This window comes from Brevundimonas sp. (assembly GCF_035999125.1).
Classification (GTDB): domain Bacteria; phylum Pseudomonadota; class Alphaproteobacteria; order Caulobacterales; family Caulobacteraceae; genus Brevundimonas.
Window position 1 is genome coordinate 55,644 of record NZ_DASYGX010000007.1, and the last position, 220,579, is coordinate 276,222.

221 protein-coding genes, 1 tRNA gene and 1 pseudogene (2 of these 223 only partly in view) are annotated in these 220,579 nt (G+C 69.2%); 125 read left to right on the forward strand and 98 right to left on the reverse strand.

Going from position 1 to position 220,579, the window contains the following annotated elements:
* The 5 genes from lpxD to lpxB all read left to right on the forward strand — a co-directional run.
* A protein-coding gene (gene lpxD / locus VGN45_RS05805) for a UDP-3-O-(3-hydroxymyristoyl)glucosamine N-acyltransferase (protein ID WP_327460289.1) crosses the window boundary here: on the forward strand, positions 1-57 show its end. The gene continues 957 nt to the left of window position 1, outside the view; the window shows 57 of its 1,014 coding nt (coding positions 958-1,014); the start codon falls outside the window, past its left edge; the stop codon is at positions 55-57.
* Entirely contained in the window at positions 54-518 is a 465-nt protein-coding gene (gene fabZ, locus VGN45_RS05810) for a 3-hydroxyacyl-ACP dehydratase FabZ (RefSeq protein ID WP_327460291.1), read from the forward strand. The genes lpxD and fabZ overlap by 4 nt, the downstream gene beginning before the upstream one ends.
* The gene (gene lpxA / locus VGN45_RS05815; protein WP_327460293.1) at positions 518-1,303 is read left to right on the forward strand and encodes an acyl-ACP--UDP-N-acetylglucosamine O-acyltransferase; all 786 of its coding nucleotides are present in this window, start codon (positions 518-520) and stop codon (positions 1,301-1,303) included. Before fabZ ends, lpxA begins: the two co-directional genes overlap by 1 nt.
* A gap of 106 nt (positions 1,304-1,409) precedes the next feature.
* Positions 1,410-2,243 carry a UDP-2,3-diacylglucosamine diphosphatase gene (gene lpxI, locus VGN45_RS05820; RefSeq protein WP_327460295.1) on the forward strand — a complete coding sequence of 278 codons (834 nt, stop codon included), beginning with the start codon at positions 1,410-1,412 and terminating at the stop codon, positions 2,241-2,243.
* On the forward strand, positions 2,240-3,406 hold the full coding sequence (gene lpxB / locus VGN45_RS05825) for a lipid-A-disaccharide synthase (protein WP_327460297.1): 1,167 nt from the start codon (positions 2,240-2,242) through the stop codon (positions 3,404-3,406). The genes lpxI and lpxB overlap by 4 nt, the downstream gene beginning before the upstream one ends.
* Before the next feature lie 16 nt (positions 3,407-3,422).
* On the opposite strand, the gene VGN45_RS05830 is transcribed toward lpxB, so the two are convergent.
* Positions 3,423-5,840 (reverse strand): DUF305 domain-containing protein, encoded by a 2,418-nt coding sequence (locus VGN45_RS05830; RefSeq protein WP_327460299.1) that lies wholly within the window; start codon positions 5,838-5,840, stop codon positions 3,423-3,425.
* A 72-nt stretch (positions 5,841-5,912) separates the two neighbouring features.
* A complete protein-coding gene (locus VGN45_RS05835; protein WP_327460301.1) occupies positions 5,913-6,368 on the reverse strand; it encodes a response regulator in 456 nt (151 codons plus the stop codon).
* Between the two features lie 143 nt (positions 6,369-6,511).
* On the opposite strand from VGN45_RS05835, the gene VGN45_RS05840 reads away from it, so the two are divergent.
* Both VGN45_RS05840 and VGN45_RS05845 read left to right on the forward strand, forming a co-directional pair.
* Positions 6,512-7,111, forward strand: coding sequence for an ATP-binding protein (locus VGN45_RS05840; protein ID WP_327460303.1), 600 nt, complete (start codon positions 6,512-6,514; stop codon positions 7,109-7,111).
* A 60-nt stretch (positions 7,112-7,171) separates the two neighbouring features.
* Positions 7,172-9,478, forward strand: coding sequence for a glycoside hydrolase family 3 N-terminal domain-containing protein (locus VGN45_RS05845; RefSeq protein WP_327460305.1), 2,307 nt, complete (start codon positions 7,172-7,174; stop codon positions 9,476-9,478).
* Between the two features lie 4 nt (positions 9,479-9,482).
* Here the strand turns inward: VGN45_RS05845 and VGN45_RS05850 are convergent, their stop codons facing one another.
* Together VGN45_RS05850 and VGN45_RS05855 are read right to left on the reverse strand one after the other, a co-directional pair.
* Positions 9,483-9,932, reverse strand: coding sequence for a hypothetical protein (locus VGN45_RS05850; protein ID WP_327460307.1), 450 nt, complete (start codon positions 9,930-9,932; stop codon positions 9,483-9,485).
* An 89-nt stretch (positions 9,933-10,021) separates the two neighbouring features.
* On the reverse strand, positions 10,022-11,806 hold the full coding sequence (locus tag VGN45_RS05855; protein WP_327460309.1) for an acyl-CoA dehydrogenase: 1,785 nt from the start codon (positions 11,804-11,806) through the stop codon (positions 10,022-10,024).
* An 86-nt stretch (positions 11,807-11,892) separates the two neighbouring features.
* Here VGN45_RS05855 and VGN45_RS05860 point away from each other — a divergent pair, with 86 nt between their 5' ends.
* Entirely contained in the window at positions 11,893-12,444 is a 552-nt protein-coding gene (locus VGN45_RS05860) for a cytochrome b (protein ID WP_327460311.1), read from the forward strand.
* Complete coding sequence (locus VGN45_RS05865; RefSeq protein ID WP_327460313.1) at positions 12,441-13,358, forward strand: L-threonylcarbamoyladenylate synthase; 918 nt, start codon at positions 12,441-12,443, stop codon at positions 13,356-13,358. The genes VGN45_RS05860 and VGN45_RS05865 overlap by 4 nt, the downstream gene beginning before the upstream one ends.
* Here VGN45_RS05865 and VGN45_RS05870 read toward each other — a convergent pair.
* The 4 genes from VGN45_RS05870 to VGN45_RS05885 all read right to left on the reverse strand — a co-directional run bounded on the left by VGN45_RS05870 (position 13,355) and on the right by VGN45_RS05885 (position 17,618).
* Positions 13,355-14,401 (reverse strand): patatin-like phospholipase family protein, encoded by a 1,047-nt coding sequence (locus VGN45_RS05870; protein WP_327460315.1) that lies wholly within the window; start codon positions 14,399-14,401, stop codon positions 13,355-13,357. The two genes, VGN45_RS05865 and VGN45_RS05870, sit on opposite strands and share 4 nt — an antisense overlap.
* 16 nt (positions 14,402-14,417) lie before the next feature.
* Positions 14,418-15,269, reverse strand: a complete 852-nt coding sequence (locus VGN45_RS05875) for a 3-hydroxybutyrate dehydrogenase (RefSeq protein WP_327460318.1) — start codon at positions 15,267-15,269, stop codon at positions 14,418-14,420.
* Between the two features lie 88 nt (positions 15,270-15,357).
* Positions 15,358-16,125, reverse strand: coding sequence for a peroxide stress protein YaaA (gene yaaA, locus VGN45_RS05880; RefSeq protein WP_327460320.1), 768 nt, complete (start codon positions 16,123-16,125; stop codon positions 15,358-15,360).
* A gap of 44 nt (positions 16,126-16,169) precedes the next feature.
* Complete coding sequence (locus VGN45_RS05885; RefSeq protein ID WP_327460323.1) at positions 16,170-17,618, reverse strand: FAD-binding oxidoreductase; 1,449 nt, start codon at positions 17,616-17,618, stop codon at positions 16,170-16,172.
* A 54-nt stretch (positions 17,619-17,672) separates the two neighbouring features.
* Here VGN45_RS05885 and VGN45_RS05890 point away from each other — a divergent pair, with 54 nt between their 5' ends.
* The 4 genes from VGN45_RS05890 to VGN45_RS05905 all read left to right on the forward strand — a co-directional run bounded on the left by VGN45_RS05890 (position 17,673) and on the right by VGN45_RS05905 (position 20,010).
* Positions 17,673-18,089, forward strand: coding sequence for an NUDIX hydrolase (locus VGN45_RS05890; RefSeq protein WP_327460325.1), 417 nt, complete (start codon positions 17,673-17,675; stop codon positions 18,087-18,089).
* A 76-nt stretch (positions 18,090-18,165) separates the two neighbouring features.
* A complete protein-coding gene (locus VGN45_RS05895; protein ID WP_327461221.1) occupies positions 18,166-19,176 on the forward strand; it encodes an SPFH domain-containing protein in 1,011 nt (336 codons plus the stop codon).
* A 4-nt stretch (positions 19,177-19,180) separates the two neighbouring features.
* Complete coding sequence (locus VGN45_RS05900; RefSeq protein WP_327460327.1) at positions 19,181-19,639, forward strand: NfeD family protein; 459 nt, start codon at positions 19,181-19,183, stop codon at positions 19,637-19,639.
* Positions 19,636-20,010 carry a hypothetical protein gene (locus VGN45_RS05905; RefSeq protein WP_327460329.1) on the forward strand — a complete coding sequence of 125 codons (375 nt, stop codon included), beginning with the start codon at positions 19,636-19,638 and terminating at the stop codon, positions 20,008-20,010. The genes VGN45_RS05900 and VGN45_RS05905 overlap by 4 nt, the downstream gene beginning before the upstream one ends.
* On the opposite strand, the gene rnhA is transcribed toward VGN45_RS05905, so the two are convergent.
* Entirely contained in the window at positions 20,007-20,447 is a 441-nt protein-coding gene (gene rnhA / locus VGN45_RS05910; protein ID WP_327460331.1) for a ribonuclease HI, read from the reverse strand. The genes VGN45_RS05905 and rnhA overlap by 4 nt on opposite strands.
* A 104-nt stretch (positions 20,448-20,551) precedes the next feature.
* Between rnhA and VGN45_RS05915 the strand changes: the two genes are divergently transcribed.
* The 6 genes from VGN45_RS05915 to egtB all read left to right on the forward strand — a co-directional run bounded on the left by VGN45_RS05915 (position 20,552) and on the right by egtB (position 26,208).
* Entirely contained in the window at positions 20,552-20,770 is a 219-nt protein-coding gene (locus tag VGN45_RS05915) for a twin-arginine translocase TatA/TatE family subunit (protein ID WP_327460333.1), read from the forward strand.
* A gap of 29 nt (positions 20,771-20,799) precedes the next feature.
* Complete coding sequence (gene tatB / locus VGN45_RS05920) at positions 20,800-21,375, forward strand: Sec-independent protein translocase protein TatB (RefSeq protein ID WP_414643391.1); 576 nt, start codon at positions 20,800-20,802, stop codon at positions 21,373-21,375.
* Entirely contained in the window at positions 21,372-22,256 is an 885-nt protein-coding gene (tatC, locus tag VGN45_RS05925) for a twin-arginine translocase subunit TatC (RefSeq protein ID WP_327460335.1), read from the forward strand. The genes tatB and tatC overlap by 4 nt, the downstream gene beginning before the upstream one ends.
* A gap of 75 nt (positions 22,257-22,331) precedes the next feature.
* Positions 22,332-22,637 (forward strand): SCP2 sterol-binding domain-containing protein, encoded by a 306-nt coding sequence (locus VGN45_RS05930; RefSeq protein ID WP_327460338.1) that lies wholly within the window; start codon positions 22,332-22,334, stop codon positions 22,635-22,637.
* A 75-nt stretch (positions 22,638-22,712) separates the two neighbouring features.
* Positions 22,713-23,924, forward strand: coding sequence for an acyl-CoA dehydrogenase family protein (locus VGN45_RS05935; protein ID WP_327460340.1), 1,212 nt, complete (start codon positions 22,713-22,715; stop codon positions 23,922-23,924).
* A 130-nt stretch (positions 23,925-24,054) separates the two neighbouring features.
* Positions 24,055-26,208, forward strand: a complete 2,154-nt coding sequence (gene egtB / locus VGN45_RS05940; RefSeq protein WP_327460342.1) for an ergothioneine biosynthesis protein EgtB — start codon at positions 24,055-24,057, stop codon at positions 26,206-26,208.
* 4 nt (positions 26,209-26,212) lie between these two features.
* Here egtB and VGN45_RS05945 read toward each other — a convergent pair whose 3' ends face one another.
* Positions 26,213-26,437 (reverse strand): general stress protein, encoded by a 225-nt coding sequence (locus VGN45_RS05945; RefSeq protein WP_327460344.1) that lies wholly within the window; start codon positions 26,435-26,437, stop codon positions 26,213-26,215.
* A 314-nt stretch (positions 26,438-26,751) separates the two neighbouring features.
* Positions 26,752-27,423 carry an MBL fold metallo-hydrolase gene (locus tag VGN45_RS05950; protein ID WP_327460346.1) on the reverse strand — a complete coding sequence of 224 codons (672 nt, stop codon included), beginning with the start codon at positions 27,421-27,423 and terminating at the stop codon, positions 26,752-26,754.
* Between the two features lie 45 nt (positions 27,424-27,468).
* Between VGN45_RS05950 and VGN45_RS05955 the strand changes: the two genes are divergently transcribed.
* The 7 genes from VGN45_RS05955 (at position 27,469) to VGN45_RS05985 (ending at position 34,576) form a co-directional block, all read left to right on the forward strand.
* Positions 27,469-28,392, forward strand: coding sequence for a polysaccharide deacetylase family protein (locus VGN45_RS05955; protein ID WP_327460348.1), 924 nt, complete (start codon positions 27,469-27,471; stop codon positions 28,390-28,392).
* 145 nt (positions 28,393-28,537) lie between these two features.
* Positions 28,538-29,881 carry a trigger factor gene (tig, locus tag VGN45_RS05960; RefSeq protein ID WP_327460351.1) on the forward strand — a complete coding sequence of 448 codons (1,344 nt, stop codon included), beginning with the start codon at positions 28,538-28,540 and terminating at the stop codon, positions 29,879-29,881.
* A gap of 84 nt (positions 29,882-29,965) precedes the next feature.
* The gene (locus VGN45_RS05965) at positions 29,966-30,877 is read left to right on the forward strand and encodes a hypothetical protein (protein ID WP_327460353.1); all 912 of its coding nucleotides are present in this window, start codon (positions 29,966-29,968) and stop codon (positions 30,875-30,877) included.
* 101 nt (positions 30,878-30,978) lie between these two features.
* Complete coding sequence (locus VGN45_RS05970; RefSeq protein WP_327460355.1) at positions 30,979-31,620, forward strand: ATP-dependent Clp protease proteolytic subunit; 642 nt, start codon at positions 30,979-30,981, stop codon at positions 31,618-31,620.
* 90 nt (positions 31,621-31,710) lie between these two features.
* Positions 31,711-32,589 carry a hypothetical protein gene (locus VGN45_RS05975; RefSeq protein ID WP_327460357.1) on the forward strand — a complete coding sequence of 293 codons (879 nt, stop codon included), beginning with the start codon at positions 31,711-31,713 and terminating at the stop codon, positions 32,587-32,589.
* Positions 32,590-32,650: 61 nt separating this feature from the next.
* Positions 32,651-33,595 carry a hypothetical protein gene (locus tag VGN45_RS05980; RefSeq protein ID WP_327460359.1) on the forward strand — a complete coding sequence of 315 codons (945 nt, stop codon included), beginning with the start codon at positions 32,651-32,653 and terminating at the stop codon, positions 33,593-33,595.
* A 30-nt stretch (positions 33,596-33,625) separates the two neighbouring features.
* A complete protein-coding gene (locus VGN45_RS05985) occupies positions 33,626-34,576 on the forward strand; it encodes a hypothetical protein (RefSeq protein WP_327460361.1) in 951 nt (316 codons plus the stop codon).
* On the opposite strand, the gene VGN45_RS05990 is transcribed toward VGN45_RS05985, so the two are convergent.
* Positions 34,560-35,195 carry an HAD-IB family hydrolase gene (locus tag VGN45_RS05990; RefSeq protein ID WP_327460363.1) on the reverse strand — a complete coding sequence of 212 codons (636 nt, stop codon included), beginning with the start codon at positions 35,193-35,195 and terminating at the stop codon, positions 34,560-34,562. The genes VGN45_RS05985 and VGN45_RS05990 overlap by 17 nt on opposite strands.
* 199 nt (positions 35,196-35,394) lie before the next feature.
* Between VGN45_RS05990 and clpX the strand changes: the two genes are divergently transcribed.
* The 6 genes from clpX to VGN45_RS06020 all read left to right on the forward strand — a co-directional run bounded on the left by clpX (position 35,395) and on the right by VGN45_RS06020 (position 41,977).
* Complete coding sequence (gene clpX, locus VGN45_RS05995) at positions 35,395-36,663, forward strand: ATP-dependent Clp protease ATP-binding subunit ClpX (protein ID WP_327460365.1); 1,269 nt, start codon at positions 35,395-35,397, stop codon at positions 36,661-36,663.
* 32 nt (positions 36,664-36,695) lie between these two features.
* The gene (locus VGN45_RS06000) at positions 36,696-38,603 is read left to right on the forward strand and encodes an acyltransferase family protein (RefSeq protein ID WP_327460367.1); all 1,908 of its coding nucleotides are present in this window, start codon (positions 36,696-36,698) and stop codon (positions 38,601-38,603) included.
* 42 nt (positions 38,604-38,645) lie between these two features.
* Positions 38,646-39,395 carry a triose-phosphate isomerase gene (gene tpiA / locus VGN45_RS06005; RefSeq protein WP_327460369.1) on the forward strand — a complete coding sequence of 250 codons (750 nt, stop codon included), beginning with the start codon at positions 38,646-38,648 and terminating at the stop codon, positions 39,393-39,395.
* A 79-nt stretch (positions 39,396-39,474) separates the two neighbouring features.
* Entirely contained in the window at positions 39,475-39,912 is a 438-nt protein-coding gene (gene secG, locus VGN45_RS06010) for a preprotein translocase subunit SecG (protein WP_327460371.1), read from the forward strand.
* A gap of 90 nt (positions 39,913-40,002) precedes the next feature.
* Positions 40,003-41,652: a CTP synthase gene (locus tag VGN45_RS06015; protein ID WP_327460374.1), complete on the forward strand. Its 1,650-nt coding sequence runs from the start codon at positions 40,003-40,005 to the stop codon at positions 41,650-41,652.
* Positions 41,653-41,713: 61 nt separating this feature from the next.
* A complete protein-coding gene (locus VGN45_RS06020) occupies positions 41,714-41,977 on the forward strand; it encodes a hypothetical protein (protein ID WP_327460376.1) in 264 nt (87 codons plus the stop codon).
* Positions 41,978-42,049: 72 nt separating this feature from the next.
* On the opposite strand, the gene glnA is transcribed toward VGN45_RS06020, so the two are convergent.
* Positions 42,050-43,456: a type I glutamate--ammonia ligase gene (gene glnA / locus VGN45_RS06025; protein WP_327460378.1), complete on the reverse strand. Its 1,407-nt coding sequence runs from the start codon at positions 43,454-43,456 to the stop codon at positions 42,050-42,052.
* 74 nt (positions 43,457-43,530) lie between these two features.
* Positions 43,531-43,869 carry a P-II family nitrogen regulator gene (locus tag VGN45_RS06030; RefSeq protein ID WP_327460381.1) on the reverse strand — a complete coding sequence of 113 codons (339 nt, stop codon included), beginning with the start codon at positions 43,867-43,869 and terminating at the stop codon, positions 43,531-43,533.
* Between the two features lie 118 nt (positions 43,870-43,987).
* On the opposite strand from VGN45_RS06030, the gene VGN45_RS06035 reads away from it, so the two are divergent.
* Positions 43,988-44,842 (forward strand): NAD(P)H-hydrate dehydratase, encoded by an 855-nt coding sequence (locus tag VGN45_RS06035; RefSeq protein WP_327460383.1) that lies wholly within the window; start codon positions 43,988-43,990, stop codon positions 44,840-44,842.
* Here VGN45_RS06035 and VGN45_RS06040 read toward each other — a convergent pair.
* Positions 44,802-45,470, reverse strand: a complete 669-nt coding sequence (locus VGN45_RS06040; protein WP_327460385.1) for a J domain-containing protein — start codon at positions 45,468-45,470, stop codon at positions 44,802-44,804. The genes VGN45_RS06035 and VGN45_RS06040 overlap by 41 nt on opposite strands.
* 44 nt (positions 45,471-45,514) lie before the next feature.
* Here VGN45_RS06040 and VGN45_RS06045 point away from each other — a divergent pair, with 44 nt between their 5' ends.
* The 7 genes from VGN45_RS06045 (at position 45,515) to VGN45_RS06075 (ending at position 53,903) form a co-directional block, all read left to right on the forward strand.
* Positions 45,515-45,814 (forward strand): BolA family protein, encoded by a 300-nt coding sequence (locus VGN45_RS06045; RefSeq protein WP_327460387.1) that lies wholly within the window; start codon positions 45,515-45,517, stop codon positions 45,812-45,814.
* A gap of 71 nt (positions 45,815-45,885) precedes the next feature.
* Positions 45,886-47,694 carry an ATP-binding protein gene (locus tag VGN45_RS06050; RefSeq protein WP_327460389.1) on the forward strand — a complete coding sequence of 603 codons (1,809 nt, stop codon included), beginning with the start codon at positions 45,886-45,888 and terminating at the stop codon, positions 47,692-47,694.
* Between the two features lie 40 nt (positions 47,695-47,734).
* Positions 47,735-49,372 carry a cisplatin damage response ATP-dependent DNA ligase gene (locus VGN45_RS06055; RefSeq protein ID WP_327460391.1) on the forward strand — a complete coding sequence of 546 codons (1,638 nt, stop codon included), beginning with the start codon at positions 47,735-47,737 and terminating at the stop codon, positions 49,370-49,372.
* Positions 49,373-49,403: 31 nt separating this feature from the next.
* The gene (locus VGN45_RS06060) at positions 49,404-49,919 is read left to right on the forward strand and encodes a hypothetical protein (RefSeq protein WP_327460393.1); all 516 of its coding nucleotides are present in this window, start codon (positions 49,404-49,406) and stop codon (positions 49,917-49,919) included.
* Between the two features lie 43 nt (positions 49,920-49,962).
* Entirely contained in the window at positions 49,963-50,961 is a 999-nt protein-coding gene (locus VGN45_RS06065; protein WP_327460395.1) for a mechanosensitive ion channel family protein, read from the forward strand.
* Entirely contained in the window at positions 50,958-51,974 is a 1,017-nt protein-coding gene (locus VGN45_RS06070) for a threonine aldolase family protein (protein WP_327460397.1), read from the forward strand. The genes VGN45_RS06065 and VGN45_RS06070 overlap by 4 nt, the downstream gene beginning before the upstream one ends.
* 45 nt (positions 51,975-52,019) lie before the next feature.
* Entirely contained in the window at positions 52,020-53,903 is a 1,884-nt protein-coding gene (locus tag VGN45_RS06075; protein ID WP_327461226.1) for an ABC transporter ATP-binding protein/permease, read from the forward strand.
* Here the strand turns inward: VGN45_RS06075 and VGN45_RS06080 are convergent.
* The 4 genes from VGN45_RS06080 to VGN45_RS06095 form a co-directional block, all read right to left on the reverse strand.
* On the reverse strand, positions 53,900-54,856 hold the full coding sequence (locus VGN45_RS06080; RefSeq protein WP_327460398.1) for an acetyl-CoA carboxylase carboxyltransferase subunit alpha: 957 nt from the start codon (positions 54,854-54,856) through the stop codon (positions 53,900-53,902). The genes VGN45_RS06075 and VGN45_RS06080 overlap by 4 nt on opposite strands.
* Before the next feature lie 85 nt (positions 54,857-54,941).
* Positions 54,942-55,136 carry a type II toxin-antitoxin system HicA family toxin gene (locus tag VGN45_RS06085; RefSeq protein WP_327460400.1) on the reverse strand — a complete coding sequence of 65 codons (195 nt, stop codon included), beginning with the start codon at positions 55,134-55,136 and terminating at the stop codon, positions 54,942-54,944.
* A gap of 66 nt (positions 55,137-55,202) precedes the next feature.
* Positions 55,203-55,427, reverse strand: coding sequence for a DUF1902 domain-containing protein (locus tag VGN45_RS06090; protein WP_327460402.1), 225 nt, complete (start codon positions 55,425-55,427; stop codon positions 55,203-55,205).
* A gap of 51 nt (positions 55,428-55,478) precedes the next feature.
* A complete protein-coding gene (locus VGN45_RS06095) occupies positions 55,479-56,372 on the reverse strand; it encodes a tyrosine recombinase (protein WP_327460404.1) in 894 nt (297 codons plus the stop codon).
* Positions 56,373-56,393: 21 nt separating this feature from the next.
* Between VGN45_RS06095 and VGN45_RS06100 the strand changes: the two genes are divergently transcribed.
* The 3 genes from VGN45_RS06100 to VGN45_RS06110 are packed head-to-tail and all read left to right on the forward strand — an operon-like array spanning position 56,394 to position 58,641.
* Positions 56,394-56,960: a shikimate kinase gene (locus tag VGN45_RS06100; RefSeq protein WP_327460406.1), complete on the forward strand. Its 567-nt coding sequence runs from the start codon at positions 56,394-56,396 to the stop codon at positions 56,958-56,960.
* Positions 56,957-58,060, forward strand: a complete 1,104-nt coding sequence (gene aroB / locus VGN45_RS06105) for a 3-dehydroquinate synthase (RefSeq protein ID WP_327460408.1) — start codon at positions 56,957-56,959, stop codon at positions 58,058-58,060. The genes VGN45_RS06100 and aroB overlap by 4 nt, the downstream gene beginning before the upstream one ends.
* On the forward strand, positions 58,057-58,641 hold the full coding sequence (locus VGN45_RS06110; RefSeq protein ID WP_327460410.1) for a GNAT family protein: 585 nt from the start codon (positions 58,057-58,059) through the stop codon (positions 58,639-58,641). Before aroB ends, VGN45_RS06110 begins: the two co-directional genes overlap by 4 nt.
* A gap of 3 nt (positions 58,642-58,644) precedes the next feature.
* On the opposite strand, the gene VGN45_RS06115 is transcribed toward VGN45_RS06110, so the two are convergent.
* Positions 58,645-59,052, reverse strand: coding sequence for an MliC family protein (locus VGN45_RS06115; RefSeq protein WP_327460412.1), 408 nt, complete (start codon positions 59,050-59,052; stop codon positions 58,645-58,647).
* Positions 59,053-59,092: 40 nt separating this feature from the next.
* Positions 59,093-59,539 (reverse strand): nucleoside deaminase, encoded by a 447-nt coding sequence (locus tag VGN45_RS06120; protein WP_327461228.1) that lies wholly within the window; start codon positions 59,537-59,539, stop codon positions 59,093-59,095.
* A gap of 12 nt (positions 59,540-59,551) precedes the next feature.
* On the opposite strand from VGN45_RS06120, the gene VGN45_RS06125 reads away from it, so the two are divergent.
* The gene (locus tag VGN45_RS06125) at positions 59,552-60,964 is read left to right on the forward strand and encodes a pseudouridine synthase (RefSeq protein WP_327460414.1); all 1,413 of its coding nucleotides are present in this window, start codon (positions 59,552-59,554) and stop codon (positions 60,962-60,964) included.
* Here VGN45_RS06125 and VGN45_RS06130 read toward each other — a convergent pair.
* Together VGN45_RS06130 and VGN45_RS06135 are read right to left on the reverse strand one after the other, a co-directional pair.
* Positions 60,947-61,618 carry a CDP-alcohol phosphatidyltransferase family protein gene (locus tag VGN45_RS06130; protein WP_327460416.1) on the reverse strand — a complete coding sequence of 224 codons (672 nt, stop codon included), beginning with the start codon at positions 61,616-61,618 and terminating at the stop codon, positions 60,947-60,949. The two genes, VGN45_RS06125 and VGN45_RS06130, sit on opposite strands and share 18 nt — an antisense overlap.
* Positions 61,615-62,001: a hypothetical protein gene (locus tag VGN45_RS06135; RefSeq protein ID WP_327460418.1), complete on the reverse strand. Its 387-nt coding sequence runs from the start codon at positions 61,999-62,001 to the stop codon at positions 61,615-61,617. The genes VGN45_RS06130 and VGN45_RS06135 overlap by 4 nt, the downstream gene beginning before the upstream one ends.
* A 37-nt stretch (positions 62,002-62,038) precedes the next feature.
* Between VGN45_RS06135 and VGN45_RS06140 the strand changes: the two genes are divergently transcribed.
* The 3 genes from VGN45_RS06140 to rsmD are packed head-to-tail and all read left to right on the forward strand — an operon-like array spanning position 62,039 to position 64,246.
* Positions 62,039-63,004: a phosphatidate cytidylyltransferase gene (locus tag VGN45_RS06140; RefSeq protein WP_327460420.1), complete on the forward strand. Its 966-nt coding sequence runs from the start codon at positions 62,039-62,041 to the stop codon at positions 63,002-63,004.
* A complete protein-coding gene (locus VGN45_RS06145; protein ID WP_327460422.1) occupies positions 62,985-63,668 on the forward strand; it encodes a lysophospholipid acyltransferase family protein in 684 nt (227 codons plus the stop codon). Before VGN45_RS06140 ends, VGN45_RS06145 begins: the two co-directional genes overlap by 20 nt.
* Before the next feature lie 2 nt (positions 63,669-63,670).
* On the forward strand, positions 63,671-64,246 hold the full coding sequence (gene rsmD, locus VGN45_RS06150; protein ID WP_327460424.1) for a 16S rRNA (guanine(966)-N(2))-methyltransferase RsmD: 576 nt from the start codon (positions 63,671-63,673) through the stop codon (positions 64,244-64,246).
* Here rsmD and VGN45_RS06155 read toward each other — a convergent pair.
* On the reverse strand, positions 64,229-64,504 hold the full coding sequence (locus VGN45_RS06155; protein ID WP_327460426.1) for a YjhX family toxin: 276 nt from the start codon (positions 64,502-64,504) through the stop codon (positions 64,229-64,231). The two genes, rsmD and VGN45_RS06155, sit on opposite strands and share 18 nt — an antisense overlap.
* Positions 64,505-64,699: 195 nt before the next feature.
* Between VGN45_RS06155 and VGN45_RS06160 the strand changes: the two genes are divergently transcribed.
* Both VGN45_RS06160 and VGN45_RS06165 read left to right on the forward strand, forming a co-directional pair.
* A complete protein-coding gene (locus tag VGN45_RS06160; RefSeq protein ID WP_327460428.1) occupies positions 64,700-65,758 on the forward strand; it encodes a Kelch repeat-containing protein in 1,059 nt (352 codons plus the stop codon).
* An 86-nt stretch (positions 65,759-65,844) separates the two neighbouring features.
* Positions 65,845-66,354 carry a cytochrome C gene (locus VGN45_RS06165; protein WP_327460430.1) on the forward strand — a complete coding sequence of 170 codons (510 nt, stop codon included), beginning with the start codon at positions 65,845-65,847 and terminating at the stop codon, positions 66,352-66,354.
* On the opposite strand, the gene VGN45_RS06170 is transcribed toward VGN45_RS06165, so the two are convergent.
* Positions 66,270-66,914, reverse strand: coding sequence for a hypothetical protein (locus VGN45_RS06170; RefSeq protein ID WP_327460432.1), 645 nt, complete (start codon positions 66,912-66,914; stop codon positions 66,270-66,272). The genes VGN45_RS06165 and VGN45_RS06170 overlap by 85 nt on opposite strands.
* 183 nt (positions 66,915-67,097) lie before the next feature.
* Between VGN45_RS06170 and VGN45_RS06175 the strand changes: the two genes are divergently transcribed.
* Together VGN45_RS06175 and VGN45_RS06180 are read left to right on the forward strand one after the other, a co-directional pair.
* Positions 67,098-68,606: a hypothetical protein gene (locus tag VGN45_RS06175; RefSeq protein ID WP_327460434.1), complete on the forward strand. Its 1,509-nt coding sequence runs from the start codon at positions 67,098-67,100 to the stop codon at positions 68,604-68,606.
* 6 nt (positions 68,607-68,612) lie between these two features.
* Positions 68,613-69,482 (forward strand): hypothetical protein, encoded by an 870-nt coding sequence (locus VGN45_RS06180; protein WP_327460436.1) that lies wholly within the window; start codon positions 68,613-68,615, stop codon positions 69,480-69,482.
* Between the two features lie 30 nt (positions 69,483-69,512).
* Here the strand turns inward: VGN45_RS06180 and mutL are convergent, their stop codons facing one another.
* Entirely contained in the window at positions 69,513-71,363 is a 1,851-nt protein-coding gene (mutL, locus tag VGN45_RS06185; protein WP_327460438.1) for a DNA mismatch repair endonuclease MutL, read from the reverse strand.
* A gap of 127 nt (positions 71,364-71,490) precedes the next feature.
* Positions 71,491-72,057, reverse strand: a complete 567-nt coding sequence (locus VGN45_RS06190) for a DUF2061 domain-containing protein (RefSeq protein ID WP_327460440.1) — start codon at positions 72,055-72,057, stop codon at positions 71,491-71,493.
* A gap of 132 nt (positions 72,058-72,189) precedes the next feature.
* Here VGN45_RS06190 and guaB point away from each other — a divergent pair, with 132 nt between their 5' ends.
* The 5 genes from guaB to VGN45_RS06215 all read left to right on the forward strand — a co-directional run bounded on the left by guaB (position 72,190) and on the right by VGN45_RS06215 (position 78,554).
* Positions 72,190-73,647: an IMP dehydrogenase gene (gene guaB / locus VGN45_RS06195; RefSeq protein WP_327460442.1), complete on the forward strand. Its 1,458-nt coding sequence runs from the start codon at positions 72,190-72,192 to the stop codon at positions 73,645-73,647.
* An 8-nt stretch (positions 73,648-73,655) separates the two neighbouring features.
* A complete protein-coding gene (locus tag VGN45_RS06200; RefSeq protein WP_327460444.1) occupies positions 73,656-74,054 on the forward strand; it encodes an MAPEG family protein in 399 nt (132 codons plus the stop codon).
* A gap of 10 nt (positions 74,055-74,064) precedes the next feature.
* Positions 74,065-75,453 (forward strand): RsmB/NOP family class I SAM-dependent RNA methyltransferase, encoded by a 1,389-nt coding sequence (locus VGN45_RS06205; RefSeq protein WP_327460446.1) that lies wholly within the window; start codon positions 74,065-74,067, stop codon positions 75,451-75,453.
* Positions 75,450-77,003 (forward strand): glutamine-hydrolyzing GMP synthase, encoded by a 1,554-nt coding sequence (guaA, locus tag VGN45_RS06210; RefSeq protein ID WP_327460448.1) that lies wholly within the window; start codon positions 75,450-75,452, stop codon positions 77,001-77,003. Before VGN45_RS06205 ends, guaA begins: the two co-directional genes overlap by 4 nt.
* A gap of 294 nt (positions 77,004-77,297) precedes the next feature.
* Positions 77,298-78,554, forward strand: a complete 1,257-nt coding sequence (locus VGN45_RS06215) for a tyrosine-type recombinase/integrase (protein WP_327460450.1) — start codon at positions 77,298-77,300, stop codon at positions 78,552-78,554.
* Here the strand turns inward: VGN45_RS06215 and VGN45_RS06220 are convergent.
* Positions 78,505-78,801, reverse strand: a complete 297-nt coding sequence (locus VGN45_RS06220; RefSeq protein ID WP_327460452.1) for a helix-turn-helix transcriptional regulator — start codon at positions 78,799-78,801, stop codon at positions 78,505-78,507. The two genes, VGN45_RS06215 and VGN45_RS06220, sit on opposite strands and share 50 nt — an antisense overlap.
* Before the next feature lie 526 nt (positions 78,802-79,327).
* Here VGN45_RS06220 and VGN45_RS06225 point away from each other — a divergent pair.
* The 4 genes from VGN45_RS06225 (at position 79,328) to VGN45_RS06240 (ending at position 82,975) form a co-directional block, all read left to right on the forward strand.
* Positions 79,328-79,762 (forward strand): MarR family winged helix-turn-helix transcriptional regulator, encoded by a 435-nt coding sequence (locus VGN45_RS06225; protein ID WP_327460454.1) that lies wholly within the window; start codon positions 79,328-79,330, stop codon positions 79,760-79,762.
* Positions 79,763-79,862: 100 nt separating this feature from the next.
* Positions 79,863-81,515 carry an FAD-dependent monooxygenase gene (locus VGN45_RS06230; RefSeq protein WP_327460456.1) on the forward strand — a complete coding sequence of 551 codons (1,653 nt, stop codon included), beginning with the start codon at positions 79,863-79,865 and terminating at the stop codon, positions 81,513-81,515.
* Position 81,516: 1 nt separating this feature from the next.
* Positions 81,517-81,936, forward strand: coding sequence for a nuclear transport factor 2 family protein (locus VGN45_RS06235; RefSeq protein ID WP_327460459.1), 420 nt, complete (start codon positions 81,517-81,519; stop codon positions 81,934-81,936).
* Positions 81,937-82,054: 118 nt separating this feature from the next.
* Entirely contained in the window at positions 82,055-82,975 is a 921-nt protein-coding gene (locus tag VGN45_RS06240) for a LysR family transcriptional regulator (RefSeq protein WP_327460461.1), read from the forward strand.
* Here VGN45_RS06240 and VGN45_RS06245 read toward each other — a convergent pair.
* The 24 genes and pseudogenes from VGN45_RS06245 to VGN45_RS06355 form a co-directional block, all read right to left on the reverse strand.
* Positions 82,890-83,147 (reverse strand): DUF2274 domain-containing protein, encoded by a 258-nt coding sequence (locus VGN45_RS06245; protein ID WP_327460463.1) that lies wholly within the window; start codon positions 83,145-83,147, stop codon positions 82,890-82,892. The two genes, VGN45_RS06240 and VGN45_RS06245, sit on opposite strands and share 86 nt — an antisense overlap.
* A gap of 10 nt (positions 83,148-83,157) precedes the next feature.
* Positions 83,158-84,396, reverse strand: coding sequence for a TrbI/VirB10 family protein (locus tag VGN45_RS06250; RefSeq protein ID WP_327460465.1), 1,239 nt, complete (start codon positions 84,394-84,396; stop codon positions 83,158-83,160).
* Positions 84,393-85,397 (reverse strand): P-type conjugative transfer protein TrbG, encoded by a 1,005-nt coding sequence (gene trbG / locus VGN45_RS06255; RefSeq protein WP_327460467.1) that lies wholly within the window; start codon positions 85,395-85,397, stop codon positions 84,393-84,395. Before trbG ends, VGN45_RS06250 begins: the two co-directional genes overlap by 4 nt.
* Positions 85,397-86,080, reverse strand: coding sequence for a conjugal transfer protein TrbF (trbF, locus tag VGN45_RS06260; protein ID WP_327460469.1), 684 nt, complete (start codon positions 86,078-86,080; stop codon positions 85,397-85,399). Before trbF ends, trbG begins: the two co-directional genes overlap by 1 nt.
* Positions 86,081-87,373 carry a P-type conjugative transfer protein TrbL gene (trbL, locus tag VGN45_RS06265; protein WP_327460471.1) on the reverse strand — a complete coding sequence of 431 codons (1,293 nt, stop codon included), beginning with the start codon at positions 87,371-87,373 and terminating at the stop codon, positions 86,081-86,083.
* A complete protein-coding gene (gene trbK-alt, locus VGN45_RS06270) occupies positions 87,370-87,735 on the reverse strand; it encodes a putative entry exclusion protein TrbK-alt (protein WP_327460474.1) in 366 nt (121 codons plus the stop codon). The genes trbL and trbK-alt overlap by 4 nt, the downstream gene beginning before the upstream one ends.
* Positions 87,736-87,743: 8 nt before the next feature.
* Positions 87,744-88,487: a P-type conjugative transfer protein TrbJ gene (trbJ, locus tag VGN45_RS06275; protein ID WP_327460476.1), complete on the reverse strand. Its 744-nt coding sequence runs from the start codon at positions 88,485-88,487 to the stop codon at positions 87,744-87,746.
* A complete protein-coding gene (gene trbE, locus VGN45_RS06280; RefSeq protein WP_327460478.1) occupies positions 88,484-90,919 on the reverse strand; it encodes a conjugal transfer protein TrbE in 2,436 nt (811 codons plus the stop codon). The genes trbJ and trbE overlap by 4 nt, the downstream gene beginning before the upstream one ends.
* A 4-nt stretch (positions 90,920-90,923) precedes the next feature.
* Positions 90,924-91,196: a VirB3 family type IV secretion system protein gene (locus VGN45_RS06285; RefSeq protein WP_327460480.1), complete on the reverse strand. Its 273-nt coding sequence runs from the start codon at positions 91,194-91,196 to the stop codon at positions 90,924-90,926.
* On the reverse strand, positions 91,196-91,513 hold the full coding sequence (locus VGN45_RS06290; protein ID WP_327460482.1) for a TrbC/VirB2 family protein: 318 nt from the start codon (positions 91,511-91,513) through the stop codon (positions 91,196-91,198). The genes VGN45_RS06285 and VGN45_RS06290 overlap by 1 nt, the downstream gene beginning before the upstream one ends.
* Positions 91,510-92,430, reverse strand: coding sequence for a P-type conjugative transfer ATPase TrbB (gene trbB, locus VGN45_RS06295; RefSeq protein ID WP_327461230.1), 921 nt, complete (start codon positions 92,428-92,430; stop codon positions 91,510-91,512). The genes VGN45_RS06290 and trbB overlap by 4 nt, the downstream gene beginning before the upstream one ends.
* A gap of 179 nt (positions 92,431-92,609) precedes the next feature.
* Positions 92,610-93,056 (reverse strand): CopG family transcriptional regulator, encoded by a 447-nt coding sequence (locus VGN45_RS06300; RefSeq protein WP_327460484.1) that lies wholly within the window; start codon positions 93,054-93,056, stop codon positions 92,610-92,612.
* A complete protein-coding gene (locus VGN45_RS06305) occupies positions 93,056-95,032 on the reverse strand; it encodes a conjugal transfer protein TraG (RefSeq protein ID WP_327460486.1) in 1,977 nt (658 codons plus the stop codon). Before VGN45_RS06305 ends, VGN45_RS06300 begins: the two co-directional genes overlap by 1 nt.
* Before the next feature lie 112 nt (positions 95,033-95,144).
* A complete protein-coding gene (locus VGN45_RS06310) occupies positions 95,145-96,890 on the reverse strand; it encodes a relaxase/mobilization nuclease domain-containing protein (RefSeq protein WP_327460488.1) in 1,746 nt (581 codons plus the stop codon).
* Positions 96,891-97,128: 238 nt separating this feature from the next.
* Positions 97,129-97,986, reverse strand: coding sequence for a lytic transglycosylase domain-containing protein (locus tag VGN45_RS06315; RefSeq protein ID WP_327460490.1), 858 nt, complete (start codon positions 97,984-97,986; stop codon positions 97,129-97,131).
* Positions 97,986-98,492: a S26 family signal peptidase gene (locus VGN45_RS06320; RefSeq protein ID WP_327460492.1), complete on the reverse strand. Its 507-nt coding sequence runs from the start codon at positions 98,490-98,492 to the stop codon at positions 97,986-97,988. The genes VGN45_RS06315 and VGN45_RS06320 overlap by 1 nt, the downstream gene beginning before the upstream one ends.
* Complete coding sequence (locus VGN45_RS06325) at positions 98,489-98,953, reverse strand: DUF2840 domain-containing protein (RefSeq protein ID WP_327460494.1); 465 nt, start codon at positions 98,951-98,953, stop codon at positions 98,489-98,491. Before VGN45_RS06325 ends, VGN45_RS06320 begins: the two co-directional genes overlap by 4 nt.
* On the reverse strand, positions 98,950-99,195 hold the full coding sequence (locus VGN45_RS06330; RefSeq protein ID WP_327460496.1) for a ribbon-helix-helix protein: 246 nt from the start codon (positions 99,193-99,195) through the stop codon (positions 98,950-98,952). Before VGN45_RS06330 ends, VGN45_RS06325 begins: the two co-directional genes overlap by 4 nt.
* Positions 99,192-99,830 carry a ParA family partition ATPase gene (gene parA, locus VGN45_RS06335; protein WP_327460498.1) on the reverse strand — a complete coding sequence of 213 codons (639 nt, stop codon included), beginning with the start codon at positions 99,828-99,830 and terminating at the stop codon, positions 99,192-99,194. Before parA ends, VGN45_RS06330 begins: the two co-directional genes overlap by 4 nt.
* Positions 99,831-100,093: 263 nt before the next feature.
* A pseudogene (locus VGN45_RS06340) lies at positions 100,094-100,924 on the reverse strand (replication initiator protein A); the annotation flags it as partial.
* Positions 100,925-100,939: 15 nt separating this feature from the next.
* Positions 100,940-101,224, reverse strand: coding sequence for a helix-turn-helix domain-containing protein (locus VGN45_RS06345; protein ID WP_327460500.1), 285 nt, complete (start codon positions 101,222-101,224; stop codon positions 100,940-100,942).
* 126 nt (positions 101,225-101,350) lie between these two features.
* Complete coding sequence (locus tag VGN45_RS06350; protein ID WP_414643413.1) at positions 101,351-101,857, reverse strand: DUF2285 domain-containing protein; 507 nt, start codon at positions 101,855-101,857, stop codon at positions 101,351-101,353.
* Positions 101,790-102,170: a transcriptional regulator domain-containing protein gene (locus VGN45_RS14655; protein WP_414643396.1), complete on the reverse strand. Its 381-nt coding sequence runs from the start codon at positions 102,168-102,170 to the stop codon at positions 101,790-101,792. The genes VGN45_RS06350 and VGN45_RS14655 overlap by 68 nt, the downstream gene beginning before the upstream one ends.
* Positions 102,171-102,244: 74 nt before the next feature.
* Complete coding sequence (locus VGN45_RS06355) at positions 102,245-102,523, reverse strand: DNA -binding domain-containing protein (RefSeq protein ID WP_327460504.1); 279 nt, start codon at positions 102,521-102,523, stop codon at positions 102,245-102,247.
* 192 nt (positions 102,524-102,715) lie between these two features.
* Here VGN45_RS06355 and VGN45_RS06360 point away from each other — a divergent pair, with 192 nt between their 5' ends.
* Complete coding sequence (locus tag VGN45_RS06360; protein ID WP_327460506.1) at positions 102,716-102,961, forward strand: helix-turn-helix transcriptional regulator; 246 nt, start codon at positions 102,716-102,718, stop codon at positions 102,959-102,961.
* A 43-nt stretch (positions 102,962-103,004) separates the two neighbouring features.
* On the opposite strand, the gene VGN45_RS06365 is transcribed toward VGN45_RS06360, so the two are convergent.
* The 3 genes from VGN45_RS06365 to VGN45_RS06375 all read right to left on the reverse strand — a co-directional run bounded on the left by VGN45_RS06365 (position 103,005) and on the right by VGN45_RS06375 (position 104,638).
* Positions 103,005-103,331 (reverse strand): DUF736 domain-containing protein, encoded by a 327-nt coding sequence (locus VGN45_RS06365; protein WP_327460508.1) that lies wholly within the window; start codon positions 103,329-103,331, stop codon positions 103,005-103,007.
* A gap of 535 nt (positions 103,332-103,866) precedes the next feature.
* The gene (locus VGN45_RS06370; RefSeq protein ID WP_327460510.1) at positions 103,867-104,343 is read right to left on the reverse strand and encodes a hypothetical protein; all 477 of its coding nucleotides are present in this window, start codon (positions 104,341-104,343) and stop codon (positions 103,867-103,869) included.
* Positions 104,344-104,476: 133 nt separating this feature from the next.
* Positions 104,477-104,638 (reverse strand): hypothetical protein, encoded by a 162-nt coding sequence (locus VGN45_RS06375; protein ID WP_327460512.1) that lies wholly within the window; start codon positions 104,636-104,638, stop codon positions 104,477-104,479.
* A 264-nt stretch (positions 104,639-104,902) separates the two neighbouring features.
* Between VGN45_RS06375 and VGN45_RS06380 the strand changes: the two genes are divergently transcribed.
* The gene (locus tag VGN45_RS06380) at positions 104,903-105,151 is read left to right on the forward strand and encodes a hypothetical protein (protein ID WP_327460514.1); all 249 of its coding nucleotides are present in this window, start codon (positions 104,903-104,905) and stop codon (positions 105,149-105,151) included.
* 8 nt (positions 105,152-105,159) lie between these two features.
* Here VGN45_RS06380 and VGN45_RS06385 read toward each other — a convergent pair whose 3' ends face one another.
* The 10 genes from VGN45_RS06385 to VGN45_RS06430 form a co-directional block, all read right to left on the reverse strand.
* On the reverse strand, positions 105,160-106,083 hold the full coding sequence (locus VGN45_RS06385; RefSeq protein ID WP_327460516.1) for a DUF2493 domain-containing protein: 924 nt from the start codon (positions 106,081-106,083) through the stop codon (positions 105,160-105,162).
* 300 nt (positions 106,084-106,383) lie between these two features.
* Positions 106,384-107,439, reverse strand: a complete 1,056-nt coding sequence (locus VGN45_RS06390) for a DUF7146 domain-containing protein (RefSeq protein WP_327460518.1) — start codon at positions 107,437-107,439, stop codon at positions 106,384-106,386.
* Positions 107,440-107,443: 4 nt separating this feature from the next.
* Positions 107,444-111,778 (reverse strand): strawberry notch family protein, encoded by a 4,335-nt coding sequence (locus tag VGN45_RS06395; protein WP_327460520.1) that lies wholly within the window; start codon positions 111,776-111,778, stop codon positions 107,444-107,446.
* A 147-nt stretch (positions 111,779-111,925) separates the two neighbouring features.
* Positions 111,926-112,192, reverse strand: a complete 267-nt coding sequence (locus VGN45_RS06400) for a DUF6117 family protein (RefSeq protein ID WP_327460522.1) — start codon at positions 112,190-112,192, stop codon at positions 111,926-111,928.
* Between the two features lie 79 nt (positions 112,193-112,271).
* Positions 112,272-112,814: a hypothetical protein gene (locus VGN45_RS06405; RefSeq protein WP_327460524.1), complete on the reverse strand. Its 543-nt coding sequence runs from the start codon at positions 112,812-112,814 to the stop codon at positions 112,272-112,274.
* Between the two features lie 61 nt (positions 112,815-112,875).
* Complete coding sequence (locus VGN45_RS06410; protein ID WP_327460526.1) at positions 112,876-114,990, reverse strand: ParB/RepB/Spo0J family partition protein; 2,115 nt, start codon at positions 114,988-114,990, stop codon at positions 112,876-112,878.
* Positions 114,991-115,162: 172 nt separating this feature from the next.
* On the reverse strand, positions 115,163-116,125 hold the full coding sequence (locus tag VGN45_RS06415) for an ArdC family protein (protein WP_327460528.1): 963 nt from the start codon (positions 116,123-116,125) through the stop codon (positions 115,163-115,165).
* A gap of 306 nt (positions 116,126-116,431) precedes the next feature.
* Positions 116,432-118,435 carry a hypothetical protein gene (locus VGN45_RS06420; RefSeq protein WP_327460530.1) on the reverse strand — a complete coding sequence of 668 codons (2,004 nt, stop codon included), beginning with the start codon at positions 118,433-118,435 and terminating at the stop codon, positions 116,432-116,434.
* A complete protein-coding gene (locus VGN45_RS06425; RefSeq protein WP_327460532.1) occupies positions 118,432-120,798 on the reverse strand; it encodes a sensor histidine kinase in 2,367 nt (788 codons plus the stop codon). Before VGN45_RS06425 ends, VGN45_RS06420 begins: the two co-directional genes overlap by 4 nt.
* A gap of 2 nt (positions 120,799-120,800) precedes the next feature.
* Positions 120,801-121,052 carry a ribbon-helix-helix domain-containing protein gene (locus VGN45_RS06430; protein ID WP_327460534.1) on the reverse strand — a complete coding sequence of 84 codons (252 nt, stop codon included), beginning with the start codon at positions 121,050-121,052 and terminating at the stop codon, positions 120,801-120,803.
* A 167-nt stretch (positions 121,053-121,219) separates the two neighbouring features.
* Here VGN45_RS06430 and VGN45_RS06435 point away from each other — a divergent pair, with 167 nt between their 5' ends.
* The 3 genes from VGN45_RS06435 to VGN45_RS06445 are packed head-to-tail and all read left to right on the forward strand — an operon-like array spanning position 121,220 to position 123,408.
* Complete coding sequence (locus VGN45_RS06435) at positions 121,220-121,636, forward strand: GIY-YIG nuclease family protein (RefSeq protein WP_327460536.1); 417 nt, start codon at positions 121,220-121,222, stop codon at positions 121,634-121,636.
* Positions 121,637-121,650: 14 nt separating this feature from the next.
* Positions 121,651-122,949, forward strand: coding sequence for a DNA sulfur modification protein DndB (locus tag VGN45_RS06440; RefSeq protein ID WP_327460538.1), 1,299 nt, complete (start codon positions 121,651-121,653; stop codon positions 122,947-122,949).
* A 60-nt stretch (positions 122,950-123,009) separates the two neighbouring features.
* Complete coding sequence (locus tag VGN45_RS06445) at positions 123,010-123,408, forward strand: hypothetical protein (protein ID WP_327460540.1); 399 nt, start codon at positions 123,010-123,012, stop codon at positions 123,406-123,408.
* Here the strand turns inward: VGN45_RS06445 and VGN45_RS06450 are convergent.
* Positions 123,358-124,533, reverse strand: coding sequence for a cysteine desulfurase family protein (locus VGN45_RS06450; protein ID WP_327460542.1), 1,176 nt, complete (start codon positions 124,531-124,533; stop codon positions 123,358-123,360). The genes VGN45_RS06445 and VGN45_RS06450 overlap by 51 nt on opposite strands.
* Before the next feature lie 92 nt (positions 124,534-124,625).
* Here VGN45_RS06450 and VGN45_RS06455 point away from each other — a divergent pair, with 92 nt between their 5' ends.
* Genes VGN45_RS06455 through VGN45_RS06480 form a run of 6 tightly spaced genes read left to right on the forward strand, consistent with a single transcriptional unit; the run spans position 124,626 to position 131,906 of the window.
* Complete coding sequence (locus VGN45_RS06455) at positions 124,626-125,627, forward strand: DUF4007 family protein (RefSeq protein ID WP_327460544.1); 1,002 nt, start codon at positions 124,626-124,628, stop codon at positions 125,625-125,627.
* Positions 125,624-129,052: a hypothetical protein gene (locus tag VGN45_RS06460; protein WP_327460546.1), complete on the forward strand. Its 3,429-nt coding sequence runs from the start codon at positions 125,624-125,626 to the stop codon at positions 129,050-129,052. The genes VGN45_RS06455 and VGN45_RS06460 overlap by 4 nt, the downstream gene beginning before the upstream one ends.
* A complete protein-coding gene (locus tag VGN45_RS06465; protein ID WP_327460548.1) occupies positions 129,049-129,888 on the forward strand; it encodes a phosphoadenosine phosphosulfate reductase family protein in 840 nt (279 codons plus the stop codon). The genes VGN45_RS06460 and VGN45_RS06465 overlap by 4 nt, the downstream gene beginning before the upstream one ends.
* A gap of 10 nt (positions 129,889-129,898) precedes the next feature.
* Positions 129,899-130,825, forward strand: coding sequence for a DUF3883 domain-containing protein (locus VGN45_RS06470; protein WP_327460550.1), 927 nt, complete (start codon positions 129,899-129,901; stop codon positions 130,823-130,825).
* Positions 130,822-131,271, forward strand: a complete 450-nt coding sequence (locus VGN45_RS06475; protein ID WP_327460552.1) for a hypothetical protein — start codon at positions 130,822-130,824, stop codon at positions 131,269-131,271. Before VGN45_RS06470 ends, VGN45_RS06475 begins: the two co-directional genes overlap by 4 nt.
* 47 nt (positions 131,272-131,318) lie before the next feature.
* Complete coding sequence (locus VGN45_RS06480; protein WP_327460554.1) at positions 131,319-131,906, forward strand: class I SAM-dependent methyltransferase; 588 nt, start codon at positions 131,319-131,321, stop codon at positions 131,904-131,906.
* Positions 131,907-131,916: 10 nt separating this feature from the next.
* On the opposite strand, the gene VGN45_RS06485 is transcribed toward VGN45_RS06480, so the two are convergent.
* The 3 genes from VGN45_RS06485 to VGN45_RS06495 form a co-directional block, all read right to left on the reverse strand.
* The gene (locus VGN45_RS06485; RefSeq protein ID WP_327460557.1) at positions 131,917-134,211 is read right to left on the reverse strand and encodes a DNA sulfur modification protein DndB; all 2,295 of its coding nucleotides are present in this window, start codon (positions 134,209-134,211) and stop codon (positions 131,917-131,919) included.
* 3 nt (positions 134,212-134,214) lie between these two features.
* A complete protein-coding gene (locus VGN45_RS06490; protein WP_327460559.1) occupies positions 134,215-134,856 on the reverse strand; it encodes a hypothetical protein in 642 nt (213 codons plus the stop codon).
* A gap of 568 nt (positions 134,857-135,424) precedes the next feature.
* Positions 135,425-135,985, reverse strand: coding sequence for a helix-turn-helix domain-containing protein (locus VGN45_RS06495; RefSeq protein ID WP_327460561.1), 561 nt, complete (start codon positions 135,983-135,985; stop codon positions 135,425-135,427).
* Between the two features lie 131 nt (positions 135,986-136,116).
* On the opposite strand from VGN45_RS06495, the gene VGN45_RS06500 reads away from it, so the two are divergent.
* Positions 136,117-136,773, forward strand: coding sequence for an FMN-dependent NADH-azoreductase (locus tag VGN45_RS06500; protein ID WP_327460563.1), 657 nt, complete (start codon positions 136,117-136,119; stop codon positions 136,771-136,773).
* Positions 136,774-136,852: 79 nt separating this feature from the next.
* Positions 136,853-137,587, forward strand: a complete 735-nt coding sequence (locus VGN45_RS06505; protein WP_327460565.1) for an SDR family oxidoreductase — start codon at positions 136,853-136,855, stop codon at positions 137,585-137,587.
* 269 nt (positions 137,588-137,856) lie between these two features.
* Here VGN45_RS06505 and VGN45_RS06510 read toward each other — a convergent pair whose 3' ends face one another.
* The gene (locus VGN45_RS06510; protein ID WP_327461232.1) at positions 137,857-138,825 is read right to left on the reverse strand and encodes an NAD(P)H-binding protein; all 969 of its coding nucleotides are present in this window, start codon (positions 138,823-138,825) and stop codon (positions 137,857-137,859) included.
* A 90-nt stretch (positions 138,826-138,915) separates the two neighbouring features.
* Between VGN45_RS06510 and VGN45_RS06515 the strand changes: the two genes are divergently transcribed.
* Positions 138,916-139,263, forward strand: a complete 348-nt coding sequence (locus tag VGN45_RS06515) for an arsenate reductase (protein WP_327460567.1) — start codon at positions 138,916-138,918, stop codon at positions 139,261-139,263.
* Between the two features lie 3 nt (positions 139,264-139,266).
* On the opposite strand, the gene VGN45_RS06520 is transcribed toward VGN45_RS06515, so the two are convergent.
* Positions 139,267-139,506: a DUF2188 domain-containing protein gene (locus VGN45_RS06520; RefSeq protein WP_327460569.1), complete on the reverse strand. Its 240-nt coding sequence runs from the start codon at positions 139,504-139,506 to the stop codon at positions 139,267-139,269.
* 139 nt (positions 139,507-139,645) lie between these two features.
* Here VGN45_RS06520 and VGN45_RS06525 point away from each other — a divergent pair, with 139 nt between their 5' ends.
* The 7 genes from VGN45_RS06525 to der all read left to right on the forward strand — a co-directional run bounded on the left by VGN45_RS06525 (position 139,646) and on the right by der (position 145,839).
* Positions 139,646-140,050, forward strand: coding sequence for a DUF6249 domain-containing protein (locus VGN45_RS06525; RefSeq protein WP_327460571.1), 405 nt, complete (start codon positions 139,646-139,648; stop codon positions 140,048-140,050).
* Positions 140,051-140,075: 25 nt separating this feature from the next.
* Positions 140,076-140,630 carry an RNA polymerase sigma factor gene (locus VGN45_RS06530; RefSeq protein ID WP_327460573.1) on the forward strand — a complete coding sequence of 185 codons (555 nt, stop codon included), beginning with the start codon at positions 140,076-140,078 and terminating at the stop codon, positions 140,628-140,630.
* Positions 140,620-141,039: a hypothetical protein gene (locus VGN45_RS06535; RefSeq protein ID WP_327460575.1), complete on the forward strand. Its 420-nt coding sequence runs from the start codon at positions 140,620-140,622 to the stop codon at positions 141,037-141,039. The genes VGN45_RS06530 and VGN45_RS06535 overlap by 11 nt, the downstream gene beginning before the upstream one ends.
* Positions 141,040-141,093: 54 nt before the next feature.
* Positions 141,094-141,930, forward strand: coding sequence for a 3-methyl-2-oxobutanoate hydroxymethyltransferase (gene panB / locus VGN45_RS06540; RefSeq protein ID WP_327460577.1), 837 nt, complete (start codon positions 141,094-141,096; stop codon positions 141,928-141,930).
* Positions 141,931-142,023: 93 nt separating this feature from the next.
* Complete coding sequence (locus VGN45_RS06545; protein WP_327460579.1) at positions 142,024-142,773, forward strand: tetratricopeptide repeat protein; 750 nt, start codon at positions 142,024-142,026, stop codon at positions 142,771-142,773.
* 23 nt (positions 142,774-142,796) lie between these two features.
* Positions 142,797-144,173 carry a PQQ-like beta-propeller repeat protein gene (locus tag VGN45_RS06550; protein WP_327460582.1) on the forward strand — a complete coding sequence of 459 codons (1,377 nt, stop codon included), beginning with the start codon at positions 142,797-142,799 and terminating at the stop codon, positions 144,171-144,173.
* A 40-nt stretch (positions 144,174-144,213) separates the two neighbouring features.
* Positions 144,214-145,839, forward strand: coding sequence for a ribosome biogenesis GTPase Der (der, locus tag VGN45_RS06555; RefSeq protein WP_327460584.1), 1,626 nt, complete (start codon positions 144,214-144,216; stop codon positions 145,837-145,839).
* On the opposite strand, the gene VGN45_RS06560 is transcribed toward der, so the two are convergent.
* The 8 genes from VGN45_RS06560 to VGN45_RS06595 form a co-directional block, all read right to left on the reverse strand.
* Positions 145,836-146,591 carry an SDR family NAD(P)-dependent oxidoreductase gene (locus VGN45_RS06560; protein ID WP_327460586.1) on the reverse strand — a complete coding sequence of 252 codons (756 nt, stop codon included), beginning with the start codon at positions 146,589-146,591 and terminating at the stop codon, positions 145,836-145,838. The two genes, der and VGN45_RS06560, sit on opposite strands and share 4 nt — an antisense overlap.
* 37 nt (positions 146,592-146,628) lie before the next feature.
* Positions 146,629-146,970 (reverse strand): VOC family protein, encoded by a 342-nt coding sequence (locus VGN45_RS06565; protein ID WP_327460588.1) that lies wholly within the window; start codon positions 146,968-146,970, stop codon positions 146,629-146,631.
* A 6-nt stretch (positions 146,971-146,976) separates the two neighbouring features.
* Positions 146,977-148,482 carry an amidophosphoribosyltransferase gene (gene purF / locus VGN45_RS06570; RefSeq protein ID WP_327460590.1) on the reverse strand — a complete coding sequence of 502 codons (1,506 nt, stop codon included), beginning with the start codon at positions 148,480-148,482 and terminating at the stop codon, positions 146,977-146,979.
* Positions 148,483-148,508: 26 nt separating this feature from the next.
* The gene (locus tag VGN45_RS06575) at positions 148,509-149,105 is read right to left on the reverse strand and encodes a CvpA family protein (protein ID WP_327460592.1); all 597 of its coding nucleotides are present in this window, start codon (positions 149,103-149,105) and stop codon (positions 148,509-148,511) included.
* Between the two features lie 130 nt (positions 149,106-149,235).
* On the reverse strand, positions 149,236-150,603 hold the full coding sequence (radA, locus tag VGN45_RS06580; protein WP_327460594.1) for a DNA repair protein RadA: 1,368 nt from the start codon (positions 150,601-150,603) through the stop codon (positions 149,236-149,238).
* A 73-nt stretch (positions 150,604-150,676) separates the two neighbouring features.
* Positions 150,677-151,504: a 3-mercaptopyruvate sulfurtransferase gene (sseA, locus tag VGN45_RS06585; RefSeq protein ID WP_327460597.1), complete on the reverse strand. Its 828-nt coding sequence runs from the start codon at positions 151,502-151,504 to the stop codon at positions 150,677-150,679.
* Positions 151,505-151,691: 187 nt separating this feature from the next.
* Positions 151,692-152,912: a class I SAM-dependent methyltransferase gene (locus tag VGN45_RS06590; protein ID WP_414643414.1), complete on the reverse strand. Its 1,221-nt coding sequence runs from the start codon at positions 152,910-152,912 to the stop codon at positions 151,692-151,694.
* A gap of 33 nt (positions 152,913-152,945) precedes the next feature.
* Positions 152,946-154,397 (reverse strand): deoxyribodipyrimidine photo-lyase, encoded by a 1,452-nt coding sequence (locus VGN45_RS06595; RefSeq protein ID WP_327460599.1) that lies wholly within the window; start codon positions 154,395-154,397, stop codon positions 152,946-152,948.
* A 70-nt stretch (positions 154,398-154,467) separates the two neighbouring features.
* On the opposite strand from VGN45_RS06595, the gene kdsA reads away from it, so the two are divergent.
* The 4 genes from kdsA to VGN45_RS06615 all read left to right on the forward strand — a co-directional run bounded on the left by kdsA (position 154,468) and on the right by VGN45_RS06615 (position 159,148).
* A complete protein-coding gene (gene kdsA, locus VGN45_RS06600; protein ID WP_327460601.1) occupies positions 154,468-155,373 on the forward strand; it encodes a 3-deoxy-8-phosphooctulonate synthase in 906 nt (301 codons plus the stop codon).
* A 186-nt stretch (positions 155,374-155,559) separates the two neighbouring features.
* Positions 155,560-157,011, forward strand: coding sequence for a D-glycero-beta-D-manno-heptose 1-phosphate adenylyltransferase (rfaE2, locus tag VGN45_RS06605; RefSeq protein ID WP_327460603.1), 1,452 nt, complete (start codon positions 155,560-155,562; stop codon positions 157,009-157,011).
* Positions 157,011-158,012, forward strand: a complete 1,002-nt coding sequence (rfaD, locus tag VGN45_RS06610) for an ADP-glyceromanno-heptose 6-epimerase (protein WP_327460605.1) — start codon at positions 157,011-157,013, stop codon at positions 158,010-158,012. Before rfaE2 ends, rfaD begins: the two co-directional genes overlap by 1 nt.
* Complete coding sequence (locus VGN45_RS06615) at positions 158,009-159,148, forward strand: DUF3089 domain-containing protein (protein ID WP_327460607.1); 1,140 nt, start codon at positions 158,009-158,011, stop codon at positions 159,146-159,148. The genes rfaD and VGN45_RS06615 overlap by 4 nt, the downstream gene beginning before the upstream one ends.
* On the opposite strand, the gene recG is transcribed toward VGN45_RS06615, so the two are convergent.
* Positions 159,097-161,169, reverse strand: coding sequence for an ATP-dependent DNA helicase RecG (gene recG / locus VGN45_RS06620; RefSeq protein WP_327460609.1), 2,073 nt, complete (start codon positions 161,167-161,169; stop codon positions 159,097-159,099). The two genes, VGN45_RS06615 and recG, sit on opposite strands and share 52 nt — an antisense overlap.
* Before the next feature lie 97 nt (positions 161,170-161,266).
* Between recG and VGN45_RS06625 the strand changes: the two genes are divergently transcribed.
* Both VGN45_RS06625 and mfd read left to right on the forward strand, forming a co-directional pair.
* Entirely contained in the window at positions 161,267-161,584 is a 318-nt protein-coding gene (locus VGN45_RS06625; RefSeq protein ID WP_327460611.1) for a succinate dehydrogenase assembly factor 2, read from the forward strand.
* Positions 161,584-165,039 (forward strand): transcription-repair coupling factor, encoded by a 3,456-nt coding sequence (mfd, locus tag VGN45_RS06630; protein ID WP_327460614.1) that lies wholly within the window; start codon positions 161,584-161,586, stop codon positions 165,037-165,039. The genes VGN45_RS06625 and mfd overlap by 1 nt, the downstream gene beginning before the upstream one ends.
* Before the next feature lie 191 nt (positions 165,040-165,230).
* Here mfd and VGN45_RS06635 read toward each other — a convergent pair whose 3' ends face one another.
* The gene (locus tag VGN45_RS06635) at positions 165,231-166,547 is read right to left on the reverse strand and encodes a diguanylate cyclase domain-containing protein (protein ID WP_327460616.1); all 1,317 of its coding nucleotides are present in this window, start codon (positions 166,545-166,547) and stop codon (positions 165,231-165,233) included.
* 164 nt (positions 166,548-166,711) lie between these two features.
* On the opposite strand from VGN45_RS06635, the gene VGN45_RS06640 reads away from it, so the two are divergent.
* Positions 166,712-167,650, forward strand: coding sequence for a YihY/virulence factor BrkB family protein (locus VGN45_RS06640; RefSeq protein ID WP_327460619.1), 939 nt, complete (start codon positions 166,712-166,714; stop codon positions 167,648-167,650).
* Here VGN45_RS06640 and VGN45_RS06645 read toward each other — a convergent pair.
* Positions 167,613-167,849, reverse strand: a complete 237-nt coding sequence (locus VGN45_RS06645; protein ID WP_327460621.1) for a sulfurtransferase TusA family protein — start codon at positions 167,847-167,849, stop codon at positions 167,613-167,615. The two genes, VGN45_RS06640 and VGN45_RS06645, sit on opposite strands and share 38 nt — an antisense overlap.
* Entirely contained in the window at positions 167,846-168,337 is a 492-nt protein-coding gene (locus tag VGN45_RS06650) for a nicotinamide-nucleotide amidohydrolase family protein (protein ID WP_327460623.1), read from the reverse strand. Before VGN45_RS06650 ends, VGN45_RS06645 begins: the two co-directional genes overlap by 4 nt.
* Positions 168,338-168,430: 93 nt before the next feature.
* Between VGN45_RS06650 and VGN45_RS06655 the strand changes: the two genes are divergently transcribed.
* Positions 168,431-170,704 (forward strand): fused MFS/spermidine synthase, encoded by a 2,274-nt coding sequence (locus tag VGN45_RS06655; RefSeq protein WP_327460625.1) that lies wholly within the window; start codon positions 168,431-168,433, stop codon positions 170,702-170,704.
* 262 nt (positions 170,705-170,966) lie between these two features.
* Here the strand turns inward: VGN45_RS06655 and VGN45_RS06660 are convergent, their stop codons facing one another.
* Positions 170,967-172,118 (reverse strand): bifunctional 2-C-methyl-D-erythritol 4-phosphate cytidylyltransferase/2-C-methyl-D-erythritol 2,4-cyclodiphosphate synthase, encoded by a 1,152-nt coding sequence (locus VGN45_RS06660; RefSeq protein WP_327460627.1) that lies wholly within the window; start codon positions 172,116-172,118, stop codon positions 170,967-170,969.
* A 92-nt stretch (positions 172,119-172,210) separates the two neighbouring features.
* Between VGN45_RS06660 and VGN45_RS06665 the strand changes: the two genes are divergently transcribed.
* The 7 genes from VGN45_RS06665 (at position 172,211) to hflX (ending at position 180,076) form a co-directional block, all read left to right on the forward strand.
* Positions 172,211-172,630, forward strand: coding sequence for an MAPEG family protein (locus tag VGN45_RS06665; protein WP_327460629.1), 420 nt, complete (start codon positions 172,211-172,213; stop codon positions 172,628-172,630).
* A gap of 16 nt (positions 172,631-172,646) precedes the next feature.
* Positions 172,647-173,654: a tRNA dihydrouridine synthase DusB gene (dusB, locus tag VGN45_RS06670; RefSeq protein ID WP_327460631.1), complete on the forward strand. Its 1,008-nt coding sequence runs from the start codon at positions 172,647-172,649 to the stop codon at positions 173,652-173,654.
* A 60-nt stretch (positions 173,655-173,714) separates the two neighbouring features.
* Positions 173,715-175,991 (forward strand): PAS domain-containing sensor histidine kinase, encoded by a 2,277-nt coding sequence (locus VGN45_RS06675; RefSeq protein WP_327460633.1) that lies wholly within the window; start codon positions 173,715-173,717, stop codon positions 175,989-175,991.
* A 9-nt stretch (positions 175,992-176,000) separates the two neighbouring features.
* The gene (locus tag VGN45_RS06680; protein ID WP_327460635.1) at positions 176,001-177,419 is read left to right on the forward strand and encodes a sigma-54 dependent transcriptional regulator; all 1,419 of its coding nucleotides are present in this window, start codon (positions 176,001-176,003) and stop codon (positions 177,417-177,419) included.
* Positions 177,419-178,282, forward strand: coding sequence for a D-amino-acid transaminase (locus tag VGN45_RS06685; protein ID WP_327460638.1), 864 nt, complete (start codon positions 177,419-177,421; stop codon positions 178,280-178,282). Before VGN45_RS06680 ends, VGN45_RS06685 begins: the two co-directional genes overlap by 1 nt.
* A gap of 82 nt (positions 178,283-178,364) precedes the next feature.
* Entirely contained in the window at positions 178,365-178,610 is a 246-nt protein-coding gene (hfq, locus tag VGN45_RS06690) for an RNA chaperone Hfq (protein ID WP_327460640.1), read from the forward strand.
* A gap of 140 nt (positions 178,611-178,750) precedes the next feature.
* Complete coding sequence (gene hflX / locus VGN45_RS06695; RefSeq protein ID WP_414643401.1) at positions 178,751-180,076, forward strand: GTPase HflX; 1,326 nt, start codon at positions 178,751-178,753, stop codon at positions 180,074-180,076.
* 20 nt (positions 180,077-180,096) lie between these two features.
* Here hflX and VGN45_RS06700 read toward each other — a convergent pair whose 3' ends face one another.
* The 3 genes from VGN45_RS06700 to VGN45_RS06710 form a co-directional block, all read right to left on the reverse strand.
* On the reverse strand, positions 180,097-180,588 hold the full coding sequence (locus VGN45_RS06700) for a hypothetical protein (protein WP_327460644.1): 492 nt from the start codon (positions 180,586-180,588) through the stop codon (positions 180,097-180,099).
* A gap of 262 nt (positions 180,589-180,850) precedes the next feature.
* Positions 180,851-181,660 (reverse strand): nucleoside triphosphate pyrophosphohydrolase, encoded by an 810-nt coding sequence (gene mazG, locus VGN45_RS06705; RefSeq protein WP_327460646.1) that lies wholly within the window; start codon positions 181,658-181,660, stop codon positions 180,851-180,853.
* On the reverse strand, positions 181,657-182,997 hold the full coding sequence (locus VGN45_RS06710; RefSeq protein ID WP_327460648.1) for an MFS transporter: 1,341 nt from the start codon (positions 182,995-182,997) through the stop codon (positions 181,657-181,659). The genes mazG and VGN45_RS06710 overlap by 4 nt, the downstream gene beginning before the upstream one ends.
* A 98-nt stretch (positions 182,998-183,095) precedes the next feature.
* On the opposite strand from VGN45_RS06710, the gene VGN45_RS06715 reads away from it, so the two are divergent.
* The 4 genes from VGN45_RS06715 (at position 183,096) to ygiD (ending at position 185,842) form a co-directional block, all read left to right on the forward strand.
* On the forward strand, positions 183,096-183,971 hold the full coding sequence (locus tag VGN45_RS06715; protein WP_327460650.1) for a D-alanyl-D-alanine carboxypeptidase family protein: 876 nt from the start codon (positions 183,096-183,098) through the stop codon (positions 183,969-183,971).
* A gap of 25 nt (positions 183,972-183,996) precedes the next feature.
* A complete protein-coding gene (locus tag VGN45_RS06720) occupies positions 183,997-184,395 on the forward strand; it encodes a hypothetical protein (protein ID WP_327460652.1) in 399 nt (132 codons plus the stop codon).
* A gap of 89 nt (positions 184,396-184,484) precedes the next feature.
* Positions 184,485-185,087: an NAD(P)H:quinone oxidoreductase gene (gene wrbA, locus VGN45_RS06725; RefSeq protein ID WP_327460654.1), complete on the forward strand. Its 603-nt coding sequence runs from the start codon at positions 184,485-184,487 to the stop codon at positions 185,085-185,087.
* Entirely contained in the window at positions 185,087-185,842 is a 756-nt protein-coding gene (ygiD, locus tag VGN45_RS06730) for a 4,5-DOPA dioxygenase extradiol (RefSeq protein ID WP_327460656.1), read from the forward strand. The genes wrbA and ygiD overlap by 1 nt, the downstream gene beginning before the upstream one ends.
* Here ygiD and pyrC read toward each other — a convergent pair.
* The 4 genes from pyrC to ruvX are packed head-to-tail and all read right to left on the reverse strand — an operon-like array spanning position 185,839 to position 189,504.
* The gene (gene pyrC / locus VGN45_RS06735; RefSeq protein WP_327460658.1) at positions 185,839-187,113 is read right to left on the reverse strand and encodes a dihydroorotase; all 1,275 of its coding nucleotides are present in this window, start codon (positions 187,111-187,113) and stop codon (positions 185,839-185,841) included. The genes ygiD and pyrC overlap by 4 nt on opposite strands.
* Positions 187,110-188,093, reverse strand: a complete 984-nt coding sequence (locus VGN45_RS06740) for an aspartate carbamoyltransferase catalytic subunit (protein WP_327460660.1) — start codon at positions 188,091-188,093, stop codon at positions 187,110-187,112. The genes pyrC and VGN45_RS06740 overlap by 4 nt, the downstream gene beginning before the upstream one ends.
* A 23-nt stretch (positions 188,094-188,116) precedes the next feature.
* A complete protein-coding gene (locus VGN45_RS06745; RefSeq protein ID WP_327460662.1) occupies positions 188,117-189,040 on the reverse strand; it encodes an AEC family transporter in 924 nt (307 codons plus the stop codon).
* Positions 189,040-189,504 carry a Holliday junction resolvase RuvX gene (ruvX, locus tag VGN45_RS06750; protein ID WP_327461236.1) on the reverse strand — a complete coding sequence of 155 codons (465 nt, stop codon included), beginning with the start codon at positions 189,502-189,504 and terminating at the stop codon, positions 189,040-189,042. Before ruvX ends, VGN45_RS06745 begins: the two co-directional genes overlap by 1 nt.
* 72 nt (positions 189,505-189,576) lie before the next feature.
* Between ruvX and VGN45_RS06755 the strand changes: the two genes are divergently transcribed.
* From VGN45_RS06755 to gatA, 4 genes are read left to right on the forward strand one after another with little or no spacing between them, the layout of a single operon-like run.
* Entirely contained in the window at positions 189,577-190,095 is a 519-nt protein-coding gene (locus VGN45_RS06755) for a hypothetical protein (protein ID WP_327460664.1), read from the forward strand.
* Positions 190,092-190,709: a class I SAM-dependent methyltransferase gene (locus VGN45_RS06760; protein ID WP_327460666.1), complete on the forward strand. Its 618-nt coding sequence runs from the start codon at positions 190,092-190,094 to the stop codon at positions 190,707-190,709. Before VGN45_RS06755 ends, VGN45_RS06760 begins: the two co-directional genes overlap by 4 nt.
* 56 nt (positions 190,710-190,765) lie before the next feature.
* Positions 190,766-191,053 carry an Asp-tRNA(Asn)/Glu-tRNA(Gln) amidotransferase subunit GatC gene (gatC, locus tag VGN45_RS06765; RefSeq protein ID WP_327460668.1) on the forward strand — a complete coding sequence of 96 codons (288 nt, stop codon included), beginning with the start codon at positions 190,766-190,768 and terminating at the stop codon, positions 191,051-191,053.
* Positions 191,050-192,528 (forward strand): Asp-tRNA(Asn)/Glu-tRNA(Gln) amidotransferase subunit GatA, encoded by a 1,479-nt coding sequence (gatA, locus tag VGN45_RS06770; RefSeq protein WP_327460670.1) that lies wholly within the window; start codon positions 191,050-191,052, stop codon positions 192,526-192,528. The genes gatC and gatA overlap by 4 nt, the downstream gene beginning before the upstream one ends.
* A 17-nt stretch (positions 192,529-192,545) precedes the next feature.
* Here the strand turns inward: gatA and VGN45_RS06775 are convergent.
* A tRNA-Cys gene (locus VGN45_RS06775) sits at positions 192,546-192,619 on the reverse strand.
* Positions 192,620-192,786: 167 nt separating this feature from the next.
* Between VGN45_RS06775 and VGN45_RS06780 the strand changes: the two genes are divergently transcribed.
* From VGN45_RS06780 to VGN45_RS06795, 4 genes are all read left to right on the forward strand, one after another.
* Complete coding sequence (locus tag VGN45_RS06780; protein ID WP_327461238.1) at positions 192,787-193,419, forward strand: protein-L-isoaspartate O-methyltransferase; 633 nt, start codon at positions 192,787-192,789, stop codon at positions 193,417-193,419.
* A gap of 121 nt (positions 193,420-193,540) precedes the next feature.
* Positions 193,541-195,094 carry a TolC family outer membrane protein gene (locus VGN45_RS06785; RefSeq protein ID WP_327460672.1) on the forward strand — a complete coding sequence of 518 codons (1,554 nt, stop codon included), beginning with the start codon at positions 193,541-193,543 and terminating at the stop codon, positions 195,092-195,094.
* A 106-nt stretch (positions 195,095-195,200) separates the two neighbouring features.
* The gene (locus VGN45_RS06790; RefSeq protein ID WP_327460674.1) at positions 195,201-195,797 is read left to right on the forward strand and encodes a DUF2497 domain-containing protein; all 597 of its coding nucleotides are present in this window, start codon (positions 195,201-195,203) and stop codon (positions 195,795-195,797) included.
* A 105-nt stretch (positions 195,798-195,902) separates the two neighbouring features.
* A complete protein-coding gene (locus VGN45_RS06795; protein WP_327461240.1) occupies positions 195,903-198,695 on the forward strand; it encodes a valine--tRNA ligase in 2,793 nt (930 codons plus the stop codon).
* Here the strand turns inward: VGN45_RS06795 and VGN45_RS06800 are convergent, their stop codons facing one another.
* From VGN45_RS06800 to VGN45_RS06810, 3 genes are all read right to left on the reverse strand, one after another.
* A complete protein-coding gene (locus tag VGN45_RS06800; RefSeq protein ID WP_327460676.1) occupies positions 198,696-199,178 on the reverse strand; it encodes a YHS domain-containing (seleno)protein in 483 nt (160 codons plus the stop codon).
* A gap of 29 nt (positions 199,179-199,207) precedes the next feature.
* Positions 199,208-199,363, reverse strand: coding sequence for a hypothetical protein (locus VGN45_RS06805; RefSeq protein ID WP_327460678.1), 156 nt, complete (start codon positions 199,361-199,363; stop codon positions 199,208-199,210).
* 62 nt (positions 199,364-199,425) lie between these two features.
* Positions 199,426-199,986, reverse strand: a complete 561-nt coding sequence (locus tag VGN45_RS06810) for a carboxymuconolactone decarboxylase family protein (protein ID WP_327460680.1) — start codon at positions 199,984-199,986, stop codon at positions 199,426-199,428.
* Positions 199,987-200,114: 128 nt separating this feature from the next.
* On the opposite strand from VGN45_RS06810, the gene VGN45_RS06815 reads away from it, so the two are divergent.
* From VGN45_RS06815 to VGN45_RS06880, 14 genes are all read left to right on the forward strand, one after another.
* Positions 200,115-201,005 (forward strand): LysR family transcriptional regulator, encoded by an 891-nt coding sequence (locus VGN45_RS06815; RefSeq protein ID WP_327460682.1) that lies wholly within the window; start codon positions 200,115-200,117, stop codon positions 201,003-201,005.
* Entirely contained in the window at positions 201,002-201,733 is a 732-nt protein-coding gene (locus VGN45_RS06820) for a TlyA family RNA methyltransferase (RefSeq protein WP_327460684.1), read from the forward strand. Before VGN45_RS06815 ends, VGN45_RS06820 begins: the two co-directional genes overlap by 4 nt.
* 100 nt (positions 201,734-201,833) lie before the next feature.
* Positions 201,834-202,823: an aldo/keto reductase gene (locus VGN45_RS06825; RefSeq protein ID WP_327460686.1), complete on the forward strand. Its 990-nt coding sequence runs from the start codon at positions 201,834-201,836 to the stop codon at positions 202,821-202,823.
* Positions 202,824-203,025: 202 nt separating this feature from the next.
* Entirely contained in the window at positions 203,026-204,516 is a 1,491-nt protein-coding gene (serS, locus tag VGN45_RS06830; protein ID WP_327460688.1) for a serine--tRNA ligase, read from the forward strand.
* A 5-nt stretch (positions 204,517-204,521) separates the two neighbouring features.
* A complete protein-coding gene (locus VGN45_RS06835; RefSeq protein ID WP_327460690.1) occupies positions 204,522-204,911 on the forward strand; it encodes a hypothetical protein in 390 nt (129 codons plus the stop codon).
* 15 nt (positions 204,912-204,926) lie between these two features.
* Positions 204,927-205,751 (forward strand): 5'/3'-nucleotidase SurE, encoded by an 825-nt coding sequence (gene surE, locus VGN45_RS06840; protein ID WP_327460692.1) that lies wholly within the window; start codon positions 204,927-204,929, stop codon positions 205,749-205,751.
* Positions 205,752-205,920: 169 nt separating this feature from the next.
* A complete protein-coding gene (locus VGN45_RS06845; protein ID WP_327460694.1) occupies positions 205,921-206,565 on the forward strand; it encodes a protein-L-isoaspartate(D-aspartate) O-methyltransferase in 645 nt (214 codons plus the stop codon).
* 112 nt (positions 206,566-206,677) lie between these two features.
* Positions 206,678-207,760, forward strand: a complete 1,083-nt coding sequence (locus tag VGN45_RS06850) for a peptidoglycan DD-metalloendopeptidase family protein (protein WP_327460696.1) — start codon at positions 206,678-206,680, stop codon at positions 207,758-207,760.
* Positions 207,761-207,897: 137 nt separating this feature from the next.
* Positions 207,898-208,215 carry a preprotein translocase subunit YajC gene (gene yajC / locus VGN45_RS06855; RefSeq protein ID WP_327461242.1) on the forward strand — a complete coding sequence of 106 codons (318 nt, stop codon included), beginning with the start codon at positions 207,898-207,900 and terminating at the stop codon, positions 208,213-208,215.
* Positions 208,216-208,252: 37 nt separating this feature from the next.
* The gene (secD, locus tag VGN45_RS06860) at positions 208,253-209,845 is read left to right on the forward strand and encodes a protein translocase subunit SecD (RefSeq protein ID WP_327460698.1); all 1,593 of its coding nucleotides are present in this window, start codon (positions 208,253-208,255) and stop codon (positions 209,843-209,845) included.
* Positions 209,845-210,831, forward strand: a complete 987-nt coding sequence (gene secF / locus VGN45_RS06865; RefSeq protein ID WP_327460701.1) for a protein translocase subunit SecF — start codon at positions 209,845-209,847, stop codon at positions 210,829-210,831. The genes secD and secF overlap by 1 nt, the downstream gene beginning before the upstream one ends.
* Positions 210,832-210,988: 157 nt before the next feature.
* The gene (locus tag VGN45_RS06870) at positions 210,989-211,609 is read left to right on the forward strand and encodes a hypothetical protein (protein ID WP_327460703.1); all 621 of its coding nucleotides are present in this window, start codon (positions 210,989-210,991) and stop codon (positions 211,607-211,609) included.
* A complete protein-coding gene (locus VGN45_RS06875) occupies positions 211,606-212,229 on the forward strand; it encodes a squalene/phytoene synthase family protein (protein ID WP_327460705.1) in 624 nt (207 codons plus the stop codon). Before VGN45_RS06870 ends, VGN45_RS06875 begins: the two co-directional genes overlap by 4 nt.
* On the forward strand, positions 212,226-212,606 hold the full coding sequence (locus tag VGN45_RS06880) for a hypothetical protein (protein ID WP_327460707.1): 381 nt from the start codon (positions 212,226-212,228) through the stop codon (positions 212,604-212,606). Before VGN45_RS06875 ends, VGN45_RS06880 begins: the two co-directional genes overlap by 4 nt.
* Here VGN45_RS06880 and trmFO read toward each other — a convergent pair.
* Positions 212,603-214,027, reverse strand: a complete 1,425-nt coding sequence (gene trmFO / locus VGN45_RS06885; protein ID WP_327460709.1) for a methylenetetrahydrofolate--tRNA-(uracil(54)-C(5))-methyltransferase (FADH(2)-oxidizing) TrmFO — start codon at positions 214,025-214,027, stop codon at positions 212,603-212,605. The genes VGN45_RS06880 and trmFO overlap by 4 nt on opposite strands.
* Before the next feature lie 98 nt (positions 214,028-214,125).
* Here trmFO and VGN45_RS06890 point away from each other — a divergent pair, with 98 nt between their 5' ends.
* Positions 214,126-214,902, forward strand: coding sequence for a hypothetical protein (locus VGN45_RS06890; RefSeq protein WP_327460711.1), 777 nt, complete (start codon positions 214,126-214,128; stop codon positions 214,900-214,902).
* Positions 214,903-214,934: 32 nt separating this feature from the next.
* On the forward strand, positions 214,935-215,861 hold the full coding sequence (locus tag VGN45_RS06895; RefSeq protein WP_327460713.1) for a hypothetical protein: 927 nt from the start codon (positions 214,935-214,937) through the stop codon (positions 215,859-215,861).
* Between the two features lie 18 nt (positions 215,862-215,879).
* On the opposite strand, the gene uvrA is transcribed toward VGN45_RS06895, so the two are convergent.
* Positions 215,880-218,783, reverse strand: coding sequence for an excinuclease ABC subunit UvrA (gene uvrA / locus VGN45_RS06900; protein WP_327460715.1), 2,904 nt, complete (start codon positions 218,781-218,783; stop codon positions 215,880-215,882).
* A 148-nt stretch (positions 218,784-218,931) separates the two neighbouring features.
* The gene (locus tag VGN45_RS06905; protein WP_327460717.1) at positions 218,932-219,339 is read right to left on the reverse strand and encodes a hypothetical protein; all 408 of its coding nucleotides are present in this window, start codon (positions 219,337-219,339) and stop codon (positions 218,932-218,934) included.
* Between the two features lie 460 nt (positions 219,340-219,799).
* Here VGN45_RS06905 and VGN45_RS06910 point away from each other — a divergent pair, with 460 nt between their 5' ends.
* Positions 219,800-220,579, forward strand: the 5' portion of a protein-coding gene (locus tag VGN45_RS06910; RefSeq protein WP_327460719.1) for an ABC-F family ATP-binding cassette domain-containing protein. 840 nt of this gene lie beyond the right edge of the window; only the first 780 of its 1,620 coding nucleotides appear in the window; its start codon is at positions 219,800-219,802; its stop codon lies beyond the right edge, outside the window.

Sequence of the window (220,579 nt, forward strand, 5' to 3'; positions counted from 1 at the left end):
GCGGTGTGGCTGGCCAAACAGGCTTCGGGAAAAGTGCGCGGAAAGGCGGACGGATGAGCGCGGGGACGGACGTCGACTATGCGGAGGTGATGCGGCGCCTGCCGCACCGATATCCGTTCCTTCTGGTGGACAGGGCCGAGGCCTTCGTGCCGGCGACTTCCATCGTCGGCGTCAAGAACGTCACGCACAACGAGCCCTTCTTTCCCGGCCATTTTCCGATCGATCCCGTCATGCCGGGCGTGCTGATCGTCGAGGCCATGGCCCAGACCGGGGCGCTGCTGATGTCGAAGACGCTGGACGTGAACGTGGCCGACAAGGTCATCATGTTCATGTCGATCGACGGCGTGCGCTTCCGCAAGCCGGCGCGGCCGGGCGACCAGCTGCGCATGGAGGTTCAGGTCACTCGGGCGCGGGGCGACGCCTACAAGTTCCGGGGCGAGACCTTCATCGACGGCAAGCTGGCGGCTGAGGCCGAATTCATGGCCATGGCCGTCACCGTGGACCAGCCGGTCGCCTGATGACCATCCATCCGACCGCCCAGGTGGACGCCGGCGCCGAACTGGCCGACGGCGTCGAGGTCGGCGCATGGTCGATCGTCGGCCCTCGCGTGAAGCTGGCCGAGGGCGTGCGCGTGGCCAGTCATGTGGTCATCCAGCAGGACACGACGGTCGGCGCCGGAACGACGATCCACCCCTTCTGCGTCATGGGCGGCGACCCCCAGCATGGAGGTTACAAGGGCGAGCCGGTGGCGCTGGAGATCGGGGCGAACTGCACGATCCGGGAACATTCGACTTTCAACCGCGGCACGCCGGGCGATCGCAAGCTGACCTCGATCGGCGATGGGTGTTTGTTCATGACGGGCGCCCATGTGGGCCACGACGCGGTGGTCGGAAGCCATGTGACGTTCGCGAACAATGCGACGCTGGGCGGGCACACGCGGGTCGGGGACCGCGTCTTCCTGGGCGGGCTGTGCGCGGTGCATCAGTTCGGCCGGGTGGGGCAGGGGGCCATCGTCGGCGGCCTGTCGGCGGTGACGCGGGACGTCATCCCCTATGGCTCGGCCTGGGGCAACCATGTGCGGCTGCACGGGCTGAACCTGATCGGGCTGAAGCGCAAAGGCTACGGCAAGGTGGAGGTGCGCCGGCTGCTGGCGGCCTACCGCGACATCTTCGAAGCCCCCGGCCTGTTCTCCGAGCGGCTGCACGCGGCCGAGGCGGCCTATGCCGACCTGCCGGAGATCCAGGAGATCATCGCCTTCATCCGCGAGGACACGCGGCGCCCCGTCGCGCTGCCGGACGAATGAGCGATCCCGGCGTCAAACCGACCAAGATATCCCACCAAACTGACCAGTCGGGGCGTCAATCCGACCAAGATCGCCAAGCGTCGCCGACAAATCCGAAAGGCATGAAATGAGCCGGGGCAAACTGGCCCTCATCGCGGGCGGCGGCGACCTGCCGCTGGCGGTGGCCGCGCGGTGCGAGGCGGAAGGTCGCCCGCTGTTCGTGATCCGGCTGGCGGGCTTCGCCGATCCGGCGCTGGCCACGCGCGACGGCGTCGACATGGGCATGGCCCAGATCGGCGGCATCCTGGCGGCCATGAAGAAGGCGGGCTGCAAGGCCGTCTGTCTGGCCGGGGCGGTGAACCGGCCGGACTTCAGGTCGCTGAAGCCCGACTTCAAGGGGGCGACCCTGCTGCCCGGCATCGTCAAGGCGGCCCAGCAGGGCGACGACGCCCTGCTGCGCAAGATTCTGTCGGTGTTCGAGGGCGAGGGGTACGCGGTCGAAGGGGCCGACGACATCCTGGGCGGGGACATCCTGTCGCCCGGGGCGCTGGGGCGGGTGACGCCCGATGCGGCCCAGCTGGCGGATCTGAGGAAGGCCCTGCACGTCGCCGAGAAATCCGGCGAGCTGGATGTGGGGCAGGGCGCGGTCGTGTGCGACGGCCTGGTGCTGGCGGTCGAGGCGCAGGAGGGGACGGACGCCATGCTGACCCGCGTCGCCGGTCTGCCCGCCGATCTGCGCGGTTCGCCGGGCGCGCCGAAGGGGGCGCTGGGCAAGGCGCCGAAGCCGATCCAGGACCTGCGGGTGGACATGCCGGTGATCGGCGCGCGAACGATCGAGCTGGCCGCGGCGGCGGGGCTGGCGGGCGTCGGCGGCAAGGCGGGGCGGTTGATCATGATCGACCGCGCGGCCATCGTCGAGGCGGCCGACCGGCTGGGGCTGTACGTCTGGGGCGAAGGGTGAGCCGGCGGCTGAAGGTCATGCTGGTGGCCGCCGAGGCGTCTGGCGACGCCTTGGGCGCCGGGTTGGCGCGGGCGCTGAAGGCGCGGCTGGACGAAGAAGTCACCTTCGTCGGTGTGGGCGGCGCGGCGATGGCGGCCGAGGGGGTCGTCAGTCCTTTCGACATCGCCGAGCTGTCGATCCTTGGCTGGCTGGAGGGGCTGAAGGCCTATGGCATAGTCAAGCGGCGAGTGGCCGACACCGTCGCGCTGGCTCAGGCGGAGCGGCCGGACGCGGTGGTGCTGATCGACAGCTGGGGCTTCACCATCCGGGTGGCCAAGGCGATCCGGGAGGTCCTGCCGGACGTGCCGCTGATCAAGTACGTGGGGCCGCAGGTGTGGGCGTCGCGGCCGGGGCGGGCCAAGACGCTGGCGGGGGCGGTGGACCACCTGCTGGCGCTGTATGCCTTCGACGCGCCGTGGTTCGAGCGGGAAGGGCTGGCGACGACCGTGGTCGGGTCGCAGGCGCTGCACGTCGACATGGGCGGAGCCGATCCGGCCGCGTTCCGGGCGGCGCGGGGGATTGCGGCGGAGGCGCCGCTGCTGCTGGTCCTGCCGGGCAGCAGGCCCAGCGAGATCCGGCTGATGACGCCGGTTTATGGCGAGGCGGTCGCGCGGCTGAAGGCGGCGCGGCCGGAGCTGGAGGTGGCCGTGGCGGTCGCCGGGACCGTGGCGGATCAGGTGCGGGCCGAACTGGCCGGCTGGGGCATGCCGATCCACCAGGTGGATGAGGCGGGGAAGTACGCCGCCATGAAGGCCGCGACCGTGGCGCTGGCCACCAGCGGGACGGTGTCCACCGAGCTGGCGCTGGCGGGGGCGCCGATGGTCATCGGCTACCGGTTCCAGCCGCTGAGCTATGCGATCATGCGGCCGTTCTTCACCGGCAAGTACGCGACGCTGTTCAACCACGCGGCGGACGCGGAGATCGCCCGCGAGCTGATCCAGAAGGACGCGACGCCGGAAGCTTTCGCCGCCGAGGTGGGGCGGCTGCTGGACGATCCGGCGGCACGGACCGATCAGGCGGCGCGCCAGACGGCGGCGCTGGACCTGATGGGCCGGGGCGGCCGCGACCCGTCGGAGATCGCGGCAGAGGCCGTGCTGAGGGTCATCGTCGAGCGCAACGGCTGACCCTCAGCGTTCGAGCTTAACCCACCACCGCGGCGATGCCGGTCAGAGTCTCCTTCAGGCCGCGCATGCGCTTGGCGGTCTGGTCCATGCCGCGCGGCGAGATGGCGTCGGCCAGGCCGCGCAGGCGGGCGGCGACGGCCGGGTCCTTGCGGCCCGACTCGACCAGCGGCGCGGCCTGGTCCAGGGCGGCCGTGATCTGGGCCATCTGGGTCGCGTCCATGCCGCCGTCGCGGGCGAACTGGTCCAGATAGGCGCGGGCCACGACCGGGTGGGCGGGCCAGCGGACCGGGAACTGCTGCTGCGGGTTCACCGTGCCGCCCTCGTCGGCCATCTGGGCGGCGGCGATCTCGTTGGCCGTCAGATGCTCGCTGGGGGTCAGGGCGAAGACGTCCAGACCGCGGCCGATCTCCGAGCCGTAGATCTTGCCGTTGTACCAGTAGACCGACCAGTAGCCGCCCGATCCCTGACGCTCGGCGTTCACCGGACCGCGATCGAAATAGGCGATCTCATGCGCGTCAGACGAGTCGGTGAAGTCGCTGATCGACAGACCGCCCTGGTACCAGGCCTGCACGAACAGGTCGCGGCCGGGGACCGGGATCAGCGAGCCGTTGTGGGCGACGCAGTTCTCGAGGTCCGTCTGGGCCGCCGGCAGCTTGTAGTAGCCGCGGTGCACCAGCTTGCCGTCGACGATGTCGTAGATGGCGTTGGCGCCCCAGGTCATGGGGTCCTGGACGCGGCAGCGCGGACGCCCGCCGCCGCCCCACTCGTCGGTGAACAGCACCTTGTCGCCGTCGTTGTTGAACGTGGCCGAGTGCCAGTAGGCGAAGCCGTCGTCGGTCACCGCGTCGATCCGCTTGGGCGCGCGCGGATCGGAGATGTCGAACAGGATGCCGTTGCCCGAGCAGGCGCCGCCCGCGATGTTGCGGGTCGGGAACAGGGTGATGTCGTGGCAGTGGTTGGTCTGGGCCGTGGTCTGGGTGCCCGCGCCGTGGTCGCCGCCGGCCCACAGGCCCGCGACGGCGCCCGTCTCCTCATCGGCGAAGACGGTCGGGCTGTCGATGATGCGCGACCGCGACGGGTCGGCGAGCGGAATCTCGATCACGTCGACGCGGAACAGGGCGGTGCGCGGGTCGCCCGGCGCCCCGGTGACGCAGCCGGCCAGCTCCTGCTCGCTGCGCACGCCGGCGGTGCCGGAGTTGTAGACGATCAGGCGGCGGTCGTCGGCGGCGACGACCGAGTGGGTATGCGAGCCGCGGCAGGTCTGGACCTGACCGACCTGGACCGGGCGGACCGGATCGGAGATGTCGAAGATGCGCAGGCCCCTGAAGCGATCGGCGCTGGGCTCGGCGCCCACGCCCTCGCGGCCGCAGTCGACGCGGCCCTGGGTCGATTCCACCGACATCAGCATCAGGTCGCCGACGATCGAGACGTCGCCCTGACCGCCCGGGCAGACGATGGAGCTGATCAGGGTCGGGGCCGGATCCGCGCCGATCCGGTAGAGGTTGATGCCGTGATAGTTGCCGACGGCCAGCAGGTCGCCCTGGAACGCCATGTCGGTGTTCGAGAAGCTGAGGAAGGGCGCGCGGCGGCCCACGTCCTCGCCGGCGCGGGGCGGCAGGCCCTCGGGGTTGGTCGGATCGAAGAAGCCGGCCGGCTTGGGCAGGCTGGCCAGCAGCGTCATGTTGGAGGCGGCCACCTCGGCGTCGCGGAAGCCGGCGCGCAGGTTGGTGCGCGGGTCGGGCGAGGCGGCGCGCGCCATGGCCGTCATGCGGTTGATCTCGGCCTGCTGTTCATTCGTGACGTCGTTCACGAAACGGAACAGCACCGGGTCATAGGCCGAGCCGCCGCGCGCCAGCAGGTCCGACACCATGACGACCGCGCCCTCGTGGTGGCGGATCATCAGCTGCAGGAACAGGCGGTCGAACTCGGCGCCCTGTGCGGCGGCCAGGGCGGCCATCTGCTCGGGTGAGGCCATGCCGGGCATGCCGGCGTGACCGGCGCCGTGGGCCGAATGGTCCATGCCCGCGTGACCGGCGTGATCGCCGGTGGTCGGCATGGGCGCGGGCGCCGCCTCGCCGCGCTCGGTCAGCCAGCCGCGCATGAAGGCGATCTCGTCCTCCTGCGAGGCGTCGATGCGCGCGGCCAGGTCGAGGACCTGGCGGGTGTTGGTGCGGCTCGGGGCCAGGGCCGCCATCTCCAGCGCCTGGCCGTGATGCAGGATCATGCCCTGCATGAAGGCGACGTCGGCGTCGGAATAGCGGTTGTCGGCGATGCGCGCGGCCTCGCGACCTTCGAGCGTACGGCTGGCCTGACCCGGGGCGCCCGGCTGAATCAGGGGCGCCTGCTGGGCCCAGGCGCCGGTGGCGAAAAGAACGACGCCGAGGGCGGCGGAGCCCCCCAGCAGCTTGCGGATCGACGAGACGGACTGGCGCACGTGTTCACTCCCGGAAATGGCTGTTTCGAAATGGCTATCACGAGGGGTCGGGGGTGGTAACCCCCACGGGCCTCAATGCGGAGCGACGTCGCGAGGCGGGGTGGTGAGCCAAGGCGCGAGGCGGAACCGGCGCGGGGTCGTGCCCACGGTGCGCGTGGTGATGAACTGGCGCGCGAAGGCGATCACGGCGCGAAGGGTCTGTTCGTCGAACGGCTTGCAGACCGCGCCCAGGGCGCCGGAGAAGCCGTCGGGGATCTGTTCCGGGTTGGCGGTCAGGAAGATGACCGCCGCGCCGTGCTCGGCCACCAGCCGATGCGCGATCTGGGGACCGGTCATCCCGTCCATGAGATTGACGTCGACCAGCGCCAGATCGGGTTTCTCGCGTGCGGCCACGTCGAAGGCGCCGCGAGTGTCGACGGCGACGCCCACCACTTCGCATCCCGCATCGAGCAGGATGAGTTCCAGTTCCATGGCCAGAAGGGCCTGATCTTCCACGATCATGACCCGCAGGCCGTCGCCGCCCGTCACTGGATGCTGTTCCCCACCGTCGCAAGCTTCAGGTCGCCCGAGACAGCGAGTGTCGGCGACCGGACACTTCGAACGTGCCCATGGCAGGTTGGTTCAAGCCAAGCTATTAAAAATCTGGGGAATCAGGGCCGCGGAGTTCAGTGATGGCGGAATTGTCGCTTGGCGGCCTTGATGAACAGCCTCCGACGGGACCGGATGCATGCTGCCGCTTTCTGCAGACGCTCGTCGCCATCCGGCTGACGACGGTCGATGATCCGGAGTGTCGTCGGCACCTGGCCTGGATCAGCGACATGGCGGCGGCGATCGGTCTGATGACCGAGCGTCAGGCGCAGGGAGATCCCTTCGACGTCTATGTGGAGGAGGCGTTGACGTTCTGGCGGCGCGGCCTGGAGGCGCGCGGCGTGCGGCTGGAGGTTCGGGGCCGCGTCGGCGATCTGCCGGAGACGCAACGACTGCCGCTGGCCGTCATCCTTCACGAGCTCCTGACCAATGCGGCGCGCCACGCCTTCGTCGACGGCGGGGGCGGCGCGGTCGCCGTCGCCTTCTCCGCCACGCGTTCGGGACTCAGTCTGGTCGTACGGGACGCCGGTCAAGGCGCCGCTGAGCCCCGCAAGGGCGACGGCCTGGCGCTGATCGAGGGACTGGTGACCCAGCTGGGCGGATCCATGACGGTGGAGACGTCGCCCGGCGCCGGTTTCGGCGTGCGGATCGGTCTGCCGTCGGGCGTCGAACGCCTGAACTGAGGGGACGAAACCCGGTGTGATCCCCACGACGCCCCGGCCTGTCGTAAGCCGGGGCGTCGCATGATCGAGTCCGGAGCCGCCATGACCGTCCGTACGCCTTCGCCGTCCCGTCGCGCGCTTCTCGGCGGCGCCGGCTTGATCGCCGCCAGCTTCATGGTCTCCGTCCGGTCCGCCGCTGCGCAGGACGCGCGGGTCCGTCATGCCGCCCGGATCGACGATCTGATCGCCCGCATGACCACCGAGGAGAAGGCGGGCCAGTTGAGCCTGTTCAACGATCCCTTCCGATTCCGGCCGCAGGAGATCAATCCGGTGGACAAGGACGGCGATCCCTCGCGCCTGGCCGAGATGATCCGCAAGGGTCAGGTCGGCTCGCTGTTCAACGGCGTCGGCGCCGCGGGGGCACGGACTGTCCAGGACATCGCCGTGAAGGAAAGCCGGCTGGGCATCCCCCTGCTGTTCGCCGCCGACGTGATCCACGGCTTGTTCACGGTCTTTCCGGCGCCGCTGGCGGAAGCGGCGGCCTGGGACGCGGGGCTGGCGGAGAGGACCGCGCGGGCGGCGGCCCGGGAGGCGGCGGCGTCGGGCATCCACCAGACCTATGCCCCCATGGTGGACGTCGGCCGCGACCAGCGATGGGGGCGGGTCGTGGAGGGCGCCGGCGAGGACGTCTTCCTGGGATCGGTGCTGGCCGCGGCGCGGGTACGTGGTTTTCAGGGACCGGACCTGACGGCGAAGGACGCCGTTCTGGCGACGCCGAAGCACTTCGCCGCCTATGGCGCCGCCGAAGCGGGGCTGGACTACAACACCGTCGACATGTCCGAACAGCGGCTGCGTGGCGTGTATCTGCCGCCGTTCAAGGCCGGCTTCGACGCGGGGGCCCTGTCGACCATGAGCGCGTTCAACGAGGTCAACGGCGTCCCGGCCAGCGGCAATCCCTGGTTGCTGACCGACATCCTGCGCGACGAGTGGGGCTTCGAGGGCTACGTCGTCTCCGACTTCACTTCGGAAGAGGAGATGATCGCCCATGGCTTCGCCGAGGACAGCCGGGACGCGGCGCGGATCGCCCTGCTGGCCGGCGTCGACATGAGCATGGTCTCGGGTCTGTACAACGCTCACATTCCCGACCTGGTGGCCAAGGGCGACGTGCCGATGGCGGTGGTGGACCGGTCGGTGCGACGGGTGCTGGGCGTCAAGGCGGCGCTGGGGCTGTTCGACGATCCCTACAAAGGCTCCGACGTCGACGTCGAACGGCGAGAGGTCAATGCGGCGGAACACCATGCCCTGGCGCGGGAGGCCGGGCGGAAGTCCGTCGTGATGCTGAAGAACGACGGCGATCTGCTGCCGCTGCCGAAAACGGGCCGACGCATCGCGGTCATCGGCCCGGCGGCGGACGAGGACGTGTTCGGTCCCTGGACGATCTGGGGCGACCGCACGCGCGCAATCTCCCTGGAGTCGGGCCTGCGCGCGGCGTTGGGACCCGATGCGGCGCTGACGTTCGTGCGGGGCTCGGACCCCGAAGGAGCCATGGCCGGCGGCATGGAGGCGGCGGTCGCGGCTGCAAAGGCTGCGGACGTCGTGATCCTGGCCATCGGGGAATCGACGCCGATGTCGGCTGAGGCGCAGTCGCGCGCCGAGATCGTGGTTCCGGAACCGCAGCAGGCGCTGGCGGAAGCGGTGAAGGCGGTCGGCAAGCCGACGGTCGTGCTGCTGCGAACTGGGCGCGGGCTGGCGCTGGAAGGCGCGGTCAAGGACGCGGACGCGATTCTGGTGACCTGGTTCCTGGGCAGCCAGCACGGCCATGCCCTGGCGGACCTTCTGTTCGGGGATCATGCGCCGCAGGGCCGCTTGCCGGTCAGTTTTCCGCACGTGTCCGGGCAGCAGCCGTTCCACTATGACCACAAACCCACCGGGCGCCCGGCCGATCCGGCCCCGCCGCGCGAGGAGTATCGGACCCAGTTCCGTGAGGCCCCGCACAGCGCGGCGTTCGCCTTCGGACACGGCCTGACCTATGGTCGGGTGGCCTACGGTCCGACCCAGGTCGCTGCGCCCACGATGGCGTGGGACGGGCGGCTGGAGGTGGCCGTCGAGGTGACGAACGTCGGCGCGCGCGCGGCCGAGGAGACGGTGCAGTTGTATGTCCGCGACCGGGTGGCTCGGCTGACCCGGCCGGTGCGGGAACTGAAAGCCTTCCGCAAGGTGCGGCTGGAACCTGGGGAGACGCGACGGGTCGCCTTCATTCTGGACCGGTCGACGCTCGTGTACATAGGGCCGGAGAACCGCTGGACGGTCGAGCCGGGCAGGTTCGACGTCTGGCTTGCGCCCGATGCCCAGTCGGGAGAGCCGGCCCGGTTCGAACTGACGCGCTGACGGTCTACTCCGAAGTCATCACCAGTCGGGCATTGACCGAGAATGTCAGTGGATCGTCGAAATAGCCTTGTTTACCGGCGGATGCGGCGCAGACGGAGGCTCTGACATCCTCAACGATGGAACCTGAGTTGATGTCCGTCCACGATCCGTCGCCGACGAAGTCCTCCGAGGCCGAACTGCCGTCGATGTAGAAGAACGAAGACCGGATCGTCAGATAACGAGGACGCGAGCAGTCGATGTCGATCAGGGACGTCGCCCAGTCGAACTGTCCGGGTTCAGACTGACGGGTCACAAGGGCGCTGTTGATCCGGCGCGTGTTTCCCGTGATCCGCATCGAGCTCCAGTCCACGGCCATGACCGCGGCGTCGGAGACGGCGACCGCCTCCCACTCGTCGGCGACGGCCGCACCGGCGCTGAGCATCAGCGCCGCGGCTCCAAGGATCATCGACCTCATCTCTGCCCCTCCAGGCGGGTTGAATTGGCCGCAGTCTGCGCCTGAACGTCCTGATCGTCGAGAGCGGTTGAACCGACGATATCTGACGATCACCCCGCCAGAACTTCCGGCGTCAAACGCTGAAGGAGGACGCCGCCTTGACCCACGGCGGCGAGACGGCTGGAGGCGTGGCCCAGCACGTTGGCGGCATAGAGTTCGTAGAGGGCGATGCGGCCCTCCAGGAAGGTCGGATCGCCCTGACCCGCGTCCAGTTCGGCCCACGCCTCCAGAGCGCCGCGTGCCAGAAGCCAGCCCCCGATCACGTCGCCCATCAGCCTCAGATAGGCGTCGGCGCCGGCCAGGACGTCGGCGGCGCGGGACGGGTCGGCCTTGGCGTCCAGCAGCCACAGGGTGGCGTCCTCGACCGCCTCGATCCCGGCTTTCAGCCGCTCGACCGGCTTGCCGGCATACAGGCGCGGCAGGCGGGCCAGATCGGCCTTCATCTCCGAGATGATCGCCCGCGCCGAAGCCCCGCCGTCCTGACCCAGCTTGCGCCCGACCAGGTCCATGGCCTGGATGCCGTTGGTGCCCTCGTAAATCGGGGCGATGCGGGCGTCGCGATAGTGCTGGGCCGCGCCGGTCTCCTCGATGAAGCCCATGCCGCCATGGACCTGCACGCCCATGGACGCCACCTCGACGCCGACGTCGGTCGACCAGGCCTTGGCGATCGGCGTCAGCAGATCCTCGCGGCCTTTCCAGTGACGGCGCGCCTCCTCGTCGGGCGCATGCCGCGCCAGATCGGCGGCGACCCCGCACGACAGGCAGATCGCCCGGGCGGCCGCGATCCTGGCCTTCATCACGCCCAGCATGCGTCGCACGTCCGGGTGATCGAAGATCGGCGCGCCCGCCTGCCCGGTGAAGGCGCTGCGGCCCTGACGCCGGTCCAGCGCATAGGCCAGCGCCGCCTGATAGGCCCGCTCCGCGATTCCGACGCCCTCCATGCCGACAGCCAGACGCGCGGCGTTCATCATGACGAACATGTGCGACAGGCCCTCATTGGGCCGTCCGACCAGTTCGGCGGTCGCGCCCTCATAGGACATGACGCAGGTCGGCGAGGCGTGGATGCCCAGCTTGTGCTCGACCCCCACGGGCCGGAAGGCGTTGCGGTCGCCCAGAGTGCCGTCGGGCTTCACGAGGAACTTGGGCGCCAGGAACAGGCTGATTCCCTTCGGTCCCGGCGGCGCGTCCGGCAGGCGGGCCAGCACCAGGTGCACGATGTTGTCGGTCGCGTCGTGGTCGCCCCAGGTGATGAAGATCTTCTGGCCGGTCAGGGCATAGGTCCCGTCGCCGTCGGGCACGGCCGTGGCCGTCAGGGCTCCCAGATCCGAGCCCGCGTGCGGCTCGGTCAGCACCATGGCCCCGGTCCACTCGCCGGAGACCAGGCGGGTCAGATAGGTCGCCTTCTGGGCCTCGGTCCCGTGCTCCTCCAGCGCCTCGATGGCCGCCAGCGACAGCATGGGGCACAGGCCGAACGCCATGTTGGCGGCATGCACCGTCTCATAGGCGGCCAGCTCCAGCGCCTTGGGCAGACCCTGCCCGCCCGCGTGGACCGGCGCCGCCAGCCCCAGCCAGCCGCCGGCGGCGAACTGGCGATAGGCGTCGGCGAAGCCCGGAGCGGCGGTCACCGCCCCGTTGGCGTAATGCGCGCCCGCCTGGTCGCCCGGACGGTTCAGGGGCGCCAGCACGTCCTGCGAAAACTGGCCCGCGGCCTCCAGCACCGCGCCGACCACGTCGTCGTCGCAGTCGGGAAAGGCGCCGGTCGCCAGGGCCTGATCCAGGCCGGCGACGGACTTGAGGGTGAAGGCGATCTCCCGCAGCGGGGCGCGATAGGTCATGTCGTGTCTCGGTTTCCGTCGGGCGTCTTGGCGAAGCGGCGCCGATGGCCCAAGGTGACCCTGTGCCGCAGCGGAAGGGAAGTCCCATGAGCGAACCGCGTCATCGCTATTCGACCGTGTCGCTGACCCTGCACTGGGTCACGGCGGCTCTGGTCGTGGCCCAGATCGTCCTGGTCACGCTGGCCGACCAGACCGAGGGCCCGGGCGCGCGGGACCTGATCGGGCTTCACAAGTCGGTGGGGCTGACGATCTTGGTGCTGACGCTGGCGCGGCTGGGCTGGCGCGCGGCCAATCCGGCGATCGCCCTGCCGTTCGGCACCCCGGTGTGGCAGCGGATCCTGGCGCGGGCCACGCACGTGGGCTTCTATCTGCTGCTGATCGGCATGCCGCTGGGCGGCTGGGCGGCCTCCTCGGCGGCCGGCCGGGAGATCGAGTTCTTCGGCCTGTTCAACTGGCCCCTGATGCCCATCGGCGGCGGTCGGGAGGCGGCCGGGCGCTTCATGGACATGCACGAACTGGGCGCCAAGGCGCTGTACGTGCTGCTGTTCCTGCATCTGGCGGGCGCGCTGAAGCACCATTTCCTGAACCGCGACGACGTCCTGCACCGAATGATCCCCTTCATTCCCCGACGGCCGTGACCGATCCGATTCGCCTCGCCGCCGAGGCCCTGGCTGCCGGCGAGCTGATCCTGCTGCCGACCGAGACGGTCTATGGCCTGGGCGCCGACGCGGCGACCCCCGAGGCCGTCGCCAAGGTGTTCGAGGCCAAGGGCAGGCCGCGGTTCAATCCCCTGATAGCGCATGTGGCGGACGCGGCGCAGGCCGAGCGGATCGCCGTCTTCGATCCGAGCGCCCGTCGGTTGGCCGAAACCTTCTGGCCCGGTCCCTTGACGCTGGTGCTGCCTGCGCGGGCCGATGCGGGTGTGTGCGACCTGGCTCGGGCGGGGTTGGACAGCGTCGCCGTGCGCGTGCCGGGACACGCCAAGGCGCGGGCGGTGATCGCCGCCTTCGGCGGGGCGGTCGTGGCGCCGTCGGCCAATCGCTCCGGGCGGCCCAGTCCGACGACTTTCGCCGACGCCTTCGAGGAGACGGGGCATGCCGTCGCCGAGGCGATCGACGGCGGGCCCTGCGCGGTCGGTTTGGAGAGCACGGTCGTCTCGGTGATGGACGGGCGGCCGGCGCTGCTGCGCCCCGGCGCCGTGACCCGCGAGGAAATCGAGGCCCTGGCCGGCCCGCTGTCCGGGGCGGGGGAGGGCCGTCGCTCCCCCGGCCGCCTGGCCCTCCATTACGCTCCCGACGCCCCGGTTCGGATCGACGCGGAGGCGGCGGGCGAGGGCGAAATCCTCCTCGGCTTCGGCCCCGGCGTCGGCGACCCTCGCTGGAGCCTCAGCGAAACCGGCGACCTGCGCGAGGCGGCGGCCAACCTGTTCCGGCGGCTGCGCGAGGCGGATCGGGAGCGGCCGGCGGGGATCGCGGTGGCGCCGGTGCCGGGGGAAGGGCTCGGCGAGGCGATCAACGACCGGCTGAGGCGGGCGGCGGGGTTTGTGGGCTAAAGAAACCGCGCCCTGACATCCACGCTCGACTCCCGCCCAACCTTGTCGAAGCAGGTCGCCAGCCATTCCTCCGCCGCCTCGCGCCCATAGCCCTTCAGCCGGTTCAGGAAGCTCCATTCCGTGTCGAACTTCGACCCCAGCGACAGCGAGCCCAGCCAGCGGTCGCTTTCGACGGCGTGCATGCGGATGGCCTGGGCGCGGTGGCGGCCGTTGGGCTTGAGCCGGCCCTCGGCGACCAGGGACTGTAGCAGCGCGAAGGCCCGCAGCTCGGCCACCAGCGGGGCGTTGAAGACGATCTCGTTCAGCCGGTCCATGATGTCGCCGGCCGAATGCGGCGTCTCCTCGCGCGCGAACGGGTTGAGCGGCAGGATCAGCACGTCGTCCGGCGTGTCCGGATGGATCATCGGCCACAACGGCGGATTGGCCAGGTAGCCGCCGTCCCAATAGGCCTCGCCGTCGATCTCCACCGCCTGGAACAGGTGCGGCAGGCAGGACGAGGCCAAGAGCACCTCGGCGGTGATCTCCGGCGAGCGGAACAGGCGCGTGCGGCCCTTCTGGACCGCCGTTGCCGAGACGAAGAAGGCGATCGTGGACGCCCGCACCGCCTCGAAGTCGACGGCGGTGTCCAGAACCCGCTTCAGCGGGTTCAGGTTGAACGGGTTGAATTGATACGGGCTCATCGACAGGGCCAGCTGCTCGCCGGTGCGCCACAGCCCGGAATCCTTCAGCCAGCCCGGCGTCAGGGCTGCGCTCCAGATCGAGGAATCGCCGAACACGTTGCGCCCGCCCGACTGGTTCACCTCGCGCCACAACAGGTCCAGCCGCGCCCGCGCACCCTCGGCCCCGCCTTCCTCCTGCCCGCTGATCAGGGCCGCGCCGTTCATGGCCCCGGCCGAGGCGGCGGTGACGGCCCTGACCTCCAGCCTGTCGTCCTCCAACAGGCGGTCCAGCACGCCCCACTGGAACGCGCCGTGCGCCCCGCCGCCTTGCAGGGCGAGCGCGATGGGGCGTCGCGACGGAGAGGGCCGACTGCGTTTCAGCACCGGCTCAACCCTTTGCCTATTGCGCGGTCCAGCCGCCGTCGATGGAGAAGCTGGCGCCGGTGGCTGAGGCGCCGAGGTCGCTGACCAGATACAGGAAGATGCCTGTCAGTTCGTCGGAGGTGACGAAGCGCTTGGTCGGCTGTTTGGCCAGGATGACCTCGTCCACAACGCGCTCCTTGGAGATGCCGTGGGTGCGGGCCTGGTCGGCGATCTGCTTCTCGACGATCGGCGTCTCGACGAAGCCGGGGCAGATGGCGTTGCAGGTGACGCCGTCCTTCGCCAGCTCCAGCGCCACGGTCTTGGTCAGGCCGATCAGGCCGTGTTTGGCGGCGACGTAGGCGGACTTGTAGGGGCTGGCGCGCAGGCCGTGGGCGGAGGCGACGTTGACGATGCGGCCGCGCCCCTGGGCTTTCATGATCGGGACCGCCGCGCGGATCGCATAGAAGGCCGAGGACAGGTTGATGGCCAGGATCTGGTCCCACTTCTCCGAGGGGAATTTCTCGATCGCCTCGACGTGCTGGACGCCGGCGTTGTTGACCAGGATGTCGAGCCGGCCGAGGTCGTGCTTGGCGAAGGCGATCAGGTCGGCGACTTCCTCGCCCCGGCGCATGTCGGCGGCGTGGTAGCGGACGCGGACGCCGCAGGCGGCCTCGATGCCGGCGCGGGTGCGCTCGATCTCGGAGGGATCGCCCAGACCGTTCAGCACCACGTCGCCGCCGCGCGCGGCCACGGCGCGGGCCAGGGCCAGGCCGATGCCGGACGTCGAGCCGGTGATCACGGCCACCTGGCCGGACAGGTCGTTCAGGTCGCGCGGGGCGGGCTTGTCGGTCTCGCCGGGCGCGGCGGGGCGCTTGGGCCACTGCAGCATGGGTCGTCTCGTCTCCTGCGCGCCGTGGTCGGCGTCTTGCCCCGTCTAGCCTTTCGCACGCGCGAAGGCGACCCGGCGACGATATTCCTTATCGGATGAATATCCAGTCCGAATTCGTCGAGCCGGCCTTGTCGAAGGCGTAGCCGTCGACGGCGAAGTCCTTGAGGCCGTCGGCGCGCTCTATGCGGTTCTCGACGGCGAAGCGGGCCATGGCGCCGCGGGCCTTCTTGGCGAAGAAGGAGATGATGCGAGTCTCGCCGCCGCCGTTCTTGGCGCTCTCGCGGAAGTGACAGGTGACGACCGGCAGCTTCAGCGCCCGGGCGTCCACGGCGCCGAAGTATTCCTGGCTGGCGAGGTTGATCAGGGTGGGATCGGCGTGCCCCTCGGCGTCGGCGTTCAGCTGTTTCGAGATGCGGTCGCCCCAGAAATCGTAGAGGCCGGCGCCGCGCCGGGTCTTGAGCCGCGTGCCCATTTCGAGGCGGTAGGGCTGGATGCGGTCCAGCGGGCGCAGCAGGCCGTAGAGACCGGACAGGATGCGCAGACGATCCTGAGCCCAGTTGAGGTCGGCGCCGGACAGCGAGCGCGCGTCGAGGCCCTGATAGACGTCGCCGGCGAAGGCGAGGACGGCCTGCAGCCCCTCGTCCGATGCCGGGTCGAAGGCCTTGAAGCGCTGCTGGTTCAGTTTCGCGAGGTCGTCGGAGATGCCCATCAGGCGTCGCAGCTCGGCCTGGGTCTGGCGGCGCGCGGTGACCGACAGGCTGCGCACGTCGTCCTCAAACCTGTGGCGGGTGGTCGGCACGTCGGTCGGCGCCTCGGCGAAGTCGAGACGCTTGGCGGGGGAGAGGACGAACAGCATGGGCACCCAGATAGGCCGCTTCGGCGCCGATTTGAACCGCGGCGCTAGAACAGCACCGCCGGATTCATGATCCGGTGCGGATCGAGAGCGGCGCGGACGGCGCGCATGGCGTCCTGTTCCACGTCGGATTTGTAGCGGCGCGCCTCGTCGGTCTTCAGGCGGCCCAGACCATGCTCGGCGCTGACCGAGCCGTCGAAGGCGGCGACCAGATCGTGGACGACTTTGGACCCCTGCGGCTGGCGGGCCATGAAGGCGGAGGGGTCCGCGTCCAAGGGTCGCATGACGTCATAATGCAGGTTGCCGTCGCCGACGTGGCCGAAGGCGCTTATGCGGGCGCCGGGCTCGAAGGCCAAGACGGCGGCCTCGGCGGCGTCGATGAATTCGGCGATGCGTGAGACGGGGACGGAGACGTCGTGCTTCCAGCCCGGACCCTCCGGCTTCTGGGCGGCGGACTGTTCCTCGCGCAGCTTCCAGAAGGCGGCGCGCTGGGCCTCATTGGTCGCCACGGCGGCGTCGACGATCAGGCCCTGGTCGAAGGCGGATTCCAGCAGGCGCTGAAGCGCGGCCTCGGCGGCGCCGTCCTCGCCCGAGGCGAGCTCCATCAGGACGATCCAGGGCGTGACGGTCTCCAGCGGCTCGCGCACGCCGGGGATGTTGCGGACGGCCATCTCCACGCCGATGCGGCGCATCAGCTCGAAGGCCTCGACCCCGCCGCCGGTCTCGGCCTTGGCGCGGGCCAGAAGCTCGACGGCGTCGGCGGCGCTCGACAGGCCGACGATCGCGGTCGCGCGAGAGCGGACCAGGGGAAACAGCTTCAGCGTCGCGGCGGTGACGACGCCCAGCGTGCCCTCGGCGCCGATCAGCAGCTGCTTCAGGTCGTAGCCGGTGTTGTCCTTGCGCAGGGTCTTCAGCCCATTGAACACGCGGCCGTCGGGCAGGACGGCTTCGATCCCCAGCACCAGATCCCGCATCATGCCGTAACGCAGGACCTGCACCCCGCCGGCGTTGGTGGAGATGACCCCGCCGATGGTGGCCGTGCCTTCGGCGGCGAGCGAAAGCGGGAAGCGGCGGCCGGCGGCGAGAGCGGCGTCCTGGGCCTCCTTCAGCGTCACGCCGGCCTCGACGGTCAGGGCGTCGTCCAGCGGGGACACGGCGCGTATCGCGCGCATCTTGCGGAGCGACAGCAGCACCTCGCCGAACGGCACCTGGCCGCCCACCAGGCCGGTGGCGCCGCCTTGGGGCACGATCGGGATGCGGCGGGCGGCGCAGATCGTCACGGCTCTCGCCACCTCTTCGGTCGAGCGGGGCGTGAGCATCAGGGGCGTGTGGCCATGCCAGCGGTCGCGCCACTCCTTCAGCCAGGGCGCGATCTCCCGCGGATCGTCGGTCCAGCCGCCGGGGCCGAGCGCGGACTTCAGCTCCGCCAGGCCTTCGGCCAGGCCGTCGAGCGCGGCCTTGAGGCGGTCGGGCGGGAGGGGGAGGGCGCGGTCCATGGCCCCTTGTCCCAAAGGCTTGCCGGGGTGGGAAGGGGCGAGTTACGGCGAGGCATGACCTTCCCCGCCCCCGTGCCCGCCGTCGGCGTGATCTGTTTCCGTGGCGACGAGGTGCTGCTGATCCGGCGGGGCAAGGCGCCGCGGCTGGGGCAATGGAGCATCCCCGGCGGGCGGGTGGAGCCGGGCGAGCGCCTGGTGGAAACCGCGCTGCGGGAACTGCGCGAGGAGACGGGCGTCGACGCCGAGCTGCTGGGGCTTATCGACGTGGTCGACGGCGTCTGGCCGGAGCATGGGCGGCACTATGTGCTGATCGACTACGCGGCACGATGGACCTCGGGAGAGCCCGTCGCCGGCGACGACGCGGCGGAGGCGGCGTTCGTGACGATCGAGGAGGCGTGCGCGCGGGTGGACTGGGGGGAGACGCGACGGGTGATCCGGCTGGCGGCGGCGCGGTTTGTTACGCCGATGTAATCTTCGCGTTCCGGTTTCGATGGAACGCGCGGCGGCGGCGTCGTAGATTCGCGGCGTTCAGGAGGAACTGATGGATCTGTCCAACATCTTCGTGCTGGTTCTGGTCGCGTTCGCGATCGTGCTGTTGTTCAGCGTGGTGAAGATCGTGCCGCAGGGGCGCGAGTTCACCGTCGAACGGTTCGGCAAATACACCAAGACCCTGGCCCCCGGCATCCACATCCTGACGCCGTTCGTCGAGAGAATCGGCCGGCGGATGAACATGATGGAGCAGGTTCTGGATGTGCCGACGCAGGAGGTGATCACCAGGGATAACGCCATGGTGAAGGTCGACGCGATCGTCTTCATACAGGTGATGAGCGCGTCCGCCGCCGCCTATCGGGTGGAGGACCTGCCCTATGCGATCACCCAGCTATGCTCGACCAACCTGCGGACCGTGGTCGGCTCGATGGACCTGGACGAGGTGCTGTTCCAGCGGGACAACATCAACTCGCGCCTGCTGACCGTGATCGACGCGGCGACCGAGCCGTGGGGCGTGAAGGTCAACCGGATCGAGATCAAGGATCTCACGCCGCCGGTGGACATCACCAACGCCATGGCGCGCCAGATGAAGGCCGAGCGGGAACGCCGCGCCGTCATCACCGAGGCCGAGGGCGAGAAACAGGCGGCCATCGCCCGCGCCGAGGGCGCCAAGCAGTCGGCGATCCTGCAGGCCGAGGGCCGCAAGGAAGCCGCCTTCCGCGACGCCGAGGCGCGGGAGCGCGAAGCCGAGGCCGAGGCCCGCGCCACCGCCATGGTGTCGGAAGCCATCGCCCGCGGCGACGTGAACGCGATCAACTACTTTGTAGCGCAGAAGTACGTCGAGGCCTTCGCCCAGCTGGCCAACAGCCCGCAGCAGAAGACGGTCATCGTGCCCGCCGAGATGGGCGCGTTGGTGGGCTCCATCGCCGGCATCGGCGAACTGGTGGGACTGGCCGGCCGGCAGCAGCAGTCGGGCGGATCGACCCCGCCGCCCGCGCCGCGCAGCACGCCGCCCGCGCCGCCGCGCCCGCCGCGTCGGCCCGCCGGTTCGGTTCCCCTGACGGAGTAGGATGATGGACGCGATCCTGAGCCTGCACGCCGCCCAGCCCTGGTGGATCTGGCTGGCGGTCGGCGTGGCCCTGCTGGCGGTCGAGGCCGCCCTGTCGACGGAGTGGCTGCTGTGGCCGGCGGTCGCCGCCGGTGGGGTGGCGGTGCTGACCGCGCTGGGCCTGCGACTGGGCCTGCCGGCCGAGACGGCGATCTTCGCCCTGCTGACGGCGGGGATGACGCTGATGTCGCGGCGGCTGATCCAGCGGGTCAATCCGGACGATTCGGCCGATGTGAACGATCGGTCGTCGCGGCTGGTCGGCCAGCAGGCGCGCGTGGTCGAGAGCTTCGTCGCCGGTCGCGGCCGGGTGTTCGTCTCGGGCGCCGAGTGGGCGGCGGAGATGCCGGCGGGCGAGGCGCCCTTAGGGACCTACGTCACCGTGACGGACGCCTCGGGCGCCACGCTGAAGGTGACGACGGGATGATCGTCCTGCTGGCCGCCGCTCTGGCCTGCGTGCCGCTCGCGCAGGCCGACGCCTTCGGCGACATCCGCTTCGACGAGGGCGCCGGGCCGGGCGATCGGCGGCTGGTCGAGGTCCGTTGTTCCGGGGACGGCGGCGGCGAATGCGACGGCCGGGACCGTCAGGGCGTACGCTACGGGTTTCTGGACGACGCCCTGCTGGTCAAGACGATCGACGGCATTGGGCCCTCGGCGGCGTTCGCCGCCCGGCTGGAGCCCGCTTCGGATCGGCCGGAGACCCTGACGGCGACGGTCTGCGACATGGTGGCCGTCTGGGTCGAACTCCGGCGCGGGTCGGGCGGCCGCTGGACCTATGGCCTCTACGCCCAGCCCTAAGCCCGCCGCTCCTCGATCCATCGGTTCGACAGGGCGTCGGCGCGTTCGTTGAGGGCGTGGCCGGCGTGGCCCTTGACCCAGTGCCATTTGACCTGGTGCCGGGCGCGGGCGACGTCGAGGCGCTTCCACAGGTCGTCGTTCTTGACCGGCTTCTTGTCGGCGGTCAGCCAGCCGCGAGACTTCCACGAGGGCATCCATTTGGTGGCGCCGTCCATGACGTAGCGGCTGTCGGTGTGCAGGTCGACGCGGCAGGGGCGGGTCAGCGCCTCCAGCGCCATGATCGCGGCCGTCAGCTCCATGCGGTTGTTGGTGGTCGCCGGCTCTCCGCCCCACAGTTCCTTCTCATGCCCCCCGCCGGTCTGCAGCACCGCACCCCAGCCGCCGGGGCCGGGGTTGCCCTTGCAGGCGCCGTCGGTGTGGATGATGACATGACTCATTGCGGCCGTGACTACAGGTCCGCTTGGCGTCGCGCCACCTAAGCGCCTATATGCGGCTTCAGAGATTTGGGCCGACGAACCGGCCCGCATGAGGAGAGTACGCCGTGGGCGCGATGAGCATCTGGCATTGGGTGATCGTGATCGCCGTGATCGCCCTTCTGTTCGGCGGGCGCGGCAAGCTGTCGGGCCTGATGGGCGACGCGGCCAAGGGCATCCGCGCCTTCAAGGACGGCCTGAAGGACGACGACAAGAAGGACGGCCCGGCCGACGGCGTCAGCAGCCTGCCGCGCACCGAGGCGGAAAAAGACGAGCTGAAGCGCTGACCCCCAACGAACGTCGGAGACCCTGACGGATGGGTGGCCTGGGCCCCGGCATCGGCGGCTTTGAAATCCTGGTGATCGGACTTGTGGCCCTGCTGGTGGTAGGGCCCAAGGATCTGCCCGTGATGATGCGCAAGCTGGGCAAGGCGATGGCGCGCGCGCGGTCGATGGCCAACGATTTCCGCGCCAGCTTCGACGAGATGGCGCGCCAGTCCGAACTGGACGAGCTGAGGCAAGAGGTCGAGGCCCTGCGCCGCAACCAGATGGTGCCGCTGGGCGCCGAGGCTGATGCGACGTTTCGCGAAATCAACGCCGACCTGAACCGGCCGGTGGAGGCGCCGGCGCCCGCGCCGCAGCCTCTGCTGACGGGACCGGAAGAGTTCGCCGATCCGGGGCCGGAGCGGCTGGGGCCGCCGCGCCCGCCGCATCCGGAGACGCCGGCGGTGCAATCCGATCCGGCCAAGGCGCGCAAGCGACGCGCCGCCACCGCCGGCTCACAAAGCAGCACGGCGGCCGTGCCGTCGCCGAAGCCAGCCAAAGCCAAGCCAAAGACCCGGACGCCGGCCACAAAGCCGAAAGTCGCGCGCAAGAAGGCGGTCGAACCATGAGCCGCGACGAGCGGGACGAGGCCGAGATCGAGGCGTCGCGCGCGCCGTTGATGGAGCATCTGGTCGAGCTGCGCGGGCGACTGCTGATCTGCGTGGTGGCCTTCATCCTGGCCTTCATCGTCTGCTTCACTTTCGCGGCGCAGATCCAGCTGATCCTGATCCAGCCGTTCCAGGCGGCCGCCGCCATGCACGCGGCGCAGGGGCATCACGTGAACCCGTTCGACCTGATCGCGGTGACCGCGGGGTTGAAGCCCGTTCCGGACGGCGGCCAGGAGGTGGTGCAGTTGATCGCGACGGCGCCGCTGGAGCAGCTGTTCACCAAGATGAAGATCGCCGGCTTCGGCGCCGTCGTGCTGGCCTTTCCCGTGCTGGCGTTCCAGCTGTACCGGTTCGTGGCGCCGGGCCTGTATCGCAACGAGAAGGGCGCTTTCCTGCCGTTCCTGCTGGCGGCGCCGGTGCTGTTCTGTCTGGGCGGGGCGCTGGTCTATTTCGTCATGCTGCCGTTCGTCATGTGGTTCTCGCTGGGCCAGCAGGTGGTCGGCGACGGGGTGTCGGTGGCGCTGCTGCCGAAGATTTCGGAGTATCTGAACCTAGTGACCGCGCTGCTGCTGGCGTTCGGCCTGTGCTTCCAGTTGCCGGTGGTGATGACGCTGCTGGGGCTGGCCGGGCTGATCTCGTCGAAGCTGATGTCCGAAGGGCGTCGCTACGCCATCGTGGCGGTGGTCGTGGTGGCGGCGGTCGTGACGCCGCCGGATCCGATCAGCCAGCTGATGCTGGCCGTGCCGCTGGTGCTGCTCTACGAAATCTCGATCTGGTGCGTGCGCCTGATCGAGCTGCGGCGGAAGAAAGCGGATGAGGCCGAGGGCCTGACGGCAACTTGACCCGACGTGACCTTGGCAGGGCGGTGGACGCGCGCTAGGCCGGACGCAACGAAGGTTCTCAAGGGAGAGACGACCATGGCCGACCTGGCTTCCGTCACCGACCACATCCGCGGCGCCGTGGGCGACAACTCCGGTCTGGGCAAGACCGTGAAGATCGATCTGGGTGACACGGGCAAGATCTACATCGACGGCGCCTCGGTCCCGAACTCGGTGACCAACGAGGACAAGCCGGCCGACGCCACGGTGTCGATGTCGTGGGACGACTTCATGGCTCTGTCCAACGGTCAGCTGGACCCGATGATGGCCTTCATGCAGGGCAAGCTGAAGATCGCGGGCGACATGATGATCGCCCAGAAGCTGGCTCCGCTGCTGAAGCGTTGAGTTCGGCGCCGAACTGACTTTTGGACGGCGCGGTTCCCGACGGGGCCGCGCCGTTTCGCCATCAGGAGACGTCCAATGGACTTCCGTCATTCCGACCGCGGCCTGCACTGGCAGGAGCGGGTCGCGCGCTTCATCGAAACGAACGTCGTCCCGCGCGAGGCGGAGTACTGGGCGCAGGTTCACGAGAACCCGAAGCGCCAGGCGCCGATCATGGAGACCATGAAGGCCGAGGCGCGCGAGGCCGGACTGTGGAACATGTTCCTGCCCGGAGATCACGGGGCCGGGCTGACCAATCTGGAATATGCGCCGCTCGCCGAGATGATGGGGCGGCGACTGTGGTCGGCGGAGGTGTTCAACTGCAACGCGCCGGACACTGGCAACATGGAGGTGCTGCACCTCTATGGGAACGCCGAACAGCAGGCGCGCTGGCTGAAGCCGCTGATGGCCGGCGAGATCCGCTCGGCCTTCCTGATGACCGAGCCGGCGGTGGCCAGTTCGGACGCGACGAACATCGAGACGCGCATCGAGCGCGACGGCGACCACTACGTCATCAACGGGCGGAAATGGTGGTCGACCAACATGGCGCACCCGAACGTCGCCATCACCATCGTGATGGGCAAGACGGACACCGGCGCGGCGACGCACCAGCAGCAGAGCCAGATCCTGGTGCCCGTCGACACGCCCGGGTTCCGGGTCGAGCGGATGCTGTCGGTGTTCGGCTATCAGGAACTGCCGATCGGCCATGCGGAGGTGGTGCTGGAGAACGTGCGCGTGCCGGTCGAGAACCTGATCGCCGGTGAGGGCAGGGGCTTCGAGATCGCCCAGGGGCGGCTGGGCCCCGGCCGCATCCACCACTGCATGCGCGTGATCGGCGCGGCGGAGCGGGCGCTGGATCTGATGGTCGAGCGGCTGCTGAGCCGGACCGCCTTCAAAAAGGCCATCGCCGAACATTCGGTGTGGGAGCAGCGGGTGGCGGAAGCGCGGACCAACATCGAGATGTGCCGTCTGCTGGTGCTGAAGGCCGCCTGGATGATGGACGAGGCGGGGGCGAAGAACGCCAAGAGCGAGATCGCCCAGATCAAGGTCGCCGCGCCGCGCATGGCGCTGAAGGTCATCGACGACGCCATCCAGGCCTTCGGCGGGGCCGGCGTGTCGGGCGACACTCCGCTGGCGGAGCTGTATGCGACCGTCCGTACACTGAGGATCGCCGACGGCCCGGACGAGGTGCACAACCGGACCATCGCGCGGCTGGAGTATGCCAGGCACGGCGGCAAGCCGGTCCGTTGATCCGCGACTGCCGCCAGGACGGTGGCGGCAGGGACGCATTTCGCGGCTTGAAGGCAACGGAAGCGGAACCCACGTGTTGCTTTGAACGTCAGCCGCCATCGGGGCCCGGCGGCGTCGCAGGAGCGTCTTTATGAAAACGTCGGCGCAGACCGTCAGTTCGGCGGCCGACGACGTCGCTCGCTACCGGGCCGTCAGGTCCTGCATGCCGCGCCTGGCGGCCGGGCTGACGGCGGAAGACCTGCAGGCGCAGTCGATGCCGGACGCGAGCCCCGGCAAGTGGCACCTGGGGCACGTCAGCTGGTTCTTCGAGACCATGATTCTGGGGCGCCGCGAGGGTTATGCGCCGGTCGATCCCGAGCTGAAGCTGGTCCTGAACAGCTATTACGAAGCCTTGGGCGAGCGCGTGGCGCGGCCGGAGCGGGGGCTGATGACGCGGCCGTCGCTGGAGCAGATTCTGGCCTATCGCGAAGAGGTCGACAGGCGGATGGAGAGCGTGCTGGCCGATGGGCTGCGGGACGACCACGAGCGGTATCTGTTCGACCTGGGCCTGGCGCACGAGGAGCAGCACTGCGAGCTGTTCCTGATGGACCTGCTGCACCTGATGAGCCGGTCGCCTCTGGAGCCGGCCGCGTTCGACGCCGAGCCGCGGCCGACGCCGGCGCCCGAGACGGCGCAGGGGTATGCGCGGGTCGAGGGCGGGCTGGTGGAGATCGGCGCGGGCGAAGCCGGCTTCGCCTTCGACAACGAAAAGCCCCGCCATCAGGTGTTCGTCGAGCCCTTCGCCATCTCTCGCGGGCTGGCGACGAACGGGCGGTGGCTGACCTTCATCGAGGACGGCGGATACGAGCGGCCGGAGCTGTGGCTGTCGGACGGCTGGGCGACGGTGAAGGCGGAGGGCTGGACCGCGCCCCTCCACTGGAGGCGCGAGGCCGACGGCCTGTGGACCACGATGACGCTGGCCGGGCGGCGCGCGGTCGATCCGTCCGAGCCGGTGCGGCACGTCAGCTACTACGAGGCGGACGCCTTCGCGCGGTGGGCGGGCAAGCGGCTGCCGACCGAGGCGGAGTGGGAGACAGCGGCCGAGGCCGGGCTGCTGAGCGACGCCTTCGGCGAGGTGTGGCAATGGACCGCCAGCGCCTATCTGGCCTATCCGCGGTTCCGGCCGACGCCGGGCACGGCTTCGGAGTACAACGGCAAGTTCATGAGCGGGCAGCAGGTGCTGCGCGGATCGTCATGGGCGACGCCGGAGGGGCATGCGCGGGCGACCTATCGCAACTTCTTCCCACCGTCGGCCCGGTGGGCCTTCTCCGGCGTGCGGCTGGCCGACGAGCCCGCACGGGCCGATCGTCCGCTGGAGCCCGTGCAGACCAAGGCGTTCCGAGAAGAGCTGATCGAGGGGCTGAGCCGCCCGCGCAAGGCGACCTCGCCCAAGTGGTTCTATGACGCGCGAGGCAGCGAGCTGTTCGAGGACATCACCCGGCTGGAAGCCTATTATCCGACACGGCAGGAGGCGGCCCTGCTGGAACGGACCGCGCCGCGGCTGGCCGAGAGCTTCGGGCCCGGCGCGGTGCTGGTGGAGTTCGGGTCGGGCGCCAGCGAGAAGACCCGCAAGGTGCTGGACGCTGCGCACGACCTGGCGGCCTATGTCGCGATCGACATCAGCCCGGACGCCCTGCGCGAGGCGAAGGCGCGGCTGGAGGCGGCGTATCTGCAACTGACCATCCGCACGATGGCTGGGGACTTCCTGTCGCCGCTGGCGCTGCCCGACACCCTACCCGAGGGCCGGCGGGTCGGCTTTTTCCCGGGATCGACCATCGGCAATCTGGAGCCGGAGGAAGCGGTGCGGTTCCTGCGCGGCGCACGGGAGTTGCTGGGGCCGGACGCCCTGTTCGTGCTGGGCGTCGATCTGGTCAAGGACGTCGAGGTGCTGGAGCGCGCCTATGACGATCCCGAGGGCGTGACGGCGGCGTTCAACATGAACCTGCTGGCGCGCGCAAACCGCGAACTGAAGGCGGACTTCGACCTGGACGGATTCCGTCACCAGGCGATCTGGAACCCGGCGCGTTCGGCGGTGGAGATGCATCTGGAATCGACGCGGCCGCAGACGGTTCACGTCGGCGGCCGCGCGTTCGGCTTCGATGCCGGGGAGACGATCCACACGGAGAGTTCGCGCAAGTTCACTGAGGCGAGCCTGCGGGATTTGGCGACGGCGGCGGGCTGGACGCTGGTGCGACTGGACGTGAGCCCCGATCCGTCCGTCGCCCTGGCCCTGCTGGCGGCCTGACGCCTCAGTTTACACGCGCGCCGACCTCGCCGGGCTTTCGGCTGCCGTGGGAGGCCTCTCCGCCCTTGCGGCCGGCCTTGGCGGCCAGGCCGCGATCCTGGGAGAAGGAGCGCTTCTCGCTGGGCACGCTGGCGCCGCCCTTGCGGGCGATCTCGCGCTGACGTTCCGGGTCCATCGATGCGAAGCCGCGCTTGGAGACGCCGGACGCTTTGGGGGGCTGAAGGGACATCGGGGTCCATCCTCACTGTGGCGTTTGGGTTGCAGTCACAATCCGCGTGCGGCTCATCCGTTCCCGCCGCGTGGTCACAGGCGCGCGAGCCGCAAACCGCTGACTCTTCGGCGAATCAGTCACGCCGCCGGGCGACCGGGGTTCCCTGGCTCCGGCATCGGCGGAAGGTCGGGCGACGGTGGCGGAGGATCGATCTCGGGACCGGGCGGGGTGACGTCCGGCACCTCGGGCGGCGAGACGGGTTCTGGCATGGGGTCGTGCATGGCGGATTCCTGAAAGGCTTCAGGAGGGGAACGCGCGGATGCAGAGGAGGATCAGACGCGGCCCAAGGCCTTGTCCGACACGAAGGGGTTGCTCCGCCGCTCGACTCCGAAAGTCGAGCCGGGGCCGTGGCCGGGGACGAACTGGACGTCGTCGCCCAAGGGCCAGAGTTTGGTCGTGACAGAGGCGATCAGCGTCTGAAGATCGCCGCGCGGAAAGTCTGTGCGGCCGATGGAGCCTTGAAACAGGACGTCGCCGACTTGGGCGAAGCGGGCGGCGCGGCAGAAGAAGATCACATGGCCGGGCGTGTGGCCGGGGGTGTGGAAGACCTCCCAGGTCGTCTCGCCCAGGGTCAGGACGTCGCCCTCGTCCAGCCAGCGGGTCGGCGTGAAGCTGCGCATCGGCTCCAGCCCATACTGCGCGGCCTGGGCAGGGATCCCGTCGATCCAGAACTGGTCCTCAGGATGGGGGCCGATGATGGGCGCGCCGGACTTCTCGGCCATTTCTGCGGCGCCGCCAGCGTGGTCGAGGTGGCCGTGGGTGATCCAGATCTGGTCCAGCGTCAAACCGCGCCGGGCGATCTCGGTCAGGATCGGATCGACGCCGCCGCCAGGGTCGATGACCGCTCCCCTGTTCGTCTTGGTGCACCAGACGACGGTGCAGTTCTGCTGGAAGGCCGTAACCGGCGCGACGAACAGGCCGAGGGGGGAGGGGGCGTCGGTCATGCGGCAGAGATAGTCGCGCCGCGCCGATCGGCATAGGCTGTCCGGATGATGCATCGACGCGAGCTTCTGAGTGGACTGGCGGCCGCCGGACTTCTTGCCGCGACGGGCGCCCGCGCAGACGAGCGGCCGCGCGTGGCGATCACCATCGACGACTTCCGCTTCGAAGACGGGCCGCTGATCAGCGGCGACACCCGTCATCACGGAATCCTAGACGCGCTGTATTTCGAACGCATCAAGGCGGCGGGGTTTGTGACGGGCAAGCACGTCGGGAGCGCGGAGGCGCGGGCGCATCTGGAAAGCTGGGCGGGGTCCGGGCATTTCGTTGCGAACCACACCTTCAGTCACGCCTACTACGGCGGCGCCGAGCCGGGTGATCTGGGAGCGGATATCGACCGGGCCGCCGACCTGATCGCCGACCTGCCGACATGGCGACCGTGGTTCCGGTTTCCCTATCTGGCCGAGGGGCGAACGGCGGAAAGCCGGGACCTGATGCGCGCGGTTCTGGACTCGCGCCGCCTGATGAACGGGCACGTCACAATCGACGCGTCCGACTGGTATGTGAACCAGCGCCTGCTGGCCCGGCTGGAAAAGGAGCCGAACGCCGACGTCATGCCTTACGGCGCGTACCTGGTGCGGCACCTGCTGGATCGCGCCGCCTTCTACGATGGGCTGGCGCGTGCGGTGCTGGGCCGGTCGCCCGCGCATACGCTGCTGATCCACCACAATCTGACGACGGCCCTGTTCCTTCCGATGGTGCTGAAGGCGTTCAGGGACTCGGGCTGGGTACTGATCGACGCCGACGAGGCGTTTGCAGACCCGGTCTTCGCGTCGCGGCCGGACGTCGCGCCGTGCTCGCACAGCCTGATCCATCAACTGGCCAAGGCGGACGGCCGCTTCGGCGACCGGCTGCGGTACCCGGGCGAGGACGGACCGTATGAGGCCCCGGCCATGGATGCGCTGGGGCTTTAGCCGCCACCCGCGTTGACCTTTGCGCCCCGTCTCGACATAAGGGCGGGCTTCGAGGCGCCGCCCTGACCAAGGGCGGCCCTTCTTGCTTTTCCCATCGCGCGTCCGCCCGTCCGTCCGCGCCCCAGAGCGTCAGATCGTCCCGCACATGCAAGTCGTCGAAAAGTCGAACGAAGGTCTCAGCCGCACGATCGCGGTGACCATCCCCGCCGCCGAGCTGAACGAGAAGCTGGACGCCAAGATCAAGGAAGTCTCGCCGCAGATGAAGCTGAAGGGCTTCCGTCCCGGCAAGGTGCCCGCCGCGCACGTGAAGAAGACCTACGGCCGCGACCTGATGGGCGAGATCGTCAACGAGGCGCTGAACACGTCCAGCCAGAAGGCGCTGGACGAGGCCAAGCTTCGCCCCGCCGCCCCGGCCGAGATGAAGCTGGTCAGCGATATGGACAAGGTGATCCTGGGCCAGGAGGATCTGACCTATGAGATGGCGCTGGAGATCATGCCGGAGTTCACCCCGGTGGACGTCAAGAAGCTGAAGCTGGAGCGCCCGGTCTATGAGGCGACCGACGCCGATCTGGACGAGGCGCTGAAGGAACTGGCCGGTCAGGCCAAGTCCTATGAGGACAAGACCGGCAAGACGGTGAAGGCCGCCCAGGGCGACCAGGTCACCATCGACTTCGTCGGCAAGATCGACGGCGAGGCGTTCGAAGGCGGCTCGGCTGTCGACGCCGACCTGGTGATCGGGTCCAACCGCTTCATCCCCGGCTTCGAAGAACAGCTGAAGGGCGTGAAGGTCGGCGACGCGAAGACGCTGAACGTCACCTTCCCCGCCGACTACGGCGCGGCGCACCTGTCCGGCAAGGCCGCGACGTTCGACGTGACGGTCAAGGCCATCAAGGCCGAGGCGGAGGCCAAGATCGACGATGAATTCGCCACGCGTCTGGGTCTGGAATCGCTGGACAAGCTGAAGGACCTGCTGCGGCAGAACCTGAACCAGCAGTACACTAGCGCCGCCCGCTTCAAGCTGAAGCGCGCCCTGCTGGATCAGCTGGACGCCAAGCACAGCTTCGACCTGCCGCCCAAGATGGTCGACGCCGAGTTCGACGGCATCTGGCGTCAGGTGCAGGCCGACAAGGAGGCCGGCCGCCTGGACGAGGCCGACGCCAAGAAGACCGACAAGGCGCTGGAGAAGGAATACCGCAAGATCGCCGAGCGCCGCGTGCGCCTGGGCCTGGTGCTGGCCGAGATCGGCCGCGCCAACAACGTGCAGGTCACCGACCAGGAGCTGAACAACGCCATCATGGCCGAGGCCCGCAACTATCCGGGCCAGGAGCGTCAGGTGCTGGACTTCTATCGCCAGAACCCCAACGCCGCCGCCCAGATGCGCGCGCCGGTCTATGAGGAGAAGGTGTGCGAGCTGATCTTCGGCCAGGCCGAGGTCAAGGACGCGCCGATCAGCAAGGAAGACCTGCTGAAGGACGAAGACGAAGGCTGACCGCCAATAGGCGGGACTTTCCTGGATCGGTTGTCTAGGGCAGATTGATCGCGCCCGATCCCGAGCGTGTTCAGGAGCGCCTTCATGTTGGCCGCCCTCGTGTCCATGGCCCTTCTGGCGGCCGTGCAGCAGGATCCGCCGCCCCAGGATCCGCCGGCCACCCGGGTGGACGACATCGTCGTGGACGGCCGTCCGCTCCGCGTGGTGGCCGAGGAGTTCGTGGACAATGTCGGGGAGGCGCCGCGCGATCGCGGCCTGGCGCGATGGCGCCGGCCGATCTGCGTCGGGGCCGTGAATCTGACGACCGAGGCGGCGAGGCCGCTTCTGGATCATATCGCGAGCGTGGCGGACGGTTTGGGCGTCCGATCGGGAGAACCGGGTTGCCGACCGAACGTGATCATCGTCTTCACCGAAGATCCCCGCGCCGTCGCCGCGGCGATCCTTGAGGCCGACCCACGCGGCTTCCGGTTGGGGCATCGCAACTTTCATCTGGATTCCGGTCATCTCGGGGATTTCGTGGACGGCGACCGCGCGATCCGGTGGTGGCACACCAGCGTCCCGACCGATTCCGAAACCGGTCGGCGCGCCGTCCGCTTGCCGGGCGATCTGGATCCCGCGACCGGCCTGCCGGCCGCGCCGATGATCTACAGCACCTCGGCGTCGCGCCTGTTCACCCAGATCCGCGACGATCTGAGCCGAGTGTTCATCGTGGTGGACGTCGACGGGATCGGTGACGTGACGCCGCAGCAACTCGCGGATTATCTGGCTTTCGTCACGCTGGCGCAGATCGATCCGCGAGGCGACGTTTCACGCCAGGCCAGCGTGCTGAACGTCTTCGACGATCCGGGTTCCGGCGCCGGCTTCAGCGACTGGGACATGGCGTACCTGCGGGCCCTGTATCGCCCCGACGTGGAAACTCGGACCAATTCGCGGGCGGTGTCGGACGACGTGGCCGACGCCGTCGCACGAACGATCCGTTCCTCGGCGCAGCCGTGATCGTCCGACGGCCGCCTTGCGCGGCCGGCCTCAGGACGCGATATCCGGAGGATCAGGGCGTGGCCGATGAGTCGCGCCCCTTGCATCCCGAGAAGGCCCCCATGCGCGATCCCCTCGACCTCATTCAGTCCAACCTCGTGCCCATGGTGGTGGAGCAGTCCAGCCGGGGAGAGAGGGCTTTCGACATCTTCTCGCGTTTGCTGCGCGAGCGGATCATCTTTCTGACCGGGCCCTTCGAGGACGGCATGGCCAGCCTGATCTGCGCCCAGCTGCTGTTCCTGGAATCGGAGAACCCGAAGAAGGAAATCAGCATGTACATCAACAGCCCCGGCGGTCAGGTGACCTCTGCGCTCGCGATCTACGACACCATGCAGTACATCAAGAGCCCGGTCTCGACGGTGGTCATGGGCATGGCCGCCTCGGCCGGATCGCTGATCCTCACGGCCGGCGCGGCGGGCCAGCGCGTGGCCCTGCCGAACGCGCGGATCATGGTGCACCAGCCCTCGGGCGGCTTCCGCGGCCAGGCCTCGGACATAGAGCGCCACGCCGAAGACATCCGTTACACCAAGCGCCGGCTGAACGAGATCTACGTCCACCACACCGGCCGGACCTATGAGGAAGTCGAGCGGACCCTGGACCGCGACCACTTCATGTCGGCGGAGGAAGCCAAAGCCTGGGGCCTGGTCGACCACGTCTACGACCGCCGGGAGCAGGCGGACGGAGACGGCGTGAAGACGGTCTGATCCCGCGGAGGTTGACCGCACGAGCCGGGCGTGTCCCCATGAAGGGGGAGGCCGGATATGGCGTGTCGGCGAACAGCTTGGGGAACCGGGGTGCTGACCGCTTGGGCCTCCGCGCTCGCTTTCGCGTCGACGGCCGGCGCCCAGGAAGTCGGCGAACCGCCCGTCACCCAGGTCGACGACGTCGTGGTGGTGGGCGAGCCGCTGATCGCGCGGGCGGAGCGTTTCACCGAGGCGGTCGCCGGACCGGCGCCGGGTCGTGGCATCGCCCGCTGGCGGGGGCCGGTTTGTGTGGCGGTGGCCAATTTTCAGCCGGAGACAGCCGCTTGGATCGCCGACCGCATGGTGTCGACCGGGGCGGAGCTGGGCGTGCCGATCGAAGAACCGGAGTGCGAGCCCAATGTTCTGGTGGTCGGCGCGGCGGACGCCGACGCCCTGGTCGCCGGCTGGATCGAGGCCGCGCCCACCCAGTTCCGCTCGCCCTATGCCGACACGGGGGCCACCCGGTCGACCCTGACCGCGTTCCGAGAATCCGACGCTCCCGTCCGGTGGTGGCAGGCGAGCGTGCCGAAGCACTATGACGTCTTCACTGGACGGACCCAGCCGACCTGTTGCGGCCAGGGCGTTCAGATTCAGGTCTACGCCCGTTCTCAGTTGCGGCACCGCATCCGCGACGACCTGCACCGCGTGGTGGTCGTCGTGGACGTCGACCGGCTGGAGGGCGTGACGGGAGAGCAGCTCGCGGACTACCTGACGCTGGTGGCCTTCGCTCAGGTGGACCCGCAAGCCGACACCGCGGGCTTCGACACCATCCTGAACCTGTTCGGCGAGGCCGCGCCGTCCGGCCTGACCGAATGGGACCGGGCCTATGTCCGCGCCATGTACGCCGCGCCGGACGACCAGCGGTGGAACCGCCACGATCAGGCCGCAGGCGTGCGGGACGTGCTGGAGCAGGACCAGGCGGATGAGTGACCGGCCTTGTCAAGTATCGGTTATGGGTATTCCCTGAATTCGCTCAGCCTCGGGGGTTTTTATGCCGTTGATCGCAGCCGCACTTGCCGCCGTCCTCATGCAGGATCCGCTTCTGGCCGCCACGACGGCACAGGATCCTCCCGCAGCTGTAGCCGCTCAGGAACCAACCTACCGGGTCGAGGACGTCGTGGTCGAAGGCCGACGTGTGGACCGGGCGGCCCGGTCCTTCATCTCGGAGGTGGCCAGGCCGCCGAACGATCGCGGCCCGGCGCGGTGGGCCGACTCGGTTTGCGTCGGCGCGGCCAACTTCTCACCGGCTGTGGGCCAGTACCTCGTGGATCATGTGTCGGGGGTCGCGGAAAGTCTGGGCGTTCGGCCGGAGGAACCCGGCTGCGATCCGTCGATCCTGATCGTCGGAGCCACCGACGGCGCGGCGATGGCGGATGAGCTGGTGCGCCAGAGACCGCGCGTCTTCAGCCCCGGCGGGGCCGGCATGAATTATGGTCGGACGGACCTGCGCGACTTCACGACAGGGGAGCGGGCAGTGCGGTGGTGGCACGTCAGCGCGCCCATCGTTTCGAACACCGGTGAACTGGCTGTGCGTCTGCCTGGAATGTCGTCCGCGGACGACAAGCCGACCGGCTTTGCGCCTATGATCTTCTCGACGTCGGCATCGCGTTTGCGGGAGGAGATCGAGGATCAGCTGAAGCGGTCGATCATCATCGTCGACGTCGACATGCTGGAGGGCGTCGATCTGGCGCAACTCGGCGACTACATCGCCTTCGTGGCCCTGGCCCAGGTCGATCCGGACGCAGAACTGACCCGCTTCGAGTCGGTTTTAAACCTGTTTTCCGATCGTCCGACGACCGGCCGCTTCTCGTCGTGGGACGAGGCGTATCTGGCGGGTCTGTACTCGATGCGGCCGGGCTATGTCAGCCGCGGAGCGCAGATCGACGCCTTAGGCCGCTCGATCGTCGAAGCTTATTCGCCACAGACCGAAGACTGAGAACGCCATTCGCGTGTGGGAGTCCAAGACATGTCGCTGATCGCCATCGCCCTGGCCGCGGTTCTTGTCCAGGATCCGCCGCCGGCCGCCCAGGATCCGGTCTATCGCGTCGAGGACGTGGTGGTGGAAGGGCGCCGTCTTGACCTGGCCGCGCGCGAGTATGTGGGCGCCGTCGCCTATCCCGCGCGGGACCGGGGGCCGGCCAGGTGGGAGGAGGGCGTCTGCGTCGGCGTGGCTAACTTCTCGCCCGAAGTGGCTCAATACCTGGCCGATCGGGTTTCCGACGTGGCGCGGAGCCTGGGATTGAGAGGGCATGAGCCGCCCTGCAATCCGTCCATCCTGATCATCGGCGGCGACGACGGCGCGGCCATGGCCGACGCGCTCGTGGCCGAGCGTCCGCGCATCTTCAACCCCGGCGGGGCCGGAATGCAGGCGGGCAATGCGGCTCTGGCGGCCTTTCGCAGTGAGCAGCGTCCGGTCCGCTGGTGGCACGTCAGCGCTCCGTTCAACTCGAACACCGGGGACTTCGCGGTGCGGATACCGGGGCATTTCCAGCAGACCGCGAACCCCGACGCCAAGGGCACGGTCATGGGCTATGCCCCCCAGATCGAAAGCACCTCGGCGTCACGGCTGGCCGAACCGCTGGAGGATCGCCTGCTGCGGTCGTTCGTGATCGTCGACGTGGATCTGCTGGAAGGGGTGACGCTGGAGCAGCTGGGAGATTACGTCGCTTTCGTCGCCTTGGCCCAGGTCGATCCCGCGGCGGATCTGACCCGGTTCGATTCGATCCTGAACCTGTTCTCCGACCGATCGACGCCTGCGGGGTTCTCACCTTGGGACGAGGCGTATCTTGCAGGGCTGTATTCGATGAGGCCCGGCTACGTCAGTCGAGGGGCGCAAACCGATGCCCTCGGTCGGTCGATTCTTGACGCCTATCGGGCGCGGACGCCCGACGAGTCGGAGGTCATGGACGGCCGGTGAAGACCCGGAAACCCGGCTGGTCCGCGATCTGAAGCATCTCACGGTCGCCGGAAGTGTCGCCGTAGGCGGCGGTCAGCCGCAGGTCGGGGCCGAAGACCGCGTGGAGGCGACGCACCTTTTCCTCGCCGCGGCAGTTGGGGGTGGCGAAGGCTCCGGTGACACGGTCCTGGCCGTCGAAGACCAGCTGTGTGCCCAGAAGCATCTCTGCGTTCAGACGACGGGCGAAAGGGGCTACAGTGGTCTCCGGACTGGCGGTGACGATCACGCGCAACGCGCTGCGGCGGCCCCAATCGTCCCAGGCGGCCAAGGCGTCGGGACGCATGAAGCTGTCCCAGACATGAGCGGCGAAGGCCTCGGCCTCGGACTCCAAGACCTCACGCGGGACGCCGACCAGGAATTCGCGCACCGAGGCGGCCTTCAGCCGACCGCGATCGCGTTCCCGCGCATAGGCGGCGATCACGGGCGACAGGCGCACCAGACCCCGGGCCCAGCCGCGCTTGCCCGCGCGCCGGCGCAGAAAGGCCGTGAAGCTGTCGCGGACCGTCAGGGTGCCGTCGAAGTCGAAGGCGACCACGGGGCGTGCCGGGTCCGGCTGGCGCGATCCTTGCTGCATCCCCATGTCAGACATTAGCCACCGTGATCCCGCATGCCATTCTGATCCCCATCCTGGTCGAGTCGCAGGTCCGGTTGGGGTTGTCGCCCGCTTCGTGATGGGTGATTGTCATTTTTTGAAGACCTTCGCGCCCAAAGTTCGGGACTCAAACGCGAGGGTAAAGCGTTCCGTCCGCCAGAGACGGGCGCGAGAGTGAGAAGGGTCGATGACCAAAGCCGCCGGAACCGACGCCAAGAGCACGCTGTACTGCTCCTTCTGCGGAAAGAGCCAGCACGAGGTGCGCAAGCTGATCGCGGGTCCGACCGTGTTCATCTGCGACGAGTGCGTCGAGCTGTGCATGGACATCATCCGCGAAGAGCACAAGATCGGCTTCGTGAAGGCCAAGGACGGTGTTCCGACCCCGAAGGAAATCCGTGAGGTCCTCGACGACTACGTGATCGGCCAGGCCCATGCCAAAAAGGTGCTTAGCGTCGCGGTCCACAATCACTACAAGCGGCTGAACCACGCGACCAAGAACAACGACGTCGAGCTGGCCAAGTCCAACATCATGCTGATCGGGCCGACCGGCTCGGGCAAGACGCTGCTGGCCCAGACGCTGGCGCGCATCATCGACGTGCCCTTCACCATGGCCGACGCCACGACCCTGACCGAGGCCGGTTATGTGGGCGAGGACGTCGAGAACATCATCCTGAAGCTGCTGCAGGCCTCGGACTACAACGTCGAGCGGGCCCAGCGCGGCATCGTCTACATCGACGAGATCGACAAGATTTCGCGCAAGTCCGACAACCCGTCCATCACCCGGGACGTCTCGGGCGAAGGCGTCCAGCAGGCGCTGCTGAAGATCATGGAGGGCACCGTCGCCTCCGTCCCGCCGCAGGGCGGGCGCAAGCACCCCCAGCAGGAGTTCCTGCAGGTCGACACCGCCAACATCCTGTTCATCGTCGGCGGCGCCTTCGCCGGGCTGGAGAAGGTGATTTCGGCGCGCGGCGACGGAGCTTCGATCGGCTTCGGCGCCAAGGTCAAGGAAGTGGACGAGCGCCGCACCGGCGACATCCTGAAACAGGTCGAGCCCGACGACCTGATGCGCTTCGGCCTGATCCCGGAGTTCATCGGCCGCCTGCCCGTTCTGGCGACGCTGGAGGACCTGGACGAGGTCGCCCTGGTCAAGATCCTGACCGAGCCGAAGAACGCTTTGGTCAAACAGTACAAGCGCCTGTTCGAGATGGAGAACGTCGAGCTGACGTTCACCGACGACGCCCTGTCGGCGGTGGCCAAGAAGGCCATCACCCGCAAGACCGGTGCGCGCGGCCTGCGCTCCATCCTGGAAGGCATCCTGCTGGAGACCATGTTCGAACTGCCGACGTTCGAGGGCGTCGAGGAGGTCGTGGTCAACGCCGAGGTCATCGACGGCAAGGCGCAGCCGCTGCTGATCTATTCCGAGGCCGGCAAGAAAAAGGCCGACGGCGCGGCTTGACGGACTGATCCGCTGGGGGGCGGCGACGGCGCATGACGTCCATCCCGGCTGCGGCCACCGCCGGAGACGAATACAGACCTGACGTCGACGGCCTTCGGGCCGTGGCCGTTCTGGCCGTGGTCATCGGCCACGCCTGGCCCTCGCTTGCGCCCGGGGGCTTCTTCGGCGTGGACGTGTTCTTCGTCATCTCCGGCTATCTCATCACCCGCATTCTCATGCGTGACCGTGGCCGAGGGCTCAGCGGGCTGCTCGCCTTCTATGAGCGACGCGTGCGGCGCATCCTGCCCGCTTTGGCGTTCATGATCGCCGCGGTGACGCTGGTCGGCATCGCCATTCTGATCCCGCAGGATCTGGACCTGCTCGGCCGGTCGATCGCCTCGGTCGCCTCCCTCTCGTCCAATCGGTTCTTTCTGTCCCTGACGGACTATTTCGCGCCCGAAGCCGCGCATCAGCCTCTGTTGCACACCTGGTCGCTGTCGATAGAGGAGCAGTTCTATCTCCTGTGGCCCCTTGCGACGCTGGCGGTTTTTCATCCCCGTATGGCCCGTTTGGCCTCGTTTGCGATGGCGGGCGCGGCGGCCATCTCGTTCGCCGAGGCGGTTCGCCTGAGCTGGCAGGGGGCGGAGGCGGAGGCCTTCTACATGTTTCGCTCGCGAGCATGGGAGTTGCTTCTGGGAGCCCTGCTGGCGACCCTGCCGCTCGAACGACTGCCGAAGCCATTTCGAAAAGCATCAGGATTTCTAGGAATGGCTCTGATCTTTATTGCCTTTTCTCCACTTGGAGCCTCCGCGCCTTGGCCCGCGGTGGCCGCGCTGGCGCCATGTGCGGGTGCTGCTCTCGTGATCACCTCTCAAGGTGAAGGGTTCGCCGGAAAGCTCCTGTCCAGCGCTCCGGCGGTTGGGCTCGGTCTGATCTCCTACTCCCTGTACATCTGGCACTGGCCGCTTTTGAGTCTGCCTGCGCTGGTGCTGTCGCGTCCGCTGACGGACGTGGAGACTTCCGTCGCGGTCATCGTCGCGCTGGTTTTGGCCTGGGCCAGCTGGCGTTGGGTCGAGCGCCCATTCAGAGCCGGTCCTCGACGGGGTTTCGTCGCAATCGGCGCCGGAGTCGCGGTGCTGGCGACGCTGTTCCTGGGAGGGGCCGCGCTGGGTCGACTTCAGGGCCTGCCCATCCGTGCCGCCCCGGGCGTGATGTCGGCCCAGTCCGCCGCCTTGTCTCTGCCCGAAACCCACGACCCTTGTCATAACGTCGGCGGAATCACCGTGCCGCCCCGCCGCGCCTGCATCGTCGGAGACGGGCCTCGGGACGTGGTGGTTTGGGGAGACAGTCACGGGGAGCACATCGTGCCTCTGGTCGTGGCGGCGGCGCCCGGCTCCAGCGTGCGTCACATAAGCAAGTCGTCGTGCCCACCCGCGTCTCTCCCCGGCGTCGTGGCGGACTGCGCCGGTTTCATCTCGGTCGTGCTGGACGACTTGGCGATGACGCCGCCGCGTACTGTGGTTCTGGCAGGGCGGTGGAGCGAGTACGTCCGGCTTTCCGGCGGCGCGCCTGCGGAGCTGGAAAGGTCATTGGACGCGGGCCTGGGGCGGGTGCGCTCACGGCTGGGCCCCGAGGTGAAGCTGGTTCTTTGGGGGCCGACTCCCGAATTTGCGGTCGCGCCGACGCTTTGCTGGGCCCGCGCCGCCCAGGTGGGCTTGGCGACGGAGCGCTGCGCCTTCGTGCAACCGCGCGACCGGGCACTGGTCGATGCCACGACTGAGGTGCTCCGGCGCGTCGCCGAGCGTCACGGGATCGAGCTTGTTCTGCCCTTCAATTCCCTGTGCGGGCCGGTCGATTGCCGGACAGTGGCCGCCGACGGATCGTTTCTGTTCCGGGACGATGACCACCTGACGGTCTACGGCGCGCGCAGTCTGGCTTCACTGCTTGCCGGACGGCTTTGAGTTCGGCTTGGCGCCAGCGTGATCGCCTTCTAGAAGCCCAGCATGAAACAATCCGTGAAGCTGATCGCCGGAAATTGGAAGATGAACGGGCTGGCCGCCTCGCTGGAGGAGGCCAAGTCCCTGCGCACGGCGCTGGACGCCGAGGCGTCGCCGCATCGCGTGGCCCTGTGCCCGCCGGCCACCCTGATCGCCCAGATGGCCTGGGCCCTGAAGGGCGGGGCGGTCGAGATCGGTGGGCAGGACTGTCATGCCAAGGCGTCCGGCGCCTTCACCGGCTCGGTGTCGGCGGCCATGCTGAAGGACGCCGGCGCGAGCCTGGCGATCGTCGGCCACTCGGAGCGTCGCCAGGGCTTCGGCGAGACCGACGCCGACGTGTCCTCCAAGGCTGAAGCCGCCATCACCGCCGGGCTGGAACCGATCGTCTGCGTCGGCGAGACGCTGGACCAGCGCGAGGCGGGCAGGGCGGTCGAGGTCGTGCGCGGACAGATCCTGGGTTCGATCCCCGACGCGGCCGCCGGCGCGCCTTTCGCGGTCGCCTATGAGCCGGTCTGGGCCATCGGCACGGGCCTGACGCCGACGCTGGAGCAGATCGAGGAAGTGCACGTCGCGGCGCGCGCGGCCCTGGTCGAGCGGCTGGGCGAGGCGGGCCGGACGGCGCCCATCCTGTACGGCGGGTCGGTGAAGCCGGACAACGCGAAAGACATTCTGGCCGTGCCGGAAGTGGGGGGCGCCCTGGTCGGTGGCGCGTCGCTGAAGGCGGCGGATTTCCTCGGAATCGTGCGCGCTGCGTGATCCGTTTGCCGGTCGGCGGCAAGGGTGCTAACAGCCGCCGCTTGATCGGCGCGCCCTCGCGCCACATCTGAATGCGGCCATGCTCCAGAACATCCTCCTCGTCGTCATGATCCTGATCTCCCTCGCGCTGACGGGGGTGGTGTTGTTGCAGCGGTCCGAGGGCGGCGCGCTCGGCATGGGCGGGGGACCGTCGGGCTTCATGACCGCACGCGGCGCCGGCAACCTGCTGACCAAGACGACCTGGGTGCTGGCCATCCTGGGCGTGCTGTGCGCCATCGGACTGTCGATCGCAGGCAACATGGCGCGCGGCACGGGGTCGATCATCGACGCCGACGCCGTGGGCGCCCTGGCCGCGCCGACGGGCCCTGAAGCCGGCGCCGAAGCCGCTCCGGCCGAGGCGGGCGCCGCGCCGGCGGCCCCGGCCGCCACGCCGTCGCTGGGCGATCTGGAGGCCGATCTGGCCGCCCCCGCTCCGGCGACGACCCCGGCCAACCCGGCCCCGGCTCCGGCCAACTGACGGTGGGCGGGGGATTCATCCCCGCCTTCCGCTCCCGCCCCCAAAGTCTTCTGAGTTCAGCGGCCCGAATCGCCGCTAGGGTGATCACCCGTGGCTAGATATGTCTTCATCACGGGCGGCGTGGTTTCTTCCCTCGGGAAGGGGCTCGCCTCGGCGGCGCTGGGCGCCCTTCTGCAGGCGCGCGGATACAAGGTCCGCCTGCGCAAGCTCGATCCCTATCTGAACGTCGATCCGGGCACGATGAGCCCGTATCAGCACGGCGAGGTCTTCGTGACCGACGACGGGGCGGAGACCGACCTCGACCTGGGCCACTACGAGCGGTTCACGGGCGTCTCGGCGGCGAAGTCGGACAACATCACCACCGGCCGCATCTACCAGACCATCCTGGAGAAGGAGCGGCGCGGGGATTACCTGGGCGCGACCGTGCAGGTCATTCCCCACGTCACCGACCAGATCAAGCAGTTCTGCCTGTCCAAGGCCCTGACCGACGACGGACAGGACGTCGACTTCGTGCTGGTCGAGATCGGCGGCACGGTCGGCGACATCGAGGGCCTGCCGTTCTTCGAGGCCATCCGCCAGCTGGGGCAGGACCTGCCGCGCGGGCAGAGCTGCTTCGTGCACCTTACGCTGCTGCCCTACATCCCCACCGCCGGGGAGATGAAGACCAAGCCGACGCAGCATTCGGTGAAGGAGCTGCGCTCGATCGGCATCCAGCCCGACATCCTGCTGTGCCGTTGCGAATACCCGATCCCGGCCGAGGAGAAGCGCAAGATCGGCCTGTTCTGCAACGTGCGTGAAAGCGGCGTCATCCAGGCGATGGACTCGGCCGACATCTATGCCGTGCCGCTGGACTATCACCGCGAGGGGCTTGATCGCGAAGTGCTGGCCCACTTCGGCCTGACCGACGCGCCGGAGCCGGATCTGAGCGGCTGGGAGGAGATCGTCGATCGCCGCCTGCGCCCGGACGGCGAGGTGACCGTGGCCGTGGTCGGCAAGTACACGGTGCTGAAGGACGCCTACAAATCCCTGATCGAGGCGCTGCATCACGGCGGCGTGGCCAACCGGGTGAAGGTCAACATCGACTGGGTCGAGGCCGAGACCTTCGAGGGCGACCGCGAGGCGTGCAGCGCGCGCCTGCAGGGGGCGCACGCCATCCTGGTGCCGGGCGGCTTCGGCGAGCGGGGTGCCGAGGGCAAGATCGAGGCGGCGCGGTTCGCGCGCGAGAACAACATTCCGTACTTCGGCATCTGCTTCGGCATGCAGATGGCGGTGATCGAGGCGGCGCGGAACCTGGCGGGCTACGCCAAGGCGTCGTCGACCGAGTTCGGACCGACGGAAGAGCCGGTCGTGGGCCTGATGACCGAGTGGACCCAGGGCAACGAGCGAGTCCAGCGTATGGCCGGCGGCGACCTGGGCGGGACCATGCGCCTGGGCGCCTACGACTCGGTGCTGAAGGCGGGGTCCCGGATCGCCGAGGCCTATGGCTCCACGACCATCAGCGAGCGCCATCGCCATCGCTATGAGGTCAACATCAACTATCGCGAGGCGATCGAGGCCGAGGGGCTGATCTTCGCCGGCCTGTCGCCCGACGGCGTGCTGCCGGAGACGGTGGAGCGGACGGACCACCCGTGGTTCATCGGCGTGCAGTACCACCCGGAACTGAAGAGCCGCCCGTTCGCGCCGCACCCCCTGTTCGCCAGCTTCATCGGCGCGGCGGTGGTGCAGAGCCGGTTGGTGTAGGGAAGAGGAACGGTCGGACGGCGGGGCCGTTACAGCTCCACCATTCACACTGGAGGCCCGCATGGCCCGTTCGATCCTGACCCTCGCCGCCGTCGGCGGCGTCGCCCTGATGGCCGCGGCCTGTCAGCCCGCCGCCGAGGAACCGGCCGAAACCACCACCGTGGTCGAGGCTCCGACGCCGGCCCCGGTCGTCGTCGAGCAGCCGGCTCCGGTGGTCGTGGAGACTCCCGCCACGCCGCCGCCCGTCGTCGTGGAGCGGGAGGGCGACAGCACCACGGTCCGCGCCGGCCGTGACGGCATCGAGGTCGAGACGACCAACCGCTGATTTCGATCGCGGAATGAAGAAGGCCCCGGACGGCTTCCAGCCCGGGGCCTTTTTCGTGACGTCAGCCGCCGATCAGCAGCTGTAGTACATGTCGAACTCGACCGGGTGGGGATGCAGCTGGAGGCGCATCACCTCTTCCATCTTCAGCTCGATGTAGCTGTCGATGAAGTCGTCATCCATGACGCCGCCCTTCTTGAGGAAGGCGCGGTCCTTGTCGAGGTTCTCCAGCGCCTCGCGCAGGGAGCCGCAGACCTCGGGGATGTTGCCGCGCTCTTCAGGCGGCAGGTCGTAGAGGTTCTTGTCGGCGGCGGCGCCCGGGTCGATGCGGTTCTCGATGCCGTCGAGGCCCGCCATCAGCAGGGCGACGAAGGTCAGATAGGGGTTGCCCATCGGATCGGGGAAGCGCGCCTCGATGCGCTTGGCCTTGGGCGAGTTGACCCACGGAATGCGGATCGACGCCGAGCGGTTGCGCGACGAATAGGCCAGCTTCACCGGGGCCTCATAGCCTGGGACCAGCCGCTTGTAGGAGTTGGTGGTCGAGTTGGCGAAGGCGTTGATCGCCTTGGCGTGCTTGATGATGCCGCCGATGTACCACAAACACAGGTCCGACAGGCCTGCGTACTTGTCGCCGGCGAACAGCGGCTTGCCGTCGCGCCAGATCGACTGGTGCACGTGCATGCCCGACCCGTTGTCGCCGAAGGTCGGCTTGGCCATGAAGGTGGCCGACTTTCCGTAGGCGGCGGCCACGTTGTGGATGACGTACTTATAGAGCTGCAGCCGGTCGGCCATGGTCAGCAGGTCGCTGAACTTCAGGCCCAGTTCGTGCTGGGCCGGCGCGACCTCGTGGTGGTGCTTTTCGGGCTGCATGCCCAGGTCGCGCATGACGCCCAGCATCTCGCCGCGCAGGTCCTGGCCGCTGTCGGTCGGGTTGACCGGGAAGTAGCCGCCCTTGGGACCCGGGCGGTGGCCCATGTTGCCCTCGGAATACTCCGCGCCCGTGTTCGCCGGCAGTTCGATGGAGTCGTAGGTGTAGCCGGTGTCGTGCGGCTGGGTGGACCAGCGCACGTCGTCGAAGATGAAGAACTCGGCTTCCGGGCCGAAGAAGACGGTGTCGCCCACGCCGGACGACTGGACGTAGGCCAGCGCCTTCTTGGCCATGGAGCGGCTGTCGCGGTTGTAGGGCTCGCCCGTGTCGGGGTTCAGCACATCGCAGAACAGGAAGAGGGTCGTCTGCTGGTAGAAAGGGTCGATCCAGAAGCCGTTCAGGTCGGGCTTCAGCAGCATGTCGGACTCGTTGATCGCCTTCCAGCCGGCGATGGAGGAGCCGTCGAACATGGTCCCCTCTTCCAGGAACTCCTCGTCGACCAGATCCACGTCGAAGGTGACGTGCTGCATCCGGCCCTTGGTGTCGGTGAAGCGGAGATCGACGTACTGGACGTCCTTCTCCTTGATCTCCGCGAGGATTTTCTTCGCGCTCATTCTCTCGAGTTCCGTTTCTGGGGAGGGAGGAAAGGAAACGGCCGCCCGAAGGGACGGCCGCGGCTGGATGACGATCAGACGGCCTGGGGCCCCGTCTCGCCGGTTCGGATGCGGATGACGTCGGCGACGTCGGAGACAAAGATCTTGCCGTCGCCGATCTTGCCCGTCCGGGCGGTCGTGACGATGGCGTCGATCACGCCCGGCGCCATGTCGTCCGGGACGACGACCTCGATCTTGATCTTGGGCAGGAAGTCGATGACGTACTCGGCCCCGCGATAGAGCTCGGAATGGCCTTTCTGGCGGCCGTAGCCCTTGGCTTCGAGCACCGTCATGCCTTGCACGCCGACGTCCTGAAGGGCCTCCTTCACCTCGTCCAGCTTGAAGGGTTTGATGATCGCTTCGATCTTCTTCATGGTGCCCCCGAGGCGGCGAAAAGCGCCCACGCGTCGGGCCTGCATGGGACAGTGCATTGCACCATAAGGCAAGCGACTTTTGGCCCGGATTGCCCTCCGTGATCGGAATTCCGTCATGGTGAGCCCAGGGCCCGACATGTGGGGCGGCGCGTTCCCCTGGCCGACGGCCGAGACGCACAAGCATTCGCGCGGTCGGCTGGGCGTGATTTCGGGGCCGGCGCACCGGACGGGCGCGGCGCGGCTGGCGGCGCGGGCGGGCCTGAGGGTCGGGGCCGGGCTGGTGCGGGTGCTGTGTCCGCCCGCGGCCATGGCGGTGCTCGCAGGCGCGCTGGAGGCCGTCATGGTCGATCCGTTCGAGGGGCCGCACGCCTTGCGGCGGCTGGCCGAACCGCTGGACGCCGCCGTGATCGGCCCGGCGACCGGCCTGGAAGAAACGACGGTGGAAGCGCTGGACGTGCTGGCCGGAAGCGGCGCGGCCCTGGTGGTCGACGCCGATGCGCTGAGCATTTTCGAGGGACGGTCCGCCGACCTGTTCGCGCACCTGGACCGCGACGACGTGCTGACGCCGCACGAGGGGGAATTCGAGCGCGTCTTTCCCGGCCTGCTGGCGGGCGGGCGTGAGGCCGCGGCAGTCGAAGCGGCGGCGACGGCCGGGGCGGTGCTGCTGCTGAAGGGCGCGCGAACAGTCGTGGCGGTGCCCGACGGTCGCGTCGCGGTCGCCGACGCCGCGCCGCCGTGGCTGGCCACCGCCGGATCGGGCGACGTGCTGGCGGGGCTGATCGGCGGACTGCTTGCCCAGCGCATGCCCAGTTTCGAAGCGGCCTGCTGCGCCGCCTGGCTGCATGCGCAGGCCGCGCGGCGGCATGGACCGGGGCTGATCGCCGAGGACCTGCCGGACCTGATCCCGCAGGCATTGGCGGACCTGTGGGCGGCTAGGCCAGACCCGACTTCTTCAGCGTCTTCCAGGCCTTGATCACCCGCTGAAGGCGCGCCTCGGCGCCGCGGTCGCCGCCGTTGGTGTCGGGATGAAAGCGCTTCAACAGCAGGTGGTACTGCACCTTGATCGCCGCCTTGTCGGCGCCGGGCTCCAGATCCAGATCGGTCAGGGCGGCGCGTTCCAGCTTGCCGATTCGCCGGTCCTCGACCACCGGCCCGGCCTGGGGGTTCACCTTGCGTCCGAACAGGCCGAAGGCGTCGCGCCAGGAGCCGGCCCCGTCGGTGTTCGCCGTGCCGAACTTGGCGGCGAAGGCCGCGGCCTCCCTGCTCTTGGGGCCAGCCTTCATCTCCCACGTCGGGCGGCCGCCGGTCATGGCCTCGTTCTCCTGCGCCGCGCGGATCTCGCCCTCGCTCATGCCGGCGTAGAAGTTCCAGCCCTTGTTGTACTCGGCCGCATGGCCCTGACAGAAATCGTAGAAGTCGTTCAGCCGCTCGCGCGATTTCGGCGCGCGGGCGGTGGCCGCACGGCGGCAGTCCGGCCACTGACACGGTTTCTCGCCCGGCTTCAGATGCAGGACGTCGGCGGCCGCGGCCTCTTCTTCGGGCTTGGGCGGCTTCACCCGGATGTCGGTGAAGCGGGGCCTGTATTGAAACGCGGCGGGCATGGGCCGAAGTGTAGGGTCGAATTGGCCCGCATCAAGGAAGCCGGATGACCGAAGGACCGACAGCCGCACGAATTCGCGCCAGGTTGACCGAAGCGCTGCACCCGGTCCGGCTGGAACTGGACGACGACAGCTGGCGTCACGCGGGCCATCATCACGAAGGCGGCATGGATGCCCGGCCGGGCGGCGAGAGCCATTTCAACCTTCTGGTCATCTCTCCAGTCTTCGAAGGACAGGGGCGGCTGGCGCGACAACGGACGATCAACGCCCTTCTGGCCGAGGAACTGTCGGGCCCGGTGCACGCGCTTTCCATCCGTGCGCTGACGCCTGACGAGGCGGCGGAATAGCGCCGTTCACCTCGTCTTAGAACCTTCGTCGCAGTCTTCCGGGCGGATGGGACAGGCAGGGGGCTTCGGACTTGGTTGATTCCGACGGGCATGGCGTGGACCAGGCCGCCGGCGGCGCTGCGGCGTCGCTTCGGGCGATCCTGCAGACCCAGTACCTCCGCTATCTGATCATCGGCGCCTGGGCGCTGGGGCTGTTCGCCATCTTGGACCCGCTTCTTGCCGGCGCATGGTTCGTCGGCACGGTCGGCGCCGGGGCCGTGCGCGGCGAGGTCGAGCGGCGCATCAGCGACCGCGTGGGTGAAGGCTGGGGCATGGTGTTCCCGGCAGTGGCCACGGCGACCACCGCCGTCTGGGCCATCGCGCCGCTTCTGGCCTGGTTCTCCGGCGCCGGCTTCGGCCAGCCGATGGCGATGATGTATGTCGTCTCCGGCTATGTGCTCGTCTTCTCGCAGCTTCGGTCGTCGCCGCGGCAGGCTCTGGTCATTTCGTCTCCCTATGGCGTAGTGGCCCTGATCATCGCCGCAAGCCTGTTCGGGACCGACGCCTTTCTGCCTTTCCTTGCGGCGATCCCTTTCGCCGCCTCCGGCCTGTTCGTTCTGGTCATGATGACCATGTTGCGCGAAGAGCGCATCCGCGACTTCCAGGGCCATCAGGCCCACCTCATCGAGGAGCTGGAACAGGCGCGCGACAAGGCGAATGCGGCCAACGACGCGAAGTCGAACTTCCTGGGCGTCATCTCGCACGAGCTGCGCACGCCGATGAACGGCGTCCTGGGCGCCGCCCAACTGCTGGGTGCGACGCGACTGGAAGACACCCAACGCGAATATTTGACGATCATCCGGAACTCCGGCGACAACTTGCTGAGCCTGCTGAACGACATCCTGGACATGACCAAGATCGAGGCCGGGAAGATGACTTTCGACGTCGTCGACATCTCGGTCGACGACCTGCATCGCCGCGTCGTGGGGCCTTTCCAGGCGCAGGCCGAAGCCAAGGGGCTCGATTTCGAATCGCATCTGGAAGGTGATCTGCCCAGCGTGGTCCGCGGCGATCCGCTCCGCGTCTGCCAGGTGATTCACAATCTGCTGTCCAACGCGGTGAAATTCACCGACGCCGGCGTGGTGGTCTACCGCGTGAAAGGTGAGCGTGTGACCGATCAGCGCGTCCGGATCGAGTTTTCGGTCACCGACAGCGGCGCGGGCATCGCGCCGGAAGACGTGCAGCGCCTGTTCCAACCCTTCACCCAAGTCGACGCCTCGTCGACCCGGCGATTCGGCGGGACGGGCCTGGGCCTGACCATTTCGCGCCGTCTGGCCAACATCATGGGCGGCGACATCACCATCAACTCCGAGCTGGGCAAGGGATCGACCTTCGCCTTCACCGTCGAGGCCGAGGTGGTGGAATGGCAGCGGGGCGTCGTGGAAGAGGCCGCCTCGGAGGAGATCGAGGACGCGCGCAGCCTGTCTGTCCTGGTCGTCGAAGACCATCCGGTCAACCGCATGATCCTGGAAGCCTGGATGAGCTCGGCCGGCCATGCCTCGACCAGCGCGGAGAACGGCCAGATCGCCGTGGACGTCGCTGCGGGGCAGGCTTTCGACCTGATCGTCATGGACGTGAACATGCCGGTCATGGACGGGCTGAGCGCCACACGGGCCATTCGCGCCGGCGGCGGCGCCAATGCAGAGACCCCGGTCGTCGTTCTGTCCGCTTCGGCGCGGGCTGAGGATCATCAGGCCGGGCTGGACGCCGGCGCCGACGCTTACCTGAACAAGCCGATCGACTTCGCGGCTTTGGCGCGCGTGATGGCGGCGGTGGGGCAAGGACGCGAAGCCGTTCAAACCCTTTTTGAGGTCACGCGGACGGATCGCGCGGCGGCCTGACGGTCGCAACCGAACGCGGCCATTCCTATTTCGACCGGCGATGCGCGCCTTCGCCGAGCTGCTTGACCGACTGTCGCTGACGGCGTCCCGCAACGCCAAGCTGACGCTGATCCGCGACCATCTGCGCGGCGTGCCCGATCCGGACCGCGGCTGGGCTCTCGCGGCGCTGACGGGCGACCTCAGTTTCGACGCGGCCAAACCGGCCATGATCCGCGCTGCGGTGGAGCGCCGGGTCGATCCGCTGCTGTTTCGCTGGTCCTACGACTACGTCGGCGATCTGGCGGAGACGGCGGCCCTGATCTGGCCGGCGGACCCGAACCGCCGGACGAACCGCGAGCCGACGCTGGGCGAGGTGGTGGAAGCGCTGAGGGGCTCGGGGCGCAGCGAGGTTCCGGCGCTGATCGAACGCTGGCTGGACGACCTGCCGCCCAAGGCGCGGTGGGCGCTGCTGAAGCTGATGACCGGAGCGCTGCGCGTGGGCGTGTCGGCGCGGCTGGCGAAGACGGCGGCGGCGCGGGTCGGCGAAGCCCCGGTCGATGTGGCCGAGGTCGAGGAGCTTTGGCAGGGGCTGGAGCCGCCCTATGTCGATCTTTTCGCCTGGCTGGAGGGCCGCGCCGAGCGGCCGGCGGCGGACGCGCCGGGCCGGTTCCGGCCGGTCATGCTGTCCACCCCGCTGGACGAGGACAAGGACCTGCCGCGCATCACGCCAGACGTTTTCCTGGCCGAATGGAAGTGGGACGGCATCCGGGTGCAAGCGGTGCGGGAGCGTGGCGAGGCGCGGCTGTGGTCCCGGACCGGCGACGAGATCTCGCGCGCCTTTCCCGACCTGATGTCGGCCCTGACGTTCGAAGGGGCGATCGACGGCGAGCTGGTCGTGCTGCGCGACGGCGTGGTCGCGCCGTTCGCCGACCTTCAGCAGCGGCTGAACCGCAAGACGGTCGACGCCAAACTGGTCGCGTCGCACCCGGCGGCTCTGATCGCTTACGACGTGCTCTCCGACGGCGAGGAGGACGTGCGCGGTCTGCCGCTGGTGGAGCGGCGCGAGCTCTTGCGGCGTCTGATCGAGGGGCACGATCCGAAGCGGCTGAGGCTGTCGCCCGACGTGGCCTTCGCCGACGTGCGGGAACTGACGGCCCTGCGCCGCGACCCGCCTGTGGGCGCGGCGGCCGAGGGGCTGATGCTCAAGCGCCGCGACGGAGCCTACGTCGCCGGGCGGCCCAAGGGGCCCTGGTTCAAGTGGAAGCGCGATCCGCACGTGATCGACGCGGTGCTCATGTACGCCCAGCGCGGGCACGGCAAGCGGTCCAGCTTCCACTCCGACTTCACCTTCGGCGTCTGGACGGAGGAGGGCGCGCTGACGCCGGTGGGCAAGGCCTATTTCGGCTTCACCGACGAAGAGCTGCGCCTGCTGGACAAGTTCGTGCGGGACAACACCACCGACCGGTTCGGGCCGGTGCGCGCCGTCAGGGCCGAGCGGGGGTTTGGCCTGGTCCTGGAGATCGCCTTTGAGGGCCTGCAGAGGTCGCCGCGGCACAAGTCGGGGGTGGCCATGCGCTTTCCCCGGATCAGCCGCATCCGCTGGGACAAGCCGCCGGGCGAAGCGGACACCCTGGCGGGCGTCATGACCCTGCTGGAGGCGCTGGAGCGCGAGGGCGGGAGGCTTTCTGAGAAGGAATGAACCGAATCGGGCGGTTCCGCATTTCGGGATCATGGATGCCCTTGTCAGACGCCGCCGCCTTGTGATCGCCGCCGGTGCGGCCGTGGTCGCGCTGGGTCTGGCGGCGGGGGCGACGCTGATCGTGGGTCCGACGGAGACGCAAGCGCGGGGACCGGGTCTGAAGATCGCCGTGGTCACGCCGCCCGCGCCAGCCATCGAGCCCGGCGGCGTGATGGAAGTGGGCCAGCTGACCGACGGCTATCGCCACGTGCCGCCGCCTGCGCCGCAGCCGATCGAATGGGTGGAGACGGAGCCCGGCTGGTGGGACGCGCCGTCGGACCCTGACGATCTCTGGATTGAGCCAAGAAGTCCGGCGCCCGCGGTCGTCGTCACGGCGGTCGAGACTCCTGAAAGGCGCGATTCGATGGGCTTCGGCTTCGAGCCCGTCGCGGCGTCGGATCGGCGCGTGATGCGCTCCGCGCCGCCGGAGCGCCGCCCGGACGAGGGCGAGGGGCGTCGGCCAGAGATCGTGCCGGTGTCGGGCGAGCGGGGCGCCGTCTTCTACTGATCCGGCCCTTTGCCCGTCGCGGCGCAGAGGCTAGACCCCCGACATGGCGAACCTATCCGAAATGGTGACCGAGACGGTGGCCGCCGGCGAACGCGTGACGGCCGTGGATGCGGCGGTCATCGGCAAGCTGACGCAGATGGCGGGCGACCTGGCGGTCAACCTGCTCGTCGCCGTGCTGATTCTGGGCCTGACGGTCGTGGCGGCCAAGTGGGCGTCGCGCGCCGTCCGCCGACTGATGGGGCGCGTCCGGGGCGTGCGGCAGGACCCGACGGTCGTCAGCTTCATCGCCCAGGTGGTCAGGGTCGGCATTTACGTCATCGGCTTCATCGCCGTGCTGCAGCGACTGGGCGTCCAGACGACCTCGATCATCGCCGTTCTGGGCGCCGCCTCGCTGGCCGTCGGTCTGGCGCTGCAGGGGACGCTGTCGAACGTGGCGGCGGGGGTCGTGCTGCTGATCCTGCGCCCCTATCGCGTGGGGGACGTCATCGAGGTCGGTGGCGCGTCGGGCTCGGTGCAGCGGCTGGACCTGTTCGTGACGCAGATCTCCAACGCCGACAATCACAAGATCGTCGTGCCCAACGGCAAGGTGCTGGGCGACGTGATCATCAACCTGTCGGGGCAGGGGACGCGGCGGGTCGAGATCCATTTCACCGTCGGCTACGGCTCCAACCTGAAGCAGGCGCGGCATGTTATCGCCACGACGGCGGCGAAGCACGAGAAGGTGCTGGGCGACCCCGTGCCCTGGGCCGGGGTGACGGCCCTGCTGGACAGCGCGGTGCAGGTGTCGCTGCACGCCTGGGTGAAGTCGGAAGACTGGTGGCAGACGCAAGCCGACCTGTACGAGCAGGTGAAGGTGGCGCTGGACGAGGCGGGCGTGGAGATTCCCTTCCCGCACCAAGTCCAGATGGACTATGCGCCGCCGCCGGCCGGTCCTGACCCGACCGAACCGTTTCCGCAGCCGCCTGAGCCGGTCGCGCCGCCGAAGCGCAAGGCGACGACCCGGCCGAAGCTGGCGCTGCCGCGCAGGAAGGCCACGAAATGAGGTTTGACTTCGCCTCCGACAACGTGGCCGGCATGGCGCCGGAGGCTCTGGCCGCCCTGGTCCGGCACAACGACGGCTTCGCCCGCGCCTATGGCGGCGACGATCCGGCGGCGAGGGCGGCGGAGCTGATCCGCGTGCGTCTGGACGCCGACGTGGAGGTGCGGTTCGTCTTCAGCGGCACGGCGGCCAACGCCATCGCCCTGTCGATGCTGGCCTTCCCGTTCGAGGCGGTGCTGGCGCACCACGCCGCCCACGTCTGCACCGACGAGACGGGCGCGCCGGGCTTCTTCGGCCAGGGCGTGGGCCTGATCGGCCTGCCGGGCCCGTCCGGCAAGATCGACACCCGCGCGCTGGAGGCGGCGCTGGGAGAGCCGGACATGGGGCACCGTCAACCGGCGGCGGCCCTGTCGCTGACCCAGGCCACGGAGTATGGCGCGGTCTATGAGGAGGCGGAGCTGGCGGCGCTGACCGGTCCGGCGAAGGCGCGCGGCATGGGCGTGCATCTGGACGGCGCGCGCCTGGCCAATGCGGCGGCGGCGGGCTTCGACCTGAAGGCCATCGGCGGGCTGGGCATCGACGTCTTGGTCATGGGCGGGGCCAAGGCGGGCGGCCTGTGCACCGAGGCCCTGGTGCTGTTCGACCGGTCGCTGGCGCGGCGGATCGACAATCGGCTGAAGCAGGCCGGGCAGATGGCGTCGAAGGGCCGCTTTCTGAGCGCGCCGTTCCTGGGTCTGCTGGAGGACGGGGCATGGGAGCGGCACGCGGCGCACGCCAACGCCATGGCGCGGCGTCTGGCCGAAGGCGTGGCGGATCGCACGCCCTACGCCTTGGGCCATCCGGTCGAGGCCAACGCCGTGTTCGTGCGGATGTCCGAGGCCGCGCATCGGCGGCTGAACGCGGCGGGCTGGGCCTGTCACCGGTTCGACGACGGCTCGGTGCGGTTCGTCTGCTCGTGGGCCACGACCGCGGAAGCCGTGGACGAACTGATCGAGGCGCTGACGACGCTCTGCTGAGGGCTTTGCGCGCGCCGCGACGCAAGCCATATGGGACGCATGGCGATGCGCGGAGAGCGCTCCGCGGGCCGTCGCGCCGACCCCCAGGTCAAGGCGTTGGGTCCGACGGAGCCGACCAGTCCTGACACCCCCGGCACCTGGGTCGCCCTGCGCGACCTGTTCGGCGTGGTCGGTCGGTCGGGCGCGCCGCAGCTGAAGGCCCGCATCGCGGGGGCGCTGGGCCTGACGCTGGCCGGCAAGGGGTTGGGTGTGCTCGCGCCTCTTGTGCTGGGCGCGGCGGTCAACCGGCTGGCGGAAGGGCAGACGGCGGCTGCGACGGTCGGCCTGTCGTTCGCGGCCCTGGCGATCGGCTGGGCTTTCGTGCGGTTCCTGTCGTCGGCCACGCCGCAGTTGTCCGACGTTGTGTTCGCGCCGGTGCGGGCGGCGGCCCAGCGCAAGACGGCGGCCGAGACCTTCGCCCATGCGCTGAACCTGTCGCTGGACTTCCACCAGACCAAGCGGTCCGGCGCCCTGTCGCGGACGATGGACCGGGGCTCGCGCGCGGTGGACTTCCTGCTGCGGATCATCGCCTTCAACCTGGGGCCGACGGCGGTGGAGCTGATCCTGGCCGCAGGCGTGCTGGCGGGACTTTACGACTGGCGGTTCGGCGCCTTGGCGGTCGCTGTGGTCGTGATCTACGCGATCGCGACCTTCGGCATGGCCAACTGGCGGCTGGAGCACCGCCGGGCCATGAACGCGGCGGACACGGAGGCGGCCGGCCTGTCGGTCGACGCCCTGCTGAACTACGAGACGGTCAAGTCGTTCGGGGCCGAGCGTCGGGCGGCGGAGAGCTATGACCGCGCGCTGGAGACCTACGTCTCGGCCGCGCTGAAGGCCAACGGTTCGCTGGCGGCGCTGAACCTGATCCAGGCGGCGATCATGAACGTCGGCCTGGGCGTCATGGCCGTGATGGCCGGCTTCGAAGCCGCGGCGGGACGGATGGGGCCCGGAGACGTGACGGCGGCGGTTTTGATCCTGATCAGCCTGTACCAGCCGCTGAACATCCTGGGCTTCGCCTATCGGGAAATCCGACAGTCCTTCATCGACATGGAGGAGATGCTGAAGGTGACGCGTCAGACGCCGCAGGTGGCCGACGCGCCGCACGCCCAGCCGCTGCCGCGCCCCGCCGACGCGCGCGGGGCGTCGCTGGAGTTCGAGACTGTCGGTTTCCGCCACGACGCGCGGGCCAACGGGCTGGAGGACGTGGACTTCGTCGCCGCGCCCGGCACCACGACGGCGCTGGTCGGCCCCTCGGGCTCGGGCAAATCGACCATCGTGAAGCTGGCGCTGCGTCTGCTGGACCCGCAGGTCGGCACGGTGCGGATCGAAGGGCGCGATGTGCGCGAGGTGACGCAGGAAAGCCTGCGCCGAGCGGTCGCCCTGGTGCCGCAGGACGTGGCGCTGTTCAACGACACGATCCGCGCCAACATCGCCTTCGCCCGGCCGGACGCCGAGGATGAGGCGGTGTGGGAGGCGGCAGAGGCGGCGGAGCTGGCTGACTTCATCCGCGGGCTGCCCAACGGCATGGACACCAAGGTGGGCGAGCGGGGCTTGAAGCTGTCGGGCGGGGAGCGCCAGCGCGTGGGCATCGCGCGGGCCCTGCTGGCCGATCCGTGCGTGCTGATCCTGGACGAGGCGACCAGCGCCCTGGACAGCCGTACCGAGGCGGCGATCCAGAAGACGCTGAAGAAGGCCCGCGCCGGTCGGACCACTCTGGTGGTCGCGCACCGTCTGTCGACGGTGGCGGACGCGGATCAGATCCTGGTGCTGAAGGCTGGCCGGATCGTCGAGCGGGGCGCGCATCACGAACTGGTGGCGCGCGTCGGCGGCGAGTATGCGGCCCTGTGGCGCAAGCAGACGCGGGGCGCGAAAGCGACCGCCGGCGTCTAACTCATCCGGCCGATGGCGTAGAAGCGGTCGGCGCGGGCGCGACGGACGGCGTCGGCGTCGAGGTCGGCCAGGGCGGCCAGCTCTTCGGACAGGGCTTCCTTGACGTTGGCGATCGCGCCCTCGCGGTCGATGTGAGCGCCGCCGACGGGCTCCGGGATGATCCGGTCGATGATCTTGAGGCCCAGCAGGTCGGGCGCCGTGATCTTCATGGCCATGGCCGCGTCCTTGGCCCGCGCGCCGTCGCGCCACAGGATGCCGGCCGCGCCTTCGGGCGAGATCACCGAGTAGATCGAGTGCTCCAGCATCAGCACGCGACTGGCCGCGGCGATGGCGATGGCCCCGCCCGAGCCGCCTTCACCCGTGATCACGGCCACCGACGGGACGCCCAGCGTCAGCCCGCGCTCGGTGGATCGGGCGATGGCCTCGGCCTGACCGCGTTCCTCGGCGCCCAGACCTGGATAGGCGCCGGCCGTGTCGACGAAGGTGACGACCGGCAGGCCGAACCGATCGGCGAGGTCCATCAGGCGCGCGGCCTTGCGATAGCCCTCGGGCCGGGCCATGCCGAAGTTGTGGGTCAGGCGGCTGGCGGTGTCGTGGCCCTTCTCCTGGCCCATGACGACGACGGGCGCGCCGTTGAACCGGGCCAGGCCGCCCAGGATCGCCTGGTCGTCGCCGAACTGGCGGTCGCCGCGCAGTTCGGTGAAATCCTCGAACAGGCCCGCGACGTAGTCGACGAAGTGCGGCCGGTTCGGGTGCCGCGCGACCTGGGTCTTCATCCACGGGTCCAGCACGGCATAGGTCTTCCTGCGCAGCTGGTCCGCCTTCTTGCGCAGGCCCTCGATCTCCGAGTCGAACGATCCGGCCGAGGCGGAGGCCGAGAGCAGCGACAGCTCCTCAATCTTGGCCTCCAGGTCGGCGATCGGCTTTTCAAAGTCGAGATAGTGGGCGGCCATCAGGCGATCCGGGCGGCGGGGCGAAGCGACCCCTGCGAAAGGCGGCGGAAACTAGTCAGGTCAACGTCGCGCGGCAAGCACCGGTTCAGAAGGCCTTGGGCAGCCCGGCCTGTTTGAGAATTTCGTTGGCGATGTGCCGGAGGGGTTTCGACGGCACCGTCACTTGAATGCCTGTCATTCGGTTGCGCCATTTCTCATGGCTGCCTTTGCCGCCGGGCACGCGTTCAAACTCGGCAGATGCCAAGAGCTTCGTCAGCTCGCGATAGAAATGGTTCGGCATGCCGAATCTCCCAGCCGATCAACTTTGCCGTCGATTTTGCGGTGGGGGATAAGTCGGCAACGCGGTTCAGGCCGCCGCCAAGTCCAGTTGACGGGCCGCCTCGAAACGGATCGCCACGGGCTCGTGAATCCCGAGGTTGGACGCGAGCAGGTCTGGAGCGAAGTGGCGGATCAGATCCTCAAACTCCGCGAGCGTCTCCGTTTGCAGGACAAGACCCGGGATGTCGGTCTCACTGAACCAGACCGACGCATCCGCGTCCCACAGCGCCTTGACGTAAAACTGCTGGGTCATGACCTGAGTATGCCGCAGTGATCCGACGTCACCAACCCCCCGCCAAGGAGGTTAACCCTTGCGTCCCAAGGGATGCCGCGTCCGGACGGTTTCGGCCAGGGCGTCCTGGGTGACGTGGGTGTAGATCTGGGTGGTGGCGATGTCGGCGTGGCCCAGCAGGGTCTGGACCACGCGCAGGTCGGCCCCGCCTTCCAGCAGGTGGGTGGCGAAGGCGTGGCGCAGGACGTGGGGGCTGACGCGGGCCGGATCGATCCCGGCGGCGATCGCCGCGCGGTCCAGCAGCTGGGCGAAGCGGCGCGGCGTCAGACGGCCGCTGCGGCCCCGCGAGGCAAACAGCCACGGCGGATCGGGCGCGTCGGGTTTGCGCATCGCGTCGCGGACGACCAGCCAGTCTGCGACGGCGGCGCGGGCGGCGGCGTTCAGCGGGGCCAGCCGCTCCTTGCCGCCCTTGCCGCGCACGATCAGGTGGGTGGGGTCGCGTCGGACGGCCTCGACGCGCAGCGACAGCAGCTCCGACACCCGCATGCCCGACGCATAGGCCAGTTCGATCAGGGCGCGCAGGCGCAGGGCCGCGGGTCCGTCGGCGGCGGCCGTCGCGGCGACCAGCCGGTCCATCTCGTCGCGCGACAGCACGCGGGGCAGGGACCGGCCCCGGCGGGGCGCGTCCAGTCGGCTGGACGGGTCGTCCGTTCGCCACCCTTCGGCCAGGGCGAACCGGAAGAATTGGCGCACGGCGGAGCGGCGCCGCGACTGCGTGGCGGGCGACAGGCCGCGTCGGGCCAGGTCGGCATACCAGGCCTCGATGCCCTCCGGCGTGGCGGCGATCAGGCCCCCGCAGGAGGCCTCCGCCTCGGCCAGATCGCGCGCATAGGCCGACAGGGTGTGGGGCGAGGCGTCGCGCTCCACCGCCATCATCTCCAGGAAGGCCTCGATCTGCGGCGTCATGGTGTATGACCGGTCTTTCTCATGCCGACCGCCGCCGTTCCCGCGATTCCCGACATCGACCGCACCATAGCGCTGGTGGGGCTGATGGGCGTGGGCAAATCGACGGTGGGACGTCGCCTCGCGCGGCGGCTGGAGCGGCCCTTCTTCGACGCCGACGCGGAGATCGAGGCGGCGGCGGCGATGTCGGTTTCCGACATCTTCGCCACCCTGGGCGAGCCGGAGTTCCGCGCGGGCGAGACGCGGGTGATCCGCCGGTTGCTTGAGGGCGAGCGGAAGGTGCTGGCGACCGGCGGCGGGGCGATGATCAATCCGGACACCCGGGCGGTGCTGAAGGCGCACGCCCTGACCGTCTGGCTGAAGGCCGATCTGGACGTGGTCGTGCAGCGCGTGGCGCGACGGGACACCCGGCCGCTGCTGCGAGGGCGCGACCCTAGGGCCACCCTGTCCGCCCTGGCCGAGGCGCGATACCCGATCTACGCCGAGGCCGATCTGACGGTCGAGGTCGGGGCGGGGACCCATTCGCAGGCGGTGGAGGCTGTGGTCGCAGCGCTGGCCGGCTGGAAACAAAGGGGCGGAGCGGGAGCATGACGGCGGTCACCATTCCGGTGCGGGGCGCGGGGTTCGCCGGTTACGACGTGATCGTGGGACGTGGCCTGATCGCGGAGGCGGGGGCGCGGATCGGCGCGCTGGGGTTCCGCCGCGTGTTCGTGGCGGCGGACGCGGCCGTGGACGCGTTGTACGGCGACCGCCTTCGAGCCGGACTCGACGGCGCAGGGCTGGTGCATGCCGGAGCGACGATCCCCTCCGGCGAGGCGAGCAAGAGCTTCGAGGGGCTCAAGGCCCTGCTGTCGGCCATCGCCGCCGCCGGGCTGGATCGCGGCGACGCCGTGGTGGCGCTGGGCGGCGGCGTGACGGGCGACCTGGCCGGGCTGGCGGCGGCGCTGTGGATGCGCGGCGTGGCGCTGATCCAGATCCCGACGACCCTGCTGGCGCAGGTGGATTCCTCCGTCGGCGGCAAGACGGCGATCGATCTGCCGCACGGCAAGAACCTGGTGGGCGCCTTTCATCAGCCGAGACTGGTCCTGGCGGACGTCGACGCGCTGGCCACCCTGCCGGAGCGGCAGTTGCGGTCGGGCTGGGCCGAGGCGCTGAAGCACGGCCTGATCTGCGATGCGGACTACTTCGCGCGGCTGACGGGCGAAGATGTCCGAGCCCTGTCGGGGGACCGGGCGGCGCTGGCGCGGGTGGTGGCCCGGTCGGTGGAGATCAAGGCGCAGGTGGTCGGTCAGGACGAGAAGGAGGCCGGCGCGCGGGCCCTGCTGAACCTCGGCCACACCTTCGGCCATGCGGTCGAGGCGGAACTGGGCTTCGACGACGCGGTGCTGACGCACGGGGAGGCGGTGGCGGTCGGCTGCTGCCTGGCGTTCCGGTTCTCGACCGCGCAGGGACTGTGCAGTGCGGAGGAGGCCGAACGCGTCGCGCGGGCCTTCGCGGAAGCCGGCCTGCCGACCCATCTGCCGCCCGGTCTTTCGGTCGACGCCCTGCTGACGCGGATGCGGGAGGACAAGAAGGCCCACGGCGGGCGGCTGACGCTGATCCTGGCGCGCGGGATCGGCCGGGCCTTCGTCGAGAAACACGTGGACGAAGGCGCCGTGCGCGACTTCCTTGTCGCCGAGGGCGCGGCGTGAGGATCGAGGCCTGGGTTCTGGAGAACGCCTGGGTCCGCTGCGAACCGCTGAGCGAAGCCCTGCGGGACGAGGTGCGGGCGGCGATCGCGGGCGACGCCGACGCCTGGTCGATCATGGTCTCCAACGGCCATGGCGAGGCGTTCGACGCCTGGTTCGATCAGCGCGTGGCGCACATGCAGGCGGGCGGAGGCCCGGCCTATGCCGTGCGGAGGCTGCGCGACGGCAGCATCGCGGGGACCAGCAGCCTGCACGACCTGGTGCCGGCGCATCGACGCGTTGAGCTGGGGTCGACCGTGTTTCATCCCGCCGCGCGGGGGACCGAGGTGAACCCGGCCAGCAAGCGCCTGTTGCTGGAGCATGCCTTCGCCAGCGGGATCATCCGGGTCGAGATCATCACCGATGCGGTCAACGCCCGCAGTCAGGCCGCCATCGCACGGTTGGGCGCGACGCGCGAGGCGGTGCTGCGACGCCACAAGATCACCTGGACCGGCCGCGTCCGCGACACGGTCATGTTCGCGATCACCGACGAGGACTGGCCGCGCGTGCGCGACGGGCTGGACGCCCGGCTGGCGGCGCTCTGAGCGTCAGTCCACGGCCCGGCACCGGGTCGGCTCCTGGCCCTCGGCGGACCAGGTGGCGAACTGGCCCTGGCCGCGCAGGTCGTGGCCGCTGGCGCGGTACCAGATGCCTTCGGGAGGGCGCTCCATGTACAGGTCGATGGCCTGGCCCAGCGAGGTACGGACGGTGGCCATCTCGCGCGGATTGTCGAACTCGACCGACAGGCGCTCGCCGTCGTCGCAGATGTAGACGGCCCGCACGATGCGGTTGAGCGTGCGCTCCTGGATCTCGGCGCCGGTGCGGCGTCGGGCGGTTTGGGCCTCCAGCGCACGCTCGCGCACGGCGTCGGCGTCGTCGGTCGGCGGCGTGGGCTCGCCGCAGGCGGACAGGCCGGCGGTCAGCAGGCACAGGCTCAGGACGACGGTCGGACGCATGCGGGCTCCTGGGTGTTCGGCCGGGGACGAACGCGCGATCTCAGACCGCCGTTCCGCGCCGTGCACGGAAGAACGTCCGCAAGGCGAGCGCCGATTCGTCCGACAGGGGACCGCGCTCGGCGACGGGACGCCAATGCAGGGTCGGCTGCTCGAACAGACGGGGCCCGTGCACGACGGCCCCGCCCTTGGGATCGTCGGCGGCCCAGACGACCCGGCCGATGCGGGCGTGGGACATGGCTCCGGCGCACATGGCGCAGGGCTCCAGCGTCACGTACAGCGTCAGGCCGGTGAGGCGGTAGTTGCCGGTCGCGGCGGCGGCGGCGCGCATGGCTGTGATCTCCGCATGAGCGGTCGGATCGTGGCTTGAGACGGGGGCGTTGGCGCCGGTTCCGACCACCCGGCCGGTCGCCTCGTCGACCACGACGGCGCCCACGGGCACCTCTCCGGCTTCAGCCGCCGCTTGCGCGAGGTCCAGCGCCATGCGCATGAACCGCTCATCATGGTCCGCCATACGAACGACAACGACAAGAAGCCCCGCCCGCGTCAAGCCGGCGGCAAGTTCGACGACCGCAAGGGGCCGCCGCGCTCCGGCAAGCCGGGCACGCCCAAGGCCGAGGAGGCGCCGAAGCGCAGCGAGCGCATCGCCAAGGCGATGGCGCGCGCGGGCATCGCCAGCCGCCGCGAGGTCGAACGCCTGATCGGCCTGGGCAAGGTGGCCGTGAACGGCAAGATCCTCGATACGCCCGCCGTGCTGGTGACGCGCGACGACGTCATCACCGTGGACGGCAAGCCGATCGGGTCGGCGCAGGCGACGCGCGTCTGGCGCTATCACAAGCCCGCCGGGCTGGTGACCAGCCACAACGACCCGCAGGGGCGGCCGACGGTGTTCGACGCCCTGCCGAACGGTCTGCCGCGCGTGATCTCGGTGGGGCGGCTGGACCTGAACACCGAGGGCCTGCTTCTGCTGACCAACGACGGCGAGCTGAGCCGGGCGCTGGAGCTGCCTTCGACGGAGCTGGTGCGCCAGTACCGGGCGCGGGCGCGCGGGCGGGTGACGCAGGCCCAGCTGGACGGGCTGAAGGACGGCGTGACCGTCGACGGTGTCCGCTATGGCCCGATCGAAGCGACGCTGGACAAGGCGAAGGAGAAGCAGGACGGCGACGGACGCGGTCCGGCGAACCTGTGGATCAGCGTCGCCATCACCGAGGGCAAGAACCGCGAGGTCCGCAAGGTCCTGGAGAGTCTGGGCCTGACGGTGAACCGGCTGATCCGCCTGGCCTATGGCCCGTTCCAGCTGGGGACGCTGGCGGTGGGGTCGGTCGAGGAGGTGGGGCCGCGCGTGATCCGTGAAGTGCTGGCCGAGCACATCCGCCCGGAGAACCTGCCGACCGGAAACACGGTCGAGACGCCCGCGCCGATCCCCGGCCGCCGCAGCGTCGTGCCTATCGTGAAGGGCAAGTCGGGCTCGGCCATGTCCGACCCGTCGCGCAAGCCCAGCCGGGTGCGCGCGGCCGAGACGGCGCAGGCGGACGCGGTGGAGCGCCGCTCGCGGCCGCCGAAGAAGCAGGGCTGGGCCAAGGCGGCGCCGAAGTTCGAGCACCCCAAGCGCGACTTCAAACCCCGTGCCCGACCCGAACCGGCCGAAGGCGCGACCGGCGACCGTCCGAAGCGTCCGTTCAAGTCGCGCGAGGACAAGGTGATCGGGCCGAAGTCGGAGACCTGGGCCCGCGACGGGAAGCCGGCGGGACGATCGGGGCCGAAGAAGGACTTCAAGCCGCGTGTGGGCGACGCGCCCAAGCGGGACTTCAAGCCGAGATCAGGACCCGGTGGTTCTGCACGGGGCGGCCAGGGACGGGCGGGACCGGGCGCCGGGAAGCCTCGGCCCGGCGGCGGCTCACGCGGAGGGCGCTGAGCCCTTCAGACGCGCGGCGAGACGAGCGGTGCGGCGCGCGACTGTGACGGTCGTCAGCAGGACGACCAGCGCCAGCATCAACCACAGGACGGCACGATCCCAGTCGGGCAGGGCGACGGCGGCGATCGCCGACAGGGCGCAGCCGGCCGTCAGCGCGGCCATGCGGTGCGGCTTGGCGCCCGGCCCCACGAAGTCGACCTGTCCTGTCAGCGCGTGGCCGAGTTCCCGGACATAGGCGGTCGACACCGCCAGCACGGCGGCGCTCCATCCCAGCACGGGTCCGAACGCCGGATCGTAGAGCCGCAGGGCATAGCCGGCGCCGACCAGAAACAGGGCGTCGGCGATCCTGTCGGGCAGTTCGTTCCAGATGGGACCGAGGGCCCCGCCCCGCCCGTGCTCGACCGCCACCATGCCGTCCAGCAGATTGGCGAGCAGCCGCAGCTGGATCGACAGGCCCGCCAGCAGCAGCCAGCCCGCCCGACCCGAGCCCTCGGCGTCGGCGCTGAGCCAGAAGGCCGTGAAGCCTGCGGCGGCGAACAGCAGGCTCGAGGCCGAGATGAGGTCCGGCGTCGCGCCCATGCGGGCCAGTCCGGCGGCGGCGGCGCGGGCCCAGCCCGTGCCGCGCGACTTCAGAGGGCGGCGGCTCTCGGTCATTTGCGCTCCAGGCTGAGGGCGTAGGCGAAGGCGTAGATCGTGGAGACGGTCCACGGCACGGCGACGGTGGTCAGCACCTCCGGCGTACCGACGAAGGCGTGGGCGCCGGTGAGCAGCCCCGCGACCGTCAGGCAACTGGCGAATGGCGGCAGCAACCGGGCGGCGGGGCCGGTCAGTCGCGCATGCGCCCATTCCAGCCAGCGCTTGATCAGCAGGGTGATGAGACCGGACAGCACGCCTTGGGCCGCGAAGGCCGTCGCCATGGCGGTCGTGCCGTGGTCCCGGTTGGCGAAAGCCGCCCAGCCGCCCATGGCCACCACGGCGAAGGCGACGTGGCCCACGGTGGAGCGGAGGGGGTGCGTCGGGGCGGGCGGCTGGGCCATACTGGGTCCGGACCTGATTCCGGGAGCAGTCTAGGCCATGGGCGACCTGCTGACAGCGGGATTGGGGGAGGTCCGGCCGCCGCTGTTGTGGGGCTTCGCCGGGCTGGCCGTCGTGCTGGCATTCGCGTCGGCGGCGGTGCTGTTCCTGCAGCGGACGAAGCCGAACAAGGACTGGACCGAGCTGCGGCTGCGGGTCCAGTCGTGGTGGGTGATGATCGCCGCCGTCGCCCTGGCTTTGGCGCTGGGCTGGGCGGCCATGACGGTGCTGTTCGCCGCCATCTCGTTCGTTGCCTTGAGGGAAATCCTGTCTCTGGCGCCGCTGCGGCGCGAGGACCGGCTGATCGTGCTGTGGGCCTATCTCACCGTGCCGCTGACCTATGGTCTGGTCGCGCTGGACCAGTACCGCATCTATCTGGTCGCCATTCCGGTCTGGTTCTTCCTGGTGACGCCCTTCCTGATGGCGATCGCGGGCCAGACGCGGGCCTATCTGGCCACGGTGGCGACGATCACCTGGGCGGTCATCGTCTGCGTCTTCAACCTGGCGGTGCTGCCGCTGCTGATGAAGGTTCCGGCAGACGAAGCGCCGGCGGGGGCGGCGGGGCTGGTGTTCCTGCTGCTGGTGGCGACCGAGGCCAACGACGTGTTCCAGTTCCTGTGCGGCAAGGCCTTCGGGCGGCGCAAGATCCTGCCGGCGGTCAGTCCGAACAAGACGTGGGAGGGGTTCGTCGGCGGCTGGATCCTGACGGCGGGCGCCTTCTGTCTGCTGGCGCCGACGTTCACGCCGCTGAACGGCTGGCAGGCGGCGGTCGTGGCCGTGCTGCTGCCGGTGGCGGGATTCGCGGGCGACGTGACCATGAGCGCGGTCAAGCGCGACCTGGGCGTCAAGGACACCAGCCGGCTGATCCCCGGCCATGGCGGCCTGCTGGACCGGATCGACAGCCTGACCTTCACCGCCCCCCTGTTCTTCCACCTCGTGGCCTACTATGCGCTCACCCCCTACTGAGCCCGGAGAGGCGGCGCGGCCGCACAGCTGGATCCGGCAGGCGTTCCTGACGGGGCTGGCCCGGCCGCTCGTGCGGTTCCTGACGGGCATGGACGTGGTGGGGCGCGAGCGGCTGCCCCGGACGGGGCCGGCCATCATCGCCGCCAATCACGCCAGCCACATGGACGCCTTCATGCTGCTGAGCCTGTTCCCGGCGAAGACGCTGGCGAAGGTGCGGCCGGTGGCGGCGGCGGACTATTTCCTGGCCAATCCGGCGATCAGCTGGGTGTCGCTGAACCTGATCGGGATCAGCCCGATCTCCCGCAAGGTGACGCGGGGCGAGGATGTGCTGGCCCCCGCCAGACGGGCGCTGGAGCGGGGCGAGATCATCCTGGTCTTCCCCGAGGGAACGCGCGGGTCGGGGCAGGGCATGGGCGACCTGAAGGGCGGGGTGGCGCGGCTGGCCGAGGCGTATCCGGCGGCGCCGGTGATCCCGATCTGGATCCAGGGCGCGGACCGGGTGCTGCCCAAGGGGGCGCGGACGCCGGTGCCGATGAACTGCACGGCGTTGGTCGGTGCGCCGCTGGTCTGGGCCGAGGGGCAGGACCGGCCGGGGTTCACCGCGGCCCTGCGCGAGCGGCTGGAAGCGCTGGCGGCCGCGGCTCCGCCGCAGAAGTGGAGTTGAGGATGCGGATCGTCGCCGGATCGCTGAAGGGCCGGGCCATCGTCGCGCCGGAGGGGCAGGGGACGCGGCCCACGAGCGACCGTGCGCGGCAGGCGATCTTCAACATCCTGGAGCACGCGCCGTGGGCGGAGGGGCTGCAGGACCAGCGGGTGATCGACCTGTACGCGGGCTCGGGCGCCTTGGGATACGAGGCGCTGTCGCGCGGGGCGGCCTTCTGTCTCTTTGTGGAGACGGACGACGGCGCGCGGGGGGCGATCCGCGAGAACATGGACGCCTATGGCCTGTTCGGGCGCAGCCGGGTGCATCGGCGCAGCGCGACCGATCTGGGGCCGCGGCCGGGCTCTGCGGGGGAGGCCTTCACCCTGGCGTTCCTGGACCCGCCGTACCGCCAAGGGCTGGGCGAGCAGACGCTGGCGCGGCTGACGGAGGGGGACTGGCTGGCGCCCGGCGCGATCTTGGTGTTCGAACGCGGCGTGGACGAGCCGGAGATCGAGACGCCGGGATACGAGCGGCTGGACGCGCGCGACTGGGGGGCCGCGCGCGTCCTTTTCCTGCGGGTGCTACCAGCGGCGGGCTGAGACGCGGTTGTCCAGCTGGGCCCGCATGCGGGCCAGGCCGTCGCGGTTGACGCGATAGGGTCCGCCGCCGCGGCTGGCGATCAGCCCCTTGGTCTTCAGCTTCTTCCAGACCGACAGGGTGCAGTCGGCCAGCAGGAAGCCGTCGCGCGTGTAGCAGAGGGCCGCCAGCACGCGGCCGTCCGGGTCGCGTTCCAGCACGATGCCGCCGCCTTGGGCCAGGCAGTGAAGCGTGCGCTGTTCCGCACGGGAGATGTTCATTTGGGTGGTGTCCGAAAGGCGTGACGGGACGCTCCGGAGCACGGGCTCCGAAGGGCGGGTCAGAGGCTCTTCACAGGCTCGCTGCGAGGCCTCAGGCCTGTCGCGCAATCTCGGACATGGACTTCCTGACGGGCGGAATGCCCGGGGACGCGGCGGGATATGGCACAGGCGGCGGTTTCGGGCCAGTCTGGGCGCATGACCCGCATCGACCGTCGCGCCCTGATCGCCTCCGCCGCCGCCCTGGGGGCGTGTTCCAGCCTGCCTGACGAATCCGGGCCGGTCGTCGCCGAGAGCTGGGAGAGCCGGCCCGACATGCCCTGGGCGGTGCAGGAGGTCTATGCCGCCGTGTGGATGGGGCGGATCGCCGTCGCGGGCGGGCTGAAGGCGACGCCGGGCCAGCCGCTGCACATCGAGGACCGGACGGCGCTGTTCCACCCGCCGACGAATCGGTGGGGCGAGGGGCCGATGCTGCCGGCGCCGAGGCACCATCCGATGATGGTGGCCGAGGGCGAGACGCTGTGGGCGATCGGCGGCTATGGCCGGTCCGGGGCGGGGGAGTGGACCAATGCGACGGAGGTCTGGTCGCTGACGCCCGGCGCGACCGAATGGGCGGCGGGGCCGGCCCTGCCCGTGCCGCAGGCGGAGGCGGTGGGTCTGAGCCACGGCGGGCGGGTTCATCTGGTCACCGGGCGCAGTCCCGGCGGGGCGGCCAATGCGAATTGGAACGACCAGGCCGACGTGGACCGCCACCTGGTGCTGGCCGGCGGGCGGTGGGAGACGGCGCGGCCGTGCCCCATGGCGCGCAACAGCGCGGCGGGCGCCGTGCTGGACGGGGCGCTGTGGGTCGCGGGCGGGCGCACCGTCACGGGGGGCGGCACGGGGCGGCTGGACCGCTACGATCCGGTCGCCGACCGCTGGGACACCCTGGCGCCCATTCCGCGGTCCGAGGCGGCGGGGCAGCAGGTGGGCGGGGGCCTGGCCATGGTGGCGGTCGATGGCCGGCTGATCGCCTTCGGCGGCGAGTGGTTCCGGCCGCGCGCCGAGGGCGGCGGCGGCGGGGTGTTCGCCGAGACCTGGGTCTATGCGGTCGCGCGCGACGTCTGGGAGCGCGGCCCGGACATGAGGACGCCGCGCCACGGGCTGGCGGCGGTGGCGCTGAACGGCGCGGTGGTGGCGATCGCCGGCGGGGACGTGGTCTCGGGCGGCAACGCCACGGGCGTGGTCGAGGCGTGGACGCCGGGCCTGTTCCACTGACCCTCTCCCGGCGGGAGAGGGAGCGCGCCGCTTGACGAACGGCGTCGTGCGACGTCTGCTCCGCCTCGGGAAGAGGGGAGTTCACGATGAGGCGGTTTCTGACGACGCTGGCGGGCCTGGGGGCCGTCGGGGCGGTGGCGGCGTGCGGCGCGGCGGAGGAGACGACGGCGACGGTCACGGCCGACGCGGGCGATCTGCCGCGCGTGATCGCGGCCGGCGACGTGGAGGCGGGGCGGTATCTGGTCAGGGTCGGCGGCTGCAACGACTGCCACACGCCGCGCTATGCCGCGACCAACGGCGCCGAGCCGCCCGAGGCGGAGTGGCTGAAGGGCTCCAATGAGCCGCACACCGGGTCGTGGGGCGTCAGCTACGGCAAGAACCTGCGCCTGACGACGCAGCGGCTGACCGAGGACGAGTGGGTCCGGCTGATGGACGAGGGGACCAGCCTGCCGCCGATGCCGTGGCCCAGCGTGCGCGCCATGTCGGAGGCCGACCGGCGGGCGATCTATCGCTACATCCGCCAACTGCCGGGCGACGTGGGGCAGCCGTCGCCGGAGTCCGTGCCGTCGGGGGCGACGCCGCAGGCCGCGGGCTGAAGGTCGGGGGGCGGGGCCTCGGGCTCGGCCCCGAAATGTGCACTCGAAAAAACAGGGTGCACATAGTGCACATTTTCGTCCGGGGCGTCAGACGCCGGATCTGGTCCGGGCTCGGCTGACGGGGGCTCCAGGAGGGTGAGCGCGTCGTCGATCTCGTCGTCTCCGGCCTCGTCGGCCATGGCCTCCGCAATTTCGCGCTCGGTCATGCCTTGAAAGAATTCGGCGTCGAAGGCCTCGACCTCGGCCCGCAGTTCACGCCACAGCCGGCGCCAGCGCGCGGCCTCGACCGAGCGGCCCTGTTCCAGGGCGTGCAGATAGCGTCGGCGCGCGGCGGCGACCTCGTCGTCGGGGACCATGTCGTCATAGATGGTCAGGTCGGCGGGATCCGGCGGCGCGGCGTGATCCCGGCGCCGCCAGCCGTGGCGGCGCGCGCGGCGGCGGAAGGCCGACAGGCCCAGATCGTGGCGACGGCACACTTCCTCGGCGGACATGCCGCCCAGATAGTCGGCGCGCGCCTGAACCCAGGTTTCGATCGGACGGATGCGATAGGGGCTGCTCATGCCGACAGCCTAGGGGCGCGGTGCGTCAGAAACGGTCGTGGCCGGCGAGCGCGTCCACGATCGCACGGGCTGCGGTAGAGACGTCGCCTTTCGCTGATCATTTTAGGTTGCATCCAAGGACGAATCCCGGACCGCTGCTGCGCACCGGAGGACGCCGTGTCGCTCCGGCTTCGAGGGTGTCTCATGCTCAGGCCGATCGACGTCTACACGACGACTGCGGAATTCACGATCGCCGGCAAAGGCGGGGCGACGTTGGGAACGCTGTTCACGAGATACGAGGTTCGCCGGATCAACGACCTCCGAAATCTGAGCGAAAGCGCTTCGTATCGTCTGACCAGCACCGCGCGCGTGGTGATCGGCGGCGCCCAGACCGAACCGACCTGGCCGAATTATCAGTTCAACGACTATCCGGCGCTGGTCGCATGTGGTTCGATCCTGCCTGTCTCCGGCGACTCGGTTCGCCTCGTCGACTATGCGCCGCGCACTCTGAACGCGACCGTATCCGCCGCCAGCTCGTCCAACGACGGCTCGACGGCCTCGTCCACCATCCAGCGTTCAAGCGGGTCGGCCGTCACTCAGACCAACTCCTATGGGGCCTCGGTCAGCGTGGGTCTGATGGGCCCGTCGGTCACGGCTGATTACAACCACTCGGAGGCCCAAGAGACTAACCAGTCAAGGTCGCGCTCCACCGACCGGGGATCGACCCATGACTCGGGCGAAAACGACTCCCTGTCGATCAAGGACTGGGCGGGCTATGCAAGTCTGAATGGGGGCATCAAGGCGCCGCAGTGGACTTGGGCGCAAGAGTATCCGTGGGACATTCTTCAATACAATGTGCCGCTGCCTGACTCGGATGGCCTCATTCCCATGCCAACAATGATGCTCGATCGCATGTTCGTCGCCTACGATTACTTCGACCTCGGTTACACGGTAGGGCCCCCGAGCTGTCTTTCCCTTTTCGGCATCGATTTCGTCATGAAGGCGTGCTGGGAATTCGATCTTCCGGCGAGCGCCGCCGACCAGTTGGTCACGCTGAAACACCCGCTGACCTACTGGAGCGCGTCTCATGGTCTGAGCATCGCGGGGGGCGGGCACCCAACTCCCTACAGCAAGCTCGACAAGACGACGCCCGGCGCGACCTACACCTCTCCGGCCCTGGACCTGACCCTTCTGGGTCTGGACCCCATCCTCTCGGGCGACGGCGACAACGGGGCGGTGGTCGGCTTCATCAAAAGCAAGTTCCTGGCGCCGCCCGGGACGACGACGGCGTTCAAGATTCTGTCCGACGCCAACAATCTTCAGGTGGAAGGCTCCGGGTTCGACGCCACGATGACGACCGCCGGCGGCAAGACGACGTCGTCGCTGACCGTCCATTTCAAGATCCTGGACGCGACCACGGACTACGCCCTGTTCCTCAAGGCGTGGGTGGCCAAAGCCGGCTCGTGCCTGCTGTCTTTCACGTTCAACGGCGACCCCGACAGCACCGTGACCCGTCGGGTCGACGCCCTGGAGGGCCAGGGCGGAGAGAACAACCTGATCTCGGTCGTGATGCGGAACAAGGACTACACGTCCAACGACTTCCACGACTACCTCAAACTGGGGGCCAACCGGATCGACATCCAGATCGCCGCGGACGGTTCGGGCGCCGCGGCTCCATTCGCACTGAAGGCGTTGGCGATCGGCGAGGGTTGACCCGCCATGGCGGTGGGCAAGTCGAAGATTTCGGCGTTCAAGAAGCAGAAGGCCAAGGGCAAGAAGGCCAGTTCGCCCAAGCACGCCCAGCTGGACGTGTCCTTCGCCAAGCAGGGGTCCGCCTTGGCGAAGGCGCCGGACATGCAGTCGAAGCCCAAGCCGGTCGCGGCCCCTTCGAAGGCCCGGAAATATTTCCGTGACGCGTTCAAGTCCAAGCCGTCGGATCGCATGGTCCTGCTGGACCGGTTCGGAGGCAAGTACCGCCGGCTGGCGCCGCGCAACGACGAGCTGATCTCGACCGCGTCGGTGAGGTCCATGCTGGGCGGGATGCTCAAGGCCAAACTGTCGGCCTCCGCTCAAGAAAACCTGAGCGAAGTCCTGGATGAGATCTCCAGCGTGAGGCTCCCGACCATCTACGTCGGGTTCGCGACGAAGGGGAAGAAGATGCAGCATCCGACGATCCGGAAGCAGGCCGTCTTCGCCGATCCGCACGGCACGGGCTCGGCCCACGCGGCCTACGACCTGGCCCGTCGAACGGAGGTTTCCAATGCGATAGACGCCGAGCTGAAAGCCAATCCGGGGAACGCCCGTTCGGCGGTCAGGGCCGGTCTGCGTGCCGCGATCAGTTTCACGCTCAACGAGATGGCGGCCCCTCCGACGGCGAGCGACGTCAGACCGTACCTGTGGAAGCCGATCAGCGACGCGAAAGGCAAGCAGGTGGTGGCCCAGCGTGAGACCTTGAAGGCCATCTACGTGAAGCTGGGAGGCGTGCAGGAAACGGACGTCGCAAGCGCGACGGCGAGTCAGCGCTTGTCACGGAGGTGGCGCAACTCCTCGCGGGCCACCCCCACTTCGGCGGTGAGCGCGACGCGCTGACGGACGTGGGTCCAGTCGACCCCCGGGCCCTCACCGCCTGCCGAACAACCGCTCCAGATCGGCCAGCTTCAGCTCCACGTAGGTCGGCCGGCCGTGGTTGCACTGGCCGGAGTGCGGGGTGGCTTCCATCTGGCGGAGCAGGGCGTTCATCTCGGGCGCGCTCAGCATCCGGCCGGCGCGGACGGAGCCGTGGCAGGCCATGGTTCCGCAGACCTCGGCCATGCGCTCCTTCAGGCTGAGGGCCGCGCCGTGTTCGGCCAGGTCGTCGGCGATGTCGCGGATCAGGCCCTGGACGTCCGTGTCGCCGAGCAGGGCGGGGGTCTCGCGCACCAGCACGGCGCCGCCGCCGAAGGGTTCGACGATCAGGCCCATCTCGGCCAGCTCGTCGGCCCGGGCGACGACGCGGTCGGCCTCGGCGGGGTCCAGCTCGACGACCTCGGGCGCCAGCAGGGCCTGACGGGTCACGGCGCCGGTCGCCATCTGGGCCTTCATCCGCTCATAGACCAGCCGCTCGTGCGCGGCGTGTTGATCGACCACGACCAGGCCGTCGCGGGTCTGGGCGACGATGTAGGTCCCGTGCAGCTGGGCGCGGGCGGCGCCGAGGGGGAAGTCGATGTCCGCCGCCGCGGGCGCGGCGGCGTCCGGGGAGTAGGCAGTAGGCAGTAGGGAGTAGGGGGGCGCGGCGCCGGGTTCGACGCGGGCGCTGCGCTCCTCGAGGCCGGGGATGACCTGGGGGGCGGGGCGGGCGGCGTCCCAGCCGGTCCAGCCGCTGAAGCCGGCGGCGCTGGGGGGCGGCCGGTAGCCGGGGGATTGGTGGGCGGTGAAGCCGGCGAGGGCGTCGGCGGCGACCGTGGTCGAGGCGCGGTGGCCGGCGCCGGCGAGGGCGTGGCGCAGGGCGCCGACGATCAGGCCGCGGACCAGGGCGGGGTCGCGGAAGCGCACCTCGGCCTTGGCCGGGTGCACGTTGACGTCGACCTGCAGCGGATCGAGGTCGAGGAACAGGGCGGCCGCCGGGTGGCGGTCCCTCGCCAGGAAGTCGGCATAGGCGCCGCGGATGGCGCCGTGCAGCAGCCGGTCCTTCACCGGGCGGCCGTTGACGAACAGGAACTGGTGCGCGGCATTGCCCCGCGAATAGGTGGGCAGGCCGGCATAGCCCGACAGGCGCAGGCCCTCGCGCGTCTGGTCGATCAGCAGGGCATTGGCCTCGAAGTCGCGGCCCAGCAGGGCGGCGAGGCGGCGCAGGCGGCCCTCGTCGCCCTTGGCTTCGGCGGGCAGGCGCAGCACGGCGCGGCCGTCCAGCAGCAGGGTGAAGGCCACGGCCTCGTGCGCCATGGCCTGGCGCTTGATCTCCTCGGTGACGGCCATGGCCTCGGCGCGGGCCGACTTCATGAACTTCAGCCGCGCGGGGGTGGCGTAGAACAGGTCGCGCACCTCGACCCGCGCGCCGTGCGGGGCGGGGAAGGGGGCGGGGGCCGGGCCGACGGCGGCGCCGCCGTTGACCTGCATGGCCCAGGCTTCCTCTCCGGCCGTGCGGGCGGTCAGCGACAGCCGCGCGACCGAGCCGATGGAGGGCAGGGCCTCGCCCCGGAAGCCCAGGGTGAAGATGCGCAGCAGGTCGACGTCGCCGGCGTCGTCGGGCTCCAGCTTCGACGTCGCGTGGCGCTCGACCGCCAGGGGCAACTCGTCGCGCGGAATGCCCTTGCCGTCGTCGGCCACCAGGATGCGCGACAGGCCGCCGCCGTCGGCGTGGATCTCTATGGACGCGGCGCCGGCGTCGATGGCGTTCTCGACCAGTTCCTTCACCGCGCCGGCCGGGCGGTCGATCACCTCTCCGGCGGCGATGCGGTTGACGGTCTCGGGCGAGAGGCGGCGGATGGGCATGGGAGGGAGGAGGATAGAGCGGGAGCGGGGTGGTGTCTCGCGATTCGAGGGAGCGCGGACCTCCAGGTCCGCGACTCGCGCCGCGACCGCCACGCGGACCTGGAGGTCCGCGCTCCTTTTGGTCGGATCAGGCCTCGGCCAGGGCGGCCCTGCGGGCTTCGCGCCGGGCCTCGATGCGGGTCCAGATGCGGTCGTGGACGGTGAAGAAGACGGTCTGGACCAGGGGCTCGATCACGCCGATGGCCAGGGCCGTGCGCCAGTCTTGCGTGAGGGCATAGGCGACCGCGACGGCCACGACGAAATGCATGACTCCATAGGTGACGGTCTTGACCGCGATCTGCTTGAACGAGGTCGGCAGGGCGTGGCTGTGGCCGTGATGACCGTGACCGTGGGCATGGCCGTGGGCGCGAAGCTGTTCTTCGGGCGACATGACCTCCAGACGGGCGGTGAAGGCCTCCGACGCCTCCTCCAGGCCCGACAGGCGGCCGCGTCGCTCGATCCGGTGCCAGACGCGGTCGTGGATCGAATAGGCGATGGTCTGGAAGAAGGGCTCGACCAGGCCGACGGCCAGGGCCAGCCGCCAGTCGCGGGTGATGGCGAAGGCCACCATGACGGCCACGATCAGGTGCATGACGCCATAGCTGGCGATCTTCATCGCCAGTCGCCGCGCCGTGCTGATCAGGATCCGAACCATGCGCCCCCAACATCGGTCGTCGGACCCGGTCCGGCAAGGCCGACGTCACCTTCACTCTGCAATACGTGCGGGCGGGCCTTGCGGTTGCACCCTCCGCACGGTTATACGCGGCCCGCAAAACGGAGGCTCCTCATGGAGATTCGCGAAGGGCTCACCTTCGACGATGTTTTGCTCGAACCCGGCCCGTCCGAGATCATGCCCGCCGACGCGGACGTCTCGACGCGCCTGACCCGCGACATCACGCTGAACATCCCGCTGCTGTCGTCCGCCATGGACACGGTGACAGAGGCGCGGCTGGCCATCGCCATGGCGCAGGCGGGGGGGCTGGGGGTCATCCACCGCAACCTGACCGTCGACGAGCAGGCCGAGCAGGTGCGGCAGGTGAAGCGCTATGAGAGCGGCATGGTGGTGAACCCGGTGACGGTGCACCCCGACACCACGCTGGGCGAGGTGCGCGAGATCGTGGCGGCCAAGAAGATCAGCGGCTTCCCCGTGGTGGACCGTGTGACCGGCAAGCTGGTCGGCATGCTGACCAACCGCGACATGCGCTTCGAGAGCGATCCGAACCGCAAGGCCGCCGATCTGATGACCACGGGCGAGCTGGTCACCCTGCGCGAGGGGGCGGGCAAGGAGGCGGCGCGCGAGCTGCTGCGGACCCGCAAGATCGAGCGGGTCATCGTGGTGGACGAGGATCACCGCGCCGTCGGCCTGATCACCATGAAGGACATCGAGAAGGCCCAGGCCTTCCCGAACGCCGCCAAGGACGAGCAGGGGCGCCTGCTGGTCGGCGCGGCCTCCACCGTGGGCGACAGCGGCTTCGAGCGGGCCATGGCGCTGGCCGACGCCGGGGCCGACGTGGTGGTGATCGACACCGCCCACGGCCACTCGGCCCAGGTGGCGCGGGTGGTGGAGCGCATCAAGCGCGAGAACAACCGGCTGCAGATCGTGGCCGGCAACATCGCCACCTATGACGCCGCGCGCGCCCTGATCGACGCGGGCGCCGACGCTGTGAAGGTGGGCATCGGGCCGGGCAGCATCTGCACCACCCGCATCGTCGCCGGCGTGGGCGTGCCCCAGCTGACGGCCATTCTGGAGGCGGCGCGGGCGGCGAAGGACAGCGGCGCCCCGGTCATCGCCGACGGCGGGATCAAGTATTCGGGCGACCTGGCCAAGGCCATCGCGGCGGGGGCATCCGTGGCCATGATGGGCTCGATGTTCGCCGGCACGGACGAGAGCCCGGGCGAGGTCTTCCTGTACCAGGGCCGCAGCTACAAGAGCTATCGCGGCATGGGCTCGGTCGGGGCGATGGGCGCGGGCAGCGCCGACCGCTATTTCCAGAAGGAGGTCGAGACCCAGAAGCTGGTGCCCGAGGGCATCGAGGGCCAGACTCCCTACAAGGGCCCGATCGCGCCGGTGCTGCACCAGATGGTGGGCGGCCTGCGCGCGGCCATGGGCTATGTGGGCGCCGGCACGATCCCGGAACTTCAGGAACGCGCGCGGTTCGTGCGCATCACCGGGGCGGGCCTTCGCGAGAGCCACGTGCACGACGTGATGATCACGCGCGAGGCGCCGAACTATCGGCAGGGATAGGACGCACCATGGACATGCAGCCCGACTTCATCCTTCTGGCCTTCACCCTGATCCTGGCCCTGGTGCAGATCCTGTGGGCGGGCCAGGCTCGAACCGCCGAGCTGGGCCCCAAGTGGAACGCCGGGCCGCGCGACGGCGAGACGCCGCCTCCGGGCGTGCTGGCCGGACGGCTGCGGCGGGCGCAGGACAATCTGTTCGAGACCTTGCCTCTGTTCGCCGCCGCGGTGCTGCTGGCGGCGGCGGCCGACAAGTCGGGGCCGCTGACGTACTGGGGCGCGCATCTCTATTTCTTCGGGCGGGTGATCTACCTGCCGCTCTACGCGATGGGCGTGCCCTATCTGAGGTCGGTGGCCTGGCTGGCCTCGGCCGCCGGTCTGGTGATGGTCATCGCCGCCCTGTTCGTCTGATCGGAGACCCGTGACCCCTTCCGCCCGCCTCGCCGCCGCCGCTTCGGTGCTGGACTCCATCGCCCAGGGCCGCCAACCGGCCGAGGCCGTGCTGAAGGCCTGGGGCGCGGCCAACCGCTATGCGGGGTCGAAGGACCGCCGGGCGATCGCCGATCGGGTCTACAAGGTGCTGCGGGCCCGCGGACGCCTGAGCTGGATCATGGGCGGGCGCGAGGACGGGCGGGCGCTGGTGATCGGCTCGCTGGCGGCGCTGGACGGGCTGACGCTGGAAGAGATCGAGGCGCTGCATTCCGGCGACGGCTATGGCCCGCGGCCGCTGTCCAAGCAGGAGCGCAGCCGCATCACGGCGGGCGAGGGCGAACTGCCCGGCTGGGTGGCGGCGGGCCTGCCCGAGTTCGTCGTCGAGGACTTCAAGGCAATCTATGGCGAGGCCTGGAAGGATGAGGCCTGGGCCCTCATGCAACCTCGGGCGCCCATCGACCTGCGGGTGAACCCTGCCAAGGCTTCGGTCAACGAAGTCCAAGCTGAATTGGCGGCGGCGGGACTCGACCCGCTGCCAACGCGGCATTCGGCTTGGGGCCTGAGACTCGCGTCCGAACCGCCGCCCAACGTGCAGGCGCTGGAGGCGTTCAGGGAAGGCAGGATCGAGATCCAGGACGAGGGCAGCCAGATCGTCTGCGCCCTCGCCGGCGCGGCGCCGGGCATGACCGTGGTCGACTACTGCGCCGGGGGCGGGGGCAAGACGCTGGGACTGGCCCAAGCCATGTTTCCTTCCCCGCTTGCCGGGGAAGGTGGCTCGCGGAGCGAGACGGATGGGGTGGCTGTTCAGCCCGCCCGCGCCGATGACGTTCAAGAGCGGAGTCCGTGGACACAGCCACCCCATTCGAGCGGCTCCGCCGCCCACCTTCCCCGGCGAGCGGGGAAGGAGGCTGAAGGTCGACTCATTGCCTCCGACGTCGTGGCCAAGCGGCTGGAGAACATCCGGCCGCGGCTGGCGCGCGCGGGCGTCGAGGCGGAGCTGCGGCTGATCGGGCAGAACGGCGGCGGGATGGAGGACTTGAACGGTCAGGCCGATCTGGTCTTCGTCGACGCGCCGTGCAGCGGTTCCGGCACCTGGCGGCGGCGGCCCGAGGACGCCTGGCGCCTGACGACCGAGGAGGTCGAGCGGCTGCATGCCCTGCAGGTGCGGATCTTGGGGCAGGCGGCGAAGCTGGTGAAGCCGGGCGGGCGTCTGGCCTACGTCACCTGTTCGATGCTGAGCCGCGAGAACGAGGCCAGCGCCGACGCCTTCGAGGCCGCCCATCCCGACTTCGCCCCGGTCGGAGCGCGGCGACGCCTGTCGCCCGCCTCGACCCAGACCGACGGCTTCTTCTTCGCCCTGTACGAACGGACCGCATGACCGAGCACCAGAAAGTCCTGATCGTCGATTTCGGCAGCCAGGTGACGCAGCTGATCGCGCGGCGGCTGCGCGAGGCGAAGGTCTATTGCGAGATCCATCCGTACGCGAAAGCCGACGCGGCGATGGCGGCGATGAACCCCGCCGCGATCATCCTGTCGGGCGGGCCGGAGAGCGTGCACGAGGAAGGCAGCCCGCGCGCGCCGGACGCGGTGTTCACCGCCGGCGTGCCGGTCCTGGGCATCTGCTACGGCGAGATGACCATGTGCGAGCAGCTGGGCGGCAGGGTCGAGGGCGGTCACCACCGCGAGTTCGGCCGGGCGGCGATCACGGTGCAGCACGCCTCGCCGCTGCTGGAAGGGCTGGCGGGCGTCGGCGAGGACGAGCCGGTGTGGATGAGCCACGGCGACAAGATCGTCGCCATTCCTCAAGGGTTCGACGTCATCGCCACCTCGCCGGGGTCGCCCTATGCCGTGATCGGCGACGAGAAGAGACGCTTCTACGGCATTCAATTCCACCCGGAGGTGATGCACACGCCGCGCGGCGACCGGATGCTGCGCAACTTCACCCACGGCATCGCCGGGTTGAAGGGCGACTGGACCATGGCGGCCTATCGCGAGGAGAAGATCGTCCAGATCCGCGAACAGGTCGGCGACGCCAAGGTCATCTGCGGCCTGTCGGGCGGGGTCGACAGTTCGGTCGCGGCGGTGCTGATCCACGAGGCGATCGGTGACCAGCTGACCTGCGTCTTCGTGGACACGGGACTGTTGCGGAAGGACGAGGCGACGCAGGTCACGAATCTGTTCCGGGATCACTACAACATCCCGCTGATCCACGTTGACGCGTCGGAGGAATTCCTCGGCGCTCTGGCGGGCCAGGCGGACCCGGAGACCAAGCGCAAGACCATCGGCCGGGTCTTCATCGAGGTGTTCGACCGCGAGGCGGCGAAGATCGAGGGCGCCGAGTTCCTGGCCCAGGGAACGCTGTATCCCGACGTGATCGAGAGCGTGTCGTCGTCCAGCGGCAAGGCGCACGTCATCAAGAGCCACCACAACGTCGGCGGCCTGCCGGACTACATGAAGCTGAAGCTGGTCGAGCCGCTGAGGGAACTGTTCAAGGACGAGGTGCGGGCGCTTGGGCGCGAGCTGGGCCTGACCGACGCCTTCGTCGGCAGACACCCCTTCCCCGGACCGGGGCTGGCGATCCGCATCCCCGGCGAGATCACGCCGGACGCGGTGGCGACCCTGCAGGAGGCGGACGCCATCTATCTGGACGAAATCCGCAAGGCCGGGCTGTACGACCAGATCTGGCAGGCCTTCGCCGTGCTGCTGCCGGTGAAGACCGTGGGCGTGATGGGGGACGCCCGGACCTATGAGAAGGTGCTGGCGCTGAGGGCCGTCACCTCGACCGACGGCATGACCGCGGACTTCTTCGAGTTTCCCTGGGACGTGCTGGGCAGGACGGCGACGCGCATCGTCAACGAGGTGCGAGGCGTGAACCGCGTCGTCTACGACGTGACGTCCAAGCCGCCAGGGACGATCGAGTGGGAATGATTCGCTAGGGCCCGAAGGCTATCGGGATTGATCGCAATTTCTCCTCTAAGCCGTTGCTACATAGATATTTTTCGTCCGACAGCTATCGCCAGCTATCGGTGCGCAGCAATCGTGTCTGACGGTCAAACCGACGGACCGCGAACGGGTTGATCTCTGGCGGACAGCGCCATACCGTCAGCCACAGAAGCCCGGATGACGGTAGTTTCTTTAGCGTAAGTGCCTGTCAGCGCTGAAGAAATGTGGGTGGTGGTGGCGCCGCTCCGGGGTGACGGTATCCTCAAAAAGGAGCCCGTTATGCTCACCGATGTTGCGCTTAAGAACCTTAAGCCCAAGGAGAAGCCCTACAAGGTTACCGACCGGGACGGCATGTACGCCTACGTCTCGCCCGGTGGTGCAATCTCGTTCCGCTTTGACTACCGCATGCACAGTCGCCGCGAGACGCTGACGCTGGGACGCTACGGTCCGGCTGGCCTTTCGCTGGCGCGAGCCAGAGCGAAGTGCATCGACGCTCGTCGTGCTCTCGCGGAAGGGCGCTCGCCCGCCCAGGAGAAGCAGCGGGACAAGCGGCGCCTGCGGGAGGCCAAGAGCTTCGGAGAGTTCGGTGAGCGCTGGCTTCAAAAAGCGCCGATGGCTGACAGCACGCGCGCCATGCGGCGCTCAATCTTTGAGCGGGAGCTCAGGCCCTCGTGGGAAAAGCGGCTGCTGACGGAGATCTTGCCCGATGATCTACGTACACTGTGCGCGAAGATCGTTGATCGCGGCGCTCCGGCCACGGCTATTCATGTCCGGGATATCGTGAAGCAAATCTACGGCTTCGCAATACTGCATGGGGAGCGCGTGCCGAACCCAGCGGATGAAGTCGGACCCTCGTCGGTCGCCACTTTTGTTCCTCGCGATCGCTCCTTGTCGCCGGCAGAGGTCCGGGTGCTCTTCCAGATGCTGGAGCAAGTCCCCACCTTGCCGACGATTCGGCTCGGGCTGCGGCTGATCCTGCTCACCATGGTCCGCAAAAGCGAGCTTCAGGATGCGACGTGGGACGAAGTGGACTTTGAGAACGCGGTCTGGAGCATTCCCAAAGAACGCATGAAGCGGTCTCGCCCGCACAATGTCTACCTTTCCACCCAGGCGCTCGACATCATGGTGGCACTGAAGACCTGCGCCGGGAACTCAAAGTACCTACTGCCCTCGCGCTATGATGCCGACGCACCAATGTCGCGTGCGACCTTCAACCGCGTTACCTACTCAGTCGTCGAGAAGGCTAAGGAGCAGGGCTTACCGCTCGCGCCGTTCACCGTGCACGACCTTCGCCGCACAGGTTCTACGCTGTTGAACGAGCTCGGCTTTAACAGCGACTGGATTGAGAAATGCCTCGCGCATGAGGATGGTCGATCGTCGCGGGGCGTCTACAACAAGGCGGAGTACGAACATCAGCGCCGCCACATGCTCCAGGAATGGGCGGATCTCGTTGATGCTTGGTGCGAGGGGCGGAAGCGTGCCCCTGCTATCCTCCCGCCCTCCGCTCCGGCGGCGCTGCTCGATCCGGCACTTTGACAGGGCGCGTTCGGCGCTGACGAACATCTGGAGCACGCGCCCGTTCGACCGGGCGGGCGCGTCGCTCCGAAAGCCAAGCTTCTACCTCCGCAAGGTTCCACACGACGCAGCGAGGGCTAAGTGCGAACCGCCTTGGGAACTCTCCCCTCTGCTCCATCTCGTAGATCGTGCTGTCGGCAAGAGGCACGATTTGCTTGAGCTCATGCCGCCTGATCGTGCGCGGCAGGTTCATCGTCGCTTTGCTCATGGCCAACTGGTCTCCTCAACCTTGCGGCCGGAGGATTGTCACCGATCGTGAGCAATGGAAGGCGACTGCTGGGGTCATAGTGCAAAGACCGGCAACCGGCGGTGCGTACGCGGAGTTGCCAGGATCGATCTGAATTTGGCGCAGGTCGCCACGATAGGACCTCCGAACGCGCTAGGTGCGCCGCAGTTGCACGGCGGAAGTCGAGAGGCTGAGCTAAGTCCTGCCGATCAAAGCCATTCTCTGAAATAGCTGGATGCGGGGTAAGTGCTCTCTCGACGCTGTAGACTGTTCATCCGGGGATGCGGGGAGCCGGTCGCGGCTAGTGCAGCGTAGATGATGACAATTCAAAATCCGCCGTAGCAATACGTGTCGGTTCGAGTCCGACCGCCCGCACCATCATCGTCAACATTCGAGCGGGCCGCTCGCTCCTATAAGGCGATCGATGGGCCCTTGCGGAGTTGACGCGCTTCGCCCGCTCACCGACGTTCGAGAGATGACGACAGAGGATGAGAAGCGCGCCGCGCTTATGACCGATCTGATGCGCGGCGTGCTCAAGATGAGCGCGATTTCGCACCGCGCCGGCACGGCCATGAACCGCGAAGCCGGCCTTACGAATGCACGCTGGATTCTCATCGACCAAGCGGCCGAGGAACCCCAGCCCCTGACACTCAGCGAACACGCCCGCCGCCTAGGGTTCTCGCGCCAGGCGATCCGTCGGCTCACAGCCGAGATGGAGAAAGAGCGGCTCATCGAGCTGGTGGCCGACCCGCAGGACAAGCGAGCGTTGATGGTGATCCTGACCGACAGCGGTCGTCAGCTCCAGCAGGAGGCACTGGCGCGGGGAATGGCCTACAACCGCATCATCTCCGAAGGGTTGGATCCACGTTCGATCCAGGAGGCGTTGGATACGGTCACGCGGCTGACGGCGGCGATGATCGACCTGGAGAGGCGCGGAGATTGACAACATGTAACCAATCCCGCTAGTCGTTGCGCTCCCGACTGCGCCGCACGGCCACCGCTCGCGTGGTCGTGCGGGCTGATCATAGAAGCGGAGCGCCACGATGCACGAATACGAAGCCGACGTTCTGATCGTCGGCGCGGGACCGACCGGGCTAGCCTTGGCCAACGCGCTGGAGCGCCTCGGCACGAGCTATGTCGTGATCGAAGCCAAGCCGGGCGTCTCGGTCCACACCAAAGCCACCAACCTCATGCCGGGTACCCTCGAGCAACTCGATGTGCTTGGGCTCGCGGACCGCATGTACGAGACCGGCGGCGTGATGAAGCGCTACATGGTCCACATGTACGGCCTAGATGTTGGGCCCCGGCCGATGCACCTCGGCGAAAGCCCGCATCCCAACGTCCTCTTCCTCGGCCAAGACCTGATCGACCGCAACCTGAAGGAGGCGCTGCCGGACGCCGGTGGGCGCATACGCTTCTCGCACTCACTGACCGCGCTGGAGCAGGACGGGGACGGCGTCGTTGCGACGATCGCCGCTGGTGGCGGTGAGCACCGCCTTCGCTTCCGATACGTCGTCGGCTGTGACGGTCCGCGCAGCGTCACCCGGCAGTTCTCGAAGTGTGACTTCGAGCCCGTGAAGACCGGCAAGTACGTCTGGCAGGTCGACGCCAAGCTTAGCTGGCGGGGCCTGCGCACGATGAAGCAGATGTGGCTCTACTATTATGATGAGGGCTTCGGGGTGGTTATCCACCTGCCGGGCGACAATACCAAGGTGATGGTGTTCGAGGAAAAGGACCGACTGCCCAATCGCGAGCCGACGCTTGAGGAGATGCAGAGCAAGCTCCGGACGATCAGCGGAGACGAGACCGCGACGCTGTCCGACCCGATCTGGTTCAGCCACGGCGAGCTGCTCACGGGCGTAGCGCCGGCCCTGATCGACGGGCGAGTCATCCTTGCGGGCGACGCCTGCAATCCGATCCTGCCGAATGGCGGCCAGGGCCTGAATATCGGCATCCAGGACGCGCTCAACCTTGCCTGGAAGCTGCACGACGTCATTCGGGGCGAGGCGTCTCCAGCGTTGCTCCAGACCTATGACGCGGAGCGCCGGGCTAACCGGCTCGCGCTGGAGAAGATCCAGATCAGTACGCTCAAGAACACGCTGCCCGCACCGAAGCTGAACCAGTTCATTCTCGGGCGCTATGGCAATGCCGTCCTAGACCGGATCTGGCCGCCTCTGGCCAAGGCATTCAGCCAGCTGGGCGTTAGTTATGAGAAGAGCCCACTTACCCTGCCGGGCGGAACGAAGAAGAGCATCCGCGCGGGCCAACGCGTCCGCGATGCCGACGTCCTTCGTGCTTCCGACGCGGCCGAGGTGTCGTTGTTCAAGGAGCTGCGCTCGCCGGAATGGAAGCTGATCATATTTGATGGTGGGGTGTCGTTGCCTGCGTCGATCGCGCGCGACTTGGCCTCGCTGCCGCAGCTTAGCACCTACGTGATTATCGCAGGGGCCGGCACGCTCGACAGCCCCGCGCGGGTCTACTACGACCTCGATCGGTTGGCCCACAAGGCGTACGGATTGAGGGTACCTACGGCCCTTCTGATCCGACCCGACAACTATACGGCTGCAGTCGTGCCGGTCGCCGACCTCAAACCGCTCCGGTCATATCTTGCGGAGTGGTACATGCGCCCGGACGAGGTCGGCTCGAGAGCCGCTCTCTCCGAGGCGACGCACTCTCATGCGCGGGAGGCGGCGTGACATGAGCGACCGTAGCCCGATCAAGGTCGTTCGCGCGTTCTTCGAAGAGCTAAGCGGCGGCGACGTCAACGCGATCACGCGTCATACTTCGCCCGATGTTGTCTACGTGATTTACGGAGAAGACCCAGCCTCTCGCTCAGCAATCCCGTGGGCGGGGCTTCATCGAGGTCATGAGGCGCTCAAATCGGCCTTCTCCGCCATCTACGCCGAGCTGCGGGTTGAGGCATTTGAGGTCGAGACGATGTTCGCCGAGGGCGAGTTCGTGGCGATCTTCGGCAGCTATCGTGCCGTGTCCGCGAAAACCGGGCAGCGGTTCACGACGCCGTTCGCGCAACGCGCCCGAGTCGTTGACGGTGCGGTTGTTCACTGCGTGATGTCCGAAGACAGCGGAGCGGTCGCCGCCGCGATCAAAGGCGACTAGGGCGGCCATAAGCCTTTCTTTGATTCGCCATTAGCGTCGTGAGCGGATCGACTCTCGAGATCTGCTCGGCCTTCGACAACGTCTGGCAAGTCTAGTGGCCGCACTCGCTTGGACCGACATGGATCTGAAGGACCTAAACTGCTTTGTCGCAGTAGCCGAAGCCTACGGGTTTCGGCGTGCGGCCGAGCAACTGGGTATCGAGCAATCCGCCGTTAGTCGGCGTGTGCGGGGCCTCGAGGATCAGCTTGGCGTCTCGCTGTTCGAGCGACATCGGGGTGGAGTCCGCCTCACCATCGCGGGACGTCGTTTTCTTGACGATGTCAGGACCGTCCTCTCTCACTTGAACGCCGCGCTCAGGACGGTACAAGCCGCGGGCCATGCCGGTGAGGGCACGCTCAAGATCGGCGTCGTCGCTTCGGTCTCATCAAGCTTCCTCAACATGCTCCTGCGAAGCTTTCGAGGCCAGCATCCCACCGTCGCGATGGAACTGATAGAAGGCGAGCCGCGTACGCACGTAGCCGGCGTAGTAGGACGTGAGCTCGACATCGCCTTTCTCACCGGGTCGCCGCGGCCGGGGGGCTGTGACGCCGAACTGCTCTGGCATGAGCCGATCCTGTTAGCGCTGCCGGCCGATGATCGACGCGCCGGCGTTGGTATTCTTCAAATGAATGACCTGACGCAGGAGCAGTTTATCGTCAGCCGCGTCGCACCTGGTCCGGAGATCCATGACTTCATCGTGCAGCGGCTGGCGACGCTCGGCTTCAGCCCTCGAATCGATCATCATCGCGTCGCCCGCGAAGGGCTGATGGCCATGGTGGGTCTCGGCTTCGGCGTCACCCTCATCAGCGGGGCCGAAGCCGGCGTCTCCTACCCGCACGTCGCCTTCGTGCCGCTGGCCAGCGAGGTGCTTCCATTCAGCGCCGTTTGGTCGCCCGAGAACGACAATCCGGCGCTCAGGCGCTTTCTGAGCGCGGCGCGGGTGCAGGCGCGGAAGGCAAACGGCGCCTTGCCTTCGCGAACGCGCGATCTGTCGCCATGAAGCGGGCGAGCATCGGTGCGACGAGCTTCATTGGCTCGACCGGAGCCGTCCCGTTCTCGCGGCCCATTACCTCGCCATAGGCGACGAGGTCGCGGTGGAGCGCGGCCGCTAGTTCAACCGTCAGCCGCACTGGTTTGTCATCGCCGACACCCGAGAGCTTAAGCTTCGCCATTGGCCTCTCCTCAGCCGCGCCAGGGCTCAAGCACGAGATCGCGCGTGACAATCACCCTCACCGGGAAGCCGGGTCGGACGGTGATTGCCGGGCGGATGTCCAGTGAACGCCCCACGAGCTGTCGCCCGACCTGGCTCACGCCGTCCGACGACCCGCGCCGCAGCGCCTGGACGAGCTGGTCCTCGTCGTCGCCGGCGCCCGCCTGGCTGCCGACGCTCAGCAAGGTCGAAATGAAAGCAGCGCGCAGGATCTGGCCCCAGTGGTTTTCCACCTCGTCCTCCAGCCCCGCATAGCCCGCCGCATCCGCACCGGGCTGGCGCTCTAGCACGATCGAGCGGCCGTTCGGCATGATCAGTCGCGTCCAGACGAGCAGAGCGCGCGACTGCCCGAAGCTGGTCTGCGCGTCGTATTGGCCGATCAGCCGCGCCCCCTGCGGGATCATCAGGATGCGCCCCGTCGGGCCGTCATAGACGTTCTCGGTGACCTGGGCTGTGACCTGTCCGGGCAGGTCGGATCGCAGTCCGGTCATCAGCGCCGCCGGGATCACCGCGCCGGCCTGAAGGACATAGGCACTGGCCGGCGCTTGAATGCGGTCGGCGCTCACCGTGCGGCGATCGACGGGGACGTTCAGGAAGGCGAGGCGCCGCTCATTCTCAGTCGGCTGCACCTGCGGCTGACCGATGCCGGGAAGCGGGAACGGATTGTTCAGCGCACCGCCAAACTCGGAGGCAGTGGAGGGAGATGGCGCTGCTGCGATTGCCCGGGCCGTCGTCTCCGCCGCGAACAGCCGGCTTGCGCGAGCCGCCTCCATCTCCTGCAGGATGCGACGGCGTTCCTCAGCGAGCCGCTGCGCCTCAGGATCGGGCGGAGCCGCCGCGGGCGTCGGCGCGCCGGGAAGCGGCTGCGGCGCCACGCCGGCGTTGAGCATCGGTCGCCCTAGATCACCCGGCAGCGGAGGACCGAGCTGCGGCACCCCGGCATAGTCGCGAGGCAGCCGCGACAGGCCCTCGGCCTCGGTGCGGCTGTCGGTGTTGAAGAGTTCCTGGGGAGCCTGCGGGCGGCTCGACTGCAGCGCCCAGATCAGCGCGCCGCCGAGCGCTAGCGCCGAGACCCCGCCGATCCCGGCCAGGACCTTGCGCGAGAGACGAACGACGCGCGGCCGCTCGGGACGAAGCCGGAGCTCCGCGGCGATGTCCCTGGACGGCTGCGCTGGCTCGGGCACCGGATCATCGGGACGGATCTCGCTCATGACGTGGGCCGACCATCGGTGCGCACGATGCGGACCCGCCGTTGGCGTTCGCCACCGAGCCTGAGCTCGGCGCCGCCGAACAGACGGTCGACCACCATATAGCGGCCGCGGATGCGGTAGTTGACGAGCTGCGCGTCGCCCGCCGAACCGATGATCCAGAGCGGCGGCATCTCGCCCTGGCCGATGCCCGACGGGAACTCGATGAACACCTGCCGCCCGTCGTCGAACGCCCGAACGGGCCTCCACGACGGATGGTCTCCCTCGATCCGGTAGCGGAAGTTCAAGTTCTCGATCGCCGGCATTGTCGAGGTCGCCGCCGGCTGCGCCGCGGCGGCCTCCTCGTTGCGCCGTCTCAAGGCGATCAGCGCGTCCTGCGGATAGGACCAGGACACCGAGGCCATGTAGGTCCGCTCGGCCGAGCGCAGCTCGAGGTGATAGGTGCGCCGGTCGGTGTTGATCACGAGGTTGGTCTGGAGATCGGGACGGACCGGCTTGACGAGGATGTGGACGCGGGCGGTCGCGCCGGTTCCGCTGATCGTGTCGCCGATGATCCAACGCACCGTATCGCCGGCCGCGACCGGGCCCGAGCCGACCAGCTGCTCGCCGGGCTGGAGCGCGATGTCGGTGACCTGTCCGGGTGCAGAATAGACCTGGTAGAGCGCGCCTTCGGAGTAGGGATAGACCTGCACCGCATTGAAGTAGCCCGAGCGGAACGGCTGGACGCGGGCCGCGCTGTTGGCCGCTTCGACGCGAGCGCGGGGGTCGGTCGCCTCGGGCGGCTGGGTGCGCGCCGGCGGCACGCGCTGAAGCTGGCCGGGAAGCGGCAGCGGGGTCGGCACCTGGACGATCTCGACGGGCCGCGGCGGATCGGCCGCGAGCACGGCGGGTGTCGGCGTCGCGGTCTCATCGTAGCTGATCTCGGGCGGAGTCCAGTTCGTCGTCGAGCAGGCGGCGAGCGCGACCGAGCCGAGCAGCGCCAGTGTGAGAGGGATGTGGCGCATCAGCCGAGCTCCTTGGACCAGTTGAGGGCATGGACGTAGATGCCGAGCGGGTTACGGCGCAGCCGCTCGGCGTCGCGCGGCGTCTGGACGGTGATCGTCAGGATCGCGGTCCAGCGCTCGGTCGCGGCGAGCGCGCCATCGACGTAGCGGCGCTCGACCCAGGCGACCCGGAACGAGTCCGGCGAGGCGCGAATGACGCTCGAGACCTCGATCGCGCGCTGCTCCTTGCCAAGCTTGGCGAAGGGGTCGTTGACTCGGGCGTAGTCGTTGAGCGCGGCCGCGCCGCGGTCGGTCGTGTAGTCATAGGCGCGCAACCAGTTCTGCCTCAGCACGATCGCGTCCGCCGGGATGCCGCGGGTCTGCTCGATGAAGCGGGCGAGGTGCCAGGCGATCTGCGGATCGGTCGGCTGATAGCCCGCGTCGGCCGGCGCGACCGCCTGCGCCTGGCCGAGCCGATCGACCTGCACGACCCAGGGCACGACGGTGCCCGACGCTGTCACCCAGACGAGCCCCGCGCCGAGGCCGGCCGAGAGAAACAGCGAGCCGAACGCCATGAGCCGCCAGTTCCGGGCCTGGACACGGGCGGAGCCGATGCGGTCGTCCCAGACCTGCGCGGCGCGCTGGTAGGGCGTCTCGGGTTCGGGCGTCCGGCCGTACCGGATCGAGGATCGCTTGAAGAACATCTAGTCCCCTTCCCGGACACTGACGGAGGAGCCTGCGCCGCCGGCGTCGCCGGACTTGAGCGCATGGGCGGTGGTCTGAAGGCCGTGGATCGCCGCCTGACGGCGGCGCATGGCGCGCGCCCAGCCCGGCTCGCCCGAGCTCGTGGCGTCGTTGGCGGCGCTGGCGGCTGCATCGCCACCCCCTTCCGTCACGGCCTGACCGCCGCGCTGGAAGTCGGAACGCAGGGTCTCGGCCGCGCGGCGGAGTGGACTGCTCGCGGCCGACGCGCCCGTTCGCGCTACACCGGAGAGGCCGCCCGCGACCGAGCCGCCGGAGGCAGCGGAGCCGGTCGCGTAAGCGGCGCTGGCCCCGCCCGCGACGCTCGTCGCGCCGCGCGCACCACTCGCGACCGCGGCGCCGGCAAGCCTTGCGCCGCCCATGGCGGCGGCTCCACCGGCGATGACCATGCCGCCTGCGGCGAGGCCGGTTCCGACCGCGGCGCCTGCGCCGAGTTGCGGACCGCCCGAGACGATGCCGTTGGCGATGCCGGGGGCGAAGATGCCCAAGCCCAGCAGCGAGAGCGCGGCGAGCACCAGCGCCATCGCGTCCTCAATCGTGGGTTGCCCGGTGAAGCCGCGTGTGAACTCTCCGAACAGGGTCGAGCCGATGCCGACGATGACGGCGAGCACGAGCACCTTCACGCCGGAGGAGATGACGAGGCCGAGCACGCGCTCGGCCATGAAGGCGGTCTTGTTGAAGAGGCCGAACGGCACGAGCACGAAGCCGCAGAGTGTCGCGAGCTTGAACTCGATCAGGCTGATGAAGAGCTGGATCGCCAGGATGAAGAAGGAGAGGATCACGATCGCCCAGGCGAAGAGCAGGATCGCGATCTGGATGAAGTTCTCGAAGAAGCTGATGAACCCCATAAGGCCCGAGATCGAGTCGAGGATCGGTCGTCCGGCTTCGAGGCCGGTCTGAGCGATGCGGCCTGGCCGGAGGAAGTCGGCGGCGGACATGCCGGTGCCCGAGGCCTGCAGGCCCAGGCCCGCGAAGCTCTCGAAGACGATGCGCGAGAGGGTGTTCCAGTTGGAGATGATGAAGGCGAAGGCGCCGACGAAGAGCGTCTTCTTGACGAGCCGGGCGAGGATGTCCTCGTCGGCGCCCCAGGCCCAGAACAGGGCCGCGAGCGTCACGTCGATGACGATCAGGGTCGAGGCGAGGAACGCGACCTCGCCGTTCAGCAGCCCGAAGCCGCTGTCGATGTAGCGGGTGAAGACCTCGAGGAAGCGGTCGATGACGCCCATGCCGTTCATCGCGGCGTCTCCGTTGCGGGTCCGGGAAGGGGCAGCGGAACGGCGCGGCTCTCGTTGACGCTCGGCGGCTGACGGTTGGGCGACCCGAAGAAACGCCGACGGTTCTCGGCCCAGGCGTTGCGACAACCAACGTCCTCGAGCGCGGCCTGTCCGAGCCCATTGCAGCGCAGGAGCTCGGCCCGGAGCGGATCGACCGGCCGGGCTGCGACGGAAGCGCCGCCCTCCCACACGCCTTCCCGGTCATCGACACCGGCGAGCCACGCCGCGACGCCGGCGACGATCGTGCCGACGATCAGGATCGCGACCACCCTTCGGACCTTGGGCCGGTCGAGCTCTTCCTGCGTGGTGATCCGCCGGCGCATCGCTCGGCTCAGCGGTCGTGGAACATCGTGACCGTGGTCGGCTGGTAGCTCGACCGCGGCTCGAGGAAGCGGCGGCGCTGCTCGCGCCCCTGGTCGGCGGCGGACTGCCGCTCGGCGGATTCGAGCGCCTGGGCGCGGCCCTGCGCCGCGACGGCGGCGGTCAGGTCGGCGACCTGCTGAGCCTGGAGCGCGAGCAGCTGGTTGCCGGCCTGCGCGGCCTGCAGCGCGCCCGTCGCGCCGTTGCTGCGGGTGACCAGCGCCGACATCTCGGCGCGGTTGGTGTCGATGTTGCCGACGACGCCCGCCTGCACCCGCATCGCGTCCTGCAAGCCGGCGACGCTGGTCTCCCAGCGCTCCCGCGCCCCGGCGACCATGCTCTGGGCGGACGTCGAGGCGTTCGCCGGCGCGTAGGTGGTCTGGAAGGCTCGGTCGATGTTCTGGACGTCGTAGGCGATGCGCTGCGCCTGTTGCAGAAGCTGCTGGGTCCGGGCGACCGACTGCTGGATCTGCTGAAGCGACGAGTATGGCAGGTTCGCGAGATTGCGCGCCTGGTTGATCAGCATCTGCGCTTCGTTCTGAAGCGAGGTGATCTGGTTGGTCACCTGCTGCAGCGAGCGCGCCGCCTGCAGGACATTCTGCGTGTAGTTGGTCGGATCCCAGACGGTGACCTGCGCCTGACTGGGTGCGATGGCGGTCGTGAGGGTGAACGCTGCCACGCTGATGGCGAGCAAGGTGCGGCGACGAGAAGTCATCGGTCGGTATCCTGGTTGACGGTGGCGAGAAGGTCGGTGGCCCAGGCGACGCCACGGGCTTCGAGCCAGGCGCGGGCGAAGCCGTCGCGGCCGTGCTCGGCGAAAAGCCGGCCGATCAGCGCCTGGTCGGACTTCGAGGAGGCGGCTGTGAAGGCGAGCGCGACCTCGCCCAGGCCGAGCTCGAAGAGGCGGTTTCCGCGCCGCGACTGGCAGTAATAGTCGCGCTTGGGCGTCGCGCGGCTCAGGATCTCGATTTGGCGGGCGTTCAGCCCGAAGCGCTCGTAGACGGCGGCGATCTGCGGCTCGAGCGCGCGTTCGTTGGGCAGGAAGATGCGGGTCGGGCAGCTCTCGATGATGGCCGGCGCGATGCGGCTGCCGTCGATGTCGGCGAGGCTCTGGGTGGCGAAGATGACGCTGGCGTTCTTCTTGCGGAGCGTCTTCAGCCACTCGCGCAGCTGCCCGGCAAAACCGTCGTCGTCGAGCGCGAGCCAGCCCTCATCGATGATCAGCAGCGTCGGCCGGCCGTCGAGCCGGTCTTCGATGCGGTGGAAGAGGTAGGCGAGCACCGCAGCGGCAGCACCCGTGCCGATCAGGCCCTCGGTTTCGATCGCCTGGACGTCCGCCTCGCCGATCCGTTCGGCCTCGGCGTCGAGCAGCCGGCCCCAGGGACCCCCGACGCAATAGGGCTTGAGCGCCTGCTTCAACGGCTGGCTCTGCAGGAGGACCGAGAGGCCGGTGAGCGTCCGCTCGTGGACGGGCGCCGAGGCAAGGTTGGTCAGGGCCGACCAGAGGTGCTCCTTGACCTCGGGCGTGACCTCGACCTTCTCCCGGCCCAAGATCGCGGCGATCCAATCGGCGGCCCAGGCGCGATCGTCGGCCTGGTCGATCCGAGCGAGCGGCTGCAGGGCGACCGGCTCGGCGATGTCGTCGGTCAGCGAGCCGCCGAGATCGTGCCAGTCGCCGCCCATCGCGAGCGCGGCGGCGCGGATCGAACCGCCGAAGTCGAAGGCGAAGATCTGCGAGCGCTCGTAGCGCCGGAACTGCAGCGCCATAAGCGCGAGCAGCACCGACTTGCCGGCGCCGGTCGGGCCGACGACGAGCGTGTGGCCGACGTCGCCGACGTGGAGAGAAAGCCGGAACGGGGTCGAACCCTCGGTCTTGGCGAGGAGCAAGGGGGGCGCTTGCAGATGCTCGTCCCGTTCCGGACCCGCCCACACCGCCGAGAACGGCATCATGTGGGCGAGGTTCAAGGTCGAAAGCGGAGGCTGTCGGACGTTCGCGTAGACGTGACCGGGAAGGCTCCCGAGCCAGGCCTCGATGGCGTTGACCCGCTCGATCATGGCGGTGAAGTCGCGGCCCTGGATCACCTTCTCGACGAGCCGCAGCCGCTCGTCGGCGATGCGCGGGTCCTCGTCCCAGACGGTCACGGTTGCGGTGACGTAGGCCGCACCGACGAAGTCCGAGCCGAGCTCCTGCAGCGCGAGGTCCGCGTCGGCCGCCTTGTTGGCGGCGTCGGAGTCCATCAGGACCGACGCCTCGTTGGTCATCACCTCCCTCAGGATCGCGGCTATCGACTTGCGCTTGGCGAACCACTGCCGCCGGATCCTGCCGAACAGCTTCGTCGCATCGGTCTTGTCGAGGCAGACGGCGCGGGTGACCCAGCGATAGTCGAAGGCGAGCCGGTTGAGGTCGTCGAGCAGCCCGGGCCAGGTCTGCGACGGAAAGCCCATCACGGTCAGCGTGCGCAGATGGGCTTCACCGAGCACGGGCTCGAGGCCGCCGGTGAGGTGTTGATCGACCAGAATCGCATCGAGATGCATCGGCGTCTCGGGCACGCGGACGCGGTGCCGCTTGGTCGAGGCCGTCGAGTGGAGAAAGGTGAGCGTCTCCTCGTCGTCGAGCCAGTCGGCCTCGGGCATGAAGCCCTCCACGAGGTTCAGGACGCGATCGGTGCGGTCGACGAAGCCGGCGAGCTGCTCGCGCCCATCTGCGCCGGCGCGGTCGCGGCCCTCGTAGAGCCAGCTCTCGGCGCGTGCCGCATCCTCGGCCGGCGGCAGCCAGCAGAGCGTCAGGAAGTAGGACGACTGGTAGTGCGCGCCGGCCTCGTCGAACTGCGCGCGCCGCTCGGAGTCGACGAGCGCCGAGACGGGATCGGGAAATCGGCTGGCCGGATAGGCGCCGGCGGCATGCCGCTGCGCCTCGACGAATACCGCCCACCCGGAGCCGAGCCGGCGCAGCGCGCTGTTGAGGCGCGAGGTCGTCGCCACGAGCTCCGCAGGGGTCGCCGAATCCAGATCGGGCCCTCGGAAGCGCGCGGTCCGCTGGAACGAGCCGTCCTTGTTGAGGACGACGCCTTGGGCGACGAGCGCCGCCCAAGGCAGGAAATCGTGGAGCGCCTGCGGCTTGGAGCGGTACTCGGCGAGGTTCAGCATCGCCTCAGCTCCCGAGATGCGCCGGATAGCGCAGATGCCGCCGCACGACGTCAACGAAAGCGGGATCGCGCCGCGCCGCCCAGACCGCCGCCATGTGGCCGACGAGCCAGAGCAGGAGACCGGCGAGCCAGAGGCGAAGGCCGAGGCCGAGCGCGGCGGCGAGCGTGCCGTTGATGATGGCGAGCGCCCGCGGCGCGCCGCCCAAGAGGATCGGCTCGGTGAGCGAGCGCCGGACGGGCGCGTAGAAGCCGGCCACCTGGTCGCCGCTGTCCAGCATCAGACGAGCGCCCCGCCGCCGAACGAGAAGAAGGACAGGAAGAAGCTCGAGGCGGCGAAGGCGATCGAAAGACCGAACACGATCTGGATCAGCCGGCGGAAGCCGCCCGATGTGTCGCCGAAGGCCAGCGTCAGGCCGGTGACGATGATGATGATCACCGCCACGATCTTGGCCACGGGACCCTGGATCGATTCCAGGATCTGTTGGAGCGGCTGCTCCCAGGGCATGTTGGAGCCGGCCGCGTAGGCCGGGGCGGATAGAAGGGTCAGAGCGAGCACGGTGGCGCTGGCCGACAGGCGAGCGATGGTCTTGGTCACGGAAGGTCTCCTGCTGGGGTGAGGTCGTAGTCGCCGGCCGGCGTCAGCCCCTCGACCCGGGCGAGTTCGGCGAGCCGACGCGCGGAGCCGCGGCCCGAGAGGACGGCGACGAGGTCGATCGTCTCGGCAATGAGCGCGCGCGGCACGGTGACCACGGCTTCCTGGACGAGCTGCTCGAGGCGGCGCATCGCGCCGATCGCCGAGCCGGCGTGGAGCGTGCCGACGCCGCCGGGATGTCCGGTTCCCCAGGCCTTGATGAGGTCGAGCGCCTCGCCGCCGCGCACCTCGCCGATCGGGATCCGATCAGGGCGCAGGCGCAACGCCGACCGGACGAGATCGGTCAGCGTCGCCGCGCCGTCCTTGGTGCGCAGCGAGACGAGATTGGGCGCGGCGCATTTGAGTTCGCGCGTGTCCTCGATCAGCACCACGCGGTCGCCGGTCTGCGCGACCTCGGCGAGGAGTGCGTTGACGAGCGTGGTCTTGCCGGTCGAGGTGCCGCCGGCGACGAGAATGTTCTTGCGGGACCGGACGGCAGCGCGGAGCACCTCGGCCTGACCCGCCGACATGATGCCGGCGTCGACGTAATCTCCGAGCGTAAAGACAGCGACGGCGGGCTTGCGGATCGCGAAGCTCGGGGCAGCCACCACGGGCGGGAGAAGCCCTTCGAATCGCTCGCCCGTCTCGGGCAGCTCGGCCGAGACCCGCGGGCTGCCAGGATGGACTTCGGCTCCGACATGGTGCGCGACCAGGCGGACGATCCGCTCACCGTCGGCGGGTGAGAGCCGCGCGCCGGTATCTTCCAGACCGCCTGTAAGCCGGTCGATCCAGAGCCGGCCGTCCGGGTTGAGCATGACCTCGACCACAGCCGCATCGTCGAGGTGAGCGGCGATGGCAGGCCCGAGCGCGGTCCGCAGCATGCGGTTGCTGCGAACGAGAGACTCGGAGCGGAGGGCGATCATCGTCACGGCTTCGACCCCATCGGCCTCGGCCGATGCCGAGGCGGTTCAGTGGACGGGGTCGACTAATGAGCGGCGGATCGGCGGCCGTTCAACACGCGCGAGGGCGTAGTAGGGCTCCAGCGAAGAAAGGCAGGAGATCAGGACGGCTCGTCTTCCGATGTGGCGCTGCCTTCCGGCGGCGGACGATCGTCGAGCACTTCCTTGGCCAGGCTCCGGCCCTGCTGCACCCTCCGCCCGAGAGTCTCGACGAAGCTCTCGTAGCGTTCGCGGCCTTTCGCCTGCGCCGCAGCTTGGGCGCTGTCGGCCAAGGGCGGCGTTGCGGTGAGCCAAGCGCGGATGAATAGCCCAAGCGCCTCCAGCGTGATGGTCTGGTCCCGCTCGAGCCGCTCTACCTGCCGGGTGAGTCTATCGAGGCGACGGGTCAGCGCCGCTTCCCGGCGGTCGGAGCCGTCCGGCGACAGGAAGGACGCGACCGCCGCCTCCACGATCGCCGACTTCGAGAGCTTCTTGCGCGCCGCGAGGTCATCGAGAGCTCGGCTCGTGACGGGGTCGAAGTAGAGGTTCAGCCGGTCCTTGGCCGCCATCAGAGCGCGATCCCGTCATCCGGGTCCATCGCGGCCTGCCGAGCCGTGGCCCGTGATCGTGCCTGCAGGGTACGGGCACGGATCGCGTCATCGTCATCCGGCTCGGCGATCTCAGGCTCGACGGTCGGAAGCGCCCGGGCTGGGACGATCTCTTCATGGGCGGGTAGCTCCGGCTCACGCCGGATGCCGCCGTTCGCCTCGTCTGCATCAGCCTCTTGCCCGTCCGTTGATGCGGGCACCTTCACCGAAGCTGCGGACCAGTCCGTCGAGCTTGCGGCCGCCCGTGGCACGGCGGATGCGGCCGAACGCGGTGGCGGGAGGATGCGCGCCTTCAGTTGCCGGTCTTCATAGTAGCGTGCCTTCTTTGCTCTGACCGGATGCACCCCCGATAGCATGACGAGCGCGTCGGTCGGCGGCAGCTGCATGACCTCACCTGGCGTGAGAAGCGGCCGCGCGGTCTCCTGGCGCGAGACCATCAGGTGCCCGAGCCAGGGCGACAGACGGTGACCGGCATAGTTCTTGGCGTCGCGGATCTCGGTCGCGGTGCCGAGCGCGTCCGACACGCGCTTGGCGGTCCGCTCGTCGTTGGTCGCGAAGCTCACCCGCACATGACAGTTGTCGAGGATGGCGTTGTTCTGCCCGTAGGCCTTCTCGATCTGATTGAGCGACTGGGCGATGAGGAAGGAGCGGATGCCGTAGCCCGCCATGAAGGCGAGCGCGGACTCGAAGAAGTCGAGGCGGCCGAGCGCCGGAAACTCGTCCAGCATGAGGAGCAGCCGGTGCCGTCGCCGTTTGCTCTCCAGCTCCTCGGTCAGGCGACGCCCGACCTGGTTCAAGATCAGCCGCACCAGCGGCTTGGTGCGGCTGATGTCCGAGGGCGGCACGACGAGGTAGAGCGAGACAGGGCGACCCGCCTCGACGAGGTCGCCGATCCGCCAGTCGCAGCGTGAGGTGACGGCGGCTACAACGGGATCGCGGTAGAGACCCAGAAAGGACATGGCGGTCGAGAGCACGCCCGAGCGTTCGTTTTCGGACTTGTTCAGGAGTTCGCGCGCGGCCGACGCCACCACCGGGTGGGGCGTGTCGCCGAGGTGCCGTGTCGCCATCATTGCTTGAAGCGTCGACTCGATCGGCCGACGCGGGTCTGACAGGAAGGCGGCCACACCGGCGAGCGTCTTGTCCGCCTCGGCATAGAGGACGTGCAGGATCGCGCCGACGAGCAGCGCGTGACTGGTCTTCTCCCAGTGGTTCCGCTTCTCGAGCGCGCCTTCCGGGTCGACGAGGATATCCGCGATGTTCTGGACGTCGCGCACCTCCCAAGGTCCGCGTCGGACTTCGAGCAGCGGGTTGTAGGCGTCCGACCCGGTATCGGTCGGGTCGAAGCGCAGCACCCGCCCGAACCGTGCGCGCCAGCCGGCGGTCAGGCCGAAGTTCTCACCCTTGATGTCGTGGACGATGACCGAGCCCGGCCAGGTGAGGAGCGTCGGGACGACGAGACCGACGCCCTTGCCCGAGCGGGTCGGGGCGAAGCACAGCACATGTTCGGGGCCATCGTGACGGAGGTAGCTGCGGGCGTACCGCCCGAGCACGACCCCGTCCGGGCCGAGGAGGCCGGCGGCGTGCACCTCCTTTTGGGTCGCCCAGCGCGCGGAGCCGTAGGTCGTGACCTCGCGTGCTTCCCGAGCCCGGTACACCGACATGGCGATTGCGACCGCGATCGACACGAACCCGCCCGAGGCGGCGATGGCTGCGCCCTCGTAGAAGACCTTCGGCGCATAGGCTTCGAAGAAGTACCACCACCACGCCCAGGCCGGCGTGGGGTAGAGCGGCACGCCGGCCACAACCGTCCAAGGGTCGCCCAACTGCGGCTGATACGCGAGCCGCCAAGCGATCCACTGGGTCGCGGCCTGGTTGGTCGCGAAGATAATCGCGAAGACCACTAGGACCTGGCCCCAGAGGATGCGCGTCGCGGGCATGACAGCTCCCGAGCTTGAGGGAGCCGGATGACTGAGGGCAGGTCGCGCGGGCGCGCAACAGCTCTCGATCGTCCGTCGCGGGCTGGCGCGTGCCATCGCGCAGATCGGAGGGTCAGAGCGACAGCCCACGCTTGCGGCCGAAGCTCCATTCGATGCCGCCGCCCGGAGCGACGACACCAGCGACGTGTTTGCCCAGGTGCTGCTCGACCGACGGCGACCAGGGCACGAGCTGGAACCCGAACCCGTCGTCCAGCATCGCGAACCGACCCGATGCCAGCCGGACCTGCTGCCGGTATGTGCCGCCTACATGCTCGCCAGGGGCATGCGGCCGGTGTTCGAGCCCGGTCTCGGCGGCGAGCCGGGAAGCGGCGCTCTCGAGCTCCCGTCGGCGCAACGTGTCGAGCAGATCGCGCGCGAACACGACGCGCTGTCCTTGGCGCCTCGCCAGACCCTCAGTGGCGAGGTGCTCGGCGCGTGCGTCCAAGGCGGCCCGAGCTTCGCCGCCGAAGCCGGCGTCGGCGAGATCGGAGGCCGCCTTGCTGACCAGCTGGCGGTCGAGCCAGGTCGCCCCCGGGGCGGTGACCTGCTCGGCCAGGGTCAGGTCCGACCGGACCGCGAGCGCCACCCGGCCGCGGCCGGTCCGGTCTTCGAACCGCCTGACCTCGACGATCGCGCCGGGCACGGCGTCGCCGGTCGCATCCAAATCAGGGAGCCGGATATGGTGTGCGCGGCCGTCTGCGCCGTCGATGACGGCGTAGGCCGAGCCGGCCAGTTCATCGTGGAGCCCGCGCTCGACCAGCCGGCCGACGATCGGCGGGGCGTCGGTCTCCGCATGCAGCGCGACATCGGCGCCCCGGTTCAGCCCCTGTCGTTCGAGCGCCCGGTGCATGGTCTTGATGATGTCGCCGCGGCTGCCGAGCTCGCGAAGCCGGTCTTCCAGGCCCGCCTTCAACTCCCACTGCGCTGGCCCGATCGGTTCCGCCAACCCGAGCCGCTCCAGATGCTGAGCGCGGCCGATCATCAGCCGCTTCACCTCCTTGTCGCCGTTCGCCGGCCCGCCGGGGCGAAGGTCGATAATCCCGCCGCTCTCGTCCGCCGTCGCGCGCAGCGCCCTGTCGAGGCCGGTGAACCGGTCGGCGGAGACGTCGCGCTCCAGGCTGTGGCGGATCTCCCGCTCGCTGCGCGGACCGAGCTCCAGCTCGAGCAGCGCCTCGGCCCGGCCCCGCAGCCCCCGGCTGATGTAGTCGGGGCTGATGACCAGGTCGGAGCCGTCATCGGCGCGGCCGCGCACGAGCACATGGACGTGCGGATTGTCCGTGTTCCAATGGTCGACGGCGACCCAGTCGAGCTTCGACCCGAGGTCCTGGCTCATCTGCCCCATCAGCTCGCGGGTGGTCGCTCGCAGGTCGGCGAGCTCGTGGGCATCCTCGGGGCTGACGATGAAGCGGAAGTGGTGCCGGTCCTCCTCGCATCGCGCGGAGAAGGCCTGGGAGTCGGCGTCGTCGCCAGCAGCGTCGAACATGCGGGCGGGCTCGCCCGTGCGGCTGACGCCGTCGCGCTTCAGATAGGCGGCATGGGTCGCGAGCGAGGCGGCGCGGAAGCGGGTGCCCCTGTGCCGCACGATGCGGGTCTTCACCAGCACGCGGCGCGAGGGCGAGCGGAGCGACGCGGCCGCAGCGGCGGAGCGGCCCCGACCGAAGGTTGAACGGCCGACGCCGTGCCCAAGTCTCGGGCCGACATGCCCGGCCTTCTGAGCGGCGCGCATCACCTGGGCGACGAAGCTCTTGGTCTTGGTCCCGCGCCCCCCATCACGGACGCGGCCGGGGCGGATGCGCAGGTCGTCGTCGCGGGCGCTCATCGGATGGGCGAGACAGTGTTGGTGCCAGGAAAAGCGAGCCTGCGCAGGGGGGTGAGGCCAGACACGGCACCAAGCCCCTGCGCAAAATCGTCAGAAAATCCAACCACAACAACCGCATAGGCGCCCACAGGGCCGCCGCTTTTATCTTGCCCTCCGCGGTTGTTGTCTGCCCCGTGCTCCTGACTCCTGCACGTCAGCACGCCAGCACCCGCCAGACTGCGATTTGGTCTGAGACGGCTCATCTGGGCTCCTCCCGACTGGATCGCGCCGGGAACAGCGAGTTGGCGGCAGGCGGGGTCGCGGCTTCGGGGCGAACGGGAGGCGCGGCGACGGTCGATTGAGCAGACGGGGCGGCGTCTGCTTGGGGCGCAGATGCCGGTGCGGGTTCCGTGATTGCCCGCCGCACGAACAGGCCTCCGGTCGCGGGAACCACGGTCGTGTTGGCAGCGACGATCGTGCGCAGCCGCCGCTCATCTGACGGCGCTGGAACGGCTGCCGAAGTGCCATGCAGCGCGACGAAGATCGGCGCCTCGAAGGGCGACGGAGCGCTGACCGTCACGCGCGCCGGCGGTAGCGGAACGGCCGCGATGTCGAGCACGGGACCGAGACGGGCGAGGTAGCCGACCGTCTCGGCGGGCAGCGGCCGGACGCCGGCCCGGTACTCCTCCCAGCGACCCGGACCCGCATTGTAGGCCGCCAGCATGCCGGTCGTGCCGTAGCGGTCGAACATCTCGCGCAGATACGCCGTGCCCGCCAGGACGTTATCGCGGATGGCGAACGAATCGGGGCCGAGGCCGTAGCGGACGCGCAGCTCGGCGTAGGTGCCTGGCATCACCTGCATGAGCCCCATGGCGCCCGCACTCGACACCGCGTCGGCACGCCCGGCGCTCTCGACGCGCATGACTGCCCGGATCCAGTGCTCGGGCACGCCGAACCGCCGCGACGCCTCGGCGACCGCGGAGGACACGGGATCCACGGCGGCCGAAGCGCTCGCCGGCCGTTCGGGCTGGACCTGGGCGGCGACGCCGTCGCTGCACGCGGCGAGCAAGGCGAGCGCGGCGAGAAGAGACCGGGAAGGAAGGGGTGAGCGCAGCATCAGCCTTCCTCCCGTACCCAAACGGGCGCGGCGCGGCCGACGACGCTGGAGGCGGGGATCGGACCGAAGTAGCGGCCGTCGAGCGACGCCGGACTATCCCAGTTGAGCAGGAATACCTCGCCGTCCGCGACCACGCGGCAGCCGGTCCAGATCGGCAGCTCACGCCCGAAGCGGTCGCGCTCGCGGGCCTCGGCCTGCGGCACACCGTCGACGCTGACGCTGAGCCCCTCGCGGCAAACTCGCTGACCGGGAAGCGCGGCGACGCGCTTCAGCAGCGGCACGCCCCGCGGCAGGTAGCCGCCCTCCGCGAGAAAGCTTGCGAGCGGCTCGGGCGGCCTCGCGAGCACCAGGTCCGTGACTTTCAGCTCGCCCGCCGGGCTGATCGCGTACAGGCCGATCGGCACGCTCTCCGACGCGTTCCAGACCAGCTTCGGCGGCGGCGGCAGTAGCGCGCTCAGGCCGAGCGCCGACGAGGCGACGAGCGTCGCGATCATGGTCTTCATCATGCGGTGATCTCCCGTCGGAGAGCCCAGGCGCGGTGACGCTCGCGCGTGTAGGCGCGCGGTTCGTCTCCGGCCGTCAGGCGGTTGTGGACGTGTCGCCAATGGTCCGGGCAGGCGTCGGCCGGATCGATCCGGAGCGCCTCGACCTGGTCGATGGCGCGAAGCGCGCGTTCGACCTTCGGCCAGCCCGAGAGCCGCAGCAGCACCTCGCCGCCGGGCGCGACGCCGGGAACCGAGGTGAGCGGCTCGCCCGGCTCGACGGCACGCAGGATGTCGATGCGCGAGACGGCCGTGCCGTAGTCGTTCGCCGCCCAGCGGACGAAGGCGAACATCTGACCGGCGTCGAACCAGAGCGCGCGACGGCGGCGGTCGAGGATCTCTTCCTCGGCGTGCCGGCCGAAGCGGATCCAGCGCTCGATCCGTCCCTCGATGTGGAGCAGCTCGACGCGGGTGCGGCCGTTCATCGCGAGCCCCCGGAGTCGTTGGGAAACTCGCGCTCGAGCAGCGCGCGCAGCATGTCGGCGACGGTGAGCCCGCGCTCGAAGGCCGTGATCTTGATCCGTCCGCGTAGGACCGGCGTGACGTCGATGGTGAGCCGGGCGGTGTAGGGATTGTCGGTGGGCGCACGCGCGTCGGGCGCCTTGACCCAAGCCTCCGGTGTGGTCGGGCGGGCGGAGAAGCCGCGTCTGGTGCGCTCCGCGCTCATGACGCGAGCCCGTCGATCTCGGCGGCGAGCGCGGCGATCTCACGCTCGGCGATCGCGCCGGCGAGCACCTCGTGGGCGAGCCGGCCGGACCGGGCGGCGTCGGCGAAGGCGATGCGCTGGCCGATGCGGGAGGACAGCACCGGCGGGTCGTGGTCGGCGAGATCCGCCGCGGTCTCGCGCGCGATGACGGTGCGCGCAGCGCAGCGATTGAGCACGAGCCGGGCTGGCAAATCTGCGCGATAGACCCGCGCCTCGCCGAGCAGCCGGAGCATCTCCGCCGAAGCCCAGCCATCGAGTGGCGACGGCGTCGCCGGGATCAGCACCAATTCGGCGGCGATCAGCGCCGAGCGCGTGATGACGCCCATACGCGGCGGCCCGTCGATGACGACGCGGTCGTACCCACGCGAGACCTCGGGCAGATCGAGATGGAGGAGGTCGCGCGGCAGACCGACGACGCCGAACAGGCGTGGCAGCCCCTCGCGGGCGCGTTCGGCCGACCAGTCGAGCGCCGAGCCCTGTGGGTCGGCGTCGACCACCAGCACACGCGCGCCCTGGGACGCCCAGCGTCCGGCGAGATGCAGCGCGAGCGTCGTCTTGCCGACCCCGCCTTTCTGGTTGAGGAGCGCGACGATCATGGCCGCGCTCCGCGTCGCCGAGCGGGGTCGTCGGACTCGCGCGCGGGCGCACGCGCCTCTTTCAAGTTAGATTCGTTAGAAGAGTTAAGCGGTTCGAGCGCGAGCGGAAGCTGCTGGTTTCGCTCGCTGAATCGGCCGTCCGTATTTACGGCTTGCGCCCGAAGTCCCGATAATCGTGCGCCCGAAGTCCCGATAGGTTTGCGTCCGAAGTCCCGATAGTTGGGCAGCGTCGATGCCCGGTTATCCACAGCCTCGCCGGCCTCGACCGGACGCATGACGATGAACTCGCCGACGAAGCCGGCGAGGTCGAACACGCGCTCGATCTCGAGCCGGTAGCCGGGCAGCGGCTGGCGCTGCGAGAGCCGGCGGACGTCGAGGGCAAAGTCCGAGAAGCGGGCGAGGCTGCCGCTCTTGGCATGCAGGTGCCGGAGTTCGAAGCGCCAGCCCTCGGCCTGACGGCCGGCGTGTTTGCGGGCGACGCGGTAGAGCCAGCGCTCGATCCCGCCGGTCAGCCGGAAATAGGTCGGGTCGATGGTGAGCACGAGCCGACGGTCGAGGACGCCCTGGTAGAACCAGTCGGGGAGCACGAATTCGAGGCCGAGCGACTTGCCCGAGGCGGTGGTCAGCTCCTCCCATTCGTTGATCCAGGAGAACTGCTGCCTGCGCCAATGCGCGCCCTGCCGGATCGTGGTCTTCACGACGGTCGACTGCAGTCGGGTGAGCGCGCCCTTGAGCAGCTGGTACTCGCGCTTGCCGGTCGCCCGGCCGATCGCGGTCAGCAGCTGGTAGGGCGTGAAGCGGAAGAAGCGGGAGGTCGGCAAGCCGCGGTCGAGCGCCTCGACGATGTGCGAGCCCGCCCAGATCAGGATGTCGGCGTCCCAGATCGTCGCGAGCCCATGTTCCGGAACGGCGTAGACCTGCACTTCCGTATCTCCGGCTTTGTAGAGGATCGGCCTCACGCGCTTGGCCTTGGCCAGGCTGAAGAACGGCCGCTCCATGAGGTCGCGCTGGTCGCGCGGCGGCACCGCGCCTTCGAGCGCCTCGAACGGGTCGAGCGTCGCCCGCTCGCTGGTGTGGAAGCGGCTTCGCGCCACGACGGCGGCCGGGCGTCAGCGGCGGGCCTGGCCGGCATAGGCCGGCGAGACGGCCGCGTGGCGCTTTGCCGGCAGCACCACGTCGCCGGTGTCGTCCGAGGTGGACGCCTTGGCGCCGCGGTCGACCCAGGCCTGGAGGTCCTCGACCTTGTAGACGACGCGACCGCCGAGCTTCGAGTAGCGCGGGCCGGTGCCGTAGGTGCGGTGCTTCTCGAGCGTGCGGCCGGAGAGGCCGAGGAAACGCGCGGCCTCGGGGGTGCGCAGGTAGCGCGGCGGAAGATTGGCGGGGACAGCGGACATCGGCGAGCCTCCGTGGACAGCTGGCGGCTGCCGGGTGTCGGCGGCCGTCACGGGCCCAAGCTGGCGAAGGGCGCTGGCGTGTGGGGAGTCCGAAGATGCGGTGTCGAAGAATGGACCCCGGGAAGGTCAGGCGGTCTGCTGCGGCAACCCCGCAAGCGCGCGATATCCGCCGCGCATCAGCTTGGTCGCGTCCGCGACGAGCCGCAGCGTGCGGCTGCGCAGGTCGTGCGTCTTCCAAGCCGCGCCCGAGGGGACCCGCTCGGCGCCGAACAGGCCTTCCGCGAGCGCGCGGTAACTCGCGCCGTCGGCGCGGCCGTCGAGCGCCCGGAGGCCGAGGACCAGGCGCTGGCGGCGTTGCCGCGTGAGCGGATCCCGCTTCCGGGGCCCTCCGGCGAGAGCGTGCCAGGCGTCGAGCAGAGCGGCGACGCGTTCGGGGAGGTCGGGGCCGAAAGGGACGATCGCGGCGAGGGCCGCCTGCGGGCTCGCCGCGTCGAGAATGTCGAGCTGCACATCGAGGCCGTCCTGCTCGCGAAAGAGCAGGCGCCGGCCGTCGGCGCCGTTAATTTCAGCCCTTGGCTGCGGCCAAGGGAGGAAAGCTCCCGCGTAGTCGATCAGGGCTGCCGGCGTCGCCATCGCCGCGATCACTTGGTGAGATCGGACCGACCAGAAGACCTCGGCGTTGCTTGCGGGAAGACGCGGATCGACGACGAAATCGCAACCCCCAAGTGCGGGCAGCGGCGGCAGCCGCCGCCTCGGATTGCGCCGCGACCGCATGCTCGTGGTCGCGCGCATAGTCCGGATTGCGCCGCAGATATTCCCAGGCCAAGTCCCTCAGGGACGCGGTATCCAGCTCCTGATATGCGCTCTCGGAACGCCAATCTCTACTCGACACGACGGACTCCTTCGAGCCGCCACGGAAGCGATCCCCCGCACGCTCCGCGTGCATGATGCAATCATGGATTCCCGCACAGCTTCTAAAGGTCGAGTCCTCGACCTAGATCGAGCGATGCCCGTACGGCATCAGCGATCCTCGTCGGCGGCGCGCTGCAGCAGGTCGCGATAGCCCGAGTGCGTCATCCACTGGGCCCGTGCAAGATGCGCCGCATGGACGCGTTGTGCGCGGTCGGGATCGGCGTCGGCATCGAGACCGAGCACGATCTTCGCGGCCTCCCGCCAATCGGCGCCGTCGGCTTGCGCATCGAGGAGCCGCAGATAGGTCACGGCATGGGCCAGGTCGTAATCGGTGACCCGGTCCGACGCAGGTGGAGCATCCTCAAGCGGCGATCGACGTGTGGCCACGGCGTTCCCTCTCAACCCAGGTCCTCTCCAAACGATCGTGGTTAACGCATGCCCTATCAGATCGGAGGGTGCGCGCCATAACTTGCTTCGGTTCCTTGCCGATTGCGGCGAACGGTCTGGCGCGCCAAGCGGCGTCGCATCGCGTATTATAATACGTCGCACTATAATACGCGAACGGCGGAGACAATGCGGATGGATATCCGCAAGGTCTTCGCCACGAATGTGAGACGCTACCGAGAGGCGGCCGGGTTGAGCCAGGCCGGGCTGGCCGACAAGATCGGCGCGGACCGCGCGCACGTCTCCAGTATGGAGCGGGCGCAGCAGAACGTCACGATCGTCACCCTATGGCATGTCAGCGAAGCGCTCGGCGTTCGCGCCGCTGCGCTCCTGGAGGAACCGAGCGGACTCGAAGAGGCGGAAGAGGAAAAGCGTGCGTGAGCGCCCCGCCCGGGTGGTCCCGGGCGGGGCGTCGCTGGCGGGTTCAGTCGCCCTGGCGCTTGCCGTTCGGGCGCGACCAGATGAGGCTGTAGGTGTCGCCGCCCTCGTCGTCGAAGAGGTTGGCGTAGATAGGAGCGGTGAAGCTCGGATCGTCGAGCTTGAGCCCGAGGTAGTCGCGGCCCTCGTTGGAGCGCTTCTCCCAGGCGGCGCCGATCTCGACCGAGCCGACGAAGACCCGGTGGGACGGCGCGTTGTCGTTCGAGCGGTTCTCCTCGGGAACGATGCGGACGTTCTTGGCCTGCACGGCCAGGGTGGTGACGGAGCCGGTGAAGCTGTTGCCCGACTTCTTGAAGGTGCCGATGGTCGCCATGGTAAGTCTCCTGTCTTGCTGTCACCGAGCCCGCGCCCATCGCGGCCTCGATGGCGATCGCAAGGCCGGGGGCGATCGACGCCGCACCTGAAAGGCCGGAGCAGCGCGGAGGACGGAGCCGTCGGGCTTTCTTGCCTCGCGAGGAATGGGCGTCAGCCCAGGGGAAGAAAGTTCGACGGCGCCGTTGCGGCACAGGCGATCGAGGGCGCAGCCCGTCCCTCGGCCAGATCAAGCCAAGGAGAGGACGTGGTGGGCCGCGGGAACCGACAGCACCCCGACCGGAGACGTGGCCGACCCCTCAGGCCCCCGACAAGATCGGGCCAGCCGCCGTCGCGTAAAGACAAGCTCCGGCGCGAGAAACGGACGCCCTTCCTCCCGAACAGAACCCGTCAGACGCCGCGTCCCCGACGATCGCCGACTCGGGACGAAGCGCCCGCCTGAACAAGCGATCCATGTCCGCGCGCATGCCCGTGCGAACTCGACCCGCCGCATTCACGCCGCCCCTACGCACCGTCTCGAGGATGAGGGTGTCGGCCTAGCCGTCGTTGGCCGTGCCCAGCATGCGCCCAGTGGCCGGTAGCGGTCCGGCGACGCTCCGCCCGGGATCACCCGGGTAAAGGGCGCTCACCCGGGCCCGGGCGACGGCCGCCACCACGATTGCGCCGATCGCGGCGAAGGCGACACGCCAGGCTTCGCCCGTGCCGCCGATGCCGGAGACGCCATAGACGGCCGAGTAGCCTGCGATCGCGGCCGGAGCGGCGTAGATCGCGGCGACCAGAGCACGGAGCCAAGGCGAGCGGATCGTGGCGAACAAGACCTGGCCGACCCCGAACGTGAGACCGGCCACGACCACGCCGACGACGGCGGCGCCGATCAGGCCCGCCTCATGGCTGTACGCCCACATCGCCGCCCACAGCCCGGCGTAGAAGGGCAGCGCGAAGACGGCGAGCGTGAAGAGGAGCCAGAGCAGCATTCCGATGACGGCGAAGCTAGCGGCGGTGGCGATGATCATGGGCGTCCTCCATGCAAATGGTCAGGACGCGCATCCACCACCTCCACAGCGCGTGAGCGTAGAATAGCAAAGGATCGGCGGCGCCGGAATCCCAATCGGACACCGGCGCCGTGCATCGGGTGATGCCGACCCGTCATCCGAACGGGTCGTATTCGTGGACGATCGCCTCGGCGGGTCCGTCGAACTCGGACGCGGGCATGACGCCGTAGCCGCTGTCGGTCTGGATGAGCACCACGCAGATCATGAGCGTCTTGGCGAGGTCGTAGGCGCGACGCTGAGCGAGGGACAAAGGCATCTGACCGGCTCCTGTTCGGGAGCGGGGACCGCCCTCGCTCGACAGGCGCCCGACGTGTCCGGCGCAGGGCCGCGATCACCGACAGCATCGCTGGCGGCGGTAGCGTCAGCGTACCGACCCCTTGCGGGTTGATCGTCACAAGGTCCTGGGCTGGACCAAGGATCAGCGACTATGAGAGCGGGTCGGTGCTCGCGGGCAGGAGACTGATCTTCTCGTCCTTGACCAAGCCACCTAGGTTCGACCGACTGCGGACAGGAGATGAGGATGACCGACGAGCTGGATGCTGGAGACCGGGAAGCTCTGGACTGGATACGCGACGCGTTCACCCGAGAAGCCATCGACGAAATCTATCAGGCGTTCATAGACGCCGGACGTGCTCCCTCGGAGCAGGCGCTTGAAGCGATGTCGTCGATCGCCAGGTCAAGTCACAACGAGCAGCGCCGATACATCGCGATCCTGGCGAAACGGAGCGGATCGAGCCTGCTGAGCAATCACCTGCGGGACGCGGACTAGGGCGGCGCTCACGCGCCGCCTTTCCGGAAGTCGAAAAGCGGGATCCCGAGCTTCCGCGCCTTGTCGGCGAGGTTGTCCTGGATGCCGGTGCCGGGGAACACCACGACCCCGATCGGCAGGACGTCGAGCATCGCGTCGTTGCGCTTGAACGGCGCCGCCTTCTGATGCTTGGTCCAGTCGGGCTTGAAGGCGATCTGCGTGACCTTGCGGTTGTCGGCCCAGCAGGCGGCGATGCGCTCGGCGCCCTTGGGCGAGCCGCCATGCAGCAGCACCATGCCGGAGTGCTTGGCGTGGACCCGGTCGAGTGCGGCCCAAATCGCCTGGACGTTGTTGCAGTCGAGCCCGCCGGTGAAGGCCACCTTCGGTCCGGTCGGCAGGAGGGTGTCGGTTTCGGCCTTGCGGCGAGCGGCGAGGAAGTCGCGGCTGTCGATCATCGCTGCGGTCATCGTGCGCCGGGTGGCCAGCGATCCGTGGCGAGGCAGCCAGGCGGAGCCGGTGTGCAAGCGGTAGAGATCGGAGGCGGTATCGCGCATCAGCTCGAAGGCGTCGCGGCGTTCCAGGAGGTGGATGCCCTCGGCGATGGCGCGCTCGAGCTCGACCGAACGGACTTCGGAGCCGTCCTGCTCGCGCTGGAGGCGTTTCTGTGCCTGCTCGTTATCGTCGAGCGCGCGCTCGATCCGGTCGGCGGCACGGTGGAAGAGGTTGACCTGGCCCCAGAGCAGGTCCTCGAGGTCGGGTTCGAGGCGCGTGTCCTGCAGCATCACGACCATCGCGTCGAAGAGATCCGCGAGGCTGCCTGTGACGATGCGGCTCTCGGGCAGTGGGCGGGGATCGGGTTCGTCCTGGAAGGGGCGGTAGCCGTAGAGCTGGAGTTCGTGAAGGAGTTCCGCGGTCGGGCTGGTCTCGGCGGGTTCGTCATGGTCGGTCGTCATCGTCGCCTCCGGGGTCTCAAGACCGCGCCTCTCGCGGCCTTCACGGGCGACGAAGAGCGGGGGCGGACCGGGCCTGCACCGCGGCGCTCTCGCCGCGGCCGGAGCGCCAGCGGAGGATGGCGAAGGCCGGCTCTTTTGGTTCGCGATGCAAAGGGCCGCTCGCGGCCCGGCGGAAAAGAGTCGGCCGAAGCCGTTGCCGGCCTGGACCGGCTCCGGTCCGATCGCCCTCTTGGGAAGGCCGAAGGCGCGGCTCTCGATCGACCGGCAGGCGCCGGCCGGACCGGAGCGAACCGCTGTCGATCAGCCTCCTTTCCGGGCCTCCACGACCAGAAACCGCGCGACGTCCTCCGGTGCGAGCTGCGCCTGAACCCCGTCCGCGAGCGCGGCATGGCCAAGCCGGCGCAGATCCTCGTTGAAGTCGCCGAGGACTGCGTCGAGCGTCAGCGCCTCGATCCCGGCGTCGCGCGCGCGGGCGGCGAGCGTCGTCACCGCCCCCCGTCCGGCCGGGTCGTCGTCGCGCGCGATGTAGAGGCGGCGGAGCGTCGGGGGCAGAGTCAGAGCGGCGAGGTGGTTGGCGGACAGCCCCGCGATCATCGGCATGGTCGGCATCACCTGCTGGAGCGACAGCATCGTCTCGAGCCCTTCGCCGGCCTCCATGACCGCGGCGGGCCGTCCGAACCAGACGCCGTTGCCGAGAAGCCGGCCCATAGCGCGGCGTGGCGTCGCGATCGGCGCCTTGGCCTCGCCACCGGGATCGAGCCAGGTGCGATGGACGCCGGTGAGCACTCCCGCGCCGTCGCGGATCGCCGCGATCAGCGACGGCCAGGCCTCGCGCGTGCCCGGAGGGTCGTCCGCGTTCGGGCGATACCAACAGCGCGGATGGAACCGCAGCGAGGCGCAGTCCCGGAGATCCGCAATCCCACGGAACCGCAGATACGCTTCGGCGACCGTGCCCCGGATCGGCTTCGAGATCGCCCACAGCCGGCGTGCGGCCTCGGGCGAGCCTTGCGGCGCGGGTTCGAGCAGGCGTTCGTCGAACGGTTTCGGCTGCGGAAGCGACAGGAATTGCCGCGCCTCGGCCAGGGTCTCGCGCAGGCTGGTGCAGCGGCGGTTCGCGGCGATCAGGTCGAGGAGATCGCCGTGCTCGCCCGTCGCGGCATCGGTCCATTTGCCGGCGGCGCCCTTGCCGCGGTCCCCGCCGGTCAGCCGGACGAACAGCGACCGGCCCGGCGTGTTATCGACATCGCCGACGAGCCAGTAGCGGCCCTCGCGGCGTCCGTTTGGGAGATAGTGGCGGCAGACCGCCTCGGCGTTGCGCGCGAGGCGGTGTGCCAGTTCGGCGGCGGCGCTGATCATGGGATCAGGCCGCGGCACGGTCGATCACGCGGGTGATCGGATGACGGCCCAGCACGCGCGCGAGGGTCGCCGGCCCGTCCGCGCCAGTCGGCACGAACAGGCGGAGCTTCCAGGCGATGATCTCCGAGACGAGCCCGTCCGCTTTCAGCCGCGCGACCCTGCCGTCGCTGAAGCCGGTCAGCTCGACGCGCTGCGTGCCCATGACGAGCGAGCGTCGGACCGCAAGACCATCGGCGAGCTGGAGCGACCCGCCGCGACCGAGCACCGCCTCCCAGGCGTCGTCGGCCGAGACGTCGGGCAAGTCGCCACCGAGCGCTTCGGCGATCCAGGCGGGCGCCACGCGCCGCCCGATCACGCGCTCGCCGTCGTCGGTCTGGAGCCGGTAGACGCGGCAGCCGTCCTGCGGCAGCCGCCGCCAGATCGGTAGCAGGAGCCCGGTGACGATCCAGAAGCGGCTCTCCACCAGTTCGGGCAGCGTCGCCAGCTCGGCGTTCCAGGCTTCGGCGAATGCCGACTGGTCGGCCTCCTCCCAGTGCGAGGCGAGAAACGCCGCCTCGGGCAGGTTCTTGCGCTCGGTCGGGCGGACGAGGCGCACGCGGCGCTCGACCTCTCCGTCGTCGAGGGTGACGCTCGCCGCCCGGACCTGGACCGCGGCATGGCCCGAGCGGGCGTTGACGAGCAGCCGACCCGATGCCTTGTGGGCCAGATCGAGGGCGTCCGCGAGGCTCGGCGCGTCGATACGGTCGAGCCGCCGCACCTCCAGCGCGATCGTCTCCGCGCCCGTGCCCGGGTGGGTGTAGACCGTCCGGCGGTCGACGATGGCGAGCGACTCCGCCCGCAACGTCTCCAGCCCGACGTCGAACGTCCCCGCCTGAACCGCCGCCTCGACGCGCGCGTTCAGCAGCCCGTCGAAGACCTCGAACAGGAGGTTCTGCAAGGCGATCGGCAGCGCCAGCACCCGGTTGAGGAACTGCGTGATCGGCGGCAGCTCCTCCTTGATCGCGCCGTCGCGGGTCATCAGCGACAGGCCGGTGGCCTCCTCGAAGCGTCCGAGCGAGCAGCCTTCGACCTTGCCGCCGATGAGCAGCATGTAGAGCTGGCGCAGCGAGGCGCGCGCGTACTCGTTCTCCAGATTGTCCGACGCCCGGAACATGCCCTGGCCGCCGGTCTGGCGCTGGCCGCGCGTGATCGCGCCGAGCGTGTCGAGCCGGCGCGCGATGGTGGATGAAAAGCGCTTCTCACCGCGCACGTCGGTGGCGATCGGCCGGAACAGCGGCGGCTGCGCCTGGTGCGTGCGGTTGGTGCGCCCGAGCCCCTGGATCGCGGCGTCGGCCTTCCAGCCCGCCTCGAGCAGATAGTGGACGCGCAAGCGCCGATTCTTCGCGCCGAGGTCGGCGTGGTAGCTGCGGCCGGTGCCGCCGGCGTCCGAGAAGACGAGGATGCGCTTCTCGTCGTCCTGGAAGGCGGAGGTCTCGGCGAGGTTGGCGCCCGCGGGACGGCCCTCGACGGCAAGCCGCTCGACGCCGTCCTCGCCGCGCTTGCGGACGATGCGCCGCGAGCGGCCGGTGACCTCGGCCACCATGTCGGTGCCGAACCGCTGGACGATCTGGTCGAGCGCCCCGGCGACCGGCGGCAGGGAGGCGAGCCGCTCGATCAGCCGGTCGCGCCGCTCGACCGCGTCGCGGCAGAGCACAGGCTGGCCGTCGTCATAGACCGGCCGCGACGACATATTGCCCTCGCCGTCGGTGAAGGGTTCGTAGAGCTGCACCGGGAAGGCGTGGGCGAGATAGTCGAGCACATACTCGCGCGGCGTGATGTCGACCTGGACGTCGGACCATTCCTCGGCCGGCAGCTCGGCGATGCGGCGCTCCATCAGCGCCTCGCCGGTCGAGACGATCTGGACGACGCAGGCGTGGCCGGAGGCCAGGTCCTCGTCGACCCTCGCGATCAGCGTCGGCGTCTTCATCGAGGTGAGCAGGTGGCCGAAGAAGCGCTGCTTCGAGCTCTCGAAGGCCGAGCGCGCCGCAGACTTCGCCTGCGCGTTCAGCGTCGAGGAGCCCTGCTCGGTCTGGGCGGTGACGCCCGCCGCCTCCAGCGCGGCGTCGAGGTTCTGGTGGATGATCTGGAAGGCGCCCGCATAGGCGTCGTAGATGCGCGTCTGCTCAGGGGTCAGCGCGTGCTCGACGATCTCGTATTCGACGCCGTCGTAGGAGAGCGAGCGGGCAGTGTAGAGACCGAGCGCGCGAAGATCGCGGGCGAGCACCTCCATCGCCGCGACGCCGCCGGTCTCGATCGCGGCGACGAACTCGGCGCGGGTAGCGAACGGGAAGTCCTCGCCGCCCCAGAGGCCGAGCCTCTGCGCATAGGCGAGGTTCTGGACGGTGGTGGCGCCCGTCGCCGAGACGTAGAGCACGCGCGCGTTCGGGAGAGCGTGCTGAAGGCGAAGCCCTGCGCGGCCCTGCTGCGAGGGAGCGGCGTCGCCCCGCTCGCCCTTCGAGCCGGCGGCGTTCTGCATGGCGTGGCTCTCGTCGAAGACGATCACTCCATCGAAGTCGGCGCCCAACCAGTCGACGATCTGAGCAACCCGCGAAACCTTCTCCTCGCGCGCGTCGGACCGCAGCGTGGCATAGGTGGCGAATAGGACGCCTTCCTCCAGGCGGATGCGCGTCCCCTGGCGGAACCGCGACAAGGGCTGGATGAGCAGCCGCTCCTGGCCGAGCGCCGACCAGTCGCGCTGTGCGTCCTCGATCAGGGTGTCGGACTTCGAGACCCAGAGCGCGCGGCGGCGGTCCTTCAGCCAGTTGTCGAGGATGATGGCCGCGACCTGGCGGCCCTTGCCCGCGCCGGTGCCGTCGCCCAGCATGAAGCCGCGCTGGAAGCGGACCGCATTCGTCGCATCGTCGGGCGCAGCGGTGACCAGGTCGAAGGTCGCGTCGACGGTCCATGCCCCGGCGAGCTGCTCGCGGTGCGCCTCGCCGGCGAGGATCAGCGTCTCGAGCTGCGCGTCCGAGAGAAGGCCTCCCTCGACCAGCCCCGCCGGCACGTGCGGGCGATAGGTCGGAAGCGGCGGTCGCACGCTCGCCATCGCCGCCGACTGGACGAGCGGCGTCGGGTGCGGGCGTGCGCCCGGCACGCGGATGGTCTGCAGCGCGAACGGCTCGTAGAGCGCGTCGCTGAGCCGCGCGGGTTCGGCATTCGGCCGCTCGATCGCTTCGTAGCCGAGCTCGACCGCATCGGCCGCCACGGGCGCGAGCGGGCGGGCCCGAGACGCGGGTCCGCGCCGAGCCGGAGAGCCGGAAACACGCAGAGTCGGAAGTGCGGAAGACCGGCTCGGCGTACAGGCGGGGCGCGGCGGGACGTGCCGCTCGACGAGCGCCAGCAGCGCCGCCGCGTTGGCCGCCACCGTATGAGCTGGCGGAAAGACGGCAGGGTCGGCCGCGGGCACACGGTCGATGACGGTGAGCCGCGTCTCGACCGTCGTCCCATGCTTGGCGAAGACCCGCCCGTCGATCGGGGCGCTAAACACGAGCCGACCGCGCTCCTGCAGCCGCGCGAAGGCGGGCGTCCAGGACGGGTTGTCGGGCGCGAAGGACGCTCCGGTAATCGCGACCAGCCTGCCGCCCTCGACCAGCCGCGCCAGCGCGGAGGCGATGTGCCGATAGGTGGCGTCGGCGACCCGGCCTTCGATATGCGCGCCCGCCGAGAAGGGCGGGTTCATGAGGATGACGCTGGGGCACAGATCAGCGGAAAGGTGATCGTGGATGCGGGCCGCGTCGAAGGTTGTGACGGGAGTGGCCGGGAAGAGGAGGCGCAGCAGCCCGGCGCGGGTGTCGGCGAGTTCGTTCAGCGCGAGTTCGGCCCCGGCGATCTCGGCGAGGATGGCGAGCAACCCGGTGCCGGCCGAGGGCTCGAGCAGCAAATCGGCCGCGGTGATCACCGCCGCATGCGCCGCGACGAGCCCGAGCGGCAGCGGCGTCGAAAACTGCTGGAGCGCTTGGCTCTCCTCGGATCGCCGCGTGTGGGTGGGCAGGAGCGCCGCGACCTTGCCTAGCGCCGCGAGCCGGGCGGCGATGGGCTTGGCCGCGAGCGCCGGGCCGAAGCGACGCAGGAAGAGCAGCTGGGCGACCTCGCACGCGTCGTAGGCGTCCTTCCAGCCCCAGAGGCCTTCGGCGTCCGACCCGGCGGTCACGGTGGTCATGGCGTCGCGAAGCGAACGAGCATCGACGGGCCGGCCCTGAACGAGTGAGGGCAGAAGGGCCTGGGCGGCCGCGAGGAGCGCCTCGGGCGATAGGCCAGGGCGCGCGACGGCGGGCGCGAGGTCGAGGGCAAGTTTCGGCATGGGGGTGAGCTCCGGGAGCGGAAGGGGTGAGCCCGGACGGCTCCCGCTCTCTCTCGAGCCGCTCCGGACACCCCGTCACGGCCGCTCTCTCCCTCTGGTCGCCGTCCGGCAGGACGACGGGGCCCGGCGCGGATGCGCCGAGCCCCGTCAAGCCCGACCCCGTGTGGGCCCGTCCGGCGTTGAGCCGAAGCCGCCACCCTCGGCGGGCGGTCGATACGCCTCGTAGGGGTTGCCGGGCGCGAGGTGGCCGAAGGGCGTGAACAGATAGTCGCCGCCGTCGCGGCCGACGGCGCAGAGGACGTAGCGGGTCTCGCCCGTCGCGGCGTCGAGGCACTCCATGAGCGCGAGGTCGTCGGCCTTTGCGGCCCGGATGAGCGTCTGGAAGTTGGTGCGGGCGTGGTCTGAGATCGCCATGGCAGGTGTCCTGAAAGGACGAAATCCGGCGTATTGAAGGGCTCGTCGATGTGGATCGAGGATTCGGGAATCGCTCGGGTCAGTAGCCGAACGACCAGGACGGCCAGCTCTGGCCATTGTCCGAGGCGGCCACTGCGGCTTCGAGGTCGTCGGCGTCGCCGTCGATCAGGATGGGATCGCGGACCGGCGTCTCGTCGATGATCTTCACGCGTGCAACCAGGCCGTCTTCGACCTCGACGTGGACGGGCACCTGATAGCCGAACACCACACGCCGCGGCGTCGGCTCGGCCGGCGGGTCGGGATGGTCGAAGGTGGGCAGGTCGAGCAAGGGCGCGACGTCGCCGTCGAACAACACCCAGACCGCATCGTGGGCGTGCGCCTTGCGGAGCACGGCGACGAGCGACAGCGGCAGTTCGTCCAGCGGCCCGTCCTCGACGATGCCGGTGTGAACCCAGCAGCCGTAGCAATGCGGTTCGATGACAAGTTGATGCCACGGATTTTCGGCGTCGTAGCCGAAGCCGCCCGGCCGTCCCGGTTGGGTGTCGGCCAGGGTCCGGAGCTGGGCGAAGGTCTCGGGCTCGAGGTGCAGCGCCGACACTTCGGCGTAACGAAGAGTCTGCATGGAAGGTCTCCTTATCAGGCAAGCGGGATGCGGGACGGCCGTAGCCGCCCCGCACCTCCGGTCACTCGGCGGCGATGGCGAACGGCTCGTCGGCCTCGTCTCCCTCGCGCTCCTCAGACTCCTCGTCGTCGGTGAGGAAGTCGGGCAGCGCTTCGGCCTCGGACGGGATGTCGGCGGTTGCCTCCACCTCGTCGGACGCGCTGCGCAGCGGGTGGGGAAGCCAGCCGGTGTCTGCCAGCAGCCGCTCGGCTTCCTTAGCCATGTCACCCTTCTTGAGATGGTCGATCAGCTGGGCCGCCATCTCGCCCTTGCCCTCGCGCACGGCTTCCAGGATCCGGGCCTTGGTGACCCGGCCGAGATAGTTTCCGACGGTCGGCGTCCAGCCAGCCTCCACCATGTCGAGACCGACCGCCTGCGCCAGCCGGTCGGCGTCGGCGATGCGCTGCCGAACCGTCGCCGGCGAGACGGCTCCATAGGGGTTGGCGCGCTCGAACAGCGCGTTCACCCCGTAGCTGACGCAGTGCGCTAGCAGCGCCAGCCGGGCCGCGTCGTCCAGGCCGGCGAGATGGTCCCAGAGCGCCTGGTCGTCGCTGGGCAGGTTCGCCGCGAGGGCATCGTGCCGGGCGGTGACGCTGGTCGCCGCCGCGCTGTCCTTGAGGTCATCGGCCTGGACGGGGAAGAAGACGTGCCGGACCGAGGCTTCGAGGCAACCGCCGCTGCGGTGATGGAAGCTGTCGGCGACGAGCCGGTGAAGTAGCGCGGTCAGCGCCACCTGCGGGTTGGCCGCGACCGCGTCGCGCAGCGCCAGCGTCCGGTGCGCGGTCAGTTCGGTGACCAGCCGGTCGGGGAGCGGCTTGATCGCCTCCTCGTCCTCGTCCGGCTCGGTCGGCTGGCCGCCGACGGTGATCACCGCCCGCTGAGGACCGGGAACGGCGGCGGGCTCGACCTCGCCTCCATCGCCCTCGGGACCCGACGCCTCGACCGGGGCCTCGTCCTCGGGCCGGACATAGCCGCGCTCGACCCTGAGACTCCCTGAGCCGTCGATCGAGGCGAACACGCCGGCGCGTGCGATCTCGGCTGGATCGTAGACCGTGGGCCGGTTCTGGAACGCTGCGATCGCCGTCTCGACCTCCTCGAGCCTGAGGTCGACCGCTTCGGGCAGCTCGTCCTCGCCCTCGTGCTCGGCATAGGTGCGATCGAGCTCGTCGACGAGCGCGTCGTAGGTCGCCTGCTCCTCGTCGGTGAGCGTCGGACGCTCGCCGTCGATGCGGCGCAGCCCGCCGGTGTGGCCGTACGGGAAGTCGATCGCGGCCTCGACCCACTTCCAGCCCTCGGCCCCGATCGCCTCAGCCTCGCGCGCCAGGCGCTCGGTTGCGAGCCGCTCCAGGAGCCACACGTCCTCGAACCAGCCGCCGCGGTCCTCGGTGAAGAGGTCGCGGCCGATGACGCCGCCGGCCTCCGAATAGGCCTCGGCGCCGACGAACACCGCGCGCCGGTCGGTGGCGGCCACCGCGCCCTCGGTCAGCATGCGACGGATGTAGTAGGGCTCGCGGTTGTAGCTCTTGGCGAGGCTCTCCCAGACCTGGAGCTGGCGGGCGTGGTCGCCGGTGATGGTGAAGGCCATCAGTTGATCGAGCGTCATGCCGTCTTCCGCATAAACGTCGAGCAGCGCCGGCGCGACCGAGGCCAGCCGGAGGCGTTGGCGCACGATCGCCACCGAGACGAAGAACCGCGCCGCGATCTCCTCCTCGCCCTGGCCGCGCGCGACGAGCGCCTGGAAGGCGCGGAACTGGTCGAGCGGGTGAAGCGCCTCGCGCTGCGAGTTCTCGGCGAGGCTGTCCTCCTCGGCCGGGATCGGCGAGGCCGCGTCGCGGACGTTGCAGGGGATCGGATGGGTCTTCGCCAGGCGCTTGGCCTTGACCAGGGCCTCGAGCGCCCGGAACCGGCGGCCCCCGGCGGGCACCTCGAACATGCCCGTCTCTTCGCCGTCGGCGGTGGCGACGGGGCGGACGTTGAGGTTCTCGAGTAGGCCGCGGCGGGCGATGTCCTCGGCGAGCTCGCCGATCGAGACGCCCGCCTTGACCTTGCGGACGTTGGCCTGGGAGAGCACGAGCTTGTTGAAGGGGATGTCGCGACGGTCGCCGAGCGAGGCGATCTTCAGGACCTGGGTTGCCATGTCAGATACTCCGCGACGGGCGGCCAGGAGCCTCTCTCTCGACCTCCAACCCGTCACGAAGACCGGCGCAGCCCTTTTCCTCTGAAGCGGGCTGCGCCGGAAAGCCGGAGATGAGGAAACGCACGGAGCTGCAGAGCCGCCGAAGCGGATCGGCGGATCGGCGGGATTAAGATCAGGCGGCGATCCGCTCGGGCTCGGCCGTGGCGACGCCCGGCTCGGCGCCCAGCCGGAAGGCGAGCAGATAGTCGGCGGCTTTCGATGCGGCCGACGCCGCGCGCACCACGGCGCGATTGTCTTCGCGCAGCACCTCGAGCCAGGAGCCGATATAGTCGGCGTGGCGCACGGTCGGCACGATCCCGAGCGAGGCGCAGGCGAAGGCGGCGCAAAGCTCCGCCACGAGCTCCTCCTGGGCGTATTTCTTCGAGCCGAAGCCGCCGGAGAGGTCGCGGTCGAGTCGGGAGGGGTGGCCCGACCAATGGCCGAGTTCGTGCAAAGCCGTGCGGTGCCAGTTGATCGGGTCGAAGTAAGCCTCCGGGCGCGGCACGTGCACATAGTCGGGACCCGGCGCGTAGAACGCCTTGTCGCCCCCGAGCCGCAGGTCCGCGCCGCTCGCCCGGATCAGCGCCTCGACCTCGGGCAGGATCAGCCCCTCCGGCATCGGCGCAGGCGTGGGGACGAGATCCTCGGCCAGCCCTTCGCACTGGTCGACGTTGAAGACCGTGAACCGCTTCAGGAACGGGATCGCCTGGGCGTCTTCGCCGGTCTCGCGGGCGCGCCGCTTCTCGCCGTCGGGCACGAAGCGGTCGGCGTAGACGACGGTCACGCCGCGTTCGCCCTTGCGGACGTTGCCGCCTAGCGACAGCGCCTGGCGGAAGGTGAGCCAGCTTTGGGAGGCGTAGCCGCGGGCGATCACGGCGCCCCAGAGGATCAGGACGTTGATGCCCGAATAGCACCGGGAGGTGGCCGCGTTCCGCGGCATGGCGAGCGGCGCGGCGACGCCGGTCGACCCCCAGGGCTGGACCCAGGGTAATCGGCCGGCCTCGAGCTCGGCGATGATGCGGTCGGTGATCTCGTCGTAGAGATTGGTGCGATCGGCGCGGGCCGGGGCGGAGCGGTAGCGGGAAGGACGTGACATCGCGGGTCTCCGCGACGGGCCGGCCGGGAGCCTCTCTCTCGACCTCCAGACCCGTCACGGCGACAGCCGCGGCCCTCTTCCTCTCGCGCGGGGCGTTGCGGGGCGCGGCCCCGCAGAAGGGGTCAGCCGAGACTTGAGGCTCGGCCGCAGGGGAAGGCTTTCCCCTCCGGGTCGCGTCTCTCGGCTTTCCGGCGTTGCGATCCCAAGGGCGTCGTCAGCGCAGTCGGTGTGGATTTCGATCCGAAGCGGCGCGTGGTCGAAGATCTGCCAGATGCGCCATTTCTAAGCGCGCCTCCTACTAAAGGACTAAGCTAGTCCTTCAGGCGCAGGGGCCGCGTTTTTCGGCGGGGCGGGCGCACCTTCGGGTTGCGGCGGGGGGGTGGTCGACGCGCGTCGTGGCGGATCGGTCACGATCACGATCACGCCCGCATTGACGAGATCGCCCGACCCAAGGGCCTGGTCCTCCTTCCGATTGCGCGCGATCACGCCGATACTCCGGACCTTGTTGCCGTTCATGGCCCCGCTCGGAGAGGGAATGCCTTTGAACTGGTTCGCGTCCGGACTCGGAAGCTCGAGCCCGTTGATGAGGGCAGAGGTCAGATCGTCGGGGTTGGCCTGGAGGTGCTGCAATGCTTCCCGCGCACGCTCATGCACGGTGTTCACATCAAAAGCGGCGATCGCCCGCTCGATCTGCTCGCAGGCGTCATCGGTCAGCACGAGACGCATTGCGCCGATGCCAGGCCGACCGACGAAGCACGTGCTGTCTTCTTGCAAAGCCTCGATCGGCAACCGCTCGGGAATCTTGTCCGCCCCGGGCATGTAGACTTGCACGCGCACTGGGAAGGCCGCGGGCATCAATCCCGGCAAACCGACGCGGCCCATGCCCGACAGCATCTTCTGCTGCAGTTCCAAAGCATGGGACTCCCGCAGTCTCGCCACGACCTCCAGCCCGCCTTCGGCGACGGCCTCGGCGAGCCTGGCGGGCGCGATCATGTCGACGTGCTTCAGGTTCCACTTGATCCAGTAGCGCTCGCCGTCGAGTTCGGCGACGGGCGTTCGCACAGGATCGTCCTCGTAGCTCCAGTCTCGCGCCGAGAGCGGCTTCAGTGTGCCGACGAGCAACATCACGCGCTTGGCGCCATCCCGCTGCAAGTCGCAAGCTGGGGTCATGACCGCCAGAACTTCGTTGCGGCCCACGTCATCGAGAGGGCAGGGGAGCTGACGGTCGGGCGGACTTGGTCGAAGGAGATCGCCGAAAGCCACGCCGCAAGCCGTTCCGGTGAGGCGCAAGCGCTCGTGATGCTGAAAGAGCGAGCGGTAGACGAGTTGCTGTAGGTCAGGCGAGCCCGCCACATAGGGCGGTGGGTAGCTCTCGGCGGTGATGCCGTCGAGCGCCTGGGCAGCGCTGATCAGCCGCTCCTCGCGCTCGATTTCGTGTTGGAGCACACGGTCGAAGATGTCGACGACATAGCTGCCGGTCGGCTCCCCCTCCTCGCTGAGGAGCAGCTGCTCCACCTGGGCATAGTCGGAAAGATCCAGTTTCCGCATCAGGGCGAGGGTGCGACCGACCGCGTCGCTCACGCTCGCTTCCCAAGCGTGGAGGAAGGCGGCGAGCTTGGTCGAGTCCGCGTAGTGGTCGGTCAAGCGAGAGAGCAGTCGGGCCAGCTTCCCCTCGGCGATCTCGGCTTTCCGCGTGATGCGGAACGCCGACGCCTGCAGCCCGACTTCATCCCGAAATTCTTCTCGCCTATTGGCGAGCCGGTTGCTCCGGGACATCAGGATCACCAGCGGCGGGTGCGACGGCCGTGCGGCGACGACCTGTTTCAGCCCCTCCTTGGAATGCGTGATCGCTTCGGCATCCTGCATCGACCCGAGAAACAGGTCGATCACAACGAGATCGACCTCGGCGGCCGCGGCGGTGAAGTCGCGGCCGGCGGTCGTCACCTTGAGCCCGAGCGCCTCCAGTTGGCGCTGGAGGTCGTCGACATACTCTCTGTCCTGGGCCATGTCCCCGACGTAGCGGGCGAACACCGGGTTGATCAGTTCGGGGCGAAGCTGATCGCGAGTCTGCCAGAGGCTTCGAACGAATCCGTCTGATGTCCTGAGCTGATCGGCATCCAGCGCATCGAACTCGGGCGCGATCGCGCGCAAGGTCTCGCGGTCATCCTCGCCGAGATCATCGAAGAAGTTGGTCCATTCCTCGACGTCGATCGCCAAATCCGCGGCGAGCGGAACCGCGTCGTAGACGTCGTCGACGATCACGGCGCGGCGTACACCTGCGGCCGCGAGGCGTTCGGGCAGGTCGGTCACGATCGCACCACGGTGTTGGGAAGCTCCAGCACGAAGCGGTGAAGCCGGCCGGTCTCAGGATTGACGGTCTCATCGAGGGTCAGCGTGCCCCCATGATGCTCGGCGGCCTCGCGTGCGATGAAGAGGCCAAGGCCGCGCCGCTTGCTCTTTTCCTTGAGCGAGAAGAACGGCCTGAACACCGTTTCCCGGTTGTCCGGCGCGATGCCGCGTCCGTTATCCTCGAAGATGAGGCTCGGCGGATTGGTGTCCAGCTCGATGGAAATGGAGGGCTGGAAGCTCGACTCTCGCTCCGCTCGCAAGTCGAGCCAGTAGATCGAGTTCGAGATCAGGTTCTCGAGGATCTGGACGACCATGCCCTTCACAGCGCGGACCCGGAGGGGATGGCGCGGGAGTGCGAGTCTAAGGTCGACACTGTGCCGCTCGAACTGCGCCTCATGAGCCTCGAGCGAGTCCCGGACCAACTGGACAAGGTCGAACAGCTCGGGGGTCTGCCGCCCCGAGATGCTGAGCGGATCCAGCACGCGGACGCGCTTGCTGATGCTCTTCATCTCGGCGCGGAGAGTGTCGACGTGTGCGCGGATATCTTGAGGCACCGAGCGGCGATGGAGCACGTCGAGCGCTTTAAGCGCGTTCTCGGATGCTCGCGCGAGCTCGTGGGCGACGACCTCCACCATCAGGCCGACGCCGGCCATCTCGACCATCTGTCGGCTCTCTTGCTCGACCTGCGCGATGCGCGTGCGGGCGCGCTCGGCGAACTCGGAGAACTCGAGCAGCGTCTGGTTCAACTCTTCCAGGGCGTCCCGGCCCTCGGCCGGCACCAGCCGCTGCAGGCGGCGGTGCGCGATCTTCGCTCGGTCCTCCAGACGATCGATCTCCGTCTTCGCGTCCGACAGGTCGATCTTCTGCGCCTTGTACTGGCGTTCGACGTCCTTCAGGAAACGGCCGAGCAGGGTCTGGACGACGTACTGCATCGCGTTGACGAGCACATATTGCTCGGGAGTTTGGCGGAGACCCTCGCGGTTTGTCTGGTCCACCAGCTGCGGGTTCAGGGCGCGTCCGATCGTCACCCGGCCGACGAACTGGGTCTTGTTGAGCGTGTAGCCCGAGCGACGGAGCGCTTTGCGATCGAGGGCCAGCCAGTCGTCCTCGTCCTCGCCATACGGGAAGACGCGGAATCGATCGCGGAACAACAGGATGCCCGACCACTGCTCCTGCCTCTCTTTGAGCGAGTGCTGCTCGCCCGTGGTGTCGAACCCTGAAAGCCGACGCCGATTGTACCAGTGAGCTTCAAAGGCGAACGGACCGACCGAAACCAGCGCCGAGTCGGGCACAGGTCCGTCCTTGCCGATGATGGCGGCTTGGAGATCATGCAGCGGCACGATGATGCGCTGCGTCTCGTGAGGATGCTCGAACCCGAGGTTCAGCGCCTCCAGCGTGACCTCAAGCTCGGGGATGTCGTTTGTGACGCGGTACTCGCCCTGCACGCGGGCGTGCGCCGCGGCGATGAGGTCGCGGCTCATCCACGGAATAGCGACGCGCTCGCCGTTCCAGTACAGCGCCACCCTCGGGCGCGATTTTTGGTCGAGGAACGGATCGGTCAGGCGCGCGAAATCGTACTCGGCCATCCTCCGTACGCGCGTTTCGGTCCAATCTTCGCTCAGGTCGGCGATGACGATTGTCGTTCCGGACCAGGTCGGCGCCGGCTTTGCAGGCCCGTCCTCTGGGGCGACGGCCACCTGATCGAGCATCGCATCGATATCGGCGAACCGGGTCCAGTCGATGTCTAGGCGGTTGAGGATGACGTCGTCGGCGCGAGCGGTGTCGACGCGCAACCGATCGCCGAGCCGCATCGCCGACAGGCGGCCGATCCCTTTCTCGCCCAGATAAGGGCTCTCACGATCGCCGCGCCGAAGAGCGGCTTCGACGTCCCGCTTTCGGGAGGCGGTTCCGATCACCAGGAAGTTGTTCTCGAGGTCCTGCCGCGACATGCCCGAGCCCGTGTCGCTGACGGTGATGGTGTTGCAGCGCGCTTGAGCCTCCTTGAGCGCGCGGCGCAGGGCGACATGGGTTGTGGCTCCGTCGATAAGCCCTTCGAACTCAGTCCGTGCCGCCTCGCTGGCGCTCGGCGCCAGAGCAGCCCGGATCTCCCGTTTGAGAGCCGCGACGCTGACGGTTTCGTCGCGAGTCCGTTTGCGCAGCGTCAGGTAGGTGTTCTTGCGCAGAACGATGTCGAACTTGATGTCGACGCCGTTCCTCGTCCGTGCGTCGAACCCGTTTTTGATCAGCTCGTAAAAGGCGATGATGTCGGAGCTGATCAACTCCGACCCGAGCTCGAGCACTGTGCGCGCGGAAATACGAAACACGATCAGGTCCGCTTTGCGTTCGGCGGGGTGGAGCCACGCGCCTTGAGGGCCGCGCCGCCGCGCGGCAGAGGCGTCTCGTCCGCCAGGCGCGCCATTCCGTGTTTCACGAACAGGTCGTTCAGCGCTTCGGCGAGAAGCGTCTGCTGCGTGGTGTCACGGTCCATCGCCAGGCGGCGCAGGGCACGCGCCACCTCGGGCTCGAAGTACCCGGCGATCTGCTTGCGTGTCGACCTCGCGGTCGCGTGATCCGGCATGGCGCTCCCCCGACCCTGACACGCCACAGAACACGATATCACGCAACAAGTATTCGAATAGTCAAAGTGTCGACATTTCAAGTCTTCAGATTGTTTGTGCAGCAGCTCTTGACGGAGCCGAAGACAAAAGACATGTTTGTGCAAACATATTAACTAGGACAACAAACATGGCGGCGGCTGAGCGCAAGAATGCGGCATGGCGGGAGGTCGTGGAGGCGGTGCGCCAAGAGCGCGCCGATCGCCTGCTGACCCAAGAGATCAGCTGGTCGCCGGACGGGACGGTCGAGTTGGTGCTCACCCGAGAGTTCATGGTCCCGGACGACGCCGGCGTCTACCTGATCCACGACCTTCGAGGCGTCCTCTATGTCGGGCAGTCGCGCAAGCTCCGGCAGCGCTTCGTCCAGCACGATCGTCTCCGCCGCAACCGGCTGCTGCATCTCGCGATGAGCCGCCCTGTCGGCATCATGCGCTTCAGCTGGCGCCTCGTCGCCGACGAAGAAGAACGCTCCGCTTTCGAGCGCGAGCTCGTCGCCACCCTCCAGCCGGTCTGCAACCGGCAGCTGCTCGACACCCCCCTGATCTAAAAAGGAGAAGACCCATGGCCCTGCTTATTCCCGCCATCAAAGGCCGCATCGGCAATACCGAGTATTTTGAGACCACCATGCGCGTGCGCGACCTGGTGCAGGCCGTCCGCCGGCCCAGCGAGCTCGACGAGTGGGCAAACTTCTCGATCGAGGAGCGCATGCAGCGCGAACTCGACGACAAGCGCGTGCGCGAACAGATCGTGCCCTATCTGACGCGTAACGAGGACCGCTTCTTCGGGTCGATCATCGTCCTGGTGTACAATGGCGAGGTCCTGTTCGAGACCATCGCCGACCTGAAGATCAGCGTGCCGGGCGCCTACAAGGCGAACGCGCACCGCATCGGCTTCGTCACCATCGACGGCGGCAGCCTGATCGTGCTCGACGGCCAGCACCGTCTGGCGGCGCTCAAAAGCGTCTACGAGCCCAAGCAGGATGGCGTGGTGTACGGCCCCTACGTCAAGGACATTCCTGACGACGAGGTCTGCGTCATTTTCCTCAAGCACGAGAATCCGGTGAAGACGCGCCGCATCTTCAACACCGTCAACCGCTATGCGAAGCAGACGAGCCGCGGCGACAACATCATCACCAGCGAGGATGACGGCTACGCTATCGTGACCCGGCGCCTGCTCCGCGATGACGAGCCGCTTGGCAACCGGCTCGTGAACGGCAAGCCGTTCGAAGTCGTCAACTGGAAGAGCAACACGCTCACCACGCGCAGCCGCCAGCTGACGACGATCAGCGCGGTTTATGAGAGCGCGTCCCTGATCCTCGGCAACAGCTTCTATCAGCCGCAGACGCGGCCGGACGACCTGAAGCTCGACGAGGGCGCCGAGCGTGTCGGCGCCGTCTGGCAAGCGATGCTCGAGGGATTGAAGCCTTATCAGGACGCTCTCGCCAATCCGGAGAACATCCCGGCGATGCGAGACGAGAATGCGCCGCATGCTTTGCTGTTCAAGCCGGCCGCGCAGATCGCGCTCCTGCGGGGGCTCTTGAACGCCACTGCCGGCGACCGCATGACCATGGCCGAGGCGGTCAAACGCGCAAACGCGATCGACTGGCGCATGCAGGCGCCGATGTGGGTGGGCGTCATCATGAAGGCGAGCGGCGCGATCGATGCTGGGTCGGAAGCGCGCAATCGCGCAGGCAGTCTGATCAACTGGCTGATCGCGGCTGACGTGATGCCGAAAGAGGAGCGCGAGGCGATCCGCCGAATCTACAACCAAGCTTTCGGCATCGATGTGAACGACGCCGAACAGGCGAAGTCGGCGCGCGAGCTGCCCGAGCCCGTGGGCGGGGCGAAGCTGGCCGCCTGACTAATCACAGTGCGCGGGCGCGCAGCCGCGCTCCCGCGCCTTACCGTATGGAAGGATGAGATGATGATTATCGACCAGAAGCTCTATTTGATGTTGCACGAAGCGACAGACCATAGTCCTGATTACGGCCAGTTTGTCAGCGGCGGCGATCCGGTCTCCGCCGTTGAACGTCACTATGCCGAGATGGATGCTTGGTGTTCGCCAGCCCAAGACCCTGATTTCCACGAGGAATTCTGTGTCTGGCTCCACGAAATCCCTGAGCAGCTCGCAGAGACTATTCAGGAACAGTTCGAAGGCTTGCGAGGAGGTGAGTATAGTGCCGCAACCGCGGCGCTGCTCACTGAAAACCCGGAAATCGAAGCGATACTCGTGAACGTGCTCTACACCGCCGAGGGCGGCGCAACGGCCTCATTGATGCCCGTTGTGCCGCAACTCCTCGGCTCCTTCGGCAAGAGCTGAGACAACCGCAGCCGCCTGACCGTCGTCTGTGAAGCGGCCAAGGCTGAGGCGGATCGATTCGGAAGCTTCAGCTCCGCTCAATCCCATCGCGATAAGGACATGCGACGGTTCGGTCGTGCCCGATGTACAGGCCGATCCAGTAGCCGCGGCAAGTTTCGGGCGAACGGCCGCAAGAAGAAGCTCCGCCTCGATTCCGGGCACACGGATGTTCAGGTTTCCCGGATGCCGCGAGATCAGCGTTCCATTGACCTCCAGATCGGGGAGTTTGGCGCGGAGCTGATCGAGCAGCCGGTCGCGAAGGCGACGAGTTCGCTCGATCTCGGTCTCGCGCTCGTCCGACAGAATTTGGCAGGCGGCACCGAAGCCAACGCACAGGGGTGTGGGCAACGTGCCCGGCCGCAGGCCGTCTTCCTGACCGCCTCCGAACATGATCGGCCGCAGCTGCGGTCGCCGTTCCCGGCGAACATAGAGTGCGCCGATGCCTTTCGGCCCATAGGCTTTATGCGCCGACAAGGAGACGAAATCGACGTTCCAGTCATCGACATCGATGCGTTCGACCGCGAGGGCCTGCGCTGCATCTGAGTGGAACAGCGCGCCGGCCGCGCGGCAGAGCTCGCCGATCTGCGCAATCGGCTGCGCAACCCCGGTCTCGTTGTTCACGGCCATGACCGAGACGATCGCCGTGTTTCGTCCGATCAGTCGGGCAAGTTCGTCGGCGTCAATCATGCCGTCGGGGCGTACGGGAGCGACACGCAGCGCGAATCCTTCGTCGACGAGGGCGCGGCCTACCGCGAGCACACACTTATGCTCGATCGCGGAGACGACGATCTCGCGCCGGGCCGGCAACGCCGCCCGCGCTGCGCCGAGCAGCGCAAGATTGTTGGCTTCGGTCGCGCCGGAGGTGAAGATGACTTCGTCCGAATCGGCGCCAATCAGCGACGCGACCTGATCGCGCGCTCGGTTGATTGCGGCGTCAGCGTCCCAACCATAGGCGTGGTCCGCGGCGTGCGGATTGCCGAGGCCGGCCGCGCCCTCGAAATGAGGGCGCATCGCGGCGAAGACGCGAGGGTCGAGCGGGGTGGACGCCTGATAGTCCATGTAGACGCCGTGCGTCCCTCCGCTCATTGCACTCTCCACCGCTCGTTCGAACTCGCCACTGGCGGTTACCGCCAGTCCACGCTATGGTCCACTGGTCTCGCTCACCAGTAAGGCCTTTTATGGCGCGCAGTCTACTCGATGATGGCCGGTTCAGACTGCAGTTCGCAGGTCATGAAACATTTCCGCTGCGTTATGGCTGGCTGAAGAAGTCTTTCGATGCGGTAGTGGCGGCAGAAGCGGCCGGGCAGACAGACACACGCTCGATCTTTACAGACGATGCGGCGATTGCGAACTTCGGCGTGGGTAAAAACATGGTCACATCGATGCGGCATTGGTCGCTCGCATCGGGGGTGCTGCAGATCAGCAATGATGAAGACTTGTCGTCCGCTGGCGGACAACTGCAACCGACTGCGCTCGGTCGGCTTCTGTTTGGCGAATCGGGCGATCCCTATCTTGAGCGCCCCGCGTCCCTATGGCTGCTGCATTGGCATCTGGCCGCCACCCCTGGGCGGGCGACGACGTGGTATTGGGCATTTAATGAATTGAATGAGCCGACGTTCACGCGCGATGTCGTGCGAACCCGACTCGGCCGTCGCTGCGATGAGCTTCGTGAGGACGGTCGGTTGAAGACGTCGCGCATCACCGAATCGACGCTGAAGAGCGATGTGCTGTGCTTCATCCGAACCTACGCCGTGAAAGCCGACGGCCGGTCGACGCAGGAAGATGCGCTTGAGTGTCCGTTGACCGAGCTTGGCCTCGTTCAGTCCGTCGATATCGGCTCGGCGTTCCAGTTTCGGCGTGGGCCGAAGTCGACGCTCCCCGACGAGGTATTCCTCTATGGGCTGCTTCGGTTCTGGCGCGGGCTCTATCAGACCCGTCGCGAATTCACCGTCGAGGCGGTGACCCATGAACCGGGGTCGCCGGGCCGGGTCTTCCTCTTGGATGAGGAAACGGTCGCCGAGCGGCTTGCGCGCCTGTCCGACCTCACGCGCGGGGCCGTGCGCTGGGACGAGTCGACCGGCATGCGGCAGGTCTACGCCGCTGATGTGATGACACTCGACCCCTTGGCCTTTGTCGAGCGGCTGTACCGCCGTACCCGCCCGGAGGCGAAGGCGGCATGACGAAGACACTTGATGGCGTCGTCCACGTCAGGCGCCGGTTTCAACGTTCGATCCGCGTCGACACCGACATCGGCGCTGCCGCGCTCGAGGGTTTTGTGTGTCCGCAAAGCGCAGGCGAATCGCTCCTGTCGATGGCGCGTCAGATCGAGGAGACGGGTCAGGGCGCCTTCACCTGGACCGGTCCGTACGGCTGCGGCAAGTCGAGTCTGGCGGTGGCGGTAGCGGCTTTGCTTGGCGAGCCGTCGCTCAAGGCTCACGCGCGTGCCGCTCTGGGACCGGACATCGCTAGCGCTCTGGAGCGGCAACTTGATCCGGACCAGCGCGGATGGACGGTGTTGCCGGTCGTTGGCAGTCGAGCGGACGCGGCCAAGATGGTCGGCGCGTCGCTCGATCAAGCGCTGGCGATCAAGCGAGCGCGTGGTCGCCCGAGCAAGGCGGAGGCCGATGTGATCGCGCGCCTTGTCGAGACAGCGAACCGCCCCGGCACCGCAGGAACGCTTCTCGTCATCGACGAGATGGGCAAGTTCTTGGAGGAGGCGGCTTACGGGGCGGCGGACGTCTACTTCTTCCAGCAGCTCGCGGAAGCGGCCAATCGCAGCCACGGACGGCTGATCGTGGTCGGTGTGCTGCACCAGGCCTTCGACGACTACGCCCATCGCCTCGGGCGCGAGATCCGCGACGAGTGGCTGAAGATCCAGGGCCGGTTCGCCGATGTGCCGATCAACGTCGCGGGCGAGGAGCAGGTCGAGCTTATCGCCCGCGCGATCGAGGCCGACGCCGGTCCCGAGACCAATGCAGCGCAGGCGGCAGCGATTGCTGACGCGATCCGGGCGCAGCGCCCGGCGACGGCCGCCGATCTCGGCGAGCGTCTCCACCAATGCTGGCCATTGCACCCGGTCGTAGCGAGCCTGCTCGGCCCGCTGTCGCGGCGGCGGTTCGGCCAGAATCAGAGAAGCGTTTTCGGATTTTTGAACTCTGCCGAGCCTTTCGGTTTCCAGGAGTATCTAAAGTCCGAGCCGGTGCTCGACGCGATGGCTTACGGGTCGACACACCTTTGGGATTACCTCCGCGCAAATCTGGAGCCATCGATCCTCGCCTCGCCTGACGGGCATCGCTGGTCGCTTGCGGTGGATGCGGTCGAGCGGAGCGAAGCCCGCGGCGCGGAGCCGGATCATGTCGCGATCGTCAAGGCGATCGCGTTGATCGACATGTTCAAGGAGCGTTCGGGGCTCCTCGCCAGCGGCGCTGTTCTCGCCCAGGCGCTTCCGTGGATCGAAGCCGATCGGCTCGATCGGTGCCTCGACGACCTGCAGTCCTGGTCAGTCGTCCTATACCGACGCCACGCGGGTGCATTCGCGATCTACGCCGGAAGCGATTTCGACATCGATGCAGCGGTCGCCGAGGTGCGAGCACGGCTTCCGGTGATCGATTTGGCACGCCTGCGCACTCTCGCGCTGCTGCAGCCGGTGCTCGCCAAGCGCCACTACCATGTCACGGGCGCATTGCGCTGGTTCGAGGTCGATATCGCGGCACTTGCAGATGGCACTGAGCGCGTGCGGCAGTTTCGCCCGCAATCCGGCGCCACCGGCTTGTTCCTGCTTCTCATCGGGACCGAGGCTGAAACGGACGCGAAGGCCAAGAAGCTGTGGAAGGCGGCCGCCGGAGCGGCGGAGCGTTGGCCCGCAGCCGTCGGGTGGACACGCGACAGCTTCATGATCCGCGAACTTGCGGCCGAGCTTCTCGCGCTGGAGGCGGTGCGCGCAGAGCGCTCTGAACTTCAGGGCGACGCAGTGGCTCGGCGCGAAGTGTCCGCTCGTATCGCTCGCCTCGCGGCAGAGGTCGAAGATCGCCTAAACCAGGCTTTCGATGGTGCGCAGTGGGCCTGGCAGGACCTTCAGTCTGAGGAGCTTGTCACTTCCGAGGGCGGGGCGACGCTCAACGCGATTGCGTCCGACCTAGCGGACCAGCGCTACAAGCTCGGACCCAAGCTCAAGAATGAGCTTCTGAACCGCATCAAGCCGTCGTCGAACGCCATCGCCGCGCAGAAGGAGTTGTTGAAGGCGATGGTCGAGCGCTGGCAGGAGCCGCGCCTCGGCATCGAAGGCTATCCTGCCTCACGCGGACTGTATGACTCGCTTCTGGAAGCGACCGGGCTCCATCAGCCCCGGGCTGACGATCCCGACCGGTACGTGTTCGCTGACCCGGTGGCGGGCGGTGACTACAATCTCGCGCCTCTCTGGACGGCGGCGGAGAGTTTGTTTCAGAACGCCGGCGCGACCGGGGCTGACCTCGCGACGCTTTATGCCGAGTGGCGCAAGCCGCCGTACGGCGTGCGCGACGGCCTCCTGCCGGTGCTTGCCATCGCCTATCTGATGTCCCGCGCCGGACGGCTCGCCGTTTATCTCGATGGCGCGTTCCAGCCTCGCGTTGGGTCGATCTTGATCGACCGGCTGGCGCAGGAGCCGGCGAGCGTGCGGCTCCGCTGGACCGAAGCCAGCGACTTCCATGTCCGCGTGCTCTCCGGCGTAGCGGAGCTTGTAGCCGAATTCGGCGCCATCCCGGCCAACCAGACGCATCCCGAAGCGATCGACGTCGCCCGCGGTCTGGTCGGCCTGGTGCTCGATCTGCCGGCTTGGGTCCTTCGGACTGGGAGGCTGTCGCCGGTCGCGACCAAGGTTCGAAACCTCGCCAAGCTGGCGAGCGATCCGAACAAGTTTCTGCTGGACGACCTGCCATCGCTCTTCGGCGCTGACGATCGGACTGCCGAAGAGGCCGAAGCGGTGGTTGGGGCGCTGCAGGAGGGACTGCGGGAACTGGTCGGCGCCTACCCGCTGCTGCTGCGCGAGCTGGAGGCGGTGCTGCTGCGCGAATTGAGGCTTGGCGAGCTGACGGAAAAGGTTCGCTCCGATCTATACGCCCGAGCGGCAGCCGTTCGGGGCCTTACTGGCAACTACCGGCTAGATGCCTTCGCGACGCGCCTTCAAACCTACGGGAGCGACCTGGAAGAGATTGAAGGGCTGGCGAGCCTGGCTGCGAACAAGCCGCCGCGCGATTGGGTCGATCGCGACATCGATCACGCCCGAGTAGAGATTGCCGCGCTTGCGCAGGAGTTCGTGCGGGCCGAGGCCTTTGCGCATGTGAAGGGTCGCGAGGATGGCCGTGTCCGGATGGCGATCTTCATTAGCGACCCCAGCCGTCCATCTCCGGTCCGTCCTGATTTCGACATCACGGCGGGACAGCAGCGCGAGGTGCGCGAGCTTGCCGGGCAGCTCGAGCGCTTGCTGGAGACCGCCGGCGCTAGCCGGGATGTGGCGCTGGCCGCCTTGGCGGAGCTTGGGGCTCGGCTGAGCGAGCCGGATCCGCAGCCCGCACTGCCGTTGGAGGTGCCGATCGCAGCAGTGGGACGGAAGGGAGCGAGACGATGAGCGAAGTAGGGGTCCGGCACGTTCTCGGTCTCTCGGGCGGGCGCGACAGCGCGGCCTTGGCGGTCTTCATGCGCCAGCACCATCCTGAGATCGAACTCGAGTATTTCTTCACCGACACGGGCAAGGAATTGCCCGAGGTCTATGAGTATCTTGTCTCGCTTGAAGGCTTCCTCGGCAAGCCGATCCAGCGGCTCAATCCAGACCGCACGTTCGATTTCTGGCTGACGCAGTACAAGAGCTTCTTGCCGTCGCCGAAAACGCGGTGGTGCACGCGCCAGCTGAAGATCCGCCCTTTCGAGCAATGGCTACGGCCGGACCTGGATGCCGGCGTCAAGATCGTCAGCTACGTGGCGATCCGGGGCGATGAGGATTACCGCGAAGGCTACGCGTCCACGCATCCCAACCTGTCGGTGCGGCTGCCATTTCGCGAGGAGGGGATCGACAAGGAAGGAGTCATCGAGATTCTCGATGCTTCCGGCGTCGGGCTGCCGAGCTACTACCGTTGGCGATCGCGCAGCGGCTGCACCTTCTGTTTCTTCCAGCAGAAGATCGAATGGGTGCGCTTGATGGACGAGCACCCGGAAGCCTTCGAAGAGGCCAAGGCCTATGAGAAGAATGCGGTCGAGCACGGGTCGCCGTTCACGTGGAGCCAAGGCGAGAGCCTCGACGCGCTTAGCCGTCCTGAGCGCGTCGTGCAGATCCGCGAAGACCATGAGCGGCGCGTGGCGCGCTTGCGCGAGCGGCAGCCGATAAATCCGCTTCGAGCTGAGCCCGAACCGCTCGACATCGATGTCGTCTACGGGTCGTCTAAGGTCTGTCTGGCCTGCCATAAATAGGAGTGGGGGCGTGAGCGACGGCAGCCCCTGGGATAATCTGGTTGCGTCGGCACGCGCGCGCCGGTCCCGCGATGCGCCGTTCTTCAAGCCGGCCTGCCTTATCGCTGTGGTCGACCTGATCGACGAGGGTGCCATCGAACCGTCGGCCATGGACGCCGAGCGGATCGTGGAACGTGTGGCTAAGCTGATCGGCGGTGTGCACACGGGCCGCCCGGACATGCGGTGGCGTCCGGTCTGGCACCTCTCCAACGACGGAGCTTGGGTGTTCACGAAGCGCGGCCAGCGCATCGGACCCGAGGACTTTGAGCCCGCTCGCAAGCCCGACAGCTTGCGGGAGTGGCGGGCGAGTTTCGACCACCTAGCGGTCCCAGCTGACATGCTGGAGCATTGGCGTTCGCGGACGGAGCGCGCGGCCCTGCGCCGGGCCGCGGTCGCGATGTTGGAGACGGGCGACGCCGCCTGCCAGAGCCTGGCCTTGGACCTTGTCGGCGGGATGGCGACAACCGCCGAGACTGTGCAGCCCGCAAGCGGCGGCCAAGGCTTTTTGGCGGACGCCGCCGAGCGCCGCGCCGTCGAGCTGCATGCGATGGAGGTGACTCGAGCCTGGCTCGAGGGGGAGGGCTGGACCGTGGAAGACCGCTCGGCTTCGGAAAGCTACGACTTCTTAGCCGAGCGTGACGGAGCGACCCTATTCGTCGAGGTGAAGGGTGCCAGCGGCGATGGTCGCCTCATTCAACTCACCCGCCTTGAGGTCGAGTTCGCCCTAGCTCATCAGGCGCATATGGCCCTGGCGGTTGTCTCGGGCATTCGGGTCGTGCGCTCCGAGCAAAAGATTGAAGCGGCTGGCGGCGTGCTTGTGGTGCGGCAGCCCTGGGCGCCGGCGCTCGGCAGCCTTCGACCGATCAGCTACACCTGTCAGTTGGAGGGCGGCGCATGAGCAGCGAGACTTCAAGCGAAGACGCAGCTCGGAAGGAAGCCTTCGACCGAGACAAAGCCTGCTACGAGCAGAATTTCCAGCAGTATCGGGCCATGAACCAGATCATGTGGCAAGTGCCCTTGCTGGCGATCACGATCACCGGCGGTCTGTGGTACGCCGCGCTGAATGTGACCGGCGTACAGGACCTCAAGCGACCGATCTTCCTGCTGGCCTTCGTCTTAGATGTCGCGCTGATCGCCGTACTTTGGCGCGTTCGACACGTCATGTCGGCCTACATGGTGCAGATCGAGCGCTTCAATCCGGGTTCGTTCGTGAAGGCCTCGGGCCGCGGCTTGTTCAACTGGCCCTATACGGTCGTGACGGCTTTCAGTATCGCGCTTGCGATCGCGGCCATCGGTTCGCTAATCGGCTTCTTCAATCTCAACTGGCTGCGGGTCGGAGCATGACCCGAGCTGCGAGCACCCGGGCGCGCGTGCCGCAATCCCAGCGATCGGTGTCTGTCTACGATGGCTCGGCCGAGCGCATGGCTGACCTGTATGAGTCCACCTCGTTCGACCGGGTGCATGTCGACGTTCTGGACCTTCTGCCGGAAGCCGGAACGGCGGTTCTTGATGTCGGGGCGGGATCCGGTCGCGATGCGGCGGCGCTCGCCGATCGAGGGTATGTTGTAACCGCTGTCGAGCCGTCGGCCGGGCTCCGGCGCCAAGCGGTGACGCGGCATGCCTCCTCAGACGTAGAGTGGGTTGACGACGCTCTGCCGAAGCTGGCGCGGCTACCCGAACGCCAGTTCGCGTTCATTCTGGTCTCGGCGGTTTGGATGCATCTCGCACCCAGAGACCGCGCGCCCGGTATCCGCCGTCTGGCGCAGCTCCTTGCACCTGGCGGGCATCTCGCAATCTCCGTCCGCATCGGGCCGGCCGATCCTGGCCGGTCGATCAGACAGGTCGACACTCGGGCTCTGGAGGCCGACGCGCGTGCGGCCGGTCTCACGCCGGTGCGAAACCTCGAACGCGGCGACGCGCTTGGGCGAGCCGCCGTGCGATGGCGCACCCTTGTATTTCGCGCGCCCGGTCGGGCCTGACGCCAGCGCCTCAGTCGACCTGATCTTCCTCCAGCTCGGCCTCAGCTTCCGTGGCGGCGGCGGCGGGCACTTGTGACAGCGCCTCGCGCATGGATTTCCGATCCAGAGAATCCGCGCCGATGTTCCGGATAAGGCCGGCGTAGGTGTCGAACGCCTGAGTGAAGATGCCTTTACGCTCATCTTTGGACAGCTCGTCCTTCGCCTTCTGGTTCTCGCGGCAGAACGCGGTCTCGTAGTGGTCGTGGAGCGCCGCAAAAACTTCCGCGCGGCACTCAGACCGTTCCTCGCCCAAAATCGCCTGCAGGGCCGGATGCGTCGGATGCCAGATTTCCAGAAGGAGATAGCGATACTTCGGCCATTGATCCGGCTGCATCTCGGCCCGGTAGACGACGCTGCGGAAGGTCTGGTTGCTCGGGCGCACCGCCCAGACCTCTTTGTCGTCCGCTACTTCGCCGGTGAAGACGCGGATGAGCCGCTTGAGCTGCGTGGGCGAGCGCGGGACGAAGAACTGGTTTAGCTGCGTGACGTACTCGTCGAAGGCCTGGTCACGGTCGATCGGCGGCTGATCGCCAAATTCGCCTTTCTTGAGTTTGCGCTCGGCTTTCTCGACAAGTCCTAGGAAACCGCAGACCAGCGCGCTTTGAAAAGCGACCGTGGTGAAGAGTTCGTCGTACAGGCGGTTGCACCAGTCCACCATCTTGGAGTGGATCGCGCCGTCCTCTCCGCGCACCAGCTTCTTGTCGGAGAGGTCACCGAACAAGCGAGCAGCTCGGTCGCGTCGGAGCCGGGTCACGGTGTCCTCGATGCGGGTGGCGGTCGCGTCGAGGCGCCGTGAGCTCGCCTCGATCTCGGGGACGTCGGTTCGAAAGTAGCCGTTCCTCAGCCGCTGTCGAAGACTCGTCCGGTGAGCTTCGAACACGCGGCCAATCCCCTGACCCTCCAGCAGGATGGGCTTGAGCTGACGGTCTTGTTCGCGCTCCAGCTGCTCACCCATTTCGATGACGGCTCGGTTGTGCCGATCGAAAGGAGCGAAGCGTTCGAGCGCGCCGATCACATAGGTGCCGTAGCTGCGGTCGAACTGGGCGGCGAGCTTCTCGGCCGCGGCGGCAGTGAAGAGATCCCGACGGATGGTGTCCGCCGTTCCAGCCCCGAGCAGGTTGCGTCCGTCTAGCCGAGCAAGAAGATCGTCGAGGCGGGTCCGATTATAGAAGGTGCCCGCGCGGGGTTTGACGCCACGTACGGTGCCGCCGTTATCGAGCATCATGTGCTCGGTCATGTAGTAGATGTGGGGCACGCCGGTGATCGCCACGGGCGTCTGGATCTTCTGTCGGCTGCCTTCCTGGTCGAGTTCGACGTTGACGATGCGCAGGGCGTGCGGCGAGCGCGCGTCCCGTTCCTTGATGTGGGACAGCGTGCGACGCATCAGGAAGCTGATCAGGTCGTTGTCGTCGAGCAGCTTATTGCGAGCGTCGGAGACCTGTCGCGCCGTCTTGTTCAAGGTCAGGAAAATCGAGCGAGCGGCTTTCTTCATGTCGAAGTCGCCGGTGTAGGCCGTGTCGAGCTCGGGGATCGTGCAGAGCAGCACGGGCAGATTGATTTCGTTGAGGTTGAACCGCTCGATGTAGTTCTTCGTCCAGGCCGAGTAATATTCTTTGAAGGGTGCGCGGCGTTCGTCGGACCATTGGTCCTTGAGGTTCCGGTAGATCGCCAGCAGCGCCATCGCCCGGTGCTGGCCATCGACGATCACCAGCCGCGTGCGGTGGGTGTTGAGCTTCAGGCGGACCAGGTCACTGGTAAGTGGCCGTCCGTCGTCGATTGGCTGCTCAAACTGAAAAACCTCGCTGCCGACGCTCCCTGACCGGGTGGACAAGACCGGGTGCTCCCGATCGCCCTCCGGGTCGAGCGTTTCGATCGAGACCTCAGGATAGAAACTCTCCGGCTGCGTCCGCCCTTCGCGGATCGGCATGACCACGATCACGATCGGCGGGAAGAGTTTAATCATGTCCTTCGACTGCTCATCGAGCAGATAGGGCACCAGCTCCGCTGAGACGCGCGCGTCGTCGATGTCGCGCTGCATGATCTCGTCGAAGTCGAGGCTCTGGAAGTCGAAGATCTCACGAACCGGTGCGAGGGCGCTGAGCAACTTGTCGTTTGACGACGTGGAGAAGTTCAACCCGACATGGGTCAAAAGATACTTCACCTCCAGCGACCGCGACCCTCCGCTAACGGCGCCTACGCGAAAGGAGCCTACCGTTCCTTCGAGAGTGAGATCTAAGGCGGTCTCCCGCCGGAGGCGCAGCGCCATATTTCAGTTCCTTCCGAGAAGGGGATAGTGGATACGGTTCAGTATGTTCTCAATGTCGACGTAGGTGCCGGGCGGCCCCGAGATCACCTTCGCTACTACGAACAATCGGGACGGCGGAATACTCCGTGCTCGCACTTCCTTAGCGAAGCTATGATCGCGCTGCTCCTCTTCGGAACCGCCCGGATCGGGGAGCTCTCCATATCTCTCGATCAACGCCTTGTGCTTCGCGAGGCGTGTGCGCAGGCGCTCTGACATCCCGATGTAGATCGGCGAAGCGAAGTTCGGGGCTGAGGCCTCAAGGACCGTGCGTATGGTCGCGAGACGAGCCGGCTCCTCGACGATCCGGTCCAGCAAGGATTCGGACAGCGTCGGCCGGTGCTCGATTTGCCCTTCGTAGCGAGGCTTGAGAGGCCCACGAAGCTGGGCCGAATAGGGTTGCTCCCGGAAGTAGCGGAAGACCGTCTCATCGAGGAAATCGCGGACTGCATCTTTGGCGGCCGAGGCCCCTCGGTCCGCTTTCAGCTCATGGATTTCAGACGTAATCCGGTCGAGATCGAAAGCGGTGATCTCGGGGGTGTAATACCAGGCATACACGCCAGGCGCGGCCGGCACGTCACCGATCTCATGCCAGCTATAAATCGCCATGGACCGTCACAACGCCCTTTGCCTCGACCGACCGAGGTCCCTGCGAGCGAATCGATCCGCGCAGCTCCGGCCTCCCCGCTGCAACCTTAGCAAGGCGTGTTTGCCGATGCATCGGCAGAATAGCAGGCAGAACGCGCCGGCAAGGCCGCCCCTTAACCGCACCTTGCGGTCTAGCTTCCGCTCAGGGCTGTGCAGAGTAGCTCGCTCTATGCCCACGAGAGCGCGGCAGCCCATCGTACGTGCGGCGGCGCTTGGGCTGTTGCTGGTGTGGGTCCAAGTGGACTAGCGTCGTAGCCGTGCGGTATTGCCGCGCCGATGGACAAACCCTCTCTGAAGTTTCGTGGGCCCCAGATGAGCCGATTGTCCTCGAAAGACCGTGAAGGCCGAAAATTTTTTCGTGCTGCTAAGTCATTGATTTTGCTCAGCAGAGTAAAATGACGGGCTGGTCGACGGCCTCAGGAGAGCGGGGCGAGACAAAAGTGATGGAAATACAGTCGCTTACGGCCTGTTTGAACATTAGAGTGGGAGTAGCGGAGTAGGTCAGGAACCGAGGCCGTCGGCGGAGGGCTTAGTCGTGTGCGGCCGCGGTCGGATCGTCTCGCACCGCGTCAAGGATGTCGGTCGCAAGGGCGCCGTCGACGCCGGCCAGCCCTCTTGCGAGGACCGCGGCTCCGATCAGCGCGGCCAGACGTTTCAGGCTCTCGGCACGATCCGGTCCGATGGGGGGGGCGAAGACATCGAGGTAGGCGCGCACGCCGCGCGCATAGGCGGCGCGGAGTTCGCTTCCCTGGCGGGTCATGTCGCCGCCCAGGGCGGCGATGGCGCAGCCCGAAGCCCGATCTCCGAGATGGGCGGGCGACAAGTAAGTCTGAACGAACGCGTCGAGGCCGTGCTCGGCGACGACAATGGCGACATGCTCGGCCTGCTCCATCAACGTGCTTTCGATGGACGCGGCGACCATCGCATCCTTTGAGCGGAAGTGACGATAGAAGCCGCCGTGCGTCAGCCCCGCGGCCTGGCTGATTTCGGCCACGCCGACGCCGTCGACCCCGCGATCGCGCAACAGCCGTGACGCCGCCGACAGCAGCGCCTCACGGTTCGCGCTCTTGGTTTCCCTGTCGACCTTCATCTTCGCCCCGATTCAAGGCTTGACATCAATGATTACGATCGTCACCAATAGCAATGGTTACGATAATAATCGTAGCCGCTGGAACGGCTCGGCGCAACGCCGCTGATCCTGCGGCGCGTGGAGGAGAAACATTGAGCACCCTCGTCGTCGAATACCTGCCGGGCTACCCGATCTCCCACGCGCGCGTGCTGCTCGACCACCTCCTCACGCGGCTTCCTGCGCGCGAGGAGGTACGCCGGCACGACCTGCTGATCGACCCCGCGCCTATCTTCACGGCCGAATCTCTGCGCGCTTACGTCAAGCGCGACATGATGGGCGAAGCGATCGACGACGCGGAGCGCGCTTTGCTGCGGCCGGCCGACCGGCTGATCGCGGATGTGCTGGCGACCGATGTGCTGGTGCTCGCCTTCCCCCTGCACAACTTCTCCGTCCCGGCGGCGATCAAGGCCTATTTCGACGCCATCATGTTCAACAACAGCACGTTTCGCGTGGGCCCGGCCCCGGGCCAGTACGCCGGCCTGATGACGGCCAAGAAGGCCCTCGTGCTCTCGGCCGCCGGCGGCGTCTATGACGCTCCGCCGTTCGACACGATGAATTTCATGACCCCACTGGTCGAAACCGAGTTCCGCTTCATGGGGTTCGACGCGACCGAGGTGGTGCTTGCCGAGGGAATGGTCCGCCCGCCGGAGGAGAAGGCGGCTTCCCTCGCACGCGCCGTCCACCGAGTCACCGAGGTCGCGGGCCGCTGGTACGACTCGGCCGCGTCCGCCGAACGCATCGACGCCTGACCGGGTGAACCATGCGATGTGGACGCCCTGGAGTCGGCGCAAGTCACCGAAATCACACGCAACAACGCGGAGCAGTCCCATGTCGCTTCAGGGCAAGAAGGCGCTCGTCACGGGCGGGTCGCGAGGCATCGGCGCAGCGATCGCCAAGCGGCTGGCCGCCGAGGGCGCGTCGGTGGCGATCACCTATGCGGGCGACACGGCCGCCGCCGCCGCCGTGGTCACGGCGATCGCCGGCGCTGGAGGGACGGCTTTCGCCTTCCAGGCCGATGCGGCCGATCCCGCGTCGCAAAGGGCGGGCGTCGATCGGGCCGTGGCGGCGCTCGGCGGGATCGACATCCTGGTCCACAACGCCGGGATCGCCGTGTTCTCCTCCGTCACGGACGACACGGACGAGACCTACGATCGGTTGTTCGACGTCAATGTGCGGGGTGTGCACGTGGGCGCCCGCGCGGCACTGCCGCACCTGGCCGACGGCGGGCGGATCATCCTGATCGGCAGCATGGCGGGCGATGTGGCCTTCCCCGGAACCTCGGCCTACGGCGCCACCAAGGCCGCGGTCGCGGCGCTGGCGCGCGGCTGGGCCAAGGACCTGGCGCCGCGCAACATCCTGGTGAACACCATTCAGCCGGGCTTGATCGACACCGACATGAACCCCGCAGACGGCGAGCTGGGCCGCCAGATGACGGGCATGGTTCCGCTCGGCCGCTATGGCCGGGTCGAGGAGATCGCGGGCGCCGTCGCCTTCCTCGCAGGCCCCGACGCCAGCTACGTCACGGGCGCCACACTGAATATCCACGGCGGCTTCGGCGCCTGACCAGCAACGCGATGTCTGGAGGCGCCTCGGCGCAAGGCCGGTCCGAGCGCGCCTCAGTCCCGGGCCGCCATACCCGGGTGACGGGAGCCAGTTCCTCAGCCTGCGTCTTGGGCGGGGGGCGTCGGCGGCCTGAACGTCGGTGGGCGAGGGGACGCGCAGGGTGCGCGCCTCGCCGCCGTCGTGGCCGACCTTCCCGTCGTAGAACTTCAGGCTCATCGGCATCTCCTTCGCAGAACGAAGCGGAGGGCGCGCCGATCGGTCCCCGGCGGCTAGAACACCGACTGTTCGGTGCGCTTCAGCACCTCCTCGCCGCGGAGCAGGCTGGCCTGCCAGTCGATCAGGCGGTCGGAACCGGCCTCCGGCGTGGCGTCGGGGTCGTAGCGTCCGGTCTCGCCGTCCCAGACCAGCATGGACTCGGTGGCGTAGAAGCGGCCGATGCGGGCCAGCTCGGCCTTGGCGGCGAGCGGGGGAAACACGCGGCCCAGCGCGCCGAGCGCGCCGGCGATGACGTTCAACATGGCCGGCGGCACGGACTTGAAGCGGTGCGGGCGGTCGAGCAGGCGGAACAGAGCCTCGCCCTGTTCCCGCGGGGTCTGGGCCGGGCCGGGGCCGCCGATGGGCAGGATACGGTTGCGGCGCGCGGGATCGGTCAGGCAGTCGGCGAGGAAGACGCCCAGGTCGCGGTCGCTGATCGGCTTGCAGGCCGTGAGGGCGCCGTCGCCGAAGATCAGGAAGGGCTTGCCCGCCTTCACCCGCGCGACCTGACCCGACAGCGACTTGAAATAGGCGGTGGGGCGGACGATCGACCAGTCCAGACCGGACTCCATCAGCTCTTGCTCGAACGCCAGCTTGGCGTGCTGGAAGGCTAGGCGCGGCTTCTGCACGCAGATGGCCGACAACAGGACGAAATGGGGCACGCCCGCCGCCTGCGCCGCCCGCAGGGCGTTCAGGTTGGCCTGGTGGTCCACCGCCCAGGCGTCCGCCGCGACCCCGGTGCGCGACGCGAGGCAGGAGATCACCGCGTCGAACCGCTCGCCCCGGAATCCGTCGCGGGACAGGGAGGTCGGGTCGGTGGCCTGGGCGACGCGGACCTCGGCGCCGGCCGGCATATTTGTGCCTGACCTGCGGACGACGGCGACCACCGCGTGCCCGCGATCGACCAAGACGGCGACCGTCGCCCGCCCGATGTCCCCCGTCGCGCCGAGAACCAGGACGCGGAGTGTGCGCGATGACGTGATGCGTGCCTCCCCAACCCCACGTCAGGACGTTGCCGTAAACCGGCGAAGCCGGATAGAGGCGGCCGCAACCGGCATCAGGAGGCGCCCCGAATGACCACCCTCTACGGCATCCCCAACTGCGACGCCGTCAAGAAGGCCCGCGTCTGGCTGGACGGGCGGGGCACGGCCCATGGCTTCCACGACTACAAGAAGGCAGGCGTCGACGAGGCGGCGCTGCGGGGCTGGGTGGCGGCGCACGGCTGGGAGACGGTGCTGAACCGCAAGGGCACGACGTTCCGGGCCCTGCCGGACGCCGACAAGGCCGATCTGGACGCGGACGGGGCGGTGCGGCTGATGCTGGCCCAGCCGTCGATGATCAAGCGGCCGATCCTGGCACTGTACGACGGCCGCACCCTGGTCGGTTTCGATCCGAAGACGTGGGAGACCGCGCTGGGCTGAGGCTCAGCCCTCGACGTCGGCGTCCGGCCGGTCGTGGCCGTCGGCGCGTTCGGTGATCCACTGGCCGTCGGCGGTCTCGTATTCGATCCAGGCCGTGCGGTCGGCGACGCGCTGTTCCCGCGCGGCGCGCTCGGCGGCGGCGCGGGCGGCGTCGTGGCTCGGAAAGGTCTCCGAGTAAGTCTCGCCCAGGCGATAGGCCCAGCCTCCGTCGTGCTCGACGATGCGATAGGTGATCTCGGTCATGGGGCGCTCCAGAGAGGGTCGCGGCCACCTTACGAAAGTTTCACCCCCGCGTCCGCATCCATGGGGCGTCACGGCCGCCTCTTGTGGTCAGAAGGCCGGCGCATCAGGCTGTCGGTCGTGAAACTGAGGGGATTTCGACATGGACGAAGGTTTCGTCGCCATCTGGATCGTTCTGATCATCTTCGGCGTCATCGGCGCCATCGTGGTCGGGCCTACCTGGCTGAAGTCGCGCGAGAAGCGTGAGATGCAGCAGACCGTGCGTCACGCGATCGACAAGGGGCAGGCCCTGCCGCCCGAGCTGATCGATGCCATGACGCGGGAGGTGCAGGGCAAGCTGCCGTCGCGCACCCGCGACCTGCGCAAGGGCATCATCTGGACCGCCACCGGCCTGGGCATCGCCGCCTTCAGCGTTGTCAGCAACATCGGCGGCCGCGACTGGGAGGGCAACAATCTGGACAGCGGCCTGCTGGGCATCGCCTGCATCCCGCTGACCATCGGCCTGGCCTTCATCGTCCTGAGCTTCTTCAACAAGAACAAGGACTGAGGCCGGGCGGGAAGGGGGATCAGTCATGACCCAGTCCCTAGTGGACCGGCACGACGTCGAGCTGGCGGCCCAGGCGGCCGCCGGCGGGCGGCGGGAGTTCGGCGAGCTGGTCCGTCGTCACGGATCGGCCGTCCGGGCCCTGCTGCGCCGGATGGGGGCTCAACCCTCGCTGGCCGACGACGTGGCGCAGGACGCCTTCATCCAGGCGTTCGAGCGCTGCGCCGAGTTCCGCGGCGAAGGCACCTTTGCGGCCTGGGTCAAGCGGATCGCGGCGCGGCTCTACATCAAGCGGGTGGCCAGGGAAGCCCGCTACGTCGCGGAACTGGAAGACGATTCGACCGCACCCGCGGTCGAGCACGGGGACCGCGTCGATCTGGACGAGGCCCTGAAGTCCCTCAGCGAGGCGGAGCGTTTGTGCGTCAGCCTGTGCCACGGCGCCGGCATGGCTCATCCGGAGGTCGCCGCCGCCCTGAATTTGCCGCTTGGAACGGTGAAGTCTCATGTCAAACGTGGTCTGGATAAACTCCGCGCGCGGCTTCAGTCCGGCGGGACGGTTGGGGGGGAGCGCCATGTCGGCTGACGAATTCGACCCCGAGATCGAGCGTCTGTTCGGGCGCACGCCGCAGATGGCCGACGTCGCCCTGTTCACCGCCCAGGTCGAGAAGCGGCTGGAGCGGGGGTCGCGCGTCCGCTTCCTGGCGCTGTCGCTGGCCGGGGTGATCGGAGGCGCCGTGGCCCTGCGCGAGGCTCTGACCGTCGACGTCAGCCTGGGGGAGACCTCCGGGCCGGTGACGGGCGAGGCGCTGAATCAAGGCGTCCGCGCCGCACAGACTCAGATCGACGGCATCGCCCAGACGGCTATGAACGCGGTGGGTCTGAGCGGTATGGAGGTCGGCTCGCTGGGCGCGATGCAGCTGTTCTGGATCGCGGCGGCGGCGCTGGTGGCCGTGGCGGCGGCGGGGGCGATGAAGCTGGCCCAGGACGTCTGATGACGCGGCGGGGCCGAGAGCCTATCTAGGGGCCTCAGTCGTCAGGAGGCCGCCATGTCCGCCCAGAATCAGGAAGTCGTCCGCCGCCTGGCGGCGCCGGACGTCCGGGCCCGAAAGGGCGGGGAGCCGCTGGTCTGTCTGACCGCCTATGACGCGCCGACGGCGGAGATCCTGGACCCGCATTGCGACCTGCTACTGGTCGGGGACAGCGTCGGCATGGTGGTGCATGGCCTGCCCAACACGGTCGGCGTCACCCTGGAGATGATGATCCTGCACGGCCAGGCGGTCATGCGCGGGTCGAAGCGGGCCATGGTCGTGATCGACATGCCCTTCGGCAGCTACGAGGGCGGCAAGGAAGTCGCCTACGAGAACTGCGCGCGGGTGATGAAGGAGACCGGGGCGCAGGGGGTGAAGCTGGAGAGCGGCCCCACGGTGCCCGAGACCATCGCCTATCTGGTCCAGCGCGGCATCCCGGTGATGGGCCATGTCGGCCTGCGTCCGCAGGCGGTGCTGACCGACGGCGCCTTCAAGGCCAAGGGCAGGACCGAGGAGGAGCGCCTGCGAGTGCTGGCGGAAGCCGAGGCCACCGCAGACGCCGGCGCCTTCGCGGTGGTGGTCGAAGGCGTGGCCGAAGGGCTGGCGAGGGAAGTCACCGAGGCGATCGACAAACCGACCGTCGGCATCGGCGCTTCGGCGGCTTGCGACGGCCAGATTCTGGTGGTGTCCGACATGCTGGGGCTGTTCGACTGGACGCCCAAGTTCGTGCGTCGCTATGCGGACCTGCGCAGGGAGATCGACCGGGCGGTCGCGGGCTATGCCGCCGACGTCCGGGCCCGCCGTTTTCCTGCCGAAGTCGAGACTTACTTCGCTAAAAAGCCCGCTTCGGCCTGAGGCCGCGTTGCGGGCATGACGGCGAGCCTCTAGGGTCGCGCCGGTTTCAAAACGGGCGGGCGTGAAGCTCCGCTTTCTGGGGGCTGAGCATCCGTGACTGACGTCTTCGAACAGGTCGAAGAGGAGCTTCGCTCCGAACGCTGGGCGCGACTGGCGCGCAAGTGGGGGCCGGTGGTCGGGGCCGTGCTGGCGCTGGCGCTGGTCGTGGCGCTGGGCTTCTGGGGCTGGGAGCAGTTCAAGACCTCGCAGGGCGAGAAGGCCGCCGTCGCGTACGACCGGGGTCTGGAGGCGCTGGAAGCCGGCGACCTCGCGGGCGCCGAAGTCGCCTTCGCCGAGGCGCAGAAGGTCGGCAACTCGGCCTACAAGGCCCTGGCCTTGAACCAGCGCGCCGGCGTGGCGCTGGCGCAGAACAAGCCGACCGAAGCCGTCGAACTGTTGGATCAGGCCGCGCGCGCCGACCGTGACCCGATCCTGGCCGATCCGGCAGCCTACAAGGCCGTGCTGATCCTGATGGACGAGGGCGGCACGCTGGAACAGATCGAGGAGCGGCTGGAGCCCCTGGTCCGTGAGGGTCGCCCGATGCGCGTGATGGCGCTGGAGACCCAGGCCATGGCGCGGCTGCAGTTCGGCAAGACGGCCGAGGCGCGGCAGACCTTCGTCCAGCTGCAGCTGGGCCAGGACGTGCCCGATTCGGTGCGCCAGCGCGCCCAGCTGGGCATCGCCGCGATCGACAACGGCACGGCCGCCTCTCTGCCCGCGGTGCTGCGCCAGCCCATCGCGGCCGTCGCGCCGCCTGCGGCCGCCGCTCCGTCCGCCCCGGTCCAAACGACGCCCGCCCAGTGATGACGCCAGTCGGAAAGTTGCCCATGCCCCGTCTCGCCAAGGCCGCGACCCTCACCGCCGTCGCCCTGTCCATCGCCGCCTGCGGGACGCTGCAGCGGGCCTTGCCGTTCAACCTGGGCCGCAGCGATCAGGCGGAGGACGTCGCCAGCGCCGGGGAACGCATTCCGGTGATCGAGTTCGACCAGGCGCTGGTGCCCTCGGCCGCTCTGGCCGGCCGCGACTTCTTCCTTCCGGGTCCGCAGGCGGTCAACGCCTGGGGCAATCCCGGCGGGACGGCCGACAATTCCGTGGAGCATGCGCTGGCCGGAGACGGCTTCACCATCGCCTGGAAGCGCGGCATCGGCGCCGGCGCGGGCCGCACCAGCCAGATCATGGCGCCGCCGGTGGCCGAGGGCGGCCGCATCTTCGTGCTGGATGGAGAATCGTCGGTTTCGGCGCTGGACGCCCGGAACGGCGGAGAAATCTGGAAGGTCAACCTACGTCCGCAGGGACGCGAGCGTGGCGGCTTCGGCGGCGGCGTGGCGACCTTCGGCGGCAAGGTGTTCGTCTCGTCGGGCTATCGCACCATGACGGCGCTGGACGCCGCGACGGGCGCGGTGGTGTGGCAGTCGACCGTCGACGTGCCGATCCACGGGGCGCCGACCGTCTCGAGCGGCCGCGTCTACGTGGTGGACGTGGACAACCAGATCATCGCCTTCGACGCCAACACCGGTCAGCAGACCTGGTCCTATCGCGGCATCGTGGAGCCGGCCCGCATCATGTTGGCGTCGGCGCCGGCGGTGACGGGCGACACGGTGATCGCGCCTTTCTCCTCGGGTGAGCTTCTGGCGCTGCGGGCGTCCAATGGCCAACCGCTGTGGCAGCGCGAGCTGTCTCGCACCAGCCGGACGAACGCCCTGTCGGAGGTTCGGGACATCGCGGGCCGTCCCGTGATCTCGCGCGGTTTCGTCTATGCCGTCAGCCATTCGGGCGTGCTCGGCTCGCTTGACGCCCGCTCGGGCCAGCCGCGCTGGCAGTTGCCGATCGGCGGGGTGCAGGCGCCCCTGCCGGTGGGCGACGTGGTCTACGTCGTGTCCAAGGCTGGCCAGCTGACGGTGATCAACCGCGACAGCGGTCAGGTCTACTGGACGCGCGACCTGAACGAGGGTCGCGTGCGTCAGCAGGGCGGCTTCCTGGGCTTCTGGGACCGCACCGTGCGCCCTAGCTGGGGCGGGCCGATTCTGGCCTCGAACCGGCTGGTGCTGGTCAACTCGGACGGGGAAGCGGTGGCGCTGAACCCCAAGACGGGCGAGATCCAGGGCACGCTGCGCCTCGGCGGACCCGCCTATGTCGCGCCGATCGCCTATGACGGCGCCCTGATCGTCGTCACGGACCGCGGCGAGGTCGTCAGCATCCGCTGACGACGTTGCGTCCGCAGACAGGAACGGGTTGAATCGGCGCATGGCCGTCAAAGTCGCCATCGTCGGCCGCCCCAATGTGGGCAAGTCGACCCTGTTCAACCGTCTGGTGGGCAAGCGCTTGGCGCTGGTCGACGACCGACCCGGGGTGACGCGCGACCGGCGCTATGCCCAGGGCGCCATCGGCGACATCGAGCTGACGCTGATCGACACGGCCGGATACGAGGACGTCACGGACGAGAGCCTGGAAGCCCGGATGCGCGAGCAGACGGAGCTGGCGATCGACGACGCCGACCTGATCCTGTTCATGATGGACGCGCGCGAGGGCGTGACCCAGCTGGACCGCATCTTCGCCGATCGGCTGAGGAAGGTGCACAAGCCGATCATCCTGCTGGCCAACAAGTCCGAGAGCCGCGAGAGCGGCGGCGGGGTGGGCGAGGCGCACGCGCTGGGCTTCGGCGAGCCGGTGGCCCTGTCGGCCGAGCACGGCGAGGGCATGGCCGATCTGTACGCCGCGGTGCTGGCGGCGTCGGCCGACGTCTTCGTCGAGGAAGAGGAAGAGACCGACAAGCCGATCCGCATCGCCGTGATCGGCCGCCCCAATGCGGGCAAGTCGACGCTGGTGAACCGTCTGCTGGGCGAGGACCGGCTGCTGGTCGGGCCCGAGGCGGGGATCACGCGCGATTCGATCTCAGTCGACTGGGAGTGGGAAGGTCGCCCGATCCGCTTCGTCGACACCGCCGGCATGCGGCGCAAGGCAAGGGTGCAGGAGAAGCTGGAGAAGCTGTCGGTCGCCGACACGCTGAGGGCGCTGACCTTCGCCGAGGTCGTGGTCCTGATGATGGACAAGGACAACGCCTTCGACATCCAGGATCTTCAGCTGGCCGACCTGGTCGAGCGCGAGGGCCGGGCGCTGGTCTACGTCGCGTCCAAGTGGGACCTTGAGGAGGAGCCGCAGGCCAAGCTGGCCGAGCTGAAGCGGCTGGCCGAGGAGAAGCTGCCCCAGCTGCGCGGCACGCCCTTCGTGGCCCTGTCGGCGCACAACGGGCGGGGCGTCGACCGCCTCATGCCGGCGATCATCCAGGCCTATGAGACCTGGTCGGTGAAGGTGAAGACCCGCGACCTGAACGACTGGCTGGCCATGGCGACCCAGCGGCACCCGCCGCCCGCCGTGGACGGCAAGCGCATCAAGCCGAAATACATCGCCCAGACCAAGGCGCGTCCGCCGACGTTCGTGCTGTTCTCCAGCCGCGCCTCGGCCATGCCGGACACCTACAAGCGCTATCTGATCAACTCGATCCGCGAGAGCTTCGACCTGCCGGGCACGCCGATCCGGCTGACGGTCAAGTCGGGCAGCGCCAACCCCTATGCCGAGGGCGGCGCCAAGTCGGGGCCCGAACGGTTCAAGGGGGCCGCCAAGACCGCGCCGCGCAAGGTGCAGAAGGCTGAGAAGGCCGAGGCCGCGTCGAAGCTGCCCGGCAAGGCGCTGGAGGCGAAGGTCAAGGCCGGTGCCAAGCCCAAGGTGAAGCCGCTGGGCGGGCTGAAGGCCAGCGCCTCGAAGAAGGCCGGCGCCGGCGTCTTCGTCGGCAAGGGCGTGCGCGGCGGCGCGCGGCAGGTGTCGCGCTCAGGGCGCGTGCGGACGGGACAGAAGGGCGGAAGCCGCCGCTAGACCAGCGCGCTCGCCGTCGGGCCGTCGCGCCAGTCCTTGAAGTTCAGCGTCAACGGCGGTTCGCGGGTCGGGTCAGCGAGCTCGACGATGAGCGGCGCAATCTCCGAAGGGTGGGGCAGGGTTTCGGGATCCTCGCCGGGGAAGGCCTGGGCGCGCATTTGCGTGCGCATTCCGCCGGGGTTCAGGATGCAGATGCGGATCGGCATGGTCTCGGTCTCGTCGGCCCAGCACTTCATCAGCACCTCGGCGCCCGCCTTGGTCGCGGCGTAGGCGCCCCAGAAGGCGCGGGGGGCGCCGGCGACCGAGGTGGTCAGGTGGATGACGCGGGCGGCGTCCGACAGCTTCAGCAGCGGTTCCAGCGAGCGGATCAGGCGATACACGCCGGTGAAGTTGGTGCGCTCGATCTTGGCGAACTGGCGCGGATCGGCGTGGCTGACGGGGGCCAGGCCTTCGGCGCCCAGGGTGGCGGCGGCGTTGACCCAGACGTCCAAGCGGCCGAACCGCTCGAACAGGGCGCCGCCCAGACGGTCGATCGCTCCGCCGTCCACCAGGTCGAACGGGATCAGGGTCGCGTGACGGCCGGTGGCGGCGAAGATCGCGTCGTCCAGCTCTTCCAGCGCGCCCGGCGTCCGCGCGGCGGCCACGACGTGGGCGCCGGCCTTGGCCAATGCCAGCGCGGCCTCGTGGCCTATGCCGCGCGACGCGCCGACGACGAGGGCGATGCGGTCTTTGAGAGGCGGGTCGGAAGTCATGCGGGCTGATAGCCGCCCGGCGCCTGTTTCGCCAAGCTCAGAAGCCCGGAGCCGGCTGCCACAGGCTGAAGCTGACGCCCTGGTCGTCGACGATGGAGACCGACAGGCCGGTGGGGCTTTGCGAAGGCACTTCCGCCTTGCCGCCCAAATCGACGGCGCGCTTGCACAGGGCGTCGACGTCCTGCACCCGGAAGTACAGGTGGGTGAACACCTTGCACTGGCCCTTGCGGATGCCGAAGGGCGGGTCGCCGTCGGCGACGTGGGCGTAGGTGGCGTGGGACGACGCCTCGTCGAAGGTCCAGCCGAACAGGGCGCCGTAGAAGGCGCGGGCCTTGTCGAGGTCGGGCGTGTCGAGCGTGAAATAGCCGAGCTGGATCATGCCCGGTTAAGCGCTGACCAGCAGGGAAAGTTGCCGCCCGGACTCCTGACGGCCGCCCTCCTCGATCTCGCGGTCAAGCAGGCGGGTGGGATAGTCGCCGGTGAAGTAGTGGTCGGTGAACTGGGGGTTCTTCGGGTCGCGCGGCCCGGCCTCCATGGCCGCGTACAGGCCGTCGACCGACAGGAAGCCGAGGGAATCGACCTCGAGATACGTCGTCATCTCCTCCAGCGACATGCGCGCGGCGATCAACTGGTCCCGTTCGGGCATGTCGATGCCGTAGAAGTCGGGCCACAGGATCGGCGGGCTGGCCGAACGCAGGTGGACCTCGGCGGCGCCCGCGGCCCGGACGGCGCGGACCAGCTTCACCGAGGTGGTGCCGCGCACGATGGAGTCGTCGATCAGGACGACGCGCTTGCCCTCGATCACCGAGCGGTTGGGGCTGTGCTTCATGCGCACGCCCTTCTGCCGGGCGCCCTGGCTGGGCTGGATGAAGGTGCGGCCCAGATAATGGCTGCGGATGATGCCCATCTCGTAGGGGATGCCGCTTTCCTGAGCGTAGCCGAGCGCCGCCGGCACGCCGGAGTCGGGCACCGGCACGACCACGTCGGCCTCGACCGCGTGCTCGCGGGCCAGGCCGGCGCCCATGCGCTTGCGCACGCCATAGACCGACTTGCCGTTCACGACGCTGTCGGGGCGCGAGAAGTAGACGTATTCGAACAGGCAGGGGCGGGCGGGGCGCGCCGGGAAAGGCTTGAGTGAGCGCAGGCCCTCGTGGTCGATGACGATGACCTCGCCGTTCTCGACGTCGCGGACGAACTCGGCGCCGATGGCGTCCAGCGCGCAGGTTTCGGACGCCAGCACCCAGCCGTCGCCGATCTTGCCCAGCACCAGGGGACGGATGCCCAGCGGATCGCGCGCGCCGATCATCTTGGTGCGGGTCAGGCAGACCAGGGCGTAGCCGCCCTCGATCCGCGAGACGGCGTCGACGAAGCGGTCGACGATCTTGGCTTTGCGACTGCGGGCGATGAGGTGGAGGATGACCTCGCTGTCCGAGGTCGACTGGAAGATGGCGCCTTCGCCGACCAGCTGGCGGTGCAGGAAGTGGAAGTTGGTCAGGTTGCCGTTGTGGGCGATGGCGATGCCGCCCTGGTCCAGGTCGGCGAACATCGGCTGGATGTTGCGCAGGAAGCTGCCGCCGGCGGTGGAGTAGCGCGTGTGGCCGACGGCGGCCGAGCCGGGCAGACGTTCGGCCAGGTTGGCGCCGCCGAAAGCCTCGCCCACCAGGCCCATGTGGCGCTCGGTGTGGAAGCGCTGGTCGTGGACGCTGGCGATGCCGCAGGCTTCCTGACCGCGATGCTGGAGGGCGTGGAGGCCCAGGGCGACGACGGAGGAGGCCTCGTCCCGGTCCGCGCCCCAGACGCCGCAGACCCCGCATTCGAGGCGAAGCTGGTCGTCGTCCGCCTCTCGCCAGTGGGGCCGGTGGACGACGGGATCGGCGATCGCATGCGACATCGTCGGGGCTCCGATGGCGGCGGGGACTACTTGGGGGCGGCAGGGCGCGAGGTATTGCCGGAATCTGTCGGGGGCAAGGCGTCGTCGCCGGAAAAACCCTCGCGCACGGACGAATTCACCACGGGCGTGACGGCGTCGAGGCCCGCGCCGATGCCGGGAAGGACGATCTGGATGGCCCGCGCGGCGCCTGCGCTGAGCGGCCAGGTGGCGGCGCGGCCCAGCCAGTCGGGCGTGCGCTCGCCGGGCATGGCGGCGACGATGACCAGATGGAGCGCCCCGACCAGCACGAGCCCGCGCGCCGCGCCGACCACCACGCCAAGCGTCCGGTCGACGCCGCCGAGATGGGGGTGGGCCTGGGCCCGCTTCGACAGGGCCGAGCCGAAGATGCGGATGCCGAAGTAGACGATCAGGAAGCCGACCAGGGCCGCGAAGATCACGCCCGCCCAGTCCGGATCGACCAGGCCGCGGCCGATCGGGGCCGTCAGCGGCAGGGCGATCAGGGTGACGAAGGCGGCCAGCACGAAGCTGAGCAGGGTGATGAGCTCCCGCGTCGCGCCGCGCACGCCGCCGGCGCCCGCCGAGGCGAGCAGCACGAGCAGGACGAAGACGTCGTATCCGGTCACGCGGCGCTCCGAAGCTCTCCTCCCCGTCGGAACGACGGGGAGGGGGACCGCGAAGCGGTGGAGGGGCCCCTCCGTCTCGCTGCGCGAGCCACCTCCCCATGCGCAGTCGCATGGGGAGGAGACAAGACGTTCAATAGCGCCTCTGCGAGATTCGTTCGACCGCCTCGGACAGGCGCGAGACGGCGATGCAGTCCATGGCGCCGCCGGCGCCTTGGGGCAGGGGGGCGCACAGGGCCTGGTCGAAGCCCAGCTTGGCGGCCTCACGCAGGCGGGCTTCGGCGCGGCCGACGGCGCGGACCTCTCCGGACAGGCCGATCTCGCCGAAGACGACGCAGCCCTGGGGCAGGGGGTGGTCGACGGCGGACGAGATCAGGGCGGCGGCGGCGGCCAGGTCGGCGGCGGGCTCGTTGATGCGCAGGCCGCCGGCGACGTTCAGATAGACGTCCTTGTCGCCCAGGCCGAGACCGCAGCGCGCCTCCAGCACCGCCAGCACCATGGCCAGGCGACCGGAATCCCAGCCGACGACGGCACGGCGAGGCGTGCCGTAGGCGCTGGGGGCCACCAGGGCCTGGATCTCGACCAGCACGGGGCGAGACCCCTCGATGCCCGCGAAGACGGCGGCGCCGGGCGCGCGGTCCTTGCCCTCGCCGAGGAAGAGGGCCGAGGGGTTCGACACCTGGCGCAGGCCGGCGTCGCCCATTTCGAAGACGCCGATCTCGTCGGTGGCGCCGAAGCGGTTCTTGCCGGCGCGGAGGATGCGGAAGGGATAGCCGCGCTCGCCCTCGAAGCTGAGGACGGCGTCGACCATGTGCTCGACCACGCGGGGGCCGGCGACCTGGCCGTCCTTGGTGACGTGGCCGACCAGGACGACGGCGGGGCCGCCGGACTTGGCCATGCGCACCATCTCGCTGGCGCAGGCGCGGACCTGGGTGATGGAGCCGGGTCCGGCCTCGTGGACGTCGGACCAGAGGGTCTGGATCGAATCGACGATGACCAGATCGAAGCGGTCGCGCTTCAGCGTGCCGAGGATGTCGCGCAGCGCGGTGGCGGAGGCCAGCTCGACGGGCGCCTTTTCCAGACCCATGCGGCGGGCGCGGCTGCGGATCTGCTCCACCGCCTCCTCGCCCGAGATGTAGGCCACGCGGCGGCCCGACAGGGCGGTGCGGGCGGCGACCTCGAGCAGCAGGGTCGACTTGCCGACGCCGGGGTCGCCGCTGAGGAGCAGGGCCGAGCCTGGCACCACGCCGCCGCCGCAGACGCGGTCGAACTCGGTCACGCCGGTCTGGATGCGCGGCGGTTCGGGCGTTTCGGTCTCCAGACTTTCGAACTGGAGCCCGCGGGCGCGGGAGGTGGCCGCGGGTTTCAGGGCGCCGGGCGGGGCGGACTGGCGCTCCTCGACGATCGAATTCCACTGGCCGCAGGCCCCGCACTGGCCCGCCCACTTGCCGTGGACGGCCCCGCAGGACTGACAGACGTAGATCGGGGAGTCTTTGGCCATGAAGAGGGCTTACAGGAGTCGGGCGCGGGCGGGCAGGGGCGTGGCGCGGGCCACGACCGCTTCTGACGCAGGCTCATAGGGTCGCCGCAGGGAGGTCGGGTCGGGCGCCCCATTCGGACCAGCTGCCGTCGTAGAGGCGGGACGGGCGGCCCAGCAGTTCCAGCCCCAGCGACAGGATTGCGGCGGTGACGCCGGAGCCGCAGGTGGTGACGACGGGGCGATCCAGATCGACGCCGGCGTCGAGGAACGCGCGGGCGAGAGCGTCGCCCGTCTTCATCGTGCCGTCGGGATTGAGCAGCGTCGAATACGGCACGTTGCGCGCGCCGGGCATGTGGCCGGGCCGGACGCCGGGGCGCTCGGCCGCCCGACCCTCGAAGCGGGCGGCGCCGCGGGCGTCGACGACCTGGGCCGCGCCGGCGAGGGCGGCCTGGACTTCGGGGACGTCGACGACGGCCTGCGGCTGAAACGTCGGGGCGAAGACGGTGGGAGCCGGGGCCGGGCCCGGGCCGCTGTCGACGGGCCGCCCCTCGGCGCGCCATTTCGGCAGGCCGCCGTCCAGGAGGCGCAAGTCGCGGGCGCCCATGATCCGCAACATCCAGCGCACGCGGGCCGCCGAGAACAGACCGGCGGCGTCGTAGACGACGATGGGGTCGCGCTCCGTCAGACCAAGGCCGCCGGCATAGGCCGCGAACTGGGCTGGGCTCGGCAGCATGTGCGGCAGAGGCGAGGTCGGGTCCGAGGCCGCCTCCAGATCGAAGAAGCGGGCGCCGGGAATGCGGACCTGATCGAACTCCGCCCGGCCGTCGCGATCGCCAAGGTGCCAGCTGGCGTCGAGCAGCCGCAGGGCCGGATCGTCGAGGCGGGCGGCGAGCTCGGACGTGGAGATGAGGGGCGAGGTCATGGGAGGACGGTAACACCGATGTCCCTTCCCCGCTCGCCGGGGAAGGTGGGCGGCGGAGCCGCTCGGATGGGGTGGCTTCGTCCGCAAGCCGCCTGCGAGGGTTCAGCTCATCAGAGGGATCGGTGTTTCACCCCCCATCCGTCTCGCTCCGCGAGCCACCTTCCCCCCGCAAGGGGGGGAAGGACTGTCACGCCCGGTCCAGAGCCAGCTGGACGACGTCGGTGCGGACCGAGCGGAAGCCGGCTTCGCAATAGGCCAGGTAGAAGCGCCACAGGCGCCGGAAGCGCTCGTCGAAGCCGCCCATGCGGCGGATCTCGGGCCAGGCGGACTGGAATCGCTGGTCCCACAGCTTCAGGGTCTCGGCGTAGTCCTGACCGAAGCGCTCGACGGCGGACCAGGCCAGGCCCTCGCGCGCGATCACGGGCTTCAGGCGGTCTTCGGAGGGCAGCATGCCGCCGGGGAAGACGTACTTCTGGATGAAGTCCGTGCGCCGGGCGTATTCCTCGAACAGCTCGTCCTGGATGGTGATGATCTGCAGGCCGGCGCGGCCGCCGGGCTTCAGGACGTCGTGGATCTTGGCGAAATAGGTCGGCCAGTACTCCTGACCCACGGCCTCGAACATCTCGATGGAGGCGACGCGGTCGAACGTGCCCTCGACGTCGCGGTAGTCGATCAGCCGGATGTCGGCCCTGTCCGCCAGACCGGCGTCGAAGAGGCGTTTCTTCGCGAAATCATGCTGTTCTTGGCTGATCGTCACGCCGGTGACGTGGGCGCCGATCTCCTTCGCGGCGAACTCGGCGAAGCCGCCCCAGCCGCAGCCGATTTCCAGCACCGTCTGGCCGCGCTGGAGGTCCATCAGGCGGGCGAGCGAGGCGTATTTGGCGCGCTGGGCCTCGGCGAGATCGGTTCCGGCGCCGGCGAAGCGGGCGGACGAGTAGGTCATCGTCGGGTCGAGCCAGGCGGCGTAGAAGCCGTTGCCGAGGTCGTAGTGGGCGTGGATGTTCTTGCGCGAGCCGCGGCGGCTGTTGCGCTTCATCCGGTGCGAGACCCAGTTGACCGCCTGCATGACCGGATTGCCGTCGAACAAGCGGCGGATGTGGTCGTAGTTGCGGGCCAGGGTCTCCAGGAGGGTCGCCAGCTGGGGGCTGTCCCACTCGCCGGCCATGTAGCCCTCGGCAAAGCCGATGTCGCCGTTGGCGAGGACGCGCCGGGCGAAGCGGTAGTCCCTGACGTCCAGCGTCGCGGTCAGGCCGGGCTGCTTGCCCTCCAGCACGTGCCGCTCGCCGTTCGGCAGGAGGACGTTCAGGCGGCCGAAGGTCCAGTTGGCGGCCAGCAGGCGCAGCATCAGGCCGAACACGCGCGGCGTCCGGTCGGCGGCGGGCAGGGCATGGGCCGTGGTCGAGCTCATGGCGGCATAGGTGGGATCGGGGGCCGTCACGCGTCAATCCTCCCGGTCGCGGCGGACCTTGTCGACGGACTTGAGAGCGTCCAGCGCGCGCTTGCGCGCGGCGTCGTGCTCGACGATCGGGCGGGGGTAGGTCGAGCCGAGGCGGACGCCGGCGTCGCGCAGGACCTCGGGCGGCGCCTCCCACGGGGCGTGCAGCCAGCGGTCGGGAAGTTTGGCCAGCTCGGGGACCCAGCGTCGGACGTATCGGCCGTCTTCATCGAACTTCCGCCCCTGGGTGATCGGATTGAATATGCGGAAGTACGGTGACGCGTCGGCTCCGGATCCGGCGACCCACTGCCAATTCTGCACGTTGGAGGCCAGGCCGGCGTCGACGAGGCAGTCCCAGAACCACTTTTCCCCTTCGCGCCAGTCGATCAGCTGGTGCTTGATCAGGAAGCTGGCCACGACCATTCGGACGCGGTTGTGCATCCAGCCGGTGGTCCAGAGCTGGCGCATGCCGGCGTCGACGATGGGATAGCCGGTCAGGCCGCGCGTCCACGCCTTCAGCCCCCCGGGATCGTCGCGCCAGGGCAGGGCGTCGTACTCCGGCCGGAAGGCGTGGTCGGAGATGTGCGGGAAGTGGTGGAGCAGGTGGGCGGAGAACTCCCGCCAGACGATCTCCGACACGAACTTCTCGGCCTGGGCCGTCGGCGCCTTGCCGTCGGCGGCGGCCTTGTGCGCCGCCTCGACCGCGCGCCAGGGGGCGATCTCGCCGAAATGCAGGTGCGGCGACAGGCGACTGGTGACAGGGCGGCCGGGATGATCGCGGCCGTCGGCATAGTCGGCCATGGGGCCCGAGACGAAGCGGGACAGGGCGTCGATCGCGCCCGCCTCGCCCGGCGTCCAGTCGAAGCCGGCGGACCAGTCGGGGCAGGCAGGATGCAGGCCCCAGGCGTCGAGGTCTTCAGAGGCGACGTCGGCGGGCGTGGCGATGCCGCGCGGGCCGAGCGTGTGGGGCGGCGGCGTCCATTGGCTCAGCAGGGCCTTCGAGAACGGAGTGAAGACCTTGTAGGGCTCGCCCGAGCCGTTCAGCACCGAGCCCGGCGGCATGAGGTTGGAGCCGTTCCAGCCCTTCACCTCGATCCCTTCGGCCTTGAGCGCGTGGGCGAGGTCGGCGTCGCGGGCGGCGGCGTCGGGCTCCCACAGGCGGTTCATGTACAGGCGGGCGGCGCCGGTCTCGGAAATCAGGCGGCGCAGTTCGGTCTCGGAGTCGCCGCGGCGCAGGATCAGGCGTGAGCCGCGGTCGCGTAGCGTGGCGTCGAGAGCGCGCAGGGACTTGTCCAGCCACCACAGGGAGGCGGCGCCCCGGTGGCGGACGCGCGAGCCCTGATCCAGCACGTACACGGGCACGATGGGCGCGCCGGTCGCGGCGGCGGCGGTCAGGGCCGGATTGTCCTGAAGGCGCAGGTCCTGGCGGAACCACAGGATCACGGGCTTGTCTGTCACGTCGTCCCCTCGATCTGGCGCCTTGCGTCGAACGCCCGCGCGCGCCACCTGTTCGCCGCATAGGCGCGGCATGAGCGCGCGCCAACGCCCAAGCTCTCGTCACAAGGTCGCAGCCGTGAACCCCAACGCCGTCATCGACATCCATCAGGGCTTGAGCCGACCGGTTTCGATCGGGGGCGGGCAGAGGATCGTCTTCATCGCCGGCCCGTGCCAGCTGGAGAGCCGCCAGCACGCGCTGGAGATGGCCTCGGCGCTGAAGGAGATCGGCCAGCGGCTGAACGTCGGCATCATCTATAAGACCAGCTTCGACAAGGCGAACCGCACCAGCGCCAACGCGGCGCGTGGGTTCGGCCTGGAAGGCTCGCTGCCGATCTTCGCGGAGATCCGCGAGACTTTGGGCCTGCCGGTGCTGACCGACGTGCACACCGAAGAGCACTGCCGCATCGCCGGCGAGGTGGTGGACGTGCTGCAGATCCCCGCCTTCCTGAGCCGCCAGACCGACCTGCTGCTGGCGGCCGCGGCCACGGGCAAGGCCATCAACGTCAAGAAGGGCCAGTTCCTGGCGCCCTGGGACATGAAGAACGTGATCGCCAAGATCACCGGCGCGGGCAATCCGAACGTCATGGCGTGCGAGCGGGGGGCCAGCTTCGGCTACAACACCCTGGTCAGCGACATGCGGGCGCTTCCGGTGCTGCGCGAGATCGGCTGTCCGGTGGTGTTCGACGCGACGCACAGCGTGCAGCAGCCGGGCGGGCAGGGGACGTCGTCGGGCGGCCAGCGCGAGTTCGTGCCGGTGCTGGCGCGCGCGGCCGTGGCCGTGGGCGTGGACGCGGTCTTCATGGAGACCCACCAGGACCCCGACAACGCGCCGTCCGACGGACCGAACATGGTGCCGCTGGACCAGTTCGAGGCCTTGGCGGCGGAACTGATCGCCTATGACGACCTGACGAAGAGCCGGATGGCGAAGGCGGCCTGATACGGCCGGCCCCACGACCGATTTTGACGCGATGCGCTTTCAGGATGGGCAGATGACGCGCGACGCCTTTAAGGATCCGATCCGGACTCTCCGGACTGTGTTTTTCAGGTCCGGGCGGTCCGGCCGCCGGTCGCCCGGCGAGGCCATGCTGTTGTGTCCCCGCGCGTCGCGCTTTAGCTGACCTGCATGGCTGAACGTACCCTGGACCTCGGCGGACTGCAGGCGCTGCTGGAGCGCGTGCGCGGGCTGAAGGTCGCCTGCGTCGGCGACCTGATGCTGGACCGCTACGTCTATGGTGAAGTGGACCGCATCTCGCCCGAAGCGCCGATCCCCGTGCTGAAGGTGAAACAGCGGGTCGCCATGCCCGGTGGCGTCGGCAACGTCGCGCGCAACGTGGCGGCGCTGGGCGGGGTGGCGCGTCTGGGTGCCGTGTCGGGGCGCGATGCGGCGGGCGATGAGCTGGCGGCGCTGATCGCGGCCGAGGACGGGGTCGAGGACGCGGTGGAACGGCGGGCCGGCGCGGACACCATCGTCAAGACGCGGTTCGTCGCGGCCGGCCAGCAATTGCTTCGGCTCGATGAAGAGGCGACCTTACTGGAAGCACGGGAAAGCGACGCGTTTTCTGGTGCTTCGGTCCTTCTATTATCAGATTATGCGAAGGGATTCGTCAGCGATTCCCTGATCGGGCAGGCACTGGAGGCGGCGCAGGGCGCGGGCGTGCCGGTGATCGTGGATCCCAAGGGACGTGACTTTGCCCGCTATGGCGCGGCCGACCTGATCAAGCCGAATGCCAGCGAACTGGCGGGGGCGACGGGTCTGCCCGTCGGCACGGACGCGGAGGTCGAGGCGGCGCTGGAGGCCCTACTGGCCGCCACGACGGCCAGGGCGATCGTGGTGACGCGGGCCGGCAAGGGCATGAGCCTGATGCGGCGCGGCGAGGCGGCCAAGCACTTCCCCGGCCGGGCGCGCGAGGTGTTCGACGTGTCGGGGGCCGGGGACACCGGGCTGGCCTCGCTGGGGCTGGCGCTGGGCGCGGGCGCGTCGCTTGAGACCGCGGTGGAGTTCGCCATCCTGGCCTCGGGCGTGGTGGTCGGGAAGGCGGGCACGGCGACCGTGTCGCCCGCCGAGCTTATCGACGCGGAGATGAGCCAGCACGCCGCGGGCGCCCACGCCAAGGTCATGCCGCTGGACGAGCTGGCGGACGTGGTCGAGGGTTGGAAGCGGCAGGGGCTGAAGGTCGGCTTCACCAACGGCTGTTTCGACATCCTGCATCGTGGCCACGTGGCCTATCTGGCGCAGGCGCGGTCGTGGTGCGACCGGCTGGTGGTGGCGCTGAACACCGACGCCTCGGTACGGCGGCTGAAGGGCGAGGGGCGGCCGATCAACGATCTGGACAGCCGGGCGGTGGTGATCGGCGGGCTGGGCAGCGTGGACCGGGTGACCAGCTTCGACGACCCGACGCCGCTGGCGCTGATCGAGCGGCTGCGGCCCGACGTGCTGATCAAGGGCGCGGACTACACGCGCGAAGGCGTGATGGGCGGCGACCTGGTCGAGAGCTGGGGCGGCGAGGTGAGGCTGGCGACGTTCGAGGACGGCTTCTCGACCACCCGCACGATCGAGAAGATGAGGGACGCCTGATGGGCCGGCGGATGATCGTGGTGACCGGCGGAGCCGGCTTCATCGGGTCCAACGTGGTGGCGCGGCTGTGCGCCGAGGACCGGCGGGACGTGGTGGTGTGCGATCGGCTGGAAGACGCGGCGCTGGGCAAGTGGAAGAACCTGGCCAAGCACCGGCTGGCCGACTTCTGGCAGCCCGAGGAGCTGTTCGAGAAGTTGGAACGACACGCGGACCGGGTCGAGGCGGTGGTGCACATGGGCGCGATCTCGGCGACGACGGAGCCCGACGCCGACCTGATCCTGCGCACCAACTTCAGCCTGTCGCGCGACCTGTGGGACTGGTGCGCGCTGCGGGACGCGCGGCTGATCTACGCCTCGTCCGCCGCGACCTACGGCGACGGCGCGCAGGGGTTCGACGACGATGACGATCTTGAGAGCCTGTCGGCGCTGCGGCCGCTAAACGCCTATGGTTGGTCGAAATTTCTGTTCGATCAGTATGCGGTGCGGCAGGCGGACGAGGGCCATGCGCCCAGCCAGTGGGCGGGGCTGAAGTTCTTCAACGTCTATGGTCCCAACGAGGGTCACAAGGGCACGATGAAGTCGGTCGTGGCGCAGATCTGGCCCAGGGTGCGGGCCGGCGAGCCGGTGACCCTGTTCCGGTCGCACCACCCCGATTACGCCGACGGCGGCCAGATGCGCGACTTCGTCTTCGTCGACGACGTGGTGGACGTGATCGCCTGGATGCTGGAGACGCCGGAGGTGTCCGGCGTCTTCAACGCGGGATCGGGACGGGCGCGGTCTTTCCTGGATCTGGCCCATGCGACGTTCGCGGCGGCGGGGGTGACGCCGGCGGTCGAGTACGTCGACACGCCAGAGAGCATCCGCGACAAATACCAGTACTTCACCGAGGCGCGCATGGACCGACTGCGCGAGGCCGGCTTTCCGGGGCAGTCCACGCCGCTGGAAGAGGGCGTGCGGCGCTATGTGCAGGACTTCCTCATGACGGCGGACCCCTACAGATGAAGGGGGCGCGGCTGACCTGGCGCCAGTGGGTCGGCTGGACCGGGTTCGCGGTCGTGTTCGTGCTGACGGCGGCGGCGCTGGTGTGGCGCGGGGACATCCTGCGCGCCGGGCTTGACCCGCAGGTGCCGTTCCAGACCTATGACCCGCCGCCGGCGCCGGATTATGCCGCGCGCGAGGCGTGGGCGCTGTGGGAGGCGAAGGCGCCGGGGGCCGGGGACGTGCCGGTCTTCTTCGTGCATTCGACGACCTATGACGGCGGCCCGCACTGGAACGCGCCGATCGGGGAGCGGAAGGCCGACGCCTATCTGGCGCGGGTGGTGCTGCCGAACCATGCGGGGCCGTTCGCCAAGGCGGGGCCGGTCAGCGCGCCGAGGTATCGGCAGGCCAGCCTCTACACCCGACTGACGCTGCGCGACGACGCGCGTGAGGCGCGGGCCTTTGCCTATCGCGACGTTGAGGCGGCGTTCGACGCCTGGCTGGCGCGGCACCCCGAGGGACCGATCGTGCTGGCCGGGATGGAGCAGGGGGCCGAGCTGATCGACCGGCTGGTCAAGGCGCGGGTGGCCGCTGACCCCGCGCTGAGCCGACGCTTGGTCGCGGTCTACATGGTCGATGCGGTGATCGCGGCCGAGGACGTCCCTGAGGCCGTGCCGGCCTGCACACGGCCGGATCAGGCGGGGTGCCAGGTGGCGTTCTCGGCCATCGGAGAGGACGGGGAGGCGGGGCGGCGCAGGCTGCGGCGGGCGTTGGTGTGGGACCAGGCGGGGCGGCTGGTCGATCTGGACGGCCGGGCGGCCCTGTGCGTCAATCCGATCACGGGCGTGCGCGACGGCGGGCCGACGCAGGTGCGCGATCACGCCGGGGCGACCAACGCCACGGGCCTGGAATGGGAGGCGCATCCGGCCTTGCAGGGCGGGCTGATCACGGCGGAATGCCGCGAGGGGGTGTTGCGGCACACCAAGGCGCGGGGGGAGTCGTTCCGGCGCGGCGGATCGTGGGCGGATCGGAGAAAGGCGATGCCGTACAATCTGTTCTATGGCGATCTTGAACGCGATGTGCAGGCGCGGATCGCGGCGTGGCGGGCTCAGTCGGATGTTCTGCCGTCGCGCCAGTCGAACAACGCCTCGAGCACCTGAACCGCGCGACCGCGCGGGCTGTCCAGCTTCGGATCGCGGTTGAGGATCAGGCGGGCGTCGTCGGCGGCGGCGCGCAAGAGGTCCCGGTGGCGGATCGGGTCGGCGAAGCGATAGGCCGGGAAGCCGGACTGGCGAAGGCCGATCGGATCCCCGCCTCCGCGCAGGCGGAAGTCGGCTTCGGCGATCTCGAAGCCGTCTTCGGTGTTGCGAAGAATCTCCAGTCTTTCCCGAGCGGTCTCGCCCAAACCTTGTTCACCGCTTCCGTATAGCAGGATGCAGGAACTGGCCTTGGCGCCGCGCCCGACGCGGCCGCGCAGCTGGTGCAGCTGGGCGAGGCCGAAGCGGTCGGCGCGCTCGATGACCATGATCGAGGCGTTGGGCACGTCCACCCCGACCTCGACCACCGTGGTGGCGACCAGCACGGGCAGAGACCCGGCGGCGAAGCGGCGCATGACGTCCTCGCGCTCGGCGCCGGCCATCTGGCCGTGGGCGAGGCCGACTTCGAGACCCAGACGTTTCGACAGGTCGGCGGCGCGGGCCTCGGCCGCCGCGAGGTCGCCGGTTTCGGACTCCGCGACCAACGGGCAGATCCAGTAGGCTTGGGCGCCTTCGGCGACGGCGCGGCCGAGACGCGCGGCGACCTCGTCCAGACGCTCGACCGGCAGGACGGCCGTGGTGACCGGGGTGCGGCCCGGCGGCTTCTCGTCGAGGCGGGAGACCTCCAGATCGCCGAACTGGGTCAGTTCGAGCGTGCGCGGAATGGGCGTGGCCGACATGGTCAGCATGTGCACGCCCTCGCCCTTGGCCTGGAGCCGGGCGCGCTGTTCGACGCCGAAGCGGTGCTGCTCGTCCACGACGACGAGGCCGAGGCGGTGGAAGGCGACGGCGTCCTGGAACAGGGCATGGGTGCCGATGGCGACGTGGGCGGACCCGTCGGCCAAGGCGGACAGCGCCGCGCGACGCTGACCGACCGTGTCGCGGCCCGTGAGCAGCAGGGCGGTCAGGCCGGCGGCGTCCAGCAGGGGCTGGAGCCGCTCGTGGTGCTGACGCGCCAGGATTTCGGTGGGGGCCATCAGGGCCGACTGGAAGCCGGAGGCGGCGGCGTCGGCCATGACGAGGGCGGCGACGGCCGTCTTGCCCGAGCCGACGTCGCCCTGGAGCAGGCGGGCCATGCGCGTGCCGGAGCCGAGGTCGGCGCGGATCTCGGCCACGGCGCGGGCCTGGGCGCCGGTCAGGCGGAAGGGCAGGGCCGTCTGAAGGGCGTCGGACGCGGGGCCGGGGGCGATGACCGGGGCGGGATGGGCCTGACGCGCGGCGCGGCGGCGTGCGAGGGCCAACTGATGCGCCAGCAGTTCGTCATAGGCGAGTCTTTGCCGGGCGGGGGCGTCGGGTTCGAGTTCGGGCAGGGAGGTCGGCGCGTGCAGGGCCTCGATCGCCTGCCGCCAGCCGGTCCACCGGTTGCGGGCCAGCCAGGCGGGATCCTGCCACTCCGGCAGGTCGGCGGCGGTGGTCAGGGCCTGGCGCACCAGCTTGCGCACCTGGCGCGAAGTCAGGCCCTGCGTGGCCGGATAGACGGGTTCGGCGGGGGCGGGCTGGTCGTCGCCGTCGAGGCGGAAGACGTCGGGATGGACGATCTGGACCTCGCCGTTGAAGCGCTCGACCTTGCCGGAGACGAGGCGGGTCTCGTTGCGGGGCAGGAGGCGATCGATCTGCTGCGGCGACCCGCCGAACCAGACCAGATGGACGAAGCCGGTGTCGTCCGAGGCCCGCACCTTGAGCGGGACGCCAGGCTTGCCGGGCGCGATCATGCGGTCGACGACGACGGTGAAGACGCCGACCTGATCCTCGACCGCGTCCGCGGCCGTCATGGGGCGGCGCAGGATCAGGCCGGTGGGCGACAGGAAGACGAGGTCGCGGACCAGCGGCCCGGCGACCTTCTGCACCAGGGGCAGCACCTTCTGGCCCACGCCCTTGAGGGTGGAGACCTCGGCAAACAGGGGGAACAGAATCTCCGGCCGCATCCTTGTGAGCATAGGGCCGGGCCGCGGGTGGCGAAATCGGGCCGGGGCGTCTATCTGGACGCTTCAATCAGATCAGAGAGACCGGGCAAGAATTCTTGTGACCGAACACGTCGTGCATTCCGAATCCGCGCCTTCCGAGCGCCTGCGGCGGCTGACGTTCCGCGCGTGGCGCCGGGGCTTCCGCGAGGCCGATCTGGTGCTGGGGCCATTCGTGGAGCGGGTCGGGCCGGAGCTGTCGGACGCGGAGCTGACGGCGTTCGAGGCCCTGCTGGACGTGGATGACGACCATCGCATCTATGCCTGGATCATCGGCGGGGCCGAGACGCCGGCGCAGCATGAGACGCCGCTGATGGCGCGGTTGCGGACCTTCATGCGCGACCATGTGTCGGCCGCGGTCGCGCAGGGGGCCGGCTGATGGACGGGTCCACGCTGAACGCGGGCGAGGCGGAGATCGGCGGCGCGCCGGAGGGGCTGGACGCCCTGGTGGTCGCAGACGCGCTGAGAGAAGAGGGCGGGATCGCCCTGTTCGTGGCGCGCGATCTTTCGCGAGCGACGCAGTTCGCGCAGGCGTTTTCTTTCTTCGCCCCGGACGTGGAGGCGCTGACGTTCCCGGCGTGGGACGTGCTGCCGTACGACCGACTGAGCCCGACGGCCGCCGTGTCGGCCGAGCGGATGGCGGCGCTGAGCCGGCTGGGGCGGCGCGATCCGAAGGATCGGACGCCGCTGCTGGTCGTGACGACGATCTCGGCGGCGACGCAGCGCGTGCCGGCGAGGAGCCTGACGCAGGACGCGGCCTTCGAGGCGGCGGTCGGCGACGAGGTCGATCTGGCCGAGCTGGAGCGGCATTTCGCGGCCAACGGCTATGTGCGGGCGTCCACCGTGTCTGAGCGCGGCGAGTTCGCGGTGCGCGGGGGCGTGGTGGACGTGTTCCCGCCGGGTTTCGAGGAGCCGGTGCGGCTGGACCTGTTCGGATCCGAGCTGGAGCAGATCCGCACGTTCGATCCGGAAACGCAGCGGTCGACCGGCAAACGCGAGAGCCTGACCTTGGCGCCGGTGTCGGAGGCGCTGCTGACGCCGGAGAGCATTTCGCGGTTCCGGACGGGCTGGCTGAACCTGTTCGGGGCCGCGGGCGACGACATGATGTACGCCGCCGTCAGCGAGGGCGCGAGGCGGCAGGGGCTGGAGCACTGGCTGCCGCTGCTGCACGAGCGGCTGGACACCCTGTTCGACCATTTGCCGGACGGGGCGCCGGTGTTCCTCGACCCGCAGGTCGAGGCCGCGCGGGCGGAGCGCTGGTCGCTGATCGCCGACGCACATGACGCGCGCAAGGCGTCGAAGGACGGGCCGTCGAAGTCGTCGGGCGCGTGGCGCGTGCTGCCGCCGGAGCGTCTGTATCTGCCCGAGAGCGACTGGAACGCCGCGCTGGCCGGGCGGAAGGTGCGACGCCTGTCGCCGTTCGCGGGGCAGGGCGTGGACGCCGGCGGGAGGCTGGGCCGGACCTTTGCGGCGGAGCGGGCGCAGGACAGCGTCAACCTGTTCGAGGCGGTGGCCGAGCACGTGAAGACGCTGAGGGTCGAAGGGCGCAAGGTGATCTTCGCCAGCTGGACCGAGGGCAGTTCCGAGCGTCTGGCGGCCATGCTGGGCGACCACGGGGTTCAGCCGGTCGTGGCGGTGCGCGACTGGGCCGACGTGGGCAAGGCGTCCAAGGAGATGATCCTGCGCGCCGTGGTGCCGATCGACCACGGCTTCGTCGCGCCGGGCTTTGCCGTCATCAGCGAGACCGACATCCTGGGCGACCGGCTGGCCCGACCGCGGCGCAAGCGCCGGGCGGCGAACTTCCTGGCGGAGGCGTCGGCGCTGACGGCCGGCGATCTGGTCGTGCACCTGGATCACGGCATCGGCCGCTATGAGGGCCTGAAGACGCTGGAGATCCAGGAGGCGCCGCACGACTGCCTGGAGCTGCTCTATGCCGGCGAGAGCAAACTCTATCTGCCCGTTGAAAACATAGATCTTCTGACCCGGTACGGCTCGGACGGGGAGGGCGTGCAGCTGGACCGGCTTGGCGGGGCGGGCTGGCAGGCGCGCAAGGCCAAGGCCAAGGCGCGCCTGCGCGAGATGGCCGAGGGCCTGATCGCGCTGGCGGCCAAGCGGGCCCTGAAGACGTCCGACGCCGTCACGCCGCCGCACGGGCTGTTCGACGAGTTCTGCGCGCGCTTCCCGTACGAGGAGACCGACGACCAGCTGAACGCGGTCGGCGACGTGCTGGAGGACCTGGGCAAGGGCATGCCGATGGACCGCCTGGTCTGCGGCGACGTGGGCTTCGGCAAGACCGAGGTGGCCCTGCGGGCGGCCTTCGTGGTGGCGCTGTCGGGCATGCAGGTGGCGGTGGTCTGCCCGACCACGCTGCTGGCGCGGCAGCACTTCAAGACCTTCAGCGAGCGGTTCGCCGGCTGGCCGGTGAAGGTGCGGCACCTGTCGCGGATGGTGACGGCGAAGGAGGCGGCGGAGACGCGCGCGGGGCTGAAGGACGGCTCGGTCGAGATCGTGGTCGGCACCCATGCGGTGCTGAGCGACCAGGTCGGGTTCAAGAACCTTGGGCTCGTGATCGTCGACGAGGAGCAGCACTTCGGCGTGAAGCACAAGGAAAAGCTGAAGGCTCTGCGCGCCGACGTGCACCTGCTGACGCTGACCGCCACGCCGATCCCGCGCACGCTGCAGATGGCGCTGTCGGGGCTGCGCGAGATGTCGATCATCGCCACGCCGCCGGTCGATCGCCTGGCGGTGCGCACCTATGTGACGCCGCAGGACCCGGTGCTGATCCGCGAGGCCCTCCTGCGCGAGAAGTACCGCGGCGGTCAGGCCTTCTACGTCGTGCCGCGCCTGAAGGATCTGGAGAACGTCGAGCGGTTCCTGCGCGAGCAGGCGCCGGAGGTGACCTTCACCGTCGGCCACGGCCAGATGAGCCCGACTCAGCTGGAGGACGTGATGAGCGCCTTCTACGACGGGCGCTACGACGTTCTGGTTTCTACCACGATCGTGGAGAGCGGCATCGACATCCCGACGGCCAACACCCTTATCGTGCACCGGGCGGACATGTTCGGTCTGGCCCAGCTGCACCAGATCCGGGGCCGGATCGGGCGGGCCAAGGCGCGCGCCTTCGCCTATCTGACCACCGATCCGAACAAGCCGCTGAGCCTGTCGGCTGAGCGGCGGCTGCAGGTGCTGCAGTCGCTGGACAACCTGGGCGCAGGCTTCCAGCTGGCCAGCCACGATCTGGACCAGCGCGGCGGGGGCAACCTGCTGGGCGACGAGCAGTCGGGCCACATCCGAGAGGTTGGGGTCGAGCTGTACCAGCAGATGCTGGAGGACGCGGTCGCCAGCCTGCGCGAGGCGGGGGGCGAGGTTCAGGACCGCGGCTGGTCTCCGACCATCAACACGGGCGCCGCGGTATTGATTCCCGAGGAGTACGTGCCGGACCTGAACGTGCGTCTGAGCCTGTACCGCCGCCTGTCGGACGCCGAGAAGGGCGAAGACAGGGAGGCGATCGCGGCGGAGCTGATCGACCGGTTCGGGCCGCTGCCGGACGAGGCGAAGCAGCTGCTGCGCATCGTCGGCATCAAGTCCAACTGTCGCGAGGCCTGCATCGAGCGGATCGACGTGGGGCCGAAGGGGGCGGTGCTGACGCTGAGGGACAACCGGTTCCCGAACCCGGCGGGGCTGGTCGGTCTGATCCAGAAGAACCACGCCAGCTGGAAGCTGCGGCCGGATCAGAAGGTCGTGGTCAAGGGCGACTGGCCGGACGCCGACGAGCGGCTGAAGGCGGCGGAGCGCGTGACGGCCGATCTGGCGCGGGTGGCGAAGGCGGGCTGAGAATCCTTCTCCCCTTGCGGGAGAAGGTGGCAGGCGAAGCCTGACGGATGAGGGGTGGACGAGGTCGTATACGACCGAGGACGTCGCTTTCCTCGGCCCAACGCCTCCGCGTCGTGCCTCGACCCCTCATCCGACCTCGCTCCGCGAGGCCACCTTCTCCCGCAAGGGGAGAAGGGAAACGCACACGGCCGTCAGTTCATCGTCACCGCCGCCGCGTCCCGCGACGCGCGTTCCAGCAGGGAGCCGGGCGCCTCGCCGGACGTGCGCTGGGCGACGCCGACGTCGAAGGCGACGGTGAAGGGCCGGGCGCCCGGGCCCGCGTCGAAGGCGGTGCAGCCCAGCACCGCGGCGATCCGCTCGGCGACCAGCCGCGCCTCGGCCGCGTCGGTCGCGGGCAGGGCGAGGGCGAAGACCTCGTCCGACAGCCGGGCGGCGGTGTCCTCGACGCGGATCAGGCGGGAGACCATGGCCCCCACCTGAGGCAGGGCGCGATCCAGCCAGCCGCCTTGGCGTGCGGCCTTCAGCTCGTCGCTGGGCGCGACGCGCAGGATGCAGACCGACAGGGGGCGGCGCCGGGCGTCGGAGGCCTCGATCACGCGCGCCAGATGGGCGGCGAACAGGTCGTCGGTGAACAGGCCGGTCGAGGGGTCGGTCAGGCCGGAGCCGCGCGTCGCCTCCAGCGCCCGCCGCACGGCCTGATGCTCGCGGTAGGTGCGGGCCAGGGCGACGATGCGGGCGGCGGTTTCGGGCTCCGGCACCGTGGCCTCGGCGACGTCGGCGAAGCCCCGGCCGTAGAGGTCGGCGAGGTCGGCCGGGTCCTCGCCGGACTGGTACAGGATCACCGGAATCTGCTGCAAACGGGTGTTGCGGCGCATGCCGGCGGCGATGGACTGGGCGGGCGCGCGGTCCGGGCCGCTCCACAGCACGGCGGCGTCGAAGGCCCGCTCGTGCAGATAGTCGAAGGCGGTGTAGGGCGTGGGGGCCGCCACCACCTCGCAGCCGTGGTCGGCGAGGACGTTGGACAGGGCCAGGACGCGGTGATCCGGCGGGCCGGCGGCGAGGATGCGCAGGGCCGAGGCGTCCGGCTCGGCGGGCCGCAGCCGCACGCCGCGGGCGCCGAAGGTGGCGGCGCGCAGGGCGATCTCCTCCTCGGCCACGGCGCCGCGCATCAGGTTCTCGAGCCGCAGCCGAACCTGGGCGGGGTGACCGGCGCCGGACATGACCAGGTCGAAGGCGTCGCGGTCCGACGCGTCCGAGGCGGCGACGGCCAGGACGGGCAGGGCGCGGGGGCGGGCCGCCTGCTTGAGGGCGCGGCTCCAGTCGGCGGCGTCGGGCAGGCGGGCGTCGATCAGCAGGGCCTCGACCGGCAGGTCGCCCAAGACCGACAGGGCGGCGCCGAGGCCGCGCGCGGTGACGGTGCGCCAGCCGACCACGTCCAGGCCCTGGCACAGGGGGCCGACGACCGAATCCTCGGCCGCCAGAACCAGAATGCGCGGTTCCGCCCTCACGCGACGTGTTTTCCCCGGGAGCCCACCAAAGCGGGCGGACCATAGACGGGGGGCCGCACGCGCCGCAACGGCGCATTCGCCGGGCGGGCGAAATCGCGGCCGGGATTTCCGCCCGTGAAATAATCCGTTACCTTCCGCCGCTCCGTGGGCCGAGGAACGCCGATTTGCGACAGGACGACGTCAGGACGCCGATGTGGTGGGTCAGGCTGTCCGGACGGGCGTTCGCCCGCAGCTGGGGCCGGGACGTCATGCTGTACACCGGCGGGGTGTCGTTCTTCGCCCTGCTGGCCGTGTTCCCCGCGATCGCCATTCTGATCGGCCTGTACAAGGTGGGCCTGTCGATCAGCGAAGTGAGCGCGCAGGCGGCGGCCCTGGCCGACCTGTTGCCCGCCGCCGCGCGGTCCATTTTCCTGACCGAGATCGAGCGGTTGGCGCAGACGTCGGCGCGGGCCGTGTCGGCCCAGTCGGCCTTCGCCCTGATCGTCGGCGCCTATGCGGCGCATCGGGGATTCAAGGCGTTGCTGGCCGGACTTAACCTGATCCACGACGAGCAGGAGCCGCATGGGTTCCTGAAGTTCAACCTGTTGGCCTTCTTCGTGGCCCTGTTCGCCTTCGCCCTGTTCACCGTGGTGTCGGGCGCGGTGGTGACCGCGCGGCTGATGTCGCACACGTCGGGCGGCCAGACGGGCGGAGGCCTGCCGTTCGACGGCCTGCTGCCGGCGCTGGGACTCGCGGTGGGGCTGACGCTGCTCTACCGCTACGCCATGAGCCACCGGACGCGGGTGGCCTGGGCCCCTGCCATCATCGGCGGGACCATCGCCACGGTGCTGTCGATGGTCAGCTCCTGGCTTTGCGCCATCTATGTGGAGCAGATCGCCCCGTTGGGCGCGACCTACGGCTCGGTCGGCGCCATCGTGGTGCTGCTGATCTGGCTGTCGTGGAACGTGAACGCCATCTTCTATGGCGGGGCCTTCGCCACGGAGATGGAGATCGCCGACCGGGCGCGCGGGGCGCCGAGCTTCGACGACGAGGCCGTGGCGGCCGAGGCCGCGACCGCTCAGGTCGTCAGCCTGGCCGCGCGCCGGTCACGACGCGGAAGCTGAGGACGCCGTCCGCCTCGTCCACCGACGCCAGCGCGTGCGGGCCTGAACCGATCAGGTGGGGCACGTCTATGCGGGCGAGCGGATCGTCGGCCAAGAGGGTCACGGTGGATCCCGGCGCGGCGCTTTCAAGGGCCTTCTGAAGTTTGAGAGACGGCACCGGGCAGCGGTGGCCGCGCGCGTCGACGACGATCTCCGTCATGCTGCGGCTCTGTCCAGGAGGAGGTCGAGCGCCTGAAGTAGGGCGGCGTGGCGGACGCCGTCGCGGCCGAGATCGCCGAACCGGCATTCGCGGTCGATCAGGCCGGCGGGACCGAGGGCCGCGAACCAGACCAGACCGACGGGCTTTTCGACCGTGCCGCCGCCGGGGCCGGCCACGCCCGTGATCGCGACGGTCAAGGCCACGCCGGCCGCGTCGGCGGCGCCGGCGGCCATGGCGCGGGCGACTTGCCGGGAAACGGCGCCGTGCGAGTCGATCTCCGCCTGCGGCACGCCCAGCATCCGCACCTTGGCGGCGTTGGAATAGGTGACGAAGCCGCGATCCACGACGTCCGACGAGCCGGCGACCGCGGTCAGGGCCGCGGCGACCAGGCCGCCGGTGCAGCTTTCGGCCGTGGCGAGGGTCAGGCCGCGCGCGCGGGCGGCCGCGAGGACGGCGTCGGCACGGTCGAGAACGTCGCGGTCGAACATCGGGCTTTCCAAGCGCGGGGCGAGTCGTCTTAACCTGCACCGGACAGGGGCCGCGCGTCGACCGCGCGCCCGAGCGATCCCGCAGGAGACTTCATGAGCGCAGCCGACGTTCCCGCCGGAACCGCCCCCACGGGCGACCGGCTGACGCCCGTCCTGTTCGCCCTGGCCATCTTCACCTCGGCGTCGCTGGTGTTCGTGGTCCAGCCGATGGTGACCAAGCTGGTCCTGCCGATGCTGGGCGGATCGCCCCAGGTCTGGAACACGGCCATGGTCTTCTTCCAGGCCGCGCTGCTGGCCGGATACGGCTATGCCCACCTGCTGCAGCGGATCGGCTCGTTGCGCACGCAGGTGCTGGTGCATCTGGGGCTGCTTCTGGCGGCGGCGCTGTTCCTGCCGCTGAGCGTCAGCGGGGTGCTGGGGGATCCGGATCCGTCCGCGCCGATCCTTTGGCTGCTGGGCACGCTGACGCTGTCGATCGGCGCGCCGTTCGCCGTGCTGTCGGCCACGGCCCCGCTGCTGCAGGCCTGGTACGCGCGGGTGCGGGCGGACCACGCCGACGGCAAGAACCCCTACGTTCTTTACGCCGCCTCGAACCTGGGCAGCTTCCTGGCCCTGCTGAGCTATCCCGTCCTGATCGAGCCGCTGGCGACGCTGTCGGGCCAGCGGTGGGGCTGGACGGGCGGCTATGCCGTGTTCGTCGTTCTGATCGTGGTCATGGCGCTGACGGTGTGGCGTAGGCGTGTGGCCGAGGCCGCGCCCGCGGCGCTGGAGCGCAGCGCGCCGATGTCGTGGCAGGACCGGCTGATCCTGATCGGCCTGGCCGCCGCGCCGTCCAGCCTGATGCTGGGGGTGACGGCGCACCTGTCGACCGACGTGGCGTCGGCGCCCTTCCTCTGGGTGATCCCGCTGGCGCTGTACCTGCTGACATTCGTCATCGCGTTTCAGGCCAGGCCCTGGATTCCGCTGCCGATCACCCTGGTGATCCAGGCGGCGGTGGGCGGCGTGGCGGTCAGCTTGGCGGCGTTCCGCAGCGACCAGTGGCTGGTGCTGTTCGGGATCAGCATTCTGGGCTTCTTCTTCACGACCTTGATGTGCCACCAGCTGCTGGCGGCGCGGCGGCCGGCGCCCGACCGGCTGACGGAATTCTATCTGCTGATGTCGCTGGGCGGTGTGGTGGGCGGCGCCTTCACGGCCCTGCTGGCGCCGGTGATCTTCGACGACGTCTGGGAGTATCCGCTGATGCTGGTGCTCGTCGGCCTGGCGCGGCCGTGGGGCAGCGGGTGGCGGCTGGGGTACCGGGAGGCGTATTTCCTGCTGGCCGGACTGGTGATCGCGGCCATGCCGCCGGCGGTGCACGCGGTGGTCCACGCCAACGAGATGCTGTGGCCCCTGTTCCAGGATCCGGTCGTGTTCCGCCAGATCACGGTCATCCTGCTGGGCGCGGCGGCGATCTGCGCCTTTCTGGTGCGGGACAACGCCCTGTCGTTCACGGCCCTGCTGGCGGCGATGACCCTGTCGGCGCAGTGGGTGAACAAGGGCTATGACGCCACCTACAGCGAGCGCAGCTTCTTCGGCGTCATGCGCATCTCGAACGTGCCGGACGAGCGGCTGGGCGGCGACGTGCATGTGATGATGCACGGCACGACCCTGCACGGCGCGCAGGCGCGCGATCCGCAGTACGCCTGCTCGCCGACCCTCTACTACGCCCCGTCCACGCCGATCGGACAGGCGGCGGTGATGGTCCAGAACCGCGGTCCGGCGGTGAACATCGGGGTCGTGGGGCAGGGCTCGGGGGCCATGGCGGCCTACAAGCGCGCGGGCGACGCGCTGACCTTCTTCGAGATCGATCCCATGGTCGACCGCCTGTCGCGCGATCCGAACTGGTTCACCTACATCAACGGCTGCGCCGACGGCCCGGTGCGGACGGTGCTGGGCGACGCGCGGCTGACGCTGGAGGACGAGCCGGCCGGGTCGTACGACCTGCTGATCATCGACGCCTTCTCGTCCGACGCCGTGCCGACCCACCTGCTGACGCAGGAGGCGATCGCGGGATACCTGAAGCTGGTGAAGCCCGACGGGATCGTGGTTCTGCACCTGTCGAACCGGAACCTGGACATCACCCTGCCGGCGGTCGCGGCGGCGCGGGCGCTGCGGGTGCCGGAGCGACACCAGATCTTCATCGAACGGGCCGAGCTGCCGGACATGGCCGAGGCCTCGACCGAGGCGCTGATCCTGTCGCCGACGGAGGCGGGGATGGTGGACTTCGACGCCGATCCGCGCTGGCGGCGGCTGGCGCCGACCGAGGTGCGGCCGTGGACCGACGACTACGTCAATCTGTTCGGATCGCTGGTCCGGGCGAACTTCTAGAGCCGTGGTCCTTTACCAAGGGCAAGGGCATCACAACGAGCACAACGAGGCCACAACGGACACGACGGTACCGAGCGCGACTTGCCGCAGGCATTCCGTCGTCTTCGACGCCATGGCGCTGCGCGCGGCCCGCGCCCCAGCCCCGTCGTGTCCGTTGTGGCTTTCTCTTCGTTGTGCCCGTTGTGAAGAACCAGCCAATTCGAACACGCCGCCGCATCCAGCCCGACCGGCGCCCGCAAGGTTCAACGAAAACTCCGAAAGGTCAGTCCGGCAGCTCCAGGGTGGCCGTCGCCATGGCGGCCAGGCCTTCCTCGCGGCCGGTGAAGCCCAGGCCCTCGGTGGTCGTGGCCTTCACGCTGACGGCGTGAAGGGGCAGGTCCAGGATCGCGGCGATGCGCTCGCGCATGGTTTGGCGGTGCGGCTTCACCTTGGGCCGCTCGCAGATCAGGGTGACGTCGCAGTGCACGATGCGGCCGCCGCGCGCCTCGGCCAGATCGCGGGCGTGCGCCAGGAAGGCGTCGGAAGCGGCGCCCTTCCAGCGCGGATCGGACGGCGGGAAGTGGTCGCCGATGTCGCCCTCGGCCAAGGCCCCCAGAATTGCGTCCGTCAGGGCGTGCAGGCCGGCGTCCGCGTCGGAATGGCCGATCAGCGACCGGTCGTGCGGGATCTCGACGCCGCACAGCCAGACGGCGCCGCCGGGACCCCAGCGGTGGACGTCGTAGCCATGCCCGACGCGGGTGACGCGCCGCTCCGTCGATGCGAGCAGGGCCTCGGCCATGGCGAAATCCTCCGGATGGGTCAGCTTCATCAGGCGCGCGTCGCCCGGCACGTGGGCGACGGTCAGGCCGGCGCGGCGCAGGGCCTGGGTCTCGTCGGTCGGCGGGGTCGGGTCCGGCCAGGCGTCGAGCGCGGCAGTCAGGGCGCCCAGCCGCGCGGCCTGGGGCGTCTGGATGCGGAGCAGGCCGTCGCGGATGACCGTCTCGCCGATGCGGCCCTCGTCGTCGCGGCGCAGACTGTCGGCGACCGGCAGGACCGGAGCGGCGGCGTCCGCCGTCTGAAGAGTCGTCAGCAGGGCGTCGATCACGGCGCGGGACAGCAGCGGTCGCGCGGCGTCGTGGATCAAAACAGGTCGATCGGCGGGCTGGTCGTCCAGCGCGGCCAGGCCGGCGCGGACCGAAGCCGCACGGTCGGCCCCGCCCGGAACGGCGATCCAGCCCGAGAGGCCGGCGAGGGCGCGATCGGCTTCGTCGCGGGAGTCCGCCGGGATGCAGACCACGACCGGATCGGCGCCGGCGTCCAGCAGGGCCTGAACGGAGCGGCGGACGACGGGCAATCCGCCCAGCAGCCGCCATTGCTTGGCGCCGCCGGCACGGCTCCCGGACCCGGCGGCGACGACGACGGCGGAGAAGGTCATGGCCCGCTTCTAGTCGGCGGTGGCGAAGCTGGCGAGGGGCGTTGCGCGACGACGACGTCCGACGCAGCATGGATCGGCATGAGGGGGAATCCATGACGCAGACCATTCTCGCGCCTGTGATGGCGCTGGTCCTCTGGTCGCTGGTGATGTGGGCGTGGCTCTACGTCACGCGCATTCCGGCCATGAGGAAAGCTCGGATCAAGCTGGATCCCGACGTGCCGTCGGGCACGCTGACCCAGTCGCTGCCGCCGCAGGTGCGGTGGAAGGCGGACAACTACAACCACCTGATGGAGCAGCCGACGCTCTTCTACGCCACCGCCCTGGCGCTCGCCGTCGCGGGGTCGGGAGGAGGGCTGAACCTCCAGCTCGCTTGGGCCTACGTTGGGCTCAGGATCGCCCACAGCCTGGTGCAGGCTTTGATCAACGTCATTCTGCTGCGCTGGGCGCTGTTCATGGCGTCGAGCCTTGTGCTGGTGGTTCTGGCGGTCCGCGCGGCGATGCGGGTGTTCTGAACCGGCCGGACGCCTTATGAGGCGCCGTGTGGAAACCCGGACCCTTCAGATCGGCGACGTGACGGTGCCCGGCCGGGTGCTGACCGCCCCCATGACCGGCATCACGGACCTGCCCTTCCGCCGGCTGGCCAGCCGGCTGGGCGCGCCCTACGTGGCGACGGAGATGGTCGCCTCGGCCGAGCTGGCGCGCGGACGGCCCGACGTGGTCCGGCGCGCGGCGGTGGGCGAGGGCCTGCCGCTGACGGTGATCCAGCTGGTGGGCCGCGACCCCGTGACGATGGGCGAGGGCGCGCGCATGGCCGAACAGGCGGGCGCCGACCTGATCGACCTGAACTTCGGCTGCCCCGCCAAGGAGGTGACGGGCGCCGCGGCCGGATCGGCCCTGATGCGCCAGCCCGAACTGGCCGCGCGGATCATCGATTCGGTGGTGCGCGCCACCTCGCGGCCCGTGACGGTGAAGATGCGGCTGGGCTGGGACGACCACGACCGCAACGCGCCCGCCATCGCCGCGCGCGCCCGGGACCTGGGCGTCAAGGCGATCACGGTGCATGGCCGGACGCGATGCCAGTTCTACACCGGCGAGGCCGACTGGGACGCGGTGGCCGAGGTGAAGGCGGCGGTCGACGTGCCGGTGATCGTGAACGGCGACGTCCGGACGACGGACGACGCCCGCGAGGCCTTGCGGCGCTCGGGCGCCGACGGGGTGATGCTGGGGCGCGGCGTCTATGGCCGCCCGTGGATCGCCGCGGAAATGCAGACGGCGCTGGACGGCGGCGTCGTAGAGGCGGAGCCGGACGCCGTGGCCCGACACGCGCTGGTGGTCGAGCACCTGCACGCCGTGCTGGACTTCTACGGCGAGGGCTTGGGCCTGCGCATGTTTCGAAAGCATCTGGGCTGGTACGTCGAACAGGCCCCGCGGCCGGAGAATCCGCTGGACCGGCGCGCGGCCAAGGCGCGGTTGTGCCGGCTGGAAAGCGTGGCCGAGGTCGATGAGGCCCTGGCGGTGTTGTGGGATCTTAAGTGACGCCGTTCGGCAACTGATCTGTTGATTTCAGGCAACAGGTGGGGAAGAGTGCCGTCCCGCATGAGTTCGCCATCGACGCCCACGGACGGTCGGACCTCGCCCTCTCCCGAGGCGGCGAAGGGCTGGTCGCTGGGCGATCTCGCCGGCATGGGCGGCGGTCGGCCGCTGTTCGCCGTCGGCTATGTGGCGGCCTTCCTGGTCGTGGGCGGGGCCATCTGGGTGGTCGCGACGGCGCCGAACGCGCCGGGTCTGGACGGCGGAAGGGCCTCAACCAGCCAAGCGGTGCTGATCGCCCTGTTGCTGAACCTGATCCTGATCGCGGCGCTCGGCGCGGCTGTGGGGCGGCAGATGCTGGCGTTGATCCGCGACCGGTCGCGTGCTGGCGCAAAACTGCACCTGAGGTTCGCCACCCTGTTCTCGCTCGTGGCTGTGGCTCCGGCGGTGCTGATCGCTGTCGTCTTCGGCGTTCTGGTCAATCGCGGCGTGGATCGCTGGTTCAGCGACAATGTCGAGACCGCCGTCGACAACGGCGCGGAGATCGCCAAGGCCTATCTCCGAGACGTCGGCGCGACGTTGGAATCCGACCTGGCCACCATGACCAACGAGCTGACCGCTCCCGAGGCCATGGCGAGCTTTCGTGAAGACCGCATCTGGTTCTCGGCGCTGCTGGCCCAGACGGCGGACATCTTCGGCTATCCCGCGCTTTACATTCTGGACGGCGACGGCCGCGTGCTGGCGCGCGGCGAGCTGCCGGGCGCGCCACCCTATCGCGCCCCGCCGCGTTCCGATCTGGACCTGGCGGCGCAGGGGGAGGAAGCGCCCTCGGGCGTCACCGAGGCTCCCGATGCGGTGCGGGCACTGTATCCCCTGAGGGGCTACGGCGACGCCTATCTCTATGCGGTCAGGCCGCTCGAGCCGGGATTGATCGCACGCATGCGGACCAGCGAGCAGTCGATCGTGGCCTATCGCCAGGCGGAAGAAAGCCAGGCACGGCTCCAGTGGGCGTTCGCGCTGAGTTACCTTGAAAGCGCACTTCTGGTCCTCGTCGGGGCCATGGGATTGGGCATGGCGGCGGCCAGCGCCATCTCGGCGCCGATCGGGCGCCTGATCTCGGCCGCCGATCAGGTCGCCGCCGGAGACTTGTCGGCGCGGGTGGAGGAGCCGTCGGACGCCGACGACTTGGCGGCGCTTTCAAGTGCGTTCAACCGAATGACCGGCGACCTTGAGGCGCAGCAGACCGCTCTCCTGGCTGCCCGTGAGGAAGCGGTGGGCCGCAGCCGCTTCATCGAAACCGTGCTGTCGGGCGTCTCGGCCGGGGTCATCGGTCTGGACCGCAAGGGGCGCATCTCGGCGGTGAACGAGAGCGCGGTTTTGCTGCTGGGCATCGCCGAGACGGAACTGATCGGCATGACCTTGGCGGAAGTGTCGCCGGAGCTGAGCGACCTGCTCAAACGGGGCGAAGCGCACATCGAGGAGGACGTCGACGTCACCCGCGAGGGCGAGACGCGGCGCCTGCGCGTGCGGATCGAGAGCGGTCTGGGCGGCGAGATGGTGCTGACCTTCGACGACATCACGCGCCTGGTCACCGCCCAGAGGAACGCCGCCTGGCGCGACGTGGCCCGGCGGATCGCGCACGAGATCAAGAACCCCCTGACGCCGATCCAGCTGTCGGCCGAACGCCTGCGCCGCCGATATCGCAGCCGGGTCGAGGACGACGTCGAGACCTTCGACCGCTGCACCGAGACGATCATCCGCCAAGTGGGCGACATCGGGCGGATGGTGGACGAGTTCTCGTCTTTCGCGCGCATGCCGACGCCGCGCTTCACCGCCGAGAACCCGGCGGAACTGCTGCGCGAAGCCGTGTTCGCCCAACGGGTCGCCCAGCCCGAGGTGGCGGTGGACATGCCCAAGCCGCCGGCCAAGGTGGTCGCCCACTGGGACGGCCGCATGGTGGGCCAGGCGCTGACCAACATCCTGAAGAACGCCGGCGAGGCGGTGCTGGCGCGACGCGCGATCCAGGGCGACGGCGATCCGGTTGCCGCGGCCATCATCGCCCGGCTGGTCGTCGAGGATCACCAGGCCTGTTTCATCGTCGAGGACGACGGCGTCGGCCTGCCGGAAAAGGACCGCGATCGCCTGACCGAACCCTATGTGACCACGCGCGAGAAGGGCACCGGCCTGGGCCTCGCGATCGTGCGGCGCATCTGCGAGGACCACGGCGGCGAGCTGAAGCTGGGCGACGCCGAGACCCTGCGCGGGGCCCGGATGATCCTGGTGTTTCCCCTGAAACCGGGCGTGACCCGGACCCCTGTTCCTGCGAACGCGACGGCAAGCTAGCGAGGCGAGATGCGACCCACAGGCGCCGACATTCTGGTGGTGGACGACGAGGCGGACATCCGCGACCTGGTCGCCGGGCTGCTCGAGGACGAGGGGCATTCCGTCCGCGTCGCCTCCAACTCCGACGAGGCTTTGGCCGCGATCCGGGCCCGGCGGCCGTCTCTGGCCTTGCTGGACATCTGGATGCAGGGCGGCGGGCTGGACGGGCTGGAGCTGCTGGACGTCATCAAGGGTGTGGACGAGGACCTGCCGGTCGTCATGATCTCGGGCCACGGCAACATCGAGACGGCGGTCAGCGCGCTGAAGCGCGGCGCCTACGACTTCATCGAGAAGCCGTTCAAGTCGGACCGGCTGGTGGTGGTGATCCAGCGGGCGCTGGAGGCGGCGTCGCTGAAGCGGGAGAACCGGCGGCTGCGGGCCCAGGTGATGTCGCCGCCAGGGCTGATCGGGAAGTCGGCGGCGGCTCAGGCCCTGCGCTCGACCATCGCCAAGGTCGCGCCGGCCAACAGCCGGGTGCTGATCTCCGGCCCGCCGGGATCGGGCAAGGAGCTGGTGGCGCGTCAGATCCACGAGGCCAGCCCGCGGGCGCGGTGCGAATTCGTGGCCATCTCGGCGGCCGGGATGACGCCGGAACGCCTGGACGTCGAGCTGTTCGGCGAGGAGGGGGCCGACGGTCGCCCGCACCGCACCGGCACGTTCGAGCGCGCGCACGGCGGCACCCTGTATCTGGACGAGGTCGCGGACATGCCGCGCGAGAGCCAGAGCCGCATCCTGCGCGTGCTGGTCGAGCAGCGGTTCCGCCGCGTTGGCGGGGATCAGGACGTGCAGGTCGACGTGCGCGTCGTCTCGTCCACCAGCCGCGATCTGAAGGGCGAGATCGAGGCCGGCCGGTTCCGCGAGGATCTGTTCCACCGGCTGAACGTGGTGCCCGTGCGCGTGCCGCCGCTGTCGGAGCGGCGCGAGGACATCGCCGAACTGGTCGAGCATTTCGTGGAATCGATCTGCGCCGCCCAGGGGCTGGCGCGGCGGCGCATCGCGGAGGATGCGGTGGCGGTCATGCAGGTCAACGCCTGGCCGGGCAACGTGCGGCAGCTGAGGAACAACGTCGAACGCCTGCTGATCCTGGCCACGGGCGAGGCCGACCAGCCGATCACGGCGGACATGCTGCCCCAGGAGGGCGGCGGGTCGAACGGCGGCGGACTGGGCACCGACCGCATCATCGCCCTGCCGCTGCGCGAGGCGCGCGAGGTGTTCGAGCGGGAGTATCTGGCGGCGCAGATCATGCGCTTCGGCGGCAACATCAGCCGCACCGCGGGCTTCATCGGCATGGAGCGGTCGGCCCTGCACCGGAAGCTGAAGTCGCTGGGCGTATCGCCCTCGCGAGGCGGGGACGACGATCTGGACGACGCGGCGGAGGGCGAGGGCTGATGTCGCGCGTCGCCTACGTCAACGGCGTCTATCGCCCGCACCGTGACGCCGTGGTCCATGTGGAGGACCGGGGATACCAGTTCGCGGACGGGGTCTATGAGGTCTGGTCCGTGTTCGACGGCCGACTGGCCAATTTCGACGCGCACATGACCCGGCTGCACCGCAGCCTGGGCGAACTGAAAATCCGCATTCCCATGACGCGCGAGGCCCTGACCCAGGTGCTGCGCGAGACGGTGCGGCGCAACCGGGTGCGCGACGGACTGGTTTACATCCAGGTGACGCGCGGCACGGCGCGGCGGGATCACGTGTTTCCAGGCGAGACGACCGCGCCCAGCGTGGTGGTGACCGCCCGCCCCATGGACCTGCGCAAGGCCGACGCCGTGGCGAAGAAGGGCGTGGCGGTGATCACCCAGCCCGACATTCGCTGGGGGCGATGCGACATCAAGACGGTCGGCCTTTTGCCCAACGTGTTGGCCAAGCAGGCGGCGCGCGAGGCGGGCGCGGCGGAGGCGTGGATGATCGACGAGATGGGGCTGGTCACCGAGGGCGGCTCGACCAACGCCTGGATCGTCGACGAGCACGGCGTGCTGCGGACGCGGGACGTGCAGGCCAACATCCTGCGCGGCTGCACGCGGGCGGCCCTGCTGGACCTGGTGCGCGAGACGGGGATCAGTTTCGACGAGCGGGCCTTCACTGTTGAAGAGGCGAAAAAGGCCAAAGAGGCCTTCTACACCGCCGCCAGCGCCTGGGTGATGCCGGTGATCTCCGTCGATGGGGCAAAGGTGGGCGACGGCAAGCCGGGCGAGATCACCAAACGGCTGCGCCGGCTCTATCTTGATCGGGCACGCGACGAAGCCATCTAGGTTGCGGCCACCGGCGCGACGCCGCTAGGGTGCGCCCGCTGCCCGGCCGGACGGAAACAACAAGAACAGGGGCCAACCCGCCATGTCGCAAGACAAACGCCAGAACTTGCAGGACACCTTCCTCAACGCGGTCCGCAAGACCAAGACGCCGCTGACCATCTTTCTGGTCAACGGGGTCAAGCTGCAGGGCATCGTGACCTGGTTCGACAATTTCTGCGTGCTGCTGCGCCGGGACGGCCAGTCGCAGCTGGTCTACAAGCACGCCATCTCGACCATCATGCCGTCGGCGCCCGTGCAGCTGTACGAGCCCGACTCCGAAGAAGATTGACGCGCGAGCGTCAACCCTCGGGCTCGACCCGAGGGCCAGATCCAAAGCCAAGCTGTATTTTGGCGGCGGCGGTCGCCCGCCTGTGCGGCCATTCAATCCCCTAAAGCGTTGAACGTCTGATCCTCGGGTCAAGCCCGAGGATGACGGTAGAGAAAGGTGCGTCGCGTTTGGCGACACGTTCCATCGATCATGCCGTCCCGCTGATCCGGGCGGTCGTCGTCCACCCCGACCGGCGCGAGGGCGCGGACCGGGCCGCGGCCGAGCGTCTGGAGGAGGCCACAGGTCTGGCGCGCGCGCTGGACCTGGACGTGCGCGCCGAGGAGATCGTGCGCGTGCGCAAGCCCGTGCCCGCGACCCTGTTCGGATCAGGCAAGGTCGAGGAGCTGGCGGCGCTGGTGCGGGCGGCCGAGGCCGAGGCCGTGGTCGTCGACGACCAGCTGTCTCCGGTGCAGCAGCGCAATCTGGAGAAGGCCTGGGACGCCAAGGTCATCGACCGGACCGGGCTGATCCTGGAAATCTTCGGCCGGCGCGCCCGCACGCGCGAGGGCAAGCTGCAGGTCGAGCTGGCGCGGCTGGAGTACGAGCGCTCGCGGCTGGTGCGGACCTGGACCCACCTGGAGCGGCAGAGGGGCGGCACCGGCTCGACCGGCGGCCCCGGCGAGACGCAGATCGAAATCGACCGCCGGCTGATCGCCGACCGGATCGTCAAGCTGAAGGCCGAGCTGGAGGAGGTGCGGCGCACGCGCGGCCTGCAGCGCAAGCAGCGGGCCAAGGCCCCGCATCCGACGGTGGCGCTGGTCGGCTACACCAACGCCGGCAAGTCGACGCTGTTCAACCGGCTGACGGGGTCGGAGGTGCTGGCCAAGGATCTGCTGTTCGCCACGCTGGACACGACGCAGCGCACGCTGAAGCTGCCGCAGGGGCGGCCGGCGATCATCGCCGACACCGTGGGCTTCATCTCCGACCTGCCGCACGAACTGGTCGACAGCTTCCGCGCGACGCTGGAGGAGGTGGGCGAGGCCGACCTGATCCTGCACGTGCGGGACGTCGCGTCCGACGACACCGAGGCGCAGGCGAAGGACGTCGAGGCGGTGCTGAAGCAGATCCCGCCGGTCGAGGGCAAGGCGCGGCGCGTGCTGGAGGTCTGGAACAAGATCGACCTGCTGACGCCCGAGGCGCGGGAGCTGGCGGAAGGGCAGGCCGCGCGGGCGGGCGAGGGCGGGGCCGTGCCGGTCTCGGCGTGGACCGGCGAGGGGATCGAGCGCTTGCGCCGCGCCATCGCCGACCGCATCGACGACGAGCCGGAGATGGCCCTGACGCTCGACCCGTCGCAGGGCGAGGCCCTGGCCTGGCTGTATGAGAACGGGCGCGTGACGGCGCGCGAGACGGACGGCGAGGGGCTGACGCGGGTGACGGTGCGGCTGCACCCGGCGGCGCTGGGGCGGTGGGAGCGGGCGTTCGGCTGATCTGAGACCAGCTGGCCGTCCTAGGAGTCAGCCACTTCAATGTCCCAGGCGTCATTCGGCTTGAGGCCGTAGGCCATCAACACCTCCTCTGCGATGTGCCGCAGCATCGCGTCAGCGGGCCAAGTGCCTACCTCGATGCCGCCGTTTTCAATGGTCAGCATGTTTCCATCTGGGGACATGGCCGCCGGCTGCCCTCCGAATGCGGCGGAGCGATACAAATTGGCAAGGTCGGTCGGAATTTCTTGGTCGCGGTGTGCGCCCATTGTGTTCCGCATGTCCGTGACGAACCTCTCTCGGGTAAGCTTCAGTCGTGACTCCCAACCCAACTGCTCTTCGGGGTTAAGCGGGATCATCCCGTCAGCCGATGCACCGCCAATACCTTCCACAAAAATTGGTTCTGTCGGCCACCAGATGCGGAACGGCTGGTGCCGAGGTTTCTCAGCGACACACCTAGACCAAGGTTTGTAATCGACACGGTGCCCTTCCGGACCAGAAGACATCTGCATGACCACGCAGCGATTGGTTGGTGTCATGTAGGCTGGGGAGACGTCTGGCGTTGGGGTCGGGAACGAGAGCAAGCTGCGTCGCGTACTCGCCGTCCGATCCGTGGCTCCGACGATGTTGACGATTAGGGTGGCCATCGGTCCGGCAGCGCCGGAGTGGCCACCGTCATATGCGTTGGCCAAAAGGCTCAGCGACTGAAGATCGTCGTCTATCGCGCGCGAAATCTCCGCGTCGGATCGCCTAACTTTCGGCCGCCCTGTTCTTCTCGACCTATTCATTGGATCCATCCCGCACGGCGCTGACCTCCTGGCGCTTCGCCGCGTCCCACAGCGCGTCCATCTCCGCCAAGTCCGACTGCTCCGGTCTCCGCCCGTCCTTCGCCAGCTCCGCCTCGATGAAGCCGAAGCGGCGGACGAATTTGGCGTTGGCGCCGCGCAGGGCGTCTTCGGGTTCGACGCCCAGCTTGCGGGCCAGGTTGGCGACGACGAAGAGGAGGTCGCCCATCTCTTCGGCGGCCTTGTGCGCGTCGCCGGCGGCGATCTCGGCTTTCAGCTCGGCGATCTCCTCTTCCAGCTTGGCGAAGACTTCGTCGGTGGAGGGCCAGTCGAAGCCGACGCGGGCGGCGCGCTTGGTCAGCTTGGCGGCGCGGTGCAGGGCGGGCAGGCTGACGGGCACGTCGTCGAGCACGCCGTGCTGCGCCTTCTCGGCGCGCTCGGCGGCCTTGATGTCCTCCCACCGCAGCTTCTGCGAGGCGCCGTCGGGGCGGGCCGCTTCCTCGCCGAAGACGTGGGGATGGCGGCGCTCCAGCTTGTCGGCGATGGCGGCGGCGACGTCGTCGAACGCGAAAAGCCCTTTTTCTTCCGCCATGCGGGCGTGGAAGATGACCTGGAACAGCAGGTCGCCCAGCTCGGAGCGCAGGTCGTCGAAGTCGCCGCGGTCGATGGCGTCGGCGACCTCATAGGCCTCTTCCAGCGTGTAGGGGGCGATGGTGGCGAAGGTCTGCTCCACGTCCCACGGACAGCCGCCGACGGGGTCGCGCAGACGAACCATGATCTGTTTCAGGCGCTCGATGGGGGTCATCCGCGCGCCTCCAGCGCACGCCGGACCTCGTCGTGGCGCTCGGCCGTCAAAGGATAGTTCCGCAGCACCAGTGCGGCGGCCGCGATCAGCAGGGCCGGGACCGTGACGAACATCACTTGCAACGCCAGCAGCGACGTCTCGCTGTTGCCCTCGGGGCCCGGCACGGCGCGGAAGCCGATCCAGCCCAGGACGGTGAAAGGGATCAGGGCGAAGACGTGGCCCAGCTTGGTCGTGGCCGACAGGATGGAGAACATCAGAGCCGTGCGGTCCACGCCGGTTTCCAGCCGCACCTCGTCGCCTGCGTCGGCCATCATGGCACGCAGCAGGAATAGGCCTGCGGCATAAGGCAGGCCGGCGACGAACATGGCCGCGCCGGTCAAGGCGAAGCTGCCGCCCGGCAGAAGAGTGGCGACGACGTAGAGCGAGGCGAAGATGGCGCTGGCGACGATCAGGGCCCTGTCCTTCCCGATGCGGGTCGCCAGCCGCGCCCAGATCGGGGCGCCGCAGAGACCTCCGACGAAATAGAGCAGCATGAAGATCGAGGCCTCCGCCTGGCCGTATCCCTTGATCTCGTCGAAGAAGAAGAACAGCAGCGCGCCGGTCACGCCGGGCGCGATGCCCAGCAGCAGATCGGCCAGCAGCAGGCGCGAGACGGTCGGACGCTTCAGGAGATCGACGTAGATGCGCCAGCCGCCATGTGGGGCGTCGCCCGGATTGATCGGCTCGGGAACAGCCGCCAACGCAAGGCTGATGGTGAGGGGCAGGGCGGCGAAAATGGCCCAGCCCATCACGTGGACCCCCGCGACGTAGTCTCCCAGCCCCAGCTGAACGATCGCGGCGGGAAGTATCAGAATGGCGATGACGCCGACGATGTTGAACGCCTGCCACCACGCGTAGACGCGACTGCGCTGATCGTATTCGGGCGCCAGGACCGAGGCCCAGCCGAGCTGACTGAGGGTGCCGACGGAGAAGCCGAGGTAGAGGACCAGCAGCCAACCGAACAAATACCCCGGCCCTGCGCCCGGCCGGACCATGACGAAGATCATCAGCGCAGCCAGCATCAAAACCGGCGCGGACGCAGCCATCCACGGGCGGTAGCGGCCCCAGCGCGTGCGCGTGCGGTCCATCGCCGAGCCGATCAGCGGATCCAGTACGATGTCGATCGCACGCACGGCCATGAAGATGTAGCCGACCACCGCCAGATCGAGGCCGACGTGCCGGGCGTAGTAGTCCGGCAGGACGACGGGCAGAGCCACGCCGAAAGCCGCCAGCGGCAGGCACACGCTCGAGAAAGCCGCCAGCACGGCGTTGGAGCGACGGGAAGAGGACGCGGCCATCAGCGGCTCCGACTCGGGAAGGGGAAACCTTGCCAGCCTTTTCGCCGTGACGGGAGCGCGCACTTGATGCGGGGGCGGGAGTCGGGCCTTCTGCGGCGATGAGGCGGACCCTGCTCCTTCTGGCGGCGACGGCGGGCCTGGCGACGGCCGGCGGCGCGGCGGCGCAGGACGTCTGCGATTCCTCGCATCCGGGACTGTGGGGCGGCTCGGCACAGACCAACGGCGCCTCGCTGTGGGGGCTGCAGTGGTCGCCGTTCGGCACGGTGGAGTACGGCTGGGAGACCTATCTGCCGCTGGTGCAGAGGGAACTGGCGACGCCTTGCGGGCCGGGCACGCCGGCCTTCGCCGAGGCGCTGGCGCGGTTTCAGGAGTCGCACGACCTGCCGATGACGGGCCAGTTCGACGGCGCGACCTTCCAGACCTTCCGCGGCATGTGGCAGGAGCGGCGCCCTTTCATCATGGCGCGCGTGCGCGGCGAGGACTGCCCCGATCCGCCGCACCAGCGCGACCTGGGCTATCTGCAGCTGGACGAGGAGCACGCCGACCGGCAGACGCGGCTGCTGCGCTATGACGTGCTGAACGCCTATCGCGCCCTGCGCGCGGCGGCACGGCGCGAGGTTCCGGAGATCGCGGCCGATCCGGAGCTTCTGCAGATCTTCTCCGGCTGGCGGGACCCGGGGGCCGACGCGGCGCGTTGTGCGGCGGAACGGAACTGCGACGGTCAGCGGCGCGCGGTGTGTTCGCCCCATCGCACCGGCACGGCGGTGGACCTGTACGTCGGTCACGTCGAGGGGCTGGGGGTCGACTCGACCAGCCCCGCCAGCCGACAGCACATGAGCCGGGGGGCGACGTACCGCTGGCTGGTCGCCAACGCCCACCGATTTGGATTCGTGCCCTATGTCTTCGAACCCTGGCACTGGGAATGGACCGGGCCCACGCCCGAGACCGAGGCCTATTCTCACCCGACTGACTGAGGGCGAGGCGGCGCTGGCGGCGCGGGTGTTCGGCGCGGCGCTGAACGTCGGCCGCGTGCGGGTGCTGGCGACGCCGTTTCCGCGGGCCTTCGTGCCGGGGCGGTGGTTCGGTCTGGACTGGATCTGCTGGCCGCGCGCGACCCTGACAGCCGACCTGAGCGCGGCGCCGCTGTCGATCCGCGCCGTCTTCGTGCACGAGCTGGTTCACGTCCATCAGGCGCAGGCGGGGGTCAACTTGCTGATCGGCAAGCTGAAGGCGGGGGACGGACCGGCCGCCTATGCCTATGCGCCCGTGCCCGAGTGCGTCTGGGAAGGGCTGAACATCGAGCAGCAGGCCATGGTGGTGGAGCACCGCTATCGGCTGGAGGAGGGCGGAACCGCGCCGGGGGACCGCGCCTTCTACGACAGGGTCTGTCCATTCTGACGCAGGGGGCTTGAAGCCCCGGGCCCGGGCGCCATATCCGTCACCGTATCGGTTGCGAATTGCGGCCGCGATTTCAGACGGAGGGCGACATGCCGAAGATATTGGTCCTTTACCACTCCACCTATGGCCACACCGAAATCATGGCCGAGGCCGTGGCGGACGGCGCGCGTCAGGTCGAGGGCGCTTCGGTGGACGTCCGCCGCGTGCCCGAACTGGTGCCCGAGGAGCTGGCCCGCGCCAGCGGCTACAAGCTGGACCAGGGGGCGCCGATCGCCACGGTGAACGAGCTGGCCGGCTATGACGCCATCATCGTGGGCGCCGGCACGCGCTACGGCACGGCCGCCAGCCAGATGCGCAACTTCCTGGATCAGACCGGGCCGCTGTGGGCCAAGGGCGCCCTGGTCGGCAAGGTCGGCGCGGCCTTCACTTCCACCGCGACCCAGCACGGAGGTCAGGAGACGACGCTGATCGGGCTGATCCAGACCCTGCTGCACCACGGCATGGTGGTCGCGGGCCTGCCCTATGCCTGGCAGGGCCAGATGCGGCTGGACGAAGTGACCGGCGGCAGTCCCTATGGCGCCTCGACCATCACCGGCGGCGACGGCTCGCGCATGCCGTCCGAGAATGAGCTGGACGGCGCCCGCTGGCAGGGCCGCTACGTGGCGGAGACGGCGAAGAAGCTGTTCGGCTGATGACGACCCCGGCCGTCTTCTTCGGCCACGGCAGTCCCATGAACGCGCTGGGCGGACCCTATGCGGCCGCCTGGCGCGATCTGGGCCGTGAGATCGGCAGGCCCGCCGGCGTCGTCATGGTCTCGGCTCATTGGGAAGCCGACGGGCTGGGCGTGACGGCGCAGGCGCGGCCGGAGACGATCCACGACTTCGGCGGCTTCCCGGCGGAACTGCATGCCTACGATTACCCCGCGCCCGGGTCGCCGGCACTGGCGGTGCGGGTCGCGGAACTGACGGGAGCCGTGCCGACCGAGACGTGGGGCCTGGATCACGGGACATGGTCGGTCCTGACCCACGTCTGGCCGGACGCCGACGTGCCGGTCGTGCAGCTGTCGCTGGATCGGCGGCTTGACGCGGCGGGGCACGTGGAGACGGCACGGCGGCTGAACGCCCTGCGCGACGAGGGCGTGCTGATCGCCGGGTCCGGCGACTTCGTGCACAATCTGCGCACCTGGAAGCGGACCGGCGGAGACGCCTATCCATGGGCGACCTCGTTCAATGAAGCGGTGAAGGACGCCATCCTGCGCGACGACGTGGACGCCTTGGCGAACTGGGTCGACCTGGCCGAGGAGGCGCAGCTGAGCGTGCCGACCGACGAGCACTTCCTGCCGTTGCTCTACGTGGCGGCGCAGCGGCGGGCGGGGGATGCGGTGAGCTTCTTCAACGACGTGATCGAAGGCGGCTCGATCTCGATGACGGGCGTGCGGATCGGCTAGCCGAAGACGCGGCGCCCCGCGACCCAGGTCCCCGCGACCCTGCCCTGAAGACGGCGGCCGTCGAAGGGAGAGTTCTTGGACTTGGAGCGTAGGGCGTCGGCGTCGACGACGACGGGCGCGTTCGGATCGAACAGCGCTAGATCGGCCGGGGCGCCGGCGGTCAGGCGGCCGCCGTCCAGACCCAGAAGTTCGGCCGGACCCAGCGTCAGAGGGCGGAGCACCTCCAGCAGGGTCAGTTCATGCTCGTGGTGCAGGCTGAGCGCCGCGGGCAGCAGCGTCTCCAGCCCGACGGCGCCTGGCGCGGCCTGGGCGAAGGGGCGACGCTTGTCCTCCGCGGGTGCGGGGGAGTGGGCCGAGGTGATCACCTCGATGCGGCCGTCGCGGACGCCCTCGATCATCGCCAGCCGGTCGCTTTCGGCCCGTAGCGGAGGATCCAGCCGGTAGAAGGTGCGCCAGTCGCCGGCGTCCAGATCGTTGAAGCACAGGTGGTTGATCGAGACGCTGGCGGCGACCTCAAGACCGCGTGCGCGGGCGCGGTCCAGCGATTCCAGCGCCGCCTCGGTCGAGAGCAGATCGATCAGCAGCCGCCCCCCGGTCAGTTCCGCCAGGGCCAGGTCGCGGTCGAGCTGGATGCGTTCGGCCAGCGCCGGGGCGGAGGGCAGGCCGGACCAGGCCGCCGCGTCGCCGGAGGTGGCCACGGCCCCCTCGCTGAGCCAGGGCTCGACCGGGCGAACGGCGATCAGGGCGTCGAAGGCGGCGGCGTAGCTCATGACCCGCTGCAGGGTCCGGCTGTTGACGACCGTGCGGTCGCCGTCGGTGAAGTAGGCGGCGCCCGCCTCGGACATCAGGCCGATTTCGGCCATGCGCTCGCCCGCGCAGCCGCGGGTCAGGGCGCCGGCGGCCAGCACGCGGACGAGGCCGAGGGCCGCGCCGCGACTGTGGATGAAATCCACCATGGCCGGATCGTCGACGGCGGGGTCGCTGTCGGGCTGGATCACCATTGACGTGACCCCTCCGGCCGCGGCGGCCAGGCTGGCCGACTTCAGCGTCTCCTTGGGCTCGGCGCCGGGTTCGCCGGTCTTGACGCGGACGTCGATCAGGCCGGGGGCCAGGCACAGGCCGTCGGCGTCGATGGTGTCGACGCCCGAGGGGGCGCCGCCGCCGGCGGCGACGTCGACGATGCGGCCGTCCTCGACCAATACGGCGCCGACGGCGTCCAGACCGGACGCCGGGTCCAGCAGGCGGGCGTTGACGACGGCGAACGCGCTCATCGGTCGCCTCCGTGGCGGCGCTCGGTCAGGGCGGCCAGCACGGCCATGCGGGCGGCGACGCCCATCTCGACCTGCTGCTGGATCAGGGAGACGGACAGGTCGTCGGCGACGTCGGAGTCGATCTCGACGCCCCGGTTCATGGGGCCGGGGTGCATGACCTTCGCGCCCGGGGCGGCCCAGGCCAGTTTCTCGCGGTCCAGACCCCAGAAGCGGAAGTATTCACGGGTCGAGGGGATCAGGGCGCCCTCCATCCGCTCCAGCTGCAGGCGCAGCATCATGACGACGTCGGCGCCGGCCAGGCCCTCACGCATGTGGTGGAAGACCTCGCAGCCCCAGCGGGCGGCGGCGGAGGGGATCAGGGTCGGCGGGCCCACCAGGCGGACGCGGGCGCCCAGCATGGACAGGAGAGCGATGTTCGAGCGGGCCACGCGGCTGTGGGCCACGTCGCCGCAGATGGCGACCGTCAGCCCGCCGACGTCGCCGAAGGCGCGGCGGATGGTCAGGGCGTCCAGCAGGGCCTGGGTCGGGTGCTGGTGCCGCCCGTCGCCGGCGTTGACGACGGCGCAGCCGACCTTCTGCGACAGCAGGTGCGCCGCGCCGGACGCGCCGTGACGGACGACCAGAATCTCCGGCGCCATGGCGTTGAGGGTCACAGCCGTGTCGATCAGGGTCTCGCCCTTGGCGACCGAAGAGGCCTGGACGGGCATGGTGACGACGTCGGCGCCCAGCCGCTTGGCCGCGATCTCGAAAGAGGAAGAGGTGCGGGTCGAGTTCTCGAAGAACAGGTTCACGACCGTGCGCCCCGCCATCAGGTCCAGCGGGCGCGGCGAGGGCTGGCGATTGTGCTCGGCGAAGGCGTCCGCGAGGTCCAACAGGGCGTGGGCGGCGGGGGGATTGAGGTCGGTCGCCGACAGGAAATGGTCGGCCGGAAACGGCGTCAGCCGCTCTCGGATCGCGTCGGGGACGGCGGCTTCGGTCATCAAAGCCGCGTCATAGGCCAGACTCAGGCCAGATGGAACAGCACCAGCAGGATCGGGATGACGGCGGCGGCCGCGACGGTCGTCAGGGCGACGATGCCGGCCATGAGCGGGGCGTCGCCGCCCATCTGGCGCGCGAGCATGTAGCTGGCCGCCGCGCCGGGGGCCGCGCCGCACATCAGGGCGATGCCCTGGGCCGTCGCATCGCCGCCGTAGAGCACGCACAGGCCCCACATCAGCGGCGGGGTGACGATCAGCTTGACGAAGGTCACCGCCGCGATCGTGACCTTGCGCCGCGCCACCTCGGCGAAGCTGAGGCCGGCGCCGGCCACGATCAGACCCAGCGGCAGGGCGGCGGCGCCGAGCAGCTCCAGCGTGTCGGACAGGCCCGGCAGGCGGGGGACGCCGGCCAGATTGAGCGCCAGGCCGATCAGGCAGGCGACCAGAATGGGGTTAGAGATGATCGCGCGGGCCAATGAAAGCGGCGACATCGGCTTGCGGTCCGCGCCCCAGCGCTCCAGCACCACGACGCACAAGATGTTGGTCACCGGGATCATGGCGCCGATGACCACGGCGGCCAGCGCCAGACCGTCGGAGCCGTAGACCGACTGGATGACCGGCAGGAAGACGAAGCTGTTCCAGCGGATCACGCCCTGAAAGACGCTGGTGTAGGCCGGGCCGTCCAGCCGGATCAGCGGCTTCAGCACAAGGGTGATCGAGGCGATGATGACTACCGAAGTCACCGCCGCCAGACCCGCCGCGCCGGCGCCGCCGCCGGAGATGTCTGCGCTCCAGATCGCGGGGATCAGAAAGCCGGGATAGAGCAGGTTGATCGACAGCTTCTCGATCGGCCGCCAGGTCGCGTCGGGCAGGAAGTCGGACTTGCGCAGGCCGTAGCCGATCGCGATCAGGACGAAGACCGGCAGGACGCCGGCGAGCAAGGCGGCCATCAGCCCCTCAGCCGATCCAGCGCGCCCTGCAGGATCCAGGCGGCGGCGGTGCGATCGATCACCTGGGCGCGGCGTTTGCGATTGAGGTCCAGGTCTTCGATCAGGAAGCGCTCGACCGCGCTGGTCGACAGTCGCTCGTCCTGAAAGGCGACGGGCACCGCGCGCAGGCGCTGCAGATTGCGGGCGAAGGCGCGGCAGGACTGGGCGCGCGGACCCTCCGTCCCGTCCATGTTGAGCGGCAGGCCGATGACCAGGCCCGTTGCGCCGCGGCCGTCCATCAAGGCCAGAAGGCGTTCTGCGTCCTGGGTGAATTTGACCTTGGGGATCAATTGCAAGGGGCTGGCGATGGTGCGCGACAGGTCGCTGACGGCCACGCCGACGGTCTTCTCGCCCAGGTCCAGGCCGAACCAGGGGGTGTCGGGCGGGGTGGCCCCGGCCAGTTGTTCAAGCGTCAGATCGATCACCCGGGGGCGGTGCGACTGGCGCGCGGGCAAGTCAAGGCGCAAGCTGGTTTCAAAACCGAGGAGAGATCGCCGATGACCCGCCTGACGCTGCCGTCGCTCGCCGCCCTTCTGACGCTGGCCGCGTGCGACGCGCCTGCCGACGGACCGGTCCAAGATCCCGAGCCGGCCGAGCGTCTGGCGACCGGACCGCTGACGCCCGCTGGGCCGGCGCAGACGGTGACCGCCGACGCCGACGTCAACTTGCAGCACGCCGCCGCCGTGGTCGAGCTGGACGAGATTCAGGGCCAGGGTACACTGACCGCCAAGCTGTTCGGAACCGCCGGCGGCGACCCGGCGATGAACGGGCTGTACGTCCATGCGGCCTTCTTTCTGAGCCCGGCGGAGGGCTGGCGCGTGTTCCGCATCGGCGACGTGCTGGACTATCGCGTCCTCTCGACGGGGCCGGGTCGCGTCGAACTGGAGATCGACGAGAGCGTGATGGACCCGGAGACCAGCGAAATCGGCTCGCGCACGCGCCGAATGATCCTGGGCTGGGCGCCCGGAGCGGAGGGCGCGCCGCCGGAGACGGTGACGGTGACCCCGGCGCAATGACCGATATGGACTCAAGCGAGAAGAACCGCAGGACGGTCGAGGCCTACGACGCCTATGCCGCCAGATATGCCGCCGCCACGGAACCCAGCCGGTCGCCCACCGGTTCGGACGCTCTGGACGGATTCATCGCTGCGGTCGGCGCCCAGGCGCGCGTCCTGGAGGTGGCGTCCGGCCCCGGCTGGGACGCCAACGTGATGGAAGCGAGGGGACTCGAAGTCGAGCGGACGGACGTGTCCGACGGATTCATCGCCGTGCAGGCCGAGCGCGGCAAGCGCGTCGAGCGGCTGAACCTGCTGTCGGACGATCTGGGCGGGCCCTGGGACGGGATCGTCGCCCTCTATGTCATCCAGCACATCGAAAAGGCCTCGGCGCCGGACGTCGTCGCCCGGATCGCCGCCGCCTTGCGGCCCGGCGGTACGCTGCTGCTGTCGTTCCAAGAAGGCGACGAGGACTTCATCGAGCACGGATCCGACGGTGGGGCCTATCACATCGTCCGTTGGCCCCGAGACGAGATGGTCGCCCTTTTCGGCCGCCACGCGCTGGAGGTCGGCTGGGAGCGGCGCGACGTCGATGAGGAAGGCGTCTGGATCACGGTGCTGGCGCACCGTTCTTGAGATTCGACCGAGGCGCGGCTAATCCCGCGCCTTCACCGCACGTGCAGGAGGGCCGCATGGCCATCGACGCCGCGACGGTGCGCAAGGTCGCGCATCTCGCCCGCATCAAGACGCCCGAGGAGCGGCTGGAGCCGCTGGCCGCCGAGTTGAACGGCATCTTGGCCTGGATCGAGCAGCTGAACGAGGTCGACGTGGACGGCGTGGAGCCGATGACGTCCAACGTGGCCCAGCCGCTGCGCCTGCGCGACGACGTGGTGACCGACGGCGCCAAGGTGGACGCCGTGCTGTCCAACGCGCCGAAATCGGCGGACGGCTTCTTCGTCGTGCCGAAGGTGGTGGAATGAGCGGGCTGACCGGGCTGACGCTGAAGGCCGCGCTGGAAGGGCTTAAGGCGCGCGACTTCTCGTCGGAAGAGATCACCAGGGCCTTCCTGGGCCGCATTGAGGCGACCAATCCGACGCTGAACGCCTACGTCGAAGTCACCGCCGACAAGGCGCTGGGCATGGCGCGGGCCGCCGACGCGCGGCTGAAGTCCGGCGAGGCCGGGCCGCTGGAAGGCGCGCCGCTGGGGATCAAGGACCTGTTCTGCACCGACGGCGTGCAGACGACGGCGGGCTCCAACATGCTGCGCGGCTTCGTGCCGCCGTACGAGTCCACCGTCACCGCCAATCTGTGGCGCGACGGGGCGGTGATGCTGGGCAAGCTGAACATGGACGAGTTCGCCATGGGCTCGTCCAACGAGACCTCGGCCTTCGGACCGGTGGTCAATCCGTGGAAGTCCAAGGCGTCCAACGCCGACCTGACCCCCGGCGGCTCGTCCGGCGGGTCGGCGTCGTCCGTGGCGGGCGACCTGTGCCTGGCCGCCACCGCGTCGGACACCGGCGGATCGATCCGCCAACCGGCCGCCTTCACCGGAACTGTGGGGATCAAGCCGACCTACGGCCGCGCCAGCCGGTTCGGCATGGTGGCCTTCGCCAGCTCTCTGGACCAGGCCGGGCCGATCACGAAGACGGTCGAGGACGCGGCCATCCTGCTGCGCTCGATGTGCTCACATGACCCCAAGGACTCGACCAGCCTGGACGTGGAAACGCCGGACTGGACGCAGTCGCTGAACAAGGGCGTGAAGGGCCTGCGGATCGGCGTGCCCAAGGAGTACGTCGTCGACGGCATGCCCGCCGAGATCCAGAAGCTGTGGGACCAGGGCGTCCAGTGGCTGAAGGACGGCGGCGCCGAGATCGTCGAGATCAGCCTGCCGCACACCAAATACGCCCTGCCGGCCTATTACATCATCGCCCCGGCCGAAGCCTCGTCGAACCTGGCCCGGTACGACGGCATGCGGTTCGGGCACCGCGCGACCGAGGTGAGGTCGCTCGCTGACCTGTACGAGACCTCGCGCGCCGAGGGCTTCGGCAAAGAGGTCCAGCGTCGCCTGACCATCGGCGCCTATGTGCTGTCGGCCGGATTCTACGACGCCTATTACGTCCGCGCGCTGAAGGTGCGCCGCCGGATCGCCCATGACTTCGACGACGTCTGGGGCCGGGTGGACGCGATCCTGACGCCGTCGACGCCGTCGGCGGCCTTTGCGCTGGGCGACAAGCAGATCGACCCGCTGCAGATGTACCTGAACGACATCTTCACGGTGACGGCCAACCTGGCCGGCCTGCCGGGCATCTCGGTGCCGGCGGGTCTGGACTCCGGCGGCCTGCCGCTGGGCCTGCAGGTCATCGGCAAGGCTCTGGACGAGGCGACCGTGTTCCAGGTGGCGGACGCGCTGGAACGCGCGGCGGGCTTCACGGCCCGGCCGGAGAAGTGGTGGTGATCTGATAAAGGTCGCGATGGAGGCCTGACCGAGAATCGAACTCGGGTGCACGGATTTGCAGTCCGCTGCGTCACCACTCCGCCATCAGGCCGCGGGGCCGTGGAACGGGCCCGGGTCATCGCGAGGGGCGTCAGCTATCAGATCGGATCACGCGCCGCAACGCGCCTTTGAAATCCGCGGTCGGCGACCGTATGGACGGTTCCCCACGGGCGCGGCTTGGCCTATAAGCGCGGCCTAAATCAACAGCGGATGACAAAGATGGACATGGCGGCGGCGCGCAAGGCGATGGTGGACAGCCAGGTCCGCGTCAACGACGTCACCGACCGGGCGCTGCAGGCGGCGCTGCTGGCCGTGCCGCGCGAAAAGTTCTGCGCCCCGGGCCGCGCGTTCTCGGCCTATGCCGAAGTCGAGGTCGAGATCGCCGCGGGCCGCAGCCTGATGGAGGTCCGCGAGGTCGCCAAGATGCTGCAGTTCGCCGTGCCGCGCGAGGGCGAGACGGCGCTGGCGATCGCCGCGCCCTATGCCGCCGCCGTGCTGGCGAGGATGGGTCTGACGGTCACGGCGCAGGAGGCCGATCCCGCGGTGTTCGACGTGGTCGGCGCCGCGCTGGAAGAACAGGGCGTCGCGGCCGTGGTCGGACCCTTCACCCACCCGACGGGCGGCGACTGGGATCTGATCGTCAGCGAAGGCGGCGTGCCGGTTCGGCCGGAAGCCTGGCTGGAGACGTTGAAGCCCGGCGGGCGCGCGGTGTTCGTGGAGAGGAGCGGGCCGGTCGGCCGCGCGGTGCTGTACGTGCGCGGCGAGCAGGGCGGGGTGTCGCGGCGCGAGCTGTTCGACGCCGCGCCGCCGGTTCTGGAGGCCCTGCGTCCGGCCCCGGCCTTCGCCCTGTGACGACGGAACACCCCCCCCCTGCGCGTGAATAAAACTTAACTGGCGTGCGGGAGAGGGTTTCCGCACTTACCTCGGTCAAACTACGGCGCCGCTCCCCCGGCGCGGGTCTCAAGGTCTGAACATGCTGAACCGCACCCGAGCGTTGGTCTCCGCCGCCGTCCTGGCCCTCGCGGCAGGGCTGTCCGCGCCCGCCTTGGCCCAGGACACGCTGCAGCAGGCGGCCGATCTGGCTTATCGCACCAATCCGACGGTGCTGGGCCAGCGCGCCAATCAGCGGGCGCTGGACGAATCGGTGCCCCAGGCGCGGGCCGGCCTGCGCCCTTCGATCGACGTCTCGGCCAGCGCGAACTACAATTTTTCGGACAGCGCCGGCGGCTCGCGCGAGATCGACACCGACGCCGACGGCATTCCGGACAGGACGATCAATGTGCCGGCGTCGAACAGCGACTCCACCTCGGGCAGCGTCAGCATCGGCCTGTCGCAGACCCTGTGGTCGGGCGGTCGGATCGGCCTGGGCATTTCGGTGGCCGAGGCCAACGTGATGGCGGGGCGCGAGAATCTGCGTTCGGTCGAGCAGCAGGTGCTGGCTTCGGTGATCCAGGTCTATGCCGACGTGCTGCGCGACGAAGAGATACTGCGCATCCGCGAGTCGAACCTGACGGTGCTGCAGCGCCAGCTGGACGAAGCCAACGCCCGCTTCGAAGTGGGTGAGATCACCCGCACCGACGTGGCCCAGGCCGAGGCGCGCCTGGCGCAGTCGCAGGCGGACCGGGCCAACGCCCGCGCCCAGCTGGCCGTCAGCCGCGCCGCCTATGCCGCCGTCGTCGGCCAGGCGCCCGGCACCCTGACCCCCTTGCCGTCGCTGGCCGTGCCGGCCGATTTCGACGCGGCGCTGGCGATAGCCTTGGTCGAGAACCCGTCCGTCCGCTCGGCCACCTATGGCCTGGCCGCGGCGGAGGGCCGCGTCGCCCTGGCGCGCGCCGAATATCTGCCGTCCGTGCGGGCCACGGCCAGCTATGGCGGGTCGACCGACGACCTGGGCGATCTGGGCCAGCTGGCGGACGAGACCGCCTTCCGCGCCGGCGCGACTCTTTCGGTGCCGATCTTCACCGGCGGCCTGAACGCCTCGCGCGTCAGCCAGGCCCTGGAACAGGCCAACGCCGCCCAGATCGCCGTCGAGGGCGAGCGTCGCGGCGTGCTTCAGTCGGTGTCGAACGCCTATGCCCAACTGGTCTCGGCCCGCGCCAACGTGGCCGCGGGCGAGGAGGCGGTGCGCGCCGCCACCGTCGCCGCCGAGGGCGTGCGGCAGGAGGCCCAGGTTGGCCTGCGCACCACGCTGGACGTGCTGAACGGAGAGCTGGAGCTGCGCAACGCCGAGGTCGCCCTGGCCACCGCGCGGCGCAACGAATACGTGGCCCAGGCCAATCTGCTGCTGGCCATGGGCCGGCTGGACATCGGCCTGCTGGCGCCGGGGACCGAGGTCTATGATCCCGCCGCCAACTATCAGCGGGTGCGCAACCGCGGCGCCCTGCCGTGGGACGGCGCCATCGAGGCGCTCGACCGGATCGCCGCGCCGCAGATCGTGCCGACGCCCGACGCGCCGGACGCGCCCATCGACGAACGGCTGAAGGGCGACGTCATTCAGACCGCGCCGGGCGAACTGCGTCCGTATTAACCTGACAGGCGAAAAACGTCCGTTGATTCCGCCTGCCGATGGTGCGACGACAGGGCGTCCCTTCACGCCGTCGGCGGCCGTCGCCGCCTCCGTCCAAGGTTGAGCCATGACCGATCAGACCGCCCAGGAACCGACGATGGAGGAGATCCTGGCGTCGATCCGCCGGATCATCTCCGAGGACGACGCGCCGGCCGAAACGGCCCAGGCCTCGGCGCCCGCGCCCGAGCCCGAACCCGCCCATGAGCCCGAGCCCGAGCCAGTCGAGGTTTCGCCGGCCATGATGGACGAGACGCCGTCGATCCAAGACGACGACGTGCTGGAGCTGACCGACCGCTATGAGGAGCCGGCCGCCGAGACGATCGGCGATCTGGACGTGACGCCGTCGGCGCCGGAGCCCGCCTGGGCGCCGGTGCCCGAGCCCGAGCCCTTCCCGGCCGCCGCCGCGGCGCCCGCCCCATCGAGCGAAGGCCTGATCGGCGCCGCCGCCGCCGGAGCCGCAGTCAGCGCCTTCGCCGGCCTGACTGCCGCCGTCCGCAAACCGGCCGAGCCCGAACTGCCCGCCGGCGCCGGCACATCGCTGGAGGCCCTGGTGGGCTCGCTGCTGCGCCCGATGCTGAAGGAATGGCTGGACGCCAATCTGCCGGCCATCGTCGAGGCGCAGGTACGCAAGGAAGTCGAACGCCTCGCCCGCCAGGCCGGCTGAGCCCTCGCACACCGCGAACCCCTTTTCAGGGCGGCTCCCCGGTGGAGCCGCCCTTTTCCTTTGCGCGCGCTGGACAGACGCGCCGCCATGACCGAGACGACCCCCATGCTTGAGAAGAACTTCGACCCCAAATCCGCCGAGCCCAGGCTGTACGCTCAATGGGAAGAGAGCGGCCTGTTCGCGCCGCGCGAGGACGCGAGCGAGACCTATTCCATCGTCATCCCGCCGCCGAACGTGACGGGCAGCCTGCACATCGGCCATGCGCTGAACAACACCCTGCAGGACGTGCTGGCGCGGTATCACCGGATGCGGGGCAAGGCGGTGCTGTGGCTGCCCGGCACGGACCACGCGGGCATCGCCACCCAGATGGTGGTGGAGCGTCAGCTGGCGGCGGCGGGCAACGTCGGCCGTCGCGACATGGGCCGCGACGCTTTCGTCGAGACGGTGTGGAAGTGGAAGGCCGAGAGCGGCGGCACGATCGTGCGCCAGCTGCGCCGGCTGGGCGCCAGCTGCGACTGGTCGCGCGAGCGGTTCACCCTGGACGAGGGTCTGTCGGCGGCGGTGCGCAAGGTCTTCGTGCAGCTGCACAAGGAAGGCCTGATCTATCGCGACAAGCGGCTGGTGAACTGGGATCCGCACTTCCAGACGGCGATCAGCGACCTGGAGGTCGAGCAGAAGGAGGTCGACGGCGCCTATTGGCACTTCGCCTATCCGCTGGCGGACGGGGTCACCTATGAGCACCCGGTCGCCTTCGACGAGGACGGCCAGGCGACGGAATGGGAGACGCGCGACCACATCGTCGTCGCCACGACGCGGCCCGAGACCATGCTGGGCGACACCGGCGTGGCGGTGCATCCGGACGACGCGCGCTATTCCGGGCTGGTCGGCAAGTCGGTGATCCTGCCGATCACGGGCCGCCGCATCCCGATCGTCGCCGACGACTATGCCGACCCGACCAAGGGCTCGGGCGCCGTGAAGATCACGCCTGCGCACGACTTCAACGACTTCCAAGTCGGGAAGCGCGCTGGGTTGGCGGTCATCAATGTCATGGACCAGTACGGGCGGATCAAGTCGTCCACGTTCGACGACTTCAGCTTTGGCCACCGAGCAGAAGTCGATGGCGTGCAAATGGCTGACGAGGCTCTGACCGGCGAGGCGGTCTCCGAAGCGATTCCGGCAGACCTCCGTGGCCTCGACCGCTTCGCCGCGCGTAAGGCCATCGTCGCCCGGGCCGAGGAAGAGGGCTGGCTGAAGCAGATCGAGAAGACCCGCCACATGGTGCCGCACGGCGACCGGTCGGGCGTGGTGATCGAGCCGTGGCTGACGGACCAGTGGTACGTCGACGCCAAGGTGCTGGCGCAGCCGGCGCTGAAGGCCGTCGAGCAGGGCGACACGGTCTTCGAACCGAAGAGCTATGAGAAGATCTACTTCGAATGGCTGCGCAACATCGAGCCGTGGTGCATCAGCCGGCAGCTGTGGTGGGGCCATCGCATCCCCGCCTGGTACGGCCCGAACGGCGAGATCTTCGTGGCCGAGACGGAGGAGGAGGCGCGGGCCCAGGCCGGCGACCTGCCGCTGACGCAGGACGAGGACGTGCTGGACACCTGGTTCAGCTCGGCCCTGTGGCCGTTCTCGACCATGGGCTGGCCGGAGAAGACGTCGGATCTGAAGCGGTTCTATCCGACCAGCGACCTGGTCACGGCGGCGGACATCATCTTCTTCTGGGTCGCCCGGATGATGATGATGGGCCTGCACTTCACCGGCGAGGCGCCCTTCAAGCGGGTGATCATCAACGGCCTGGTCCGCGACGAGAAGGGCCAGAAGATGTCGAAGTCCAAGGGCAACGTCATCGATCCGCTGGAGATCGTCGACGAGGTCGGGGCCGACGCCCTGCGCTTCACCATGGCCATCCTGTCGGGCACACGCGACATCAAGCTGTCGAAGCAACGCATTGAAGGCTATCGCAACTTCGGCACCAAACTGTGGAACGCCGCGCGCTTCAGTCAGATGAACGAGTGCGAGCGGGTGGCCGGGTTCGACCCGGCCGGCGTCACCTCCACGCTCAACCTGTGGATCCGCGGAGAGCTGACGAAGGCGGAGCGGGCGACGTCGGCCGCGCTGGAGGCCGGACGCTTCGACGAGGCGGCGCAGGCGCTGTACCGCTTCGTCTGGAACGTGTTCTGCGACTGGTATCTGGAGCTGGCCAAGCCGGTGTTCCAAGGCGCCGACGAGGCGGCCAAGGCCGAGACGCGGGCGATGACGGCCTGGGCGCTGGACCAGACGATCAAGCTGCTGGCGCCCGTCATGCCCTTCATCACCGAGGAGCTGTGGGCCGAGCTGGGCAAGGCGGGCGCGCCGCGTGACGAGGGGATGCTGCTGGGCGCGGCCTGGCCCGAGCTGCCGGACGCCTTAGTCGACGCCGGGGCCGAGGCGGAGATCGGCTGGCTGATCGAGGTGGTCGAGGCGATCCGGGCCCTGAAGGGCGAGATGGGCGTGGCGACGACCAAGCCGCCGCTGACCTTCATCGTGCCAGAGCCGGCGACGGCGGCGCGGGTGGAGCGGCACCGCGATCTGCTGGCGGGACTGGCGCGCGTGTCGGACGTCGCGGTCGCCGATCAGGCCCCGTCGGGCGCGGTGTCCTTCGTCGCCGGCGGCGGGGCGGCGGCGCTCACCCTGGCCGGCCTGGTCGACGTGGCGGCCGAGCGCGCGCGGCTGGACAAGGAGGTCAAAGCCATCGAGGCGGACGTCGTGGTGTTCTCGAAGAAGCTGGACAACCCGAACTTCGTCGCCCGCGCGGCCCCCGAGGTGGTGCAGGAGCAGCGTGACAAGCTGGCGGGGGCCCAGGCCGACCGCGCCCGTCTGGAAGCGGCGCGCGAACGGCTGGCCGCGCTGGGCTGATCAGCCCTGATTGTCGGTCAGGATGCGCGGCCAGTTGGCCTGGCCGCGGGCGATCGCGCCGGGCACGTCGTCTTCCCAAAGCGCCTGGGCGCGGGCGTTGAAGTTCAGGTAGAGGCGGCCGTCGACGATGCGCCAGACCTGCGGGTCGCCGGGCGCGATGTAGCCCTGGCTTGCGGCCCAGGCGCAGTAGCCGCCGAACTGCGGCGCATAGGCCGCCGGATCGGCGCGGAATACGGCGAGATGCGCGGCGCTGGCGAAGCGCCAGGTCGCGCCGTTCCATTCCAGTTGGTGGGCGGCCGAGCCGACGACCGGACGGCCCTCGTCGAAATAGGCGACGGGGTCGTATCCGCCGATCGCCAGGCCGTCGTCCGACTGGTGAACCGCCGGGTGCGAGACGGAGGCGTGCGCTGCCGTCGACTGGGCCATGACGGGCGCGGCGGGGACGGCGAGGGCCAGGGCGGCGGCGAGGGCGAGGCGGATCATGGGCGGGGCTCCTGAGAGGGGGTAGAGCCCTATTCGGCGGCGAGTGGCGCGCGGTTACCGAAGTCATCGACGAACGGGGCGACGGGTTGGTCGGCGATCAGGGACGAACGCTGTCCCGCGCCCGCCACGCCGACCATGGTGACCAGCAGACCGAGGGACATCAGAGCGGCGAGAAAGCGGGACATGGGGGGAATCTCCAGTAACGGCCAAGGGCCGCGAGACGGGGAGGTCTCGCGGCCGCCGGGCCTCACGCGGCGCGGGCGGGGGCGAAGGCGTTGGCCTGGAAGGCCGCGTCCACCGGGGTGCCGGCGATGTGGTTGACGTAGTTGGAGATGGTCTTCAGCCCGACGCCCAGGACGACCTCCAGCACATTGGCCCGGGTCCATCCGGCGTCGAGGAAGCGGGTCACCTCGGCGTCCGAGACCCAGCCGCGCTCCCGCACCACGGCGACGGTGAAGGCGCGCAGGGCTTCCAGTCGTGCGTCGGCGATCGGGCCTCCGGCGCGGACCGCCGCGATGACGCTCTGGTCGAGCCCCTGGGCCTGGGTGACCGTGGTGTGGGCGGCCACGCAGTAGTGACAGCCGTTCTCGACCGAGGCGGAGATCAACACGATCTCGCGTTCCAGGTCGGTCAGGCCGGACTTCTTCAGCGCGCCGGCGAGGCCGAGGTAGCCTTCGATGACGGCCGGGCTCTCGGCGAACTCGCCGACCAGGTTGGGGATCAGGCCGAAGGCCTTCTTCGCCCCGTCCAGATAGGGCCTGCTGGCCTCCGGGGCGGTGTCGACGGTGTGAATGGGGAACTGGCTCATGACGGGTGTCCTTGGCGGGGGCGGCGCGGGGATCGCGTCGTCGGGAACCAAGGTGAGCGTCGCGAACCCTGTTCGGAAGGCGTCAATTCAGCCTTTGACTTATGCCTTGATTGCATGAATGGAGCGGCATGGACCGACTCGACGCCCTGAGGCTGTTCGTGCGCACCGTGCAGACCGGCAGCTTCACCCGCGCCGGGGCGGAGATCGGCGCGTCTCAGCCCCAGGCCAGTCGGGCAGTTGCGGCGCTGGAGGCGCGGCTGGGCGCGCGACTGTTGCTGCGCAGCACCCGGCGGCTGTCGCCGACGGAGGCCGGCCAGCGGGTCTATGAGCAGGCCCTGACCCTGCTGGCCGAGGAGGAGGCCCTGATCGCCGCCGCCGCGGGCGCGGATCGGGAGCCGGCAGGGCGTCTGCGCGTGTCGGCCTCGGTGGTGTTCGGTGAGCGGGTGCTGGCGCCGCTGCTGACCGACTTTCTGGAGCGCTGGCCGCGGGTTCGGGTCGACGTGGCGGCGACGGACGCGCGGCTGGACCTCGTGGCCGAAGGGATCGATCTCGCATTCCGGCTGGGCGCCTTGAGCGACAGCGCCCTGACGACGCGACGTCTCGGCGCCTATGCGCGCTTGCTGGTGGGCACGCCCGCGACGGCCGCGCGGGTCGAGGCCGATCCCGATCTGCGTGGGGCGCTGGCCCGCGAGGGCATCGGCTTCACGGGGACGACCTCGGCGGCGCGCTGGCGGCTGACGAAGGGCGACGAAAAGATGGACGTCGAGCTGGCGGGGCGGGCCTCCTCTTCGAACGGGGCCGTGGTGCACCGGCTGGCGCGAGAGGGCGCCGGCGTGGCCCTGCTGCCCAGTTTCGCCGCCCAAGCCTGTGTGGCCGAGGGGAAGCTGGTTCGGGTGGCGACGGACTGGACTGGAGAGCCCGTGGACCTGCACGCCGTGTGGACGGGGCGGGCCCTGCCGGTTCGGGCGCGGGCCTTTCTGGACCATGTGGCGCCGCGGCTGAGGCTGGACGCGGCATGAGGCGGCGGCTGGATCAGGAGCTTGTGGCACGCGGTCTGGTCGCCAGCCGGGCGCGAGCCCGGGCGGCGATCGAGGCGGGCGGGGTGACGGTCGACGGCGTTCAGGCGACCTCGCCGTCGCAAAAGGTGGGCGAGGATGCAGCGCTGACCGTGCGGGAGGCGCACGATTGGGTCGGGCGCGGCGCTTTGAAGCTGGCGCATGCGCTGGAGATCTGGCCGATCTCGGTGGAGGGGCGCGTGGTGTTGGACGTCGGCGCCTCGACCGGCGGGTTCACCGAGGTGTGCCTGAGGGCCGGCGCGGTCCGGGTCTACGCCGTCGACGTCGGTACGGCGCAACTGCACCCGACTCTGGCGGCCGACCCGCGCGTGGTGAACCTCGATGCGGCCGACGCGCGCGACCTGACGTCCGGGCTGATTCCGCAGGCCCCTGACCTGATCGTCTGCGACGTCAGCTTCATCGGCCTGGCCAAGGCGTTGCCCGCCGCGCTGGGGTTGGCTGCGTCAAGCGCGGATCTGGTGACCTTGGTCAAGCCGCAGTTCGAGATGGAACGGCGAGCCGACGTCGGCCGGGGCGGGGTGGTGCGCGACGCCGAGGCGCGACGGGCCGCGCTGGACCGGGTCATGGCGTGGCTGGAGAGCGTCGGCTGGCGCGTGTGCGCCACAGCGGAAAGCCCGATCGAGGGGGGCGACGGAAACCGGGAATGGCTGCTGTGGGCGACCCAGGCCTGACGGGCGCGACGCCTCGGCGGCTTGCGGCCCGACGGGGCGGAGACCATCTGGAAGTGGACGGCGGTCGCCGTCGACGTCCCTCAGACATCAGGAGCGGGTCATGAAGACGCGCACGCTGGGCCCGCGCGGCCCTGAAGTTTCGGCCGTCGGCCTGGGTTGCATGGGCATGGCCGCCTTCTACGGCACGCCGTCGGATCAGGCCGCGGCGACCGCGGTGCTGCATCGCGCGCTGGAGATCGGCGTCACCTTCCTGGACACCGCCGAGATGTACGGGCCGCACACGAACGAGCGGCAGCTGGGAGAGGCGTTGAAGGACCGGCGCGAGCGCGCCTTCGTGGCGACCAAGTTCGGCATCGGCTACAACGCCGAGCGGACGGCGCTGACGGTGGACGGCAGCCCGGCCAACGTCCGACGCGCGATCGAGGGCAGTCTGGGCCGGCTCGGCATGGACCACGTCGACCTCTACTATCTGCACCGGGTCGACCCGAACGTGCCGATCGAGGAGACGGTCGGGGCGATGGCCGAGCTGGTGACCGAGGGCAAGGTGCGGTTCCTGGGCCTTTCCGAGGCCGCCCCGGAGACACTGCGACGGGCGCATTCGGTTCACCCGATCACGGCCTTGCAGACCGAGTATTCGCTGTGGAGCCGCGATCCGGAGGACGAGCTGTTCGCGGTCTGCGAGGCGCTGGGCGTCGGCTTCGTGCCCTACAGCCCGCTGGGGCGGGGATTTCTTTCCGGAGACATCCGGTCGATCGACGACCTGGCCGAGGACGACTTCCGCCGGTCGAACCCGCGTTTCCAGGGAGAGAATTTCCAGAAGAACCTGGATCTGGTCGAGGCGGTGAAGGGCATCGCGGCCGACAGGGGCGTGACGGCGGCGCAGCTGGCCCTGGCGTGGGTGCTGGCACAGGGCGAGCATCTGGTCCCGATCCCCGGCACGCGGCGGATCGCGACGCTGGAGGAGAACGCCGCGGCCGCCGATCTGGAGCTGACGGCCGAGGATCTGGCCCGGATCGAGGCGGTGTTCCCGAGGGGCGCGGCGGCGGGGCACCGCTATGCCCCGGCGGGAATGGCGGCCTTGAACAGATGACCCTCTCCCAATGGGAGAGGGCTTGAGCGCACGACGGCGCAGCCGTCGTTCTGGCGCGAAAGGGTGAGGGTCGGCTGTTTGAGGGTAGCCCCTCTCCCTTTCAGCGGGCGGCTCGCAAGCGCTTGCCGAGCCTCAAGCCCTCTCCCGCCGGGAGAGGGACTGCGGTGTTGAGCCCCATCCGCCGTCACGCTAAGCCCCGCTCATGCATGACGTGAAAGCCATTCGGGACCGGCCCGACGACTATGTGGCCGGGTGGGCGCGGCGCGGGGTCGAGGACGCCGCGGCGCTGGTCGACCGGATCCTGACGCTGGACCGCGAACTGCGCGCCGCGCAGACCGCGGGGCAGGAGGCGCTGGCTGCGCGTAACGCCGCGTCCAAGGCCATCGGCGCCGCCATGGGCAGGAAGGACATGGCCGAGGCCGAGCGGCTGAAGGCCGAGGTCGAGGGCCTGAAGGCGAAGATCGCCGAGAGCGAGGAGACCGAGCGTACGGTCGGGGCGACGCTGCGCGACCTGCTGGCGGGCCAGAAGAACCTGGCCGCCGCCGACGTGCCGGACGGCGAGGACGAGGGCGGCAACGTCGAGGTCTCGACCTGGGGCACGCCGCGCACGACGGGCCCGGCCAAGGACCACGCCGACCTGGGCGAGGCGCTGGGCCTGCTGGACTTCGAGGCGGCGGCGAAGATGTCGGGGGCGCGGTTCGCCGTGCTGAAGGGCGGGCTGGCGCGGCTGGAGCGGGCCATCGGTCAGTTCATGCTGGACCTGCAGACGGAGCAGCACGGCTATCAGGAGGTGAACCCGCCCCTGCTGGTGCGCGACGAGGCGATGTTCGGGACCGGCCAACTGCCGAAGTTCGAAGAGGATTTGTTCAAGACCGACATCTCTGTGCTCGAGCAGGCCCGAACGGAATTCGAAAACCGGATGGGTGATGCTCGCGGTCGTATGATGGCTGACGCTCGCCAGAACCGGGCAGCTGGTGCTGCCATCGACGAGGTCCTGCGCGCTTTCGACGAGGCGTTTGAGCGCGAGTGGAACGAGGCTCAACGGCAGACTTTAGCCAATATGGCCAAGATGGCCGCAGCCAAGCACTTCCTCATTCCCACCGCCGAAGTTTCCCTGACCAACCTCGTGCGCGAGAGCATCCTGTCGGAGGACGATCTCGCCCAGCCGATGCGGCTGACGGCGCTGACGCCCTGCTTCCGGGCCGAGGCGGGGTCGGCGGGGCGGGACACGAGGGGCCTGATCCGGCAGCACCAGTTCAGCAAGGTCGAGTTGGTGTCGATCACGCGGCCCGAGGATTCCGAGGCCGAACACGAGCGCATGACGGCCTGCGCGGAGGCCGTGCTGAAGGCGCTGGAACTGCCGTTCCGGCGGATGCTGCTGTGCGCGGGGGACATGGGGTTCTCGGCGAAGAAGACCTTCGATCTGGAGGTCTGGCTGCCGTCGCAGGGCACGTTCCGCGAGATCAGCAGCTGCTCCAACTGCGGAGACTTCCAGGCGCGGCGGATGGACGCGCGGTTCAAGCGCGCCGGCGAGAAGAAGACCGAGTTCGTGCACACGCTGAACGGCAGTGGGCTGGCGGTCGGTCGCACGCTCGTCGCGATCATGGAGAGCTATCAGGATCAGGACGGGCGCATCGCCGTTCCGTCCGTGCTGCAGCCCTATATGAGGGGCGTAACCCACATCGGAGCCTGATCGCCATGAAGACCGCCGCCTTCGCCGCCCTGTCGGCCCTGACTCTGTCGGCCTGCGCGCCGGCCATGACGTCCGCCCCGCCCGCCGATTTCGACGCGGCCGCCACGACCTGGATCGGTTGGGCGAAGTTCTCGGGCGAGGAGTTCCGGCTGTATCCGGACCAGACCGACAGCCGCCAGGGCTTCAGCCAGGCCTGCGTGTCCGGGGCCCTGCCGCGCGACCTGCAACGTCAGGCGCGCCAGGATCTGTCGGGCGCGCGGGTCGAGGTGACGGGGCGCGCCGTCGCCTGGTCGGCCGACCTGCCCGGCGACCGGCTGGACCACCAGGGCTCGAACATCACCAACGAGTGCCGCAAGGACGTGGTCATCCTGGCGTCGCGGGTCACCGCGAACTGAGCTAGACCCTCCGGCGTGCGAATCCTTCTGACCAACGACGACGGGATCGACGCCGAGGGGCTGGCCTGCCTGGAGCGGATCGCGCGGCGGTTCTCGGACCCGGCCTCAAGTAGCCCGAAGGGCGGTGGGCCAACGGAGATCTGGACCGTCGCGCCGCTTTTCGAGCAGTCGGGCAAGGGGCGGGGGATCACCCTGACAGAGCCGCTGCGCGTCCAGAAGTTCGGCGAGCGGCGGTTCGCCGTCACCGGCACGCCGACCGACTGCGTCGTTCTGGCGGTCAACGAGCTGATGGACGCGCCGCCGGACCTGGTGCTGTCGGGGGTGAACCGCGGGCACAATGTCGGCGAGGACTGCAGCTATTCCGGCACGGTCGCGGGGGCGCTGCAGGGCATGGCCTTCGGCATCCGCTCGATCGCGCTGAGCCAGAGCCTGGAACGTTTCCACGACGAGGTGACGGCGCACTGGGAGACGACGGAGGCGTTCGCGCCGGGCATCATCTCGCGGCTGCTGGAGTCGAAGTGGGCCCCCGGCGTGGTGATGAACCTGAACTTCCCCGCCCGGCCGCCCGAGGCCGTAACCGAGGTCGAGGTGACGGTGCAGGGCTTTCGCGAGGCGGGGGAGATGGCGGCGGTGAAGCGCACCGACCTGCGCGGGCGCGACTATTGGTGGATGAGCTTCCGCGGCCGGAAACAGGACCACGCGCCGGGCACCGACCTGCGCGCGATGGACGAGGGGAAGATTTCCGTCACGCCGCTGCACATCGACCTGACGCACCAGGCCATGGTGCACGACCTGAAGGGCGTGCTGGGCGGGGCGCCGCCGAAGCGGGTGGAGGGATGAGGGCCGAGTGCGAATGCCTTCTCCCCTCGGGGGAGAAGGTGGGCGACGAAGTCGCTCGGATGAGGGGGCTCTCGACGTCCGCTCATTGGATGCCGCCGCGTCTTGCCTTTGACACCCCCCTCATCCGTCTCGCTCCGCGAGCCACCTTCTCCCCCGAGGGGAGAAGGACGTGAACCTGCACGACGATCGCGCCGGGCGGCTGATCCTGCACCTGCGCCAGCAGGGGGTGACCGACCCACGCGTGCTGGCGGCGATGGAAGCGATCGACCGCGCGGTGTTCGTGCACGAGCGGTTCCTGGACCAGGCGTGGGAGGATCAGGCCCTGCCGATCGACTGCGCCCAGACGATCAGCCAGCCCTTCATCGTCGGCCTGATGACCCAGGCGCTGGAGGTGGGGCCGCGCCACCGGGTGCTGGAGATCGGCACGGGCAGCGGATACCAGTGCGCCGTGCTGAGCCGGCTGGCGCGCTACGTCTATTCGGTCGAACGCTATCGAAGCTTGCTGACCGAGGCCGAGGACCGGCTGAAGCTGCTTCAGATCGACAACGTCATCACCCGTCACGGGGACGGCGGCCTGGGCTGGCCGGAACAGGCGCCGTTCGACCGGATCATGGTGACGGCCGCGGCCCCGCATGAGCCGACCGAACTGCTGAAGCAGCTGAAGCCCGGCGGCATCCTGGTCTGTCCGGTGGGACGCACCTCGGTGCAGATGCTGAACCGCTACGTTGGCCAGCCGGACGGCAGCTTCAGCCGCGAGAGCCTGACGGAAGTCCGGTTCGTGCCGCTGGTCGAGGGCGCGGCCAAGGAGGCCTGAGCGCGGCGTCGTTCATCCGGGCGCCGCAAAATGGCGCCGATTGACGGCTTGGCTGGCGCGGCCGTTCCGGGCATCAGGGAGGCGACCGGAACCGCAGGCCAAGGGGAGATCCATGACCGCAGGACACGGGATGCGACGCGCCGCGACGCTGGGGGCGCTGGCCCTGCTGGCGCTGGGCGCCGCCGCCTGCTCGACCTATCCGGCCGAGCCCCGCTATTCGACGCGGCCGACCCCCATCGCGGTCCGGCCGGCGCCGTCCGGCTACGTCGAGCCGGCGGTTCAGCCTCAGGCCTATGAACCGCCGCCGAACGCCGTGGTCCCGCGCGAGGACATCCAGGGGGGCGGCCTGGCGCCGGTGGGCGGCGCGCCCGCGGATTCTCCGTCGGCGCAGCCGGAGCCCACGTACGACGACCCGCCGGCTCCGGAGCCGGTCTACTCCGAGCCGCCGCCGGCGGAGCCCGCCTACACGGCCGCGCCGCCGCCCGCATCAGAACTGCCACCGGCTCCGGTCGCGGTGGAGGCGGGGGCCAGCTACGAGGTCCAACCGGGCGACACGCTGTACGGCATCGGGCGGCGCTTCCAGGCGCCGATCCAGATGCTGGTCGATCTGAACGACCTGGGCCCGCGTGCGGCGATCCGGCCGGGCATGCGGCTGACCCTGCCGGACAGCGCCGTAGATCTGGGGCCGGAGGAGAGGGCCAGCGGGCCTTCGCCGCGCGGCGTGCGCGTGCCCCAGGGCAGCGCCCCGCCGCCTCCACCGCCGCCTCCATCCGGAAACGCGGCCACCCCGCGCGGCCCCGCCGGCGTGCCCGGCGTACTGAACTGGCCGGTGCGTGGGGAGATTCTGAGCCGCTTCGGCGCTACGGGCGTCAGCCAGAGGAACAGCGGCGTCGACATCGGCACCAGCGAAGGGGCGGAGGTGCGCGCCTCCGCCGCCGGTCGCGTCTATTACGTCGGCAACGTGGTGGCGGATCAGGGGCTGACGGTGCTGATCGTGCATCCCGACGGCTGGCGCACGGTCTATGCGCACCTGGGTTCGGAGCGGGTCGGCGAGGGCCAGGACGTGGCGGCGGGCGAGGTGATCGGCACGGCCGGGCGCACGCCGGGCAACGGGCCCAGCATGCATTTCCAGGTGTGGCGCGTGTTCGGCGACGAGCCGCGCCCGGTCGATCCGCTGACCGTTCTGCCACGCTAGGCGGACGATCTCTCGTCGGCGCGTTGCATCCGCGCGAGGTCGGCCCTAGGTTCCGCGCCTCTTGAATTCGCCGGGCCGACAGCGCCCGCACGCCTGGAGTGCGCATGACCGACGCCGCCTCTTCCGAGATGATCCTGATGGCCGCCGCCGCCGACCCCGGCATGGTCGGCCTGGCGATGCAGTTTCTGCCGTTCGTGGCGATCTTCGTGCTATTCTACTTCCTGCTGATCCGGCCGCAGCAGAAGCGGCAGAAGGAACATCAGGCGATGATCGGCGGCGTGAAGCGCGGCGACACGATCGTCATGTCTTCCGGCATGGTCGGCAAGGTGACGCGCGTCGAGAACGACGAGGTCATGGTCGAGATCGCCCAAGGCGTGAACGTGCGCGTGGTCAAGTCGATGATCGCCGACGTCCGCAACCGCACGGCCGTCGCGGCCAACGACGCCAAGGCCTGATCGGCCGTCTGATCGACCGACGAGGTCCGAGAAAGCCATGATCCATCTGTCCCGCTGGAAGGTGATCCTTCTGGCCTTGTCCACGGCGTTCGGCCTGCTGTTCGCCTTCCCGAACCTGCTGACGCCGCAGCAGCGCGAGGCGCTGCCGGGTTTCGTGCCGTCCAGCGGCGTGAACCTGGGCCTCGACCTACAGGGCGGCAGCTATCTGCTGCTCGAGGTCGACGTGTCCGAGATGCGCGCCGGGCGCATGGAGAACCTGCGCGAGGACGTGAACGCGACCCTGCGGACCGCCAACCTGACCGCCGTGTCCACCACGCCGGACGCGGCGGGCGTGACGGTGACCCTGGCCGACAGGGCCGGTCAGGACGCCGCCTTCACGGCCCTGAGGCCTCTGACCCAGGCGGGCGGGATCAACGCCGTTTCCGAACGCACGATCCAGCGCCTGTCGGACAACCGGATCCGCATCGCCTACACCGACCAGGCCCTGAGGACGATGGGTCCGGACGCGGTGACCCAGTCGATCGAAGTGGTGCGCCGCCGGGTCGACGCCCTTGGCACGCGCGAACCGTCGATCACCCGCCAGGGCGCCGACCGCATCGTGGTTCAGGCGCCGGGCGAGAGCGACCCGGCCGCTCTGGAACGCGTCATCGGCCAGACGGCGCAGCTGACGTTTCAGATGGTGGACACCGACAACAGCGTCGAACAGGCGCTAGCGGGGATCATCCCGCCCGATTCCGAACTGGTCTACGACGACCAGCAGACGCCCTATCTGGTGAAGCGCCGCGTGCTGGTGTCGGGCGAGAACCTGACGCGCGCGGGCGTTGGCGCCGACCAGAGCGGCCGGCCCGCCATCGACTTCCGTTTCGACGGCGTCGGCGCGCGGCGGTTCGGCGAGGCCACCGCAGCCAACATCGGTAAGCCGTTCGCGATCATTCTGGACGGCCGCGTGATCTCGGCGCCGACCATCGAGAGCGCCATTCCGGACGGCGTCGGCCAGATCACGGGCAGCTTCTCGATCCAGTCGGCGGCCGAACTGGTGACCCTGCTGAACGGGGGCGCCCTGCCGGCGCCGCTGGACGTGATCGAGCGCCGCACCGTGACCGCCGAGTTGGGCGCCGACGCCGTGCAGGCGGGCATGATCTCCACCGCGGTGGGATTCCTGATCATCGTGCTGTTCATGTTTCTAGCCTACGGCTTCCTGTTCGGCGGCATCTCCGTGATCGGCCTTCTGCTGAACGGCCTGCTGATCATCGCGGCCATGTCGATGACCGGGGCGGCGCTGACCCTGCCGGGCATCGCCGGTCTGATCCTGACCTTTGCGGTCGCCGTGGACGCCAACGTGCTGATCTATGAACGGATGCGCGACGAAGCCCGTCAGGGCCGCAGCGTGATCGCCAGCCTGGACGCCGGCTTCAACAAGGCGATGGGCACGATCATCGACGCCAACCTGACGACCCTGGTCGCGGCCCTGATCATGTTCATCTTCGGCGCCGGCCCGGTGCGCGGCTTCGCCTGGACGCTCACGATCGGCGTCTTCACCTCCATGCTGTCGGCCGTTCTGGTCGCACAGGTGGGTCTGGCCTGGTGGCTGAAGGTCGCCAAGCCCAAGAAACTGCCGATCGCGGAGTGATGGCGATGCGTGGATGGCCCCTGATCAAACTTCTGCCGACCAAGACGGACTTCAAGTTCGTCAAGTTCGCACGCGCTTTCGGCATCCTGTCGGCGGTGCTGTGCGTCGCCTCGATCGTCGGCTGCTTTTATCCCGGCCTGAACATGGGCATCGACTTCCGCGGCGGCGCCTCGCTGGAGGTCGCCAAGCCCGCCGGACAGGTGCTGGTGCTTGATGAAATCCGCTCTTCCGTCGGCGCGCTGGGTCTGGGCGACGTGGGCGTGCAGGGCATCGCCCGGCGCGACAGCGGCGCCGTCGACGGCTCGACCGCCATCCTTCGCTTCCAGGTCCCCGAGAACCGCGACCAGACCGAGGTCGTGCAGCAGGTCGAGGGCGCGATCACCCAGGCGGTGGGCGAGGTGACCTATTCCGGCGTCAGCGTGGTGGGCTCCAAGGTGTCCAGCGAGCTGTTCGTGTCCGGGCTGCTGGCGCTGGGCAGCGCCGTGGTGCTGATGTTCGCCTACATCTGGTTCCGGTTCGAGCCCCAGTTCGGCTTCGGAGCCGTGATCGGGCTGCTGCACGACGTGATCCTGGTGTTCGGCCTGATCGTGCTGATGCGGCTTGAGTTCAGCCTGAACATGGTCGCGGCCATCCTGACCGTCATCGGCTATTCGATGAACGACACCGTGGTGGTGTTCGACCGCCTGCGGGAGAACCTGCGCAAGTACAAGACGATGCCCCTGCGCGAGGTGATCGACCTGTCGATCAACGAGACCTTGAGCCGCACCATCGTGACCGGCGTCACGGCCATCATGGTGCTGGCCGTTCTGGCGATCTTCGGCGGCGAGGCGCTGTTCGGTTTCTCGATCGCCCTGATGTTCGGCATCATCGTGGGCACCTATTCGTCGATCTACGTCGGCGCGCCGGTGATCCTGCTGTGGGGCGTCAAGCGCGGCGGCGAGGAAGACCCGACGCCGGTCAAGCTGGGCATGGCCAGCCGGCCGTGAGTGAAATCTCCCTCTCCCTCGTGGGGAGGGGCTGCGGCGAAGCCGCCCGGGTGGGGGCAAGTCGACCTCATTCCACCCTGATCGCTGCGCGATCTCCCCTCCCCATGAAGGGGAGGGAGAGGTAGGGTTCCCATCTCGATTCCCGGGGAGGGGCCTGATGGGTGGTCTGCTGTCGAACTTCCGCAACACGGTGACGCTGAGCCTCGCGCTTGCGGCGTTGATGATCTTCGCCTTTGGACGTGTGTCCGGCGGCGGCTACGATCTGATCTTCTGGCAGGCCACCGCGAGGTGGGTCCACGTGGTGGCCGGCATCCTGTGGATCGGGCTGCTGTACTATTTCAACTTCGTGCAGATGCGGGTGATGCCCGCCATCCCGGCCGAGCAGAAGCCGGCGGTGGGCAAGCACATCGCGCCGGAGGCCCTGTTCTGGTTCCGCTGGGCGGCGTTCGTGACCGTGCTGGCCGGGCTGGCGGTGCTGTATCTGCGCGGCAGCTCCTATGCGCATGAGGTGCTGACCTTCGGCCTGGTCGGCGGGTTGGTGCAGGGCGATCAGGCCTACATGCTGATGGGCGTGGGCGTCTGGCTGGCGCTGGTGATGTTCCTGAACGTCTGGGGCGTGATCTGGCCGAACCAGAAGCGCGCGCTGGGCATCGTCCCCGTCGACGACGAGAAGAAGGCCCGCGCCGCGCGCACCGCCATGCTGGCCAGCCGGATCAACCTGCTGCTCAGCTTCCCCATGCTGACGGCCATGGCGATGTACCAGACCCTGTTCGGGTGACGGACCTCGACGCCCAAGTCCGCGCAACCGATCCCGACCGCTGGCTGGCCAGCCGGTTCGTGGCCGACGTCCAGGCCCGAGCGGACCTGATCGCGCTCTATGCCTTCGAGGCCGAACTGATGGCCATCCCCACGCGGGTCAGCCAGCCGCTGCTGGCCGAGATGCGTTACGCCTGGTGGGGCGAGCAGATGGACGGCGTTTTCGCCGGGGTGCCGCGCAAGGGGCATCCGGTGCTGGAGGCGCTGGCGGGCGCGGCGGCCCGCCGGGGCCTGGAGCGGGCGCCGCTGGACGCCCTGATCGACGCCCATGTGGATCGGGCGCACGGCCGGCCGCACGACCTTGAGGCGCTGTTCGTCGGGCCGATGCAAGCGGCGGTTCGGGTTCTGGCCGGAGCGGGACATGACGAGGTCGTGGCCCCGGCGGCGCGGGTCCGGGGCCTGACCCAGACTGGGCGTTTCGAGGAGGTGGCGGCGCTTCGAAGAGAAGCGAACACGGTCCTGAAGGCCTTGCCGGTTCGGGCCTTCCCTGCGGTCTCCACGGCGGCGCTGAGGCGGCCGGATGAGCCTGAAGCCGCCAAGCGCTTGCGCCTCACCTGGGCGAACCTGAGAGGACGGATATGACGTCGCAGGAGGTTTCCACATGGCTGGCCGGACAGACCCAGCACAACCGGGCGGGCATCGGAGGTCTGCGCGAGATCGTGCGGTCGGTCGACGTGCCGTGGGTCGAAACCATCAAGTGGAATGCGCCCAATTTCGCCTTGGGCGGTGAGGATCGTGTGACGCTTGGCGTCGAGCGGCGAGGCGGATGGCGCGTCGTGCTGCACAGGGGCGCGGCGGCGAAGGCCGACGGCTTCGCCTTCGAAGACGCGTCGGGGCTGGCGCGATGGCCGTCGCCGGATCGCGGGGTGGTCACGATCCGGGATCCCGCCGATCTGGACGCGAAGGCGACGGCGCTGGCGGAGCTGATCGGCCGCTGGGTCCGGGCCGCCGCCGCCTAGCCGTCCCGCCAGCCCTTCAGCAACTCCAGCGCGCGCACGCTCATCAGACGCTTCTTGGCCCGGCCGCGGTCCTTGGGCGGGATGCGTTTGCCCTCGGCGTCGACGCGGGGCGCTTCCAGCGGAGGGAGCAGGCCGTAGTTGACGTTCATGGGCTGGAACTTCGACCCTTCGAGATGGCCGCCGGTGATGTGCTCGACGAGGGCGCCGATGGCGGTCTCGGGCGGGGGCGCTTCGAGGGGGCGGCCGAGGCGTTCGGCGGCGGCGAGGCGGCCGGCCAGCAGGCCGAGCGCGGCGCTTTCGACGTAGCCTTCCACTCCCGTGACCTGGCCGGCGAAGCGCAGGCGCGGCAGGGCCTTGAGGCGCAACTGGCGATCCAGCAGCTTCGGGCTGTTCAAAAAGGTGTTGCGGTGCAGGCCGCCCAACCGGGCGAACTGGGCGTTCTGCAGGCCCGGGATCATGCGGAAGATCTCGGCCTGTGCGCCGTGCTTCAGCTTGGTCTGGAAGCCCACCATGTTGAACAGGGTGCCCAGCGCATTGTCCTGACGCAGCTGGACGACAGCATGCGCCTTGGTCTCCGGACTGCGCGGATTGGTCAGGCCGACGGGCTTCATCGGGCCGTGGCGCAGGGTCTCGCGGCCCCGCTCGGCCATGACCTCGATGGGCAGGCAGCCGTCGAAATAGGGGACGTGCTCCCAGTCCTTGAACTCCGCCTTGGGACCGCTCAGCAGGGCGTCGATGAAGGCGTCGTACTGGGCCTTGTCCATCGGGCAGTTGACGTAGGCGGCGGCGTCTCCGCCGGGGCCGACTTTGTCGTAGCGCGACTGGCGCCAGGCGACGTCGAAGTCGATCGAGTCGGCGTGGACGATGGGCGCGATGGCGTCGAAGAAACTCAGGGATTCCTCGCCCGTCGCCTTCAGCATGGCGTCGGCCAGGGCCGGGGAGGTGAGGGGACCGGTGGCGACGATCACGCTGTCCCAGTCCTCCGGCGGCAGGCCGGCGATCTCCTCGCCGACGACGGTGATCAGGGGGTGGGCCAGCAGGCGCTTCGTCACCGCGTCCGAGAAGCCCTCGCGGTCCACCGCCAAAGCCCCCCCGGCGGGCACCTGATGCGCGTCGCCGGACGACATGATGATCGAGCCGAGTTCGCGCATTTCGGCATGAAGCAGGCCGACCGCGTTGTATTCCCAGTCGTCCGACCGGAACGAATTGGAGCAGACCAGTTCTGCCAGGCCGTCGGTCTGGTGCGCGTCGGTCTTCACGGGTCCTGGTCGCCCTACCGCTTCGCTGCTTGAGGGCCCGCTGCGACGCATCTCGTGCAGGATGACCGGCACGCCGGCCTGGGCGATCTGCCAGACGGCCTCGGAGCCGGCGAGGCCGCCGCCGACGACGTGGATGGGGGCGGGGGAGGGGGAAGCGCTCATCGCGGCCTTCTAGCCACACCGGACCGCTTCGTCAGCCCGCCCGCTGGCCGCAGGTCATGGTCGCGATTATGGTCCTGCCGCTTTCGGGGGACTGCACCATGCGCGCGCCGGCGCCCGCACGACGATTTCGAGTGATGCAGGCGCTGGCCGACGGCGTCCGGGCCGTGCCGACCGTGTGGGCGCAGGCGTGGGGCGTCCTGATCTTCCTGATCGCGGTCCTGCTCGCCCGCCAGATGGTGCCCGACGACGGGGCCGCGTGGGTGCTGGACGTGGCGGTCGGTCTGGCCGCCCTGATCGCCTGGACCGGCGCGAACCGGGTGGCGATCTTCGGACGCTCGGCCCCGAGGCATGGCTTGGGCCCGGCGGGGCTCCAGTTCGGCCCCGCTGAGCGGCACGTCGTGGCGGCGCTGCTGCTCAATCTGCTGTTCCTGACGATGATCGGGGCCGTGCTGGCGCTGGTCGGCCTGGCGCTGTTCGGCGCGGCCGGACTGGACGTCGAGGCGATCCGGGCGCGCGACTGGGCAGCGGTGGGCGTGCCGTGGAAGCTGGCGGCGCTGGGCCTCGTGGGCGCGGTGCTGATCGCCGTGCCGGTGCTGCTGATCGTGCGGCTGGCGCTGTTCAGCCAGGCGACGGTGGGACGCGGCCAGCCGGTGTCGCTGAACACCCTGGGGATCGCGACGGGCAGTTTCTGGCGGCTGTTGGCCCTGCTGGTGATCGTGATCGGGCCGGTCGTCATGGCCCTGAGCTGGGGCGCAGGGTTTGCAGGCCCGGTGCTGGCGGTGCTCTGGCTGCCGTTCGCGGCGGGCTCGATGTCCTCGGCGTATCGACGGCTGGAGTACTGGCGACCCGATGACACAGGCGGGTCGGAGCGCTAGGCTGCCGTCCGGGCATCCAAGGGGAGAGGACGATGACGTTTTCGGCGACCGAAGCGGCGTTCGAGGGATTTCGCGTGGTGCGGCGCAAGCCGACGGCGCTGATCTGGTGGGCAGCGCTCTATTTCTTGCTCAGCGCCGCCAGTCTTCTGGCCATGGGCATGAATGCCGACGCCTGGATCGAGTTCGTCCGGATCTCCGAACAGATGGAACAGACCCCCGCCGGCCAGCCGCCGAGCCAGGAAGAGTTCATGAGCCTGTTCAACGCCATGTTCGCGGCCATGGCCAGTTTTTCATGGCTGCTGCCGCTGCAGTTGATCGTCACCAGCGTGCTGACGGCGGCGATCGCGCGGGCGGTCACGCGGCCGGCGGAAAGCGCCTTCGGCTACATGCGCCTGTCGATAGATGAGGTCCGGGTGTTCGTGGTGACGCTGGTCCTGGGCATCGTCCTGGTCGCGGCCTGGGTGGCCTGCATCTTCGTGATCGGCATCCTGATGGGCATCGCTTTCGGCATCGGCGAGGGATGGGCCGGGCTGCTGGTTCTGGCCGGAATGGTGGCCGGCGTCGTGCTGATGATCTGGCTGACGGTGCGGTGGAGTTTGGCCGTGCCGATCACCGTGGCCGAGAAGCGCATGGCCTTCTTCGACTCGTTCGCCGTCACCAAGGGCAGGTTCTGGGGCCTGTTGGGCATGGCGATTCTGGCCGGCATCATGGCGATCGTGATCGGCCTGCTGTCGCTGGTGGTGGTCGCGCCGCTGACGATGATGTCGGGCGTGAGCATGTTCGGCGGTATGAGCGGCGAGGATCCGGCCGCCATGTTCGAGGCCTATCGCGCCCTGAATCCCTGGATGCTGGTCACCGCCCTGGTCAATGCGGTCGTCTATGCGCTGACCGTCGGCGTGGTCTACGCCCCGTTCGCGGCCGCCTATCGAGACATCAAGAGCGTGCCGGCGGCGGGGTGATGCGCCGCCGCTCGGGGGTCAGGCCCGCTTCTTGAGGGCCGCCACGCGCGCCTTGCGGCGGGTTTCGTGGCGGTCCAGCACCTCCTTCAGGTACTTGCCGGTCCAGCTGGCCGGGTTCTTGGCCACGTCCTCGGGCGTGCCGACGGCCACGATCTCGCCGCCGCCGTCGCCGCCCTCGGGCCCGAAGTCGAGCAGCCAGTCGGCGACCTTGATGACGTCGAGATTGTGCTCGATCACCACGATGGTGTTGCCGGCCTCCACCAGTTCCTGAAGCACCTCCAGCAGCTTGCGGGTGTCCTCGAAATGCAGGCCCGTCGTCGGCTCGTCCAGGATGTAGAGCGTGCGGCCCGTGGCGCGCTTGGCCAACTCCTTGGACAACTTGACCCGCTGTGCCTCGCCGCCCGACAGGGTGGTGGCCGGCTGGCCGACCTTGACGTAGCCCAGACCGACCCGCTCCAGCGTCAGCATCTTGTCGCGGATGGACGGAACGGCCTTGAAGAAGGTCGCCGCCTCCTCGACCGTCATGTCCAGAACGTCGGATATGCTCTTGCCCTTGAAGACGATTTCCAGCGTCTCGCGATTGTAGCGTCTGCCCTTGCAGACGTCGCAGGTGACGTAGACGTCGGGCAGGAAGTGCATCTCGATCTTGATGACGCCGTCGCCCTGGCAGGCCTCGCAGCGGCCGCCCTTGACGTTGAAGCTGAAGCGGCCGGGGCCGTAGCCGCGCGCCTTGGACTCCGGCAGGCCGGCGTACCAGTCGCGGATCGGGCCGAAGGCGCCGGTGTAGGTGGCCGGGTTCGAGCGCGGCGTGCGGCCGATGGGCGACTGGTCGATGTCGATGACCTTGTCGAACAGCTCCAGCCCCTCGATGCGGTCGAAGTGCGCCGGGGCGTCGGAGGCGTTGTGCAGGCGACGTGCTGCGGCCTTGTAGAGGGTCTCGATCGTGAACGTCGACTTGCCGCCGCCGGACACGCCGGTGATGCAGGTGAACAGGCCGACGGGGATCTCGCCGCTCACGTTCTTGAGGTTGTTCCCGGTCGCGCCCGAGATCTTGAGCATCTTCTTGCGGTTCACCGGGCGACGGCCATCCGGCGGCAACTCGATCTCGCGCTCGCCGGTCAGGTATTTGCCGGTCAGCGACTTCGGATTGGCCATGACCTGTTCGGGCGTGCCCTGAGCGCAGATCTCGCCCCCGTGCAAGCCGGCGGCGGGCCCCATGTCGATGACGTGGTCAGCGGTCAGAATGGCCTCCTCGTCGTGCTCGACGACGAGGACGGAATTGCCGAGGTCTCGCAGCCCGCGCAGGCTGTCCAGCAGGCGGGTGTTGTCGCGCTGGTGCAGGCCGATCGACGGCTCGTCCAGCACGTACAGCACGCCGGTCAGGCCCGAGCCGATCTGCGACGCCAGGCGGATCCGCTGGCTCTCGCCGCCCGACAGGGTGCCGGAACTGCGCGACAGGTTCAGATAGTCGAGGCCGACGTTGTTAAGGAACCGCAGGCGGTCGTTGATCTCCTTCAGGATCCGCCGCGCGATCTCCATCTGCTTGTCGGTCAGCATGCCGTCCAGGCCGGTGAACCACTCGTGGGCGTGCTTGATCGACAGCCACGAAACCTCGGCGATGTCCGTGCCGGCGATCTTCACCGCCAGGGCCTCGGGCTTGAGGCGCTTGCCGCCGCAGGCCTCGCAGGGGGTCTCGGACTGATAGCGGCCCAGTTCCTCGCGGACCCAGGCGCTGTCGGTCTCGCGCCAGCGGCGTTCCAAGTTCGGCAGAACGCCCTCGAACGGCTTGGTCGTCTCGTATTTGCGGGCGTTGTCGTCGTAGACGAAGCGGATCTTCTCGCCGCCGGAACCGTGCAGGATCACCTGCTGCGCCTTCTCCGGCAGGTCGCGCCACGGCTTGTCCATCGAGAAGCCGTAGTGGGTCGACAGCGACTGCAGCGTCTGGGTGTAGAGCGGCGACGGCCCCCGCGACCACGGCGACACCGCGCCGGCGTGCAGGCTCTTGTCGCGGTCCGGCACCACCAGATCCGCGTCGAACGCCAGCTTGACCCCCAGGCCGTCGCAGACGGGACAGGCGCCGAACGGATTGTTGAACGAGAACAGCCGCGGCTCGATCTCGCTGATGGTGAAGCCGGAGACGGGGCAGGCGAACTTCTCGGAGAAGGTGATCCGGCGCGGCTCTTCGCCCTCCGGCGCGTTCGCCCATTCCGCCACGGCGATGCCGTCGGCCAGACTCAGAGCGGTCTGAAGGCTGTCGGCGTAACGCCCCTCAAGCCCCACCTTGGTGACGATGCGGTCCACGACGATGTCGATGTCGTGCTTGAATTTCTTGTCGAGCGTCGGGGCGTCCTCGATGGCGTAGAACTGGCCGTCGATCTTCAGACGCTGGAAGCCCGCGCGCTGCCACTCGGCGATCTCTTTCCGGTACTCGCCCTTGCGGCCGCGTACGACGGGGGCGAGCAGCAGCAGGCGCTCGCCATCCGGCAGCTCCGTCAGCTTGTCGACCATCTGGCTGACGGTCTGGCTCTCGATCGGCAGGCCGGTGGCGGGGGAGTAGGGCACCCCCACCCGCGCCCACAACAGGCGCATGTAGTCGTGGATTTCCGTGACCGTGCCGACGGTCGAGCGGGGGTTCTTCGACGTCGTCTTCTGTTCGATCGAGATGGCCGGTGACAGGCCCTCGATCAGATCGACGTCGGGCTTGCCCATCAGCTCCAAAAACTGGCGGGCGTAGGCGCTCAGACTCTCGACGTAGCGGCGCTGGCCCTCGGCATAGATGGTGTCGAACGCCAGCGAGGACTTGCCCGACCCCGACAGGCCGGTGACCACCACCAGCTTTTCGCGCGGGATGTCGACGTCGACCCCCTTGAGATTGTGCTCGCGCGCGCCGCGCACGCGGATGAAGTCGTGTTTTTCGGTCATGGGATCCGGGAACGCCGAGGGGCCGGAGGCGGGTCCGGCGCAACGGCGTCATATGGGGATCAATTCGCGAAGTTCAGCAAGAACGAAGTGCGAACTGCGATGCTGCAAGCGCGCCCTGCTGACGCCGACTGGCAGCAGGGCGGCGGGATCAGGGCTGGGCGAACTCGCCGGTGCGAAGGCTGATGTTGCAGGCATGAACCTCGCCGCGCCGTTCGCACCAGTCGGCGGCGAACAGGTCACGCTCGATGCGGGTGGTGGAGCGGATCAAGCGATCGCCCACGACGACTTCCGAGTTCTGCGCGGCCGCCCAGGGGCCCAGCGCCTCGAAGAAGGCGCGGGCGGGCTCTCCGTCGCAGGTGAAGACGACCACGTGCACCTCGTCATGGGCGTGGCCGTATCTTCCGGTCCGCGCGGCCTGGGCGATGCAGTCGGCGTAGAGGCGGGCGTTCACGCTGGCCGTCGTTGAGATCGGGCTGAAATCGGGAGGGCCCGAAGGACCCGGCGCCGTCGCGCAAGCGGTGACGACCAGGGCCGACAGACAGGCGATGAGGCGCATGTTTCTTTCTCCCGGCAAAGCTTTTCATGGGCGCGGCAAAATGGCCATGCATCATTTCGCTTGCGACCGCGGCCCGTCGATCGCATCTTGTGAGGCTTGAGAGCGTGCCGCGGGATGCGTGGAAGATGATCGGACCGGTCGAAATCGCCTTGGGCATCGCCGCCGCCGGACTGGCGGGGGCCTGGATCGCGGCCCAGCCCAAGCCGAAGGCGGTTCCCGTCCGCGCGCGTCGTCGTCGTCGCTGAGCCTCAACCCGGCAGTCGTCACAAGCTCCGACCGGCTGTTCGCCCGGCGTGACCGCGCCGAGAGCCGCACACCGCCCATCTCTGACGCAAGCCTTGTTTCCACCCCAGGCGAGAGGCAGTCTCACGTCGCCCACAGTCACGAGGAGTGCCCAAGGTCATGATCAGCGCGCTGGAAATCGGTTTCGCCCTTTCCCTCGTCGTCCTGGTCTGCGCTCATGCCCTCGTCCTCCGTCCCGCCCCGGCCCGCCTTCGTCGTCACCCTGTCCGGGCTCGGCGTCCGAACGCCTGACGGCCGAACGCTCTTTTCCGATCTGACCCTCGCCTTCGGGCGGGAAACCACCGGCGTCGTCGGCCGCAACGGCTGCGGCAAGAGCACGCTGCTGCGCCTGATGGCGGGCGTCGCGACGCCGTTCGAGGGGACCATCACACGCGCCGGCTCGGTCGCTTGGCTGGAGCAGGAGCCGGCGAGCCCGCCCGCGCAGACGGTCGCCGCGGCCCTCGGCGTGGAGGCGGAGCTGGCCCGGATCGCCCGCATCACGGCCGGTGCGGGCGACGCCGACGATCTGGATCGGGCGGACTGGACGCTGGAGGCCCGGCTGGACGAGGCTTTGGCGGCGGTCGGGCTGGCGGGGCTTGATCCCGCGCGACCGACGGCGAGCCTGAGCGGGGGCGAGCGGACGCGGCTGGAACTGGCCCGGCTGGAGCTTGCCGATCCCGACCTGCTGCTGCTGGACGAGCCGACCAATCACCTGGACGCGGAGGCCCGCGATCTGGTGCGCGACCTGATCGCGCGGCGTGGCGGCGGGACCGTGGTGATCAGTCACGACCGATCGCTGCTTCGCCACGTGGATCGGATCATCGAACTGTCGGAGCTCGGCGCGGCCGTGCACGGGGGCGGTTGGGACATGTACGTCGCCCGCCGCGAGGCGGAGAGGGCGGCGGCGGCGCGCGCCCTGGGCGACGCCGAGCGCGTGGCCGCCCAGCGCGCGCGGGAG

Bases quoted from the DNA above. Each gene is read 5' to 3' on its own strand.
- VGN45_RS06850 (WP_327460696.1), top strand. From the start codon at position 206,678: ATGACCGCAGGACACGGGATGCGACGCGCCGCGACGCTGGGGGCGCTG.
- uvrA (WP_327460715.1), bottom strand. From the start codon at position 218,783: ATGACCGAAAAACACGACTTCATCCGCGTGCGCGGCGCGCGCGAGCAC.
- VGN45_RS05900 (WP_327460327.1), top strand. From the start codon at position 19,181: ATGGACGCGATCCTGAGCCTGCACGCCGCCCAGCCCTGGTGGATCTGG.
- secF (WP_327460701.1), top strand. From the start codon at position 209,845: ATGGCGATGCGTGGATGGCCCCTGATCAAACTTCTGCCGACCAAGACG.
- VGN45_RS06395 (WP_327460520.1), bottom strand. From the start codon at position 111,778: ATGCCGAAACTTGCCCTCGACCTCGCGCCCGCCGTCGCGCGCCCTGGC.
- hflX (WP_414643401.1), top strand. From the start codon at position 178,751: ATGACGGTAGAGAAAGGTGCGTCGCGTTTGGCGACACGTTCCATCGAT.
- trbF (WP_327460469.1), bottom strand. From the start codon at position 86,080: ATGTTCTTCAAGCGATCCTCGATCCGGTACGGCCGGACGCCCGAACCC.
- VGN45_RS06590 (WP_414643414.1), bottom strand. From the start codon at position 152,912: ATGAGCTCGACCACGGCCCATGCCCTGCCCGCCGCCGACCGGACGCCG.
- VGN45_RS06835 (WP_327460690.1), top strand. From the start codon at position 204,522: ATGAAGACCGCCGCCTTCGCCGCCCTGTCGGCCCTGACTCTGTCGGCC.
- VGN45_RS06450 (WP_327460542.1), bottom strand. From the start codon at position 124,533: ATGAGCGGAGGGACGCACGGCGTCTACATGGACTATCAGGCGTCCACC.
- VGN45_RS06160 (WP_327460428.1), top strand. From the start codon at position 64,700: ATGACCCGCATCGACCGTCGCGCCCTGATCGCCTCCGCCGCCGCCCTG.
- VGN45_RS06045 (WP_327460387.1), top strand. From the start codon at position 45,515: ATGACCGAAGGACCGACAGCCGCACGAATTCGCGCCAGGTTGACCGAA.
- VGN45_RS06490 (WP_327460559.1), bottom strand. From the start codon at position 134,856: ATGGCGATTTATAGCTGGCATGAGATCGGTGACGTGCCGGCCGCGCCT.
- VGN45_RS06660 (WP_327460627.1), bottom strand. From the start codon at position 172,118: ATGACCTTCTCCGCCGTCGTCGTCGCCGCCGGGTCCGGGAGCCGTGCC.
- VGN45_RS06240 (WP_327460461.1), top strand. From the start codon at position 82,055: ATGGATCTGAAGGACCTAAACTGCTTTGTCGCAGTAGCCGAAGCCTAC.
- VGN45_RS06285 (WP_327460480.1), bottom strand. From the start codon at position 91,196: ATGCTGGACAGCGGCGACCAGGTGGCCGGCTTCTACGCGCCCGTCCGG.
- VGN45_RS06305 (WP_327460486.1), bottom strand. From the start codon at position 95,032: ATGCCCGCGACGCGCATCCTCTGGGGCCAGGTCCTAGTGGTCTTCGCG.
- VGN45_RS06345 (WP_327460500.1), bottom strand. From the start codon at position 101,224: ATGTCCGCTGTCCCCGCCAATCTTCCGCCGCGCTACCTGCGCACCCCC.
- VGN45_RS05980 (WP_327460359.1), top strand. From the start codon at position 32,651: ATGCCGTTGATCGCAGCCGCACTTGCCGCCGTCCTCATGCAGGATCCG.
- VGN45_RS06795 (WP_327461240.1), top strand. From the start codon at position 195,903: ATGCTTGAGAAGAACTTCGACCCCAAATCCGCCGAGCCCAGGCTGTAC.
- VGN45_RS06415 (WP_327460528.1), bottom strand. From the start codon at position 116,125: ATGTCACGTCCTTCCCGCTACCGCTCCGCCCCGGCCCGCGCCGATCGC.
- VGN45_RS05840 (WP_327460303.1), top strand. From the start codon at position 6,512: ATGGCGGAATTGTCGCTTGGCGGCCTTGATGAACAGCCTCCGACGGGA.
- der (WP_327460584.1), top strand. From the start codon at position 144,214: ATGGCCGTCAAAGTCGCCATCGTCGGCCGCCCCAATGTGGGCAAGTCG.
- VGN45_RS06070 (WP_327460397.1), top strand. From the start codon at position 50,958: ATGAGGTTTGACTTCGCCTCCGACAACGTGGCCGGCATGGCGCCGGAG.
- ygiD (WP_327460656.1), top strand. From the start codon at position 185,087: ATGACGACCCCGGCCGTCTTCTTCGGCCACGGCAGTCCCATGAACGCG.
- VGN45_RS06325 (WP_327460494.1), bottom strand. From the start codon at position 98,953: ATGAACGGCCGCACCCGCGTCGAGCTGCTCCACATCGAGGGACGGATC.
- gatC (WP_327460668.1), top strand. From the start codon at position 190,766: ATGGCCATCGACGCCGCGACGGTGCGCAAGGTCGCGCATCTCGCCCGC.
- VGN45_RS06405 (WP_327460524.1), bottom strand. From the start codon at position 112,814: ATGCAGACTCTTCGTTACGCCGAAGTGTCGGCGCTGCACCTCGAGCCC.
- recG (WP_327460609.1), bottom strand. From the start codon at position 161,169: ATGCGGCCGGAGATTCTGTTCCCCCTGTTTGCCGAGGTCTCCACCCTC.
- clpX (WP_327460365.1), top strand. From the start codon at position 35,395: ATGACCAAAGCCGCCGGAACCGACGCCAAGAGCACGCTGTACTGCTCC.
- VGN45_RS06880 (WP_327460707.1), top strand. From the start codon at position 212,226: ATGACGTCGCAGGAGGTTTCCACATGGCTGGCCGGACAGACCCAGCAC.
- VGN45_RS06085 (WP_327460400.1), bottom strand. From the start codon at position 55,136: ATGCCGAACCATTTCTATCGCGAGCTGACGAAGCTCTTGGCATCTGCC.
- VGN45_RS06385 (WP_327460516.1), bottom strand. From the start codon at position 106,083: ATGACGACCGACCATGACGAACCCGCCGAGACCAGCCCGACCGCGGAA.
- VGN45_RS06890 (WP_327460711.1), top strand. From the start codon at position 214,126: ATGCGCGCGCCGGCGCCCGCACGACGATTTCGAGTGATGCAGGCGCTG.
- gatA (WP_327460670.1), top strand. From the start codon at position 191,050: ATGAGCGGGCTGACCGGGCTGACGCTGAAGGCCGCGCTGGAAGGGCTT.
- VGN45_RS06810 (WP_327460680.1), bottom strand. From the start codon at position 199,986: ATGAGCCAGTTCCCCATTCACACCGTCGACACCGCCCCGGAGGCCAGC.
- VGN45_RS05885 (WP_327460323.1), bottom strand. From the start codon at position 17,618: ATGGACCGCGCCCTCCCCCTCCCGCCCGACCGCCTCAAGGCCGCGCTC.
- VGN45_RS06760 (WP_327460666.1), top strand. From the start codon at position 190,092: ATGACCGATATGGACTCAAGCGAGAAGAACCGCAGGACGGTCGAGGCC.
- VGN45_RS06515 (WP_327460567.1), top strand. From the start codon at position 138,916: ATGACCACCCTCTACGGCATCCCCAACTGCGACGCCGTCAAGAAGGCC.
- dusB (WP_327460631.1), top strand. From the start codon at position 172,647: ATGAGGCGCCGTGTGGAAACCCGGACCCTTCAGATCGGCGACGTGACG.
- VGN45_RS06825 (WP_327460686.1), top strand. From the start codon at position 201,834: ATGAAGACGCGCACGCTGGGCCCGCGCGGCCCTGAAGTTTCGGCCGTC.
- VGN45_RS06440 (WP_327460538.1), top strand. From the start codon at position 121,651: ATGGCCCTGCTTATTCCCGCCATCAAAGGCCGCATCGGCAATACCGAG.
- VGN45_RS06505 (WP_327460565.1), top strand. From the start codon at position 136,853: ATGTCGCTTCAGGGCAAGAAGGCGCTCGTCACGGGCGGGTCGCGAGGC.
- secG (WP_327460371.1), top strand. From the start codon at position 39,475: ATGCTCCAGAACATCCTCCTCGTCGTCATGATCCTGATCTCCCTCGCG.
- trbE (WP_327460478.1), bottom strand. From the start codon at position 90,919: ATGCTGAACCTCGCCGAGTACCGCTCCAAGCCGCAGGCGCTCCACGAT.
- VGN45_RS05905 (WP_327460329.1), top strand. From the start codon at position 19,636: ATGATCGTCCTGCTGGCCGCCGCTCTGGCCTGCGTGCCGCTCGCGCAG.
- VGN45_RS06680 (WP_327460635.1), top strand. From the start codon at position 176,001: ATGCGACCCACAGGCGCCGACATTCTGGTGGTGGACGACGAGGCGGAC.
- VGN45_RS06090 (WP_327460402.1), bottom strand. From the start codon at position 55,427: ATGACCCAGCAGTTTTACGTCAAGGCGCTGTGGGACGCGGATGCGTCG.
- VGN45_RS06380 (WP_327460514.1), top strand. From the start codon at position 104,903: ATGACCGACGAGCTGGATGCTGGAGACCGGGAAGCTCTGGACTGGATA.
- trbB (WP_327461230.1), bottom strand. From the start codon at position 92,430: ATGCTGCGGACCGCGCTCGGGCCTGCCATCGCCGCTCACCTCGACGAT.
- aroB (WP_327460408.1), top strand. From the start codon at position 56,957: ATGACGGCGGTCACCATTCCGGTGCGGGGCGCGGGGTTCGCCGGTTAC.
- VGN45_RS06360 (WP_327460506.1), top strand. From the start codon at position 102,716: ATGGATATCCGCAAGGTCTTCGCCACGAATGTGAGACGCTACCGAGAG.
- VGN45_RS06445 (WP_327460540.1), top strand. From the start codon at position 123,010: ATGATGATTATCGACCAGAAGCTCTATTTGATGTTGCACGAAGCGACA.
- glnA (WP_327460378.1), bottom strand. From the start codon at position 43,456: ATGAGCGCGAAGAAAATCCTCGCGGAGATCAAGGAGAAGGACGTCCAG.
- VGN45_RS06565 (WP_327460588.1), bottom strand. From the start codon at position 146,970: ATGATCCAGCTCGGCTATTTCACGCTCGACACGCCCGACCTCGACAAG.
- VGN45_RS06820 (WP_327460684.1), top strand. From the start codon at position 201,002: ATGAGGCGGCGGCTGGATCAGGAGCTTGTGGCACGCGGTCTGGTCGCC.
- VGN45_RS06350 (WP_414643413.1), bottom strand. From the start codon at position 101,857: ATGGCGACGCCGGCAGCCCTGATCGACTACGCGGGAGCTTTCCTCCCT.
- rfaD (WP_327460605.1), top strand. From the start codon at position 157,011: ATGGGCCGGCGGATGATCGTGGTGACCGGCGGAGCCGGCTTCATCGGG.
- fabZ (WP_327460291.1), top strand. From the start codon at position 54: ATGAGCGCGGGGACGGACGTCGACTATGCGGAGGTGATGCGGCGCCTG.
- VGN45_RS05860 (WP_327460311.1), top strand. From the start codon at position 11,893: ATGAGCGAACCGCGTCATCGCTATTCGACCGTGTCGCTGACCCTGCAC.
- guaA (WP_327460448.1), top strand. From the start codon at position 75,450: ATGACCGAGCACCAGAAAGTCCTGATCGTCGATTTCGGCAGCCAGGTG.
- VGN45_RS06200 (WP_327460444.1), top strand. From the start codon at position 73,656: ATGGACATGCAGCCCGACTTCATCCTTCTGGCCTTCACCCTGATCCTG.
- VGN45_RS06115 (WP_327460412.1), bottom strand. From the start codon at position 59,052: ATGCGTCCGACCGTCGTCCTGAGCCTGTGCCTGCTGACCGCCGGCCTG.
- VGN45_RS05970 (WP_327460355.1), top strand. From the start codon at position 30,979: ATGCGCGATCCCCTCGACCTCATTCAGTCCAACCTCGTGCCCATGGTG.
- VGN45_RS06315 (WP_327460490.1), bottom strand. From the start codon at position 97,986: ATGCTGCGCTCACCCCTTCCTTCCCGGTCTCTTCTCGCCGCGCTCGCC.
- VGN45_RS06040 (WP_327460385.1), bottom strand. From the start codon at position 45,470: ATGCCCGCCGCGTTTCAATACAGGCCCCGCTTCACCGACATCCGGGTG.
- VGN45_RS06655 (WP_327460625.1), top strand. From the start codon at position 168,431: ATGAGCGCAGCCGACGTTCCCGCCGGAACCGCCCCCACGGGCGACCGG.
- trbK-alt (WP_327460474.1), bottom strand. From the start codon at position 87,735: ATGCGCCGGCGGATCACCACGCAGGAAGAGCTCGACCGGCCCAAGGTC.
- VGN45_RS06785 (WP_327460672.1), top strand. From the start codon at position 193,541: ATGCTGAACCGCACCCGAGCGTTGGTCTCCGCCGCCGTCCTGGCCCTC.
- trbG (WP_327460467.1), bottom strand. From the start codon at position 85,397: ATGCGCCACATCCCTCTCACACTGGCGCTGCTCGGCTCGGTCGCGCTC.
- VGN45_RS05990 (WP_327460363.1), bottom strand. From the start codon at position 35,195: ATGGGGATGCAGCAAGGATCGCGCCAGCCGGACCCGGCACGCCCCGTG.
- VGN45_RS06080 (WP_327460398.1), bottom strand. From the start codon at position 54,856: ATGGCCGCCCACTATCTCGACTTTGAAAAGCCGATCGCCGACCTGGAG.
- VGN45_RS06220 (WP_327460452.1), bottom strand. From the start codon at position 78,801: ATGAGCAAAGCGACGATGAACCTGCCGCGCACGATCAGGCGGCATGAG.
- VGN45_RS06390 (WP_327460518.1), bottom strand. From the start codon at position 107,439: ATGATCAGCGCCGCCGCCGAACTGGCACACCGCCTCGCGCGCAACGCC.
- VGN45_RS06230 (WP_327460456.1), top strand. From the start codon at position 79,863: ATGCACGAATACGAAGCCGACGTTCTGATCGTCGGCGCGGGACCGACC.
- VGN45_RS06870 (WP_327460703.1), top strand. From the start codon at position 210,989: ATGGGTGGTCTGCTGTCGAACTTCCGCAACACGGTGACGCTGAGCCTC.
- VGN45_RS06055 (WP_327460391.1), top strand. From the start codon at position 47,735: ATGCGCGCCTTCGCCGAGCTGCTTGACCGACTGTCGCTGACGGCGTCC.
- VGN45_RS06460 (WP_327460546.1), top strand. From the start codon at position 125,624: ATGACGAAGACACTTGATGGCGTCGTCCACGTCAGGCGCCGGTTTCAA.
- VGN45_RS06310 (WP_327460488.1), bottom strand. From the start codon at position 96,890: ATGAGCGCCCGCGACGACGACCTGCGCATCCGCCCCGGCCGCGTCCGT.
- tatC (WP_327460335.1), top strand. From the start codon at position 21,372: ATGAGCCGCGACGAGCGGGACGAGGCCGAGATCGAGGCGTCGCGCGCG.
- VGN45_RS06665 (WP_327460629.1), top strand. From the start codon at position 172,211: ATGACGCAGACCATTCTCGCGCCTGTGATGGCGCTGGTCCTCTGGTCG.
- VGN45_RS05855 (WP_327460309.1), bottom strand. From the start codon at position 11,806: ATGACCTATCGCGCCCCGCTGCGGGAGATCGCCTTCACCCTCAAGTCC.
- tatB (WP_414643391.1), top strand. From the start codon at position 20,800: ATGGGTGGCCTGGGCCCCGGCATCGGCGGCTTTGAAATCCTGGTGATC.
- VGN45_RS06530 (WP_327460573.1), top strand. From the start codon at position 140,076: ATGACCCAGTCCCTAGTGGACCGGCACGACGTCGAGCTGGCGGCCCAG.
- VGN45_RS06740 (WP_327460660.1), bottom strand. From the start codon at position 188,093: ATGACCGAAGCCGCCGTCCCCGACGCGATCCGAGAGCGGCTGACGCCG.
- egtB (WP_327460342.1), top strand. From the start codon at position 24,055: ATGAAAACGTCGGCGCAGACCGTCAGTTCGGCGGCCGACGACGTCGCT.
- VGN45_RS06215 (WP_327460450.1), top strand. From the start codon at position 77,298: ATGCTCACCGATGTTGCGCTTAAGAACCTTAAGCCCAAGGAGAAGCCC.
- VGN45_RS05950 (WP_327460346.1), bottom strand. From the start codon at position 27,423: ATGACCGACGCCCCCTCCCCCCTCGGCCTGTTCGTCGCGCCGGTTACG.
- rfaE2 (WP_327460603.1), top strand. From the start codon at position 155,560: ATGGCTGAACGTACCCTGGACCTCGGCGGACTGCAGGCGCTGCTGGAG.
- VGN45_RS14655 (WP_414643396.1), bottom strand. From the start codon at position 102,170: ATGCACGCGGAGCGTGCGGGGGATCGCTTCCGTGGCGGCTCGAAGGAG.
- trmFO (WP_327460709.1), bottom strand. From the start codon at position 214,027: ATGAGCGCTTCCCCCTCCCCCGCCCCCATCCACGTCGTCGGCGGCGGC.
- VGN45_RS06095 (WP_327460404.1), bottom strand. From the start codon at position 56,372: ATGACGCCGCAGATCGAGGCCTTCCTGGAGATGATGGCGGTGGAGCGC.
- VGN45_RS06400 (WP_327460522.1), bottom strand. From the start codon at position 112,192: ATGGCGATCTCAGACCACGCCCGCACCAACTTCCAGACGCTCATCCGG.
- secD (WP_327460698.1), top strand. From the start codon at position 208,253: ATGATCCATCTGTCCCGCTGGAAGGTGATCCTTCTGGCCTTGTCCACG.
- VGN45_RS06465 (WP_327460548.1), top strand. From the start codon at position 129,049: ATGAGCGAAGTAGGGGTCCGGCACGTTCTCGGTCTCTCGGGCGGGCGC.
- VGN45_RS06170 (WP_327460432.1), bottom strand. From the start codon at position 66,914: ATGAGCAGCCCCTATCGCATCCGTCCGATCGAAACCTGGGTTCAGGCG.
- VGN45_RS06715 (WP_327460650.1), top strand. From the start codon at position 183,096: ATGAGGCGGACCCTGCTCCTTCTGGCGGCGACGGCGGGCCTGGCGACG.
- VGN45_RS05850 (WP_327460307.1), bottom strand. From the start codon at position 9,932: ATGAGGTCGATGATCCTTGGAGCCGCGGCGCTGATGCTCAGCGCCGGT.
- VGN45_RS06685 (WP_327460638.1), top strand. From the start codon at position 177,419: ATGTCGCGCGTCGCCTACGTCAACGGCGTCTATCGCCCGCACCGTGAC.
- radA (WP_327460594.1), bottom strand. From the start codon at position 150,603: ATGGCCAAAGACTCCCCGATCTACGTCTGTCAGTCCTGCGGGGCCGTC.
- tpiA (WP_327460369.1), top strand. From the start codon at position 38,646: ATGAAACAATCCGTGAAGCTGATCGCCGGAAATTGGAAGATGAACGGG.
- VGN45_RS05875 (WP_327460318.1), bottom strand. From the start codon at position 15,269: ATGCTGCAGTGGCCCAAGCGCCCCGCCGCGCCCGGCGAGACCGACAAG.
- VGN45_RS06250 (WP_327460465.1), bottom strand. From the start codon at position 84,396: ATGAGCGAGATCCGTCCCGATGATCCGGTGCCCGAGCCAGCGCAGCCG.
- VGN45_RS06805 (WP_327460678.1), bottom strand. From the start codon at position 199,363: ATGTCCCGCTTTCTCGCCGCTCTGATGTCCCTCGGTCTGCTGGTCACC.
- VGN45_RS06020 (WP_327460376.1), top strand. From the start codon at position 41,714: ATGGCCCGTTCGATCCTGACCCTCGCCGCCGTCGGCGGCGTCGCCCTG.
- parA (WP_327460498.1), bottom strand. From the start codon at position 99,830: ATGATCGTCGCGCTCCTCAACCAGAAAGGCGGGGTCGGCAAGACGACG.
- VGN45_RS05845 (WP_327460305.1), top strand. From the start codon at position 7,172: ATGATCGAGTCCGGAGCCGCCATGACCGTCCGTACGCCTTCGCCGTCC.
- VGN45_RS06235 (WP_327460459.1), top strand. From the start codon at position 81,517: ATGAGCGACCGTAGCCCGATCAAGGTCGTTCGCGCGTTCTTCGAAGAG.
- VGN45_RS06435 (WP_327460536.1), top strand. From the start codon at position 121,220: ATGGCGGCGGCTGAGCGCAAGAATGCGGCATGGCGGGAGGTCGTGGAG.
- VGN45_RS06180 (WP_327460436.1), top strand. From the start codon at position 68,613: ATGGCGGTGGGCAAGTCGAAGATTTCGGCGTTCAAGAAGCAGAAGGCC.
- VGN45_RS06745 (WP_327460662.1), bottom strand. From the start codon at position 189,040: ATGGCCGCCTTGCTCGCCGGCGTCCTGCCGGTCTTCGTCCTGATCGCG.
- VGN45_RS06165 (WP_327460430.1), top strand. From the start codon at position 65,845: ATGAGGCGGTTTCTGACGACGCTGGCGGGCCTGGGGGCCGTCGGGGCG.
- mfd (WP_327460614.1), top strand. From the start codon at position 161,584: ATGGACGGGTCCACGCTGAACGCGGGCGAGGCGGAGATCGGCGGCGCG.
- lpxA (WP_327460293.1), top strand. From the start codon at position 518: ATGACCATCCATCCGACCGCCCAGGTGGACGCCGGCGCCGAACTGGCC.
- VGN45_RS06645 (WP_327460621.1), bottom strand. From the start codon at position 167,849: ATGACGGAGATCGTCGTCGACGCGCGCGGCCACCGCTGCCCGGTGCCG.
- guaB (WP_327460442.1), top strand. From the start codon at position 72,190: ATGGAGATTCGCGAAGGGCTCACCTTCGACGATGTTTTGCTCGAACCC.
- trbL (WP_327460471.1), bottom strand. From the start codon at position 87,373: ATGAACGGCATGGGCGTCATCGACCGCTTCCTCGAGGTCTTCACCCGC.
- VGN45_RS06075 (WP_327461226.1), top strand. From the start codon at position 52,020: ATGCGCGGAGAGCGCTCCGCGGGCCGTCGCGCCGACCCCCAGGTCAAG.
- panB (WP_327460577.1), top strand. From the start codon at position 141,094: ATGTCCGCCCAGAATCAGGAAGTCGTCCGCCGCCTGGCGGCGCCGGAC.
- VGN45_RS06560 (WP_327460586.1), bottom strand. From the start codon at position 146,591: ATGACTTCCGACCCGCCTCTCAAAGACCGCATCGCCCTCGTCGTCGGC.
- VGN45_RS06120 (WP_327461228.1), bottom strand. From the start codon at position 59,539: ATGCGCATGGCGCTGGACCTCGCGCAAGCGGCGGCTGAAGCCGGAGAG.
- lpxI (WP_327460295.1), top strand. From the start codon at position 1,410: ATGAGCCGGGGCAAACTGGCCCTCATCGCGGGCGGCGGCGACCTGCCG.
- rnhA (WP_327460331.1), bottom strand. From the start codon at position 20,447: ATGAGTCATGTCATCATCCACACCGACGGCGCCTGCAAGGGCAACCCC.
- VGN45_RS06650 (WP_327460623.1), bottom strand. From the start codon at position 168,337: ATGTTCGACCGCGACGTTCTCGACCGTGCCGACGCCGTCCTCGCGGCC.
- VGN45_RS06780 (WP_327461238.1), top strand. From the start codon at position 192,787: ATGGACATGGCGGCGGCGCGCAAGGCGATGGTGGACAGCCAGGTCCGC.
- hfq (WP_327460640.1), top strand. From the start codon at position 178,365: ATGTCGCAAGACAAACGCCAGAACTTGCAGGACACCTTCCTCAACGCG.
- VGN45_RS06370 (WP_327460510.1), bottom strand. From the start codon at position 104,343: ATGATCATCGCCACCGCCGCTAGCTTCGCCGTCATCGGAATGCTGCTC.
- VGN45_RS06065 (WP_327460395.1), top strand. From the start codon at position 49,963: ATGGCGAACCTATCCGAAATGGTGACCGAGACGGTGGCCGCCGGCGAA.
- VGN45_RS06125 (WP_327460414.1), top strand. From the start codon at position 59,552: ATGGTCCGCCATACGAACGACAACGACAAGAAGCCCCGCCCGCGTCAA.
- VGN45_RS05935 (WP_327460340.1), top strand. From the start codon at position 22,713: ATGGACTTCCGTCATTCCGACCGCGGCCTGCACTGGCAGGAGCGGGTC.
- VGN45_RS06895 (WP_327460713.1), top strand. From the start codon at position 214,935: ATGACGTTTTCGGCGACCGAAGCGGCGTTCGAGGGATTTCGCGTGGTG.
- VGN45_RS06485 (WP_327460557.1), bottom strand. From the start codon at position 134,211: ATGGCGCTGCGCCTCCGGCGGGAGACCGCCTTAGATCTCACTCTCGAA.
- purF (WP_327460590.1), bottom strand. From the start codon at position 148,482: ATGTCGCATGCGATCGCCGATCCCGTCGTCCACCGGCCCCACTGGCGA.
- wrbA (WP_327460654.1), top strand. From the start codon at position 184,485: ATGCCGAAGATATTGGTCCTTTACCACTCCACCTATGGCCACACCGAA.
- VGN45_RS06140 (WP_327460420.1), top strand. From the start codon at position 62,039: ATGGGCGACCTGCTGACAGCGGGATTGGGGGAGGTCCGGCCGCCGCTG.
- VGN45_RS06905 (WP_327460717.1), bottom strand. From the start codon at position 219,339: ATGCGCCTCATCGCCTGTCTGTCGGCCCTGGTCGTCACCGCTTGCGCG.
- VGN45_RS06755 (WP_327460664.1), top strand. From the start codon at position 189,577: ATGACCCGCCTGACGCTGCCGTCGCTCGCCGCCCTTCTGACGCTGGCC.
- VGN45_RS06155 (WP_327460426.1), bottom strand. From the start codon at position 64,504: ATGAACATCTCCCGTGCGGAACAGCGCACGCTTCACTGCCTGGCCCAA.
- VGN45_RS06245 (WP_327460463.1), bottom strand. From the start codon at position 83,147: ATGGCGAAGCTTAAGCTCTCGGGTGTCGGCGATGACAAACCAGTGCGG.
- trbJ (WP_327460476.1), bottom strand. From the start codon at position 88,487: ATGACTTCTCGTCGCCGCACCTTGCTCGCCATCAGCGTGGCAGCGTTC.
- serS (WP_327460688.1), top strand. From the start codon at position 203,026: ATGCATGACGTGAAAGCCATTCGGGACCGGCCCGACGACTATGTGGCC.
- VGN45_RS06535 (WP_327460575.1), top strand. From the start codon at position 140,620: ATGTCGGCTGACGAATTCGACCCCGAGATCGAGCGTCTGTTCGGGCGC.
- VGN45_RS06475 (WP_327460552.1), top strand. From the start codon at position 130,822: ATGAGCAGCGAGACTTCAAGCGAAGACGCAGCTCGGAAGGAAGCCTTC.
- VGN45_RS06430 (WP_327460534.1), bottom strand. From the start codon at position 121,052: ATGCCGGATCACGCGACCGCGAGGTCGACACGCAAGCAGATCGCCGGG.
- VGN45_RS05930 (WP_327460338.1), top strand. From the start codon at position 22,332: ATGGCCGACCTGGCTTCCGTCACCGACCACATCCGCGGCGCCGTGGGC.
- kdsA (WP_327460601.1), top strand. From the start codon at position 154,468: ATGAGCGCGCGCCAACGCCCAAGCTCTCGTCACAAGGTCGCAGCCGTG.
- mazG (WP_327460646.1), bottom strand. From the start codon at position 181,660: ATGACCCCCATCGAGCGCCTGAAACAGATCATGGTTCGTCTGCGCGAC.
- VGN45_RS06495 (WP_327460561.1), bottom strand. From the start codon at position 135,985: ATGAAGGTCGACAGGGAAACCAAGAGCGCGAACCGTGAGGCGCTGCTG.
- rsmD (WP_327460424.1), top strand. From the start codon at position 63,671: ATGCGGATCGTCGCCGGATCGCTGAAGGGCCGGGCCATCGTCGCGCCG.
- VGN45_RS06615 (WP_327460607.1), top strand. From the start codon at position 158,009: ATGAAGGGGGCGCGGCTGACCTGGCGCCAGTGGGTCGGCTGGACCGGG.
- VGN45_RS05965 (WP_327460353.1), top strand. From the start codon at position 29,966: ATGTTGGCCGCCCTCGTGTCCATGGCCCTTCTGGCGGCCGTGCAGCAG.
- VGN45_RS06790 (WP_327460674.1), top strand. From the start codon at position 195,201: ATGACCGATCAGACCGCCCAGGAACCGACGATGGAGGAGATCCTGGCG.
- mutL (WP_327460438.1), bottom strand. From the start codon at position 71,363: ATGCCCATCCGCCGCCTCTCGCCCGAGACCGTCAACCGCATCGCCGCC.
- yajC (WP_327461242.1), top strand. From the start codon at position 207,898: ATGGCCGCCGCCGCCGACCCCGGCATGGTCGGCCTGGCGATGCAGTTT.
- VGN45_RS06320 (WP_327460492.1), bottom strand. From the start codon at position 98,492: ATGATGAAGACCATGATCGCGACGCTCGTCGCCTCGTCGGCGCTCGGC.
- VGN45_RS06815 (WP_327460682.1), top strand. From the start codon at position 200,115: ATGGACCGACTCGACGCCCTGAGGCTGTTCGTGCGCACCGTGCAGACC.
- tig (WP_327460351.1), top strand. From the start codon at position 28,538: ATGCAAGTCGTCGAAAAGTCGAACGAAGGTCTCAGCCGCACGATCGCG.
- VGN45_RS06330 (WP_327460496.1), bottom strand. From the start codon at position 99,195: ATGAGCGCGGAGCGCACCAGACGCGGCTTCTCCGCCCGCCCGACCACA.
- VGN45_RS06550 (WP_327460582.1), top strand. From the start codon at position 142,797: ATGCCCCGTCTCGCCAAGGCCGCGACCCTCACCGCCGTCGCCCTGTCC.
- VGN45_RS06525 (WP_327460571.1), top strand. From the start codon at position 139,646: ATGGACGAAGGTTTCGTCGCCATCTGGATCGTTCTGATCATCTTCGGC.
- VGN45_RS06060 (WP_327460393.1), top strand. From the start codon at position 49,404: ATGGATGCCCTTGTCAGACGCCGCCGCCTTGTGATCGCCGCCGGTGCG.
- yaaA (WP_327460320.1), bottom strand. From the start codon at position 16,125: ATGCTGTTCGTCCTCTCCCCCGCCAAGCGTCTCGACTTCGCCGAGGCG.
- pyrC (WP_327460658.1), bottom strand. From the start codon at position 187,113: ATGAGCGCGTTCGCCGTCGTCAACGCCCGCCTGCTGGACCCGGCGTCC.
- VGN45_RS06520 (WP_327460569.1), bottom strand. From the start codon at position 139,506: ATGACCGAGATCACCTATCGCATCGTCGAGCACGACGGAGGCTGGGCC.
- VGN45_RS06030 (WP_327460381.1), bottom strand. From the start codon at position 43,869: ATGAAGAAGATCGAAGCGATCATCAAACCCTTCAAGCTGGACGAGGTG.
- VGN45_RS06135 (WP_327460418.1), bottom strand. From the start codon at position 62,001: ATGGCCCAGCCGCCCGCCCCGACGCACCCCCTCCGCTCCACCGTGGGC.
- VGN45_RS06100 (WP_327460406.1), top strand. From the start codon at position 56,394: ATGCCGACCGCCGCCGTTCCCGCGATTCCCGACATCGACCGCACCATA.
- VGN45_RS06455 (WP_327460544.1), top strand. From the start codon at position 124,626: ATGGCGCGCAGTCTACTCGATGATGGCCGGTTCAGACTGCAGTTCGCA.
- VGN45_RS06675 (WP_327460633.1), top strand. From the start codon at position 173,715: ATGAGTTCGCCATCGACGCCCACGGACGGTCGGACCTCGCCCTCTCCC.
- VGN45_RS06800 (WP_327460676.1), bottom strand. From the start codon at position 199,178: ATGATCCGCCTCGCCCTCGCCGCCGCCCTGGCCCTCGCCGTCCCCGCC.
- VGN45_RS06365 (WP_327460508.1), bottom strand. From the start codon at position 103,331: ATGGCGACCATCGGCACCTTCAAGAAGTCGGGCAACAGCTTCACCGGC.
- VGN45_RS06130 (WP_327460416.1), bottom strand. From the start codon at position 61,618: ATGACCGAGAGCCGCCGCCCTCTGAAGTCGCGCGGCACGGGCTGGGCC.
- VGN45_RS06000 (WP_327460367.1), top strand. From the start codon at position 36,696: ATGACGTCCATCCCGGCTGCGGCCACCGCCGGAGACGAATACAGACCT.
- VGN45_RS06145 (WP_327460422.1), top strand. From the start codon at position 62,985: ATGCGCTCACCCCCTACTGAGCCCGGAGAGGCGGCGCGGCCGCACAGC.
- VGN45_RS06175 (WP_327460434.1), top strand. From the start codon at position 67,098: ATGCTCAGGCCGATCGACGTCTACACGACGACTGCGGAATTCACGATC.
- VGN45_RS05890 (WP_327460325.1), top strand. From the start codon at position 17,673: ATGACCTTCCCCGCCCCCGTGCCCGCCGTCGGCGTGATCTGTTTCCGT.
- VGN45_RS06190 (WP_327460440.1), bottom strand. From the start codon at position 72,057: ATGGTTCGGATCCTGATCAGCACGGCGCGGCGACTGGCGATGAAGATC.
- VGN45_RS05955 (WP_327460348.1), top strand. From the start codon at position 27,469: ATGATGCATCGACGCGAGCTTCTGAGTGGACTGGCGGCCGCCGGACTT.
- sseA (WP_327460597.1), bottom strand. From the start codon at position 151,504: ATGACCTCGCCCCTCATCTCCACGTCCGAGCTCGCCGCCCGCCTCGAC.
- VGN45_RS06375 (WP_327460512.1), bottom strand. From the start codon at position 104,638: ATGCCTTTGTCCCTCGCTCAGCGTCGCGCCTACGACCTCGCCAAGACG.
- VGN45_RS06710 (WP_327460648.1), bottom strand. From the start codon at position 182,997: ATGGCCGCGTCCTCTTCCCGTCGCTCCAACGCCGTGCTGGCGGCTTTC.
- VGN45_RS05945 (WP_327460344.1), bottom strand. From the start codon at position 26,437: ATGTCCCTTCAGCCCCCCAAAGCGTCCGGCGTCTCCAAGCGCGGCTTC.
- VGN45_RS06225 (WP_327460454.1), top strand. From the start codon at position 79,328: ATGACCGATCTGATGCGCGGCGTGCTCAAGATGAGCGCGATTTCGCAC.
- VGN45_RS06410 (WP_327460526.1), bottom strand. From the start codon at position 114,990: ATGGCAACCCAGGTCCTGAAGATCGCCTCGCTCGGCGACCGTCGCGAC.
- VGN45_RS06300 (WP_327460484.1), bottom strand. From the start codon at position 93,056: ATGGCGGCCAAGGACCGGCTGAACCTCTACTTCGACCCCGTCACGAGC.
- VGN45_RS05985 (WP_327460361.1), top strand. From the start codon at position 33,626: ATGTCGCTGATCGCCATCGCCCTGGCCGCGGTTCTTGTCCAGGATCCG.